At 65.4% G+C, this 228,083-nt stretch carries 199 protein-coding genes, 8 tRNA genes and 11 pseudogenes (2 of these 218 only partly in view); 128 read left to right on the top strand and 90 right to left on the bottom strand.

Annotated elements, in window-relative coordinates; genetic code table 11:
- Positions 1 to 1,238: the 3' portion of a BCCT family transporter gene (locus tag PJW05_RS14210; RefSeq protein ID WP_271407662.1), read on the top strand. It extends 430 nt beyond the left edge of the window; only the last 1,238 of its 1,668 coding nucleotides appear in the window; the start codon falls outside the window, past its left edge; its stop codon occupies positions 1,236 to 1,238.
- 530 nt (positions 1,239 to 1,768) lie between these two features.
- The gene (locus PJW05_RS14215; RefSeq protein WP_271407663.1) at positions 1,769 to 3,463 is read left to right on the top strand and encodes a BCCT family transporter; all 1,695 of its coding nucleotides are present in this window, start codon (positions 1,769 to 1,771) and stop codon (positions 3,461 to 3,463) included.
- Positions 3,464 to 3,628: 165 nt separating this feature from the next.
- On the opposite strand, the gene PJW05_RS14220 is transcribed toward PJW05_RS14215, so the two are convergent.
- The 3 genes from PJW05_RS14220 to PJW05_RS26765 form a co-directional block, all read right to left on the bottom strand.
- A complete protein-coding gene (locus tag PJW05_RS14220) occupies positions 3,629 to 4,336 on the bottom strand; it encodes a 3'-5' exonuclease (RefSeq protein WP_271407664.1) in 708 nt (235 codons plus the stop codon).
- Positions 4,333 to 6,252 carry a DUF294 nucleotidyltransferase-like domain-containing protein gene (locus PJW05_RS14225; protein WP_271407665.1) on the bottom strand — a complete coding sequence of 640 codons (1,920 nt, stop codon included), beginning with the start codon at positions 6,250 to 6,252 and terminating at the stop codon, positions 4,333 to 4,335. Before PJW05_RS14225 ends, PJW05_RS14220 begins: the two co-directional genes overlap by 4 nt.
- 630 nt (positions 6,253 to 6,882) lie before the next feature.
- Positions 6,883 to 7,401 carry a hypothetical protein gene (locus tag PJW05_RS26765; RefSeq protein ID WP_442969164.1) on the bottom strand — a complete coding sequence of 173 codons (519 nt, stop codon included), beginning with the start codon at positions 7,399 to 7,401 and terminating at the stop codon, positions 6,883 to 6,885.
- 161 nt (positions 7,402 to 7,562) lie between these two features.
- Between PJW05_RS26765 and PJW05_RS14235 the strand changes: the two genes are divergently transcribed.
- The 5 genes and pseudogenes from PJW05_RS14235 to PJW05_RS26775 all read left to right on the top strand — a co-directional run.
- Positions 7,563 to 8,417 (top strand): DUF6502 family protein, encoded by an 855-nt coding sequence (locus tag PJW05_RS14235; RefSeq protein ID WP_271407667.1) that lies wholly within the window; start codon positions 7,563 to 7,565, stop codon positions 8,415 to 8,417.
- Positions 8,414 to 9,859 (top strand): DUF5666 domain-containing protein, encoded by a 1,446-nt coding sequence (locus PJW05_RS14240; RefSeq protein ID WP_271407668.1) that lies wholly within the window; start codon positions 8,414 to 8,416, stop codon positions 9,857 to 9,859. Before PJW05_RS14235 ends, PJW05_RS14240 begins: the two co-directional genes overlap by 4 nt.
- A gap of 178 nt (positions 9,860 to 10,037) precedes the next feature.
- Positions 10,038 to 10,790, top strand: coding sequence for a hypothetical protein (locus PJW05_RS14245; RefSeq protein WP_271407669.1), 753 nt, complete (start codon positions 10,038 to 10,040; stop codon positions 10,788 to 10,790).
- 385 nt (positions 10,791 to 11,175) lie between these two features.
- Positions 11,176 to 11,814: pseudogene (locus PJW05_RS26770) on the top strand (cache domain-containing protein); the annotation flags it as partial.
- A 405-nt stretch (positions 11,815 to 12,219) separates the two neighbouring features.
- Positions 12,220 to 12,717 (top strand): annotated as a pseudogene (locus tag PJW05_RS26775) (methyl-accepting chemotaxis protein); the annotation flags it as partial.
- A gap of 324 nt (positions 12,718 to 13,041) precedes the next feature.
- Here the strand turns inward: PJW05_RS26775 and PJW05_RS14255 are convergent.
- The 5 genes from PJW05_RS14255 to gacA all read right to left on the bottom strand — a co-directional run bounded on the left by PJW05_RS14255 (position 13,042) and on the right by gacA (position 16,364).
- A tRNA-Cys gene (locus tag PJW05_RS14255) sits at positions 13,042 to 13,115 on the bottom strand.
- A gap of 41 nt (positions 13,116 to 13,156) precedes the next feature.
- A tRNA-Gly gene (locus tag PJW05_RS14260) sits at positions 13,157 to 13,232 on the bottom strand.
- 69 nt (positions 13,233 to 13,301) lie between these two features.
- A complete protein-coding gene (pgsA, locus tag PJW05_RS14265; RefSeq protein WP_271407671.1) occupies positions 13,302 to 13,862 on the bottom strand; it encodes a CDP-diacylglycerol--glycerol-3-phosphate 3-phosphatidyltransferase in 561 nt (186 codons plus the stop codon).
- 32 nt (positions 13,863 to 13,894) lie between these two features.
- Positions 13,895 to 15,718 (bottom strand): excinuclease ABC subunit UvrC, encoded by a 1,824-nt coding sequence (gene uvrC / locus PJW05_RS14270; protein ID WP_271412225.1) that lies wholly within the window; start codon positions 15,716 to 15,718, stop codon positions 13,895 to 13,897.
- Between the two features lies 1 nt (position 15,719).
- On the bottom strand, positions 15,720 to 16,364 hold the full coding sequence (gacA, locus tag PJW05_RS14275; RefSeq protein ID WP_271407672.1) for a response regulator transcription factor GacA: 645 nt from the start codon (positions 16,362 to 16,364) through the stop codon (positions 15,720 to 15,722).
- A 473-nt stretch (positions 16,365 to 16,837) separates the two neighbouring features.
- Here gacA and PJW05_RS14280 point away from each other — a divergent pair, with 473 nt between their 5' ends.
- Positions 16,838 to 17,038, top strand: coding sequence for a hypothetical protein (locus tag PJW05_RS14280; protein ID WP_271407673.1), 201 nt, complete (start codon positions 16,838 to 16,840; stop codon positions 17,036 to 17,038).
- Positions 17,039 to 17,094: 56 nt separating this feature from the next.
- Here PJW05_RS14280 and PJW05_RS14285 read toward each other — a convergent pair.
- Positions 17,095 to 17,184 (bottom strand) — tRNA-Ser (locus PJW05_RS14285).
- Between the two features lie 125 nt (positions 17,185 to 17,309).
- Between PJW05_RS14285 and PJW05_RS14290 the strand changes: the two genes are divergently transcribed.
- The 7 genes from PJW05_RS14290 to PJW05_RS14320 all read left to right on the top strand — a co-directional run bounded on the left by PJW05_RS14290 (position 17,310) and on the right by PJW05_RS14320 (position 21,558).
- Positions 17,310 to 17,978 (top strand): Bax inhibitor-1/YccA family protein, encoded by a 669-nt coding sequence (locus PJW05_RS14290; RefSeq protein WP_271407674.1) that lies wholly within the window; start codon positions 17,310 to 17,312, stop codon positions 17,976 to 17,978.
- A 114-nt stretch (positions 17,979 to 18,092) separates the two neighbouring features.
- Complete coding sequence (gene tusD / locus PJW05_RS14295; protein ID WP_271407675.1) at positions 18,093 to 18,485, top strand: sulfurtransferase complex subunit TusD; 393 nt, start codon at positions 18,093 to 18,095, stop codon at positions 18,483 to 18,485.
- A gap of 1 nt (position 18,486) precedes the next feature.
- A complete protein-coding gene (gene tusC, locus PJW05_RS14300) occupies positions 18,487 to 18,843 on the top strand; it encodes a sulfurtransferase complex subunit TusC (protein WP_271407676.1) in 357 nt (118 codons plus the stop codon).
- Positions 18,843 to 19,145, top strand: a complete 303-nt coding sequence (gene tusB, locus PJW05_RS14305) for a sulfurtransferase complex subunit TusB (protein WP_271407677.1) — start codon at positions 18,843 to 18,845, stop codon at positions 19,143 to 19,145. Before tusC ends, tusB begins: the two co-directional genes overlap by 1 nt.
- Positions 19,142 to 19,477, top strand: coding sequence for a TusE/DsrC/DsvC family sulfur relay protein (locus tag PJW05_RS14310; protein ID WP_271407678.1), 336 nt, complete (start codon positions 19,142 to 19,144; stop codon positions 19,475 to 19,477). Before tusB ends, PJW05_RS14310 begins: the two co-directional genes overlap by 4 nt.
- Positions 19,474 to 20,457, top strand: coding sequence for a glycosyl transferase family protein (locus PJW05_RS14315; RefSeq protein ID WP_271407679.1), 984 nt, complete (start codon positions 19,474 to 19,476; stop codon positions 20,455 to 20,457). The genes PJW05_RS14310 and PJW05_RS14315 overlap by 4 nt, the downstream gene beginning before the upstream one ends.
- Positions 20,458 to 20,544: 87 nt before the next feature.
- Positions 20,545 to 21,558, top strand: a complete 1,014-nt coding sequence (locus PJW05_RS14320) for a glutathione S-transferase family protein (protein WP_271407680.1) — start codon at positions 20,545 to 20,547, stop codon at positions 21,556 to 21,558.
- Here the strand turns inward: PJW05_RS14320 and cysG are convergent.
- The 6 genes from cysG to ftsK all read right to left on the bottom strand — a co-directional run bounded on the left by cysG (position 21,543) and on the right by ftsK (position 29,129).
- The gene (cysG, locus tag PJW05_RS14325) at positions 21,543 to 22,937 is read right to left on the bottom strand and encodes a siroheme synthase CysG (protein WP_271407681.1); all 1,395 of its coding nucleotides are present in this window, start codon (positions 22,935 to 22,937) and stop codon (positions 21,543 to 21,545) included. The genes PJW05_RS14320 and cysG overlap by 16 nt on opposite strands.
- A 118-nt stretch (positions 22,938 to 23,055) precedes the next feature.
- A complete protein-coding gene (gene serS, locus PJW05_RS14330) occupies positions 23,056 to 24,336 on the bottom strand; it encodes a serine--tRNA ligase (protein ID WP_271407682.1) in 1,281 nt (426 codons plus the stop codon).
- 16 nt (positions 24,337 to 24,352) lie between these two features.
- Positions 24,353 to 24,727, bottom strand: coding sequence for a fluoride efflux transporter CrcB (gene crcB, locus PJW05_RS14335; RefSeq protein WP_271407683.1), 375 nt, complete (start codon positions 24,725 to 24,727; stop codon positions 24,353 to 24,355).
- Positions 24,724 to 26,049: a replication-associated recombination protein A gene (locus PJW05_RS14340; protein WP_271407684.1), complete on the bottom strand. Its 1,326-nt coding sequence runs from the start codon at positions 26,047 to 26,049 to the stop codon at positions 24,724 to 24,726. Before PJW05_RS14340 ends, crcB begins: the two co-directional genes overlap by 4 nt.
- 12 nt (positions 26,050 to 26,061) lie before the next feature.
- Positions 26,062 to 26,688 carry an outer membrane lipoprotein chaperone LolA gene (gene lolA, locus PJW05_RS14345; RefSeq protein WP_271407685.1) on the bottom strand — a complete coding sequence of 209 codons (627 nt, stop codon included), beginning with the start codon at positions 26,686 to 26,688 and terminating at the stop codon, positions 26,062 to 26,064.
- A gap of 29 nt (positions 26,689 to 26,717) precedes the next feature.
- A complete protein-coding gene (gene ftsK, locus PJW05_RS14350) occupies positions 26,718 to 29,129 on the bottom strand; it encodes a DNA translocase FtsK (protein WP_271407686.1) in 2,412 nt (803 codons plus the stop codon).
- A 265-nt stretch (positions 29,130 to 29,394) separates the two neighbouring features.
- On the opposite strand from ftsK, the gene trxB reads away from it, so the two are divergent.
- The 4 genes from trxB (at position 29,395) to infA (ending at position 32,145) form a co-directional block, all read left to right on the top strand.
- Complete coding sequence (gene trxB, locus PJW05_RS14355; protein WP_271407687.1) at positions 29,395 to 30,345, top strand: thioredoxin-disulfide reductase; 951 nt, start codon at positions 29,395 to 29,397, stop codon at positions 30,343 to 30,345.
- 37 nt (positions 30,346 to 30,382) lie between these two features.
- Positions 30,383 to 31,063 (top strand): leucyl/phenylalanyl-tRNA--protein transferase, encoded by a 681-nt coding sequence (gene aat / locus PJW05_RS14360; protein ID WP_271407688.1) that lies wholly within the window; start codon positions 30,383 to 30,385, stop codon positions 31,061 to 31,063.
- A 54-nt stretch (positions 31,064 to 31,117) separates the two neighbouring features.
- Positions 31,118 to 31,825: an arginyltransferase gene (locus tag PJW05_RS14365; RefSeq protein ID WP_271407689.1), complete on the top strand. Its 708-nt coding sequence runs from the start codon at positions 31,118 to 31,120 to the stop codon at positions 31,823 to 31,825.
- A 101-nt stretch (positions 31,826 to 31,926) separates the two neighbouring features.
- Positions 31,927 to 32,145 (top strand): translation initiation factor IF-1, encoded by a 219-nt coding sequence (gene infA, locus PJW05_RS14370; RefSeq protein ID WP_016492441.1) that lies wholly within the window; start codon positions 31,927 to 31,929, stop codon positions 32,143 to 32,145.
- Between the two features lie 57 nt (positions 32,146 to 32,202).
- Here infA and clpA read toward each other — a convergent pair whose 3' ends face one another.
- Both clpA and clpS read right to left on the bottom strand, forming a co-directional pair.
- Positions 32,203 to 34,473, bottom strand: coding sequence for an ATP-dependent Clp protease ATP-binding subunit ClpA (gene clpA, locus PJW05_RS14375; protein ID WP_271407690.1), 2,271 nt, complete (start codon positions 34,471 to 34,473; stop codon positions 32,203 to 32,205).
- Positions 34,474 to 34,501: 28 nt separating this feature from the next.
- On the bottom strand, positions 34,502 to 34,864 hold the full coding sequence (clpS, locus tag PJW05_RS14380; RefSeq protein ID WP_271412226.1) for an ATP-dependent Clp protease adapter ClpS: 363 nt from the start codon (positions 34,862 to 34,864) through the stop codon (positions 34,502 to 34,504).
- Between the two features lie 229 nt (positions 34,865 to 35,093).
- Between clpS and cspD the strand changes: the two genes are divergently transcribed.
- A complete protein-coding gene (cspD, locus tag PJW05_RS14385) occupies positions 35,094 to 35,357 on the top strand; it encodes a cold shock domain-containing protein CspD (protein WP_271407691.1) in 264 nt (87 codons plus the stop codon).
- A gap of 66 nt (positions 35,358 to 35,423) precedes the next feature.
- Here cspD and icd read toward each other — a convergent pair whose 3' ends face one another.
- A complete protein-coding gene (gene icd, locus PJW05_RS14390; protein ID WP_271407692.1) occupies positions 35,424 to 36,680 on the bottom strand; it encodes an NADP-dependent isocitrate dehydrogenase in 1,257 nt (418 codons plus the stop codon).
- A 355-nt stretch (positions 36,681 to 37,035) separates the two neighbouring features.
- On the opposite strand from icd, the gene PJW05_RS14395 reads away from it, so the two are divergent.
- From PJW05_RS14395 to nuoN, 25 genes are all read left to right on the top strand, one after another.
- A complete protein-coding gene (locus tag PJW05_RS14395; RefSeq protein ID WP_271407693.1) occupies positions 37,036 to 39,264 on the top strand; it encodes an NADP-dependent isocitrate dehydrogenase in 2,229 nt (742 codons plus the stop codon).
- Between the two features lie 103 nt (positions 39,265 to 39,367).
- Positions 39,368 to 39,811, top strand: coding sequence for an NUDIX hydrolase (locus tag PJW05_RS14400; RefSeq protein WP_271407694.1), 444 nt, complete (start codon positions 39,368 to 39,370; stop codon positions 39,809 to 39,811).
- 55 nt (positions 39,812 to 39,866) lie between these two features.
- The gene (gene mnmA, locus PJW05_RS14405) at positions 39,867 to 40,985 is read left to right on the top strand and encodes a tRNA 2-thiouridine(34) synthase MnmA (RefSeq protein ID WP_271407695.1); all 1,119 of its coding nucleotides are present in this window, start codon (positions 39,867 to 39,869) and stop codon (positions 40,983 to 40,985) included.
- Positions 40,982 to 41,602, top strand: coding sequence for a high frequency lysogenization protein HflD (gene hflD, locus PJW05_RS14410; RefSeq protein ID WP_271407696.1), 621 nt, complete (start codon positions 40,982 to 40,984; stop codon positions 41,600 to 41,602). The genes mnmA and hflD overlap by 4 nt, the downstream gene beginning before the upstream one ends.
- A gap of 109 nt (positions 41,603 to 41,711) precedes the next feature.
- Positions 41,712 to 43,082 (top strand): adenylosuccinate lyase, encoded by a 1,371-nt coding sequence (gene purB, locus PJW05_RS14415; protein ID WP_271407697.1) that lies wholly within the window; start codon positions 41,712 to 41,714, stop codon positions 43,080 to 43,082.
- A gap of 60 nt (positions 43,083 to 43,142) precedes the next feature.
- The gene (locus PJW05_RS14420; protein ID WP_271407698.1) at positions 43,143 to 44,309 is read left to right on the top strand and encodes a ribosomal protein uL16 3-hydroxylase; all 1,167 of its coding nucleotides are present in this window, start codon (positions 43,143 to 43,145) and stop codon (positions 44,307 to 44,309) included.
- Positions 44,302 to 44,727, top strand: a complete 426-nt coding sequence (locus tag PJW05_RS14425; protein ID WP_271407699.1) for a GNAT family N-acetyltransferase — start codon at positions 44,302 to 44,304, stop codon at positions 44,725 to 44,727. The genes PJW05_RS14420 and PJW05_RS14425 overlap by 8 nt, the downstream gene beginning before the upstream one ends.
- Positions 44,728 to 44,735: 8 nt before the next feature.
- Positions 44,736 to 45,365 carry a DUF7931 domain-containing protein gene (locus PJW05_RS14430; protein WP_271407700.1) on the top strand — a complete coding sequence of 210 codons (630 nt, stop codon included), beginning with the start codon at positions 44,736 to 44,738 and terminating at the stop codon, positions 45,363 to 45,365.
- A complete protein-coding gene (locus PJW05_RS14435; RefSeq protein WP_271407701.1) occupies positions 45,362 to 46,171 on the top strand; it encodes a secretin N-terminal domain-containing protein in 810 nt (269 codons plus the stop codon). Before PJW05_RS14430 ends, PJW05_RS14435 begins: the two co-directional genes overlap by 4 nt.
- A gap of 507 nt (positions 46,172 to 46,678) precedes the next feature.
- Positions 46,679 to 48,274: an isocitrate lyase gene (locus PJW05_RS14440; protein WP_271407702.1), complete on the top strand. Its 1,596-nt coding sequence runs from the start codon at positions 46,679 to 46,681 to the stop codon at positions 48,272 to 48,274.
- A 165-nt stretch (positions 48,275 to 48,439) separates the two neighbouring features.
- Entirely contained in the window at positions 48,440 to 49,039 is a 600-nt protein-coding gene (locus tag PJW05_RS14445) for a murein L,D-transpeptidase catalytic domain-containing protein (RefSeq protein WP_271407703.1), read from the top strand.
- A 114-nt stretch (positions 49,040 to 49,153) separates the two neighbouring features.
- On the top strand, positions 49,154 to 51,148 hold the full coding sequence (locus PJW05_RS14450) for a PhoX family protein (protein ID WP_271407704.1): 1,995 nt from the start codon (positions 49,154 to 49,156) through the stop codon (positions 51,146 to 51,148).
- Between the two features lie 491 nt (positions 51,149 to 51,639).
- On the top strand, positions 51,640 to 52,053 hold the full coding sequence (locus tag PJW05_RS14455; protein WP_271407705.1) for an NADH-quinone oxidoreductase subunit A: 414 nt from the start codon (positions 51,640 to 51,642) through the stop codon (positions 52,051 to 52,053).
- Positions 52,054 to 52,063: 10 nt separating this feature from the next.
- Complete coding sequence (locus PJW05_RS14460; protein ID WP_271407706.1) at positions 52,064 to 52,741, top strand: NuoB/complex I 20 kDa subunit family protein; 678 nt, start codon at positions 52,064 to 52,066, stop codon at positions 52,739 to 52,741.
- Between the two features lie 62 nt (positions 52,742 to 52,803).
- On the top strand, positions 52,804 to 54,585 hold the full coding sequence (gene nuoC, locus PJW05_RS14465) for an NADH-quinone oxidoreductase subunit C/D (protein WP_271407707.1): 1,782 nt from the start codon (positions 52,804 to 52,806) through the stop codon (positions 54,583 to 54,585).
- Positions 54,582 to 55,082, top strand: a complete 501-nt coding sequence (gene nuoE, locus PJW05_RS14470; RefSeq protein WP_271412227.1) for an NADH-quinone oxidoreductase subunit NuoE — start codon at positions 54,582 to 54,584, stop codon at positions 55,080 to 55,082. Before nuoC ends, nuoE begins: the two co-directional genes overlap by 4 nt.
- Positions 55,079 to 56,425, top strand: coding sequence for an NADH-quinone oxidoreductase subunit NuoF (gene nuoF / locus PJW05_RS14475; protein ID WP_271407708.1), 1,347 nt, complete (start codon positions 55,079 to 55,081; stop codon positions 56,423 to 56,425). Before nuoE ends, nuoF begins: the two co-directional genes overlap by 4 nt.
- Before the next feature lie 98 nt (positions 56,426 to 56,523).
- Complete coding sequence (gene nuoG, locus PJW05_RS14480; protein ID WP_271407709.1) at positions 56,524 to 59,232, top strand: NADH-quinone oxidoreductase subunit NuoG; 2,709 nt, start codon at positions 56,524 to 56,526, stop codon at positions 59,230 to 59,232.
- Positions 59,229 to 60,218 carry an NADH-quinone oxidoreductase subunit NuoH gene (nuoH, locus tag PJW05_RS14485; protein ID WP_271407710.1) on the top strand — a complete coding sequence of 330 codons (990 nt, stop codon included), beginning with the start codon at positions 59,229 to 59,231 and terminating at the stop codon, positions 60,216 to 60,218. Before nuoG ends, nuoH begins: the two co-directional genes overlap by 4 nt.
- Before the next feature lie 11 nt (positions 60,219 to 60,229).
- A complete protein-coding gene (gene nuoI / locus PJW05_RS14490; protein ID WP_271407711.1) occupies positions 60,230 to 60,778 on the top strand; it encodes an NADH-quinone oxidoreductase subunit NuoI in 549 nt (182 codons plus the stop codon).
- Between the two features lie 10 nt (positions 60,779 to 60,788).
- Positions 60,789 to 61,289, top strand: coding sequence for an NADH-quinone oxidoreductase subunit J (nuoJ, locus tag PJW05_RS14495; protein ID WP_271407712.1), 501 nt, complete (start codon positions 60,789 to 60,791; stop codon positions 61,287 to 61,289).
- A 4-nt stretch (positions 61,290 to 61,293) separates the two neighbouring features.
- Positions 61,294 to 61,602 carry an NADH-quinone oxidoreductase subunit NuoK gene (gene nuoK / locus PJW05_RS14500; protein ID WP_271407713.1) on the top strand — a complete coding sequence of 103 codons (309 nt, stop codon included), beginning with the start codon at positions 61,294 to 61,296 and terminating at the stop codon, positions 61,600 to 61,602.
- Positions 61,599 to 63,446, top strand: a complete 1,848-nt coding sequence (nuoL, locus tag PJW05_RS14505; protein ID WP_271407714.1) for an NADH-quinone oxidoreductase subunit L — start codon at positions 61,599 to 61,601, stop codon at positions 63,444 to 63,446. The genes nuoK and nuoL overlap by 4 nt, the downstream gene beginning before the upstream one ends.
- Before the next feature lie 25 nt (positions 63,447 to 63,471).
- Positions 63,472 to 64,998 (top strand): NADH-quinone oxidoreductase subunit M, encoded by a 1,527-nt coding sequence (nuoM, locus tag PJW05_RS14510; protein ID WP_271407715.1) that lies wholly within the window; start codon positions 63,472 to 63,474, stop codon positions 64,996 to 64,998.
- Between the two features lie 7 nt (positions 64,999 to 65,005).
- A complete protein-coding gene (gene nuoN / locus PJW05_RS14515; protein ID WP_271407716.1) occupies positions 65,006 to 66,469 on the top strand; it encodes an NADH-quinone oxidoreductase subunit NuoN in 1,464 nt (487 codons plus the stop codon).
- 251 nt (positions 66,470 to 66,720) lie between these two features.
- On the opposite strand, the pseudogene PJW05_RS26780 reads toward nuoN, so the two are convergent.
- The 3 genes and pseudogenes from PJW05_RS26780 to PJW05_RS14525 form a co-directional block, all read right to left on the bottom strand.
- Positions 66,721 to 67,215: pseudogene (locus PJW05_RS26780) on the bottom strand (methyl-accepting chemotaxis protein); the annotation flags it as partial.
- Positions 67,216 to 67,626: 411 nt separating this feature from the next.
- Positions 67,627 to 68,403: pseudogene (locus PJW05_RS26785) on the bottom strand (cache domain-containing protein); the annotation flags it as partial.
- A 112-nt stretch (positions 68,404 to 68,515) separates the two neighbouring features.
- Entirely contained in the window at positions 68,516 to 69,832 is a 1,317-nt protein-coding gene (locus tag PJW05_RS14525) for a Na+/H+ antiporter family protein (RefSeq protein WP_271407718.1), read from the bottom strand.
- A gap of 459 nt (positions 69,833 to 70,291) precedes the next feature.
- Between PJW05_RS14525 and PJW05_RS26790 the strand changes: the two are divergent.
- From PJW05_RS26790 to PJW05_RS14535, 3 genes and pseudogenes are all read left to right on the top strand, one after another.
- Positions 70,292 to 71,311: pseudogene (locus tag PJW05_RS26790) on the top strand (PDC sensor domain-containing protein); the annotation flags it as partial.
- A 387-nt stretch (positions 71,312 to 71,698) separates the two neighbouring features.
- Positions 71,699 to 72,217: pseudogene (locus tag PJW05_RS26795) on the top strand (methyl-accepting chemotaxis protein); the annotation flags it as partial.
- Positions 72,218 to 72,386: 169 nt separating this feature from the next.
- Positions 72,387 to 72,983 (top strand): NADPH-dependent FMN reductase, encoded by a 597-nt coding sequence (locus tag PJW05_RS14535; protein ID WP_271407720.1) that lies wholly within the window; start codon positions 72,387 to 72,389, stop codon positions 72,981 to 72,983.
- A 102-nt stretch (positions 72,984 to 73,085) separates the two neighbouring features.
- Here the strand turns inward: PJW05_RS14535 and PJW05_RS14540 are convergent, their stop codons facing one another.
- Positions 73,086 to 74,369: a sigma-54-dependent transcriptional regulator gene (locus PJW05_RS14540; protein ID WP_271407721.1), complete on the bottom strand. Its 1,284-nt coding sequence runs from the start codon at positions 74,367 to 74,369 to the stop codon at positions 73,086 to 73,088.
- A 226-nt stretch (positions 74,370 to 74,595) separates the two neighbouring features.
- On the opposite strand from PJW05_RS14540, the gene PJW05_RS14545 reads away from it, so the two are divergent.
- The 9 genes and pseudogenes from PJW05_RS14545 to PJW05_RS26805 form a co-directional block, all read left to right on the top strand.
- A complete protein-coding gene (locus tag PJW05_RS14545; protein WP_271407722.1) occupies positions 74,596 to 75,759 on the top strand; it encodes a GNAT family N-acetyltransferase/peptidase C39 family protein in 1,164 nt (387 codons plus the stop codon).
- Between the two features lie 72 nt (positions 75,760 to 75,831).
- A complete protein-coding gene (locus tag PJW05_RS14550; protein ID WP_271407723.1) occupies positions 75,832 to 77,706 on the top strand; it encodes a c-type cytochrome in 1,875 nt (624 codons plus the stop codon).
- A 47-nt stretch (positions 77,707 to 77,753) separates the two neighbouring features.
- Positions 77,754 to 78,914, top strand: a complete 1,161-nt coding sequence (locus PJW05_RS14555; RefSeq protein WP_271407724.1) for a catalase family protein — start codon at positions 77,754 to 77,756, stop codon at positions 78,912 to 78,914.
- A gap of 341 nt (positions 78,915 to 79,255) precedes the next feature.
- Positions 79,256 to 80,215, top strand: a complete 960-nt coding sequence (locus tag PJW05_RS14560) for a homocysteine S-methyltransferase family protein (protein ID WP_271407725.1) — start codon at positions 79,256 to 79,258, stop codon at positions 80,213 to 80,215.
- A 163-nt stretch (positions 80,216 to 80,378) separates the two neighbouring features.
- Positions 80,379 to 81,758 carry an NfeD family protein gene (locus tag PJW05_RS14565; RefSeq protein ID WP_271407726.1) on the top strand — a complete coding sequence of 460 codons (1,380 nt, stop codon included), beginning with the start codon at positions 80,379 to 80,381 and terminating at the stop codon, positions 81,756 to 81,758.
- Positions 81,759 to 81,760: 2 nt separating this feature from the next.
- A complete protein-coding gene (locus tag PJW05_RS14570; RefSeq protein ID WP_271407727.1) occupies positions 81,761 to 82,528 on the top strand; it encodes a slipin family protein in 768 nt (255 codons plus the stop codon).
- Positions 82,529 to 82,662: 134 nt separating this feature from the next.
- Entirely contained in the window at positions 82,663 to 83,784 is a 1,122-nt protein-coding gene (gene ald / locus PJW05_RS14575; protein ID WP_271407728.1) for an alanine dehydrogenase, read from the top strand.
- Between the two features lie 497 nt (positions 83,785 to 84,281).
- A pseudogene (locus PJW05_RS26800) lies at positions 84,282 to 85,214 on the top strand (cache domain-containing protein); the annotation flags it as partial.
- 306 nt (positions 85,215 to 85,520) lie between these two features.
- Positions 85,521 to 86,120 (top strand): annotated as a pseudogene (locus PJW05_RS26805) (methyl-accepting chemotaxis protein); the annotation flags it as partial.
- A 241-nt stretch (positions 86,121 to 86,361) separates the two neighbouring features.
- On the opposite strand, the gene PJW05_RS14585 reads toward PJW05_RS26805, so the two are convergent.
- On the bottom strand, positions 86,362 to 86,706 hold the full coding sequence (locus PJW05_RS14585) for an I78 family peptidase inhibitor (protein ID WP_271407730.1): 345 nt from the start codon (positions 86,704 to 86,706) through the stop codon (positions 86,362 to 86,364).
- 172 nt (positions 86,707 to 86,878) lie between these two features.
- Between PJW05_RS14585 and PJW05_RS14590 the strand changes: the two genes are divergently transcribed.
- Both PJW05_RS14590 and lpdA read left to right on the top strand, forming a co-directional pair.
- Positions 86,879 to 87,760 carry a pseudouridine synthase gene (locus PJW05_RS14590; RefSeq protein WP_271407731.1) on the top strand — a complete coding sequence of 294 codons (882 nt, stop codon included), beginning with the start codon at positions 86,879 to 86,881 and terminating at the stop codon, positions 87,758 to 87,760.
- Between the two features lie 151 nt (positions 87,761 to 87,911).
- Positions 87,912 to 89,312, top strand: coding sequence for a dihydrolipoyl dehydrogenase (gene lpdA / locus PJW05_RS14595; RefSeq protein WP_271407732.1), 1,401 nt, complete (start codon positions 87,912 to 87,914; stop codon positions 89,310 to 89,312).
- A 50-nt stretch (positions 89,313 to 89,362) separates the two neighbouring features.
- On the opposite strand, the gene PJW05_RS14600 is transcribed toward lpdA, so the two are convergent.
- The 3 genes from PJW05_RS14600 to PJW05_RS14610 all read right to left on the bottom strand — a co-directional run bounded on the left by PJW05_RS14600 (position 89,363) and on the right by PJW05_RS14610 (position 92,448).
- Positions 89,363 to 90,883, bottom strand: coding sequence for a lytic transglycosylase F (locus PJW05_RS14600; protein ID WP_271407733.1), 1,521 nt, complete (start codon positions 90,881 to 90,883; stop codon positions 89,363 to 89,365).
- Between the two features lie 318 nt (positions 90,884 to 91,201).
- Positions 91,202 to 91,945, bottom strand: a complete 744-nt coding sequence (locus PJW05_RS14605) for an anti-sigma factor family protein (RefSeq protein WP_271407734.1) — start codon at positions 91,943 to 91,945, stop codon at positions 91,202 to 91,204.
- Complete coding sequence (locus PJW05_RS14610) at positions 91,942 to 92,448, bottom strand: sigma-70 family RNA polymerase sigma factor (RefSeq protein WP_271407735.1); 507 nt, start codon at positions 92,446 to 92,448, stop codon at positions 91,942 to 91,944. Before PJW05_RS14610 ends, PJW05_RS14605 begins: the two co-directional genes overlap by 4 nt.
- A gap of 139 nt (positions 92,449 to 92,587) precedes the next feature.
- Between PJW05_RS14610 and PJW05_RS14615 the strand changes: the two genes are divergently transcribed.
- From PJW05_RS14615 to PJW05_RS14635, 5 genes are all read left to right on the top strand, one after another.
- Positions 92,588 to 93,646, top strand: a complete 1,059-nt coding sequence (locus PJW05_RS14615; protein ID WP_271407736.1) for a catalase family peroxidase — start codon at positions 92,588 to 92,590, stop codon at positions 93,644 to 93,646.
- Positions 93,643 to 94,203: a cytochrome b gene (locus PJW05_RS14620; RefSeq protein WP_271407737.1), complete on the top strand. Its 561-nt coding sequence runs from the start codon at positions 93,643 to 93,645 to the stop codon at positions 94,201 to 94,203. The genes PJW05_RS14615 and PJW05_RS14620 overlap by 4 nt, the downstream gene beginning before the upstream one ends.
- Positions 94,204 to 94,248: 45 nt before the next feature.
- The gene (locus tag PJW05_RS14625; protein ID WP_271407738.1) at positions 94,249 to 94,506 is read left to right on the top strand and encodes a DUF2790 domain-containing protein; all 258 of its coding nucleotides are present in this window, start codon (positions 94,249 to 94,251) and stop codon (positions 94,504 to 94,506) included.
- A gap of 219 nt (positions 94,507 to 94,725) precedes the next feature.
- Positions 94,726 to 95,826, top strand: a complete 1,101-nt coding sequence (locus PJW05_RS14630) for a 2OG-Fe(II) oxygenase (protein WP_271407739.1) — start codon at positions 94,726 to 94,728, stop codon at positions 95,824 to 95,826.
- 53 nt (positions 95,827 to 95,879) lie between these two features.
- Complete coding sequence (locus tag PJW05_RS14635; RefSeq protein ID WP_271407740.1) at positions 95,880 to 96,209, top strand: DUF5629 family protein; 330 nt, start codon at positions 95,880 to 95,882, stop codon at positions 96,207 to 96,209.
- A gap of 8 nt (positions 96,210 to 96,217) precedes the next feature.
- Here the strand turns inward: PJW05_RS14635 and PJW05_RS14640 are convergent, their stop codons facing one another.
- Positions 96,218 to 96,808: a helix-turn-helix domain-containing protein gene (locus PJW05_RS14640; RefSeq protein WP_271407741.1), complete on the bottom strand. Its 591-nt coding sequence runs from the start codon at positions 96,806 to 96,808 to the stop codon at positions 96,218 to 96,220.
- Between the two features lie 65 nt (positions 96,809 to 96,873).
- Here PJW05_RS14640 and rhtA point away from each other — a divergent pair, with 65 nt between their 5' ends.
- Both rhtA and epsC read left to right on the top strand, forming a co-directional pair.
- Complete coding sequence (gene rhtA / locus PJW05_RS14645) at positions 96,874 to 97,758, top strand: threonine/homoserine exporter RhtA (RefSeq protein ID WP_271407742.1); 885 nt, start codon at positions 96,874 to 96,876, stop codon at positions 97,756 to 97,758.
- Positions 97,759 to 97,830: 72 nt separating this feature from the next.
- Entirely contained in the window at positions 97,831 to 98,772 is a 942-nt protein-coding gene (gene epsC, locus PJW05_RS14650; RefSeq protein WP_271407743.1) for a serine O-acetyltransferase EpsC, read from the top strand.
- 192 nt (positions 98,773 to 98,964) lie between these two features.
- On the opposite strand, the gene PJW05_RS14655 is transcribed toward epsC, so the two are convergent.
- The 10 genes from PJW05_RS14655 to PJW05_RS14700 form a co-directional block, all read right to left on the bottom strand.
- Positions 98,965 to 100,095: a M14 family metallopeptidase gene (locus PJW05_RS14655; RefSeq protein ID WP_271407744.1), complete on the bottom strand. Its 1,131-nt coding sequence runs from the start codon at positions 100,093 to 100,095 to the stop codon at positions 98,965 to 98,967.
- A 97-nt stretch (positions 100,096 to 100,192) separates the two neighbouring features.
- Positions 100,193 to 100,855 (bottom strand): YceH family protein, encoded by a 663-nt coding sequence (locus PJW05_RS14660; RefSeq protein WP_271407745.1) that lies wholly within the window; start codon positions 100,853 to 100,855, stop codon positions 100,193 to 100,195.
- A 47-nt stretch (positions 100,856 to 100,902) separates the two neighbouring features.
- Positions 100,903 to 101,787 carry a LysR family transcriptional regulator gene (locus PJW05_RS14665; RefSeq protein WP_271407746.1) on the bottom strand — a complete coding sequence of 295 codons (885 nt, stop codon included), beginning with the start codon at positions 101,785 to 101,787 and terminating at the stop codon, positions 100,903 to 100,905.
- Between the two features lie 103 nt (positions 101,788 to 101,890).
- Positions 101,891 to 102,217, bottom strand: a complete 327-nt coding sequence (locus PJW05_RS14670) for a Rieske (2Fe-2S) protein (RefSeq protein WP_271407747.1) — start codon at positions 102,215 to 102,217, stop codon at positions 101,891 to 101,893.
- Positions 102,214 to 102,525, bottom strand: a complete 312-nt coding sequence (locus PJW05_RS14675) for a YciI family protein (protein WP_271407748.1) — start codon at positions 102,523 to 102,525, stop codon at positions 102,214 to 102,216. Before PJW05_RS14675 ends, PJW05_RS14670 begins: the two co-directional genes overlap by 4 nt.
- Positions 102,522 to 103,391 (bottom strand): intradiol ring-cleavage dioxygenase, encoded by an 870-nt coding sequence (locus PJW05_RS14680; protein ID WP_271407749.1) that lies wholly within the window; start codon positions 103,389 to 103,391, stop codon positions 102,522 to 102,524. The genes PJW05_RS14675 and PJW05_RS14680 overlap by 4 nt, the downstream gene beginning before the upstream one ends.
- A 62-nt stretch (positions 103,392 to 103,453) precedes the next feature.
- Positions 103,454 to 104,521: a maleylacetate reductase gene (locus tag PJW05_RS14685; protein WP_271407750.1), complete on the bottom strand. Its 1,068-nt coding sequence runs from the start codon at positions 104,519 to 104,521 to the stop codon at positions 103,454 to 103,456.
- Positions 104,522 to 104,528: 7 nt separating this feature from the next.
- Positions 104,529 to 105,992 carry an aldehyde dehydrogenase family protein gene (locus PJW05_RS14690; protein WP_271407751.1) on the bottom strand — a complete coding sequence of 488 codons (1,464 nt, stop codon included), beginning with the start codon at positions 105,990 to 105,992 and terminating at the stop codon, positions 104,529 to 104,531.
- 92 nt (positions 105,993 to 106,084) lie between these two features.
- Positions 106,085 to 107,104 carry a hydroxyquinol 1,2-dioxygenase gene (locus PJW05_RS14695; protein ID WP_271407752.1) on the bottom strand — a complete coding sequence of 340 codons (1,020 nt, stop codon included), beginning with the start codon at positions 107,102 to 107,104 and terminating at the stop codon, positions 106,085 to 106,087.
- Between the two features lie 40 nt (positions 107,105 to 107,144).
- A complete protein-coding gene (locus PJW05_RS14700) occupies positions 107,145 to 107,639 on the bottom strand; it encodes a hydroxyquinol 1,2-dioxygenase (protein ID WP_271407753.1) in 495 nt (164 codons plus the stop codon).
- Between the two features lie 429 nt (positions 107,640 to 108,068).
- On the opposite strand from PJW05_RS14700, the gene PJW05_RS14705 reads away from it, so the two are divergent.
- Together PJW05_RS14705 and PJW05_RS14710 are read left to right on the top strand one after the other, a co-directional pair.
- Complete coding sequence (locus tag PJW05_RS14705) at positions 108,069 to 108,467, top strand: hypothetical protein (RefSeq protein WP_271407754.1); 399 nt, start codon at positions 108,069 to 108,071, stop codon at positions 108,465 to 108,467.
- Between the two features lie 104 nt (positions 108,468 to 108,571).
- Positions 108,572 to 108,943: a LutC/YkgG family protein gene (locus tag PJW05_RS14710; RefSeq protein ID WP_271407755.1), complete on the top strand. Its 372-nt coding sequence runs from the start codon at positions 108,572 to 108,574 to the stop codon at positions 108,941 to 108,943.
- Here PJW05_RS14710 and PJW05_RS14715 read toward each other — a convergent pair.
- The 4 genes from PJW05_RS14715 to PJW05_RS14730 all read right to left on the bottom strand — a co-directional run bounded on the left by PJW05_RS14715 (position 108,932) and on the right by PJW05_RS14730 (position 114,440).
- Positions 108,932 to 109,957, bottom strand: a complete 1,026-nt coding sequence (locus PJW05_RS14715; protein WP_271407756.1) for a LacI family DNA-binding transcriptional regulator — start codon at positions 109,955 to 109,957, stop codon at positions 108,932 to 108,934. The two genes, PJW05_RS14710 and PJW05_RS14715, sit on opposite strands and share 12 nt — an antisense overlap.
- A gap of 203 nt (positions 109,958 to 110,160) precedes the next feature.
- A complete protein-coding gene (locus PJW05_RS14720) occupies positions 110,161 to 111,771 on the bottom strand; it encodes a 5-guanidino-2-oxopentanoate decarboxylase (RefSeq protein ID WP_271407757.1) in 1,611 nt (536 codons plus the stop codon).
- A 674-nt stretch (positions 111,772 to 112,445) separates the two neighbouring features.
- Entirely contained in the window at positions 112,446 to 113,960 is a 1,515-nt protein-coding gene (ilvA, locus tag PJW05_RS14725; protein WP_271412228.1) for a threonine ammonia-lyase, biosynthetic, read from the bottom strand.
- Between the two features lie 288 nt (positions 113,961 to 114,248).
- Positions 114,249 to 114,440, bottom strand: a complete 192-nt coding sequence (locus tag PJW05_RS14730; protein WP_271407758.1) for a hypothetical protein — start codon at positions 114,438 to 114,440, stop codon at positions 114,249 to 114,251.
- A gap of 157 nt (positions 114,441 to 114,597) precedes the next feature.
- On the opposite strand from PJW05_RS14730, the gene mltA reads away from it, so the two are divergent.
- From mltA to PJW05_RS14755, 5 genes are all read left to right on the top strand, one after another.
- A complete protein-coding gene (gene mltA / locus PJW05_RS14735; RefSeq protein WP_271407759.1) occupies positions 114,598 to 115,773 on the top strand; it encodes a murein transglycosylase A in 1,176 nt (391 codons plus the stop codon).
- Positions 115,774 to 115,775: 2 nt separating this feature from the next.
- A complete protein-coding gene (locus tag PJW05_RS14740) occupies positions 115,776 to 116,282 on the top strand; it encodes a GNAT family N-acetyltransferase (RefSeq protein WP_271407760.1) in 507 nt (168 codons plus the stop codon).
- Between the two features lie 73 nt (positions 116,283 to 116,355).
- A complete protein-coding gene (locus tag PJW05_RS14745; protein WP_271407761.1) occupies positions 116,356 to 117,333 on the top strand; it encodes a sensor domain-containing diguanylate cyclase in 978 nt (325 codons plus the stop codon).
- Positions 117,334 to 117,843: 510 nt separating this feature from the next.
- Entirely contained in the window at positions 117,844 to 120,324 is a 2,481-nt protein-coding gene (locus tag PJW05_RS14750; RefSeq protein ID WP_271407762.1) for a putative bifunctional diguanylate cyclase/phosphodiesterase, read from the top strand.
- Positions 120,325 to 120,526: 202 nt separating this feature from the next.
- Positions 120,527 to 121,057 carry a glyoxalase superfamily protein gene (locus PJW05_RS14755; RefSeq protein ID WP_271407763.1) on the top strand — a complete coding sequence of 177 codons (531 nt, stop codon included), beginning with the start codon at positions 120,527 to 120,529 and terminating at the stop codon, positions 121,055 to 121,057.
- Between the two features lie 51 nt (positions 121,058 to 121,108).
- On the opposite strand, the pseudogene PJW05_RS14760 reads toward PJW05_RS14755, so the two are convergent.
- The 3 genes and pseudogenes from PJW05_RS14760 to PJW05_RS14770 all read right to left on the bottom strand — a co-directional run.
- Positions 121,109 to 121,465 (bottom strand): annotated as a pseudogene (locus PJW05_RS14760) (MarR family transcriptional regulator); the annotation flags it as partial.
- 58 nt (positions 121,466 to 121,523) lie between these two features.
- Positions 121,524 to 121,952, bottom strand: a complete 429-nt coding sequence (locus PJW05_RS14765) for a DUF1801 domain-containing protein (protein ID WP_271407764.1) — start codon at positions 121,950 to 121,952, stop codon at positions 121,524 to 121,526.
- A gap of 71 nt (positions 121,953 to 122,023) precedes the next feature.
- Positions 122,024 to 122,563, bottom strand: coding sequence for a cysteine hydrolase family protein (locus PJW05_RS14770; RefSeq protein WP_271407765.1), 540 nt, complete (start codon positions 122,561 to 122,563; stop codon positions 122,024 to 122,026).
- 502 nt (positions 122,564 to 123,065) lie between these two features.
- Here PJW05_RS14770 and PJW05_RS14775 point away from each other — a divergent pair.
- On the top strand, positions 123,066 to 123,419 hold the full coding sequence (locus PJW05_RS14775; protein ID WP_271407766.1) for a DUF1428 domain-containing protein: 354 nt from the start codon (positions 123,066 to 123,068) through the stop codon (positions 123,417 to 123,419).
- Positions 123,420 to 123,577: 158 nt separating this feature from the next.
- Here PJW05_RS14775 and tssA read toward each other — a convergent pair whose 3' ends face one another.
- The 5 genes from tssA to PJW05_RS14800 form a co-directional block, all read right to left on the bottom strand.
- Positions 123,578 to 124,657 (bottom strand): type VI secretion system protein TssA, encoded by a 1,080-nt coding sequence (gene tssA, locus PJW05_RS14780; protein ID WP_271407767.1) that lies wholly within the window; start codon positions 124,655 to 124,657, stop codon positions 123,578 to 123,580.
- Positions 124,654 to 128,475, bottom strand: coding sequence for a type VI secretion system protein (locus tag PJW05_RS14785; RefSeq protein ID WP_271407768.1), 3,822 nt, complete (start codon positions 128,473 to 128,475; stop codon positions 124,654 to 124,656). Before PJW05_RS14785 ends, tssA begins: the two co-directional genes overlap by 4 nt.
- Complete coding sequence (locus PJW05_RS14790) at positions 128,472 to 129,242, bottom strand: DotU family type IV/VI secretion system protein (protein WP_271407769.1); 771 nt, start codon at positions 129,240 to 129,242, stop codon at positions 128,472 to 128,474. Before PJW05_RS14790 ends, PJW05_RS14785 begins: the two co-directional genes overlap by 4 nt.
- Before the next feature lie 18 nt (positions 129,243 to 129,260).
- Positions 129,261 to 130,595, bottom strand: coding sequence for a type VI secretion system baseplate subunit TssK (gene tssK, locus PJW05_RS14795; RefSeq protein WP_271407770.1), 1,335 nt, complete (start codon positions 130,593 to 130,595; stop codon positions 129,261 to 129,263).
- A 65-nt stretch (positions 130,596 to 130,660) separates the two neighbouring features.
- Positions 130,661 to 131,134 (bottom strand): type VI secretion protein, encoded by a 474-nt coding sequence (locus tag PJW05_RS14800; RefSeq protein ID WP_271412229.1) that lies wholly within the window; start codon positions 131,132 to 131,134, stop codon positions 130,661 to 130,663.
- 206 nt (positions 131,135 to 131,340) lie between these two features.
- Here PJW05_RS14800 and tssB point away from each other — a divergent pair, with 206 nt between their 5' ends.
- The 11 genes from tssB to PJW05_RS14855 all read left to right on the top strand — a co-directional run bounded on the left by tssB (position 131,341) and on the right by PJW05_RS14855 (position 144,096).
- Positions 131,341 to 131,889, top strand: a complete 549-nt coding sequence (tssB, locus tag PJW05_RS14805; RefSeq protein ID WP_271407771.1) for a type VI secretion system contractile sheath small subunit — start codon at positions 131,341 to 131,343, stop codon at positions 131,887 to 131,889.
- Positions 131,890 to 131,919: 30 nt separating this feature from the next.
- Positions 131,920 to 133,398, top strand: a complete 1,479-nt coding sequence (tssC, locus tag PJW05_RS14810; protein ID WP_271407772.1) for a type VI secretion system contractile sheath large subunit — start codon at positions 131,920 to 131,922, stop codon at positions 133,396 to 133,398.
- Positions 133,399 to 133,477: 79 nt separating this feature from the next.
- Entirely contained in the window at positions 133,478 to 133,975 is a 498-nt protein-coding gene (locus tag PJW05_RS14815; RefSeq protein WP_271407773.1) for an Hcp family type VI secretion system effector, read from the top strand.
- A 15-nt stretch (positions 133,976 to 133,990) separates the two neighbouring features.
- Entirely contained in the window at positions 133,991 to 134,431 is a 441-nt protein-coding gene (tssE, locus tag PJW05_RS14820; protein WP_271407774.1) for a type VI secretion system baseplate subunit TssE, read from the top strand.
- Entirely contained in the window at positions 134,415 to 136,214 is a 1,800-nt protein-coding gene (tssF, locus tag PJW05_RS14825) for a type VI secretion system baseplate subunit TssF (RefSeq protein WP_271407775.1), read from the top strand. The genes tssE and tssF overlap by 17 nt, the downstream gene beginning before the upstream one ends.
- Complete coding sequence (tssG, locus tag PJW05_RS14830) at positions 136,178 to 137,194, top strand: type VI secretion system baseplate subunit TssG (protein ID WP_271407776.1); 1,017 nt, start codon at positions 136,178 to 136,180, stop codon at positions 137,192 to 137,194. Before tssF ends, tssG begins: the two co-directional genes overlap by 37 nt.
- 2 nt (positions 137,195 to 137,196) lie before the next feature.
- Entirely contained in the window at positions 137,197 to 139,743 is a 2,547-nt protein-coding gene (gene tssH, locus PJW05_RS14835; RefSeq protein ID WP_271407777.1) for a type VI secretion system ATPase TssH, read from the top strand.
- A gap of 63 nt (positions 139,744 to 139,806) precedes the next feature.
- The gene (locus tag PJW05_RS14840; RefSeq protein ID WP_271407778.1) at positions 139,807 to 140,757 is read left to right on the top strand and encodes a hypothetical protein; all 951 of its coding nucleotides are present in this window, start codon (positions 139,807 to 139,809) and stop codon (positions 140,755 to 140,757) included.
- A gap of 30 nt (positions 140,758 to 140,787) precedes the next feature.
- On the top strand, positions 140,788 to 141,456 hold the full coding sequence (locus tag PJW05_RS14845) for an endonuclease/exonuclease/phosphatase family protein (protein ID WP_271407779.1): 669 nt from the start codon (positions 140,788 to 140,790) through the stop codon (positions 141,454 to 141,456).
- 88 nt (positions 141,457 to 141,544) lie between these two features.
- Positions 141,545 to 143,551, top strand: coding sequence for a type VI secretion system Vgr family protein (tssI, locus tag PJW05_RS14850; RefSeq protein ID WP_271407780.1), 2,007 nt, complete (start codon positions 141,545 to 141,547; stop codon positions 143,549 to 143,551).
- Positions 143,551 to 144,096: a toxin-antitoxin system YwqK family antitoxin gene (locus PJW05_RS14855; RefSeq protein ID WP_271407781.1), complete on the top strand. Its 546-nt coding sequence runs from the start codon at positions 143,551 to 143,553 to the stop codon at positions 144,094 to 144,096. Before tssI ends, PJW05_RS14855 begins: the two co-directional genes overlap by 1 nt.
- On the opposite strand, the gene PJW05_RS14860 is transcribed toward PJW05_RS14855, so the two are convergent.
- The gene (locus PJW05_RS14860; protein ID WP_271407782.1) at positions 144,097 to 144,492 is read right to left on the bottom strand and encodes a DUF4280 domain-containing protein; all 396 of its coding nucleotides are present in this window, start codon (positions 144,490 to 144,492) and stop codon (positions 144,097 to 144,099) included.
- Positions 144,493 to 144,883: 391 nt separating this feature from the next.
- Here PJW05_RS14860 and paaA point away from each other — a divergent pair, with 391 nt between their 5' ends.
- The 9 genes from paaA (at position 144,884) to paaZ (ending at position 154,152) form a co-directional block, all read left to right on the top strand.
- On the top strand, positions 144,884 to 145,876 hold the full coding sequence (gene paaA / locus PJW05_RS14865; protein WP_271407783.1) for a 1,2-phenylacetyl-CoA epoxidase subunit PaaA: 993 nt from the start codon (positions 144,884 to 144,886) through the stop codon (positions 145,874 to 145,876).
- Between the two features lie 150 nt (positions 145,877 to 146,026).
- Complete coding sequence (gene paaB, locus PJW05_RS14870; protein ID WP_016493150.1) at positions 146,027 to 146,308, top strand: 1,2-phenylacetyl-CoA epoxidase subunit PaaB; 282 nt, start codon at positions 146,027 to 146,029, stop codon at positions 146,306 to 146,308.
- Between the two features lie 10 nt (positions 146,309 to 146,318).
- Complete coding sequence (gene paaC / locus PJW05_RS14875) at positions 146,319 to 147,080, top strand: 1,2-phenylacetyl-CoA epoxidase subunit PaaC (RefSeq protein ID WP_271407784.1); 762 nt, start codon at positions 146,319 to 146,321, stop codon at positions 147,078 to 147,080.
- Positions 147,067 to 147,600, top strand: coding sequence for a 1,2-phenylacetyl-CoA epoxidase subunit PaaD (paaD, locus tag PJW05_RS14880; protein ID WP_271407785.1), 534 nt, complete (start codon positions 147,067 to 147,069; stop codon positions 147,598 to 147,600). Before paaC ends, paaD begins: the two co-directional genes overlap by 14 nt.
- 26 nt (positions 147,601 to 147,626) lie before the next feature.
- Positions 147,627 to 148,703: a 1,2-phenylacetyl-CoA epoxidase subunit PaaE gene (paaE, locus tag PJW05_RS14885; protein ID WP_271407786.1), complete on the top strand. Its 1,077-nt coding sequence runs from the start codon at positions 147,627 to 147,629 to the stop codon at positions 148,701 to 148,703.
- A gap of 106 nt (positions 148,704 to 148,809) precedes the next feature.
- Positions 148,810 to 149,118 carry a DUF485 domain-containing protein gene (locus PJW05_RS14890; protein WP_271407787.1) on the top strand — a complete coding sequence of 103 codons (309 nt, stop codon included), beginning with the start codon at positions 148,810 to 148,812 and terminating at the stop codon, positions 149,116 to 149,118.
- Complete coding sequence (locus PJW05_RS14895; protein WP_271407788.1) at positions 149,115 to 150,761, top strand: cation acetate symporter; 1,647 nt, start codon at positions 149,115 to 149,117, stop codon at positions 150,759 to 150,761. The genes PJW05_RS14890 and PJW05_RS14895 overlap by 4 nt, the downstream gene beginning before the upstream one ends.
- Positions 150,762 to 150,796: 35 nt before the next feature.
- Positions 150,797 to 152,032, top strand: coding sequence for an OprD family porin (locus PJW05_RS14900; protein ID WP_271407789.1), 1,236 nt, complete (start codon positions 150,797 to 150,799; stop codon positions 152,030 to 152,032).
- Positions 152,033 to 152,091: 59 nt separating this feature from the next.
- Positions 152,092 to 154,152 carry a phenylacetic acid degradation bifunctional protein PaaZ gene (gene paaZ, locus PJW05_RS14905; protein WP_271407790.1) on the top strand — a complete coding sequence of 687 codons (2,061 nt, stop codon included), beginning with the start codon at positions 152,092 to 152,094 and terminating at the stop codon, positions 154,150 to 154,152.
- 776 nt (positions 154,153 to 154,928) lie between these two features.
- Here paaZ and PJW05_RS14910 read toward each other — a convergent pair.
- Positions 154,929 to 155,879, bottom strand: a complete 951-nt coding sequence (locus PJW05_RS14910) for a LysR family transcriptional regulator (RefSeq protein WP_271407791.1) — start codon at positions 155,877 to 155,879, stop codon at positions 154,929 to 154,931.
- A gap of 133 nt (positions 155,880 to 156,012) precedes the next feature.
- Here PJW05_RS14910 and PJW05_RS14915 point away from each other — a divergent pair, with 133 nt between their 5' ends.
- The 5 genes and pseudogenes from PJW05_RS14915 (at position 156,013) to PJW05_RS14935 (ending at position 162,292) form a co-directional block, all read left to right on the top strand.
- On the top strand, positions 156,013 to 157,188 hold the full coding sequence (locus tag PJW05_RS14915) for a M20 aminoacylase family protein (protein WP_271407792.1): 1,176 nt from the start codon (positions 156,013 to 156,015) through the stop codon (positions 157,186 to 157,188).
- A gap of 24 nt (positions 157,189 to 157,212) precedes the next feature.
- Entirely contained in the window at positions 157,213 to 158,526 is a 1,314-nt protein-coding gene (locus PJW05_RS14920; protein WP_271407793.1) for an MFS transporter, read from the top strand.
- Positions 158,527 to 158,741: 215 nt separating this feature from the next.
- Positions 158,742 to 160,067 carry a hypothetical protein gene (locus tag PJW05_RS14925; RefSeq protein ID WP_271407794.1) on the top strand — a complete coding sequence of 442 codons (1,326 nt, stop codon included), beginning with the start codon at positions 158,742 to 158,744 and terminating at the stop codon, positions 160,065 to 160,067.
- 47 nt (positions 160,068 to 160,114) lie between these two features.
- Positions 160,115 to 160,780 (top strand): annotated as a pseudogene (locus PJW05_RS14930) (chemotaxis protein); the annotation flags it as partial.
- Positions 160,781 to 161,062: 282 nt separating this feature from the next.
- Positions 161,063 to 162,292: a DUF3422 domain-containing protein gene (locus tag PJW05_RS14935; protein ID WP_271407796.1), complete on the top strand. Its 1,230-nt coding sequence runs from the start codon at positions 161,063 to 161,065 to the stop codon at positions 162,290 to 162,292.
- 362 nt (positions 162,293 to 162,654) lie between these two features.
- Here PJW05_RS14935 and PJW05_RS14940 read toward each other — a convergent pair whose 3' ends face one another.
- The 9 genes from PJW05_RS14940 to PJW05_RS14980 all read right to left on the bottom strand — a co-directional run bounded on the left by PJW05_RS14940 (position 162,655) and on the right by PJW05_RS14980 (position 175,121).
- Complete coding sequence (locus PJW05_RS14940) at positions 162,655 to 163,365, bottom strand: lipoyl protein ligase domain-containing protein (protein ID WP_271407797.1); 711 nt, start codon at positions 163,363 to 163,365, stop codon at positions 162,655 to 162,657.
- Positions 163,366 to 163,428: 63 nt separating this feature from the next.
- A complete protein-coding gene (locus tag PJW05_RS14945; protein WP_271407798.1) occupies positions 163,429 to 164,178 on the bottom strand; it encodes a class I SAM-dependent methyltransferase in 750 nt (249 codons plus the stop codon).
- Positions 164,179 to 164,366: 188 nt separating this feature from the next.
- Complete coding sequence (locus PJW05_RS14950) at positions 164,367 to 165,521, bottom strand: MalM family protein (RefSeq protein ID WP_271407799.1); 1,155 nt, start codon at positions 165,519 to 165,521, stop codon at positions 164,367 to 164,369.
- Complete coding sequence (locus PJW05_RS14955) at positions 165,521 to 167,113, bottom strand: outer membrane protein transport protein (RefSeq protein WP_271407800.1); 1,593 nt, start codon at positions 167,111 to 167,113, stop codon at positions 165,521 to 165,523. The genes PJW05_RS14950 and PJW05_RS14955 overlap by 1 nt, the downstream gene beginning before the upstream one ends.
- Positions 167,114 to 167,131: 18 nt before the next feature.
- Positions 167,132 to 168,136, bottom strand: a complete 1,005-nt coding sequence (locus PJW05_RS14960; protein ID WP_442969165.1) for a transporter — start codon at positions 168,134 to 168,136, stop codon at positions 167,132 to 167,134.
- 37 nt (positions 168,137 to 168,173) lie between these two features.
- Complete coding sequence (locus PJW05_RS14965) at positions 168,174 to 168,935, bottom strand: C39 family peptidase (protein WP_271407801.1); 762 nt, start codon at positions 168,933 to 168,935, stop codon at positions 168,174 to 168,176.
- An 86-nt stretch (positions 168,936 to 169,021) separates the two neighbouring features.
- Positions 169,022 to 169,468, bottom strand: coding sequence for a DUF6160 family protein (locus PJW05_RS14970; RefSeq protein ID WP_271407802.1), 447 nt, complete (start codon positions 169,466 to 169,468; stop codon positions 169,022 to 169,024).
- Between the two features lie 230 nt (positions 169,469 to 169,698).
- Positions 169,699 to 172,410, bottom strand: coding sequence for a helix-turn-helix transcriptional regulator (locus PJW05_RS14975; protein WP_271407803.1), 2,712 nt, complete (start codon positions 172,408 to 172,410; stop codon positions 169,699 to 169,701).
- On the bottom strand, positions 172,407 to 175,121 hold the full coding sequence (locus tag PJW05_RS14980) for a LuxR C-terminal-related transcriptional regulator (protein WP_271407804.1): 2,715 nt from the start codon (positions 175,119 to 175,121) through the stop codon (positions 172,407 to 172,409). The genes PJW05_RS14975 and PJW05_RS14980 overlap by 4 nt, the downstream gene beginning before the upstream one ends.
- Before the next feature lie 165 nt (positions 175,122 to 175,286).
- Between PJW05_RS14980 and pabB the strand changes: the two genes are divergently transcribed.
- Entirely contained in the window at positions 175,287 to 176,636 is a 1,350-nt protein-coding gene (gene pabB / locus PJW05_RS14985; protein ID WP_271407805.1) for an aminodeoxychorismate synthase component I, read from the top strand.
- A gap of 165 nt (positions 176,637 to 176,801) precedes the next feature.
- Here the strand turns inward: pabB and thrH are convergent, their stop codons facing one another.
- Complete coding sequence (gene thrH, locus PJW05_RS14990; protein ID WP_271407806.1) at positions 176,802 to 177,419, bottom strand: bifunctional phosphoserine phosphatase/homoserine phosphotransferase ThrH; 618 nt, start codon at positions 177,417 to 177,419, stop codon at positions 176,802 to 176,804.
- Positions 177,420 to 177,612: 193 nt separating this feature from the next.
- Here thrH and PJW05_RS14995 point away from each other — a divergent pair, with 193 nt between their 5' ends.
- Both PJW05_RS14995 and PJW05_RS15000 read left to right on the top strand, forming a co-directional pair.
- Positions 177,613 to 178,347: a phosphoadenylyl-sulfate reductase gene (locus PJW05_RS14995; protein WP_271407807.1), complete on the top strand. Its 735-nt coding sequence runs from the start codon at positions 177,613 to 177,615 to the stop codon at positions 178,345 to 178,347.
- Between the two features lie 4 nt (positions 178,348 to 178,351).
- A pseudogene (locus PJW05_RS15000) lies at positions 178,352 to 178,673 on the top strand (hypothetical protein).
- A gap of 77 nt (positions 178,674 to 178,750) precedes the next feature.
- On the opposite strand, the gene cysB reads toward PJW05_RS15000, so the two are convergent.
- From cysB to PJW05_RS15030, 5 genes are all read right to left on the bottom strand, one after another.
- Complete coding sequence (cysB, locus tag PJW05_RS15010; protein ID WP_271407810.1) at positions 178,751 to 179,725, bottom strand: HTH-type transcriptional regulator CysB; 975 nt, start codon at positions 179,723 to 179,725, stop codon at positions 178,751 to 178,753.
- Between the two features lie 118 nt (positions 179,726 to 179,843).
- On the bottom strand, positions 179,844 to 180,344 hold the full coding sequence (locus PJW05_RS15015) for a universal stress protein (RefSeq protein ID WP_271407811.1): 501 nt from the start codon (positions 180,342 to 180,344) through the stop codon (positions 179,844 to 179,846).
- A gap of 112 nt (positions 180,345 to 180,456) precedes the next feature.
- Positions 180,457 to 181,362: a 5'-nucleotidase gene (locus PJW05_RS15020; protein ID WP_271407812.1), complete on the bottom strand. Its 906-nt coding sequence runs from the start codon at positions 181,360 to 181,362 to the stop codon at positions 180,457 to 180,459.
- Between the two features lie 13 nt (positions 181,363 to 181,375).
- Positions 181,376 to 182,329 carry a putative 2-dehydropantoate 2-reductase gene (locus PJW05_RS15025; protein ID WP_271407813.1) on the bottom strand — a complete coding sequence of 318 codons (954 nt, stop codon included), beginning with the start codon at positions 182,327 to 182,329 and terminating at the stop codon, positions 181,376 to 181,378.
- Entirely contained in the window at positions 182,330 to 182,716 is a 387-nt protein-coding gene (locus tag PJW05_RS15030) for a thioredoxin family protein (RefSeq protein WP_271407814.1), read from the bottom strand.
- On the opposite strand from PJW05_RS15030, the gene PJW05_RS15035 reads away from it, so the two are divergent.
- Positions 182,715 to 183,125 carry a PilZ domain-containing protein gene (locus PJW05_RS15035; protein ID WP_271407815.1) on the top strand — a complete coding sequence of 137 codons (411 nt, stop codon included), beginning with the start codon at positions 182,715 to 182,717 and terminating at the stop codon, positions 183,123 to 183,125. The two genes, PJW05_RS15030 and PJW05_RS15035, sit on opposite strands and share 2 nt — an antisense overlap.
- Before the next feature lie 168 nt (positions 183,126 to 183,293).
- Positions 183,294 to 184,367: a 3-deoxy-7-phosphoheptulonate synthase gene (locus PJW05_RS15040; protein ID WP_271407816.1), complete on the top strand. Its 1,074-nt coding sequence runs from the start codon at positions 183,294 to 183,296 to the stop codon at positions 184,365 to 184,367.
- Positions 184,368 to 184,424: 57 nt separating this feature from the next.
- On the opposite strand, the gene PJW05_RS15045 is transcribed toward PJW05_RS15040, so the two are convergent.
- Complete coding sequence (locus tag PJW05_RS15045; protein ID WP_271407817.1) at positions 184,425 to 184,709, bottom strand: GNAT family N-acetyltransferase; 285 nt, start codon at positions 184,707 to 184,709, stop codon at positions 184,425 to 184,427.
- Between the two features lie 18 nt (positions 184,710 to 184,727).
- Entirely contained in the window at positions 184,728 to 186,002 is a 1,275-nt protein-coding gene (locus PJW05_RS15050; RefSeq protein ID WP_271407818.1) for a hypothetical protein, read from the bottom strand.
- Between the two features lie 458 nt (positions 186,003 to 186,460).
- On the opposite strand from PJW05_RS15050, the gene oprI reads away from it, so the two are divergent.
- Positions 186,461 to 186,712 (top strand): outer membrane lipoprotei OprI, encoded by a 252-nt coding sequence (gene oprI / locus PJW05_RS15055; RefSeq protein WP_003448337.1) that lies wholly within the window; start codon positions 186,461 to 186,463, stop codon positions 186,710 to 186,712.
- Between the two features lie 183 nt (positions 186,713 to 186,895).
- On the opposite strand, the gene PJW05_RS15060 is transcribed toward oprI, so the two are convergent.
- The 3 genes from PJW05_RS15060 to PJW05_RS15070 form a co-directional block, all read right to left on the bottom strand.
- Positions 186,896 to 187,858: a L,D-transpeptidase family protein gene (locus PJW05_RS15060; protein WP_271407819.1), complete on the bottom strand. Its 963-nt coding sequence runs from the start codon at positions 187,856 to 187,858 to the stop codon at positions 186,896 to 186,898.
- Positions 187,859 to 187,931: 73 nt separating this feature from the next.
- Positions 187,932 to 188,213: a hypothetical protein gene (locus PJW05_RS15065; protein WP_271407820.1), complete on the bottom strand. Its 282-nt coding sequence runs from the start codon at positions 188,211 to 188,213 to the stop codon at positions 187,932 to 187,934.
- A 56-nt stretch (positions 188,214 to 188,269) separates the two neighbouring features.
- Positions 188,270 to 188,875: an arylesterase gene (locus tag PJW05_RS15070; RefSeq protein ID WP_271407821.1), complete on the bottom strand. Its 606-nt coding sequence runs from the start codon at positions 188,873 to 188,875 to the stop codon at positions 188,270 to 188,272.
- A 10-nt stretch (positions 188,876 to 188,885) separates the two neighbouring features.
- Here PJW05_RS15070 and PJW05_RS15075 point away from each other — a divergent pair, with 10 nt between their 5' ends.
- The 3 genes from PJW05_RS15075 to greB are packed head-to-tail and all read left to right on the top strand — an operon-like array spanning position 188,886 to position 192,605.
- A complete protein-coding gene (locus PJW05_RS15075) occupies positions 188,886 to 189,569 on the top strand; it encodes an ABC transporter ATP-binding protein (protein ID WP_271407822.1) in 684 nt (227 codons plus the stop codon).
- The gene (locus tag PJW05_RS15080) at positions 189,569 to 192,073 is read left to right on the top strand and encodes an ABC transporter permease (RefSeq protein ID WP_271407823.1); all 2,505 of its coding nucleotides are present in this window, start codon (positions 189,569 to 189,571) and stop codon (positions 192,071 to 192,073) included. The genes PJW05_RS15075 and PJW05_RS15080 overlap by 1 nt, the downstream gene beginning before the upstream one ends.
- 34 nt (positions 192,074 to 192,107) lie before the next feature.
- Positions 192,108 to 192,605, top strand: coding sequence for a transcription elongation factor GreB (greB, locus tag PJW05_RS15085; RefSeq protein WP_271407824.1), 498 nt, complete (start codon positions 192,108 to 192,110; stop codon positions 192,603 to 192,605).
- A 35-nt stretch (positions 192,606 to 192,640) separates the two neighbouring features.
- Here the strand turns inward: greB and PJW05_RS15090 are convergent, their stop codons facing one another.
- A complete protein-coding gene (locus PJW05_RS15090) occupies positions 192,641 to 192,949 on the bottom strand; it encodes a class I SAM-dependent methyltransferase (RefSeq protein ID WP_271407825.1) in 309 nt (102 codons plus the stop codon).
- Positions 192,950 to 193,146: 197 nt separating this feature from the next.
- Here PJW05_RS15090 and thpR point away from each other — a divergent pair, with 197 nt between their 5' ends.
- The 3 genes from thpR to PJW05_RS15105 all read left to right on the top strand — a co-directional run bounded on the left by thpR (position 193,147) and on the right by PJW05_RS15105 (position 195,913).
- Positions 193,147 to 193,677: an RNA 2',3'-cyclic phosphodiesterase gene (gene thpR / locus PJW05_RS15095; protein WP_271407826.1), complete on the top strand. Its 531-nt coding sequence runs from the start codon at positions 193,147 to 193,149 to the stop codon at positions 193,675 to 193,677.
- Positions 193,678 to 193,888: 211 nt separating this feature from the next.
- Positions 193,889 to 194,833, top strand: a complete 945-nt coding sequence (locus PJW05_RS15100) for a triacylglycerol lipase (protein WP_271407827.1) — start codon at positions 193,889 to 193,891, stop codon at positions 194,831 to 194,833.
- A 54-nt stretch (positions 194,834 to 194,887) separates the two neighbouring features.
- On the top strand, positions 194,888 to 195,913 hold the full coding sequence (locus PJW05_RS15105; protein ID WP_271407828.1) for a lipase secretion chaperone: 1,026 nt from the start codon (positions 194,888 to 194,890) through the stop codon (positions 195,911 to 195,913).
- Positions 195,914 to 195,960: 47 nt separating this feature from the next.
- Here the strand turns inward: PJW05_RS15105 and PJW05_RS15110 are convergent, their stop codons facing one another.
- Both PJW05_RS15110 and PJW05_RS15115 read right to left on the bottom strand, forming a co-directional pair.
- On the bottom strand, positions 195,961 to 196,395 hold the full coding sequence (locus tag PJW05_RS15110) for a DoxX family protein (RefSeq protein ID WP_271407829.1): 435 nt from the start codon (positions 196,393 to 196,395) through the stop codon (positions 195,961 to 195,963).
- A 101-nt stretch (positions 196,396 to 196,496) separates the two neighbouring features.
- Entirely contained in the window at positions 196,497 to 197,918 is a 1,422-nt protein-coding gene (locus tag PJW05_RS15115) for a transglycosylase SLT domain-containing protein (RefSeq protein WP_271407830.1), read from the bottom strand.
- A gap of 231 nt (positions 197,919 to 198,149) precedes the next feature.
- Between PJW05_RS15115 and PJW05_RS15120 the strand changes: the two genes are divergently transcribed.
- The 3 genes from PJW05_RS15120 to PJW05_RS15130 all read left to right on the top strand — a co-directional run bounded on the left by PJW05_RS15120 (position 198,150) and on the right by PJW05_RS15130 (position 200,980).
- The gene (locus PJW05_RS15120) at positions 198,150 to 198,956 is read left to right on the top strand and encodes a TatD family hydrolase (RefSeq protein ID WP_271407831.1); all 807 of its coding nucleotides are present in this window, start codon (positions 198,150 to 198,152) and stop codon (positions 198,954 to 198,956) included.
- A gap of 106 nt (positions 198,957 to 199,062) precedes the next feature.
- Positions 199,063 to 200,538: a methyl-accepting chemotaxis protein gene (locus PJW05_RS15125; RefSeq protein ID WP_271407832.1), complete on the top strand. Its 1,476-nt coding sequence runs from the start codon at positions 199,063 to 199,065 to the stop codon at positions 200,536 to 200,538.
- 85 nt (positions 200,539 to 200,623) lie between these two features.
- Positions 200,624 to 200,980 carry an Mpo1-like protein gene (locus PJW05_RS15130; RefSeq protein WP_271407833.1) on the top strand — a complete coding sequence of 119 codons (357 nt, stop codon included), beginning with the start codon at positions 200,624 to 200,626 and terminating at the stop codon, positions 200,978 to 200,980.
- A 37-nt stretch (positions 200,981 to 201,017) separates the two neighbouring features.
- Here the strand turns inward: PJW05_RS15130 and PJW05_RS15135 are convergent, their stop codons facing one another.
- The 5 genes from PJW05_RS15135 to PJW05_RS15155 form a co-directional block, all read right to left on the bottom strand.
- Positions 201,018 to 201,815: an acyl-CoA thioesterase gene (locus PJW05_RS15135; RefSeq protein WP_271407834.1), complete on the bottom strand. Its 798-nt coding sequence runs from the start codon at positions 201,813 to 201,815 to the stop codon at positions 201,018 to 201,020.
- Positions 201,816 to 201,931: 116 nt separating this feature from the next.
- A complete protein-coding gene (locus PJW05_RS15140) occupies positions 201,932 to 202,693 on the bottom strand; it encodes a CHAD domain-containing protein (protein WP_271407835.1) in 762 nt (253 codons plus the stop codon).
- Positions 202,694 to 202,742: 49 nt separating this feature from the next.
- Positions 202,743 to 204,731, bottom strand: a complete 1,989-nt coding sequence (locus PJW05_RS15145) for a transglutaminase TgpA family protein (protein ID WP_271407836.1) — start codon at positions 204,729 to 204,731, stop codon at positions 202,743 to 202,745.
- Complete coding sequence (locus tag PJW05_RS15150; RefSeq protein ID WP_271407837.1) at positions 204,728 to 205,675, bottom strand: DUF58 domain-containing protein; 948 nt, start codon at positions 205,673 to 205,675, stop codon at positions 204,728 to 204,730. Before PJW05_RS15150 ends, PJW05_RS15145 begins: the two co-directional genes overlap by 4 nt.
- Positions 205,675 to 206,592 carry an AAA family ATPase gene (locus tag PJW05_RS15155; RefSeq protein ID WP_271407838.1) on the bottom strand — a complete coding sequence of 306 codons (918 nt, stop codon included), beginning with the start codon at positions 206,590 to 206,592 and terminating at the stop codon, positions 205,675 to 205,677. Before PJW05_RS15155 ends, PJW05_RS15150 begins: the two co-directional genes overlap by 1 nt.
- A gap of 184 nt (positions 206,593 to 206,776) precedes the next feature.
- On the opposite strand from PJW05_RS15155, the gene PJW05_RS15160 reads away from it, so the two are divergent.
- The 8 genes from PJW05_RS15160 (at position 206,777) to PJW05_RS15195 (ending at position 216,504) form a co-directional block, all read left to right on the top strand.
- Positions 206,777 to 209,224: an acyl-CoA dehydrogenase gene (locus tag PJW05_RS15160; protein ID WP_271407839.1), complete on the top strand. Its 2,448-nt coding sequence runs from the start codon at positions 206,777 to 206,779 to the stop codon at positions 209,222 to 209,224.
- Between the two features lie 71 nt (positions 209,225 to 209,295).
- On the top strand, positions 209,296 to 209,706 hold the full coding sequence (locus PJW05_RS15165) for a PA2817 family protein (protein WP_271407840.1): 411 nt from the start codon (positions 209,296 to 209,298) through the stop codon (positions 209,704 to 209,706).
- 134 nt (positions 209,707 to 209,840) lie between these two features.
- Positions 209,841 to 210,359, top strand: a complete 519-nt coding sequence (locus PJW05_RS15170) for an RNA polymerase sigma factor (RefSeq protein ID WP_271407841.1) — start codon at positions 209,841 to 209,843, stop codon at positions 210,357 to 210,359.
- Positions 210,356 to 211,309: a FecR domain-containing protein gene (locus tag PJW05_RS15175; protein WP_271407842.1), complete on the top strand. Its 954-nt coding sequence runs from the start codon at positions 210,356 to 210,358 to the stop codon at positions 211,307 to 211,309. Before PJW05_RS15170 ends, PJW05_RS15175 begins: the two co-directional genes overlap by 4 nt.
- A gap of 117 nt (positions 211,310 to 211,426) precedes the next feature.
- Positions 211,427 to 213,844 (top strand): TonB-dependent siderophore receptor, encoded by a 2,418-nt coding sequence (locus PJW05_RS15180; protein WP_271407843.1) that lies wholly within the window; start codon positions 211,427 to 211,429, stop codon positions 213,842 to 213,844.
- 61 nt (positions 213,845 to 213,905) lie between these two features.
- Positions 213,906 to 215,036, top strand: coding sequence for a PepSY-associated TM helix domain-containing protein (locus tag PJW05_RS15185; protein ID WP_271407844.1), 1,131 nt, complete (start codon positions 213,906 to 213,908; stop codon positions 215,034 to 215,036).
- Positions 215,033 to 215,212, top strand: coding sequence for a hypothetical protein (locus PJW05_RS15190; RefSeq protein WP_271412317.1), 180 nt, complete (start codon positions 215,033 to 215,035; stop codon positions 215,210 to 215,212). Before PJW05_RS15185 ends, PJW05_RS15190 begins: the two co-directional genes overlap by 4 nt.
- Positions 215,213 to 215,364: 152 nt before the next feature.
- Positions 215,365 to 216,504, top strand: coding sequence for a sterol desaturase/SRPBCC family protein (locus PJW05_RS15195; protein ID WP_271407845.1), 1,140 nt, complete (start codon positions 215,365 to 215,367; stop codon positions 216,502 to 216,504).
- 54 nt (positions 216,505 to 216,558) lie between these two features.
- Here the strand turns inward: PJW05_RS15195 and PJW05_RS15200 are convergent.
- From PJW05_RS15200 to PJW05_RS15220, 5 genes are all read right to left on the bottom strand, one after another.
- Positions 216,559 to 216,634: transfer RNA gene (locus PJW05_RS15200), tRNA-Gly, on the bottom strand.
- Positions 216,635 to 216,649: 15 nt separating this feature from the next.
- Positions 216,650 to 216,725: transfer RNA gene (locus tag PJW05_RS15205), tRNA-Glu, on the bottom strand.
- Positions 216,726 to 216,731: 6 nt separating this feature from the next.
- A tRNA-Gly gene (locus PJW05_RS15210) sits at positions 216,732 to 216,807 on the bottom strand.
- A gap of 86 nt (positions 216,808 to 216,893) precedes the next feature.
- A tRNA-Gly gene (locus tag PJW05_RS15215) sits at positions 216,894 to 216,969 on the bottom strand.
- Between the two features lie 13 nt (positions 216,970 to 216,982).
- Positions 216,983 to 217,058: transfer RNA gene (locus PJW05_RS15220), tRNA-Glu, on the bottom strand.
- Positions 217,059 to 217,289: 231 nt separating this feature from the next.
- On the opposite strand from PJW05_RS15220, the gene PJW05_RS15225 reads away from it, so the two are divergent.
- Both PJW05_RS15225 and PJW05_RS15230 read left to right on the top strand, forming a co-directional pair.
- On the top strand, positions 217,290 to 218,060 hold the full coding sequence (locus PJW05_RS15225; protein ID WP_271407846.1) for a hypothetical protein: 771 nt from the start codon (positions 217,290 to 217,292) through the stop codon (positions 218,058 to 218,060).
- A gap of 23 nt (positions 218,061 to 218,083) precedes the next feature.
- Positions 218,084 to 218,743, top strand: a complete 660-nt coding sequence (locus PJW05_RS15230; RefSeq protein WP_271407847.1) for a glutathione S-transferase family protein — start codon at positions 218,084 to 218,086, stop codon at positions 218,741 to 218,743.
- 252 nt (positions 218,744 to 218,995) lie between these two features.
- On the opposite strand, the gene PJW05_RS15235 is transcribed toward PJW05_RS15230, so the two are convergent.
- Together PJW05_RS15235 and PJW05_RS15240 are read right to left on the bottom strand one after the other, a co-directional pair.
- Entirely contained in the window at positions 218,996 to 219,478 is a 483-nt protein-coding gene (locus PJW05_RS15235) for a GAF domain-containing protein (protein WP_271407848.1), read from the bottom strand.
- The gene (locus PJW05_RS15240) at positions 219,475 to 220,365 is read right to left on the bottom strand and encodes an ATP-binding protein (RefSeq protein WP_271407849.1); all 891 of its coding nucleotides are present in this window, start codon (positions 220,363 to 220,365) and stop codon (positions 219,475 to 219,477) included. The genes PJW05_RS15235 and PJW05_RS15240 overlap by 4 nt, the downstream gene beginning before the upstream one ends.
- Positions 220,366 to 220,464: 99 nt before the next feature.
- Between PJW05_RS15240 and PJW05_RS15245 the strand changes: the two genes are divergently transcribed.
- Complete coding sequence (locus PJW05_RS15245; protein ID WP_271407850.1) at positions 220,465 to 222,792, top strand: response regulator; 2,328 nt, start codon at positions 220,465 to 220,467, stop codon at positions 222,790 to 222,792.
- On the opposite strand, the gene PJW05_RS15250 is transcribed toward PJW05_RS15245, so the two are convergent.
- The 3 genes from PJW05_RS15250 to msrB all read right to left on the bottom strand — a co-directional run bounded on the left by PJW05_RS15250 (position 222,773) and on the right by msrB (position 224,231).
- Complete coding sequence (locus tag PJW05_RS15250) at positions 222,773 to 223,240, bottom strand: MarR family winged helix-turn-helix transcriptional regulator (RefSeq protein WP_271407851.1); 468 nt, start codon at positions 223,238 to 223,240, stop codon at positions 222,773 to 222,775. The genes PJW05_RS15245 and PJW05_RS15250 overlap by 20 nt on opposite strands.
- Complete coding sequence (locus PJW05_RS15255) at positions 223,237 to 223,722, bottom strand: glutathione peroxidase (RefSeq protein ID WP_271407852.1); 486 nt, start codon at positions 223,720 to 223,722, stop codon at positions 223,237 to 223,239. The genes PJW05_RS15250 and PJW05_RS15255 overlap by 4 nt, the downstream gene beginning before the upstream one ends.
- 116 nt (positions 223,723 to 223,838) lie before the next feature.
- Positions 223,839 to 224,231, bottom strand: a complete 393-nt coding sequence (msrB, locus tag PJW05_RS15260) for a peptide-methionine (R)-S-oxide reductase MsrB (RefSeq protein WP_271407853.1) — start codon at positions 224,229 to 224,231, stop codon at positions 223,839 to 223,841.
- Between the two features lie 174 nt (positions 224,232 to 224,405).
- Here msrB and PJW05_RS15265 point away from each other — a divergent pair, with 174 nt between their 5' ends.
- From PJW05_RS15265 to htpX, 3 genes are all read left to right on the top strand, one after another.
- Complete coding sequence (locus PJW05_RS15265) at positions 224,406 to 225,617, top strand: pyridoxal phosphate-dependent aminotransferase (protein ID WP_271407854.1); 1,212 nt, start codon at positions 224,406 to 224,408, stop codon at positions 225,615 to 225,617.
- 6 nt (positions 225,618 to 225,623) lie between these two features.
- A complete protein-coding gene (locus tag PJW05_RS15270) occupies positions 225,624 to 226,076 on the top strand; it encodes a hypothetical protein (RefSeq protein WP_271407855.1) in 453 nt (150 codons plus the stop codon).
- Between the two features lie 88 nt (positions 226,077 to 226,164).
- Positions 226,165 to 227,037, top strand: coding sequence for a protease HtpX (gene htpX, locus PJW05_RS15275; protein WP_271407856.1), 873 nt, complete (start codon positions 226,165 to 226,167; stop codon positions 227,035 to 227,037).
- A gap of 49 nt (positions 227,038 to 227,086) precedes the next feature.
- Here the strand turns inward: htpX and PJW05_RS15280 are convergent, their stop codons facing one another.
- On the bottom strand, positions 227,087 to 228,083 hold the 3' portion of the coding sequence (locus tag PJW05_RS15280) for an ISL3 family transposase (protein ID WP_271407857.1). It continues 206 nt past the right edge of the window; 997 of the gene's 1,203 nt are visible here — the last part of the coding sequence; the start codon falls outside the window, past its right edge; it ends in the stop codon at positions 227,087 to 227,089.

Consider the following 228,083-nt stretch of genomic DNA (forward strand, 5'->3'; position numbering starts at 1 on the left):
TGGGCATCGGCCTGATGTTCTACGGCGTGTCCGAGCCGATGTCGCACTACAGCTCGGCGATGGCCGGCATCACGATCGGCGAGGACGGTGTGCGCAGCGACTGGGCGCCGCTCGCCGGCGCCGCCGGCAACAGCGAGGAGGCGGTGCGCCTGGGCATGGCCGCCACCATCTTCCACTGGGGCCTGCACCCCTGGGCGATCTACGCCATCGTCGCACTGGCGCTGGCACTGTTCTCCTTCAACAAAGGCCTGCCGCTGTCGATCCGCTCGATCTTCTACCCGATCCTCGGCGAGCGCGTGTGGGGCTGGCCGGGCCACGTGGTTGACATCCTCGCGGTGTTCGCCACCCTGTTCGGCCTGGTCACCTCGCTCGGCCTGGGGGCCGAACAGGCCGCCGCGGGGATGGAATACCTGTTCGGCATCAGTGCCTCGGATACCAGCAAGGTGCTGCTGATCGTCGCCATCACCCTCGTCGCCCTGGCCTCTGTGGTCGCCGGCCTGGAAAAGGGGGTCAAGCGCCTGTCCGAGCTGAACATGGCACTGGCCCTGGCGCTGCTGCTGTTCGTCATCCTCGCCGGGCCGACCCTGGCCATCCTCACCGGCTTCTTCCAGAACCTCGGCGCCTACCTGCAGTACCTGCCGGCGTTGTCCAACCCCATCGGCCGCGAGGACGCCAACTTCAGCCAGGGCTGGACGGCGTTCTACTGGGCCTGGTGGATCAGTTGGTCGCCCTTCGTCGGCATGTTCATCGCCCGCGTCAGCCGCGGTCGCACGGTGCGCGAGTTCCTCATTGCCGTGCTGCTGGTGCCGTCGCTGGTGTCGGTGCTGTGGATGACCGCCTTCGGCGGCACCGCGATCAACCAGCTGCTGGTGGACGGCTTCACCGGCGCCCAGGAAGCCGGCCTGGAGCTGAAGCTGTTCAGCATGCTCGGCGAAATGCCGTTGACCGCCATCACGTCCTTTATCGGCATCGTGCTGGTGGTGGTGTTCTTCATCACCTCGTCGGACTCCGGCTCCCTGGTGATCGACACCATTACCGCCGGCGGCAAGGTCAATGCGCCGGTGCCGCAGCGGGTGTTCTGGGCCAGCATCGAAGGCGTGATCGCCATCGCCCTGCTGCTGGGCGGCGGCCTGGTGGCGCTGCAGGCCATGGCGGTGTCCACCGGCCTGCCGTTCACCCTGGTGTTGCTGGTGGGCTGCGTGTCCATCGTCAAGGGGCTGATGAGCGAGCCGCGCTAAGCGTCGGTCTCGCCGCCCTGGAAAGCGCGCCTGCGGGCGCGCTTTTTTTTTGCGCGCGGGCCTGGCGACGTCGTGTCTGGCACGGTGCGCTATAGGAGCCAGTTGATCCGTGATGCTTCTACGGTGCATCCACAGGGCCCAGGATCGCCCGGGGCGGTGGCGAGGGTGGATAAGCCGAGCGTTCTCCAGCCTGTACCCGACCACAATCACGCATTCAACCCGGAGTAGCTGGCTGGTCGTTGTGCTGCGTCGCGAAAGAGAAGCGGGAATCCGCGCACACCAGTTGCCCCCGGTCATTGCGCTTTCCCTACGGATAGACAACCAAAGCTTCCAGAAAACGGAATGCCGCCCAGCCGTTCCTGCCGGGGCGTGGTGTTATCCAGCCGATCGGCGCGTCTTGGTCGCTATTGGATAGCCCCACGCCGCTTGCGCCGCTCTGGCCGATTTTCCCTTCTGTTAGCGTCGGCCTCCGCGTTCGGCACTGCGCCGCGCGCCGCGTCGAGCACGCGATAACAACAAGGAGCCGCCACATGAGCCAAGCCCGGGGGTCCAAAGGGCCCCGTACAGCCAACGACGACGGAATTCCGGCCCCGACCGGCGCCGCTAATCTGATAGACACCGACTACGTGCTCGGCCAGGACAATATCCGCGGTCGCTACCTGGTCAATCTCGATATTCACGGCACGGTGTTCATCGTCTCGGCGCTCTGTGCGCTGCTGTTCGTGGTGCTGACACTGGCCCTGCACAGCGAGGTGGAGCCACTGTTCAAGGCCGTGCGCAACTGGCTGACGCAGAACCTGGCGTGGTTCTTCATCGGTTCGGCGAACATCTTCGTGCTGCTCTGCCTCGGCCTGATCGTCTCGCCGCTGGGCAAGGTGCGCCTGGGGGGCACGCTGGCGCGGCCCAACTATTCCTACGCCTCCTGGTTCTCCATGCTGTTCGCCGCCGGCATGGGCATCGGGTTGATGTTCTACGGCGTGGCCGAACCCATGTCGCACTACGACTCGTCCCTGGCCGGCATCGCCGTCGGCGACAATGGCGTGCGCAGCGACTGGGCGCCTCTGGGCGCAGCTGCCGGCGATTCCGCCGAGGCGGCGCGTCTGAGCATGGCCACCACCATTTTCCACTGGGGCCTGCACCCTTGGGCGATCTACGCCATCGTCGCGCTGGCGCTGGCACTGTTTTCCTTCAACAAGGGCCTGCCGCTGTCGTTTCGCTCGATCTTCTTCCCACTGCTGGGTGAGCGGGTGTGGAGCTGGCCGGGGCATTTGATCGACATTCTCGCGGTGTTCGCCACCCTGTTCGGCCTGGTCACCTCGCTGGGCCTGGGCGCCGAGCAGGCCACCGCCGGCCTGCACAGCCTGTTCGACCTGCCGGCAGATACCACCACCAAGGTGCTGCTGATCGTGGTGATCACCCTGATCGCCCTGGGCTCGGTGCTGGCCGGCCTGGACAAGGGGGTCAAGCGTCTGTCCGAACTGAACCTGGGCCTGGCCTTGCTGTTGCTGCTGTTCGTGGTGGTCGCCGGCCCCACCGCGCTGCTGCTGAGCGGCGTGCTGGACAACCTCGGCGCCTACCTGCAGTACCTGCCGGCGCTGTCCAACCCCATTGGCCGCGAGGACGCCAACTTCAGCCAGGGCTGGACGGCGTTCTACTGGGCCTGGTGGATCAGCTGGTCGCCCTTCGTCGGCATGTTCATCGCCCGCGTCAGCCGCGGTCGCACCGTGCGCGAGTTCCTCATTGCCGTGCTGCTGGTGCCGTCGCTGGTGTCGGTGCTGTGGATGACCGCCTTCGGCGGCACCGCGCTGCATCAGGCTTTGGGCGGTCTGGGCGAGCTGCAACAGGCGGCGCTGGAGCTGAAGATGTTCGTCATGCTCGACCACCTGCCGCTCAGCGCGATCAGCTCCTTCGTGGCCATCGTGCTGGTGGTGCTGTTCTTCATCACCTCGTCGGACTCGGGTTCACTGGTGATCGACACCATTACCGCCGGCGGCAAGATCAACGCGCCGGTGTCGCAGCGGGTGTTCTGGGTACTGCTCGAGGGCGCGCTGGCCATCGCACTGCTGCTCGGCGGCGGTCTGGTGGCGTTGCAGGCCATGGCGGTGTCCACCGGCCTGCCGTTCACCCTGGTCTTGCTGGTGGGCTGCGTCGCCATCGTCAAGGGCCTGATCAGCGAACCGCGGGCACGGGCACAAGGCCGGTTCGGCGCGCTGTCGCGCGACTAGCACGTCCCCCTGGCCGAGCCGGCCGGGTCACCTTCGAGCGAAAGCCGCGATACCCCTTGGGGTCGCGGCTTTCTCATGGGCATTCGGGCTTCGGCGCCAATGCGCACGGTGCATCCTGCGGCATCCAGCGCCCGCCGCTTCGGCGATGGCGCTATCGATACCAGGCTAGCACCACAGCTCGCCCACCGGCGATTGCGCCCAGTCGTGGCTGGCCGCTTGTGCCTGCAGCAGTTCCGCGCAGGCCAGGGCGTCGCTCAGTGCGTGGTGTGCGGTATACAGCGGCAGGCCGTAGCGCAGGCGGCTGTCGGCCAGGCGAATGGAAATGGGGTCGCGGCCACGCAGACGATCCCACCAACGGAGCCGGCGCTTGGGGTGCAGCCGGGCTTCCAACTCCATGGTGTCGATGACCGGAAACAGCAGCCCTTCGCCCAGGTGCTGGCGCAGGGCTTGGTCGAGGAAGCTGCGTTCGATGCTGCGGTAGTGCGCCACCACCACCTTGCCGGCCAGGGCTTCGAGCAGTTCGTCGAGCACGCTGGCCAGGCGCGGGGCGTAGCGGATATCGCTGTGGGTGATGTGGTGGAAGGCGACCGACTCCTCGCGCAGCTCGCCGGTCGGCTTGACCACCCAGTAGCGCGCCTCACCGCAGCGAATGCGTTGCAGGCTCAACGGCACCAGGCCGAGGCTGACAATGGCGTGCTGACGCGGGTCGAGGCCGGTGGTTTCCACGTCCAGCGCCACCAGCGGCGCATCGGCCAGCGGCGTGTCGGCGCTGATGCAGCCGGCGCCGTAGTAGGCGCGCAGGCGTGCATCGTGGCTGCTGGTGGCGAGGTCGGCGAACAGCTGCGGCCAGTCCTGGGCCAGACGTTGGCTCATCGCGGGCGTGCCGCCGGTTGCGCCGGGTAGCGAAAGCGCAGGAACTTCTGCGCGTTGCTGACCACCTGGAAGGCTTCCTTGAGGTGGTGGCGTTCGCTGGCGCTGAACTGCTCCGGCTCGATGTAGTTGTCCGGCGCGTTGCCGGCCTCGACGTCGCGCGCCTGGTGGCGCATGCGTACCAGGCTGAGGAATTCGAAGGCGTAGCGCAGGTGCTCCAGCGCCTCCTTGGGCAACAGCTTGGTGGCGGCGATGGCGTCGAGACGGTCCAGCGAGTTCTGCGCCTTGGAGCCGCAGGCCAGGGCGTGCACGCGGATCAGGTCGGTGAGCGGCGCGGTGCCGCGGCCCTTGAGGTTGATGATGTTCTTCTGCCTGCCGTCGGTCTCCATCACGAAGGTGCGGAAGAAGCCCAGCGGCGGCGTGCGGTTCAGCGCGTTACGCGCCAGCGCGGCGAGGAAGGCGGGGCTGGCGCTGGCCTGCTGCGCCAGCAGGTCCTTGAGGTTTTCCACCAGCTCGGTCTCGCCATAGAGGCCGTCGAGGTCGAAGAAGATGCTGGCGTTGAGCAGGGTTTCCGGATTGGGCCGGTCGATCCAGTCGCTGAAGTAGCCGCGCCAGACCCTCAGCGGCTGGCGCCACCTGGGGTTGCTGGCCATGATTCCACCCTTGCAGTAGGTGTAGCCGCAGGCGGCCAGGCCGTCGCTGACGAACTGCGCGAGATCGGCGAAGTAGGCGTCGTGCTCGTCGGGGTCGAAGCGGTCGTCGAGCACCAGGGCGTTGTCCTGGTCGGTCAACAGCAGCTGTTCGTCGCGCGCCATGGAGCCGGCGACCATGAAGCAGTAAGGCACCGGCGGAGGGCCCAGGCGTTGCTCGGCCAGCTCCAGCAGGCGCTGGCTGAAGGCACGGCCGATCCCGCTCATGGCACTGCCGACCATGTGCGCGCTGGCCTCGTCGGCGACCATGCGCACGAAGGTCGCGCGCAGGTCCGGCAGCAGGCTCTTGAGCTCGTCCACCGTCTGTTTGTGGAAAATGCTGCCGACCAGGTACAGGCTGCTGCGCGACTCGTAACGCACGATGTCGGCGAGGTTGACCACCCCCACCGGGCGGCGACGGTGCAGCACCGGCAGGTGGTGGATGTTGTGGCGCAGCATGCACAGCATGGCCTCGAACACCGAGTCATCGGCCTGCAGGGTGATCGGGTTGGGCGTCATCACCCGGCTCACCGGGGTGTCCAGCGCCAGTCCCGCGGCCAACACGCGGGTGCGCAGGTCGCGGTCGGTGAGGATGCCGGCCATCACCTGGTTCTGTTGTTCGGCCACCTGCACCCGCGCCGGGTCGGGCCAGCGCGTGCCGGGGTCGACGACTATCACCGAGGATACCCCTTGTTCGCTCATCACCTGGGCGGCCTGCTGCACCGGGGTGCCCAGCGGCACACTGACCGGCGCGCGGCTGATCAGTTTGCGCAGCTTGAGCTTCATCAGCTCGCTGGCTTTGCCCGGGTTGCTGTCCAGCGCCGCCTTCAGGCGCGACTGGCCCTCGGCCTCGACGAAGTCGGCGAAGCTGTCGAACTTCTCGCACAGTTGGTGGAACAGGGCGCCGGGGATGAAATAGATCAGGCTGTCTTCCAGCGCCTTGGCCGCCAGGCGCACCTTGTTGCCGCGTAGCAGACCGGCCTGGCCGAACAGGTCACCCTCGCTCAGGCGGTTGTGCAGCTCGCCGCCCCGTCGGTGGATTTCCACCGCGCCACTGCGCACGTAGTGCAGCTCGTGGATCGGTGCGCCGAAGGCGAGGATCTCACTACCGGCCTTGAAGTAGCCGATCTGCACCTGGCGGGCGATCTCGTCGAGGCTTTCCTCCGGCAGTTCGTCGAAGGGGGCGAAGCGGTTCAGGTGATCGCGAATCTCGATCAACTCGATCTGCATGGGCGTGCTCGGGCCATCTGTGGGTCAAGCGGGAACCTTAACCCCGATGGCCCGTGCCTGGCCAATCGGCGCGTTGGCGGCGCCAGTTCCAGCGGTTCTCGGCCACCGCGTCGTGGGCAGGCAGGTTCTGCTATCCGGCGCCGGGATTTCCCCATCCCGGTCCCCGACGCAAGCCGACTGACGCCGCACTCCCGGTGACATAAGGTGCCCAGATTGGGTCAGGGGCCACCGCGCAGCCGGGTAGTTCCCTGCGAGATGCTGGCCGTGTGCGAATCGAGTGGATTCAGCTGGTGCGCGTGCTCGTACGGATGAGTGAGGTCCATCCGGCAGCCGGTCCTGATAGTCGGTCGTTGACACTCAGATCGGCCCTACTACTCTCAAAACGTGGGAAAAATTCCCACGCACATAGGCTGACTGGCTTAGAAGGACCGTGCGGAAGGCTGTTGTCCATTCGGTGCAGATTGATGGCCGCGCTGGTTGGCTGGTTCTCTCAAGGAATAACCCGGACTCACTGGTTATTGCGTTGGTTAGGGCTAATGACTGTACGACTTCAAGCGGAGGTTCATCATGCTGCTCAAGAAATGTTTGCTCGCTCTGGCAATTGGTGGCGTCCTGTCAGCATCGACGGTTTTACTGCCTGACTATATCGGTGGCTTCTCCAGCGTTTACGCGAAGGAAGGGGGCAGCGGTGGTGGCGGTGGTGGTAGTGGCGGCGGTGGCGGCGGTGGCGGCGGTCACGGCGGTGGCGGTGGGCACGGCGGTGGCGGTGGGCACGGCGGCGGCGGTGGCGGCGGCGGTCACGGCGGGGGCGGTGGGCACGGCGGCGATGGCGGTGGGCACGGTGGAAATGGCCACAGCGGCGACAGTGGTGGGCACGGTAGCAACAGCGGCCCCGGGAGTGCCAACAGCGGTCGTGGTCGTGGCCATGACAATGATGCGGACCATGACCGTGGTGGGCCGCATGGTGTCGGCCATGGCGCGGATGATGGCCCTGACCATGACGCCGGTGGGCCGCATGGTGTCGGTCACGGCGCAGATGATGGCCCTGACCACGACGCCGGTGGGCCGCATGGCGTCGGTCATGGCGCAGATGATGGCCCTGACCATGACGTCGGCGATGACCGCGGCAGTGCTTGATTGCTCAGCCACTGAAACACAAAACCCGGAGTGAATCCGGGTTTTGTGTTGGTCGGGAAATTTAGACGGTTAGCCTGCCTTGGGTGACGGTGGCCGATATGCCGAGTGTCCCGTGCTAAGTGCGGGGTTGAACGCTTGGGAGCACTTTCCCACTTTCCACAGGACGACCTTGAATGCCATTGCCCTCCCCGCCTACCTCGCTCTTGCCGGCGCTTCAGCAGGTCATGCGTCCCCTGGTGAGGCTGATGCTCAGAAAGGGGGTCACGTATAGCGCCTTCGCCGACTTGCTCAAACAAATTTTCGTAGATGTCGCCGAGCGCGAGTTTCACCTTGATGGCAAACCGCCGAGCGACAGCAGAGTCAGCCTGCTGACGGGGGTCCATCGCAAGGACGTCAAGCGCCTGCGATCCAAGGCCGCCAGTGAGAAGACCAGCCTCCCCGAAACCGTTTCGTTTGGCGCACACCTGGTCAGTGTCTGGTTGAACAACTCGCCGTTCTGTGAGCGTCCTGGCCAGCCCAGGCCACTGGTTCGTTTGGCCAGTGCAGGGGGCGAGTGTTCATTCGATGGGCTAGTCGCGGCGGTCAGCAAGGATATTCGCGCCCGCGTCGTACTGGATGAGTGGCTTCGTTTGGGGGTTGTGCAGCTAGACGACCAGGATCGGGTCCATCTGGAGGCGATGGCCTTTATTCCGCAACGAGGGTTTGACGAGAAGATGGCCTATTTTCGGCACAACCTTCACGACCATGCCTGCGCCGCCGTGCATAACCTGACCGAGGCCGGGGAGCCGTTCTTCGAGCGCAGCGTGCACTATGACAGCCTGTCTCAAGGCGGCGTCAATCAACTGCGCGAATCCGTCAGGAAGGAAGGCATGCAGGTGCTGATCGGCTTCAACCAACTGGCTGCCGAACTGGAAGAGCGGGATGCTCCCCCTCCCGACGCCCGACAGCGCATCACCATTGGCCTTTATTTCTATACCGAGCCCAATCCTCCAGAGGTCGCCTGCCCGACCAGGACCGGTTCGTCATGAGCACCGCCGCGCGCCGCTTGGGCGTCCTCATTTTCGTTTGCAGCTCACTACTTGTGGCGGCCGTGTCTAACGCTGCACCGGCATGCCTTGATCCAGGTGGTCTGGGGGGCACAGGCGCAATTGTCACCGGCGGGGTCGGCGGCACGGGCTCGCCAGTCGATTACGGTGGCGTCGGTGGGACCGGCGTGCGCGCCGACCCCGGCGGGATCGGCGGAACCGGGGCACCGGCCGAGGAAGGTGGAATAGGTGGGACCGGCATTGTGGGGACCATCACGGGGTTTGGTTCGATCTGCGTCAACGGCGTGGAAGTTCACTTCGATGACAAGGCATCGCTCAGCGAGAACGGCGTGCCTGCCAGCAGTCGACAACTGGCCATCGGACAGGTGGTTGCAGTAGACGCCCGTCCATCTCCGAGGGGATTGGAGGCGCGGCGTATTGCGATTCTCCACGCCTTTGAAGGGCCGATTACCCAGGTCGCGTCGGGATCTGCCTCCCTACGTGTGATGGGACAGCCGATACGTGTTGCGGCGGGAGCTCGGGTGGCCGAGGACCTGCGCATCGGCGAGCCGGTTCGAGTCAGCGGCTTGCGCAACGCCCAGGGCGAGGTGGTGGCCAGCCGGATTGATCGTGCACCGAACCTCGCGCAGGTGAGTGCGATTGGCGCCATTGAACGAGTCGGCAACCTGCAGGGCTTGGCCCTCAGCAAGCCGCTGCTCCCCAGCGGTGAAGTTCTGGTGCGTGGCACCTGGAATGGCCGGCAGCTGAATGTTGTCCAGGCACACAACGATCCGGGCCTCCCCTTCTCCGGGCGGGTACGTCATGCGTTGGTGGAGGGTCTGGTTCGCAGTCAGCAAGGCAATCGCATTGAGTTCGGCGGATTCACAGCCCATGTCGAACGCAGTACCGCCTATACCGGGGGCAAAGCTGCCGACCTTGTAGTCAACCAGCGTATCCGCGTGGCCGGTGTGTTCGATAAGGGCCGGAACATACGCGCGGAACAGATCGAGATCTTGCCGGAACACCCCGACGGCGCCATCCGGCAGGGCAACCGACACCAGGGTTCGCCAGAAAGCGATTCAGAGCATCACGATGGCGGTAGCTCCGGGCGTGACGGCAATGAGTCGCGAATGCGCGTCGAAAACGGTGAGATCCGCGAGAAAGTCGAGCGGCGCGAGGAGTCCGCTACCGGTGACCTGGAACGCCGAGAGCGGATCGAGACCCGTCAATCCGGCGACCGCCTGGAGCGCCGGGAGCGAATCGAGATTTTCGAGAATGGCGTTCGGGTCGAGCGGATTGAGCGGATTGAGCGGATTGAGCGAATCGAACGACCGGACCGGGTCGACAAGCCCGAGCGTGTGGAAAAACCTGAGCGAGTTGAAAAGGTCGAGCGCGTTGAAAAAGTCGAGCGTGTCGAACGGTTGGATCATTCAGGCCCCCACTAGGGTTCGATTCATCAACACATAGTGGAATCCAAAGTGCCGGCTATGCTGGGGAAAGTATCCTGAGGGCTACCTGCCTGGCAGAGCAGGTAGCAGGTCGCCGGCACGCTCTTGATCGATATCCCGGTGCAGGCCACGCCCCTGATGTGAACTTCGATGTTCGGATTACAACGAGGTCAACATGAGCCCAATGCGTGCGCTTTTCCCCTGCTTGCTGGTGATCGTCGCCTGGCCCGCCTTGTCGGGTGACTTCACGCTCTTGACCGGATTGGATTACTCCCGGGGGGATTACGGAACCCCGGCAATGAGTGAGACCTGGTACGTCCCGCTGGTCGGCAAATACGAATCCGGCCCGATGATCTACAAGTTGACCGTCCCGTACCTGCGCATCACCAATCCCGCGGTGGGGCCAGACGGCCTGCCCGTGGCCGGCGACTGCGACAGTATCGAGAGTGGCCTTGGCGATACCGTGGCGAGCGCGGATTACGCCCTGCTGGACGGCAGCGATGGGGGAAGACTGCTGGTGGATCTGGTGGGCAAAGTAAAGCTGCCGACGGCCGATGAGGATCACTGCCTCGGAACCGGCAAGACCGACTACTCCGTCCAGGTTGACGTCGCTCATGCCTTCGGTGCAGTCAGTGGCTTCGCCACGCTGGGCTGGAAGAAGTTCGGCGATCCGTCCGATACCGACTTCCGCGATCCAATTTTCACGTCAATCGGCCTGGTCACCCGGCTGGCGCCGGCCACCTCGGTGGGGGCCGCTTATGATTGGCGGCAGAAGGTGACGTCCGATGGCAACGAGATCCAGGAGTTCACCCTGTTTCTGACACAAAGGCTCAGCTCAGCCTGGAAAGTCCAACTGTACGCATTGAAGGGTTTTTCCGATGCCAGCCCGGAGTCGGGCGGCGGACTGCAGCTCAGTCACTCGTTTTAGGGTTGGGGCCTGTCGAGCCCAGTCGATCAGGCCATATCGATTGTCCGGCGCTAAATGCCTCTGGAACCGACCTGTAATCCCTAATCGACATAGTCGTGTCGCTTGGTTACGGGCCTGATTCAACTTTATGGGGCAATTTCTCGAGCATATCCATGAGGTGCTACGACGAACCTCTAATTGGCGCCCACAAGGTTTTACGGTATCCAGCTGCTACTCAAATGGGGCTCTAGCAATAAGGAAAATGCCCATGCGCTTATCCATCCGAACCAAGATTCTCCTACTCAGCGTGATACCGGTAATTCTGCTGGTCGCACTGCTCAGTGGCTTGACCGTCGTGATTCTCGACAAGCTGGCAGACGAGCAGACCGCGGCTGCGCGTGAGCGTATGCATGAAGACCGTCGCGCAGTGTTGGCGAACTATGTGCAGATCGCAAACGCGGCGATTGCTGGCATTTACCAGAACTCTGCGCCTGGCGATATGCGTGCGCGCGACGAAGCCGTAGCGCTACTGAAACGGATGAACTTCGCCAAGGGAGATTATTTCTGGGGCTACGACTCGCAGAGCCTACGCATCTTCTGGTCGGATAAGGACGTGCGCATTGGCGAAAGTTTTCGTGATTTTCGCGACGCCAACGGCCTTTACGTGATCAACGAACTGGTTCGGGTAGCCAAGGACGGTAGTCATTTCCTCGAATATGCCTTCCCTGTCCCGGGGCACGACGAGCCGGTGCCGAAGATCGGCTATGCGCAATACCTGGAAAAGTGGGATCTGGTCATCGGCACGGCAGTAAATCTGGATGACATCGAGTTGCAGGTTCAGGCTTTCGAAGAGCAGATGCACCGGCAAATCGGTTCGCTGGTGGTCGATATGGTGGGGCTGGCACTGATTCTGCTGATCGTGATCATTGCGCTGGCGGTCTGGTTGGCGGGAGGTTTCGTACGCCCGCTACAGCAGATCAAGGCCAACCTCGACGATATTGCTGCGGGCGAGGGAGATTTGACCCGGCGCCTGCCGGTCTCCACCCAGGACGAGCTGGGCCAGCTGGCCGGTTCCTTCAACCGTTTCGTCGAGAAAATTCATGATCTGGTCAGGCAGATCGCCGACATGACCGGGCAACTTACTGGCTTGGTCAGCAAGGTGGCGGAGCAAGCGCAGCGTTCCGAGCAGGCCATGGCGCAACAACGTCATGAAACCGATCAGGTGGCCACGGCGATCAACGAGATGTCGGCCGCCGCCCACGAGGTGGCCAAGAGTGCGCAGAACGCCGCCGAAGCCGCGCAGCAGACCGACCGCGAAGGGCAGGCGGCGAAGAGCGTGGTCGATGGCAGCATCCAGCGCATTCACTTACTGGTGGAGGATATCCGCAGCAGCGGCGTGTCGCTCGACAGCCTGCAGCAGGACGTGCAGTCCATCGTCAGCGTGCTCGACGTGATCCGCTCCATCGCCGAGCAAACCAACCTGCTGGCGCTCAACGCGGCTATTGAGGCGGCACGTGCCGGTGAGGCTGGACGTGGATTTGCCGTGGTCGCCGATGAAGTGCGCGCATTGGCCAGCCGCACCCAGCAGAGCACCCAGGAGATCCAGGGCATGATCGACCGTCTGCAACAGGGCACGCAGCAGTCAGTGAGCTCAATGCGCCGCTCCAGCGACGCCGGCGAGCTGACCAGCGAGCACGCCAACAAGGCTGGCGAATCGCTCGATGTCATCGCCCAACTGATCGCCACCATCAATGCAATGAACGCTCAGATCGCCAGCGCTGCCGAAGAACAGACGGCAGTGGCCGAGGAAATCAACCGTAGCGTGCACCAGATCGCTGCCGCGGTGGACAGCGTAGCAGGTGAGGCTGAACAAGGCGCCCAGGCGGCACGCAGTCTGGAGGGGGTGGGCGATCGCCTCAATTCTCTGGTGCGCCAGTTCCGCATTTAGTCGAGGCATGACGCCAGTCGCTCCTGCGGCTGGCGTTCGGCCTCATGTAACAGCGAAGCGTTTCATACTTGATCACGAATGCCAGCGGTCTGCGCCTGAGCTATCCGAGGTTGCGGAACCGATGGAAGCCGGCACGCACAGAAGCTGCCAGGAAGGCTGTTGAAGATGGCGCTGTGGACCTGGCCGAACGTATCCGGCAGCGACATTCGCCCGAAGGCGGCAAGCGAAGTCGTCGAGCCCACCGAATGATCCATGGTGCGGGAACCGCACTTTCTGAAAGACAATAAAAAACCCCGTAGATCTTTGATCTACGGGGTTTTTAGATGGAGGCCGAAGTCGGAATCGAACCGGCGTACACGGATTTGCAATCCGCTGCATGACCACTCTGCCATCCGGCCTAAACGATGACGCCGCTTTGGGCGGCGTCATCGCGTGAAACTGGAGCGGGAAACGAGACTCGAACTCGCGACCCCGACCTTGGCAAGGTCGTGCTCTACCAACTGAGCTATTCCCGCTTTGTCGTGTTGACGGGCGCCATTCTATAGATTCACGAACAGCCGTCAACCCCTTGATTCAAAAAACTTTTATTTTCCTTTAGGGTCGGTGCTGAGGTGCGGCCAGGCCGCCATCAGGTAATGCAGCATCGACCACAGGGTCAGCGCCGCGGCCAGGATCAACAGGAAATAGCCGATAGCCACCCAGAAGGTGAACAGCGGTGGATTGGCCAGCAGGATGACCAGTGCCAGCATCTGCGCAGCAGTCTTCCACTTGCCGAGATTGGACACCGCCACGTGGGCGCGCGCGCCGATTTCCGCCATCCACTCGCGTAACGCGGACACCACGATCTCGCGACCGATGATGGTGGCCGCCGGCAGGGTCAGCCACAGGTTGTGGTGCTCTTCCACCAGCAATACCAACGCTACCGCCACCATCAGCTTATCCGCCACCGGATCGAGGAAGGCCCCGAACGGCGTGCTCTGCTGCCAGCGTCGCGCCAGGTAGCCGTCGAACCAGTCGGTGACGGCGGCAATGGCGAATACCGTACTGGCTGCCAGGTAGCTCCAGGAGAACGGCAGATAGAACAGAAGAATGAAAACGGGAATGAGCAGTACGCGCAGAACGGTGAGCAGATTAGGAATATTCATCGTTACGGCTGGTTCCAAAGGAAGCGCGCATTCTACTCGCTGTGCAAGGCGGCATAAATCGACTCAGCAAGCTTTTTGCTGATACCGGGTGCCTTGGCAATTTCCTCGATGCTGGCGCGATTGAGCTCCTGCAGTCCGCCGAAGTGCTTCAATAGCTCGCGACGGCGCTTTGGCCCTACCCCGGCCACATCCTCCAGGCTGGAGGTGCGACGTGCCTTGCCGCGCCGCGCACGGTGCCCGGTAATGGCGAAGCGGTGCGCCTCATCACGGATCTGCTGAATCAGGTGCAGGGCGGGAGAGTCCGCTGGCAAGGTGAATTCGTGGGACGCATCGTTCAGGTAGAGCGTCTCGAAACCGGGTTTGCGCGTCACCCCCTTGGCCACACCGAGCAGGATCAGGTCGGGTACGGCCAGCTCCTTCAGTACTTCCTGGGCCATAGCCAGTTGCCCCTTGCCGCCGTCCACCAACAGGACGTCAGGCAACTTGCCCTCCCCGTCCTTCAGCTTACTGAAGCGACGCGACAACGCCTGATGCATGGCCGCATAGTCATCGCCGGCGGTGACACCCTCGATGTTGTAGCGACGGTAATCCGACTTCAGCGCACCTTCCGGCCCAAATACCACGCAAGACGCCACCGTGGCTTCACCGCTGGAGTGGCTGATGTCGTAGCACTCCAGGCGCTGTGGTGACTCATCCAGACCGAGGGCATCCGCCAGGGCCTCGAAGCGGGCCGCGGTGTGCTGCCGGTTGGCCAGGCGCGCCGCCAAGGCCTGCTCGGCATTGGTGACGGCAAGTTGCTGCCAGCGCGCCCGAGTACCGCGCACCCGGTGAGTGATGGCCAGTTCCCGGCCGCGCAACTCGGCCAGCGCCGCGACCAGGGTCGGGAAGTCGTCGTGGGTGGTGTTGACGATCAGTTCGGCGGGCAGGTCCCGCTCGTGGCTGCCCAAATAGTACTGAGCGATGAACGCCGCCAACACCTCGGCAGCCTCTTCCTCGATGGCAACCTGAGGGAAGAAATTCTTGCTGCCCAGTACACGGCCACCGCGCACGCTGATCAGGTGGACGCAGGCCCCGCCCGGTGTGGCAATGGCTGCCACCACGTCGATGTCGCCGCTCCCCCCCTCCATGCTCTGCTGATCCTGCACCCGCCGCAGAATGGCGATCTGGTCGCGCAACTCGGCTGCGCGCTCGAAGTCCAGCCGCTGCGCCGCTTCCTCCATGCCAACGGAAAGCTCTTGGGTCAGCGCATTACTGCGCCCCTCTAGAAACATCACGGAATGGCGCACATCCTCGGCGTACTCGGTCGGGTCCACCAGCCCCACGCAAGGTGCCTTGCAACGTTTTATCTGGTACTGCAGGCAAGGTCGGGTGCGGTTCTTGTAGTAACTGTCCTCGCACTGGCGAACCAGAAAGGCCTTCTGCAATAGATTGAGGCTTTCGCGGATGGCTCCCGCGCTGGGGTACGGGCCGAAGTAGCGCCCTTTCTGTTTCTTGGCCCCGCGATGGATGCTTAACCGAGGAAAATCGCCATTGCTGAGGTGCACGTAGGGGTAGGACTTATCATCCCGCAGCAGGATGTTGTAAGGCGGACGCCATTCCTTGATCAGCGTCTGCTCCAGCAGCAGCGCCTCGGTTTCGTTGGCGGTGATGGTGGTTTCGACCTGGGCAATCCGGGCCACCAGGGCGGCCGTCTTGGGGGCCAGGCCGGTCTTGCGGAAGTAGCTGGCAAGGCGCTTCTTCAGGTTCTTCGCCTTGCCCACATAAAGCAGCTTGCCGCTCGCATCGAGCATCCGGTAGACACCCGGACGACCACTGCAGGCGGCAAGGAAAGCACTCGCGTCGAAGGTGTCGGACATCTTAACTGACGGCATCTACCATGCCGTGCCTGACGGCCAGCAACGCCAGCTCGACGTCGCTGGAAATGGAAAGCTTGTCGAAGATTCGGTAGCGGTAGGTATTCACCGTCTTCGGCGACAGGCAGAGCTTGTCGGAAATGCTCTGTACCTTCTGGCAGTTGGCAATCATCAGGGCGATCTGGATTTCGCGCTCCGACAGCAGGTCGAAGGGCGAGCCGCTGGCCTGGGGCTGGAAGGACTTGAGCGCCAGTTGCTGGGCAATCTGCGGGCTGATGAAGCGTTGACCGGCAAAGACCTGGCGAATCGCCTGGATCATCTCCTCCAGACCGGCCCCTTTGGTCAGGTAGCCCGCCGCGCCCGCCTGCAACAGCCGGGTCGGGAAGGGATCTTCCTCACAGGCGGTGACCGCTACGACCTTGATGTCGGTATGGCTGCGCAGCAGCTTGCGAGTGGCCTCCAGGCCGCCAATGCCGGGCATCTTGACGTCCATCAGGACAACATCCGGCTTGAGTTCACGCGCTTTCTTCAGGGCTTCTTCGCCACTGTCGGCCTGCCCTACCACCTGCAGGCCGTCAATGTCGGCCAGCATGCGAGTAATCCCCATTCTTACAAGATCGTGGTCATCGACCACCAGCACCCTAATCAAGCGACACCTCTCAGTGCATCGCGCGCTGCATCGGCAGCAGGCTCGTTCAAATGAGGCTCACATTAGCAAATGACCGGGGAATGACCTAGCTCCAGATACATTCACCGTCAAACGAACAGCGCCAAATTATCAGCCACGGAAGGCCTCGCCCCCGCGTCTGGGCGCACGATGCCGGCAGACTTCGAATAAATGTCATTAATTTGGAAGCATTTCCTGAATGAATGACAAAGAAAGTAAAACACTGGATACGCAGCGGTTCCGTGTTAAGCCAGGGACACCCTCGGCGTCGCCATCCGGCGGGACCAGGGCGCAGCGTCCGCGCGGGCCAGTGCGACCTAAGCGTCAGGACGACGAGACACCTTCAGACGGCGCGTCGAGCTTTGGAAATGATCGGTAGCGACTGCCAGGTTGCGGGATCATCCATCGACAGCTATCAGGAATGTTCCACTTCTTTCCCGATATGGAGATCCACCATGAGTGCACGCTTCTCGGTAAAAAGAATTCTGCGGGCAGGCGCCAAAGGCATCAGGAACGGCGGAGTTCTCGGAGGAACGGCTCTGGATGCTTACTGGTATCGCATCATCGACAGAGCCACTGGAGACTATGTAGGGACCAGGCATGAGGACGAAGCCCTGGCCCACGATGAATGCGCGAGGCTCAACAACCGCGCCTGAGCGGGAAGCCCCGCAAACGAAAAAGCCCCGATCAACGGGGCTTTCTGCAAGTCAGATGGCGGAGGCGGTGAGATTCGAACTCACGGAAGGGTCTCCCCTTCGGCGGTTTTCAAGACCGCTGCCTTAAACCACTCGGCCACACCTCCGCTTGCGCGGGGCGCCATAGTACCGAAACGCAACACGCTGTCAAACTCTTGCAATCGGCGCCTTTCGACCCTCTGTTATGATCCAGACTGACTCAGGTCACGGAAACCATTTTGGGAGTGTCGCGATGAACGAACAGAACTATGCCCTCAACCCTGCCCAGGTGGAGCAGCTGGAAGTCAGCCGCGTCCTGCGCAACACCTACGGACTGCTGGCCCTGACCCTTGCGTTCAGTGGCCTGGTCGCCTATGCCGCCCAGCAGATGCGCGTGCCGTATCCCAGCATTTTCGTGGTGCTGATCGGTTTCTACGGGTTGTTCTTCCTCACGGTGAAGCTGCGTGACTCGGCATGGGGGCTGGTATCCACCTTCGCCCTGACCGGTTTCATGGGTTACACCCTGGGCCCGATCCTCAACATGTACCTTGGCATGCCCAACGGCGGCGAGGTCGTGAGTTCGGCCTTCGCCATGACCGCTTTGGTGTTCTTCGGACTGTCCGCCTACGTACTGACCACCCGTAAGGACATGAGCTTCCTCGGCGGCTTCATCACTGCAGGCTTCTTCGTATTGATCGGTGCCATGTTGGCCAGCTTCTTCTTCAACATCAGCGGCCTGCAACTGGCGATCAGTGCCGGCTTCGTGGTGTTCTCGTCGGTCTGCATCCTGTACCAGACCAGCGCCATCATCCACGGCGGCGAGCGCAACTACATCATGGCCACCATCAGCCTGTATGTGTCCATCTACAACCTGTTCATCAGCCTGCTGCAATTGGTTGGCGTATTCAGCAGCGACGATTGATCGCCAACCGCCTCCTCGGACTAGCCCGCTTCGGCGGGCTTTTTTCTGTCCGGGCGGGCAAAAGAATGCGTCTGGCCGTATCATTCCTGCAGTGTTCCTTCCACCCGAGCGACCATGAAATTCGCCATCGCCCTGTTCGCCCCGCCCCATGCGCCCTCCTCTCGCCGCGCTCTGCGCTTCGCCGAGGCGTGCCTGGCAGGCGGCCATGAAATCGTCCGCCTGTTCTTCTATCAGGAGGGCGTGCACAGCGCGTCCGCCAACGTAGTCGCCCCCCAGGATGAGCTAGACCTCTCCGCCGAATGGAGCGACTTCGTACGCAAGCACCAGCTGGACGGCGTGGCCTGCATCGCCGCCGCCCTGCGTCGTGGTGTGCTGAACACGGAAGAAGCAAAGCGCTACGAACGCCCAGCCGCCAACCTGGCCGCAGGCTGGGACCTGTCCGGTCTGGGGCAATTGCACGAAGCGGTGCAGATGGCCGATCGACTGGTCAGCTTCGGAGGCAATTGACATGAAATCCATGCTGATCATCAGCCGTCAGGCACCCTGGAGCGGCCCCGGAGCCCGCGAGGCGCTGGATATCGCATTGGCAGGCGGCGCCTTCGACCTGCCTCTCGGCCTGCTGTTCCTCGACGACGGCGTGTTCCAACTGGCGGCCAGCCAGCAACCGGCAGCTCTCCAGCAGAAGGACCTGACCGCCAACCTGCAGGCCCTGCCACTGTTCGGCGTGGAGTCGCTCTACGCCTCCGCGCGCAGCCTGCAGGAACGCGGCCTGGACAGCACCGCGCTGAGCCTCGTGGCAGAAGTCCTCGACGACCACGCACTGTCCGCCCTTATTGACCGATACGACCAGGTGCTCACGCTCTGATGGCCACCCTGCACATCCTTTCCCACTCCCCCTTCGCCGACAGCCGCCTGGGCAGTTGCCTGCGCTTGCTGGGACCGAATGACGGCCTGCTGCTCAGCGGTGATGCCGTCTACGCACTCCAACCGGCCAGCCTCGCCCGCCAGGCCCTTGAGCTGATGCCCGCCACTATCGCCTTGCACGCGCTCGCGGAGGACTTGCAGGCGCGCGCCCTGTCCGACCTGCCGGAGCGTGTGAACGCAGTGGACTACCCGGCCTTCGTCGAGCTCTGCTGCCACTACGACAAGGTGAACAGCTGGCTATGAGCGAATTGCTGATCGACGGCCACACCATTCCGCTGGATAAGGACGGTTATCTCCAGGAGTTGGGCGACTGGAGCCCCACGGTGGCCCATGCACTGGCCGCACGCGAAGAGCTTGAACTGCTGCCGGAACACTGGGAAATCCTTGACCTGCTGCGGGACTTCTATACGGAGTTCCAGCTCTCCCCGGCCAACCGCCCACTGGTCAAGTACGTGGCGCTCAAACTCGGCCCGGAGAAGGGCAACAGCCTACACCTCAACCGCCTGTTCAAGGGCGCGCCGGCGAAGCTTGCGGCCAAGCTCGCCGGGCTGCCGAAACCGACCAATTGCCTATGAATCTCGTCACCCCACCGGAACACCCCTTCGCCCAGTTCGTGCGCATCCTTGGCAAAGGCAAGCGCGGCGCCCGCAACATGACCCGCGAGGAAGCCCGTGACGCCTTGGGCATGCTTCTCGACGGCAAAGTGGAAGATACCCAGCTCGGCGCCTTTCTCATGCTGCTGCGGCACAAGGAGGAGAATGCCGAGGAGCTGGCGGGCTTCACCGAGGCCTTCCGGCTGCGCAATCCGGCGCCGGCGATCGCCGTCGACCTCGACTGGCCGAGCTACGCCGGCAAGAAGCGCCACCTGCCCTGGTATCTGCTAGCCGCCAAGGCCCTGGCCGACAGTGGCGTGCGCATTCTGCTGCATGGCGGAGGCGCCCATACCGCCGGCCGGCTGTACACCGAGCAACTGCTGGAGTTGCTGGATATTCCGCTCTGCCAGGACTGGGAGCAGGTCGCCGTTGCGCTCGACGAGCACCAGTTGGCCTTCATTCCGCTGGGCGCCTGGGCGCCGCAATTGCAGCGGATGATCGATCTGCGCAACACCCTCGGCCTGCGCTCTCCCATCCACTCCCTGGCGCGCATCCTGAATCCCCTGGGTGCTCGCTGTGGCCTGCAGAGCATTTTCCACCCCGGCTACCAGGCCGAGCACCGCGAAGCCAGCCGCCTGCTCGGCGATCACGCCATTGTCATCAAAGGCGAAGGCGGCGAGATCGAGGTGAACCCTGACGCCGCCTGTCATCTGTACGGCACCCTCGACGGAGAGGCCTGGGACGAGGAATGGCCGGCGCTCTCCGCGCTCCGCCACGTGAAGCCGGATCGCCTGGACGCCGGTCGACTCGTGGACGTCTGGCGCGGTGAATCCGGGGACGATTATGGTCAGTTGGCCGTGATCGCCACCATGGCGCTCGCCCTTCGTGGCCTTGGCCTGGAGCGCGAACAGGCCTTCGGGGAGGCCCGGCGTCGCTGGAGCGAACGAAAAACATCAGATTGATCGATAATTAAAGCCACGAATTTGCGCCTTTTCATCGATAGAACGCCGATAGACTGGTCAACACCCCCCTTTTTCTGGAGACCGAGCATGGGCCTGTTGATCGATGGCAAGTGGCATGACCAGTGGTACGACACAGCCAAGGATGGACGCTTCCAGCGTGAAAGCGCGCGCCGACGGAACTGGATCACCGTCGACGGGAACCCTGGCCCCTCAGGCGCAGGTGGCTTTCCCGCCGCCGCCGGTCGCTACCATCTTTATGTCTCCCTGGCCTGCCCCTGGGCCCATCGCACTCTGATCTTCCGCAAGTTGAAGGGCCTGGAATCGCTGATCGACGTGTCGGTGGTGAGCTGGCTCATGCTCGAGCAGGGCTGGACCTTCGACCGACAGTACGGCTCCAGCGGCGACACGCTGGACGGACTGACCTACCTGCACCAGCGCTACACCCTGGACAGCCCTGACTACAGTGGACGGGTCACGGTGCCCCTGCTGTGGGACAAGCAGACCGGCCGCATCGTCAGCAACGAATCGTCCGAGATCATCCGGATGTTCAACAGCGCCTTCGACCACCTCACCGGCAATCGCCTAGACCTCTATCCGGAAGCCCTGCGCGCCGACATCAACGCGCTCAATGAGCGCATCTACCCCGCGATCAACAACGGTGTGTATCGCGCCGGCTTCGCCACCACCCAGGATGCATACGAAGAAGCCTTCCACGCCCTGTTCGACGAACTGGATCAGTTGAACGCCCTGCTGGAAACGCGGCGCTACCTGACCGGCGAGCGGATCACCGAAGCGGACTGGCGCCTGTTCACCACCTTGATCCGCTTCGACGCCGTGTACCACGGGCACTTCAAGTGCAACTTGCGTCGCCTGGAAGATTACCCGCAGCTGTCAGGCTGGCTGCGCGAGCTGTACCAATGGCCGGGAGTGGCGGAGACGGTGAATTTCACTCACATCAAGCACCACTACTACGCCAGTCATCGCACCATCAACCCGACCGGCGTGGTGCCGCTGGGCCCGGCACAGGACTTCAACCGGCCGCACGGCCGTGGTCACCTGAAAGCGCTGGCGGAGGCACGGCAGGATCAGACGCCCGCCTGATCGCCCTCGAACCAGGCCAGCTTGTCGCGCAGGGTCACCACCTCGCCGACGATCACCAGGGTGGGCGCGTGCACTTCGTGCTCGGCGACCAGTTCCGGCAAGTTGGCGAGGGTGCCGGTGAAAACTCGCTGGTGGCTGGTGGTGCCTTGCTGCACCAGCGCTGCGGGAGTTTCAGCGGCGCGGCCATGCTTGATCAGCTGCTCGCAGATCATCGGCAGGCCGACCAACCCCATGTAGAACACCAGCGTCTGTCCCGGCGCCACCAGATCACCCCAGGGCAGGTCGCAGCTGCCATCTTTCAGGTGGCCGGTCACGAAACGCACCGACTGCGCGTAGTCGCGGTGGGTCAGCGGAATGCCGGCATAGGCGGAGCAGCCCGAAGCGGCGGTAATGCCCGGCACCACCTGGAACGGAATGCCATTGGCCGCCAGTTCTTCGATCTCCTCGCCGCCCCGGCCAAAGATGAACGGATCACCGCCCTTAAGGCGCAACACACGCTTGCCCAGCTGGGCCTGCTCGATCAGCAGACGATTGATCTCATCCTGCGGCAACGCATGGTCGGCGCGACGCTTGCCGACGTAGATGCGTTCGGCATCACGGCGACAGAGCTCGATGATCGGGGGCGCCACCAGACGGTCGTACAGCACCACATCGGCCTGCTGCATCAGGCGCAACGCCCGGAAGGTCAGGAGGTCGGGATCGCCCGGACCGGCCCCCACCAGATAGACCTCGCCCAAGGCTTTGGGCGCACCTCCGGCGACACGCTCGGCCAGCAGGCGCTCGGCCTCGGCGCCCTGCCCCGCGAGCATGCGCTCGGCAATCGGCCCCTGGAACACCTCCTCCCAGAACACCCGGCGTTGCTGTACATCCGGTAGCAACGCTTTCACCTGGTGACGAAACCTTTTCGCGAGACCGGCCAACTGGCCGTAGGCGGCGGGAATCCAGGTCTCGATCTTGGCACGGATCAACCGAGCCAGGACCGGGGCGTCCCCGGCGCTGGAGACCGCAACGATCAGTGGCGAACGATCCACGATGGCGGGAAAGATCACGCTGCAGAGCTTCGGCGCATCCACCACGTTGACCGGAATGCCCCGCGCCTGGGCCTGGGCGGAAACCAGTGCATTCAACGCCTGGTCGTCACTGGCTGCGATCACCAGCAGAGAGGCATCGAGGTCGGCCGCCTGGTAGCCGCGCAGGAAGGATTCGCCACCGCTCTGCGCAACCATCTCCAGCAACTGGGGCTCGATTTCGGGCGCCACTACCCGCAGGCACGCACCGGCATCCGCCAGCAGGCGCGCCTTGCGCAGGGCCACTTCGCCCCCACCGACCACGAGCACCTGGCGCCCTTGTAGATTGTGGAACAGCGGGAGGAAATCCATAGCAGCGCCTTCTAGCAATAACGTGGAGATGGAGCTTGAACGGTCACCGCCCGCGTGCAGCCGAGCTGCGACGCGGGCGGTGGGCCTTCCATTGCCCCTGTCGGGCAGGGAGCGGCAATCAGCCGATGACTTCGAGACCGCCCATGTACGGCTTGAGCACCTCGGGCACGCGGATGCTGCCATCGGCCTGCTGGTAATTCTCCAGCACGGCCACCAGGGTACGGCCCACAGCCAGGCCGGAGCCGTTCAGGGTATGCACCAGCTCGGGCTTGCCGGTTTCCGGGTTGCGATAACGCGCCTGCATGCGACGGGCCTGGAAGTCGCCGCAGTTGGAGCAGGAGGAAATCTCGCGGTATTTGTCCTGACTCGGCACCCAGACTTCCAGGTCGTAGGTCTTTGTGGCGGAGAAGCCCATGTCACCGGTGCACAGGGCCAGCACGCGATACGGCAGCTCCAGCAGCTGCAGCACGCGCTCGGCATTGGCGGTCATGCCTTCCAGGGCCTCGAAGGACTTGGACGGATCGACGATCTGCACCATTTCCACCTTGTCGAACTGGTGCTGACGGATCATGCCACGGGTATCGCGGCCGGACGCGCCCGCTTCGCTACGGAAGCAGGGCGTGTGGGCGACGAATTTGATCGGCAATTGCTTGGCGTCGACGATCTCGCCGGCCACGATGTTGGTCAGGGACACTTCAGCGGTCGGAATCAGGTAGAAATCCGCTTCGTTCTCGCGGGATATCTTGAACAGGTCTTCCTCGAACTTCGGCAGCTGACCGGTGCCTTGCAGGGCCGGAGCCTGGACCAGGTAAGGCGTGTAGGCCTCCTCGTAGCCGTGGTCGGTCACATGCAGGTTGATCATGAACTGGGCCAGGGCACGATGCAGACGGGCGATAGGACCGCGCAGCAGGGCGAAACGGGCACCGGAGAGCTTGGCGGCGGTTTCGAAGTCCAACCAGCCGTGCTGTTCGCCCAGCGCCACATGGTCCTTGATCTCGAAATCGAAACTGCGCGGCGTGCCCCAGCGGCGCACTTCCACGTTGGCCTCTTCATCGGCGCCCACCGGCACAGACTCGTGGGGCAGGTTCGGCATGTTCAGCAGCAGGTTGTCCAGCTCGACCTGGATGCTCTCCAGCTCACGCTTGCCTTCTTCCAGTTCGCTGCCCATGCGGTCGACATCGGCCAGCAGTGGCGCGATATCTTCGCCACGCTGCTTGGCCTGGCCGATGGACTTGGAACGGGCGTTACGCTCGGCCTGCAGCTGTTCAGTGCGGGTCTGCACGGACTTGCGCTGGTTCTCCAGCGCTTCCAGGCGCGCTACATCCAGTTCAAAGCCGCGGGTGGCAAGGCGTTCCGCGATTTCCCGGAGCTGGGTGCGGACCAGTTTGGCGTCGAGCATGTCAGGTTCTCGTCTCTCAGATTTTCGTCAGTATCAGGCCTGCCCACGTCGCGAACAGGCCACCCAACACGCTCAGCGCCCCGTAGCCCAGGGCCAGTGGCAACTGGCCACTTTCCAGCAGGCGCAGCGTGTCGAGGGAAAAGGATGAAAAGGTCGTCAGGCCGCCCAGGAATCCCACCATGAGGCCGGAGCGGATTTCCACCGGCACCTCAGGGCGCAACAGGAACAAACCATATAAATAGCCGATCAGCAGGCAGCCGACGATATTGACCGCAAGGGTACCGGCGTAGAAGTGGCGTGGCCAGTAGCTGGCCACCAGATTACCCGTCGCGAAGCGCAGCAGGGTACCCGCTGCGCCACCGGCGGAAACCGCCAGAATCAGTCCGATCACGGCTTTCTCCGCTGCCAGCGGCTGTTGTGGTCGAGATTTTTCAGGTGCTGAAGCTTGTCACTGATCTTCAGTTCCAGGCCACGGGGCACCGGCTGGTAGTACCGGCGCGGCTCCAACTGTTCGGGGAAGTAGTCCTCCCCCGCCGCGTAGGCGTCCGGTTCGTCGTGGGCGTAGCGGTACTCCTCGCCATAGCCCAACTGCTTCATCAGCTTGGTGGGCGCATTACGCAGGTGCAACGGCACTTCCAGGGAGCCATTCTCGGCGGCGTCCCGCATGGCCGCCTTAAACGCCATGTAGACGGCGTTGCTCTTCGGCGCGCAGGCCAGGTAGGTGATGGCCTGCGCGACGGCCAGTTCGCCCTCGGGGCTGCCCAGGCGCTCCTGAACGTCCCAGGCCGACAGGCACAAGCTCAAGGCGCGCGGGTCGGCGTTGCCGATATCCTCACTGGCCATGCGCACCACGCGGCGGGCGATATAGAGCGGGTCGCAGCCGCCGTCGAGCATTCGCGCATACCAGTAGAGCGCAGCGTCCGGGTCGGAGCCGCGCACCGACTTGTGCAGGGCCGATATCTGGTCATAGAAGGCTTCGCCGCCCTTGTCGAAACGACGGCGGCTGTCGCCCAGCAGGTTCTGCAGCAGTTCGGCACCGATCTCGTCACCATCCTCGGCGAGGTCCGCAGCGTTTTCCAGCAGGTTGAGCAGGCGCCGACCATCGCCATCGGCCGCCGCCATCAGGATCGCGAAGCTCTCTTCCGGCAGGCTCAGTTTGCGCCTGCCAAGGCCTTTGTCCTCGTTCAGCGCACGGGCCACGAGCTTGCGAAGCGCCGCCTCGTCGAGACTTTTCAGCACATAGACGCGGGCTCGGGACAGCAGTGCGTTGTTGAGCTCGAAGGATGGGTTCTCGGTGGTGGCGCCGATGAAGATCAGAGTGCCGTCTTCCACATAGGGCAGAAAGGCGTCCTGCTGGGACTTGTTGAAACGGTGCACCTCGTCCACGAACAGGATGGTCCGGCGCCCGTACTGCGCCGCCTGCTGCTTGGCCACCTCCACCGACTGACGGATTTCCTTCACCCCGGACAGCACCGCCGAGATGGTTTCGAAGTGGGCATCGGTGACCTGCGCCAGCAGCCTGGCAAGTGTGGTCTTGCCCACCCCGGGCGGCCCCCAGAAGATCATCGAATGCAGTGCGCCCTGCTCAAGGGCCTCGCGCAGGGGCTTGCCTGGCGCCAGGAGGTGCTCCTGCCCCACGTACTCATCCAGGCCGGTGGCGCGAAGACGCGCCGCCAGGGGCTGGGCGATGGGTTCGGAGCGGAAGAGATCCATGGGCGTTGCAGCTTATTCCTGGATGACGTCGGCGCCTTCCGGGATCTTGAAAGTGAACTGCGCGGCGTCGATGGCCTGGTTCATCTTGACCCCGAGGAAGAGGATATTGGTGCGCTGGCCGACGCTGTCGATCAACTGCATGTCATTGATCACACCGTTGCGGAACGACAGCCGCAGGGTGTCGAACAGGGTGTCCTTGGCCTTCGGCTTGAGGATGAAGTCGACCACATCGCCGCCTTCCTTGTGGGTGATGTCGAAGTTCTCGCTGATCTCCGAGACATCGCCGGAGAGCAGCAGCGCCGGAGTATGGGTGAGGCGCTGGTCCAGGGTCTGGATGGTGACCTGCTGCAAATCCGGGTCGTAAAGCCAGACCTTCTGGCCGTCGGAGACCAGCAGTTGCTCCATGGGCGCGTCGGTATGCCAGCGGAACAGGCCCGGACGCTTCAACGACAACTCGCCGGAGGTTTCCTGCAGCTGGGTGCCGGAACCATCCAGCGTCAGTTGGGAAAAGCGGCCGCTGATGGTCTGGGCCTTGTTAAGCATTTCGGTCAGGCGGCCGATGGCAACCTTGTCGTCGGCCTGGGCATTGAGCGCCGCCAGGCCCAGAACGGCCAGCATCAGCATGCGGATCAGTCGCATGGAAATCCTCGTCAAAAATCCGTTTCGGGTCAGTCTCGCACCGGTGCCGGCGCGATCACCTCACGCGACCCGTTGCCGTTCATGGGGCTTACCACCCCGGCCATTTCCATCGCCTCGATCATGCGCGCGGCGCGGTTGTAGCCAATCTTCAGTTTGCGCTGTACCGCGGAGATCGAGGCGCGGCGGCTCTCCAACACGAAGCGCACGGCCTCGTCATAGAGCGGATCGTCTTCACTGCCTTCGCCGCCACCTTCACCGCCTTCGCCACCGCCGAAGGAACCGCCACCGCCCTCTTCCACGCCCGCGAGGATGTCCTCGATGTAGTCAGGGGCACCGCGCAGCTTCCAGGCCTCTACCACGCGATGGACTTCGTCGTCAGATACGAAGGCGCCATGCACGCGAATCGGCAGGCCGGTGCCCGGCGGCAGGTAGAGCATGTCGCCATGGCCCAGCAACTGCTCGGCGCCCCCCTGGTCGAGGATGGTGCGCGAGTCGATCTTGCTGGAAACCTGGAACGCCATGCGGGTCGGAATGTTGGCCTTGATCAGGCCGGTGATCACATCCACCGAGGGACGCTGGGTGGCGAGGATCAAGTGGATACCGGCCGCACGGGCCTTCTGGGCGATACGGGCGATCAGTTCTTCGACCTTCTTGCCAACGATCATCATCATGTCGGCGAACTCGTCGACGACAACCACGATGGTGGGCAGGGTCTTCAGCAGCGGCGCCTCGTCCTCCATGCTTTCGCGGCGGTACAGCGGGTCGGTCAGCGGCGTACCGGCTTCCTCGGCGTCCTTCACCTTGCGGTTGAAGCCCGCCAGGTTGCGCACCCCCATGGCCGCCATCAGCTTGTAGCGCCGCTCCATCTCGGCGACGCTCCAACGCAAGGCATTGGCGGCCTCCTTCATGTCGGTGACCACTGGGCAGAGCAGGTGTGGAATGCCCTCGTAAATGGAGAGTTCCAACATCTTCGGGTCGATCATGATCATCCGCGCCTGCTCGGGCGTGGACTTGAAGAGGATCGACAGGATCATCGCGTTCACCCCCACCGACTTACCGGAGCCGGTGGTGCCGGCCACCAACAGGTGGGGCATCTTGGCCAGGTCGGTGATGATAGGTTTGCCGCCAATGTCGTGGCCCAGGGCCAGGGTGACCGGCGACTTGGCCTCGTCGTACTCGGAGGACGAAAGCACCTCGGAGAAGCGCACGATCTGTCGATCCTCGTTGGGAATCTCGATGCCGACCGTGGTCTTGCCGGGGATCACCTCCACCACGCGAACGCTGATCACCGCCAGGGAACGGGCCAGGTCCTTCGCCAGATTGGAGATGCGGCTGACCTTGACACCAGCGGCCGGCTGGATTTCGAAGCGGGTGATGACCGGCCCCGGGTGGACCGACTCCACCAAGACCTCGACGCCGAACTCCTTCAGCTTGATTTCCAGCAGGCGGGACATCGCCTCGAGGGATTCCGGCGAAAAGCTCTTCTGCTTCTTCTCGGCCACATCGAGAATGGAAATGGGCGGCAAAGTGCCCTCGACGGCCGTGTCGACGAAGAGCGGCGCCTGCTTTTCCTTCTGCACACGTTTGCTCGGCTCGGCCGGTTTCGGCGGCGGCGGCGGCGCAATGACCGGAGCGGGACGTTTCTCGCGTTCGGTCATGTGCTTGGCCAGCGACTCTTCGCGCTCGATCAGGCGCTCCTTGACCTTGGCCTGTTCGCGGCGGTCTGCCACCACCGGCGCGGCGACCTCGTTCACCCGTACATCCACTTCACGCAGTTTGGCCACCAGCTGCTTGCGCTCGAGGCGCGCGCTCCACCAGCGGTTGACCGCATTCTGGATGAGTTCGAAGAGGTCCAGGGTGATCTTGCCGGTCAAGTCCATCACCTTGAACCAGGACAGGTCGGTGAACACCGTCAGGCCGAACAGGAATAGCGCAAAGAACAGCAGCGTACTGCCTTGTACATTGAGGGCATTGACGGCCAGGTGGCTGAGGCTCTCGCCCAGGGCGCCACCGGAGGACGCCGGCAGCCCCGCGTGGTCCTGGAAGTGGATATCGGCCAGCGCGGCACCAGAGAGCACCAGGAAAACCAGGCCGATCAGGCGCCAGGAGAACAGCCAACCACTCCAGTCGATGGGGTCGTGACGGTGGCGGAAGACCTGCAAGGTCTTGATCGCCAGCAACAGCGGAAAGACATAGGCGAAGTAGCCGAGAGCCATGAACAGGATATCGGCAAACCAGGCGCCAAGGCGGCCCGCCGCGTTCTGCACCTGCTCCACATCGCTGTTGTGGGTCCAGCCCGGATCGGAAGAGTCGTAGGTGAGCAGCGCCATCCACAAATAGAGACAAACGGCGCCCAGCGCGATCAACGCACCTTCCTTGAGGCGATAATGCAATTGCTGGCGCCAGACAGGGGTCTGGGCTCTGGTCGTGGAATTCTTCAAATCGCGTCTTTTCCTGCGCCCCTGGCGCGCTCAAGAGTCGGTCGAGGGTGAAAAACCGCAAGGCAGTGTGCCATCACGGACTCCCCCACTTCGGAACGTGGCCCATTGTACGGATTTGCCCGCGCGACGCCATGTTGGGGGCTGAATGTCGCCCCGGCGTTTTGGCGACGTACGGGCTTCGGTGTAGCATAGCCGCCAACGATTTGCGTGATGCTCAATTGGAGCATGCAATTTCTTTTGTGACAAAGACTTATGGAGCCTTTTTATGAGCGAAGTCAAGCATTCCCGATTGATCGTCCTGGGCTCCGGCCCGGCGGGCTACACCGCGGCCGTCTACGCGGCACGCGCCAACCTGAAGCCCGTGGTCATCACGGGCATCCAGCCCGGCGGCCAATTGACCACCACCACTGAAGTGGACAACTGGCCTGGCGACGTCGAAGGCCTCACTGGCCCCGCACTGATGGAACGCATGCAGAAGCACGCCGAACGCTTCGACACCGAGATCGTCTACGACCACATCCACACCGCCGAGTTGCAGAAGCGCCCCTTCATCCTCAAGGGTGACAGCGGTACCTACAGTTGCGACGCACTGATCCTCGCCACCGGCGCCTCCGCGCAATACCTTGGCCTGCCCTCCGAGGAAGCCTTTGCCGGCAAAGGCGTCTCCGCTTGCGCCACCTGCGACGGTTTCTTCTACCGCAACCAGGTCGTCTGCGTGGTCGGCGGCGGCAATACCGCGGTGGAGGAAGCCCTTTACCTGGCCAATATCGCCAAGGAAGTGCACCTGATTCACCGCCGCGACAAGCTGCGCTCCGAGAAGATCCTCCAGGACAAGCTGTTCGAGAAGGCTGCCAACGGCAACGTACGCCTGCACTGGAATCACACTCTGGACGAGGTGCTGGGCGACAACACCGGCGTAACCGGCGTGCGCTTGAAGAGCACCGTAGACGGCAGCACCAAGGAGCTGTCCCTGGCCGGCGTCTTTATCGCCATCGGCCACAAACCGAATACCGACCTGTTCAAGGGCCAGCTCGAAATGCGTGATGGCTACCTGATCGTGCAAGGTGGTCTGGAAGGCAACGCGACAGCCACCAGCACCCCAGGCGTGTTCGCTGCCGGCGACGTGGCCGACCACGTCTATCGCCAGGCCATCACTTCCGCCGGCTCAGGCTGCATGGCCGCGCTGGACGCCGAAAAGTTCCTCGACGACAACTGACAGGCAAGGCGGGCCCACCGGCCCGCCCTCCCCTCCCATGCTCACTTGGCTGCAACGCGACTCCCTCGACTTCCCCCCTCTTGGGCGTGCCCTGCACGAACCCAACGGCCTGCTTGCCGCCGGCGGCGACCTTTCCCCCGAGCGACTGATTAGGGCCTACCGCCACGGCTGCTTCCCCTGGTACCAGGAAGGCCAACCCATCCTCTGGTGGTCACCAGACCCGCGCACCGTGCTAACCCCCCAGGAAATCCACATCTCCCGCAGCCTCGCCAAGCAGTTGCGCCAGCAGCGCTTCCGGGTGACTTTCGACCAGGCCTTCGGAGCCGTCATCGAAGGCTGTGCCGGCCCTCGCAACTACACCGACGGCACCTGGATCACTCCCGCGATGCAAGCCGCCTACGTCGAACTACACAATCGCGGCGTAGCGCACTCCGTCGAGGTCTGGAAGGACGACGAACTCGTTGGCGGTCTGTACGGACTGGCCATGGGCAAGCTGTTTTTCGGCGAATCCATGTTCAGTCGAGCCAGCAACGCCTCCAAGATCGGCTTCGCCACGCTGGTGCAGCACCTCCATCAGTGGGGCTTCGTCCTGATCGACTGCCAGATGCCCACCCAACACCTGCAAAGTTTCGGCGCGCGCACCATCAGCCGGGAAAAATTCTCCCGCTACCTGCAGCTCTACCTGGACCAGCCGAACGTCGCTGACTGGATCGCCTAGGCGAGCCCCGCAGGCTGACATACACTTGCTGAAGGGTTCTCCGGGGGTTGATTCATGACCGAGCTGGCTCGCCTCAAGTTTTATGCCACTCAACCGCATCCATGCAGCTACCTGCCCGAGGAACAGGCCACCACCCTGTTTCTCGACCCCAGCCAGCCAATGGATGTGGAGGTCTATGCCGAGCTGTCAGAAATGGGCTTCCGCCGCAGCGGAGACCACCTCTATCGGCCGCATTGCCAGCGCTGCAACGCCTGCGTCCCCGCGCGCATTCCCGCCGACCAGTTCATTCCCAATCGCCAACAGAAGCGCATTCTCAAGCGCAACGCCGACCTGACCGTGAAAGCCGTGCGCCCGGCTTTCACCGAGGAGTATTACGCGCTCTACGTGCGCTATATCGAACAGCGCCACTCAGACGGCGACATGTACCCGCCCAGCCGGGACCAGTTCTCCACGTTCCTGGTGCGCGACCTGCCCTTTTCCCGTTTCTATGAGTTCCGCCTGAATGACGAATTGAAGGCCGTCGCGGTGACGGACGTGCTGCCCAACGGTATTTCCGCGGTCTACACCTTCTACGACCCCGATGAGGAACGACGCAGCCTTGGCCGCTACGCCATTCTCTGGCAGATCGGCGAAACCGCGCGCCTCGGGCTGCAGGCCGTCTATCTTGGCTACTGGATCAAGAACTGCAGAAAGATGAATTACAAGACCCAGTACCGGCCGATCGAACTCTTCGTTAATCAGCGTTGGGTGACGCTCAGCTGAAGCCCTTGGCGAGCAGTGCTGTTTTCGGGCACAATGCACGCCGTTTTTGCCCGCCGCGCCCTGCGGCAGGGCTCATCTTTGAATACCGAGGGCTTTACTGCATGTCGAAAGAAGACAGCTTCGAAATGGAAGGCACTGTCATCGACACCCTGCCCAACACCATGTTCCGTGTGGAGTTGGAAAATGGGCACGTCGTCACCGCGCACATTTCCGGCAAGATGCGCAAGAACTACATCCGCATCCTCACCGGTGACAAGGTCCGCGTCGAGCTGACGCCATACGATCTGAGCAAGGGCCGCATCACCTACCGCGCCCGCTGATCACATCGTCATGAAAAAAGCCCGGCATATGCCGGGCTTTTTCGTACCTGTGGGACCTCAGGCCATTTCCGCAGTGGTTTCGAACTCGAAATCGAGTTCCCCATCCTTGACATCAACATGCACCAGGCCGCCATGCTCGGCCAGCTCGCCAAACAGAATTTCCTCCGCCAGCGGCCGCTTGATCTTGTCCTGAATCAGGCGAGCCATGGGGCGAGCCCCCATCTGCGCATCGTAGCCACGCTCAGCCAGCCAGCCACGCGCCTCGTCACTGACCACAAGCTGCACTCGCTTGTCTTCCAGCTGGGCCTGCAGCTCGGTGAGGAACTTGTCCACCACGTTCTTGATCACTTCGTGGCTCAGGCGACCGAATTGGATGATGGTATCCAGACGGTTGCGGAACTCGGGCGTGAAGCTCTTGCGAATCACCTCCATGGCGTCCGACGAGTGATCCTGCAAGGTGAAGCCGATGGACGCCCGCGCGGCAGTCTCGGCCCCCGCGTTGGTGGTCATGATCAGGATCACGTTGCGGAAGTCCGCCTTGCGACCGTTGTTGTCAGTCAGGGTGCCGTGGTCCATTACCTGCAACAGCAGATTGAAGACTTCCGGGTGCGCCTTCTCGATCTCATCCAGCAGCAGCACACAATGTGGCATCTTGGTGATGGCTTCGGTCAGCAACCCGCCCTGGTCGAAACCGACATAGCCGGGAGGCGCGCCAATCAGACGCGAAACGGTATGCCGCTCCATGTACTCGGACATGTCGAAGCGAATCAGCTCAATGCCCATGGCCTTGGCCAGCTGCCGCGCCACCTCGGTCTTGCCGACCCCCGTAGGGCCGGCGAAGAGGAATGAACCCACCGGCTTGTCCGGCGCCTTGAGACCGGCGCGCGAGAGCTTGATCGCGGTCGACAGCGAGTCGATCGCCGCATCCTGGCCAAACACGGTCAGCTTCAGGTCACGCTCCAGGTTACGCAGCAGCTCCTTGTCGGAGCTGGTGACGTGTTTCGGAGGAATTCGCGCGATCTTGGCGACGATGTCCTCGACCTGGGCCACCTCGATGCGCTTGGCACGCTTCTCTTCCGGCTGAAGTCGCTGGTAGGCACCCGCCTCGTCGATCACATCGATGGCCTTGTCGGGCATGTGACGATCATTGATGTAGCGCGCCGCCAGCTCGGCCGCGGCACGCAAGGCCTCGTCGCTGTACTCGATATGATGGTGCTGCTCGAAGCGCGCCTTGAGCCCCTTGAGGATGCCCACGGTGTCTTCGACCGAGGGCTCGGTGACATCGACCTTCTGGAAACGACGCGCCAGGGCCCGATCCTTCTCGAAGATGCCGCGGAATTCCTGGAACGTGGTGGAACCGATGCAACGGATCTCCCCCGAGGAAAGCAGCGGCTTGAGCAGGTTGGACGCATCCATCACTCCACCCGACGCAGCACCGGCACCGATGATGGTGTGAATCTCGTCGATGAAGAGAATGGCATGCGGACGCTTGCGCAACTCGTTGAGCAGAGCCTTGAAGCGCTTCTCGAAGTCGCCGCGATACTTGGTGCCCGCCAGCAGCGCACCCAGGTCCAGGGAATACACCACGCTGTCGGCCAGCAGGTCGGGCACCTGGTTGTCGACAATGCGCTTGGCCAGGCCTTCGGCGATCGCGGTCTTGCCGACACCGGCCTCTCCCACCAGCAACGGATTGTTCTTGCGACGACGCGCCAGAATCTGCGCAACGCGCTCGACCTCATGCTCACGCCCCACCAGGGGATCGATACGCCCCATGCGCGCCAGTTCATTCAGGTTGCTGGCGTAAGCATCTAGAGGATGGCCGGAAGCCGCGGCTTCTCCACCTTCCTCGTCCTGCATCTCCTGGTCGTGATCGTGTTGCTCGCCATGCCCCGGCACCTTGGAAATGCCATGGGCGATGTAGTTGACGACATCGATACGAGCCACGCTCTGCTGTTTCAGCAGGAATACGGCCTGGCTTTCCTGCTCGCTGAAGATGGCCACCAGCACGTTGGCGCCCGTCACCTCGCGCTTGCCGGAGCTCTGCACGTGAAATACCGCGCGCTGCAAAACGCGCTGAAAACCTAGAGTGGGTTGGGTTTCCCGGTCTTCGTCGTGCTGCGGAATCAGTGGGGTAGTGGAGTCGATGAACTCCTGCAGGTCATGCCGCAGTTTGTCCATATTAGCGCCACATGCGCGCAGTACCGTGGCAGCCGCTTCGTTGTCCAGCAGGGCGAGCAGCAAGTGCTCGACCGTCATGAATTCATGGCGCTTGGCGCGGGCCTCCTTGAAGGCAAGATTGAGGGTGACTTCGAGCTCGCGGTTCAACATGGCTTCACCTCATACCCAAGCGGCGGCGTTAACCGTCCTTCTCGATTTCACAGAGCAGCGGGTGCTGGCTCTCTCTCGCATATTGATTGACCTGCATGGCCTTGGTTTCGGCAATGTCGCGAGTGAACACGCCGCAAACCGCCCGACCCTCCGTATGCACGGTCAGCATGATCTTGGTGGCCAGTTCCCGGTTCATACCGAAGAACAATTCGAGCACCTCGACCACGAAATCCATTGGGGTGTAGTCATCGTTAAACATCACCACCTTATACATGGGTGGCGCCTGAAGGGCCGGCTTGGCTTCCTGCACCGCCAGGCCCGTGGAGTCGTCCTCATGATGCTGCGGACTGTCCTGATTGAATGTTAGTCGAATCTGGCTGCTTGCATGCATGCTGGAAATAAAGGTCATGGTTGAGTGAAAACGGCCACTGTAAAGACATTGAACCGTTTCTCAGGCGACGCCGGGAACGCCTTGACTAACGGCAAAACGGTGTTACAACGAGTGGATACCCGTCTTCGGGTATCAGGGGTTCCACGTGCGCGGCCAAGGCGGCCTTCAGGGCGTGGAGTCGAAGTGGATGATACTCCAGTGATGGAGTCCTTTGCAGAGGGATATCAGCATGCTTAGCGGTAAGGTCAAGTGGTTCAACAACGCCAAAGGCTATGGATTCATCCTGGCCGATGGCCGAGATGAGGACCTGTTCGCCCACTATTCGGCCATCCAGATGGACGGCTACAAGACGCTAAAGGCTGGACAGCCGGTAAGCTTCGATATCATCCAGGGCCCGAAAGGGCTGCATGCCGTGAATATTCGTCCGGTCACGGCCGCCACCGAAGCGCCTGCCACGCTCAGCCAACCTCAGGGCAGCACGGTAGAAGTCTGAGCCCCCACCTCTTGGGCATGAGAAAGGCCGGTCAGATGACCGGCCTTTTTGTTTCTGCCGCCAGGCTCACATATGGGCGATGATGGCGTCACCGAACTCCGAGCAGGACAGCAGCTTGGCGCCTTCCATCAGACGCTCGAAGTCGTAGGTCACGGTCTTCGCAGCGATGGCACCGTTGGTCCCCTTGATGATCAGGTCGGCGGCCTCCGTCCACCCCAGGTGGCGCAGCATCATTTCTGCAGAGAGGATGACCGAGCCCGGGTTCACCTTGTCCTGGCCGGCGTACTTCGGCGCGGTGCCATGGGTGGCTTCGAACATGGCAACGGTGTCGGACAGGTTGGCGCCGGGGGCGATACCAATGCCACCCACCTCGGCCGCCAGGGCGTCGGACAGGTAGTCACCGTTCAGGTTCAGGGTGGCGATCACGTCATACTCGGCCGGACGCAGCAGGATCTGCTGCAGCATGGCATCGGCGATCACATCCTTTACCACGATGTTCTTGCCGGTGCGCGGATTCTTGAACTGCATCCAGGGACCGCCATCCAGCAGCTCGGCACCGAACTCGTCGCGGGCAATCTCGTAGCCCCACTCCTTGAAGGCACCTTCGGTGAACTTCATGATGTTGCCCTTGTGGACGATGGTCACGGAGCTCCGATCGTTATCCACCGCGTATTGCAGGGCCTTGCGCACCAGGCGCTTGGTGCCCTCTTGTGAAACCGGCTTGATGCCGATGCCACAGTTCTCGGTGAAGCGGATCTTCTTGACGCCCATCTCTTCGGTGAGGAACTTGATGACCTTCTCGGCCTCGGGGCTGCCAGCCTTCCACTCCACGCCCGCATAGATGTCTTCGGAGTTCTCGCGGAAGATCACCATGTCGACATCACCGGGCTTCTTCACCGGGCTCGGCACACCTTCGAACCAGCGAACCGGGCGTTGGCAGACATAGAGGTCCAGTTCCTGGCGCAGCGCCACGTTGAGCGAGCGGATACCACCGCCGACCGGAGTGGTCAGCGGCCCCTTGATGGATACGACGTAGTCACGAACGGCTTCGAGGGTTTCTTTCGGCAGCCAAGTGTCCTGGTCGTAGACCTGAGTGGCCTTCTCGCCGGCATAGACCTCCATCCAGGAAATCTTGCGGTCGCCACCGTAGGCTCTGGCGACAGCGGCATCCACCACTTTGATCATGACAGGGCTGATATCGACGCCGATGCCGTCACCTTCGATGAAGGGAATGATCGGGTTGTTCGGTACCTTAAGGGACATGTCTGCATTGACGGTGATTTTGTCACCGACCGCCGGCACCTGGATCTTTTGGTATCCCATGCTGAGCTCCGTGTTGTGGTTGAGAACGCTCTTGCAGCTCGTGAGCCTACTCCAGTTGGTCGGTCATCGACCATATCTTCATTAGTCGAAAGCACGGGCCGCGTCAGCCCACCCAAAGGAGTGGTATACTGCGCGCCGTGACTTGACAGTCATCGGGGGCGAGCAGTCTGGGACCAGACTCACTGTCCTCGCGCGGCCAGGCCACCACCATGGCGCAACCGTACAACGCTCTACTGGCGCTTCATTACCCCCGCGGCAATTCTCGGCTGAGCTCAACTTCGACATTGAGCGAATGCGTCTACCAATGCGCTTCGAGAATCTGTGCACGCCCAGAAAAGAAGAGAGTTAAACGTTAATGTCCAACCGTCCGAAGATTACCTACACCTTCACCGACGAAGCTCCTGCGCTCGCCACCTACTCGCTCCTCCCCATCGTCAAGGCCTTCGCCGCCTCAGCCGGCATCGACGTTGAAACCCGCGACATCTCCCTGTCCGGCCGCATCCTGGCCTCCTTCGCCGACAAGCTCCCGGCCGACAAGCGCATCGAAGACGACCTGGCCTACCTGGCGACGCTGGCAACCTCCGCGGACGCCAACATCATCAAGCTGCCGAACATCAGCGCTTCCGTCCCCCAACTCAAAGGTGCCATCGCCGAGCTGAAGGCCCTGGGCTATGAGATCCCGGACTTCCCGGAAGACCCGCAGACCGACGAAGAGAAAGACACCCGCGCCCGCTACGCCAAAGTCCTGGGCAGCGCCGTGAACCCGGTCCTGCGCGAAGGCAACTCCGACCGCCGCGCTCCGGCCGCCGTCAAGGCCTACGCCCGCAAGCACCCGCACTCCATGGGCAAGTGGAGCATGGCCTCTCGCTCCCACGCCGACTACATGCGCGGCGGCGACTTCTTCTCCAGCGAGCAGTCCATCACCATGGCCAAGGCCGGTGATGTCCGCATCGAGTTCGTTGGCAAGGACGGCAAAGTAGAGGTCAAGAAGCAGCTCACCCTGCAGGACGGCGAAGTCCTGGACAGCATGTTCATGAGCTGCAACAAGCTGCGCGCCTTCTTCGAGCAGACCCTGCAGGACTGCAAGGAATCCGGCGTGATGTGGTCCCTGCACGTCAAGGCGACCATGATGAAGGTCTCCCACCCGATCGTCTTCGGCCACGCCGTCACCGTCTACTACAAAGACGTGTTCGACAAGTACGGCAAGCTGTTCGAAGAGCTGGGTGTCAACCCGAACAACGGCATCAGCAGCGTCTACGACAAGATCAAGGTACTGCCCGCCTCCCAGCAGGAAGAAATCCTGCATGACATCCACGAGACCTACAGCCACCGCCCGGAAATGGCGATGGTCGACTCCGTGAAGGGCATCACCAACCTGCACATCCCGAGCGACGTGATCGTCGACGCCTCCATGCCCGCCATGATCCGTAACTCGGGTCAGATGTGGGGCAAGGACGGCAAGCAGAAGGACACCAAGGCGGTGATGCCGGAGAGCACCTACGCCCGCATCTACCAGGAGATGATCAACTTCTGCAAGACCAACGGCGCCTTCGACCCGACCACCATGGGCACCGTGCCGAACGTCGGCCTGATGGCCCAGAAGGCCGAGGAATACGGTTCTCACGACAAAACCTTCGAAATGACCGCCGACGGCACCATGCGCGTCGTAGCCGCCGACGGCACCGTGCTGATGCAGCACCAGGTCGAAGCCGGCGACATCTGGCGCGCCTGCCAGACCAAGGACGCCCCGATCCGTGATTGGGTCAAGCTGGCCGTTACCCGCGCCCGCCTGTCCAACACCCCCGCCATCTTCTGGCTGGACCCGGAGCGCGCCCACGACCGCGAACTGCGCAAGAAAGTCGAGCTGTACCTGCAGGATCACGACCTGACCGGCCTGGACATCAGCATCAAGGGCTACAACGAAGCCATCCGCACCAGCATGGAGCGCCAACTGCGTGGCCAGGACACCATCTCGGTGACCGGCAACGTCCTGCGCGACTACCTGACCGACCTGTTCCCCATCATGGAACTGGGCACCTCGGCAAAAATGCTGTCCATCGTTCCGCTGATGGCGGGCGGCGGCATGTACGAAACCGGTGCCGGCGGCTCGGCTCCGAAACACGTGCAACAGCTGGTTGAAGAAAACTACCTGCGCTGGGATTCCCTCGGCGAGTTCCTGGCCCTGGCCGTGTCCCTGGAAGAAACCGGTATCAAGACCGGCAACGCCAAGGCCAAGATCCTCGGCAAGACCCTCGACGAAGCCACCGGCAAGCTGCTGGACAACAACAAGTCGCCGTCCCGCAAGGTCGGTGAGATCGACAACCGCGGCAGCCACTTCTACCTGGCGCTGTACTGGGCCCAGGCCCTGGCCGCCCAGGACGAAGACGCCGAGCTGAAGGCCCACTTCGCGCCGCTGGCCAAGGCTCTGACCGATCAGGAAGCGACCATAGTCGCTGAACTGAACGGCGCCCAGGGCAAGCCCGTAGACATCGGCGGCTACTACCGCTCGAATCCGGAGTTGACCAGCCAGGTGATGCGCCCCAGCGCAACCTTCAACGCGGCAATCGACAGCCTGCTGGCCTAATCGCCACGGGACGTCGAAGGAAGCCCCGGGCCATGCCCGGGGTTTCTTTTTTGGCGCTACCGGCACCTTTTCAGCACGAACCTTGATTCGGAGCCCCCCCCCAATGACCTGGCACCCCCATATCACCGTCGCGACCGTGATCGAGGACCAGGGCCGCTTCCTCCTGGTGGAGGAACAGGCCGATGGCCGCGCCGTATTCAACCAGCCCGCCGGCCACCTGGAGGCCGACGAGAGCCTGCTCCAGGCCGCCCTGCGCGAAACCCTGGAGGAAACCGGCTGGGAGGTCGAGCTGACCGCTGTCATCGGCATCTACCTCTACACCGCACCCAGCAATGGCGTGACCTACCAGCGTGTCTGTTTCGCCGCCCGCCCGCTGCGCCATCATCCGCAACGGACACTGGACGACGGCATCATCGGCCCACGCTGGCTGACCCGCGACGAACTGCTGGCTGAACAGGACCGCTGGCGCAGCCACCTGGTCCTGCGCTGCATCGACGACTACCTGGCGGGCGAGCGCTTCCCACTCAGCCTGATCCGCGTCGCCTGATCGCTACCCAGCCTGATAGAATTCCGCTTTTGCTCAGCAGCCAGTACAGATTCCCATGCGTGATCCAGCCAATACCCGCGTCATAGTCGGCATGTCCGGCGGCGTCGACTCCTCGGTTTCCGCCCTCCTGCTCCTCGAGCAGGGCTATCAGGTGGAAGGCCTGTTCATGAAGAACTGGGACGAGGACGACGGCACCGAGTACTGCACAGCCAAGGTCGACCTGGCCGACGCCCAGGCCGTCTGCGATCGCATCGGCATCAAGCTGCACACCGCCAACTTCGCCGCGGAGTACTGGGACCACGTGTTCGAGCACTTCCTCGCCGAATACAAGGCGGGCCGTACGCCGAATCCCGACATCCTCTGCAACCGCGAGATCAAGTTCAAAGCCTTCCTCGACTACGCCCTGTCCCTGGGCGCCGACCTGATCGCCACCGGTCACTACGTGCGCCGCCGCGATATCGACGGACGCACCGAACTGCTCAAGGGCCTGGACCCGAACAAGGACCAGAGCTACTTCCTCCACGCGGTGGGCGGCGAACAGATCGCCCGCACCCTGTTCCCCGTGGGCGAACTGGAAAAACCCGAAGTGCGCGCCATTGCCGAAAAACACGGCCTGGCCACCGCCCGCAAGAAGGATTCCACCGGTATCTGCTTCATCGGTGAGCGTCGCTTCACCGACTTCCTCAAGCAGTACCTGCCGGCCCAGCCCGGTGACATCGAGACTACCGACGGCGACGTCATCGGCCGCCACCACGGCCTGATGTATCACACCATCGGCCAACGCCAAGGCCTGGGCATCGGCGGCATGAAAGACGCCAGCGACGACCCCTGGTACGTCCTGGCCAAGGACCTCTCGCGCAACGTGCTGATCGTCGGCCAGGGCAACGAGAACCCCTGGCTGTTCTCGCGCGCGCTACGGGCCTCCGAAATCTACTGGGTCAATCCGGTCGACCTCAGCCAGCCACGCCGCCTCAAGGCCAAGGTGCGCTATCGCCAGAGCGACCAGCCCTGCACCCTGGAGAAGACCGCCGACGGCTATGTCGCGGTGTTCGACGAGGCGCAGCGGGCGGTCACCCCGGGTCAATCGGTGGTCTTCTACGACGGTGAAATCTGCCTCGGCGGCGGCGTGATCGAAAGCGCCGAACCCTGGGACGCCGAGGTGAAACGCCCATGAACCAGACCCGCGAACAACTGGTCGCCCTCGGCGCCGTCTTCGAAGCCGCCGCGCTGGTGGACCGCATCGCCAAGACCGGCCAGATCAGCGAGCCGCCGCTTGGCTGCATGCTCGGCAGCCTGCTGGTAAGGGACCCGAAGGACACGCTGGAAGTCTACGGCGGTGATGACCTCAACCTGCGCGACGGCTACAAGGCCCTGGCCAGCGCCCTGGAGCGCGAGCCCGCCAGCCTGCAGCGCGAGCCCCTGCGTTATGCCCTTGCCCTGCTCACCCTGGAGCGCCAGCTGGCCAAGCGCGGCGACATGCTCGACATCATCGGCACTCGCCTCGACCAGATTCAGCAACAGGTCCAGCACTTCGGGCTGGTGCACGACAACGTCATCGCCGCCTGCGCCAGCCTTTACCAGGACACCCTGAGCACCTTCCGCCAGCGCATCCAGGTGCATGGCGACATGCGCCACCTGCAGCAGTCCAGCAATGCCGCGAAGATTCGCGCCCTGCTCCTTACCGGCATCCGCGCCGCGCGCCTCTGGCGCCAATTGGGCGGCAATCGCTGGCAGCTGCTTTTCAGTCGCCGCAAGCTGCTCAACGAGCTCTACCCCCTCTTGCGCGGTTGACCCCCTGCGCGCCATGTGTCGAACGCCATGGCGCGGAAGCGGCGAGTGGGACGAAAACCATGTATGATGTGCGCCCCTTTTCGTTGACCGATTGTCCGAGAACGCACTCATGCAGCTTTCCTCGCTCACCGCGGTTTCCCCCGTAGACGGCCGCTACGCCGGCAAAACCAGCGCCCTGCGCCCGATCTTCAGCGAATACGGCCTGATCCGTTGCCGCGTCCAGGTAGAGGTCCGCTGGCTGCAGCGCCTCGCCGCCCATGCCGGCATTCCCGAGGTCGCGCCCTTCTCCACCGAAGCCAACGCCCTGCTCGACAAGCTCGCCGAGGACTTCCAGCTGGAGCATGCCGAGCGCATCAAGGAAATCGAGCGCACCACCAACCACGACGTCAAAGCCGTGGAATACCTGCTCAAGGAGCAGGCCGCCAAGCTGCCCGAGCTGGCCAAGGTCAGCGAGTTCATCCATTTCGCCTGCACCAGCGAGGACATCAACAACCTGTCCCACGCCCTGATGCTGCGCGAAGGCCGCGACCAGGTCGTGCTGCCGCTGATGCGCCAACTGGCCGACGCCATCCGCGAACTGGCGGTGCGCTTCGCCGACATTCCGATGCTCTCCCGCACCCACGGCCAGCCCGCTTCGCCGACCACCCTCGGCAAGGAAATGGCCAACGTTGTCTACCGCCTGGAGCGCCAGATCGCCCAAGTGGCCGCCGTGCCGCTGCTGGGCAAGATCAACGGCGCCGTGGGCAACTACAACGCCCACCTGTCCGCCTACCCGGACGTGGACTGGGAAGCCAACGCCCGCGCATTCATCGAAGGCGACCTGGGCCTGGCCTGGAACCCCTACACCACCCAGATCGAGCCGCACGACTACATCGCCGAGCTGTTCGATGCCGTGGCCCGCTTCAACACCATCCTCATCGACTTCGACCGCGACGTCTGGGGCTACATCTCTCTCGGCTACTTCAAGCAGAAGACCATCGCTGGCGAGATCGGCTCCTCGACCATGCCGCACAAGGTCAACCCGATTGACTTCGAGAACTCCGAAGGCAACCTCGGCATCGCCAACGCCCTGCTCCAGCACCTGGCCAGCAAGCTGCCGATTTCCCGCTGGCAGCGCGACCTGACCGACTCCACCGTGCTGCGCAACCTCGGCGTCGGTTTTGCCCACAGCGTCATCGCCTATGAAGCGACCCTCAAAGGAATCAGCAAGTTGGAGCTCAATGCTCAACGCATTGCTGAAGATCTGGACGCCTGCTGGGAAGTGCTCGCCGAGCCAATCCAGACCGTGATGCGCCGCTATGCGATCGAGAATCCGTACGAGAAACTCAAGGAACTGACCCGCGGCAAGGGCATCAGCCCGGAGGCCCTGCAGACGTTCATCGACGGCCTGGACATGCCGGCCGAGGCCAAGGCCGAACTGCGCAAGCTCACCCCCGCCAGCTACATCGGTAACGCAGTAGCCCAGGCCAAGCGCATCTGATCGGTTTTGCCCCCCTGCACGCCCGGCTGTGCCGGGCGTTTTTATTTCAAAGGCTTAGATATGAATCCTGATACTCCTCTTCAACTTTTGGGCGGCCTCACCGCGCGAGAATTCCTGCGCGATTACTGGCAGCGGAAGCCGCTGCTGATCCGCCAGGCCATCCCCGGATTCGAGAGCCCCATTTCCCCCGACGAGCTCGCCGGCCTGTCCCTGGAAGAGGAAGTCGAGTCGCGCCTGGTACTCGAGCATGGCGAACGCCCCTGGGAGCTGCGCCGCGGCCCCTTCGCCGAGGACACCTACCAGAACCTGCCCGAGAAGGACTGGACGCTGCTGGTCCAGGCGGTCGACCAGTTCGTGCCGGAAGTGGCCGAGTTGCTGGAGCAGTTCCGCTTCCTGCCGAGCTGGCGCATCGACGATGTGATGATCAGCTTCGCCGCGCCGGGCGGCGGTGTAGGGCCGCATTTCGACAACTACGACGTGTTCCTCCTGCAGGGCCACGGCCGACGCCGCTGGAAGATCGGCCAGATGTGCGATGCCGCGAGCCCGCTGCTGCCCCACGCAGACCTGCGCATCCTCGCCGACTTCCAGGAGAGCGACGAATGGGTCCTGGAGCCCGGCGACATGCTCTACCTGCCGCCACGCCTGGCCCACTTCGGCATTGCCGAAGACGATTGCATGACCTACTCCGTCGGTTTCCGCGCCCCCAGCGCCGCCGAAGTACTGACCCATTTCACCGACTTCCTCGCCCAGTTCCTGCCAGACGAAGAACGCTACAGCGACGCCGGCACCGCACCAGCCAGCGACCCCCACGAGATCCAGCGCGACGCTCTGGACCGTCTCAAGGCCCTGCTCGCCGAACACATGAGCGACGAGCGCCTGCTGCTCACCTGGTTCGGCCAGTTCATGACCGAACCGCGTTATCCGGAGCTGGTCGGCGGCGCCGAGATGGACGAAGAGGAGTTCCTCGGCGCCATCGAGGACGGTGCGGTGCTGATCCGCAACCCCAGCGCGCGCCTGGCCTGGTCCGAGGTGGATATCGGCCTGGTACTCTTCGCCAGCGGCCAGAGCCGTCTGCTGCCGGCCAACCTGCGCGAGCTGCTGAAACTGATCTGCGCCGCCGAGGCGCTGCATCTGGACAATCTCGGCCAATGGCTGGCCGACGACGAGGGGCGTAAGCTTCTTCTGGAACTGGTCAAGCAAGGAAGTCTGGAGTTTGCCGATGAGTGAAATACACGTCCGCGTTGCCGACTGGCAGAAGGACAATGCCGACCTGCGCCGCATCCGTGAGGCCGTGTTCATCGCCGAGCAGTCCGTCGCGCCGGAACTGGAATGGGATACCGAAGACACTGACGCCGTTCACTTTCTTGCCTTCGAACGGGACTATGCTATCGGCACCGCGCGCCTGCTTCCGGACGGCCACATCGGCCGCGTTTCGGTGCTCAAGGACTGGCGCGGACTGAAAGTCGGCGACCGACTGCTGCAGGCCGCCATCGCCGAGGCTGAGCGGCGTGGTCTGAAGCGCCAGATGCTGTCTGCCCAGGTCCACGCGACCGCGTTCTACGAACGCCACGGTTTCAAGGTCGTCAGCAGCGAGTTTCTCGAAGCCGGCATCCCCCACGTGGACATGGTGCGCGAAAGCCAATAGAGGCGACTATGAACGAAAACACCCCGGACCCCGCTGAGAACGACGTCGAACTGCCGGCCATCGAGTTCCAGTCGCCGGGGCGTTTCAGCGTTCACAATCCCGCCCCTGTTCAGGGCGAAGCGCCTGGCTGGGAGCCGGCCCCCTTCGTCCTGGGCAGCCACGATCACCTTGAGCGTTTCAGCGCGCCGGAAGAGGCCCGCGCCCACGCCTTGGCACTGATGCAGCAGGCACGCCGCAGCCTCTGCCTGTACAGCCCCGACCTGGAGCCCTGGCTCTACCACAACAGCGCCATCCAGCAGGCCTGCACTCGCCTGCTGGTCAGCGACCCGAAGTGTCAGCTGCGCATTCTTGTGCGCGACCTGAGCCGCGCCGTGAAGGAAGGCCACCGCCTGCTGACCCTGAGCCGACGCATTTCCAGCAATTTCCAGATTCGCCGGATCAACCCCGACCATCCCGCGGAAGACCTGGCCTACCTCATTGCCGACGATCGCGGCCTGCTCGTGCGCCCCGAGCCCGAACAGTATCCCGGCTACGCCCTGTACAACGACCCCGGAAGGACCCGGCTGCAGCAGACCCGCTTCGACCAGGCCTGGGACCTGAGCATTACCGACCCCGATTTGCGGAGCTTCCTGATATGACCCCACGCGCCCTGCTCGCCGCCCTCCTGCTGCTGGTCTGCCTGCCCCTGCAGGCGGCCACCGAGCTCATCCAGCTGCGCTATCGCACTGCGGACGAGTTGCTGCCCATGGCGCAGTCGGTTCTGGGTAATGAGGGCCGCGTCAGCGCTTATGGCAACCAACTGATTGTCAATGCCGAGCCGGCTAGGATCGACGAACTACGTACCCTGCTCGACCAACTCGACACCCGTCCGCGGCGCCTGCTGATCAGCGTCGATACCAGCGACAGCAACTTCCAGAACGACCGCGGCTATGCCGTCAACGGTACGGCCAGTGCCGGTGGCGTCGAGGTCCAGGCCGGCCGTGGCGAAGTCAATGGCCGCGACCAGGTGCGCATCATCCGCCGCAGCACCGACAGTCGCGCCGGTGGCGTACAGCAGGTGCAGGCCACCGAGGGCTACCCGGCACTGATCCAGGTCGGCCAGAGCGTCCCCATCACCACGACCAGCAGCGGCCCCTACGGCGAGGTCTACAGCAACACCGACTATCGCAACGTGACGCGCGGCTTCTACGTCACCGCAACGCTGAGCGGTGAACGGGTGCATGTCAGCATCAGCAGCAACCGTGATCGCCTGAACAGCACCCAGCCCGGCGTCATCGACGTGCAAAGCACCGACACCACGGTCAGCGGTCATCTGGGCGAATGGATCACCATCGGCGCCGTGAACGAGGACAGCCAGTCCGACCAGAGCGGCTTCCTGCGCCGCCGCACCACCCAGGGGAGCGAGAACATGACCCTGCGCCTCAAGGTTGACGCGGTCGACTGAAAGCCTGTTTTATGACCATCCAGTCTCAGCCGAAAGTCTTATGTAGTAGTCTCAAAAAAACACTACAAAACGTTTGACGAACACCTGTTTGAAAGAGCATGATGGCCTCGCTCCCGCTAGCCAGGGGCCCTGGAAAGGGCCTTCGGGTCGCGCTCCCAGCCAACCAGCCGAGCCGATCCGTGTTGTAACAGCCCACAAGGCAGTGCGACGAGGTTGCGACTGGAACGAAGTTGTCCTGAGGGACGGGGAAGCGCCAGCAACAATCGCAGGATCGAAGGCAGTGCCCGACCGATCACCCAACGGTTACCACGAACCGGCAAGTGATCGAAGAGCGCAAAACCCTCCATCGATCGTGCGAGTGCGCCAATCGTCATCCCTCCTCGGCTTTACTTCCTCCCAGTCCAGTCCTTCGACGCGCTGCGGTGAGCAACCCGCAATAACCTTCAGAAAGCAGGTTTTTCAGTGGGTAAGTCGGTGCTCAACCACACACAATTTGAAGGATTGACCATGTCCGCATACCAGAACGAGATCAAGGCAGTAGCCGCGCTGAAAGAGAAGTACGGCACCAGCTGGAGCGCGATCAACCCCGAATACGCTGCTCGCATGCGCGTCCAGAACCGTTTCAAGACCGGCCTGGACATTGCCAAATACACCGCCGCCATCATGCGCAAGGACATGGCCGAGTACGACGCCGACTCCTCCGTCTACACCCAGTCCCTGGGCTGCTGGCATGGCTTCATCGGTCAGCAGAAGCTGATCTCCATCAAGAAGCACCTGAAGACCACCAACAAGCGCTACCTCTACCTGTCGGGCTGGATGGTCGCCGCCCTGCGCTCCGACTTCGGCCCGCTGCCGGATCAGTCGATGCACGAGAAGACCGCCGTTGCCGGCCTGATCGAAGAGCTCTACACCTTCCTGCGCCAGGCCGACGCCCGCGAGCTGGACCTGCTGTTCAGCGCCCTGGACGCCGCCCGCGCCGCTGGCGACAAGGCCAAGGAAGCCGACGTACAGGCCCAGATCGACAACTTCGAAACCCACGTAGTGCCGATCATCGCCGACATCGATGCCGGTTTCGGCAACGCCGAGGCCACCTACCTGCTGGCCAAGAAGATGATCGAAGCCGGTGCCTGCTGCATCCAGATCGAGAACCAGGTTTCCGACGAGAAGCAGTGCGGCCACCAGGACGGCAAAGTGACCGTTCCGCACGAAGACTTCCTCGCCAAGATCAACGCGGTTCGCTACGCCTTCCTCGAACTGGGCATCGACGACGGTGTAATCGTTGCCCGTACCGACTCCCTGGGCGCCGGCCTGACCAAGCAGATCGCCGTTACCCGCCAGCCGGGCGACCTGGGCGACCAGTACAACTCCTTCCTGGACTGCGAGGAAATCTCCGCTGCCGAACTGCAGAACGGCGATGTAGTGATCAATCGCGGCGGCAAGCTGCTGCGTCCCAAGCGCCTGGCTTCCAACCTGTTCCAGTTCCGCAAGGGCACCGGCGAAGACCGCTGCGTCCTGGACTGCATCACGTCGCTGCAGAACGGCGCCGACATGCTGTGGATCGAAACCGAGAAGCCCCACGTCGGCCAGATCAAGGGCATGGTTGACCGCATCCGCGAAGTCATCCCGAATGCCAAGCTGGTGTACAACAACAGCCCGTCCTTCAACTGGACCCTGAACTTCCGCCAGCAGGTGTTTGACACCTGGGTTGCCGAAGGCAAGGACGTTTCCGCCTACGACCGCGCCAAGCTGATGGGCACCGAGTACGACGAAACCGAACTGGCCCAGGTTGCCGACGAGAAGATCCGTACCTTCCAGCGCGACGGTTCCGCCCAGGCTGGCATCTTCCACCACCTGATCACCCTGCCGACCTACCACACCGCGGCCCTGTCCACCGACAACCTGGCCAAAGGCTACTTCGCCGACCAGGGCATGCTGGCCTACGTGAAGGGCGTGCAGCGTCAGGAACTGCGTCAGGGTATCGCCTGCGTCAAGCACCAGAACATGGCGGGCTCCGACATTGGCGACAACCACAAAGAGTACTTCGCTGGCGAAGCGGCCCTGAAAGCGAGCGGTAAAGACAACACCATGAACCAGTTCCACTAAGAGGAGCTGCCACCGGTCGACCACGCATCGACCGGACATGGCGAGTCAATGAACCCCGGTGCCCGCACCGGGGTTTTCTTTTTCCCGCCCTCGGCCCCCATCCTCGGAGGGTTGCCACGCCGCCACGCAGCCCTAGAATCGGGAAGAAATCCCGGAGCCCCGGCCATGCCGCGAATCCTGCTGCTGATCTTCCTGCTCATGTCCCCTACCCTGCGCGCCGGCGATCTGGAGCTGCTGGTCAATCAACCCCAACTGGGGGAGATCCTCGACGACCTCAAGGCCAGCCAGCATCCGCGCTTCGCCGTGGTCGACTATGGCCGCGCGTCCACTTTGCCCCGCTTCTACCTGTTCGACCGTCGCAGCCATGCCCTGCTGGGCAGCTTCCGGGTTGCCCATGGCAAGGGCTCGGACCCGGACCATGATGGCCAGGCCGACAGCTTTTCCAACGCCCTTGGCAGCCGCGCGACCTCCCTCGGCCTGTTCCGAACATCCGAAGTCTTCGACAGCAAGGAACCTGGCCACGGCCGCTCCATGCGCCTCATCGGCCTCAGCCTGAGCAACAGCAATGCCGAGCAGCGCGCCATCGTCATCCACGCGAACGCCTACATGGAGGAGGCCTTCATTCGCGAGCACGGCGTGCCAGGCCGCAGCTTCGGCTGCCTGGTACTCTCCGGCACCGACCGCGACCGAGTGATCGAGCAGTTGCAAGGGGGCGCACTCATATTCGCCATCACTCAAAAAGTTCCGCGGCTCGCACACCACTGACAGGAACCGTGAGCCATATCCCAGGCAACAGTTCCTCCATCGCACTGTCACGGTTCCGTCGCTTTCAGGCCTTAGCGTCAGATCTCCGTCGATTCGCCTGCGTGGAGACCCGCCTTGAACCAACACAACGACAATGCCGTGCTCTTTGGCAACGGCGACGAACTGCCCAGCAACACCAGTAACAATCCCCATATCAATGACCTGATTGGCGGACTCAACCGCCGTCAGGTAGTGGTCGGCGGTGCAGCCATGGGCGCCCTCGCCTTCCTCGGTGCAGCCCTGCCTGTCGATGCGGTGGCCGCTGGCACCGAGGCCAAGGGTTTCCCCTTCAGGCCGCGTTCGCGCCTGCCGTTCGAGCCCGTCGCCGTCGGCCGCGCCGACACCATCAGCGTGCCGCCGGGCTACAAGGCCACACCCTTCATTCCCTGGGGCACCCCTATCACCGGGCGCTACCCCGCCTTCGCCGAGGACGCCAGTAACAGCGCCCAGGACCAGGCGGAGCAGATCGGCATGCACCATGACGGCATGCACTTCTTCCCCATCGACGCCCGCCGTGGCCCCGGCAAGCGTTCGGATCACGGCCTGCTGGTGCTGAACCACGAATACATCGATGCGCCGCTGCTGCACCCCAACGGCCCGACAGTGGTCGACGGCAAGCGCGTCAGCGCCGAAGAGGTTCGCAAGGAGATCAATGCCCACGGCGTCTCGGTGGTGGAGATTCGCCGCAACGTGCAAGGGGAATGGGAGGTGGTCCCGAGCCGCCGCAACCGACGCATCACTGCGGCGACCCCGATGCAGATCGCCGGGCCCGCCCGAGGCCACAAGCTGCTACAGACCCGCCATAGCCCCCAGGGCACCGCCACCCGAGGCACCCAGAACAACTGCTCCAATGGCTTTACCCCCTGGGGCACCTACCTCACCTGCGAGGAGAACTGGGCCGGCTACTTCGCCACCCGCGACACCAGCCTGCCCCGCGAACTGCAACGCTACGGCCTGCGTGCCGCCAGCCGCTTCGGCTGGGAAACCCTGCCCGGCGACGAGTTCGAACGCTTCGACGCGACCCGCAAGGCCACCGACGCCAAGGGCGACTACCGCAACGAGCCGAACCACTTCGGCTGGATCGTGGAGATCGACCCCTTCGACCCCGACTCCACTCCGGTCAAGCACACCGCCCTGGGCCGCTTCGCCCATGAGGGCCTGATCTTCGCGCCGGTGAAACCCGGCCGCCCGGTGGTCTGCTATTCCGGCGACGACTCCCAGAATGAGTACATCTACAAGTACGTCAGCCGCGACAAATACCGGCCCGGCCAAGCCACCGGCCGCCTCCTGGACGAAGGCACCCTCTACGTTGCCCGCTTCAACGCCGACGGCAGTGGCGACTGGCTGGCCCTGGACATCAACGACCGGCACTTCCTCAAGGCCTGTCTGGCCGCCGGCGTCAGCTTTGCCGACCAGGGCGAAGTCCTGATCAACACCCGTCTGGCCGCCGACATCGTCGGCGCCACACGCATGGACCGCCCGGAATGGGGCGCCGTGAACCCGGACAATGGCGAGGTCTACTTCACCCTGACCAACAACACCGCGCGAACCACGGCCGACGCCGCCAACCCGCGTCCAGCCAACGCCTACGGCCACATCATCCGCTGGCGAGAGGACAGCCGCGACCACGCCGGGCGACGTTTCGACTGGAACATCTTCCTGCTTGCCGGCCCCGAGAGCGACAGCCGTGGCCCGAACAGCAAGCCCCTGGATGCGCAGAACATCCTGGCCAGCCCGGACGGCCTCTGGTTCGATGATGAAGGCCGCCTCTGGATCCAGACCGACATGAGCGGCAGCCAACTGAGCGCCGGCCCCTTCGGCAACAACCAGATGCTGGTAGCCGATCCCCGCAGCGGCGAACTCAAGCGATTCCTGGTCGGACCGCTGGGTGCCGAAGTCACCGGCATCAGCGCCACACCGGACTTCCGTACCTTGTTCGTGAACATCCAGCACCCCGGCGAAGGCTCCACCGCCACCAACCTGCTCAGCACCTGGCCGGACGGTCCGGGCAAGCGCCCTCGCTCGTCCACCGTGGTCGTTACCCGGGAAGACGGGCGCCGCCTGCTCTGATCCACTCGGCGTAGTTGGCCGACCCGCAAGGTCGGCCAACTCTTTTTCCACTCAGACAAAGCTGCATGAACAAAAACAGAGGGAATTGTCGCAATTATGAAAGTCCCGAAAGAACAACTAAGGAGGCTTTTCCGCATATTTGATTAGGCAATTTCTTACTACTTTGAGAGAACTCTCGTGTAGTGATTAATTAACCACCAATCAAATGCTAATGACTATCATTATCCGCCAGAACCAACCGACGACTGCGACATAAGGCCGCAATCCGACCAAGGCCTAACGAAGGGCTGAAAGCCGCGCCACTACTGGCCCGCCGCCAACATCAAGGTGCGAAAAACGGCCGCGCGGGCAATTTTTTGGCTTGAAAAATTTACTTGCACACCCGCTCGGGCATAAAATTGTCGGAATCGATTGCCGGGGCATCATTTGACGCCCGGCAGTAAACCTTTTAACGCAAGTGAACGCCGTTCCTTGTCTTAAGGAGTTCCGGCATGTCGGAAGCAACTGCCATCATCTCCCATAACTGGGGTTTCGCCGTTTTCCTGCTGGGTGTCGTCGGCCTCTGCGCCTTCATGATCGGGGTTTCGAGTCTGCTGGGCAGCCGCGCCATCGGTCGCAGCAAGAACGACCCCTTCGAATCCGGCATGCTCCCCACCGGCACCGCCCGCCTGCGTCTCTCCGCCAAGTTCTATCTGGTCGCGATGCTCTTCGTGATCTTCGACGTCGAAGCCCTCTTTCTCTTCGCTTGGTCCGTCTCCGTCCGTGAAAGCGGCTGGGCCGGCTTTATCGAAGCAACCATTTTCATAGCAATTCTGTTGGCAGGTCTTGTCTACCTTTGGCGCATCGGGGCGCTGGATTGGGCTCCCGAAGGTCGTCGCAAGCGGCAGGCGAAGCTAAAACAATGAGGCTTTGGCAATGCAATACAAACTTACTCGGATCGATCCGGATGCGACTTACGAGCAGTATCCGATCGGCGAACGGGAGACCGTTTCCGACCCGCTGACCGAAGATCAGGTGCACAAGAACATCTTCCTGGGCAAGCTCGAGGATGTTCTCAACGGAGCAGTCAACTGGGGTCGCAAGAACTCCTTGTGGCCGTACAACTTCGGTCTCTCCTGCTGCTACGTGGAAATGACCACCGCCTTTACCGCGCCGCACGATATCGCGCGCTTCGGTGCGGAAGTCATTCGCGCATCACCTCGCCAGGCGGATTTCATGGTTATCGCCGGCACCTGCTTCATCAAGATGGCACCGGTCATCCAGCGCCTCTATGAGCAGATGCTGGAGCCCAAGTGGGTGATCTCCATGGGTTCGTGCGCGAACTCCGGTGGCATGTACGACATTTACTCGGTCGTTCAGGGCGTGGACAAGTTCCTCCCCGTGGACGTCTACATTCCCGGCTGCCCGCCCCGTCCGGAGGCGTTCCTGCAAGGCCTGATGCTGCTGCAGGAATCCATCGGCCAGGAGCGCCGCCCGCTATCCTGGGTCGTGGGGGACCAAGGCATCTATCGTGCCGACATGCCCTCGGAGCGGGAAAAGCGCCGCGAACAGCGTATTCAGGTCACCAACCTGCGCAGCCCCGACGAAGTCTGAGCCTGATCTTCTCCGCGAAGACCCAGGCTCATTCTTTACGTTGACGAATAGCGACCGAGACCATGACTGCAGACACCGTTCTGTCCATCCCGCCCTACAAGGCTGACGACCAAGATGTCGTCGTAGAACTGAATTCCCGCTTCGGCGCCGAAAGCTTCACCCTCCAGTCGACCCGCACCGGCATGCCGGTGATCTGGGTCGGCCGCGACAAGCTGATCGACGTCCTGAAGTTCCTGCGCAACCTGCCGCGCCCCTACGTCATGCTGTACGACCTGCATGGCGTCGATGAGCGCCTGCGCACCCAGCGCCGCGGCCTGCCGGACGCCGACTTCACCGTGTTCTACCACCTCATGTCGCTGGAACGTAACAGTGACGTGATGATCAAGGTCGCCCTGTCCGAGGGCGACCTGAACCTGCCCACCGCCACCGGCATCTGGCCGAACGCCAACTGGTACGAGCGGGAAGTCTGGGACATGTACGGCATCACCTTCGCCGGCCATCCGCATCTGTCGCGGATCATGATGCCCAACACCTGGGAAGGTCACCCGCTGCGCAAGGACTACCCGGCGCGCGCCACCGAATTCGACCCCTTCAGCCTGACCCTGGCCAAGCACCAGCTTGAAGAGGAAGCCGCGCGTTTCCGCCCGGAGGACTGGGGCATGAAGCGCCACGGCGAGAACGAGGACTACATGTTCCTCAACCTCGGCCCGAACCACCCGTCCGCGCACGGTGCTTTCCGCATCATCCTGCAACTGGACGGCGAAGAGATCGTCGACTGCGTGCCGGAAGTCGGCTACCACCACCGCGGCGCCGAGAAAATGGCCGAGCGCCAGTCCTGGCACAGCTTCATCCCCTACACCGACCGCATCGACTACCTCGGCGGCGTGATGAACAACCTGCCGTACGTCCTCGCGGTGGAGAAGCTCGCCGGCATCAAGGTGCCGCAGCGGGTCGACTTCATCCGCGTGATGATGGCCGAGTTCTTCCGGATCACCAGCCACCTGCTGTTCCTGGGTACCTACATCCAGGACGTCGGCGCCATGACCCCGGTGTTCTTCACCTTCACCGACCGCCAGCGCGCCTACAAGGTGATCGAGGCAGTCACCGGCTTCCGCCTGCACCCGGCCTGGTACCGCATCGGCGGCGTCGCCCACGACCTGCCGCGTGGCTGGGATGGCCTGGTCAAGGAGTTCGTCGAATGGCTGCCCAAGCGCCTCGACGAATACGAAAAGGCTGCCCTGAAGAACAGCATCCTGCGTGGCCGTACCATCGGCGTCGCCCAGTACAACACCAAGGAAGCTCTCGAGTGGGGCGTCACCGGTGCCGGCCTGCGCTCCACCGGTTGCGACTTCGACCTGCGCAAGGCCCGACCCTACTCCGGCTACGAGAACTTCGAGTTCGAAGTGCCCCTGGCCCACAACGGCGACGCCTACGACCGCTGCATGGTCCGCGTGGAAGAGATGCGCCAAAGCATCCGCATCATCGACCAGTGCCTGAAGAACATGCCGGAAGGCCCGTACAAGGCGGACCACCCGCTGACCACGCCGCCGCCGAAAGAGCGCACGCTGCAGCACATCGAGACCCTGATCACCCACTTCCTGCAGGTTTCCTGGGGTCCGGTCATGCCGGCCAACGAAGCCTTCCAGATGATCGAGGCGACCAAGGGCATCAACAGCTACTACCTCACCAGCGACGGCAGCACCATGAGCTACCGCACCCGGATCCGGACGCCCAGCTTCCCCCACCTGCAGCAGATCCCCTCGGTGATCCGCGGCAGCATGGTGGCGGACCTGATCGCCTACCTGGGCAGTATCGACTTCGTAATGGCTGACGTGGACCGCTGATCATGAGCACCCTTATCCAGACCGACCGTTTCGTCCTCAGCGAAACCGAGCGCTCGGCCATCGAGCACGAAATGCACCACTACGAGGACCCGCGTGCGGCGTCCATCGAAGCCCTGAAGATCGTCCAGAAAGAGCGTGGCTGGGTGCCGGACGGCGCCGCCGACGCCATTGGCGCGATCCTTGGCATCCCCGCCAGCGACGTCGAAGGCGTTGCGACCTTCTATAGCCAGATCTTCCGTCAGCCGGTCGGCCGCCACGTGATCCGCGTGTGCGACAGCATGACCTGCTATGTCGGCGGCCATGAGTCCGTCGTTGCCGAAATGCAGAAGCAACTCGGCATCGGCCTCGGCCAGACCACCACCGACAACCGTTTCACCCTGCTGCCGGTGTGCTGCCTGGGCAACTGCGACAAGGCCCCGGCCGTGATGATCGACGACGACACTTTCGGCGACGTCCAGCCCGACGGCGTCGCCACGCTGCTGGAGGCCTACCCATGAAGACCCTTACCTCCATCGGCCCGGCCAACCGCATCGCCCGCAGCGAAGAGACCCATCCGCTGACCTGGCGCCTGCGCGAAGATGCGCAGCCGGTCTGGCTCGACGAATACCAGCAGAAGAACGGCTACGCCGCCGCACGCAAGGCCCTGACCGAAATGGCCCAGGCCGACATCGTGCAGCAGGTCAAGGACTCCGGCCTCAAGGGCCGCGGCGGTGCGGGCTTCCCCACCGGCGTGAAGTGGGGCCTGATGCCGGCCGACGAATCCCTGAACATCCGCTACCTGCTGTGCAACGCGGACGAGATGGAGCCCAACACCTGGAAGGACCGCATGCTGATGGAACAGCTGCCCCACCTCCTGGTGGAAGGCATGCTGATTTCCGCGCGCGCCCTCAAGGCCTACCGTGGCTACATCTTCCTGCGCGGCGAGTACGTCGATGCGGCGAACAACCTCAACCGCGCCATCGAGGAAGCCAAGGCCGCTGGCCTGCTGGGCAAGAACATCCTCGGCTCGGGCTTCGACTTCGAACTCTTCGTGCACACCGGCGCCGGCCGCTACATCTGTGGTGAAGAGACCGCGCTGATCAACTCGCTGGAAGGCCGCCGCGCCAACCCGCGCTCCAAGCCGCCCTTCCCTGCCGCCGTCGGCGTCTGGGGCAAGCCCACCTGCGTCAACAACGTCGAGACCCTGTGCAACGTGCCGGCGATCGTCGCCAACGGCGTGGACTGGTACAAGACCCTGGCCCGCCCGGGCAGCGAAGACATGGGCACGAAGCTCATGGGTTTCTCCGGCAAGGTGAAGAATCCCGGCCTCTGGGAACTGCCCTTCGGCGTCCCGGCTCGCGAGCTGTTCGAGGACTACGCTGGAGGGATGCGCGACGGCTTCAAGCTGAAAGCCTGGCAGCCCGGCGGCGCCGGCACCGGCTTCCTGCTTCCGGAGCACCTGGACGCCCCCATGTATGCCGCCGGTATCGCCAAGGTGGGCACCCGTATGGGTACCGGCCTGGCGCTCGCCGTGGACGACAGCATCAACATGGTCTCGCTGCTGCGCAACATGGAAGAGTTCTTTGCCCGTGAGTCCTGCGGCTGGTGCACGCCCTGCCGCGACGGCCTGCCCTGGAGCGTGAAGCTCCTCCGCGCGCTGGAGCGCGGCGAAGGCCAACCCGGCGACCTGGAGACTCTGGAGCAGCTCGTCAGCTTCCTCGGCCCAGGCAAGACCTTCTGCGCCCACGCACCGGGCGCCGTCGAGCCGTTGGGCAGTGCCATGAAGTATTTCCGTCCGGAGTTCGAGGCAGGCATCGCCCGCCAGATTCCGGCGGCGCGACCGATTCCGGTCGGCGCCTGAGAAGAAGATTCGCGTAGCGGCGGCCGCTGACCCGGCCCCGCGCGCACACTGATTCCATTAGCCAAAGCCCGGTCACACGGGCAGATGAAGACTGAACCATGGCCACTATCCACGTAGACGGCAAGACGCTCGAAGTCGATGGTGCAGACAACCTCCTGCAGGCCTGTCTGTCCCTCGGACTCGACATCCCCTACTTCTGCTGGCACCCGGCGCTCGGTAGCGTCGGCGCCTGCCGCCAGTGCGCGGTGAAGCAGTACACCGACGAGAACGACAAGCGCGGTCGCCTCGTCATGTCCTGCATGACCCCCGCCACCGATAACTCCTGGATTTCCATCGACGACGAAGAGGCCAAGCAATTCCGCGCCAGCGTCGTCGAGTGGCTGATGACCAACCACCCGCACGACTGCCCGGTGTGCGAGGAAGGCGGTCACTGCCACCTGCAGGACATGACGGTGATGACCGGCCACAACGCCCGTCGTTATCGCTTCACCAAACGTACCCACCAGAACCAGCAGCTCGGCCCGTTCATCTCCCATGAAATGAACCGTTGCATCGCCTGCTACCGCTGCGTGCGCTACTACAAGGACTACGCCGGCGGTACCGACCTCGGCGTCTACGGCGCCCACGACAACGTCTACTTCGGCCGCGTCGAGGATGGTGTGCTGGAGAGCGAATTCTCCGGCAACCTGGTCGAGGTCTGCCCCACTGGTGTGTTCACCGACAAGACCCACTCCGAGCGTTACAACCGCAAGTGGGACATGCAGTTCGCCCCGAGCATCTGCCACGGCTGCTCCAGCGGCTGCAACATCAGCCCCGGCGAACGCTATGGCGAGGTCCGCCGTATCGAGAACCGCTTCAACGGCTCGGTGAACCAGTACTTCCTCTGCGACCGTGGCCGCTTCGGCTATGGCTACGTCAACCGCGAAGACCGTCCGCGCCAACCGCTCTTGGGCAACCAGAAGCTGGGCCTGGACGCCGCCCTGGACAAAGCCGCCGAGCTGCTCAAGGGCAAGCGCGTGATCGGCATCGGCTCGCCGCGCGCCAGCCTCGAAGGCAACTTCGCCCTGCGTGAACTGGTCGGCGCCGAGAACTACTTCTCCGGCATCGCCGCCAGCGAACTGGCCAACCTGCGCCTGATCCGCGACATCCTGCAGAACGGCCCGCTGCCGGTGCCGACCCTGCGCGACGTCGAAAAGCACGACGCCATCTTCGTCCTCGGCGAAGACCTGACCCAGACCGCTGCCCGCATGGCCCTCGCCCTGCGCCAGGCCGTCAAGGGCAAAGCCACTGATATCGCCGCCTCGATGAAAATCCAGGACTGGCACATGGCCGCCGTGCAGAACGTCGCCCAGGACGCCCTGAACCCGCTGTTCATCGCCAGCGTCGCCGCCACCCGCCTGGATGACGTCGCCGCCGAGAGCGTCCACGCCGCCCCGGCCGACCTCGCCCGCATCGGCTTCGCCGTGGCCCACGCCATCGACCCGAGCGCCCCGGCCGTGGAAGGCCTGGAGAGCGACGCGGCCGAGCTGGTCAAGCGCATCGCCGACGCCCTGCTGGCCGCCAAGCGTCCGCTGGTCGTCTCCGGCGCATCGCTGGGCGAGAAGGCCGTTATCGAAGCCGCCGCCAACATCGCCAGCGCCCTGAAGAACCGCGAGAAGAACGGCTCCCTCAGCCTGGTGGTACCGGAAGCCAACAGCATGGGCCTGGCCCTGTTCGGTGGCGAATCGGTGGATGCCGCCCTCGACGCCCTGACCTCCGGCAAGGCCGACGCGGTCGTGGTCCTCGAGAACGACCTCTACCGCCGTGCCGACGCCGCCAAGGTGGACGCCGCCCTGGCCGCCGCCCAGGTGGTGATCGTTGCCGACCACCAGCAGACCGCCACCGTCGAGCGTGCTCACCTGGTCCTGCCGGCCGCCAGCTTCGCCGAAGGCGACGGCACCCTGGTCAGTCTGGAAGGCCGCGCCCAGCGCTTCTTCCAGGTCTACGACCCGTCCTACTACGACGCCAACATTCTGGTGCGCGAAGGTTGGCGCTGGCTGCACGCCCTGCACAGCACCCTGCTGGGCAAGCCGGTCGACTGGACCCAACTGGACCAGGTCACCTCCGCCTGCGCCGACAGCAGCCCGCTGCTGGCCGGCATCCGCGACGCCGCGCCGACCGCCTCGTTCCGCATCAAGGGCCTCAAGCTCGCCCGCGAGCCGCACCGCTACAGCGGTCGTACCGCCATGCGCGCCAATATCAGCGTGCACGAGCCGCGTCAGCCGCAGGACAAGGACTCGCCCTTCGCCTTCTCCATGGAAGGCTATGCCGGCAGCGTCGAGCCCCGTCAGCAGATCCCCTTCGCCTGGTCCCCGGGCTGGAACTCGCCGCAGGCCTGGAACAAGTTCCAGGACGAAGTCGGCGGCCACCTGCGCGCCGGCGACCCGGGCGTGCGTCTGATCGAAGCCAAGGGCCAGGTTCTGCCCTGGTTCAGCGTCAACGCCGCGTTCAATCCGGCCCAGGGCACCTGGCAGGCCGTGCCGCTGCACCACCTGTTCGGCAGCGAGGAAAACAGCTCCCGCGCCGCGCCGGTGCAGGAACGCATCCCGCAGCCTTACGTGGCCATGGCCAAGGACGAAGCCGATCGCCTCGGCGTCAATGACGGCGCCCTGCTCGCCCTGACCCTGAACGGCCAGACCCTGCGTTTGCCGCTCGCCGTCAAGGAAGAACTGGGCATTGGCCTGGTGGGCCTGCCCGCCGGCCTGCCGGGCATCCCGGCCGCGTTCGCCGGCGCCGTCGTCACTGCCGTACAGGAGTCCGCGCAATGAGCTGGCTGACGCCCGAACTGATCGACATCGTCGTTGCCGTCGTCAAAGCCATCGTCATCCTCCTGGCGGTGGTGGTGAGCGGCGCCCTGCTTTCCTGGGTGGAACGCCGCCTGCTGGGCCTGTGGCAGGACCGCTACGGTCCGAACCGCGTGGGCCCCTTCGGCGCCTTCCAGCTGGGCGCGGACATGATCAAGATGTTCTTCAAGGAAGACTGGACCCCGCCGTTCGCCGACAAGCTGATCTTCACCCTGGCGCCCATCATCGCGATGAGTGCCCTGCTGGTGGCGTTCGCCGTGGTGCCGGTCACCCCCACCTGGGGCGTGGCCGACCTGAACATCGGCATCCTGTTCTTCTTCGCCATGGCCGGTATCGCGGTGTACGCGGTGCTCTTCGCCGGCTGGTCGAGCAACAACAAGTTCGCCCTGCTCGGCAGCCTGCGCGCCTCAGCCCAGACCATCTCCTACGAGGTGTTCCTCGCCCTGTCGCTAATGGGCATCGTGGCCCAGGTCGGCTCCTTCAACATGCGCGACATCGTTGAGTACCAGGCCCAGAACCTGTGGTTCATCATTCCGCAGTTCTTCGGCTTCTGTACCTTCATCATCGCCGGCGTCGCGGTGACCCACCGTCACCCCTTCGACCAACCGGAAGCGGAGCAGGAACTGGCCGACGGCTACCACATCGAATACGCCGGCATGAAATGGGGCATGTTCTTCGTGGGCGAGTACATCGGCATCGTGCTGATCTCCGCCCTGCTGGTGACCCTGTTCTTCGGTGGCTGGCACGGCCCGTTCGGCATCCTGCCGCAGATCCCCTTCATCTGGTTCGCGCTCAAGACCGGCTTCTTCATCATGCTGTTCATCCTGCTGCGTGCGTCCATCCCGCGCCCGCGCTATGACCAGGTGATGGCCTTCAGCTGGAAGGTCTGCCTGCCGCTGACCCTGATCAACCTGCTGGTGACCGGCGCGTTCGTGCTGGCGGCCCAGTAAGGAGAAGCACCATGATCAAAGAAATCATCCACGTCGTGCATGGCACCTTCACCCAGCTTCGCAGCCTGGTGATGATCTTCGGCCACGCCTTCCGCAAGCGTGACACCCTGCAATACCCGGAAGAGCCCGTGTACCTGCCGCCGCGCTACCGTGGCCGCATCGTGCTCACCCGCGACCCCGATGGCGAAGAGCGCTGCGTAGCCTGCAACCTCTGCGCGGTGGCTTGCCCGGTCGGCTGCATCTCCCTGCAGAAGGCCGAAACCGAGGACGGTCGCTGGTATCCGGAATTCTTCCGCATCAACTTCTCCCGCTGCATTTTCTGCGGCCTGTGCGAGGAAGCCTGCCCCACCACCGCAATCCAGCTAACCCCGGATTTCGAGATGAGCGAGTTCAAGCGCCAGGACCTGGTGTACGAGAAGGAAGACCTGCTGATCTCCGGCCCTGGCAAGAACCCGGACTACAACTTCTATCGCGTGGCGGGCATGGCCATCGCCGGCAAGCCGAAAGGCGCCGCGCAGAACGAGGCCGAGCCGATCAACGTGAAGAGCCTGCTGCCCTAAGGAGACGCGCGTGGAATTCGCCTTCTATTTCGCCGCCGCCGTGGCGGTGGCCTCCACCGTGCTGGTGATCACCAACACCAACCCGGTGCATGCCCTGCTCAACCTCATCGTGTCGCTGCTGGCGGTGTCGATGTGCTTCTTCGCCCTGGGCGCGCCCTTTGCCGGCGCCCTGGAAATCATCGTTTACGCCGGCGCCATCATGGTGCTGTTCGTCTTCGTGGTGATGATGCTGAACCTTGGCCCGGCCATTGCCGAGCAGGAGAAGAAGTGGCTCAAACCCGGCATCTGGACCGGACCCGCCATACTCTCCGCCGCCCTGCTGGCCGAACTGCTGTATGTGCTGTTCGGCAACGCCAACGGCGCCACCATCGGTCACACCACGGTGGACGCCAAGACGGTCGGTATCAGCCTCTTCGGCCCCTATCTGCTGGCCGTGGAACTGGCCTCCATGCTGCTGCTGGCAGCCCTGGTCGCCGCCTTCCACCTTGGCCGCCACGAAGCAAAGGAGTAACGCCATGACTGGCATCCCAATGGAACACGGCCTGGCGCTCTCCGGCGTACTGTTCTGCCTGGGCCTGATCGGCCTGATGGTGCGGCGCAACATCCTCTTCGTGCTGATGAGCCTGGAAGTCATGATGAACGCCGCCGCCCTGGCCTTCGTGGTTGCCGGCGCCCGCTGGGCCCAGCCCGACGGCCAGATCATGTTCATTCTGGTGATCAGCCTTGCAGCCGCCGAAGCCAGTATCGGCCTGGCGATCCTGCTGCAACTGTACCGCCGCTTCCATACCCTCGATATCGACGCTGCCAGCGAGATGCGCGGATGAACCTTCTATTCCTCACTTGCCTGTTCCCGCTGCTCGGCTGGTTCATCCTGGCCTTCTCCCGCGGGCGTCTCTCCGAAAACACCTCCGCCGTCATTGGTGTGGGTTCCGTCGGTCTGTCGGCCCTGGTGGCCGCCTGGATCATCTGGCAGTTCAACGTGGCTCCGCCGGAAGGTGGCGTCTACACCCAGGTGCTCTGGCAATGGATGAGCGTGGCGGGCTTCGCCCCCAGCTTCACCCTCTACCTGGACGGCCTGTCCCTGACCATGCTCGGCGTGGTCACCGGCGTCGGCTTCCTGATCCACCTGTTCGCCTCCTGGTACATGCGCGGCGAAGAGGGTTACTCGCGCTTCTTCGCCTACACCAACCTGTTCATCGCCAGCATGCTGTTCCTCGTGCTGGGCGATAACCTGCTGTTCCTCTACTTCGGTTGGGAAGGCGTGGGCCTGTGCTCGTACCTGCTGATCGGCTTCTACTTCAAGCACACGCCCAACGGCAACGCGGCACTGAAAGCCTTCATCGTCACCCGCGTGGGCGACGTGTTCATGGCCATCGGCCTGTTCATCCTGTTCTTCCACCTGGGCACCCTGAACATCCAGGAACTGATGAAGCTGGCCCCCGAGAAGTACGTGGCCGGTGATGCCTGGTTGTGGGTCGCCACCCTGATGCTGCTCGGCGGCGCCGTGGGCAAATCCGCCCAGTTGCCGCTACAGACCTGGCTGGCCGACGCGATGGCGGGCCCGACCCCGGTTTCCGCACTGATCCACGCGGCGACCATGGTGACCGCGGGCGTCTACCTGATCGCCCGTACCCACGGCCTGTTCCTGCTGACTCCGGAAATCCTCGAACTGGTGGGCATCGTCGGTGGCGTGACCCTGGTCCTGGCCGGCTTCGCCGCCCTGGTGCAGACCGACATCAAGCGCATCCTCGCCTACTCCACCATGAGCCAGATCGGCTACATGTTCCTCGCCCTCGGCGTGGGCGCATGGGACGCGGCGATCTTCCACCTGATGACCCACGCGTTCTTCAAGGCCCTGCTGTTCCTCGCGTCCGGTGCGGTGATCAACGCCTGCCACCACGAGCAGAACATCTTCAAGATGGGCGGCCTGTGGAAGAAGCTGCCGCTGGCCTACGCAAGCTTCATCGTCGGTGGCGCGGCCCTGGCGGCCCTGCCCCTGGTCACCGCCGGCTTCTACTCCAAGGACGAGATCCTCTGGGAAGCCTTCGCCAGTGGCCACCAGTGGCTGCTGTACGCGGGTCTGGCCGGTGCCTTCCTGACCTCGATCTACACCTTCCGCCTGATCTTCATCGCCTTCCACGGTGAAGCGAAGACCGAAGCCCATGCCGGCCACGGCGTCGCCCACAGCCTGCCGCTGGTGGTCCTGCTGGTGCTGTCCACCTTCGTCGGCGCGCTGATCACGCCACCGCTGGCCGGTGTCCTGCCGGAAAGCGTCGGCCACGCCGGTGGCGAAGCCAAGCACAGCCTGGAGATCGCCTCGGGCGCCATCGCCCTGGCGGGCATCCTGCTGGCCGCCATGCTCTTCCTCGGCAAGCGCCGCTTCGTCAGCGCGCTGGCGCAGAGCGCGCCGGGCCGCTTCCTCGGTGCCTGGTGGTTCGCCGCCTGGGGCTTCGACTGGCTCTACGACCTGCTGTTCGTCAAACCCTACCTGCTGACCTGCCGCCTGCTCCGTCGCGACCCCATCGACGGCACCATCGGCCTGGTCCCGCGCGTGGTCAAGGGTGGCAACTTTGCCCTCAGCCGTAGCCAGACCGGCCAGCTGCGCTGGTACGCCGTATCCATCGTCGGCGGGGCCGTGCTCGTGCTCGGCGCCGTGCTGCTGACCTGAATCTTCTTAAGGAATTGAGCCCGTCATGATTCTGCCCTGGCTAATCCTGATTCCCTTCATCGGCGGCCTGCTCTGCTGGCAGGGTGAGCGTTTCAGCTCCACCCTGCCGCGCTGGATCGCCCTGCTCACCATGTCCCTGCTGTTCGTCCTCGGCCTCTGGCTATGGGCGACCGGCGACTTCACCCTGGCGCCCGCGCCCGGCACCGAGCCGGTGTGGGCGGAAGAGTTCAAGGTGCAGTGGATCGAACGCTTCGGCGTCACCATCCACCTGGCCCTGGACGGCATCTCCATCCTGATGATCGTCCTCACCGGCCTGCTCGGGGTGCTGTCGGTACTCTGCTCCTGGCGCGAGATCCAGAACCGCGTCGGCTTCTTCCACCTCAACCTGATGTGGATCCTCGGCGGCGTGGTCGGCGTGTTCCTCGCCATCGACCTGTTCCTGTTCTTCTTCTTCTGGGAAATGATGCTGGTGCCGATGTACTTCCTCATCGCGCTCTGGGGTCACAGCGGCAGCAAGGGCAAGACCCGTATCACCGCCGCTACCAAGTTCTTCATCTATACCCAGGCCAGCGGCCTGATCATGCTGGTGGCCATTCTCGGCCTGGTGCTGGTGAACTACAGCAACACCGGCGTGCTGACCTTCAACTACGCCGACCTGCTGAAGGCCCAGCTGGCGCCCGGTACCGAGTACCTGCTGATGCTCGGCTTCTTCATCGCCTTCGCGGTGAAGTTCCCGGTGGTGCCCTTCCACTCCTGGTTGCCCGACGCCCACGCCCAGGCCCCGACCGCGGGTTCCGTGGACCTCGCTGGCATCCTGCTGAAGACCGCCGCCTACGGCATGATCCGCTTCGCCCTGCCGCTGTTCCCCAATGCCTCGGCCGAGTTCGCGCCGGTCGCCCAGTGGCTCGGTGTGTTCGCCATCGTCTACGGTGCGCTGCTGTCCTTCGCCCAGACCGACATCAAGCGCCTGGTGGCTTACTCCAGCGTGTCGCACATGGGCTTCGTGCTGATCGCCATCTACTCCAGTAGCCAGATCGCCCTGCAGGGTGCCGTGGTGCAGATGATCGCCCACGGCCTCTCCGCCGCCGCGCTCTTTATCCTCTGCGGCCAGCTCTATGAGCGCCTGCACACCCGCGACATGCGCGAGATGGGCGGCATCTGGGCGCGCATGCCCTATCTGCCGGGTGTCAGCCTGTTCTTCGCCGCCGCCGCCCTGGGCCTGCCGGGCACCGGCAACTTCGTCGGCGAGTTCCTGATCCTGGTCGGCGCCTTCCAGCAGGTGCCGTGGATCGCCGTGCTGGCCTCCACCGGTCTGGTCTTCGGTTCCGTCTACTCGCTGATCATGATCCACCGCGCCTACTTCGGCCCGGCGAAGAGCGAGAACACCTATGAAGGCCTGCGCTACCGCGAGCTGGGCATGGTCCTCGGCCTCGCCGTGCTGCTGGTCCTGCTCGGCATCTACCCGCAACCGGTGCTGGATACCTCCGCTGCGAGCATGCATGGCGTGCACCAGTGGCTGGACTCCGCCGTCAATCAACTCGTAGCCCGGTAAGCCGCTCATGGAATTCACGACTCAACACCTGATCGCCCTGCTGCCGCTGCTGGTCACTTGCGCCACCATTATCGTGGTCATGCTGGCCATCGCCTGGAAGCGGCACCACTCCTGGACCTTCGGCCTCTCGGTGGCCGGTCTCAACCTGGCCCTGATCTCCATCATCCCGGCCCTCAAGGTCGCGCCCCTGGAGGTAACCCCGCTGTTGATGGTGGACCACTTCGGCGCCTACTACATGGCCCTGGTCCTGGCCGGCACCCTCGCCTGCGTCACCCTGATCCACGCCTACCTGGGCGGTGAATCCGGCAAGGGCTACCCGGGCAACCGCGAAGAGATGTACCTGCTGATCCTCCTGTCCGCCGCCGGCGGTCTGGTGCTGGTCACCGCGCAACACCTGGCCGGTCTGTTCATCGGCCTGGAACTGCTCTCGGTACCGGTCTACGGCCTGGTGGCGTACGCCTTCTTCAACAAACGCTCCCTGGAAGCCGGCATCAAGTACATGGTGCTGTCCGCCGCGGGCTCCGCCTTCCTGCTGTTCGGCATGGCCCTGCTCTATGCCGACGCCGGCAGCCTGAGCTTCAGCCAACTGGCGGCCGCTGGCACCTCCAGCGTGCTGTCCCAGCTGGGCATCGGCATGATGCTGATCGGCCTGGCGTTCAAGCTGTCCCTGGTGCCCTTCCACCTCTGGACCCCGGACGTGTACGAAGGCGCCCCCGCGCCGGTAGCCGCGTTCCTGGCCACCGCCAGCAAGGTCGCCGTGTTCGCCGTGCTGCTGCGTCTGTACCAGCTGTCCCCGGCCACCGCCGGCGGTTGGCTGAACGACCTGCTGACCGTGATCGCCATCGCCTCCATCCTGTTCGGCAACCTGCTGGCCCTGGTGCAGAACAACATCAAGCGTCTGCTCGGCTATTCCTCCATCGCCCACTTCGGCTACCTGCTGGTGGCGCTGATCGCGAGCAAGGGCCTGGCGGTGGAAGCCATCGGCGTCTACCTGGCCACCTACGTGCTGACCAGCCTCGGCGCCTTCGGCGTGGTGACGCTGATGTCCACCCCCTACAGCGGCCGCGACTGCGACGCCCTGTACGAGTACCGTGGCCTGTTCTGGCGCCGTCCGTACCTGACCGCCGTCCTCACTGTGATGATGCTGTCGCTCGCCGGCATCCCGCTCACCGCTGGCTTCATCGGCAAGTTCTTCGTGATCGCCGCCGGTGTCGAATCCGGCCTCTGGTGGCTGCTGGGTGCCATGGTCCTGGGCAGTGCCATCGGCGTGTTCTACTACCTGCGCGTCATGGTCACCCTGTTCCTGGTGGAGCCGAACCTGCGCCGCCACGATGCCGAACTGCACTGGGCCCAGCGCGCCGGCGGCATCATGCTGCTGTTCGTCGCCCTGTTGGCATTCTTCCTTGGCGTCTACCCGCAGCCGCTGCTGGACCTGGTCCAGCACTCCGGCCTGGTGGCCATGGCCAACTAAGCTGCACAGGTGAAACGAAAAACCCGGCCAAGCGCCGGGTTTTTTGTTGTTGACGGACTATCGGGATGTGCCGGCCCCACTAGAGCAGCAGTGTTTCCGGGCCGGGGCGCTCTTGCGGCCGACTGTGCGACCTGTTCCCCCGCCCTGCCCACTCCCGCGCTCAAGCGGGGCCGAAACCGACCCCCACGGCGGATCACCGCCCTGCGGCGGGCTGCTCGCGAGGCCATCCACGAGCAGTCGCCGCCCCAGGGTCAGATGCGGAACTGTTTGACCAGGCCACCCAGGCTGTCGCCCAGGCGGGACAGGCTGCGCGCGGTGTCGGCGCCATGGCGGGTCTCTTCGGCCACGCTGTCCACGGCCACGGCGATCTGGTGCACGCTGCGGTTGATCTCTTCGGCGACTGCGGTCTGCTCCTCGGCCGCGCTGGCGATCTGCGCGTTCATCGCGTTGATGGTGCCGATCAGCCCGGCGATGGCATCCAGCGAAGCACCGGCCTGGTTGGCCTGCTGGCTGGTGGTGTCGCCGGCTTCGCTGGAGCGGCGCATGGCGGTCACGGCGTCCTGGGTGCCCTGCTGCAGGCGGTCGATCATGCCCTGGATTTCCTGGGTGCTCTGTTGGGTGCGGCTGGCCAGGGCACGCACTTCGTCGGCCACCACCGCAAAACCGCGCCCCGCCTCACCGGCGCGTGCCGCTTCGATGGCGGCATTGAGCGCCAGCAGGTTGGTCTGCTCGGCGATGGAGCGGATCACATCGAGCACGCTGACGATGGACTGGACGTCCTGCTGCAAGCTATCCAGGGACAGGCCGCTGCTGCGGATATCACCCACCAGGGCGTGGATGCGGGTGATGCTGCCATCCACCACGTGTTTGGCGGCCTGGCCTTCCTGATCGGTCTGCTGCGCGGCTTCGGCGGCGCCCTGGGCGCTCTTGGCCACCTCATGGGCGGCGGCGGACATCTCGTTGATGGCGGTGGCCACCTGGTCCGTCTCGTGGCGCTGGCGTTCCATGGCCTGCTCGGAACGCTGGGCCTGGGAGGCCACCTCGTCCACCAGGCTGGTGAGCTGGCCGGTCATATCGACGATCTGGCGCACCAGGCCGTGGATTTTCTCGACGAAACGGTTGAAGGAACTCGCCAGCTCGCCCAGCTCATCGTGGCTGTCCACCACCAGGCGGCGGGTCAGGTCGCCTTCGCCGGCGGCGATGTCGTCGAGGTTCGCCTTGATGCGTTGCAGCGGCCGCACCAGTGCATTGGCCAGGCCCAGGCCCACCAGGCCGAACACCAGCAGCAGCACGGCGGCGATGATCACCACGCTGGTCACTATGGTGCTGACGCGCTCTTCGATCTCGCGTTCCACCTCGGCCACCTGGGCCGCGACGCCGTCCAGGTTCACCGCGGTGCCCAGGGCCAGGTCCCACTTGGGCAGGTAGTAGCTGTAGGCAAGCTTGGGCACCAGCACGCTTTCGTTGCCCGGCAGCGAGGAGCTGTACTCCACATAGTTGGAACCGTCCTTGGCCACGGCCACCAGGCGGTCATTCACCGCCACGCCATTGGGGTCCTTGCGGCCACTGAAGCTCTTGCCCACATCCACCGGGCTGTCGCCGCGGAAAAGGCGGATCACCTGGGAGTCGTAGCCAAAGAAGTAACCGTCCTTGCCGTACTTGATCTTGGCCAGGATGGCGATGGCCTGGTCACGGCTGGCCGTATCGCCGGAGGCGGACGCATCGTACAGGGCCTGCACCGACCCCAGGGCGATCTGCATATAGCTCTTGAGCTCTTCGCGGCTCTCCTGCATCAGGCGCTCGCGGGTGTTCTTCACTTCATCTTCGGCCAGGCCACGGATGACCTGGGTCACCGCCCCGGACAGCACCAAGGCGAACAGGATCACCGGCACCAGGGACAACAGCAGTACTTTGGTCTTGAGGGTAAATCGCATCGAGCAGTCCTCGGAAGGCAGGGCTGGAAAGCACAGCGGGGTTGCCGAACTATCGGCAACCCCGCGTCATTCTTAAGCGACCCGTGGGTCAAAATGATTAAGTCGGCGCCGCTCAGAGCGTCATTGCGGCAACCCAGCCGAAGACCAGCAGCGGCAGGTTGTAATGCAGGAAAGTGGGTACCACGGTGTCCCAGATATGGTTGTGCTGGCCATCCACGTTCAAGCCCGAGGTCGGCCCCAGGGTGGAATCCGAGGCCGGCGACCCGGCGTCGCCCAGGGCACCGGCGGTGCCGACGATGCTGACGATGGCCAGCGGACTGAAGCCCAGCTGCACGCAGAGTGGCACGAAGATCGCCGCGATGATCGGCACGGTGGAGAAGGACGAACCGATGCCCATGGTCACCAGAAGGCCCACCAGCAGCATCAGCAATGCACCGAGGGGTTTGCTGTGGCCGATCCAGCCGGCCGATGCCTCCACCAGGGCGGTCACGTGGCCGGTTTCGCGTAGGACCTCGGCGAAACCCGAGGCGGCGATCATGATGAAGCCGATCATCGCCATCATCTTCATACCCTCGGTGAACAGGTCGTCGGCCTCCCTCCAGCGCACCACCCCGGACAAGGAGAAGATCACGAAGCCCAGCAGCGCGCCGATGATCATCGAGTCGAGCCAGAGCTGCACCACGAAGGCGACCAGGATGGCCACGCCCGCCACCGCCAGGCTCATCGGGTTGTAGGCCACGCTCACCTGTTCGGCGCGGGCGATGCGCGCGAGATCGTAGGTGCGTTTGCGGCGATAGCTGACCAGCGCGATCAGCAGGCCCGAAACCATCCCCAGTGCCGGTATCAACATCGCCTCGGTGACATTCACAGCGGTAACGTCGACGCCACTTTTCGCCACATTCGCCAGCAGGATTTCGTTGAGGAAAATGTTGCCGAAGCCCGCTGGCAGGAACATGTAAGGCGTGATCAGGCCGAAGGTGATCACACAGGCGATCAGCCGGCGGTCGATGGACAGGCGCGTCAGTACATAAAGAAGAGGCGGCACCAGCAGCGGAATGAAGGCGATATGGATCGGCAGGATGTTCTGCGAGGCAATCGCCACGCACAGCAGCAATGCAACCAGGAGCCATTTCAGTGCGTTGCCCCCGCTGGACTCCTGCCGCGCCACCAGCGCCAGGGCCTTGTCGGCCAGCGCGTGGGCCAGGCCGGAGCGGGCGATGGCCACGGCGAAGGCACCGAGCAACGCATAGGACAGCGCCACCGTCGCGCCACCGCCGAGGCCCTTGTTGAAGGCCGCCAGCGAGCCGTCGACGCCCAGTCCGCCAACGACGCCCCCCACCAGCGCGCCGACGATCAGCGCCACCACCACGTGCACCCGGCACAGGCTGAGGACCAGCATGATCCCCACCGCCGCCACTACCGCATTCATCGCCACTCCTCAGGTTTCCAGCCCATGCCAGCCGCGGGTTCGCCGCGAAAAAAGCGCGCACTCTGCCGAAACCCCGGCGCCCTGTCAAAAGCGTTCGGAATATTGCTCAGAGTGTGCATAATTCTTGCCTGCAAATTGTGCCCTCGTGCATCCCGCACGGCTATTCGTCGTCTTCGCGTCAAGAACTCGCCGGGCGCGCCGACAACGAATGCAGTTCCGACGAGACAGAAGGAAGCCCATATGCCGTTCAATCGCCTGTCCATCCAGTGGAAAATCACCCTGCTGGCCGGCCTCTGCCTGCTGGCCATCGTGGTCCTGCTGGTCGGCTCGTCCCTGTATCAGTCCAAGCGCAGCGCCAGCCTGGTGAAGGCCGACAGCAGCCAGATGCTCGACCAGAGCGCCCGCCAGCGCCTGCTGGCCCGCGCCGAGCTGCAGGCCATCCGCATCCAGCGCTACTTCATGGACAACTACCAGTACGGCAAGGGCTTCTCGCGTCAGGTGCTGTTCCTCAAGGAGCAGGCGGAAAAACGCTTCCTCGACGCCTTCGACCTGCGCGAAGACCTGACCCGCCAGGTACGCACCGCCCTGGAAGCCAACCCGGAAATCCTCGGCCTTTACCTGGTCTTCGAACCCAACGCCCTGGACGGCAAGGACGAGCTGTTCGTCGACCAGGCCGAACTGGGCAGCAACGACAAGGGCCGCTTCTCCCTCTATTGGGCGCAGCCCACCCCCGGCACGCTGGAGTCCGAGTCGATGACCGAGGAATTGCTCGCCGATGCCAGCACGGGCCCCAGCGGCGCCCCCTACAACGCCTGGTATACCTGCCCGATGAAGACGAGCCAGCCCTGCGTGCTCGACCCCTACTTCGATAACGTCGGCGATCGCCAGGTACTGATGACCAGCATCGCCTTCCCGCTGCAACTCAACGGCAAGAACGTGGGCGTCATGGGCCTGGACATCAGCCTGGAAAGCCTGCAGCAACTGAGCGTTGCCGGTAACAGCGACCTGTACGACGGCAACGGCCACGTCAGCATCCTCAGCCCCGCCGGCCTGCTCGCCGGCCACAGCCGCGACGCCGGCCTGCTCAGCGCCAAGCTGGACAAGGCCTTCGGCGACAAGGCCGGTGAGCTGATGGCCAACCTCCAGGCCGGCAAGGCCGTGGAACTGGAGCACAACGACCTTCTACGGGTGATGCAACCGTTCAAGCCGATTCCCACCGCCGCGCCGTGGAGCGTGCTGCTGGAGGTGCCGGAACAGGTGCTGCTGGCACCCGCTCTTGCCCTGGATGCCAAGCTCGACGCGCAGAACCAGGCCGCCAACCTCAGCGGCCTGCTGATCGGCCTGGCGGCGGGCATCGCCGGCCTGCTGCTGGTGTGGCTGACCGCCCGTGGCGTGACCCGGCCGATCCTCGGCGTGGCGGGCATGCTCAAGGACATCGCCAGCGGCGAAGGCGACCTGACCCGCCGCCTGGACTATGCCCGCCAGGACGAACTGGGCGAGCTCGCCGGCTGGTTCAACCGTTTCCTCGACAAGCTGCAGCCGGTGATCGCCGACGTGAAGCGCTCCGTGCAGGACGCCCGTGGCACCGCTGACCAATCCGCCGCCATTGCCAGCCAGACCAGCGCCGGCATGCAGCAGCAGTACCGCGAAGTGGACCAGGTGGCCACCGCCTCCAACGAGATGAGCGCCACCGCCCAGGACGTGGCCCGCAGCGCCGCCCAGGCTGCCGAAGCCGCGCGCGGTGCCGACCACGCCACCCGCGAGGGCCTCGGTGTGATCGGCCGCACCACCAGCGCCATCGAACAACTGGCCAGCGAGATGAGCGCGGCGATGGATGAGGTCCAGGCCCTCGCCAGCAGCAGCGAGCAGATCGGTTCAGTGCTGGAAGTGATCCGCGCCATCGCCGAGCAGACCAACCTGCTGGCGCTCAATGCCGCCATCGAAGCGGCCCGCGCCGGCGAGGCCGGACGCGGCTTCGCCGTGGTGGCGGACGAGGTGCGCAACCTGGCCAAACGCACCCAGGATTCAGTGGAAGAAATCCGCCAGGTGATCGAAGGCCTGCAGCACGGCACCCGCGAGGTGGTCGGCTCGATGCACAGCAGCCACCGCCAGGCCCAGGGCAGCGTGGAACAGGTGGAACAGGCGGTCGCGGCGCTGCAGCGCATCGGCGACGCGGTGACGGTGATCACCGACATGAACCTGCAGATCGCCTCGGCCGCCGAGGAACAGAGCGCGGTGGCCGAGGAAATCAATCGCAACGTGGCGGCGATTCGCGACGTCACCGAATCCCTCTCCGGCCAGGCCGAGGAATCGGCCCAGGTCAGCCAGGCCCTGAACCGCCTGGCCAACCACCAGCAGGGCCTGATGGATCAGTTCCGCGCCTGAGGCGCGGAACCTCCGACACGAACCCTGTAGGCAATTCATTCGCCAAGCGGGCCGCAGGCCCGCCCCTCTCGCTCTTGGCGCCATCGGTGTCACGAACTGGCGTCCCGTCGCTTGCTGTCCACTCATCCCCCAGCTAGCCTGCGTGCCGGTCTCAACAAGGAACCCCACGATGCTGAATATCGTTCTGATCGCCGGCTCCAGCCGTGCCAACAGTCAGTCGGGCAAGGTCGCCCGCTTCCTTCGCCAGCGCCTGATCGACCTCGACAAAGCCAGCCCAGGCACCTGCGGCATCATTGACCTCGGCCAGGAGCCGCTGCCCCTGTGGCCGGCGGAAGACACCGGCCCCTGGAGCGGCTACCAGCAACGGCTGCGCGAAGCCGACGCGGTGGTGGTGATCGCCCCCGAGTGGAACGGCATGGCCTGCCCGGCCATCAAGAACTTCTTCATCTATGCCAGTAAAGCCGAGCTGGCGCACAAACCCGGCCTGCTGGTAGGCGTTTCCTCCGGTATCGGCGGCGGCTACCCGATCAGCGAGCTGCGAGCCTCCAGCTACAAAAACTGCCGCCTCTGCTACCTGCCGGAGCACCTGATCGTTCGCGGCGTGGAGAAGGTCCTGAACGAGGCCGAGGCCGTGAGTGAAGATGACCAGCGCATCCGTGCCCGCATCGACTACGACCTGGATATCCTCGCCCGTTACGCCGAAGCCCTGAAGCCGGTTCGCGAAGCCATCGACATGAGCATCCCGGCCTTCGCCAACGGCATGTGAGTCTGCAGGCGCCCGTTCAATCGCGATGCAGGACGGTGTCCTGCCAGCGGGCTCCCCAAGGGGCGGCGCTGCCGCCCTTCGCGAATGAACGCGCGCCCACGCTCACAGCAACTGGTGCTTGTGCAGCAGCCGATAGAAGGTCGGCCGCGACACCCCCAGCACCTTGGCCGCATGGCTGAGGTTGCTGCTGTAGTGGGCCAGCGCATCGCACAGTGCCTGGTACTCCGCCCGCCGCTTGTAGTCTTCCAGGGTGCCCAGCAGCGCCCCGTCCACCGGGGCGCTTTGCAGCCCCAGGTCATCCGCCTCGATCGGGCCGCTCTCCGCCAACGCATAGCCGCGCCTCACCCGACTGGCCAGTTCGCGCACATTGCCGGGCCAGCGATGGCGCACCATGGCGGACAGCGCTTCTTCGCTGAAGTGGCTGGGCCGGCGTCCCGCCTCCAGGCTGTAGAGGTCGACGAAATAGCCCGCCAGCAGGGCGATGTCGCCCTGGCGCTTGCGCAGCGGTGTGATCTGCAGGCGGTTCTGCTCCAGCCACTGGCGCAGGCCGGCATGGAACAACCCCCGCTCCGTCAGTTCACTCAGTTCCTCCCGCGCCGAGGCCAGCACCCGCACATCCAGGGCCAGGACCTCGCCATCGGCATGGCGCAGGGTTCGTGTGCGCAGGCTGGTCAGCAAGCGCTCCTGCTGACCGAGCGGCAGGTCGTGGATGGCATCGAGGAACAGGGTGCCGCCGTTGGCCGAGGCCAGCTTGCCCTGATGGCCGAACAGCAGGTTGGCGGTCTCCGGCTCCGGCAGTACGCCACAGTTGAAACTGACGAATGGTCCGGCCACCCGTCGTGACATCCGGTGCAAGGTGCGCGCTACCAGCGCCTTGCCGCTGCCGCTTTCCCCCAGGATCAGCACCGGCTTCTCGCTCGGTCCCAGGCGCGCCAGTTGCTTGCGCAAGTCCCGCAGCGGCCTGCTCTGCCCCATCAGCTCATTCTGGTCGCCACGACGGTTGCCGATGCCCCGCAGGCGCGCGATGCCAAAGGCCCGGCCCAGCAGCCCCTGCAGGCGCGGCAGGTCCACCGGCAAGGCCAGGGCGTCGAAAAACCATTCACCGATGAACGACTCCAGCCCTGGCAGCGGATCGCCCCGTGGGTCGACCAGCGCGATCCATTCGGTGCCACTGCGGCTAATCAGGTGCTTGACCCCTTCCGGTCGCGCCAGGTGGTCGCTGCGCAAGCGCAGCAGGCCGATGTCGTAAGTCGCCGCCAGCGCCTGGTCGAGGCTCTGGCTGGAGATCGACCAGCCGGCCTCTTCCAGTTGCGGCAAGAACTGCCGGCACTGGTCGCACGGGTCGACCAGCAGGAGACGTCGCGGTGCGGAAGAGATCGCTTCCACGTTGAACCCTCCTTGACGCCAAAAAATTGCTTTATCAATAAAAACAATAGGTTGTAGCTGCCACCTGTAACGCTAGCAAGAACCCTGGCGGGCTATGGAACGTTTCTCTATAACCCCAATTGCGCTTTGCGCTTTACCCGCCCCGGCTTGTCCGTGCGGTGCCTCGACAGCCTTTCAATCCGGGCCAATACTCGGGCGACTCCCTCCCTGCCATGCGGGGCCCGCCATGAACTTGCTTCTGCGTGCCGCCACCCTCGACGACCTGTCGGAGCTGGTGGAGCTTGAGAGTCGCTGCTTCGAGGTCGCCCGCCTGGGCCGGCCCCAGTTCCGCTGGATGATGGTGGCGGCCAACGCCAGGTTGCTGGTGGCCGAAGGCGATGGGCGTCTGCTCGGCTATGCGCTGGTGCTGTTCCGCCAGGGCAGCCCGCTGGCCCGCCTTCACTCCATCGCCACCGATCCGCGCGCCCGTGGCAACGGCATCGGCCAGCGCCTGCTGGATGCGGCCGAAGCCAGTGCTCGCGAGCATGACTGCGCCTACCTGCGACTGGAGGTCTGCCCGGACGACCGCCTGGCCGTGGCCCTGTTCGAACGCAACGGCTACAGCGAGCTGGAACTGCTGGCGGATTACTTTCCCGACCATCGCGAAGCGCTGCGCATGGAGAAGCGCGTCGTGCGGCACCCACAGGCCCTGCAACGGCCCGTGCCCTACTACCACCAGACCACCGCGTTCACCTGCGGCCCGGCCTGCCTGCTGATGGCCATGGGCGCCCTGGACGGTGCCGTGCCTGGCAACCACCAGGACGAGCTGCGGCTATGGCGCGAAGCCAGCAGCGTACACATGCCCGGCGGACACGGCGGCTGCAGCCCCCACGGGCTGGCGCTGGCGGCCTGGCGGCGCGGTTACCGGGTCCGACTGCAGGTGAGCGACCAGGGCCCGCTGTTCCTCGATGAAGTGCGCAACGCCGGCAAGCGCGAGGTGATCCGACAGGCCCACGCAGACTTCTGCAGTGCCCTGCAGGACACCGATATCGAGCAACACCTGAGCGACGAACTGGATCTGCATCCGCTGCTGTCGGCCGGCGGCCAGCCGCTGGTGCTGGTGGACGGCCATCGCCGCAGCCGCAGTCGGGCACCCCACTGGATACTGGTCACCGACTGCGACCGGAACTTCGTCTACCTCCACGACCCCAACGCCGAACGCAGCCTGCATCGACGCGCCCAGGATTGCCAGCACGTGCCGGTCACCCACCAGGAGTTCGAGCGCATCAGCCGCTTTGGCGCGGGCAAGCAGCGCGCCGCGGTCGTGCTTTACCCGAGGACGCAGAGCGCCATCGCGCGGCCAGCGCATCGCCCTCAGACTTTTCCTACCTACCCCACCAGAAATGCGTAATAGCACCTTGCCAATAATCCGACTGATTGGCATAACGTAGGAAAATTCGAACAAGCTACAAGGAAGTATCTGATGCGCATCCTCCGCCGGGTTCTCTGGCTGGTGCTATTCCTGCTGCTGGCCGGACTGGCAGTCGTCCTTTATTACGTCGCCAACCCCAACCTTCCGGTTTACCGGGCGCCCGACCAGTTGCACTACCTGGACCAGTGGCAGGACCAGGAGCGCCAGACCTACTACTACACGCCCCAGGGCACCACGGTTAAGGGCCTGCGCTACGAATGGTTCACCGCGTTGGAACTGCCCTTCTCCCGCGACAGGTTCGCCCGTCCCGACTACCTGGCGCGCTTCGGCTTCCTGATCGATCCGCAGCAGAAGGCCACCCCGCTGAACCCCGGCAACCTGCCGGTGGGCATGGCGCGCCATCAGGACGAGAAGACCGGCGCGCACTACCTCGATATCAGCTGCGCCGCCTGCCATACCGGTGAGCTGCGCTACAACGGCCAGGCCGTGCGCATCGACGGCGGCGCCGCCCTGCACTCCCTCGCCTCCACCGTGCCCACGCTGCGCGGTGGCGGCTTCGGCCAGGCGCTGGGCATGAGCATGGCCTTCACCTACTACAACCCGCTGAAGTTCAGCCGCTTCGCCGAAGCCGTGTTGGGCGAGCGCTACCCGGAGGGCAAGGCGGAACTGCGCAAGGACTTCAAGCAGGTACTCGACCGCCTGCTGGGCACCGCCTGGAACGATACCCATCGCGGCCTCTATCCCACCGAGGAAGGCTTCGGCCGCACCGACGCGTTCGGCCGCATTGCCAACAGCGTCTATGGCGACGCCATCAACCCGGAGAACTACCGCATCGCCGACGCGCCGGTGAGCTACCCGCACCTCTGGGACATCTGGAAATTCGACTGGGTCCAGTGGAACGCCTCGGCCATGCAGCCCATGGCCCGCAACGTCGGCGAAGCCCTCGGCGTCGGCGCCACCCTGCACCTGTTCCAGCCCAATGGCAGCGCGGTGCCGGAAGCCGACCGCTACGCCTCCAGCGTACGGGTACGCGACCTCCACACCCTGGAGGAAACCCTGAAGAAGCTGGCCCCGCCCACCTGGCCGGAGGCGGTCTTTGGCAAGGTGGATCTGGCCCGTGCCAGCCAGGGTCGCGCGCTGTTCGTCGAGAACTGTGCCTACTGCCACGCCCCCAAGGTCGTGCCGCCGGATCGCCGCATGGCCCTCGACCGCGACCCGGAATGGCATATGCGCGTGGTGCCCATCGAAGAAATCGGCACCGACTCCACCACCGCCGACAACATCGCCGACCATCGTTTCGACGTCAGCAAGCTGGGCTGGACCCGCGAGCAGTTGGCCAAGCTGGACGTGAAGCTGTTCGACGGCAGCCTGGAGCGGATCGACTTCACGCGCATTTCCAGCGCCCAGGGCCTGGCCTACATCACCGCTTTCGTCGAGAACCAGGCCTACAAGCAGGCCGGCATTTCCGGTGAGGAACGCGCCCGCATGGACGGTTTCGGCCTGCCCATCGGCGTGCAGGAAAAACGCGGCTACAAGCCCCGGCCGCTGGACGGCATCTGGGCCACCCCGCCCTTCCTGCACAACGGCTCGGTGCCCAACCTGTTCCAGCTGTTGTCGCCGGTCAGCGAACGGGCCAGCCAGTTCCATGTCGGCAGCTTCGAGTACGACCCGAAGTTCGTCGGTTTCCAGACCGCCGAGTTCCCCGGCAGCTTCCTGCTGGACACCCGCCTCAAGGGCAACGGCAACCAGGGCCATGAATTTCGCGACGGCTGCCGCAAGGACGGCGTGATCGGCCGCTTCCTGTCCCCGGACGAACGCCTGGCAGTGATCGAGTACCTCAAGGTGCTCGGCAACCCGGCGCTGGAAGACCGGCTCACCCCGGTGCAAGCCCGCCCCTGGACCCCAGGCCCTGCGTGCGAGGGCTGAGCCCCCGCCCTGCCTGATGCAGAAAAAGAAAAAAGGACTCACACCCCATGCTCAAGCGTTTCTGGCTCTGGCTCGGCCGACTGCTCGGCAAGCTCCTTCTCTTCGTATTGGCGGTCGGCCTGGTCGGCTGGCTGGCCGGGGAGGCCTACTACGGCTGGAAGTTCTCCGGCCCGGTGCCCAGCGAGGAAGTCATCCCCGCCGACGAAGCGGCGCAGACCCGCGCCATCATCGATGACGCCGTGCGCATCGTCGAACAGCACCGCGACAACACCCGCGTGCTGCGCGATGCCCACGCCAAGGCCCACGGCTGCGTGAAGGCGGAAGTCAGCGTGCTGCCCGACCTCGACAGCGACCTGCGCGCCGGTGTCTTCGCCGAACCGGGCAAGACCTGGCAGGCCTGGATGCGCCTGTCCAACGGCAACGCCTACCCGCAGTTCGACAGCGCGCGCGATGCCCGTGGCATGGCGATCAAACTGCTCGACGTCCCCGGCGAGAAACTGATGAAGGGTGCCGCGCACGCCCGCGAGCAGGACTTCGTGATGTTCAACCATCCGGTGTTCTTCGTCCGCGATGTGGCCGAGTACCGGCAGAACTTCAACGCCCAGGCCAATGGCGAGAAGGTCGGTGCCTTCTTCCCGGGCTGGGACCCGCGCACCTGGGAAATCCGCCACCTGATCATCGCCCTCAAGACCCTCGCCCCCGCACCGGAAAGCCCGGTCAGCGCCACCTACAGCTCCATCGCGCCGTACAAGCTGGGCGAGGCGAACATCAAGTACCGGGTCATCCCCGATCCACAGCGCTGCCCGCCCTACCAGTTGCCGGAACAGAACACCGCGCTGCCCAACTTCCTGCGCAACGCCCTGTACCAGCAACTGTCCCTGGACCGAGTACCGGCCTGCTTCGCCCTCCAGGTGCAGAAGCAGAACGCCCAGCACTACATGCCGATCGAAGACACCAGCGTCGAGTGGGATGAGTCCGTTTCTCCCTTCATCACCGTAGCCAGCATCAAGGTGCCGGCCCAGGACTTCGACAGCCGCGAGCAGAACCTGGCCTGCGACAACCTCTCCTTCAACCCCTGGCACGCCCTGCCGGAGCACCGTCCGATCGGCGGCATCAACCGCCTGCGCAAGGCGGTGTACGAAGCGGTCAGCGCCTATCGCCACGAACGCAACGACGCAAGCGACGCAAGCGACGCAACCCAGCCTTGAGCCTTCTCCTGTGGGGGCGAATTTATTCGCAAAGGGCAGCGCAGCTGCCCCCGGCAATTTCCCGGGGGCAGGACTTCGTCCTGCACAGCGATTGAAATCGCCCCCACAAGTATCAGCCCCGAGTCCCCGGCATCCCCACCCATCAGCCCGCCAAATCCACGGGTCACGAGGGTGCTAGCCTTTCCTCTTACCCGCCGGGCGCCAGTCCCCGCCCGGCGCAACGCCTCCGGGCCACCCCATCGACCGCGGAACCAGCCCGAGGCCAGTCCGGCTGTCCGCCCCGCCTTCACCACGAAGCCCGCCCCGGACAGCGAATGTCCACCGGTCACGGAGTCAAGACCATGGCTCAATATCGCGGCGCCCTGCCACAACTGGAGGGCGAGCTATTCCTCACCGATGGCGGCATCGAAACCACCCTGGTCTTTCACGAGGGCATCGCCCTCCCCGATTTCGCCGCCTTCGTGCTGCTCAACTACCCCGACGGCCAGGAAGCCTTGCGCAAGTACTTCCGCGCCTACTGCGACATCGCCAGCCACTACGGCACCGGGCTGATCCTGGAAAGCCCGACCTGGCGCGCCAACCCCGACTGGGCCAACCACCTCGGCTTCACGCCCCGCGGCCTGGCCGAAGCCAATCGCCAGGCCATCGACCTGCTGCTGGCATTGCGTGGCGAGGTGGAAAGCGGTCCGACCCCGGTGGTGATCAGCGGCTGCATCGGCCCCCGGGGCGACGGCTACGTCGCCGACGAAGCCATGGACGAGTTCCAGGCCCAGCAGTACCACAGCGAGCAGATCGGCGTGTTCACCGACACCGCCGCCGACCTGGTCAGCGCCATCACCATGAACTATGTAGAGGAAGCCATGGGGATCGCCCTGGCCGCGCGCGAGGCGCACATGCCGGTGGTGATTTCCTTCACCGTGGAAACCGACGGCAGGCTGCCCACCGGCCAGGGCCTGAAAGAGGCCATCGAGCAGGTGGACGCCGTCACCGCCGGCTACCCCGCCTACTACATGATCAACTGCGCCCACCCGGACCATTTCGAGAATGTTCTCCTTCCGGGCAGCCGCTGGGTGCAACGCATTCGCGGCCTGCGTGCCAACGCTTCGCGCAAGAGCCACGCCGAACTGAACGAAGCCACCGCCCTCGACAGCGGCGACCCCGAAGAACTCGGCGCCCAATACGCCCGGCTGCGCAAGCGCCTGCCGCAGATCAACGTCATGGGGGGGTGCTGCGGCACCGACCATCGCCATATCGAGCAGATGGCCAAGGCCTGCAAGCCGCTGTTCCACGCGGCGCTCTGAACGGTCGCGCGACCCCTGTCGGGGCGATTTCAATCGCCAGCCCGGATTGAGGACCCTCCATCCCCTCTTCGACGGTGCCCGTCGTACCTTCGCCGCCTCACCGAATGCCCGACCAACGGCCTCAACTATGCTGTAGATGAACGAGGTATAGCGGGAGGCTCCCATGGTCCGCTGGCTGCTTAGCAGGCTCTTGTGCCTGGCCATGCTCATGCCTGGCGCGCTGCTGGCCGCCGGAAGCGTGACCGTGCTGACCGTGGACGGCCCCATCGGGCCAGCCAGCGCCGACTACCTGAACCGCGGCATCGAATTCGCGGAAAAGGAGAAGGCGCAACTGGTGGTGATCCGTATCGATACACCCGGCGGGCTCGACACCTCCATGCGCAGCATCATCAAGGCCATCCTCGCCAGCCCGGTGCCGGTGGCCACCTTCGTCGCCCCCAGCGGTGCGCGGGCCGCCAGCGCCGGCACCTACATTCTTTACGCCAGCCATATCGCCGCCATGGCCCCCGGCACCAACCTGGGCGCGGCGACGCCGGTGCAGATCGGCGGCATGCCGGGCCAGCCGGACCGTGACAAGCCCGGCGAGGACAAGGACGGGAAGAAGGACGACAAGGCCGGGCAGGCCAGTAACGAGGAAACCCTCACCCGCAAGCAGATCAACGACGCCGCCGCCTACATCCGGGGCCTGGCACAAATGCGCGGGCGCAATGCCGAGTGGGCCGAGCGCGCGGTGCGCGAATCCGTCAGCCTCTCCGCCACCGACGCCCAGCGCCTGAAGGTGGTCGACCTGCTGGCCCACGATGTCCACGACCTGCTCGCCAAGCTCGATGGCCGGACGCTGGAAATCGCCGGGCAGAAGATCACCCTGGCCACCAAGGGCGCGCCGCTGGTGCAACGCGAACCGGACTGGCGCACGCAGATCCTCGCCGTCATCACCAATCCCAGCGTGGCACTGATCCTGATGATGATCGGCGTCTACGGCCTGATCTTCGAGTTCTCCAACCCCGGCAGCGGGGTCGGCGGCGTGATCGGTGGCATCTGCCTGATCCTCGCCCTCTACGCCCTGCAACTGCTGCCGGTGAACTTTGCCGGCATCGCCCTGATCCTGCTCGGCATCCTGTTCATGGCCGCGGAAGCCTTCATGCCGAGTTTCGGCATCATCGGTTTCGGCGGCATCGCGGCCTTCGTGGTAGGCGCGGTGATCCTGATCGACACCGAGGTGCCGGGCTACGGCATTCCGGTCGCGCTGATCGTCACCGTGGCCCTGTCCAGCGCGCTGGTGATCTTCGCCATCCTCGCCATGGCCCTGCGCGCCAGGCGCCGCGCGCTGGTCAGCGGAGACGCCGGGCTGGTGGGCAGCGAGGCGATCCTGCTCGACCTGCTGGAGGGCGACCCGCGCAGCGGCTGGGTGCAACTGCAGGGCGAGCGATGGCGGGTACACAGTGATGCCCCGCTGAGGAGCGGCCAGCGCGTACGCGTGCTGGCGCGCAACGGACTGTTGCTGGACGTGACGGCGGATGAGCATCCGCCCAAAGGAGACTGAACATGGCCTTCCCGCTGAGCTTTGCCACCTTCCTGTTCCTGCTGATCGTGCTGGCGGTGTCGGCCATCCGCATCCTGCGCGAATACGAGCGCGGCGTGGTGTTCCAGCTCGGGCGATTCTGGAAGGTCAAGGGACCGGGGCTGGTCATCATCATCCCGGCCATCCAGCAGATGGTGCGGGTGGACCTGCGCACCGTGGTGCTGGACGTGCCGCCCCAGGACGTGATCTCCCGCGACAACGTTTCGGTGAAGGTGAACGCGGTGCTCTACTTCCGCGTGCTCGACCCGCAGCGCGCCATCATCCAGGTGGAGAACTTCCTCATGGCCACCAGCCAGCTGGCCCAGACCACCCTGCGCGCAGTGCTCGGCAAGCACGAGCTGGACGAAATGCTGGCCGAGCGCGAACGGCTCAACGTGGATATCCAGCAGGCGCTGGATGCACAGACCGATGCCTGGGGCATCAAGGTCTCCAATGTCGAGATCAAGCACGTCGACATCAACGAAACGATGGTTCGCGCCATCGCCCGCCAGGCCGAGGCGGAGCGCGAACGGCGGGCCAAGGTCATCCATGCCGAGGGCGAACTGCAGGCCTCGGAGAAACTCATGCAGGCAGCGGAAATGCTCAGCCGCCAGCCCGGCGCCATGCAGCTGCGCTACATGCAGACCCTGGGTTCCATCGCCGGCGACAAGACCAACACCATCGTCTTTCCCCTGCCAGTGGACTTGCTCGGCGGCGTGCACAAGGGCGGGCAAAAGGACCGGGAAGAGTGACCAGCCCTGCGTGATCCCCTGATTTCCCCGTACTTTTCAGCGGGATTCCCTGAAAAACCGTCTTTAATCGGCGGGGGCGCGATGACCGGCTTTCTACACTTGTTCACAGGACAACAAGAACCCAGGAGGTCGCCATGCGTATCGGAGTGCCGAAGGAGATCAAGAACCACGAATACCGGGTTGGCCTGACCCCGCAATCGGTGGCCGAACTGACCCGCCTGGGGCATGAAGTCTGGGTGGAAACCAGGGCCGGGGCCGACATCGGCTTCTCCGACCAGGACTACCAGGCCGCCGGCGCCAAGGTGGCCAGCGGCGCCGGCGAAGTTTTCGAGCAGGCCGAGTTGATCGTCAAGGTCAAGGAGCCCCTGACCCAGGAACGCGCCCGCCTGCGCCCCGAGCAGACCCTCTTCACCTACCTGCACCTGGCTCCCGACCGGCCCCAGACCGAGGAACTGATCGCCTCCGGCGCCACCTGCATCGCCTACGAAACCGTTACCGACAGCCACGGGCGGCTGCCGCTGCTGGCGCCCATGTCGGAAGTGGCAGGACGCATGTCCATCCAGGCCGGCGCCAGTTGCCTGGAGAAAGCCAAGGGCGGCCGTGGCGTGCTGCTCGGCGGCGTGCCTGGCGTGGCGCCGGCCAAAGTCGTGGTGCTGGGCGGAGGCGTGGTCGGCACCCACGCCCTGGCCATGGCGGTGGGCCTGGGCGCCGACGTCACGGTGCTGGACAAGAACGTGGACGCCCTGCGCCGGCTGGATGCCTTCTACGGCAGCCGCATCGCCACCCTCTACTCCACCCACGGCACTGTGCGCGAGCAGGTGCTGGCGGCGGACCTGGTCATCGGCGGCGTGCTGATTCCCGGCGCAGCGGCCCCCAAACTGGTCACCGCCGAAATGGTGGCGCGGATGCAGGAAGGCGCGGTGCTGGTGGACGTGGCCATCGACCAGGGCGGCTGCGCCGAAACCTCGCGGGCCACCACCCATGCCGAGCCCACCTACCTGGTGGACGGCGTGGTGCACTACTGCGTGGCCAACATGCCCGGGGCCGTGGCGCGCACCTCCACCCTGGCGCTGAACAATGCCACCCTGCCCTTCGTTATCGCCCTGGCGCAGAAGGGGACGCGCAAGGCCCTGGAGGACGACCTGCACCTGCGCCATGGCCTGAACGTGGCCAGGGGGCGCCTCACCAATGGCAGCGTCGCCGCCGCGCACCACATGGACTACGTGCACCTGGAGGAGATGCTCAAGCAATTGTGAAAAGGCAGGTCCGGGCGACCACCTGATGGCGATTGAACGCCCCTACAGGGGGACAACCCGCCATCTGGCGTCGCCTTCCACCAGAAGGCCCAAAGCTGCACATCTTTGCCGCAAATCCGACTAGCGGCCGTTCTGTATTTGACGCCAGAATGCCAGCATTCTCGCGCTGCCGTTCGCTCTACCTGCGGCGCGCAGAAATGCCCCACTCCGGACCATAACCACTACCAGAACCGGTAAGGGCTCGCGGCCTGCCCGTACCCGGCAGCCGCGATCCTGGCTCCGCCCCCGCACCCTGCCCCCGCGCTCCACCAGCCCGCTCCGCGATGCTGGCGCCAGCCCGTGGTTGCCGGCCGACGGCCATGGATCGACTGACCCGCAGCCGGACAAAACCCGGCACGGCAAACGGCATACCCCTGCCAGAACACTTCGATGGATACCTTGCGATGCCCTCTAACCTGAAGTTCAGCCAAAAGATCCTGCTGGCCGCCTCGCTGGTGATGGTCGTGGCCTTCACCCTCTTCGTGCTGTTCAACGACTACCGCCAGCGACAGGCGCTGAACACCGACGTGCATGCGTCGCTGCAGGAAGTCGGCGGCCTGGCCACCCGCACGATCAAGACCTGGCTGGAAGGTCGCATCCAGTTGGTGGAGTCCCTGGCCCAGCAACTGTCCGCCAACGGCCAGCAGGGCGATCCGCTGACCGCCGCGCTGAACCTGCCGGTTTACGGCCAGCGCTTCCAGCTCTCTTATTTCGGCGGCGCCGACGGTGCCATGACCTCGGTGCCCGCCGGCAATCGCCCGGCCGACTACGACCCGCGCGCCCGTGGCTGGTACCAGGCCGCCAGCGCGGCCCAGGGCAGCGCGCTCACCGAACCTTACATCGCCGCGTCTTCGCAGAAGCTGGTCATCACCATCGCCACGCCGGTACGCCGTGACGGCCAGATGGTCGGCGTGGCCGGTGCCGACATGGACCTGGCGAGCATCGCCCAACTGCTGGACTCGCTGAAATTCCAGGGCCATGGCCACGCCTTCCTGGTCAGCGCCCAGGGCAAGGTGCTGCTGCACCCGGACAACCGCTACATCCTCAAGGGCATCAACGAGCTGTACCCGCAGGACACCCCGAAGGTAGAAACCGGCGTCAGCGAAATCGAGGTGGACGGCAAGACCCAGTTCATCGCCTTCACCCCGCTGGAGGGCCTGCCCTCGGCCAACTGGTACGTCGCCCTGGTGCTCGACCAGGACGCCGCCTTCGCCATGCTCGACGAAGTGCGCACCTCGGCCATCATCGCCACGCTGATCGCGGTGATCGCCACCGTGCTGCTGCTGGGCATGCTGATCCGCCTGCTGATGCAGCCGCTGGACCAACTGGGACGCGCCATGCGCGAGATCGCCGAAGGCGACGGTGACCTGACCAAGCGCCTGACCGTGCATGCCCACGACGAATTCGGCGCCGTGGCCAAGTCTTTCAACCGCTTCGTCGAGCGGGTCCACGGCTCCATCCGCGAAGTGTCCTCGGCCACCCATCACGTCAACCAGGTGGCCAAGCTGGTGCTCAACGCCTCCAACTCGTCCATGAGCAATTCCGACGAGCAGGCCAACCGCACCAACAGCGTGGCCGCGGCGATCAACGAACTGGGCGCCGCCGCCCAGGAAATCGCCCGCAACGCCGCCGACGCCTCGCACCAGGCCTCGTCCGCACGCACCCTGGCCGAAGACGGCCGCCAGGTGGTGGAGCGCACCATCCAGGCGATGAACGAGCTGTCCGGGAAGATCCGCGCCTCCTGCGGCAACATCGAGACCCTGAACAGCAAGACGGTGAACATCGGCCAGATCCTCGAAGTGATCAAAGGCATCTCCGAGCAGACCAACCTGCTGGCGCTCAACGCCGCCATCGAGGCCGCCCGCGCCGGGGAAGCCGGCCGCGGCTTCGCCGTGGTGGCCGACGAGGTGCGCAACCTGGCCCACCGCACCCAGGAATCGGCCCAGGAAATCCAGCAGATGATCGAGGAACTGCAGGTTGGCGCCCGCGAGGCGGTCAGCACCATGACCGAAAGCCAGCGTTACAGCGAGCAGAGCGTGGAGATCGCCAACCAGGCCGGCGAGCGCCTGGGCAGCGTAACCCAGCGCATCGGCGAGATCGACGGCATGAACCAGTCGGTGGCCACCGCCACCGAGGAACAGACCGCCGTGGTCGACTCGCTGAACATGGACATCACCGAGATCAACACCCTCAACCAGGAAGGCGTGGAAAACCTCCAGGCCACCCTGCGCGCCTGCGCCGACCTCGACCAGCAGGCGGCGAGATTGCAGCAGCTGGTGGGCAGTTTCCGTATCTGACGGGCCGACCGACGCCGGGCGGGGAGTCTTGCAGCGAACGCATTCGCGATGCAGGACGCAGTCCCGCCGTAGAGTGGATGACGCTCTTATCATCCACCAGCGATGCCCAGCCAAGCCTCGCCTGGTGGACCGATAAGGCGTGGTCCACCCTACAAATGCCCCACCACTGCAATCTGTATAAGCCCCTAAAACAAAGGAAGGCGCCCCAGGGCGCCTTCTTCATTCATGGCTACAACCAGCCTCAGCCGCAGCTGAACTGCTTCACCACACCCAGCTCATCGACATCGATGTTCAGGCGGCGGGAGTTGTAATCCATGGTGATCGGCTGGTGAGGGCGCAGCACACGGGCCATCTCGGCGCCGGACTGGCGCTTGGCCTGCTCCACCAGCGCGGTATCGGCATTCTTGCCCACCAGGGCGGCCAGGGCCTCACTGCTGCAGTTGCCGGTATACGACGGCGCGGCGGCGCTGGCGTTCGCCTCAGCGGCCGGGGTAGCGGTGGGCGCCGTGGGTTTGTCGGTCGAGCTGCAACCGGCCAGGAGCAGGCCGGCCAGGGCAAGACTGAGGGAAATAGGCTTGAAGTACATACAAGGGTCCTCTTCTGAACAACGAATATCCTGGCGTGCGCCCGATGGGCCTTCCATCGCGGCGGGGCTCCTGCCCGCCGGCGCACGGCCGGTGCATTCTATCCTCTGCCTTTGACTCGGGTCAGTCAGGTGCGGCCTAATGCCCCGCCCCTGCAATCTGCCGAAACACTCCATGTCCCGCACACCGAGCATCCGCCCCAGCACCCTCCACCTGCCCCAGGGCGACTGGCGCACCGTGCTGGATTGCCTCTGCGACCGCTTTCCCGCCATCTCCCGCGAGACCTGGGTGGAGCGCATGACCGCCGGCAAAGTGACCGATGGCCGAGGCAATCCGCTGGGGCCGGCGCATCCCTATCAGGTGGCACTGCGGGTGCATTACTTCCGCGAAGTGAAGGGCGAGAAGGCCATTCCCTTCGAAGAGCGCGTGCTGCATGTCGATGAACACCTGGTGGTCGCCGACAAGCCGCACTTCCTCCCCGTGATGCCGGCCGGCGAGTACGTCGAGGAAACCCTGCAGGCGCGCCTCACCCGGCGCCTGGGCAACCCGCACCTGGTGCCACTGCACCGCATCGACCGCCATACCGCCGGCCTGGTGCTGTTCTCCGCCAACCCGGCGAGCCGCAACACCTACCACGCGCTGTTCCGCGACCGTGAAATCCACAAGCGCTACGAGGCCATCGCCCCCGCCCTCCCCGGCCTGGACTTCCCCTTGCTGCGGGAAACCCGCCTGGACAAGGGCGAGCCCTTCTTTCGCATGCGCGAGGTGGCGGGCGAACCCAATACCCGCACACGCCTGGAAGTGCTGGAGAAGAACGGCGATCTCTGGCGCTACGCGCTGTACCCCATCACCGGCAAGCAGCACCAGTTGCGGGTACACCTGGCCGCCCTCGGCGCGCCCATCTGCAACGACGGCTTCTACCCCGACCTGACCGACAAGGGCGGCCCGGACGATTATCGGCGTCCCCTCAAGCTGCTGGCCCGCGACCTCGCCTTCGACGATCCCATCAGCGGCGAAGCGCGCCGTTTCGAAAGCCAGCTCAGCCTCGACTGGTAGCCGCCATGTATCACCGTGGCCACTTGACGGCTAATATGAGGCCAATAATATTACGCACATAATTCACGTGGAGCCCGACCTGGCTGGAAGGCCGCCGGTTGTCCACTAGGCTTCTGCATTCCCCCTACCCATTTCAAACCGAGGTGAACCCATGAGCGCATACGACGTGGTGGTGATTGGCGGCGGTCCGGGCGGCTACAACGCGGCGATCAAGGCCGGCCAACTGGGCATGAAGGTGGCCTGCGTCGAGGGCCGGGAAACCCTTGGCGGTACCTGCCTGAACGTCGGCTGCATGCCGTCCAAGGCCCTGCTCCACGCCTCCGAGCTGTATGAAGCGGCCTCGGGCAAGGAGTTCGCCACCCTGGGCATCCAGGTGCAGCCGACACTCGACCTGGCGCAAATGATGAAGCAGAAGGCCGAGAGCGTGGCGGCGCTGACCAAGGGCATCGAATTCCTCTTCCGCAAGAACAAGGTGGAATGGGTCAAGGGCTGGGGACGCATCGAGGGCGCCGGCAAGGTCGTGGTGACCGCCGCCAACGGCCAGCAGCAGACCCTGGAAACCCGCAACATCGTCATCGCCACCGGCTCGGTGCCGACGCCACTGCCGGGTGTGACCATCGACAACCAGCGCATCCTCGACTCCACCGGCGCCCTCTCCCTGCCGGAAGTGCCCAAGCACCTGGTGGTGATCGGCGCCGGGGTGATCGGCCTGGAACTCGGCTCGGTCTGGCGCCGCCTGGGCGCCCAGGTGACGGTGGTGGAATACCTCGGCCGCATCTGCCCCGGTCTGGACGATGAGACCGCCAAGACCCTGCAACGCACCCTCACCAAGCAAGGCATGAGCTTCAAGCTCAGCTCCAAGGTCACCAGCGCCAAGGCCGACAAGCTCGGCGTGGAGCTTTCCATCGAACCGGCCGCCGGCGGCCTGGCGGAAACCCTCAAGGCCGATTACGTGCTGGTCGCCATCGGCCGCAGCCCCTACACCGAGGGCCTGGGCCTGGAAAGCGTCGGCCTGGCCACCGGCCCGCGCGGCATGCTCGCCAACGAGCACCACCAGACCGGCGCGCCGGGGGTGTACGTGATCGGCGACGTCACCTCCGGACCGATGCTCGCGCACAAGGCCGAAGACGAAGCCATCGTCTGCATCGAGCGCATCGCCGGCCAGGCCGCCGAGGTGAACTACAACCTCATCCCCAGCGTGATCTACACCCGTCCGGAAGTGGCCAGCGTGGGCAAGAGCGAGGAACAACTGAAGGCCGAGGGCCGCGCCTACCGGGTCGGCAAGTTCCCCTTCACCGCCAACAGCCGGGCCAAGATCAACCACGAAACCGAAGGCTTCGTGAAGATCCTGGCGGACGAGCGCACGGACGAAGTGCTGGGCGTACACCTGATCGGGCCGAGCGTCAGCGAGATGATCGGCGAATACTGCGTGGCCATGGAGTTCTCCGCGTCGGCCGAGGACATCGCCCTCACCTGCCACCCCCACCCGACCCGCTCCGAAGCCCTGCGCCAGGCGGCGATGGATGTGCACGGCAGCGCGATGCAGGCCTGACGCCCCCGGCCAGCCGCCTCGCTCACCCCGCGACAGGCGAGCGAGGCGGCCTATTCAGGCTGCGCCGTGATCTGTTCGGCAGCGCGCAGCTTAGCCTCCCGCGCTTCCATGATCAGCCGATAGGCGATGTAGTACTTGTAGATGTTGCTGACGTAAGTCACGGTCTCCGCGCCGATTCGGTCGGCAGCGACGTACTCGACGTTATGGAACCAGACGTTCGGATCCAGCCCACGCTTGGCGGCTTCCGCGCGCAGTCGGGCCACCCTGGCGGGACCGGCGTTATACGACGCGAAAGTAAACAGCACCTTATCCAGCTCGGTCATCGGTTCGTCGCCGTAGTACCTGTCGATCATCAGGCGCATGTATTTGACCCCGGCTTCGATGTTCGGCTGGGTTCGCCGGATATCGCCGACTTTCAGTTCCCTGCCGGTGGCCGGCATGATCTGCATCACCCCGATGGCGCCCACAGGGCTGCGAACGGACTGGTCGAGACGGGACTCCTGGTATCCCTGGGCCGCCATCAGCAGCCAGTCCACACTGTATTTGTCGCCGTATTCCTTGAAGAATCGCGTCAGTTCGAGGAACTTCCTGCGCTCCGCCGTGGATGCCGCGTCCTTGATGTACTTCGCGCTCTTCAGGTAGCGCAGCAGAATTATGTTGCCCGTCCTGGTGCCCGCTCCGTGGTGGGAGACGAAGTCATCGACGGCCGCTTTGAGTTGCGGGCTCCCCTTCCGTATTGCCCAGGCGATGGTGCCGCCCGTGCGTATGGCAATCCCGTCGTGGACCGTGACCTGGGGAAAGACCTGCTTCCAGAGGTCGGCCTTGTGCTTGTCCATGACGATGAGTGGAATCAGTCCGGCATTCAGCATCTCGACCAGATCCTCGTCCTCCAACTCCTCCGGGGCCAACTTGAGCGTCACCTGGGGCCGATTTTCCGCGGCGAAGCGCTCGTTGAGCGCCACCAGGCTCTCGTAATAGCTGGAGGACTTGCGAACGAAGACCTCCTTGTCCGCAAGGTCGTCGATGCTCGTGACGGCGGGTGACGCGGGACCGGACAGGATCACTTCGCTGACATTGGTGTAAGCCGGCACGGAGAAGTCCACCAGCGCCTGCCTTTCGGGGGTTATGGTGAGATTGGCCGCCGCGATGTCGCCCCTCCCGGCAACCAGCGCCGGCAGAAGCTCATCCCTGCTGACCGGGATGAAAACCACGTGAACCTTGAGGTGGTTCTTCGCCTTCGACTTCGAGGGCGCCATCTTCTTGTTCAGCTCCTGCTCGAACGCGGTGAACCAATCGTAGGTTGCACCGCGCTGAGTCCCCCGGTCGATGAAGTAAAAGGTTTTGCTGTAGATCGTGAGGACGCGAATGATCCGCCGCTTCTTCATCTCCTCGAGATCCCCCGTCCACGGCGTCTGGATCTCACCCGGGTCCACGGTGAGCATCTCCGAGGGTGAGTGCTCTTCAGCAGCGGAGGCCACACCGCCGAACGAAGCCCAAAGAAGTGCCACCAGCCCCACAACGCACCGCCGCCGAGGCACCGAACCGAGAAGTCGCAGCGGCAGGTTGGGCATGAACGCACTCCGACTCTGTAGAGAACGGCGCCACGCCGGCGGTGATCGGCGCATCGCGCTGAGTCCTGGCGGTTGCGGGCATTCACGGTAGACACCGCGCCCCGCGGCAAGCCAGCCACCCGGCCCAACGCGCGCCTACCCAACGCCGGCCCGGTCCATCCAGTTTAGGTGCCCACGCCGGAACCGCGATGCCGCCCTGGGGAAGCGCCGGTTCTGCCTGCGACGCTTGCTGGCCGCAAGATCCATGGAAAAGCCTTTCGTAGGCTGGCGCTGAGCCTGCGAAGCCCAGCGATGCGCGGGCGACTCACGTCGCGCCCTCTAGAACGCCAGCGCCCGCCCCAGCACCTCGCCGCGCGGGTCGCCTTCGCGGCTCACCAGCGCGTAGTTGTAGCCACCGCGCGACCAGTACCGGGCCTCCAGTTCGCCGTCGCGGCGTTGGCCCTTGCGCACGCTCGGGTAGAGCGAGCCGGGCGCACGCAGGTAAAGGCTGACCCGCTGCCCCTGGCCATCCTCGAACAGCAGCAAGGCTGCGGCGCCCTGCTCGGTGACCAGCCAGCGGCCACCCACCGGGGTGAAGCCGTAGGGGCTGAGGTCGGGAATCCGCGCCGCATGGCTGAAACGCTGATCCAGCCAGGCCTGCAATTCGCCCGGCTGGCGGGCCTGGATATCCACCACCGGGCTGGCGGCGAACAGCCGGTGTGCCTGCAGCGCGTCCTGCATCGGCGGGTTGGCCGCCAGCAGGCTCATGTCCCGCGCCTGCCAGCCACCCAGGCCACCGGCGCCCAGAGCGAGGATGAAGGAGGCTGCCAGGGCCAGGCGGCGCCGCTTGCGGGCGCGCAACGACGCGCGGATCGCCAGTGGATCGAGGCGCGGGTTGGCCGCCAGTCCCGGTCTGGCCAGCGCCGCGCGCAGCAGTTGGGCGTCCCGTCGCCAGCCGTCCACCTGGGCGGCAACCTCGGGGTTGGCCGCCAGGTAGGCCTCCACGGCCTGACGCTGCTCGGTATCGAGTTGGCCGTCGAGGTAGGCGTGCAGGTCGTCTTCGCTGGGATGGAATGCGTTCATTTGAGTACCCGGAGCTGAGGGTTGGTCATTTCGCCCTCGGCCAGTTCGCGCAGCGCCTTGCGCGCGCGGGACAGCCTGGACATCACGGTGCCGATGGGAATGCCGAGCGTCTCGGCGGCCTCCTTGTAGCTGAGCCCTTCCACACTCACCAGCAGCAGAAGCGCACGCTGCTCCGGAGGCAGGCGACCGAAGGCCTGCAAGGTCGCCTGGTTGACCACCAGGTCCTCGGTGGACGGTGCCTCATCGCGGCGTCCGCCGAAGAGTTCCAGCAATCGCGCATGGCGGCGGGCGCGACGCTGGGCGTCGAGAAACTGCCGGTAGAGGATGGAAAACAGCCAGGCGCGCAGGTTGCCGTCACCCTTGCTGCTCCAGCGCGACAGCGCCCGCTCCAGGGTCGACTGGACCAGGTCGTCGGCGCTGCTGGCGTTGCGCGTCAGCCACAGCGCGAAGCGCCTCAGCCGCTGTAACAACGCCCGCAGTTCCTCGTCATCAATCATGTTCATAGCCAGGTATGTGCCGCTCTTGCCTAAGGGTGCGACAGAGAGACGCGCAACGCGGGATTTTATTCCCGGCCGGGAATAAAGCCCCGGAACCTGCGTCTCACCGGCGCATGAACAGGGGCGGAATGCCCGGGAGTATCGCATGAGTAACGCAACACCCAAGGGGCTCGACCTGGCGGCACGGCTGGCCCTGATCGGAGTCGCCGTCGGAGGCCTGGCCGCGGGCTTCGCCTATGCCGCCGGCTGGATCGGCGGCGAGCGCCTGACCCCGCATCGGATCATCGACGCCTTCGAAGCCAACGCCGGGAAGTTTCCCGGCTACCGCAAGAACCACGCGAAGGGCCTCTGCATCGCCGGTCACTTCGAGAGCAACGGCCAGGCCGGGCACCTGTCCCGCGCCAGCGTCTTCGCCCCCGGCCAGGTGCCGGTGATCGGGCGTCTGGCCATCGGCGGCAGCAACCCCCATGCGCCGGATGCCGGCGTGCCCGTTCGCAGCATGGCCTTGCTGTTCCAGCTGCCCGGCGGCGAGCAGTGGCGCACCGGCATGAACTCGCCACCGGTGCTGCCAGTGGCCACGCCGGAAGCCTTCTATGCGCAGGTGCTGGCCTCTCGCCCCGATCCGGCCACCGGCAAACCGGACCCATCGCGGATGCAGGCGTTCTTCGCCGCCCACCCGGAGAGCGCCGCCTTCCGCCAGTGGGTGCAGGGCGCCAAGCCGAGCAATAGCTACGCCAGCGTCACCTACCACAGCATCAATGCGTTCCGCCTGGTGGATGAGGCCGGCGACGGGCATTTCGCGCGCTGGTCGATGCAGCCGGAGACGCCGTTCGAGCCCTTGGGCGACGCCGGCCAGGCGCCGGACTTCCTCAGCCGCGACCTGCAACAGCGCCTGGCCAAGGGCCCCCTGCGCTGGCACCTGGTGCTGACCCTGGCCGAGCCGGGCGACCCCACCCACGATGCCACCCGCCAATGGCCAGCGGAGCGCCGCCAGGTGGACGCCGGCACCCTGGTGGTGGAAAGGGCCGAGCCCCAGGACACGGGCGCCTGCCGCGACATCAATTTCGACCCGCTGGTACTCCCCGACGGCATCCAGGCCTCGGACGACCCGCTGCTTGCCGCACGATCCGCCGCCTATGCCGTGTCCTACAACCGCCGCACCCGCGAAGGTGCGCCCCACGCCGAACCAGGAGCCCAGCCATGAACGCCCCGACCCACTTCAGCCCGCTGTTGCGAGTCATCCACTGGCTGATGGCGATCCTGCTGCTGGTCATGTTGTTCATCGGCGTGAGCCTGGTGGGCGACCTCTCGCCGCGCCACAGCGCCCTGCTGGCGCTGCACAAGCCCCTTGGGGTGTTCCTGCTGGCGCTGGTGATCCTGCGTCTCGCGGTGCGCCTGCTCTCCCGCACACCGCCACTGCCCACCGGTATGCCCGGCTGGCAGCAACGCCTTGCGCGGATCTCGCACCGGTTGCTCTACACCCTGATGTTCGCCCTGCCACTGGTGGGCTGGGCCATGCAGTCCGCCGGGGGCTACCCGGTGGTGCTCCACGAATCGCTGCTGCTGCCGTCCATCGTCCCGCCGGACGCGCGGCTCTATGCCGGCCTGCGCCTGGCCCACACTGTACTGGCGTACCTGCTGTTCCTCAGCATCCTGGCGCACCTGGCGGCGGCCCTCTACCACGCACTCATCCGCAGGGATGGCGTGCTCTCCAGCATGACCACCGGCAGCGGCATCCGCTCGATGCCTGACGGTCAGTAGGCGCGGGACTACCCGCAAACCACCTCTCCAGCAGGAGAATCCACCATGAAAACCCTTGTAGTCGCCTTGAGTTTGAGCCTCGCCACCAGCGCCGCCCTGGCCGCCAACGCCAACCCGTCGACGCAACCCGTCATCCAGTACGAGTACGGCGTGCATCTGGACATCGCCCGCGTGGTGCAGATGACCGACCTGACCACCTTCTGCGGCATCGGACCGGCCCGCATGACCTACGAAGACAGCCAGATGCAGACGAAGACCATCGAGTACCTGGTCTGGGGAAGCGGCTGCAAGAACGACTATTAAGTCCCGCACCGCCCAAAGGAGCCAGCCTGCTGGCGAGAGGTTCGCGAGCAGCCTGGCTCCTCCCGGGTTATCCATCCGTTATCACCATCGGCCCCGGCTGCATCGGGTAGCCGATGGTCCGGGGGCGCCGGTCATGCCCTGCGAACGTACGCCCGGCGGACGGGACGGCACGCCTCTTCGCCGTGGTCTAGGTTCAGCAGAGGCGAACGGAGACTCCCCATGACCCCGCGCAACTCCCCTGTGGCACCGGGCGAAGCGGTGCCCTGGTTCACCAGCAGCACCCCCAGCCGCGAGCGTTTCACCTTCGATACCGTGGCCGGGCGCTACATCGTCCTCAGTTTCCTTGGCTCGTCCACCGACCCGGCAGCGGCGCGGGTGCTGACCGACCTACTGGCCCGTCGCGAACAGTTCGACGACGAGCGGGCGAGTTTCTTCGGCGTCATCGTCGACCCGCGCGACCGCGAGCAACAGCGGGTCCGCGACCAGTTGCCCGGCATTCGCTTCTTCTGGGACCTCGACCGCAGCATCTGCAACCTCTACGGCATGAACCAGGCCGACGACGCCATCTGCCAGACCACCTACCTGCTCGACCCCCGCCTGCGGGTGCTCGCCGCACTGCCGATCCCGCCCGGCGGCGAAGGCCACATCGATGCCGTCCTCGCCCGGCTCCAGGCCCAGGAACCGATTCCCCCCATCGCGCGGGCCCGCGCGCAAGCGCCGGTACTGGTGGTTCCGCGCATCTTCGAACCTGCCCTGTGCCGGGCGCTGATCGACTACTACGAGCGCCTGGGCGGCACCGAGTCGGGCTACATGGTCGAACGCGACGGCAAGACCGTGGAAGTGCGCAAGCATGAACACAAGCAACGCCGCGACTGCAGCCTGGAGGACCAGCCATTGCGCCAGGCCTGCATACAGCGCATCACCACACGCCTGATTCCTGAAATCCACAAGGCTTTCCAGTTCCAGGCCACGCGCATGGAACGCTACCTGGTGGCCTGCTACGACGCCGAGGAAGGCGGCCATTTCCGCCCCCACCGCGACAACACCACCAAAGGTACTGCCCATCGGCGCTTCGCCGTCTCGTTGTTCCTCAACACAGGCGAGTACGAAGGCGGCTATTTGCACTTCCCGGAATTCGGCCACAGCCTCTTCACCGCACCCACCGGCGGTGCCGTGGTGTTCTCCTGTTCGCTGCTGCATGAGGCCACGCCGGTCACGGCGGGGCGCCGCTACATGTTCCTGCCCTTCCTCTACGACGAAGAGGGCCGGCGCATCCGCGAGGAAAACATGCAGTACCTGGCAAGCCCGACCGAGCAATGAACGGGGCGCTGGATTATCATCCCGCGCCCCGTTCAATCGATGGATGATCCACCATGCCCCACGAAACCCTGCTGGATGCCTTGCTGGCCGCCGACATGCTGGAAATCGACGACCTGCACGCCTGGGAATTCGACCTGGACGACGCCCTGCTGGACGCCCTGGAAGCCGGCCAGCCGGGAGAGCCCGAGACCCAACTGCTGCGCGTGGAATGCATCGACGGCCGCACCCGCCGCGAATGGCGCTTCACCCAGGGCGCCGTACAGGCCGCGCGCTTCGACGCCGAAAGCGGCTGCTGGAAGCTGGCTGGCGCCGAGGGCGAACATACCCTGCGCTGCCTGGATGCCTTCGGTGGCGACGCCGAGGATGAGGACGAGCAGGACTGAGGCGTCGCTCAGGTCAGCACATTGCGCACGAAGCGCACCAGCCCTTCACCTTCGTTGGCATAGACGTAGGGCTGATCGCTGCCGAATACCAGGAAGTCCCCGGCCTCGACCTCCTGCCGCGCTTCGCCGCGCAACACACTGAGGCGCCCCTCGATCACGAATATCATCTCCCGCCAGCCTTCCGCGTCCGGCTCGGCGGTGTAGCGCTCACCCGGCGCCAACGACCAGCTCCAGAGCTCCACTTCGTGCCGCGTGGCCGAGCTGGCCAGCAGGGTCGCGCGGCTGCCCGGCTGGTCGCCGACCCAGGCCACGACGTTGATCCGCGAGCGATCGGGACGATCCGGCTGTTGCACCAGGTCGGGAAAGAGCACGCCGAGGGCGGCGGCGATGCGGTCGAGGGTGGCCAGGCTGACGTTCACGTCGCCCCCCTCGATGCCCACCAGCATGCGCCGGCTCACCCCCGCGGCGCTCGCCAGGGCTTCCTGACTGAGGCCCGCCGCGCGGCGCAGGCGTCGGACATTTTCGGAGACGTGTTCGAGGACGTTGGGACGCTCTTCAGACTTGGGCAACATATTGCTCATTTCCGGGATTTTGCGCATTATGTTGCACATAACCATAGCAACATACCAGCCCCTCGTGGACTGGTTCAGCCGGATCAGTCCCCATGTCGTCTCGCCTTGCCTCCACCCTGCTGCCCGTTGCCGTCCTGATGGTGGCCATGGCTTCCATCCAGAGCGGCGCCTCCCTGGCCAAGACGCTGTTCCCGGTCATCGGCGCCCAGGGCACCACCGCCCTGCGCCTGCTGTTCGCCACCGTCATCCTCGCGCTGATCCTGCGCCCTTGGCGCGCGCGCCTCAGCCGCGACTCCATCGTCCCGCTGGTGCTCTACGGCCTCGCCCTGGGCGGCATGAACCTGATGTTCTACATGTCCCTGCGCAGCATTCCCCTGGGCATCGCCGTCGCCCTGGAGTTCGCCGGGCCGCTGTCGGTGGCGCTGTTCGCCTCGCGTCGCGCCATCGACTTTCTCTGGATCGCCCTGGCCGCGCTGGGTCTCTGGCTGCTTCTGCCGCTGGGCAAGAGCGAAGGCCACCTCGACCTCACCGGCATAGCCTACGCCCTGGGCGCGGGCGTCTGCTGGGCGCTGTACATCCTCTACGGCGCCCGCACCGGCAGTGACCACGGCATGCAGGGCGCAGCCCTGGGCGTGATGGTGGCGGCCCTCTTCGTCGCGCCCATCGGTATCGCGCATGCCGGCGCCGACCTGCTGCGTCCCGAGCTGATCCCCGTGGCCCTGGCCGTCGCCCTGCTCTCCACCGCCATTCCCTACAGCCTGGAGATGATCGCCCTCACCCGCCTGCCGGCACAGACCTTCGGCACCCTGATGAGCATCGAACCGGCCTTCGGCGCACTGTCCGGGCTGATTTTCCTCGGCGAGCACCTGTCGCTGCTGCAGTGGCTGGCAATTCTCTGCATCATCCTCGCCTCCGTGGGCTGCACGGTCACCGCGGCCCCGCGCCAGCAGACCCAGCCCCTGGTACCGGCGGACTGAAAATCCGCTTGCGAAAACGCGCCGATTCTCCGCAGGCTATAGCGATCCGGACCGCGCATTACAGGTACCTCAATGAACAGACTTCCCTATGTCGCCACCGGCTGCCAGCCGGTGAACTGGCAGCTCGACCAGATCGTCAGCGACCTGCGCGACGCCCGCGCCCAATGGCGTAGCCGGCATGGCCGCCTGCAGGACCGGGGCGGCCGCGAACTGCCGTCGCGGATCACCGTCGGGCATATCATCGAAGCCCTTTCCGGCGCCCTCTTCCCCATGCGCCTCGGCCCGGCCGACCTGCGTGAGGAAAGCGAGGACTTCTACGTCGGCCACACCCTGGACGTGGCGCTCAACGCGCTGGCCGGCGAGGTGCGCCGCGAGCTGTCCTATGCCGCGCGGCACAATGGCGCCAGCGGCGACGACATCGCCTGCCAGGCCATCGAGATCGTCAAGGGCTTTGCCGCCACCCTGCCGAAGCTGCGGGTCCTGCTGGACACCGACGTGCTCGCCGCCTTCCAGGGCGATCCGGCCGCGCGCAGCGTGGACGAGGTGCTGATCTGCTATCCGGGCGTGCACGCGGTGATCCACCACCGCCTGGCCCATTACTTCTACCAGGCCGGCCTGCCGCTGCTGGCGCGGATGATCGCCGAGATCGCCCACTCCGCCACCGGCATCGACATCCACCCCGGCGCGACCATCGGCAAGAGCTTCTTCATCGACCACGGCACCGGCGTGGTGATTGGCGAAACGGCGATCATCGGCGAGCGGGTGCGCATCTACCAGGCCGTGACCCTGGGCGCCAAGCGCTTCCCGGCCGACGAGGAAGGCAACCTCCAGAAAGGCCAGCCGCGCCACCCGATCGTGGAAGACGACGTGGTGATCTACGCCGGCGCCACCATCCTCGGCCGCATCACCATCGGCCAGGGCTCCACCATCGGCGGTAACGTCTGGCTGACCCGCAGCGTACCGGCGGGCAGCAACATCACCCAGGCAAACCTACAGAACGAAGGCGGGGCCTGAGGCCCTCTTCTGCTGTGGGAGCGATTTCAATCGCGATGCAGGTCGCAGACCTGCCGTGGCTTGGGTAGAGAAACGAAACCCAACGGTTCAGCAACCGGCACTACGGTGGCAGCACCGCAGGCCCTGATACACTTTCCCCCTCTCCCTCAGGGAGAGGGCGCGGGCTGAGGTAAAGGACGCCCGCGCAGGCACTCAGCGCAACCTGTCCACCATCGCCGCCACCACCGACAGCACATCCTTGCCCAGGCGCTTGGAGCGCTCGCCATTCCAGGCGGTGCGCGGGTGCGGGTTGTCGTCGTGGTCCTTGAACGGCATCTCGATGGTGAACGACAGGCAGTCGAAAGCCATGCCCACGGCGTTGCAGGCCAGGGTGGTATTGGCCTTGCCCGGCTCGTCGCGGGGATAGCCGAATTCCGTCTGGAACTCCGCCCCCATGTCCACCAGGCGCTGGCGGAATTCGCTTTCCAGGGCTTCCAGGCGCGGCGTGTAACCGGGGTTGCCTTCGCAGCCGGCGGTGAACACGTGGGGGATTTCCTCGTCGCCGTGGATGTCGAGGAACAGGTCCACGCCCAACTTGCGCATCTGCTGCTGGACGAAGAACACCTCCGGGGTTTCCGTGTCGTTGGCCGACTGCCAGGCACGGTTGAGGTCCTTGCCGGCGGCATTGGTACGCAGGTGACCACGGAAGGCGCCGTCCGGGTTCATGTTCGGCACCAGGTAGAGGTCCGCCTTCTGCAGCAAGGCGTCCATCTCGGCATCGCCCTTCTTCGACAGGCGCTCGATCACCCCCTCCATGTACCACTCGGCCATGTGCTCGCCGGGGTGCTGCTGGGCGATGATCCAGACCTTGCGCTGCGCCTGCGGATTGCGGCTGACGCGCAGCAGCGGGATATCGCGGCCTTCGATGCTCTTACCGATGGCGACGATCTCGGCATCGGCGTTATCCAGCGCCTCGCTGATCAGCCAATCGTGGCGGGCGCGGCTGTAGGGTTCGAAATAGGCGAACCAGATCTGCTCGTGGGTCGGCTCCAGGGCGAAGTGCAGGCCCTGGTCGTCGAAGCGGCTGGGCACGCGGAACCAGTGGACCTGGTCGTAGGAGGCGGCGGCGTTGTAGCCGCTCCAGGCGTGACGGTAGGCGGACTGTCCGGCGTTGGTCAGGCTGAAGCCGTGACGCTGGCCGGGGACCATGTCCTCGACCTTGAAGTGAAACCACTGGAAGTGGTGACTCTTCAGGTCCGGACGCATGGCCAGCAGAACCTGTTCCGGGTTGCTGGCGTCAATCACTTCGATGTTGCCGCTGTCGAAGTCCGAGCTGATCTTCATGAATACCTCAGGGCGGTGTTTCGCGATGGAGACAGGATCGCAGGTCCCATCGCGGGGGGAAATCGTCGGGGCGACATGGACGGACAGCCGGCCGGCATCACTCGTCGCGGCGGTCTTCCAGGCGCGCCAGGCGCGCTTCCAGGTCGGCTACACGGGCCTCCAGTTCTTCGAGGCGGGCATCGGCGGCGGCGCGGGACTCGCTCCGCTCCGGCTGGCTGGCGCGGGCCTCCAGCAGGGCTTCGAGGTCGGCCGGCTCGCCCAGCAGGTGCATGTAGCGATCCTCGCGCTGGCCGCCCTGGCGCGGCATCAGCACCACCAGGCCCCGGCCGATCAGGCGCTCCAACTGGTGGCGGACGTCCTCGGTGTCGTCGAAATCGCTCATGCGGTTGCTGCGGGTCAGCAGTTCGCCGAGAGTCTGCGGGCCGCGCAGCAGCAGCAGGCCGATCAGGATCAGTTGCGGCTGCACCACTTCCAGGGCCTTGTCCGCGCGCTGCTCCCAGCGGTCGGCGCGGCTGCCCATCACCAGCTTCACCAGGCCGCGCGCCTCCAGGTTGCGCAGCGCCTGGCCGGCCTGGCCGGGGGTGACGTTCATCACCGGCTCGCGGCTGGTTTTCTGGTTGGCCGCCAGCACCAGGGCATTGAGGGTCAGCGGGTAGGACTCGGGGGTGGTGGCCTGTTTCTCGATCAGGCTGCCAAGCAGCCGGGCCTCGGTGGCATTGAGGGGGGCTTCGGCGAACTGGGCGTGAATCTCGCTGGACATGGCACTATCCGTCTGCTGAAAAGTGCCCATAGCCTAGTCCCCGGCGACTACCGAGAAAAGCGCTCCACCAGGAAGTCGATGAGGGCCCGCACTTTCGCCGGCAGTCGCCGCCCCGGCGGGCAGACGGCGTAGATCTGCGAGCTGGGCAGCGGAAAGTCCCGCAGCACCTCCACCAGCGCGCCGCTGGCGAGGCTTTCCTCCAGCAGGAAGCGCGGCAACGACACCAGCCCCAGACCATCCACCGCCGCTTGCACCAGCACCTCGCCATTGTTGGCGATCAGCCGTGGCCGCACCACCACCGAACGCCACTCGCGCCCCATGAGGAACTGCCACTGGCTGCTGCTGGCGCGGTTCTTGTAGCCCAGGCACTGGTGCTTGCGCAGGTCGTCCGGCACTTCGGGAATGCCCTGTTCCGCCAGGTAGGCCGGGCTGGCGCAAACGGCATGGGGACAGGGGCCGAGTTCGCGGGCCACCAGGGTGGAATCCGGCAGGCGGCCGATGCGCAGGGTCAGGTCGTAGCCTTCGTTGACCAGGTCCACGTAGCGGTCGTTGAGGTCCAGCTCCACTTCGAGCCCGGGATGGGCGCGCATGAATTCGTTGAGCGCCGGCGACAGGTGCTTGAGGCCGAAGGACATCGGCGCCGCCAGCCGCAGCCGGCCGCGCAGCTCGCGCTGCAGGCCGCGCGTGGCCTCCTCGGCCTCGGCCAGGTCGCGGAGGATGCGCTGGGCGTGCTCGAAGTATTCGAGGCCGGTCTCGGTGAGGCTCAGGCGCCGCGTGGTGCGGTTGAACAGCCGGCATTCCAGGTGCCGTTCCAGGGCGCTCATGCGCCGGCTGACCACCGACTTGGCGATATTCAGCCGCTGCGCCGCCGCCGAAAAGCCGCCGGTCTCGACCACCACCACGAACACCCGCATGTCTTCGAACAGATTCATCGCTCACTGCCAATCAGGGGACAGGCCTTTATCGCAGGTTAGGCGCGATCGGGCATTGGCATTTGTCGTAGGAGCGAATTCATTCGCTCCTACAACGAGCCTCTCAAGCGCCCGCCATAACCACCCACCCCTCCACCACCCTGACCGGCACCGCTTCCAGGCGGCTGCCCTCGCAGGGCCCTTCGATGCAGTGACCGTCCTCGAAACGGAACAGGGCGCTGTGGTGGGCACACATCAGCACCTGACCGCGGTAGGTGCTGAACTCGCCGGGGCGGTAGTCCAGCGGCACCGAGAAATGCGGGCAGCGATTGCGGTAGGCCCAGACCTCGCCGCGCCGGCGCAGCAGCACCAGTGGCACGCCATTGGGAGGGGCCTCCAGGGCCAGGGCGCCACCGTCGGCGATGTCCTCCAGCGCGCAGAGTGCGTTCATCCGCGCAGCTCCGGGTTGCCCAGGCCCCAGTTCCACGGGCGGATCTCGATCTGTTCGAACAGGCCCGCGCGCACATAGGGATCGTCGCCGAGGAAGGCCTGCACCTCCGCCAGGCTCATGGCCTCCACCACCAGCAGGGTGCCGTTCATGTGGCCGTTGCCGCTGTCCAGGGTGGGCCCGCCGAGGCGCACCACCACCCGGTGCGGATAGGGGTTGCGCAGGTGTTCGCGATGGGCCGGACGCACCTGGTTGCGCAGCGCCAGCCGGTCGGGCTTGTCGGTGGCGAAGATCGCGAAGTACTGACTCATGCCCGCTCCAGCACGAAGTCGTAGGTGGCCAGTCGGAATGGCCCGGAGAAGTCGTAGCGGGCCGCCAGCGGGTGGTCCGCGCCGCACGGCTGGTAGACCACTTTCAGGGAGTCCTTCACGCCGAACACCACATCCGTCTCCAGGTAGGGGTCGTCATGGTTGAACAGGTGGGTGACCAGGGTGCGGTGCCCTTCGGCCATGACCATGAAATGCAGGTGCGCCGGTCGCCAGGGATGCCGGTCGCTGGCCTGCAGCAGGCGTCCGACCGGGCCGTCGGTGGGAATGGGGTAGCTCACCGGAATGATGGTGCGGATGGCGAAGCGGCCTTCGCCATCCGTGCGGTAGCGGCCCCGCAGGTTGGCCAGCGGCTGCTCGGTGTCCTGGCCGGAGTACATGCCGTTCTCCGCGGTCTGCCAGACATCCAGCAGCGCATTGGCGATCGGTTGTCCGGCGCTGTCCAGCACCCGCCCCTGCACCAGGGCCGGCTCACCAGGGCTGAAAGCCATGTTCTCGCCCTGGCCCCGCTCGGGCATCCCCGCGATGTAGAAGGGACCGAACACCGTGGTTTCGGTGGCGGCCTCGCAGGCCCGGTGGTTGATGGCATCCACCAGCATGGACAGGCCGAGCACATCCGACAGCAGGATGAACTCCTGGCGCACCACGCCATCGCAGAGCTTGCCGGTGTCGGTGAGGAAGCGGATGCCCGCCAGCCACTCCTCCTCGGTCAGTTCCACCTCGCTGGCGAAGGCATGCAGATGGCACACCAGGCCCTGCAGGACCTGGCGCAGGCGCGGGTTCGGGGTATTACCGAACGCCGTGACGGCCTGGTCGGAAATCTTGGCTTCGTTGGCCGGGATCTTGTTCATGTTGTATTCCCGTGGGTCGGTGACGACGCGCGAGGGACGAACATCCCTCGCGCCTGACTGTTCTACGCGGGAGGAAGGCCCTGCCAGGCGCGGACCAGCATGGTTTCGATGGCGTCCTGCTCGAAGGGGCGCGGGTTGTAGTAGGGGCTGGAGCAGGCGATCACCGCCGTTTCAGCCGGACCTTCCTCGGGCAGGCCGAGCTCCGCCAGGGAAGCCGGGATGCCCAACGTGCGATTCAGGGCGAAAAGCAGCGCTCCCACCTCCTCCGCCTCGCGGCCACCCAAGGCACGGGCGGCGCGGCGCAGGGGTTCGGCCGCGGCCTCGCGGTTGTAGTGGGCCGCATGGGGCAGCACCACGGCATGCGCCTGGGCGTGGGGCAGGTTGAAGGTGCCACCCAGCGTATGGCAGAGCTTGTGGTGGATGGCCATGCCCACCGAGCCCAGGCAGATACCGGCCAGCCAGGCACCGTAGAGCGCGCGACCACGGGCCTCGGCGTCCTGCGGATCGGCCACCACGGCCGGCAGGGCTTCGGCCAGGGCGCGAATGGATTCCTCGGCCATCAGGCCGATGATGGGGTTGGCGTCCTGGGCGTAGAGGGCTTCCACCGCGTGGGCCATGGCGTTCATGCCGGAACAGGCGGAAATCGCCACCGGCAGCGTCAGGCTTAGTTGCGGGTCATAGACCACGGTCTTCGGCAGCACGCGGAAGTCGCGTCCGGTCTTTTTCAGGCGGTTTTCGGTCAGGCCGTAGATGGGGGTCATCTCGGAGCCGGCGTAGGTGGTCGGCACCGCCAGGATCGGCAGACCCGACTCCAGGGCGATGGCCTTGCCCAGGCCGATGGTGGAACCGCCGCCGATGGCCACGCAGCAATCGGCACCCAACCGGGCCGCCTCGGCGCGTGCCTCCCGCGCCACCTCCACCGGTACGTGCATCACCGCCCGCGGGTAGATCCCGGCGGCACGCTCGCCGAGGATGGCCGCCACCCGTTCGCCCAGCGCAGCCTGCTCCGGCGTGGTGAGAATCAGCGCCCGGCGGGCGCCGAGCTGGTCCAGTTCGGCGGCCAGGGTATCCAGCTTGCCCCAGCCGAACACCACGCGAGAGGCCAGGCCCTGATAGATGAAGGGATTCATGCTCACCTCAGCGCTTGAAATGCGGCGCGATCTTCGCGTCGACGTTGACCCACACGGAGCGGGCTTCGGTGTAGTCGTGGATAGCCTCGAAGCCCATTTCACGGCCATAGCCGGACTGGCCGACGCCGCCGAAGGGGCTACCGGGGCTGACGCGCTTGTAGCAGTTGATCCAGCACATGCCGGCATGAATGTTCGCCGCCATGCGGTGAGCGCGCTGCAGGTCGCGGGTCCAGAGGCCGCTGCCGAGGCCGTACTGGGTGCCGTTGGCGATGGCCAGGGCCTCTTCGTCGGTGGAAAAGCGCAGTACGGTGACGAAGGGGCCGAACACTTCCTCCTGGGCCACGCGGTGGTCTGGCTGGGCCTCCACCACCGTCGGTTCGATGTAGTAGCCGTCGGCAAGCGCAGGGTCATTCGGCGCCTTGCCGCCGCTGAGGATGCGTCCACCCTGAGCGCGGGCGATGTCCACGTAGGCGAGTACGCGGTCGCGGTGCTGGGCCGAGGTCAGCGGGCCCATCTCGGTGTCCGGGTCCAGCGGGCTGCCCAGACGGATGGAGCGCGCCAGGCCGATGAAGCGCTCAAGGAATTCGTCGGCGATGCGCTCGTGGAGGATCAGCCGCGAGCCGGCGATGCAGGCCTGGCCCTGGTTGTGGAAGATCGCCCAGGCGGCGCCATTCACGGCAGCCTCCAGGTTGGCGTCCTCGAAGACGATATTGGCGCCCTTCCCGCCCAGTTCCAGTTGCACCCGCTTGAGGTTGCCCTGGGAGGCTTCGACGATGCGCCGGCCGGTGGCGGTGGAACCGGTGAAGGCGATCTTGCCCACGTCGTCGTGCTCGGCCAGGCGCTGGCCGGCGGTGTGGCCATAGCCCGGCACCACGTTGACCACGCCATCGGGGAAGCCGACTTCCTTCATCAGCTCGGCGATGCGCAGGGTGGACAGCGGTGTGATCTCCGACGGTTTGATCACCACCGTGTTGCCGGCGGCCAGCGCCGGCCCCATCTTCCAGCTGGTGAACATCAGCGGGAAGTTCCACGGCACGATCTGCCCCACCACGCCGACGGGCTTGCGCTGCACATAGTTGAGGAAGCCGGCCTCCACCGGGATCACCGCGCCTTCGATCTTGTCGGCCATGCCGCCGAAGTAGCGGAAGCAGGCGGCCGTGCGCGGCACGTCCAGACTGCGGGAATCGCGGATCGGGTGGCCGGTGTCGAGGGATTCCAGCTGCGCCAGCTCCTCGGCCTGCTTCTCGATCTTGTCCGCCAGTTTCAGCAGCAGGCGTCCGCGCTCGGCGCCGGACAGGGCCGCCCAGGCCGGAAAGGCTCGCTTGGCGGCGGCCACCGCCAGGTCCACGTCCTCAGCCTCGGCGGCGGCGATGTGAGTGATCAGCGAGCCATCGTGGGGCGACAGCACATCGATAGTGCCGCCCTTCAGGGCCGGCACGAAGCGGCCATCGATGAAGAGTTGGTTCTGCATGGAAAAAGCTCTCCGGGCGCCGCGACCCTGCGCGGCACATCTGTGTGGCGTGAAGTGACTCCCTCTCCCCTCCGGGGAGAGGGAGGAGCGGCTCAGAACTCCACCGGGTACGGCGGCAGCTCACCGCTCTCGTAGCGCTGCGGCAGGTTTGGCGTGGCGTTCTCCCACACCAGCAGCATGGAGCGTTTGGTGGAATAGCCCTGGTGGCGGATGTCCGCCGGCATGGCGCAGATGTCGCCGGGGCGCATGGTGATGCGCGCGCGGGGGGCGCCGTCGTCCTTGTCGGCCACGTCCCAGATGATTTCGTCGGAGAGTTGCAGGAACCACTCCACACGGTCGTTGCCGTGGAACACCGGGAGAATGAATTCCTCGGTGGTCGGGCAGAACAGACTGGCCTTGCACACCGAGCTGACCGACGGGTTCCAGGTCACGTCGGAGCGGGACAGGTACTTGTACAGATTGAACGCATGCAGCTCGCCCTCGAAGCCTGCGGCGGCATGGATTTCCGGCTCGTCCTGGGGCACGTCGGCGAACTGGCGGTTCACCGGCAGGTCATCACGCAGCGGCGAGTCGTCCGGCAGGCCGGGCATGCGCCGGGTGGCCACGCGGAAGCGCTCGATGGCTTCGAGGTTGTCACCGTGCTTGCGGCCGAAGGCGCTGCCGGTTTCCTCCGGCGCGGCAAAGGGGTCGAAGCCGGCATTGGTCCAGTCGCGCAGGATGGCCTTGAAGGTGGCCATGATCTTCGGCGTCTCGAACTGCTCGGTGTAGTCGACGCCGGCCTCGCGGAGCACGCCGTTGAAGGTGCCGGCATAGAGGTCGACCTTGCCGTAGTGGTTGCGGGTGCCGATCACCTCGTCGAAGTTCACCCAGCCGTAGAAGAAGCCCCAGGCCACGTCGCGCATGGTGGCGCGCAGGAAGGCGTCGGCGGGGATCAGGTGGGCGCGCTCCTGGCCCTTGGCCGGCCACTGGATGCGCACGAAGTATTCGTCGCGGGACAGGGTGAAGGCACCCAGCGTGAAGCTGCGGTAGCCGGTAACGGAATCGGGCAGGCTGGCTTCGACCTCATCGGCGGCGAAGCTGGCGGAAGTGTCGAGGGTTTCGAGCATGGCCATGGAGGTGTCCTCTTGTTCTGGTTGTCGGGTCGGGGGGGGGTCACTTCAGGCAGATGTCTGCCCACTTCTCCACCGACAGCGGGCCCTTGATGGTCTGCAGCAGCACCACGCAGGGGCGTGCGGATGCGAAGCGGTAGGCGCAGCCGGCCGGCAGCAGCGCCTGGTGGCCACGCTTGAGCAGCACGTAACCCATGGGACGACCTTCGGGTTGCTCGCCGGCCAGGCGGGTGCCCTCGCCCTCGCCGGGCGGTGCATCGAGCTTGAGGAATTCCACCCGCACGTCGCCGTCCACCGAGATGGCGAATTCGTCGTGGGCGGCGGCGTACCAGGGCGAGACGCCTTCGGCGCGCAGGGTCTCGATGACGTAGCCGAGGTTCAGGCCGACCACCACCTTTTCATAGGGGGCGGAGCGCTGGGCGACGTCGAAGATGTTGGAGAAGGCGTAGTGGCGGGCTTCGCCCTGGATGATCTCGATCGAACCCTTGCGATGGTCGTCGAGCGAACCGAAGACGGTCCGGTACGCGGCAGTGCTCATCTCATTCACCGTTTGTTGTTGTAGTGGGTGAGTGAACGTTACGAGCGCCCCGCGCAACCAACAATTCCAAGGCGGGCGACAACAGTGTTTGCAAAACGCGAACAGTGAACGAAGCGCTCTGGCACGGCCGTTACAGCCCATCGCGGGCTGGCCTGGGCCTGGAGAAGGGAATGAAGAAGGCCACGATGTAGAGGCTCTATCGGCCAGATTGATCGAGTAAATCGATTATACCAATCCATGGAAAAAGCCTTTCCACATTCCACAACAACGACCCAATTAATGACCTAACATATTGTTTTTATTAGCATCTATACAACTATCATCGGCGTCGATGGTAACCATCACGCAGCATCACTTCTTCATCGAAATCACATCCGTAAGATGGGCCCCGTAGACGAATTCCAACCCCCTCTAACCAAGGTGACCCAAATGAAAAAGCAAATCCTCGCCAGCCTGTTCATCGCCAGCCTATCCGCCACTGCCTTTGCCCTGCCCCAGGGTGCCGTCGTGGCTGAAGGTGGTTCCGACCGCACCAGCATCCACCGTGTCGCCGAAGGCGGTGCCGACCGCACTGGCGCTAACCGCATCGCCGAAAACGGCTCCGAGCGTTCCCAGTCCCTGCGCGTGGCTGAAGGCGGCTCCGATCGCACCAAGGCCTTCGACGTGGCTGAAAACGGTTCCGAGCGCTCCCAGTCCCTGCGCGTAGCCGAAGGCGGCTCCGACCGCACCAAGGCCTTCGATGTCGCTGAAAACGGTTCCGAGCGCTCCCAGTCCCTGCGTGTAGCCGAAGGCGGTGCCGATCGCACTGGCGCCAACCGCATCAGCTGATTCCCGGAGCAGTTCAGAGGCAGGCAATCCATGACGTATGCACCTCGAAAGGCAGAAGGCGCCACTTGTGGCGCCTTCTTTCTTTTTGGGGAACGGAAAAGCGGATGAGCGGAGACTGCTTTTCCTGTGGGGGCCTGCCCTGGCGGGAGCTGCCGGTGGAATCCGGCACCGCTTTGCCTCATCACGCCATCGCTGTCGGGCAGGCGTTCGCCGCCCTGGCCGACAGCGGAAGCCTGGTGATGCTGGCAACGCCGGACAGCCCCGCGCGGCTCAATTTCCTGCCGGAGCATCACCTGGTGGTGCTGTCGAGAAGCCGCCTGCTGAGCCGCATGGAACGCCTCTGGCCCCTGCTGCGGGAACAGGACACCCAGGCGGTGCATCTGCTGACCGGCCCGTCCAGCACGGCGGACATCGGCGGCCAACTGCTCTACGGCGCCCACGGACCGCGGGCGCTGCACGTCCTGCTAACGCCGTAGCGCGGTGGACTCCCGCGCCACCAGCTCGCTGCCCACATCGATCTGGGCAGTACCGTCGCCTTCGCCACGGATGCGCTGGCACAGCAGCTCCACCGTGGCATTGGCCACCTGTTCGGCGGGAATCCTCACACTGGTCAGCGAGGGCGTGGCCACCCGCGCGATGGGCAGATCGCCGAAGCCGCAGATGCCCAGTTCGTCCGGTACGCGGATGCCCAGGCGCTGGCAGGTGAAGAGCGCGCCGATGGCGGGCATGTCGTTGGTAAAGAACGCGCCGTCGCAGTCAATCTCGCCCCCGGCGAATCGCTGGATCACCGCCACGCCATCGTCGATATGCGGCACCGGCGAGGTCTTGAAGCGCGGCGGCTCGACACCCAGGCCCGCCCTCACCGCCTCGCGAAAACCGGCGAAGCGCAGGTTCTCGCGCTCGTCGTCATAACCGAAAAAGGCCGGCCGGCGGTAACCGCAAGCCACCAGGTGACGCCCGGCCGCCGCACCGGCGGCCCAGTTGGAGAAGCCCACCACCTGCCCCACGGGCTGGCGCGGCGACTCGCCCTCGGGCAAGTCCCAGAGTTCGATCAGCGGGATATCGGTGGCTTGCAACAGTTCCAGGGTTTCCGGCGCGTGGTAACCGTAGGCGAGGATCAGGCCGTCCAGTTGGCGGCCGAGGAAGGCACGCAGCAGCTTGCTTTCTTCCTCCTGGGAAAAACGGGTTTCACCAATCAGCAGATGGAACCCCGCCCGGGCCAGGCCTTGCTGCAGGGTCTCGATGGTGGTCGCGAGGATAGGGTTGGTGATGGTGGTGATCAGCGCGCCGATAATGCCGCTACGCCGCGTCACGAGCTGACTGGCGGCCAGGTTGGGCACGTAACCCAGTTCGCGCACCGCCTGCTCCACCCGCTGCCGGGTCTGCGCCGAAACCTTGTCCGGTTTCGACAGCGCCCGCGACACCGTCATGCTGGATACCCCGGCGAGCTGGGCGACATCCTGCAAGGTGGGTTTGCTCTTGGTGGTCATCCTGGCCTCTGGTGCCTGTTCGGGAGGCGCATTATCCCTGCTGGCATGCCTCTGGATACCCCCTGCAGGGCAGTTCATTCACCTGTGGGGGCGAATTCATTCGCAAAGGGCAGCGAAGCTGCCCCCTGCTGGGTCGAAGGGCGAACCTGCCGTCCGCTCAGCGATTGAAATCGCCCCCACAGAAAGGGCACGACCTGTCCCGGTTACTGCAGGAACTCCGCGTGCTCCCACACTTCGATCACCGTCGGGCGGTCGGCCTTGGCGGCGGTTTCCAGCAGCTCGGCCAGGTGCTCCAGGCTCTCGGCCTTCTCGGCATTGCAGCCGAAGGCGCGGGCCAGGCCCTGGAAGTCCGGGGTGTAGATGTCGACACCGATGGTGGGGATGTCGCGGTTCTTCATGTAGCGCTTGATCTCGCCGTAGCCGCTGTTATTCCACAGCAGCACGATGATCGGCGCGCCGGCTTCCACGGCCGAGGCCAGTTCCGGCAGGGTGAACTGGATGCCGCCATCGCCGATCAGGGCGATCACCGGGCGCTGCGGCGCGGCCAGCTTGGCGCCGATGGCGGCCGGCAGGCCGTAGCCGAGGGTGCCGTAGCCGGTGGCGGAGTTGAACCAGCTGCGCGGGCGGGTGGCTTCGAACAGGTGGTTGCCGGAATACACCGGCTGGGTGGAATCACCCGCCACGATCAGGTCCGGCAGAGTCTGCTGCAGGGTTTCCAGCACCTTGCGCTGGCCATTCCAGGCTTCCGGCCACTGGGCATCCAGTTGTTCGCGCACGGCGGCGGCGCGTTTGGAGCCGGCGCTTTCGGCGCTGAAGGCGGCGCTCGCGCCCAAGGCGTCCGCCAGGGCGGCCATAGCCAGGCGCGCGTCACTGAGGATGGCCACGTCGGCCGGATAGTTGCGGTTCAGTTGCTCGGCGTCGATGTCGACGCGGATCAGGGTGCTCTCGATGCGGAAATTGCCATCGAACACTACGTCGTAATCGGTCTCGCCCAGTTCGGTACCGATGGCCAGGATCACATCGGATTCCAGCACCATCTGGCGCACCGGCACCCAGGCCTGGTTGCAACCCAGGGCCAGCGGGTGCCCCTTGGGCAGCACGCCCTTGGCATTGATGGTGTAGGCGGTGGGCGCGTCCAGCGCCTCCACCAGGCGCAGGGCCTCGGCGCCGGCATCGGCGCAACCGCCCCCCAGCAGCACCAGCGGGCGCTGGGCGTTCTTCAGCAGTTCGGCGGCAGCGGCGATGGCGTCGGCAGCCGGCGCCGGACGGCTCGGCAGCGCACCGAGCTTGCGGCGCACATGGTCAGCCGGTGCGGTGATCACATCGATCGGGATCTCGATATGTACCGGGCGCGGACGGGCGCCATTGAACACGGCGAAGGCGCGGGTCAGCACATCGGGCAACTCGTCCGGGCGCATCAGGGTGTGGCTGAAGGCGGCAACGCCGGAGACCAGGTTGCGCTGGTTCGGCAGCTCGTGCAGACGGCCGCCGCCCATGCCCAGTTGCTCGGTGTTGTTGACGCTGGAGATCACCAGCATGGGGATGGAGTCGGCGTAGGCCTGGCCCATGGCGGTGGTGATGTTGGTCATGCCCGGACCGGTGATGATGAAGCACACGCCCGGCTTGCCGGATACGCGGGCATAGCCGTCGGCCGCGAATCCGGCGCCCTGCTCGTGGCGCGGGGTCACATGGCGGATACGGGTGTTCGGCAGGCCGCGATACAGCTCGACGGTGTGCACGCCAGGGATACCGAACACGGTATCCACGCCAAAGCCTTCCAGCAGCTCAACCAGCAGCTCTCCGCAGGTCAACATGGGCAAATCTCCAGGGAATGTGGATCAGGATGCGCGCTACTCTATCATTACTTTGTTAGCGCTAACACCGCTTCGTCGGATTTGCCGGAAGCTGCTTTCAGGGGAAGGTGGCGCACACCGGATTGCCAATTCGGTGTGCGGCGCTTGAGGTTCTGAAGTTCAGCTCATTGCAGAGGGGCTTCGGCTTTCTGTTTCGTCCCCCCGGACGAGTCACTTTCTCAGTCGCCGAAAGTAACCAAATGGCTTGCCCCTGCATCCGGCCCGACTACGTCGGGTGCCCTCGCTCCATCGCTGTGCCAGGGGCACGGCGCGAAGGGCCATCCATGGCCCTGCGCGCCTCTCGCGGCATCCATGCCGCTCATCCCCTTCTACAGCGATTACACTCGGCCTCCTGATGGGGCGGGGTCCTTGCCACACCTCTTCCGCTCAGTTTAAGGCCGCTGGTTGCATCAGGATTGCTGTGTCTAGGTAGGATGGGTTGAGGTACGAAACCCATGCTGTCGGATCAACAGGTACACGCGCAGTTTCCTCGCCTGCTTGCGGGGTGAAGACGCGCGCCGGGGGCAGGCGGCATCCAGTTGCACACTGCCAATCAAGGTCACTCACATAATTTTGCCAATCCGACATCAGAGCACTCCCCCAACATCCCCAATGAACCGAAAAATCACTGCCCCTCAGCCCAGGAACAGCCTGCACGCCGGGTTATCGCTCTCTTCCCAGTACGGGTAGCCGATTTCGTCCAGCGCCTCGAAGATCAGGTGGTTCTCATCCTCCGGCACTTGTAGCCCGGCTAGCACGCGGCCGTCGGCGGCGCCGTGATTGCGGTAGTGGAACAGGGTGATGTTCCAGCGCCCGCCCAGCTTGTCGAGGAAGTTGAACAGCGCACCTGGTCGCTCGGGAAACTCAAAGCGGAACAGCCGCTCTTCGCCGATGTACGCGGCGCGGCCACCTACCATGTGGCGGATGTGCACCTTGGCCAGTTCGTTCTCGGTCAGGTCAAGGACCGGGAAGCCCTGCCCCTGCAGGCTCTCCACCAGCGCCGCGCGCGGGTCGGTGAGCGGGTGGGTCTGCACGCCGACGAAGATGTGCGCCTCGGCGTCGGTGTTGTAGCGGTAGTTGAACTCGGTGATCTGGCGCTTGCCGATGGCTTCGCAGAAGGCCTTGAAGCTGCCAGGGCGTTCCGGGATGGTCACGGCGATGATCGCCTCGCGCTGCTCGCCCAGTTCGGCACGTTCAGCCACGTGGCGCAGGCGGTCGAAGTTGATGTTGGCGCCGGAGTCGATGGCCACCAGGGTCTGCCCACGGGCACCCTCGTGCTCCACGTACCGCTTGATCCCGGCCACCGCCAGTGCGCCTGCCGGCTCGGTGATGGAACGGGTGTCGTCGTAGATGTCCTTGATCGCCGCGCAGATTTCATCGGCGCTGACCGTCAGCACCTCGTCGACGAAATGCCGGCAGACCTCGAAGTTGTGGGCGCCGATCTGCGCCACCGCCACCCCGTCGGCGAACAGCCCGACCTGACCGAGCACCACCCGCTCGCCCGCGGCCAGCGCGGCCTGCAGGCAGTTGGAGTCCTCCGGCTCGACGCCGATCACTTTCACTTCGGGGCGCAGGTATTTCACATAGGCGGCGATGCCGGCGATCAGGCTGCCGCCACCCACGGGCACGAAGATGGCGTCCAGCCGGCCGCCGTGCTGGCGGAGGATTTCCATGGCCACCGTGCCCTGCCCGGCGATCACGTCCGGGTCGTCGTAGGGCGGCACGAAGGTCAGGCCCTGTTCGTCCGTCAGCTTCAACGCGTGGGCCAGGGCATCGGGGAAGGCGTCGCCGTGCAGCACCACGTTGCCGCCGCGGGAGCGCACGCCTTGAACCTTCAGTTCCGGCGTGGTACGCGGCATCACGATGGTCGCCTGCACGCCCAGCTCCCGCGCCGCCAGGGCCAGGCCCTGGGCGTGGTTACCCGCCGAGGCGGCGATCACCCCACGCTCGCGCTCCTCCTGGCTCAGCTGAACCACGCGGTTGTAGGCGCCGCGGATCTTGAAGGAGTAGACCGGCTGCAGGTCCTCACGCTTGAGCAGCACCTGGTTGCCGAGGCGTTCGCTGAGCTGGCGGGCGGGTTGCAGGGGCGTTTCGATGGCAACGTCGTACACCGGTGCGGCGAGGATCTTGCGCACATAGTGCTTGAGCAGGCCGTCACGCTCATCCAGCGGGCGCTCGGTAAGAGAATCGGCAGTCGGGGTGGTGAGATGGGTCATGCGGGGCTCCTGGTCTTGATGTTCGCGCCCAGGAGACAGAAGGAAGAAACCCGCCTCGAGGGCGGGTTTCTGTTTGGTCGTCGGCTAACCCGCCACTGCTGGAATGGCGGTAATAATCGCGGGGCCGGACAACCAAGGGGATTGAGTCATGGCGGGCAAAATAGAGGGCCGGCGTCCTTCAGGTCAAGCATCAATTTCATACAGGCGGGGGAAATCCGTCCTTCAGACATGGTCACGCACCACACGCAACTCGGCGGCGTCCTGGTTCATCCGCTGGATCACATTGAACAGTTGCTGCTTCAGAGCCGCGTCGCCGATGCGGTCGGCGGCGCGCATCACGGCGATGGCGGCGGCTTCGTTGTTCATGGCCACGGCGTCCAGGGTCTTGCGAAAATTTCTCACGGTACGCGTCACGATAGGGTCCTTCTCAAAGCTGCGTGCACCCTATTGGATGAATATTTCCTTTTGATTTCAGCGTCTTGGATCAATGCCGCAGCTCGTCTGATTTGACGTCGCCCCGGCCATTCACCAAGCTAGCGGCCTCGAAATCCCTCACCAGGAACACCCGCCCGTGATTGCCCCCCTTTTCCGTCGGGGCCGGCTTGCGCTCTGCATCGCCGGCCTGTTCGCCCTGCTCGCCGGTTGCGACGAGGAACCCGCCAAGCCCGAACAACCCGCCAAGGTCGATACCTACGCCAGGGCCAGTTGGGAAGAACTCCCCGCCAGCAGCGACGACGACGTAATCGCCGGATTCGCTGCCTGGCGTTCGGCCTGCGCGCGTCTGGCCAAGGACCCGGTCTGGGCCGCCACCTGCGCCAGCGCCGCCCAGGTACCGCAAGACCCCGCCGCGATCCGCGCCTGGCTCAGGGCGCAGCTCGACGTCTACAGCCTGCGCAACGCGCGCAACAGCCCCGAGGGCCTGATCACCGGCTACTACGAACCGGTCTACGCGGGTAGCCTGGGGCGCAGCGAGCGGGCGCAGGTGCCGGTCTATGGCGTACCCGACGACCTCATCGTGGTCGCCCTGGATGGGCTCTACCCCGAACTCAAGGGCAAGCGCCTGCGTGGCCGCCTCGAAGGCCGCGTGCTCAAGCCCTACGACGATGGCGCCAGCATCCGCGCCAACGGCGTCAAGGCACCGGTGCTGGCCTGGCTCACCGACCCGATGGACCTGCAATTCCTGCAGATCCAGGGTTCCGGCCGCATCCAGCTGGACAGCGGCCGCCAGTTGCGCATCGGCTATGCCGACCAGAACGGCCACCCCTACCGCCCGGTGGGGCGCTGGCTGGTGGAACAGGGCCAGCTGAAACAGGAAGACGTCAGCATGGGGGCGATTCGCGATTGGGCCAGCGCCAACCCGCAACGAGTGCCCGAACTGCTGGCGAGCAACCCGAGCTTCGTGTTCTTCAGCCTCAACCCGGACAGCAACGAAGGCCCGCGCGGATCCCTCAACGTGCCGCTGACCGCCGGCTACAGCGTGGCCATCGACCGCAAGGTGATTCCATTGGGCAGCCTGCTCTGGCTTTCCACCACCCGCCCGGATGGCAGCCCGGTGATTCGTCCGGTGGCGGCCCAGGACACCGGCGGCGCCATCGCCGGCGAGGTGCGCGCCGACCTGTTCTGGGGAACCGGCGCCGCGGCTGGCGAACTGGCTGGCAACATGAAGCAGCAAGGGCGGGTCTGGCTGCTATGGCCCAAGGGCATCGCCCTGCCCAATGCCACCCCTGCATCCAAATCAGGAGTCTGAACATGACCTTGATCCTCCGCACCGAGCGTGCCACCGACATCCAGGCCATCGAAGACCTGACCCGCGCCGCCTTTGCCGATGCGCCCCACAGCAGCGGTACAGAACAGTTCATCGTCAATGCCCTGCGGCGCGCCGGGCAGTTGTCGCTATCGCTGGTGGCGGAACACAACGGCGAGATCGTCGGCCATGTGGCCCTCTCACCCGTAGCCCTCTCCTCCGGCACCCCAGGCTGGTACGGACTGGGCCCGATCTCGGTGGCGCCGGCGCGCCAGGGCAGCGGCATCGGATCGCGGCTGATGGGCGCGGCCCTCGCTGGCCTGCGTGAACTCGGCGCGCAAGGCTGCGTGCTCCTGGGTGACCCGGGCTACTACAGCCGTTTCGGTTTCGTCGTGCGGCCCGGCCTGACCCTGCCTGGCGTGCCGCCCGAGTACTTCCAGGCCCTGTCGCTGACGGGAGACTGGGCCGAAGGTGAGGTGAGCTATCAGGTGGCATTCGAAGCCACTGCCTGAAACGGCGGGAGATTCGGTATAAGGGGACCTGCGCAGGGAGGCGCCAACCGAATCGGCCAGTACGGGGGCAGCCATGCAAGACGACCGCGACAACACCCAGGAGGTCTACAAGGCCCTGCTGGAATCCACCCGGGCGATCCCCTGGAAGATCGACTGGAAGACCATGACCTTCGCCTACATCGGCCCGCAGATCGAGGCGCTGCTGGGCTGGAGCCAGTCCAGCTGGGTCAGCGTCAACGACTGGGCCGAGCGCATGCACCCGGACGACCGCGACAGCGTGGTGGCCTTCTGCGTCGCCCAGTCCCAGTCCGGCACCGACCACGAGGCGGACTACCGCGCCATGACCGCCGGTGGCGACTACGTGTGGATTCGCGACGTGGTGCACGTGATGCGCAACGCCGACGGCGAGGTGGACGCGCTGATCGGCTTCATGTTCGACATCAGCGAACGCAAGAAGGCCGAGCAGCAGTTGATCGACCTGCAGAAACAACTGGAGGAGTACTCCTTCAAGGACGGACTCACCGGCGTGGCCAACCGGCGCATGTTCGACTCGGTACTGGAAGTGGAATGGACCAACGCCCAGCGCACCGGCGAGCCGCTGTCGCTGATCCTCCTGGATATCGACTACTTCAAGCAGTACAACGACCACTACGGCCATATCCAGGGCGACGACTGCCTGAAGAGTGTCGGCCAGGCGCTGATGAATGCCGCCATCCGCCCTCGCGATTTCATCGCCCGCTTCGGCGGCGAGGAATTCGTGCTGATCCTGCCCGCCACCGACGAACCCGCCGCGCGCCAGGTGGCCGAACGCTGCCGCAAGCTGATTCGCGAGCGCTGCATCCCCCACGAAAAATCCGGTGTCGCCACCCTGCTCACCATCAGCCTGGGGGTGGGTACCATCACCCCTGGCCATCAGGTCCAGAGCCTCGGCTTCATAGAAGCTGTCGACCGACTGCTCTACCAGGCCAAGCTGCGCGGTCGCGATCGCCTGGTATCGGCCCGCTGGCACGGCTCGCCACAGTCATTTGATGAACAGGGCGAAGGCCGCTGACCCTGCCTGCCGCGCCTCAGACAGAGGGCACGGATGCGGCCCGCCCGGACGGTCGAATGCAGCGCTCTAGCGGCGTGCAGCCAGATGCGAAAACGATGCATTTTAAAGTGGCTCACGATCATTGAGCTTGGCCGTCACGGAATGCAGTGCCGGATTGCGCCTTGGCACCGTGGCGGTCCTTTTTGCCACGCACCGGCCGACAATCCGGGCGCTAGCGGTCGACTGGACCGTTGATTCTTCCGCGCTGACCTGAAAGATCCCCCGCCCCCGGTGCCTGGGTCTGACTCCCCGGCGCGTAAGCCAGCCACCTTCCTGCGCAAGAACGCCACTAGCAGCCTGTCAGCGTCCAGGCACCAGCAGTCGGCCAACCGGATAATGGCCAATGAGTGGCTATGCTTTAGATGCCACCGCCCCATTCGCCCCACCGACGGGCGCCTGCACTCAGGGCAAGGGAACGGACTGCCTGGCGCGTCTTTCATTCAGGCCCTCATCAGGCTGGAGACCTTGAAAATGGATTCTTTCGAAGCTGAAAGCGCCGCCAATCAAGCCATCTCTGCCCATTCGAAGCACCCTCGCGCGACCCGCTGGCACCGCATGTACTTCTTCCTGGCGGGCTTCGACGTGCTGGTGGTCGTGCTCAGCGTGCTGCTCAATCACCTGATCGTCGACACCTACCACCGCTCCATAAAGGCCAACCAGTCCTGGGTCCAGCAACTGTCGGCCTATTCGACCCTGGGCAGCCTGGCCTCCGACGTGAACGCGCCGGGCAACAACGTGTTCGACACCCACGATGTCGAATCCGAATCGCGCAACATGTCCGCGGCCCTGAGTCTCTTCAACGAGCACCTGGCGCTGGCCAGGCAGCAACTGGACGCCCGCATCGCCAATCAGGCCGAGCACAGCGCGGACATCCAGGCCTACAGCATCGCCCTGAAGGATGAAGTGACCGAAGTCGACGCGGCGATGGTCGAGATGGTCAACGAGGCCCTGCTGATTTTCTCCTTCTTCCGTGAAGGCAAGTCGGACGACGCCGGCAAGCGCATGGCCACCATGGACCGCAAGTACGCCATGCTCCTCGCCTCGCTGGCCACGGTGCGGGAACGGGTCGGCCAGATCCAGAGCAAGCTGCTGGAGGAGGAGCAGGAGTCGGTGGAGGAACTGCGCCGGATCGAGTACGCGATCATGGTCTTCGTGCTGATGATGGTCAGCGCCGCCGTGTTCTACGGACGCCGGATCAAGCGCGAGATGGAAGCGCATGCCGCAGAGCGCGACGGCTACCTGGCGGTACTGCGCGAGAGCGAACGGCAGTTCCGCCAGCAGGCCTCGCTGCTGGACAAGGCCCAGGACGCCATCGTGGTCCACGACATGGACCACCGCATCCGCTACTGGAACAAGAGCGCCGAACGCCTCTACGGCCTGAGCAAGGAAGAAGCGCTCGGCCAATACGCGCCCCAACTGATCGACCATGACCCGGACACGACCGACGTGGCCACTCGCAGCCTCATGGAAAGCGGGGACTGGTCGGGGGAAGTGACCCTGCAGCGCCGCGACGGCAGCACCATCACCTTCGAAAGCCACCGCACCCTGGTGCGCGACGACAACGGCCGGCCGCAGTCCGTCCTGTCGATCAATACCGACATCAGCCACCGCAAGGCCGCCGAACAGGAGGTCAAGCGCCTGGCCTTCTACGACCAGCTCACCGGCCTGGCCAACCGGCGCCTCATGCTCGACCGCCTGCAGCACGCGCTGGTCAGCAGCACCCGCAGCCAGCATACGAGCGCGGTGATCCTGATCGACCTGGACAACTTCAAGGCGCTGAACGACACCCTGGGCCACGACCGTGGCGACATGCTGCTGCAACAGGTCGCCCAACGCCTGTCCTGCTGCATCCGTGAGAGCGACACCGTGGCGCGCCTCGGCGGTGACGAGTTCGTGGTGCTGCTGGAAGGACTCAGCGAGTACCCGCCGGATGCCGCCATCCAGGCCCGGAGCATCTGCGAGAAGATTCTCGGCGCACTGAATATTTCCTACCAGCTGGATGGCTATGAACACCACAGCACCCCCAGCCTCGGCATCGCCCTGTTCCAGGGCCAGCAGAACACCGTGGACGACATCATGAAGCGCGCCGACCTGGCGATGTACCGGGCCAAGGCGGCGGGCCGCAACACCCTGCGCTTCTTCGACCCGGAAATGCAGGCGGTCGCCACCGCCCGCGCGCAGTTGGAGGCGGACCTGCGCCAAGGGCTGCAAGGCAAGGAACTGCTGCTGTATTACCAACCGCAGGTGAACAGCCAGGGCCGCATCATTGGCGCCGAGGCGCTGATGCGCTGGCAACACCCCGAACGCGGCCTGGTGCTGCCGGCCGAGTTCGTGCCGCTGGCAGAGGAAACGGGGCTGATCCTGCCGCTGGGTCGATGGGCGCTGCAGTGTGCCTGCAACCAGCTGGTGGCCTGGGCCAGGCAACCGGACACCGCGCGGGTGGTTGTGGCAGTGAACGTCAGCGCCCGGCAGTTCCATCACCCCGACTTCGTGGAGGAGGTGCTGGCCGTGCTGAGGTACACCGGGGCCGACCCGAAAAAGCTCAAGCTGGAACTGACCGAAGGCCTGCTGGTGGAAGACATGGAAAGCACGGTCGCCAAGATGGTCGAGCTGCAGGAGATCGGCATCAGCCTGTCCCTGGATGACTTCGGCACCGGTTATTCCTCGCTCTCCTACCTGAAAAGCCTGCCGCTGGATCAGCTCAAGATCGACCAGTCCTTCATCCGCGACGTGCTGGTCGATCCCAACGACGCCGCGATTGCCTGCGCGATCATCAGCCTGAGCCAGATCCTCGGCCTCTCGGTGATTGCCGAGGGCGTGGAAACCGATGCCCAGCGCGCTTTCCTGCTCGCCCACGGCTGCCAGGCCTACCAGGGCAACTTCTTCTCCCGCCCGCTGCCACCCGAGCAGTTCAGGCAATACGTCCACGAACGCCTGATGGCGGAGCACTGAGCGCCAGGCGATACGCGCCCTTGTTGGGAAAGACTTTCATTTCCGCAACGGCTCACCTATTCTCGCCGCAGGCTGTTGCTGCCTGCCGCTCGCCCCGTCCGGGAAGGTGAAAGCATCGTTCGACAACCTCCAATCCTGGCCCTCTTGACCGTCGAAGATTGGCAATGCGAGCACAGGTACACTTCGACCCTCTGGAGGAACCATGCCGTCCATCAACCAGGCCAAGCAGATGGCCAAGCGGCTGCGAGCGCTGCTAGCGGCGCGCGATCACCCACTGCCCCACTCCGCCGCCCTCGAACTGGTCGCTAACCAGCTCGGCTACAAGGACTGGAACACTGCCTCTGCAACACTCCCCGAAGAACCGGCACCGCAGGACATCGCCTTCGAAAGGCCGATTCCCATCCTGCGCATTTTCGACGAAGCCAAGGCACGCGAATTCTATTGCGGCTTCCTGGGCTTCAGCGTCGAGTTCGAACACCGCTTCGAGGCCGATCTGCCGCTCTACATGGGCATCACCCGGGCGGGGCTGCAGCTTCACCTGTCCGAGCATCATGGCGATGCCAGTCCGGGCGCGACCCTTTTCGTCCCGATGCGGGACATCCACGCCCTGCACGATGAACTGATCGGCAAGCGCTACTCGTACGGGCGGCCCGGAATCGTCCAGCAGAATTGGGGACAGGTGATGGAAGTCTACGACCCCTTCGGCAACCGGATCAGGTTCTGCCAATACTGATCCCCTTCCAGGCCGGGCCCGGAAGCCCCGGGCTCGCGGCCTGGAGCGGCATCACTTGCTACGTTTCGCCTTGCCGCCCGGCTGGATGAGGTTGTCGCGCAGCGCCGCAATCGCCTTCTGCATCTGCACGAACTCATCCGGCATCAGGCCGGTGGAGGCGTTGAGGCCGGTTTCCAGGCGCCGCTCCCGCAGCTCCCGGCCTGCCTTCGTCAGGTTGACCCGCACCTGGCGCTCGTCCTGGGGGTCGCGCTGCCGATTGACCAAGCCCATTGCCTCCAGCTTCTTCAGGATCGGCGTGAGCGTGTTCGATTCGAGGTAGAGCTTTTCCCCCAGGCTGCTGACGGTCTGGTTGTCTTCCTCCCACATCGCCACGACGGTGATGTACTGGGTATAGGTCAACCCGAGCTGATGTCTTGAACAACCCGACTACAGATCGCATGCGAGTCTATCGGTCGTGCCTCATCGTCTAGGATGCGCCTCCGACCGCCCGCTTCGCCGTATTGAACGCCACGGCTGCGAGAATCAGTCCCTTCAACGCCGGCTCGTCGATCACGTCGCCCTCATGGAGGTCGATGGCGCGCCGGGTGCTGCCTTCGAGGCTGGCGTTGAACAGTCCCGCGGGGTCGTCCAGCGCGGCGCCCCTGGCGAAGGTCAGTTTCACCGCTTGCTTGTAGGTTTCGCCGGTGCAGACGATGCCGGCATGCGACCACACCGGCACACCCCGCCACTTCCATTCTTCGACGATATCCGGGTCGGCCTGCCTGATGACCGCCCGGACCCGCGCGAGCAGCTCACCCCGCCAGTCCCCCAATTCCGCGATTCTTGCGTCGATCAGCCGGGCGACTGCATCCGCCGACGCCCCCGCGTGCGTGTCATGGATGTCTTTTTTTGCCATGGTCGGATTCCTTTTCCTGCATGATCACTCGCCCGCCAGCCCGATGGCGGCGGGCCAATCGAGGGTGGCCGTCACGCCTCCATCCACACCGCCTGCGCCGGGACCACCTGCACCCGCACACCGAAGCTCGAGATGCTGCCAAGCACCGCATTGTGGTGGGCGATGATCTGTGCCGCCGGCAAGACGGCGTTGTCTTGGGTGGAATGGGCATCCGCCGGCAGCACCACCGCATAACCCAGCGCCAGGGCGCGGCGCACAGTCGTGTCGACGCAGTAGTCGGTCTGCAGGCCGCAGACGATCAGGCGCTCCACGCCGCACTGCTGAAGCACCCCTTGCAGTTCGGTGTTGTGAAAGGCGTCGGGAGTGGTCTTGCGCAGACGGATATCCTGCGGCGCAACGGCCAGGTCATCCGCCAGTTGCCAGTTGTCGCAGCCGTACTGGAAATCGCCTGTAGGCTCTTCATGCTGAATGACCACGACGGGAATGCCGACGGCGCGCGCCCTGTCACCAAGGCCATTGATCGCGCCGATCACCCGGTCGATCTCAAAGGCGGCGTACTGGCCGGCGCTGATGGCGCGCTGGACGTCGATGATGAGCAAGGCGGTGGTCATGGGGAGTGCTCCGTGCACGAGAAAAACCAGGAGATTAAGACGGCGTTGGAATTGGCGCCAGCGGGTTGAGGAGAAGACCGACCTCAGCCGCGCGGTCAAGATTCGTTGGGTTTCGTTCCTCTACCCAACCTACGACGCTGTCAATGCCATCCCGCGTGGTTGGCTGATTCCCTGTAGGTGGGTGCGGGCCACGCTGGTCCGAGGAGCGTGGCCTAACGCGCGCTCAACCCACGCCCACTATCTGCCAGAACAGGAAGCTCGCCTGGGTGGGGCAAATCCCAAGCTCGAAGCCCACTCGGCAATCAGCCAGAGGCAGAATCCCAAGCCCCCTCACGCCATCTTGCCAATCCAGTGTGAAGTCGCCGCCCGTCGGCTAGCACCTCATCGCCCAGGCAACCCTGTCGAATCACGACTACCTGTATCGACTCTCAATCAGGCCTACCGGACGAATCGGTCCGGCCACTTCCCATCGACCGAATGGAATCCAGACAGGAGATCGATCATGACCTATGTAGATGGCTTCGTAGTCGCCGTCCCCACCGCCCAGCGCGAGGCCTACCGCAAGGTGGCCGAAATGGCGGCCGGGGTGTTCAAGGAATGTGGCGCCCTCAGCATCGTCGAATGCTGGGGCGACGACGTGCCCGAGGGCAAGGTGACTTCCTTTCCGATGGCGGTGCAGCTCAAGGAAGACGAGACCGTGGTGTTCTCCTGGATCACCTGGCCTTCAAAGCAGGTTCGGGATACCGGCATGCAGAAGGCGATGGAAGACCCGAGGATGAAACCCGACCCGAGCACCATGCCCTTTGATGGACAGCGGATGATCTATGGCGGGTTTGAAGTGCTGGTGAGTGCCTGAGGTGGGCTGAATCTGGCGGTGGCACCAACCCTGTGGGAGCGATTTCAATCGCGATACAGGTCGCAGACCTGCCTTACCAGCTCCGTCGGGACGGCTGCGCCGTCCTTTCGCGAATGAATTCGCTCCCACAACAGAAAGGTGCACCTCCGCGCTGACCGCTACTTCAACACCCCCAGCAGCTTCCACAGGCGGCGTGCTTCGCCGTCGGCGCTGATCAGTTCGTCCAGCAGGTTACTCAGGGGCTGGTTGCCCCATTCCACCGCGCGGCGGATCACGTAGGGCACCGGGCTGTGGGGTTCGGTGCGGGCCAGGTAGTCGGCGATCAGCGCGAGCTGGCGGTAGGCATCCTCGCGACTGGCCGGTACTCCGGTGAAGACCGTCGTGGCTTCCGCTTCCGCGGCGATGGTCGGCTCCGGCGGGGCTTCAGGCGCTGGCGCCGCAACCGGCGGCGTGTGGGGGTGCATGGGCGTGAACTCCTGCATGAGCGTGCGGATGGCGTTCAGGGTCTGCTGCAAGGGCGCAAGACTGGGCGCCAGGTCGCCGAGCCAGCCATCGCACCAGGCATCCAGGCGCGCCAGCTCGGCCAGGCTCGCGTCCATGGCCTGGCGAACCCGCGTGAAGCTGGCGGATGGCATTTGCCGCAGGGTTTCATCGAGCTTGCGTTGCTCCAGCCGCGCCGCCTCGGCGGAAACCTTGTCGGCCTTGCTGTCGCTGGCTTGCACCTGGCGTTGTTGCAGTTGCTGCCAGCCATGCAGGGTCAGGTGGGCCAGCTCGGAGTGATCGGCACCGAACAAGGGTGAGCGGGTCAGGATGATTTCTCCGTAGCGGCGCACCATCCATTCCAGGGGCGCCACGCGCCAGGAGCGGTCGTCCGCTTCCGGCTGCGGGTGCAACTCGTCCGGGTAACGCTCGCAGAGCCCCGCCAACAGCCCCAGGGCCGGCGCCAGACCGTCGAGGCCACTGCGCAGCAGCCAGGCTTCGCCAAGCCAGGCCGCGAGCATCAGGTCCTTGCTGCGTTCACGCAGCAGTTCGCTCGCCAAGGCCTCCACCGCCGCCCAGTCGCCCCGCTTGAGGTCGGCCTGCCAGACCCCGGCCGGCAGGCTGGCGTCGTCTTCCCGGCGCAGCTCGCGCAAGCGGTCCCAGGCCGGGTCGTAGCGCAGGCTGGGGCCGCAGGGTTCGGGGCCGGGGATGGGCGCCAGCAATTCGTTGGCAGGGCTTTCGGTCATCGGCAGGCTCATGGCGTCACCTCGGTGCTGACCAGAGACGTGGCGTGGCTTTCGCTGAACGGCGAGCGCGGCGCCTTCACCGGCAACGGCTGGATCGACAGCGGCAGCTTGCCACCCTGGGTCATCAGCGACAGGCGCATGAACATCAAGGCCTGCTGGTTGCCACCGGGGGCGCCACGCACCGGCACCTGCAGCGTCAGGGGGAAGTCGGTGTAGTCCATGCTCGGCTGCCGCTGCAGTACCACATGGGCGCGCATCAGCCGCAGCAGCGCCCAGGGCCCGCGGTATTCCCAGCCGGCCTCCAGGTCGGCCACGGCCATGCTCGGCTGCAGCGGATCGATGCTCGGCCGCTGGCTGCCGTCCTTGGCCCAGCGCAGCAGGAGTTGCATCGGGTCGCCGACGCCCCAGCGCAGGCGCTGCGACTCCCCGGGGTAAACGATCTGTTTGTCGCCGGCGTGCAGGCCCCAGGCGATGACCTGATCGGCGCCGCGCTCGTCGTCGCGGTCGGTCCTCCAGCGCACGTCCAGCTCGACGCCCAGGGCGCCGGACGGATCGCGCACGAACAGCGGCCCCAGCCAGGTGCGCGCCTGTTTCAAGCGGGCAAGGAAATCCTCCGCCGCCGGCCGGTCGCCGGCCCGGCTCCACTTCAGGCCCTCTTCGGCCTGCGCCAGGCGACTGTCGATCAGCTCCACCAGGTGCTGCACCCGCGCCGGGTCGGCATCCTCTGCCTGCAGGCTGTAGGCAAACGGAAAGCGGTCCGCCAGGTACTGGTTGAAGTAGTCCGCCAGGTCGTGCCAGGCCAGCGCCGCACGCTGCTGCTGCAACTGGTTGCAGCGCTGCGCGGCCTGGTCGCGCAGGATCCGGGTGCGTCGCGCCAGGTCACCGGTGCCGCTGGACAGGGTCGCAGTGGCCAGCACCTGGGTGCAGGAGCCCAGGTCCATGTCGATGAAATCGCGGCTCACCAACTGCTCGAACAACGCCGGCGAACTGGTGGGGTTCTGCGCCTTGTACTTGGCCATTTCGTCACTGAGGCTGGCCAGGCGTGCCACCCGGTCCCGTTCGGCGCCGGACAACCCGTGCTGCTCGCGCAGCCAGGCCAGGGGCGGTGCGGCACTCTCGCTGCTGGCGAGGATGACCTCGAACTGCCCGCCCAGGCTGTGCTTCAGGTCCGCCACGTCGCTGGCGCGGAACAGCAGCAGGCCCAGGTTGCGGCTGCCGTCCCACTGCTGAATGTCGAAGCGCTGGGTGAACACGGGCAAGGCGTCGATGCCGGCCAGGGCCGAATCGACATCGCTCATGGCCATGCGGTTCAGTTGACTGCGCAGGGCACCGGCCAGGTCCGTGCGATTCAGTGCCAGCAGGGCGTTGAGCACCTGCCCGGCCTGATCCACCGGTACATCGAAGGCCTTGCCGGCGCTGCCCTGTGGGCCCGGGGTGGAGGCGCCGAGGCTCGACCAGATGGCTCGCGCGGCCGCTTCACCGGCGGCCTTGAGCAGGCCTTCACGGTAATCCGGAGGAATCTGCGCCAGCTCCTGGCCGACGAACGCGTGGTAGCTGTCGACGACGTTCTGCGCCTCGGCCAGTGCGCGCGCATCGACATGACGCAGGGCTCGGACATCGGGCTCGACGGCGTCCCGGCGCAAGGCCACCACGACGAAATCGCGCTTGAGCAGGCCCTTGATCGCCTTGGCCAAGGCGCCGATGTGTTCCTGCAGCATCAGGGTGCCGCCGGCCTGACGCTGCAGGAGGTTGGCGCGCGAGCCGACGCCGGCGATCCACTGCCCGTGGAAACCCTTGCGCAGGCGGCCGGCCTCGGCGTTGAGGTTCTGTTCCACCGCAGGCCCCAGCAGGCTGCTCTGGCGCACGGTTTCCATCAGGTTGCGGTAACCCGGCACCAGTTCCTCGCCGTTGCTGTGGCTCCAGGCGGAATTGGTCAGGGCGATCAGGTCTTCCAGGTTGTCGATCAGGCTGTTGATCTCTTCCAGCTCGGCCAGCGTGTTGCCCTGCCCACCCCGCAGGCTGTCGAGGTGCAGCTTGAGGTAGCCCGCCGGGCGCACGAAGTTCTCGGCAAGGAAGTACTGGGTCAACCAGAGTTTCATCAGGGCCTGGAACTGCTCGCTCAAGGGTTGGCGCCGGGCCTGCAGGTCGAGCGGCGCCAGCCCCGGCCCACCCAGGCCGCGCAGGGCGCGATCGTAGTAGGCGCGGCGACGCAGGTCGGCGCTGTTGAGTTCCAGCCCCAGAGCGCTGTTGCCCAGCTGTACCAGCGGCTCCAACACACCCTTGTCGCCGGAGAGGACATCGGCGAACAGGCGGTTCTGCTGCTCCAGGGCGGCGGCGCCATAGGCCAGGTTGCGCGCCTTGACGTAATTCGGCCACTCCTCGGGCTGCTCGCCTTCGACCTGGGTGCGCCGGTCGCCGATGCGGATCGCCAGCAGCCTGTCCAGCTCCCCGCGCTGCATCTGCGCCAGGGGATGCAGGGCCTCGCTACGCGCCATGGCGCGCAGGACCTTGTCCATGCGCCCGTCGAGGTCGGAGAACCAGGACGTGGGAAAAACCAGCGAATCGAAGTGCCAGCGCGGCGCATCCTGCAACAGGCGCCAGAACCCCAGCAGGTTGCGCCGCGCCTGCTCCTCGCTGCGCGCCGGGTCCTTGAACGCCACATGGTTGTTCTGCGCCACCTGCAGCACGCGGGTCAGCTCGCGGGCGTCGCGCTGGCCGTCATGCCAGACCCAGAGCATCCCCAGCAGCCAGAAGGCGCCGATAACGGCCGCCGTGCCGGCGATCACCTTCTGCCAGCGCTGGCGCAGGCGCAGGATACGCGGCACCGCCTGGGCGAGCCCCTGTTCGGCGAGGAAGCGCTGGCCCCACAGCGAACGCGCGAACACCCCGCGCGCTGGCGGCAGGTCCTGGCTGGCGAGCTCCCAGGGATCGGCGTCGCCGGCGAAGACCTGCGCCGAGCTGAAGTAGAGCCCCCGCAGGCGGGGCGCCTCGCCTTGGGCGTTGCCCTGGAACACCGGTTCCAGCAGCGCCCGCAGCTCGCCCCGCAGGCCGTCCAGTTCGCCAGGCAGGCGGTAGAGGTCTTCGCCGAGTTCACCCTTGAGGGCGCCGATTTCGAGAATCGCCGCCTGCAGCCCCTGGATCACCTGGTCCAGCGCATCGTCCAGCCAGTAGCCCTGCCAGCCCGCTTCCAGGGCATGGGGCGAGGACCAGCCCAGGGCCCGCTCATGGCCGTCCTCCGGCAAGGCGGCCACCAGTTCCTGGAAGCCCGGCAACTCCTCCAGGCCGGTAACCAGCACATGCACCGGCAGGCTCAGCCCCAGGCGCTGCAACAGCTCGCCGAAGCGCCGACGCACGGCGATGGCGTCAGCCGCCAGTTGCCCATTGTCCAGCAGCCGCGCCAGCGGGAGGGTCCAGATCACGCCGTCCAGCGGGCGCTGCCCGCGCAGCCGCAGCAGCATGCCAAGCAGGCGGCGCCAGGCGAAGGCCGGGGCAGTGCCGCCCTCCTCCGGCAGGAACAGCCCCTGGGGCACCACCAGCAACGAGCCGTCCGGGTCGGCCCACCAGCGGCCGAACCAGGCCGGGCGCCCGACCGGGGCCAGTTGCCAGTCACTACAGAGCTGCCCGCCTTCCCGTGGGTCGCCCACCAGCAACAGCCAGGGCGTCTGATAGCGGTCGTGACTGCCCTGGTCGTGCTCCATCTTGCGCACGGCCGTGTAGAACGTGCGGATCGCCGCGCCGGACTGGGTGCGCAGCCACCAGAAGAGCGCGGCCAGCGCCAGCAGGAGCAGCAGCACGGCCAGCACGATCAGCGCGATGGCGAAGCCGCTCATTCCGCGGACTCCCCGTCTTCCAGGGTCACCGACAGGTGCAGGACGGGGTCCAGTTCGGCCTGGATATCCCGCCACAGCCAGTGCCCCAGGGCGGTCAGCAGCAGCGCGCAGCCGAGGATCGCCAGCCCCAGGCGCAGCCCATCCGGCAACGCCCGGCGCAGGGGCAGGCGCAGCGGCGCCGCCCGCGTCGGGCGTTCGAGGCTGTGCAGGGCGCCGCTGCTGACGGGCTCGCGCTGCCAGGCGAAGGTGAACAGTGCCTGCCGCCAGCGTTCGTGGGTGGCCTGGCCGCGCTCGCCGCGCAGTTGCCCACGGAAACCGAGTACCAGGCATTGCAGATAGACGTTGGCCAGGTCGCGCGTGGCCGGCGCACGCTCCTTGAGCAGACCACGGATGGCCATGGGCAGGCGCTCTCCGGCATTGCGCGAGCCGTACAGGCGCGCCTCCAGCGGCCGCTCCTGCCAGGCCAGGTGCCCCGCCCAGTTGCCGAACAGCAGGGTCTCATCCAGCAGGGCGACGAAGGCATAGACCATCGCCTTGACCTGGGCCGCCGCCGGCTCGCCGACACTGGCGAACGCGCTGCGCCAGAGGCGGCGGACGATGCGGGTGGCGGTCTCGGCGGTGCGCTCCACCAACTGGCCGTCGCTGTCGTCGGCGTCCTCCAGCTCATCCCAGGCATCGCGCCATTCCAGCCAGGCCTGGCGGAAGGCAAGACTCAGGGGCGCCTCGCCGAACTCCGGCGGATACAGGGCCACACTCCTTTCCGACATGTGCGCATCCTTGGCTGGTCAGACGAATTCATGTGCGTTGGCGACGAACAGCACCACTTGCCAGGGGCCCACCAGGGCGGCCTGGCCGGGCACCACGAGGCTCAGCTTCTGCTCAGGGTCGAACCATTCGCCGGCAGCCTGGATCACGAACAGCCGGGTGTCCTCCCCGACGCTGTAGGCGACCTGTTCGGCGCGGCTCATGGACTGGTGCGCCAGCCCGCTCATGCGCTGGCGGGCCAGGGTGGGGACATGCTCCTGGGAGGCGATGATGGCCTGCCCCAGCCAGAAGAACGCCGCCTGCTCGCCGGCGCCCGCCGGCATGCGCAGGCCGATCACCAGGCGCTGGCGGCGCGCCTCGGTATCCGGCAACTGGATGGTGAAGCCCTGTTCCGTCTGCTCGAAGGTCAGGCAGCGGTAGCCCACCCGCACGCGGGTCAGCGCATTCTCCAGCCAGTCGAGGACTTCGTCGTAGCCACGTTTCAGGTCGAGGAAATCCAGCGGGGCGAACGCCGGCACCCCCGCCACCGGGTCCAGGGCGCACCAGGCACCGGCCATCCCCACCAGCAGCCCGTGCAGGCGATCCGGTGCGGCCACGCGGCTGTTCAGCGCCGCCTCCACTTCCGGCAGGCGGGACCAGAGGGCGGCGAGCTGGCGACGCACTTCCACCATGTCGTCGTGGTTGCCCGCCTGCTCGGCCTGGCGCAGGCGCCCGGCGAGGAACAGGCACTTCTCCCGGCTGCGGGCGCAGAGCGCCGCGACGGCGCGGCCGAGCACGGATTCGGGAAGGATGCGCGGGGTAGGCGCGACGTAGGACTGGCGGACGAAACCGCCGCCCTCCTTGGCTATCCGCAGCAGCGGCAGGCACACCGAATCGGCGCGGCCGCTTTCGGTCACCAGGCGCGCCGCCGGGCGCCAGACCAGGATCGGCTCGGGGTGTTCGCCACTGGCCAGGTCCGGCACCGCCTCGCCCACCGCCGATTGCAGGCGCCCGCGCAGGGGCAGCACCTGGCCACTGCGGCCGAGCGGATTGACGGCGAGGAAGACGGTGGCGCTGGCGGTCGCGGACTGGCCGACGGCGGCGCTGACATCCAGCTCCAGCACCGTGCCGTCGCCCGGCTTCACGCTGACCGGCAAGCCATCGGGAAGGATGGCCTCGAGGGCGAGCACACGCACCAGGCCGGCACTGAGCGCGGCGGGGTCGAGTTCAAGTTGGGAGATGCCCCAGAACCAGGGATTGCCGGCTTGGGCGAACTGGGCGGCGAGCACTTCCGCGCGCAACCCTTGCAACTGGAAATGCTGGGGCAGCAACTGCATGCCCTCGTGCCAGCACACCGCGTCAGGCAGAACTTTCATACCACTCCCCTTCGACGTCCAATGTTGTCGCGAGCGTGACGCCCCGTGGTTTCAGGGGCCCTTCGTCACTGCTCGTTCTCGCTCAGCAAGCGCATTTCCCTGCTATCGAATCGCAGCCAGGCACGGCTCTGCTCATCCAGCCGCAGGCGGTGAGCACCGGGACTGTTATAGCCGGCGAAGACCAAAAGTCCAGCCGCGCTGTCGCCCGCAAACGGGAACTCGCGGGCTTCCATGAACTGCCCGGGAACCAGTTCCAGGCTCCAGACGGAAAACTGCTGGCGGTAGTCGCGGCGGTACTGCTCGCGATCGCTGAACCATTGCCGCGCCGAGAGGACGGAAAGCACCTTCAGCAACTCCGGATCACGCACGGCGATGAAGTCGACGGCGATGGGCGTGTCGTCGTTGGCGCGCGCGGCGACGTCCAGGGTGAGCACGTCGAGCTGCACGCTCGGGCCGAAAACCCGAGCGCAGCCGCCCAACAGAAAAGCGAGGGCGAGCACGAAGATTCTCGAAGTCAAAATGAACCGTCCCTGTTCCATGGTGGTCAGACTCTGGTTTGCATTTGCAAATTTATAGACCTGTTCTAGCGTGTTTGAGTAGTTCGTCGGACCGGCGAACGAGAGGGATCGCCAAGGACAGGCTTGCGTGTAGTTCCCCCCTGTCGACCCGTGATCCAGCAAGGGAGTGCGATGACAGGACAAGTCCGGTGCATTGCGCTCGAGGCATCGCACTGGAGCCCACCAACATGGCCGAAAGCACGCAGCACAAACTGGACCGGGTTCGCCCGCCCCGGGTACAGATCACCTACGACGTCGAGATCGGCGACGCCATCGAGAAAAAGGAACTGCCGCTGGTCGTGGGCATCCTCGCCGACCTCTCGGGCAAGCCGGACACCCCCCTGCCCAAGCTCACCGAGCGTCGCTTCACCGAGATCGATCGCGACAACTTCAACCAGGTACTCGCCTCCATCGCGCCGCGCGCCACCCTGCAGGTGGACAACACCATCACCGGCGACGGCAGCAAGCTCAATGTCGAGCTGCGCTTCAACGACATGGACGACTTCGATCCGGTCAACATCGTCAAGCAGATCACCCCGCTGCGCCGTCTGTTCGAGGCCCGCCAGCGCCTGCGCGACCTGCTCACCAAGCTGGACGGCAACGACGACCTCGACAAGCTGCTGCAGGACGTGGTGAGCAACACCGAAGGCCTGCAGGAGATCAAGTCGGCACGTCCCGAAGCCGAATCCGCCGCCCCCGAGGGCGAAGGCGAAGCACCGGCCGAACCCCAGGCCTGATCGAAGAACCGACTTCCCGGAGGAATCGCCATGGCAACAGAAGCCGGTGCGAACAGCGAGAGCACCACGCAGACCCTGACCCTGCTCGACCGTATCATCGCCGAGGGCCGCATGGCCCATGACGACAGCCAGCAGGACTACGCCCGCGACATGCTCGCGGAATTCGCCACCCAGGTCCTCGACGAAGGCATGGCCATCGACAAGGACACCGTGGCCATGATCAACGACCGCATCAGCCAGATCGACGAGCTGATCAGCGCCCAGCTCAACGAAGTCCTGCACCACCCCGAGCTGCAGAAGCTGGAAGCCTCCTGGCGCGGCCTGCACCTGCTGGTGCAGAACACCGAAACCAGCACCCGCCTGAAACTGCGCCTGCTCAACGTCACCCAGAAGGAACTGCAGACCGACCTGGAGAAGGCCGTCGAGTTCGACCAGAGCGCGCTGTTCAAGAAGATCTACGAAGAGGAATACGGCACCTTCGGCGGCCACCCCTTCAGCCTGCTGATCGGCGACTACAGCTTCGGCCGCCATCCCCAGGATGTGGCCCTGCTGGAAAAACTCTCCAACGTCGCCGCCGCCGCCCATGCGCCCTTCATCGCCGCCGCCAACCCGAAGCTGTTCGACATGAACGCCTTCACCGAGCTGGCCGTCCCCCGCGACCTGGCGAAGATCTTCGAGAGCCAGGAACTGATCAAGTGGCGCAGCTTCCGCGAGAGCGAGGACTCGCGCTACGTTTCCCTGGTCCTGCCGCATTTCCTCCTGCGTCTGCCCTACGGCCCGGACACCCTGCCGGTGGAAGGCATGAACTATGTCGAGGACGTCAACGGCACCGACCACTCCAAGTACCTCTGGGGCAACGCCGCCTGGGCCCTGGCCCAGCGCATCACCGAAGCCTTCGCCAAGTACGGCTGGTGCGCAGCGATCCGTGGCGCCGAAGGCGGCGGCGCGGTGGAGGGGCTGCCGGCCCACACCTTCCGCACCAGCTCCGGCGACCTGTCGCTGAAGTGCCCCACCGAAGTGGCCATCACCGACCGCCGCGAAAAGGAGCTCAACGAGCTCGGCTTCATCGCCCTCTGCCACAAGAAGAACAGCGACCTGGCGGTGTTCTTCGGCGGCCAGACCACCAACAAGGCCAAGGTCTACAACACCAACGAGGCCAACGCCAACGCACGCATCTCGGCCATGCTGCCCTACGTGCTCGCCGCCTCGCGCTTCGCCCACTACCTGAAGGTGATCATGCGCGACAAGGTGGGCAGCTTCATGACCCGCGACAACGTGCAGACCTACCTCAACAACTGGATCGCCGACTACGTGCTGATCAACGACAACGCACCGCAGGAGATCAAGGCGCAGTACCCGCTGCGCGAAGCACGGGTAGATGTCTCGGAAGTCGCCGGCAAGCCGGGCGCCTACCGGGCCACGGTGTTCCTCCGGCCGCACTTCCAGCTGGAGGAACTGACCGCCTCGATCCGCCTGGTGGCCAGCCTGCCGCCGCCGGTAGCGGCCTGACCCGCACCGCCCGCCGCTCGACGCGGCGGGCGGGCACGCCTTTTTTCTTCAGCTTTTCCCGACTCAGGAGTTCCCAGCGATGGATGCGATCATTCTCGACCTCGGCGACGACATCAAAGGCGACAGCCTGCTCGAAGGCTTTGCCGACAAGATCGAGCTGATGTCCTACAGCCACAACGTGGCCATGCAGGTCACCAACGACGTCAGCAACTCGGAACGCACCTCCGGCAAGCCGCACGTCGGCGAGTTCACCGTCACCAAGTTCATCGACACCTCGACCCCGTCGCTGAACGAGTACTGCTGCGCCGGCAAGCCCATCACCACCGCCAAGATCACCATCGGCCGCAACGCCGCCGAAGGCGACGGCAAGCTGCTGCCCTTCATCGTCTACACCCTGGACAACGTGGTGCTCTCCAATGTCAGCGTGAGCGGCGGCGCCGGCGGCAAACCGGTGGAGACCCTGTCGATGAACTTCACCAAGATCAAATGGGAGCTGACCGCGCAGAAGGACGATGGCACCAAGGAAGGCACCGCCGCCTCCACCTGGGACCTGGCCGCCAACAAGCTGGTCAAGTAAGGACGCCCCCTGGCCATGTCGGAAGCCGGCCTGCTCCCGCCGCTGTTCGAGCGTCTCGCCGCCCAGGCGGACGAGGCGCCGGCCTTCGATCGCGAGGCTCTGGCCGAGTCCGTGCGCGCGGAACTGACGCGATTGCTCAACACTCGCCGCGGCAGCACCAGGAGCGGCCGGCCGCTGACCCTCCTCGACTACGGCATCGCCGACTGGAGCGCCCTGCAGGCGCGTCGCGGCGATGACCGCCGGCAACTGCTGCGGGAGATCCGCGCCGCCGTGCAGCACTTCGAACCCCGCCTGCAGTTGACCGACGTGGACGTCGAGCCCATCCCCGGGCAACCGCAGCGCCTGTGCATCCGCCTCGGCGGCAACCTGCGCAGCGGACGGCGCGCCTGGCCGGCGGTATTCGTCATCGACAACCAGGACGAGGGCCTCGAGGTGCGCCATGAGCGACTCGATTGACCCGGAACTGCTGGACTACTACCAGCGCGAACTCACCTGGCTGCGCCACGCCGGCGCCGGCTTCGCCGCGCGCTATCCCAAGGTTGCCCGCCGCCTGGAGCTGGGCCCCGGCGAATGCCCCGACCCGCATGTCGAGCGCCTGCTGGAGGGTTTCTCATTACTGACCGCGCGCCTGCAACGGCGCCTTGACGACGACTACGCGGAATTCAGCGACGCCCTGCTGGAACAGCTCTACCCACTGGCCCTGCGTCCGCTGCCCTCCTGCGCCATCGTGCAGTTCGAACCGGACCCGACCCAGGGCAGCCTCGCCGAAGGCTACCGCATGCCCCGCGACACCCCGCTGTTCGTCACCACCAGCCAGGGCGCCAGCGTGCATCTGCGCACCACCGCCGACGCCGTGCTGTGGCCGCTGCGCATTGGCGATGCGACCCTGCTCGATGGCGACGAGGCCGTGGCCCTGACCGGCCGTCCCGAGGCACGCTCGGCCCTGCGCCTGTCCCTGCACTGCCTGGGCGAGTTCGACTGGACACAATTGCCCATCCGTCTTTTGCGCCTGCACCTGGCCGCCTCGCCGGTCACCAATGCCGCGCTGTATGACCTGCTCGGCGCCCATACCCTCGGCGTCCACTGCGGTGCGCCCGGTCAGCCGTTGCTGCCCTGCCCCGGCGAACCGCAGCCGGTGGGCTTCGCCGACGACCAGGCGCTGCTGCCCGAGGAAGACGGCCAGCATCCCGGCCTGCGCCTGCTGGCCGAGTACTTCTGCTTTCCCGACAAGTTCGCCTTCTTCGACGTGCCGCTGCAGCCACCGGCCGCGGGCGGCCGCGACTGCGTGCTGGTGATTGCCTTCGACCGCGCCCCGGCGGGCCGCCTGCACCTGCGGCCGGGCGACCTGTGCCTGGGCTGCGCGCCAGCCATCAACCTGTTCCCGCGCACCTCCGAACCCCTGAGGCCGGACGGCACCCGCAGCGAGTACCGCCTGGTGGCCGATGCCCATCGCGAAAGCAGCGTGGAGATCCACAGCATCCGCGCCGTGCGCGCCGCGTCGACCCGTGGCGTGAGCCCGGTGCCGGCCTACTACGGCCATGCCCATGGGCTGGGCGGTGCAGCCGCCGGGCTGTTCTGGCACGCCCGCCGGGTGCACGGCATGAGCCCCAACCGCCTCGGCACCGACCTCCTGCTGAGCCTGGTGGACACCGGTTTCGACCCCCTGCTGGACGCGCCCGAATACAGCCTGACCGCCGAACTGCTGTGCACCAACCGACACCTGGCGGAAAACCTGCCGGCCGGCACCCGCCTCGGCTTCGAGCGCCCCGGCCCCGTCGCCCACGCCAGCCTGCGCAACCCGCCCAGCCCGCAAAGCCTGCCGCGCCTGTCCGGCGAATCGCGCTGGCGGCTGGTGTCGCAGCTCACCCTCAATCACCTGTCCCTGGTGGAAGGCCCGCAGGCGCTGGAGGCCCTGCGCGAACTGCTCGATCTGCACAACCTGCGCGGCGAAGGCGGTGCCCGCCGGCAGATCGAAGGCATCACCCGGCTGGCCTGCGAGCGCGTCGTGGCACGAGTCGGCGAGGACGCCTGGCGCGGCTGGCGCAACGGCCTGGAGGTGCGTCTCAGCCTCGACCCGCAGCACTTCGCCGGCGCCAGCGCGGTGCTGTTTTCCGCTGTGCTGGCGCAATTCTTCTCGCTTTACGCGACCGCCAACCGCTTCGTGCGGACCGTGCTGGTCGATGCCGACAAGGAGGTCAGGACGTGGCAGCCACAGGCCGGAATGCCGCTCTCCCTCTGAGCCGGCGCCTGCGCGACGCACCGCAGGCCTTCGAACTCCTGCAGGCGCTCCTGCTGCTGGAGCGCGAGCGCCCGGGTGCCGACCCGCTCGGCCAGGGCAGCGCGCCCCAGGCCGAGGCCCTGCGCCTGCGCGGCCCACTGACGCCGACCTTCGCCGCCAGCCAGGTGGAGCGCCTGGAGGAAGCGCCCGGTCAACCGCCGACCCTGACCACGCCGGTGTTCGGCCTCGGCGGTCCCGACGGCCCGCTGCCCTACGCCTACCAGGAGTGGCTGCAACAACGCGCCCGGCAGAAAGACCATGCCCCGGCGGAGTTCCTCGACCTGTTCCAGCACCGCCTGCTCAGCCTGCTCTACCGGGTACTGGGCAAGCATCGCCTGGCCCTGGGCTTCCGCGCGCCCGCGGATTCCCCAGCCCACGACCAACTGCTGGCCTTCTGCGGCCTGCTGCCGAACGCGCTGCAGCACCGCCTGGCGCTGCCCGATGCCGCCGTGACCGCGCGCGCGGCCCTGTTCGCCGGCGGCCGCCGCTCCCTGGCCGGCTTCGCGGCCCTGGTGCGTCACCAGTTCAACGTCCAGGTGCGCCATGACGCCTACCAGGGGGGCTGGCGCGATATTCCTCCGCCCAGCCGCAGCCTGCTGCAGCGCAAGGGTCGCAACCTGCGCCTGGGCCGGGATGCCATCGCCGGCACCCGGGTGTGGGATGAACACGCCGGTATCCGCCTGACTCTCGGCCCGCTGGACAACCGGCGCGCGGCGGACTTCCTTCCCGACGGCCACGAACATGCGCGCCTGGCCAGCCTCGCCGCCCTCTACTTCGGCCCCGACCTGGACTGCGCCCTGCGCCTGCTGGTGCGCCCGGGGCCGCCGCTGAGCCTCGAGCGCAACCAGCCGCCCCGCCTGCGCTGGAGCGGCGGCCTGCACGTGCGCGGCGAACAGTTGCAGCAGATCGATACTCGCCTGCGCCAGACGGAGGTGGCCTGACCATGGAACTCGGCAGCCTGATCGGACGCCTCAATGCGGACAGCCGCCGCGCCCTGGAACGGGCCGCGCAGCGCTGCCTGCAACGCACCCATCACTACGTGGAAATCGAGCACCTGCTGCTGGAGCTTCTGGATATCGAAGGGGGCGACCTGGCCTGTCTCCTGCCGCACTTCGGCCTGGAGCGGGACGCCGTGGCCGCGGAAATCAACCTGGCGCTGGAGCTGTTCAAGGCCGGCAACACCCGCACCCCGGCACTCTCCGCACAGACCGTCGGCCTGCTGGAAGACGCGGTGGTGCAGGCCAGCGTGCTGGGCCAGCAAAGCATCCGCTCCGGCCTGCTGCTGCTCGCCCTGCTCGACCGCGACGAGCGCCGTGCCCTACTGCTGAACAGCGCCTCCTCGCTGCTGCGGATTCCCCGCGAAGCCTTGCGCGGCAACCTCCAGGAATGGACCCAGGAGTCCCGCGAGCAACCCGCCGTGGCTCAGGCAGCAAAGGGCAAACCCACCCAGGCCGGCGCTCAGGATTCCGTCCTCGATCAGTACACCCAGGACCTCACCGCCGATGCCCACGCCGGGCGCATCGACCCGATCGTCGGGCGAGACGGCGAGATCCGCCAGAGCATCGACATCCTCCTGCGCCGCCGGCAGAACAATCCGATCCTGGTGGGCGCCCCGGGCGTGGGCAAGACCGCCGTGGTCGAGGGCCTGGCCCTGCGCATCGCCGCCGGCGACGTGCCGCCGCCCCTGCAGAACGTCATCCTGCGGGTGCTCGACCTCGGCCTGCTGCAGGCCGGCGCCGGGGTCAAGGGCGAATTCGAACAACGCCTCAAGGGCGTGATAGACGCCGTGCGCAGCAGCGAGCAGCCGATCATCCTGTTCATCGACGAAGCCCATACGCTGATCGGCGCCGGCGGCAACGAGGGCGGCAGCGATGCGGCCAACCTGCTCAAGCCGGCCCTGGCCCGTGGCGAGCTGCGCACCCTGGCCGCCACCACCTGGCTGGAATACAAGAAGTACTTCGAAAAAGACCCGGCCCTGGCCCGGCGCTTCCAACTGGTTCAGGTGGAGGAACCGGACGAAGCCACGGCAGTCGAGATGCTGCGCGGTGTCGCGGCCAAGCTGGAGCAGCACCACGGCGTGCAGGTGCTGGATGCGGCGATCCACGACGCGGTGAAACTCTCCCACCGCTACATCTCCGGCCGGCAACTGCCGGACAAGGCCATCAGCGTGCTCGACACCGCCTGCGCCCGTGTCGCCCTCGGCCAGCACGATGTGCCGCCACCGCTGGAAAGCCTGCGCCACCGCGAGCAGTCCCTGGAAGAGGAACTGCAGCGCCTGCGTCGCGAACAGACTACCGGTCTGGACCATCGCGAGCGCATCACCGCGCTGGAAGGCGAATCCCGCAGCAATGTGGTCGCCATCCGCGAACTGGAGACCCGCTGGGGCGAGGAACGCGAAGCCGTGCGCGAGCTGCTGGAAGCTCGCCGCGAACTGCTCAGCCTCAGCGACAGCGTCGACGCCCGCAAACCCAACGAAGAACTGGACGACCGCATCGACCACCTCGCCGCCGAGCTGGCACGCCTGGAAGCCGGCCTCGACGCCATCCGCCAGGACGATCCGCTGGTGCCCGAACAGGTGGACTCCAAGACAGTGGCGGCGGTCATCGCCGGCTGGACCGGCATCCCCATCGGCAAGATGCTCGCCGACGAAGCCCACGCCGTGCGCACCCTCGGCCAACGCATGGCGCAACGGGTGATGGGCCAGGATTCCGCGCTGGGCACCATTGCCCAGCGCATCCAGGCCTACCGCGCCGGCCTCACCGACCCGGCCAAGCCGGTAGGCGTGTTCCTGCTGGTGGGCCCCACCGGCGTCGGCAAGACGGAAACCGCCTACGCCCTGGCCGACGCCCTCTACGGCGGCGAGCGCAACCTCATCAGCATCAACCTCTCCGAGTACCAGGAAGCCCACACCGTCAGTCAGCTCAAGGGCGCCCCGCCTGGCTACGTCGGCTACGGCTCCGGCGGCGTGCTCACCGAAGCCGTGCGCCGCCGCCCCTACTCCGTAGTGCTGCTGGATGAAATCGAAAAAGCCCACCCCGACGTGCTGGAAGCCTTCTACAACGTCTTCGACAAGGGGGTGATGGAGGACGGCACCGGGCTGGTGGTGGACTTCAAGAACACCGTGATGCTCGCCACCAGCAACGTCGGCGCCGAACTGGTGCTCGACACCCCGCCCGACCAACTGGGCAGCGACGCCTTCAACGAGCGTCTGCGCAAGGTACTGCTGCACGCCTTCCGCCCCGCCTTCCTCGCCCGCATGACCGTGGTGCCCTACCGCCCGCTGGACGAAGCGACCCTGGAAGGCATCGTCGTCGCCAAGCTGGAAAAGCTCCAGGGCCGCTACAAGGCTGCTACGGGCAAGCAGTTCGACTTCGACCCGGCCATCGTGAAAGCGGTGCTGGCCAAGTGCAGCTCGGCGGGGGCCAGGGATATCGAGAACGTGCTGATGGCGCAGGTGACGGGAAAGTTGGCGGAGTGGGTGTTGGAGTGACGCGCCCCGCGGGCGCGGGGCATCAGGTGACGTGCCAAGGCAGAGACCAGGGAGAACAGGCAGATGGCGACTTACTCATTCAAGGTGCAGCTTCCCCCCCGAAGGAGCGGCGGAACCCCCGACTGCAACAAATGGACCTTTCACCACATTCTCCCGTGGAAGTACTTCTACTGCCTCTCGGCGGTCCTGGGCTACTACTACCACGGCACGCTGAACTCCTTCGTGCGGGGCCACGCCACCCTCAACACGGCGGAGAACCGCGCCGAGTTGCTCGACACCGCAACGGCTTTCGCCCCCATCGTTGTCTGCAGCACCGGCATCACCCATTCCGGCGGGGTCTCGATGCTGTCCCTGGTGGAGATGGCCCGGCTGATCAATGGCCTGGCCCGCACCGGCGGTAGCGTCGTCGACAAGATTTCCCAGAATGCTGCGAGGCTGCACGACCACCTGGTCGAATGCACCAGCCCGGTCTTCGGCGGATTTCCGGGCATGGACGGCAACCAGCGTTCGGACGACCCGAAGTCCAGCATGGAACAGACACGGCCGGCGAACGGCGACACCGCCTGGTGGACCGCGGTAACCGACATCGGCAAGCTGCTGGAGCGGGCGAGCCTGTTCGAACGCTCCGTGGACCGGGAGGGCTGCAAGGACATCAAGTCGTCGGTCTACGGCGACAAGGTCAAGTTCAAGCTGACCAACGAAGACCTGGACAACATCATCATCGCCAATCTCCGGACCGTGGTGACGCCACGCTTCAACACCTCCGTGCTGGCCTTCGACGAGAAGTCCTGGTTCCTCCATCACAACAGCTCCAAGTGGTCCTTCCAGGTGGCGACCGACGACTTCCAGTTCCCGTCGTACCAGCCGGACAAGTCCGCGTTCAAATTCTCGGTGTCCACGACCGATACCCACCTGAACCGAAGCAAGCACCTGACGATGACGCGATGCCCCGGCGTGGACAACGAGAAGAACATCCTCAGGCCCACGTCGGACGCCGCGAAGCTGATGAAGTAAGGCATCCCCGCGAGAAGAAAGAGCCAGGACATGAGAATCGGCAGTTTCAATATCGAGAAGAACGGGCTCTCCTCCACGGAGATCAAGCAGAGCCAGGTCGACACCTTCATCGACAATTGCTGCTCCAACAGCCATTGGGATGCCGACCTGGTGTTCATCTGCGAAGTGCACTCGGGCCAACTCGCCAACTACCGGTCGCACCTGGGCGACCGCTATCCCAGCTACAACGTCTGGGCCTTCGAGGGGGGATACTCGAACGGCTACATCGTGATGGCGAAGGCCTTCCAGTGCATCGAAGTGGTCGCCCAGGGCAACCTGCGCGGACTCAACAGGGAGCTGATCGCCGCCCACGCGACCAGCGTCGGCGGCTACACCGGCTACATCTTCCTCGCGCATTTCAAATCCGGTCAGACCAACCTGACGAAAAGCCAACTCCTGAATTGCACGGCACTGGACGGCAACTGGGTCGTCACCGGCGACCTGAACTTCGACTACAACAACCTCTCCTCACTCAACCCGCCAGGGATCGGTTACGAGTGCTGGAACGGCCAGTCCACCCAGGCGAAGGGCGGCATTCTCGACTGGGTGCTCGGTTCGCCCAATGTCCAGGTGACGCCCGTCGACATAACCGCAATGGCCAATGATTTCGACATGAGCGGACCGGATCATCGTCCGATCCTCTTCGATATCCGTGCCTGACCGATGCCCGGCCCAGGGCCGGTGACTGACACGACTTCCCGGATACCGGTCACTCCCCGGTATCCGCATGGCCGCCCCGAGGTAACGGATGACCCGCCCCGCCGACACAGCCACCAGTCTTTCCCTCACTGCAAGCAGCCTTGCGGAGCTTTATCCCGAAAGGCTTTCCGGAAAGGAAACCCTCAACGACCTGGACTCGCTGGTCCTGGATGGCTACAGCGCCACCACGCTCACCCTGACCGGCGGGGTCGCCACCCACGTCACCGCCACCCTGCACAACGACGCCAACCAGCGCCCCCTCGACGCCCTGGTCGCGGAAATCCACCAACTCCCCGCCGACGCCACCGCCGAGCGTTATCAACTGGTGCTGCGCCCCTGGCTCTGGTGGCTGACGCTGGCGAGCAACAACCGCGTGTTCCAGAACAAGAGCACCAGCGACATCGTCACCGGCATCTTCTCGGATCATGGCTTCACCGATTTCAAGCTGTCCCTCAGCGGCAGCTACAGCCCGCGCGAGTATTGCGTGCAATACGGCGAAACCGATTTCGCCTTCGTCTCGCGCTTGCTGGAGGAAGAAGGCATCTTCTGGTTCTTCACCCATGAAGACGGCAAGCACACGCTGGTACTGGGCGACAGCAACGATGCCTTTGCGCAGATTCCCAACGGGCCGAAGCTGTCCTATCTGGGGCAGGCAATCGGCGTGCGCGAGTTGCATGGGGTGCGTTCCGGGCAGGTTTGCCTGCAGGCGGTGGCCGGGGTGTACAGCGCCACGGACTACGAGTTCACCACGCCCACCACCTCGCTCTACAGCCAGGCCGAGGCGGTGGCCGGCCCGCGCACGGTGTACGAGCATCCCGGCGGCTATACCGCCAAGGCCCGTGGCGATTCATTGTCGAAGCAGCGGGTGGACGCATTGCGCAGCCAGGAGAAGCGTTTTATCGGCGAAAGCGACTGCCGCTGGTTGGTGCCGGGTCACTGGTTCACCCTGGACGGCCATGACGATGCCTCGCTGAACATCGACTGGGTGGTGACCTCAGTGACCCACGAGGCCAGCCACGAGCATTACCGCAACCGCTTCGAGGCCATCCCCAAGGCCACCAGCTACCGCCCGCCACGCACCACGCCCAAGCCACGCATGCACACCCAGACGGCGATTGTGGTGGGCAAGAGCGGCGAGGAAATCTGGACCGACCAGTACGGCCGCATCAAGATCCAGTTCCCCTGGGACCGCGATGGCAAGAACGACGAAACCGCCTCCTGCTGGGTGCGCGTGGTGCTGCCCTGGAGCGGCAAGGGCTTCGGCATGCAGTTCATCCCGCGCATCGGCCAGGAGGTGATCGTCACCTTCATCGATGGCGACCCGGACCGTCCCCTGGTTACCGGTTGCGTCTACAACGGCGACAACACCCTGCCCTACGCCCTGCCGGACAACCAGACCCAGTCCGGGATCAAGACCAACTCCTCCAAGGGTGGTGGCGGCTTCAACGAACTGCGCTTCGAGGACAAGAAAGACGCCGAGGAAGTCTTCCTCCAGGCACAGAAGGACCTGAAGGTGAATGTGCTCAACGACAGCACCGCCACCATCGGCCACGACGAGACCCTGACGGTGCAGAACGCCCGCACCCGCACGGTGAAGGACGGCGACGAGACCATCACCCTGGAGAAGGGCAAGCGCACGGTGACCATCCAGACCGGCAGCGACAGCCTTGACGTGAAGGACGCACGCACCGTGAAGGTCGGCGCCGACCAGACCCACAGCACCGGTGGCAACTACAGCCACACCGTGAGCGGCAATTACGAACTGACCGTGGACGGCAACCTGACCATCAAGGTGAGCGGCACCCTCACCCTGCAGAGCAGCGGCGACCTCACCGCCAAGAGCGACCAGAACCTCACCACCCAGGCCGGCATGGCCCTGACCGACAAGGCGGGTACCTCGCTGACCAACCAGGCGGGCACCAGCCTCGACAACAAGGCCGGCACCACCCTGACCAACGATGCCGGTGTCAGCCTGACCAACAAGGCCAGCGCCGAGCAGACGGTGGACGGCGGCGGCATGCTGACCATCAAGGGCGGCCTGGTGAAGGTGAATTGATGGCCCAGTCCGGCAAGCTCGATCTCACCCGTGGCGACAGCCGCCTGCACGGGCAGCTGCAGGGCGGCCAACTGGAAGGCCCCGTGCGCATCGAGGAATCCGGCCGCCCCCAGGCGCAGCTCAGCTACCAGGCGGGCGAGTTGAACGGTCCGGTCACCCTCTTCCACCCCAACGGCAAGGTCTCGGCGCAACTGCCTTATGTACGCGGCAAGCTGCACGGCGTGGCGACCTTCCATGCGCCGGAAGGCGGGCTGCAGCGCAAGGTCAGCTATCGCCAGGGCCTGATGCACGGCGAAGCGTCCAGCTACTTCCCCGATGGCGCCCTGGCCGAAGTCGAGCACTACCGCGAGGGTGTGCGCGACGGCCCCTACCAGCGCTTCCACGGCAACGGCCAACTGGCGCTGCGCTGCCGCTACCTGAAGGGGCAGCTGCTGGAGCCGGGCCAGCCCTTTGCCGAGGATGGCCGCCCCCTGGACGCCGAGGGCAAGCCTATATCGCGGTTGCGCTGGTGGTGGAAGCGCTGGACTGAGCCGGCGCAAGCCTGATCAGGGAATCAGCATCTGCACCTGGCCGGGCATCTGGATCTTGATCACTCCGGCCCAACTGCACATCAGCGTGCTGTTGGCATCCAGCGCCGGCATATTGCCCAGCAGCACCGTGGGTGCGCCGCCCGGAATCCAGGGCGCCGCCGTGGCCGGGATGCAGGGCATCGGCGTCAGCACGCCGAGGGCGGCTGCGGTGGCCGCGGCCACCGTGGGGTTGGCCAGGCTCTGGCACATGCCGAAGGTGGGAATGTTCACCAGCGGGATGTAATCCATGATGTTCGCCGCCGGCATCCCGCCGGTCATCGTCCGGTTCACCGGCAACACGTTCAGCACCGCCGGCGCCACGCCGAAACTGCATTGCAGCGTCGCGCCACTGCAGACCTGCGGACATCCCATGGTCCGTCCTCCTCCATTCGTCGCGTGAAACTCTAGACGACCCTCGAAACATTCACACCCAAACCACCCAAGAACAGAATCCTGTATCACGTAATCCGATACAGGATTCCACTCCCTCCCTGTAGGAGCGAATTCATTCGCGAAGGCAGGCCGCAGGCCTGACCCTGCGGGTATTCCCGGCGCTCATCCGGGCAATCGCGAATGAATTCGCTCCTACAAAAGCGGACCTGCGACTCCGCGCTTATGCCGCAGGACCTCCCCTGTCACCGCTGAAAGCGATACAAAAACAATATGCGATACTAATTTTAGTGTTTGATATTTTCTCTTGTATCGCTTAAAAATAGCGCCATGGCCAAGCCACCCCACGAACCCTGCCTGGCTGGAGAACGGCATGTACGCACAATTGGTTGAGACCGGCGTGAAGCGCGTGAAGGCGCTGGAGGAGATGTCCCCCGAAGAACGCGCCTTCCAGGAAAAGATCGACGCGGAAATCAAGATCGAGGCGAAGAACTGGATGCCGGATGCCTACCGGCAGACCCTGATCCGCCAGATTTCCCAGCACGCTCACTCCGAAATCGTCGGCATGCTGCCGGAAGGCAACTGGGTGACCCGCGCGCCGACCTTGAAGCGCAAGCTGCAGCTGATGGCCAAGATCCAGGACGAAGCCGGCCACGGCCTCTACCTCTACAGCGCCATGGAAACCCTGGGCGCCGACCGCGATACCGAGATCGCCAAGCTGCACAGCGGCAAGGCCAAGTATTCGAGCATCTTCAACTACCCGACCCTGAGCTGGGCCGACATGGGCGCGGTGGGCTGGCTGGTGGATGGCGCCGCCATCGTCAACCAGGTGGTGCTGCAGCGCACCTCCTACGGTCCCTACTCCCGCGCCATGATCCGCATCTGCAAGGAAGAGTCCTTCCACCAGCGCCAGGGCTACGAAATCCTCCTGCACATGATGCGTCACGGCACCCAGGCCCAGAAGGACATGGTCCAGGACGCCATCAACCGCCTCTGGTGGCCGTCGTTGATGATGTTCGGCCCGAGCGACGCCGACTCCCCCAACAGCGCGCAGTCCATGGCCTGGAAGATCAAGCGCCAGAGCAACGACGAGCTGCGCCAGCGCTTCATCGACCAGACCGTGCCGCAACTGGAGCTGCTCGGCTGCACCGCCCCGGACCCGCACCTGAAGTGGAACGAGGAGCGCGGCCACTACGACTTCGGCGAAATCCAGTGGGAAGAGTTCTACGAAGTGCTCAAGGGCAACGGCCCGTGCAACGTCGAGCGCGTTGCCACCCGCCGCAAGGCCATCGAAGACGGCGCCTGGGTCCGCGAAGCCGCGGTCGCCCATGCCCGCAAACGACAGCAGAAACGCGACGCCGCCTGAATTTTGCGCATGAGCTAGCGAGCTAGAGCAGAACGAGGCGGAAACAGGCACGGGCGCGGAGTTTACGCCTGTAAATGAGCAAGCCCGGGCCTGTTTCCAACGACGTTATGCCGACGCGCAGCAGCTCAACCCCGATGAGGAGAAGAACAAATGTCCGAGTGGACCCTTTTTGAAGTCTTTGTGCGCAGCAAGCACGGCCTGAACCACAAGCACGTCGGCAGCGTGCATGCCGCCGATGCGCGCATGGCCATCGAGAACGCCCGCGAGCTGTACACCCGCCGCAACGAAGGCGTGAGCCTCTGGGTGGTGCCGTCCGCACTGATCACCGCTTCCTCGCCGGACGAGAAGGAGCCGCTGTTCGATCCGTCCCAGGACAAGGTCTACCGCCACGCCAGCTTCTACGAGCTGCCGGCCGAAGTCGGCCACATGTGAGGCCGCTGCCATGACTCAACGTGAAGACCTCATCCAATACCTGCTGCGCCTCGGCGACAGCGCCCTGATCCAGGGTCAGCGCCTGTGCGAATGGTGCGGCCACGCCCCGGCGCTGGAAGAAGAACTGGCGCTGATGAACGTCGGCCTCGACCTGGTGGGTCAGGCCCGCAACTGGCTGGACTATGCCGCCGAGCTGCTGGCCGACGGCCGCGACGCCGACCACCTGGCCTTCCGCCGCGACGAGCGCGCCTACCGCAACCTGTTGCTGGTGGAGCAGCCCAACGGCGACTATGCCGTGACCATCACCAAGCAGTTCCTCTATGACGCCTGGCACTTCCAGGTGCTGCATGGCCTCTGCCAGTCCAGCGACGAACGTGTCGCCGGCATCGCCGCCAAGGCACTGAAGGAAGTCACCTACCACCTGCGCCGCTCCGGCGAGTGGGTCGAGCGCCTGGGTGACGGCACCGAGGAAAGCCACCGCCGCATGCTGGCGGCCATCCGCGACGTCTGGCGCTTCACCGTCGAGCTGGTGAACGGCGACGAGGTGGAACAGCGTCTGTTCGAGGCCGGCATCGCGCCGAACCCGGCGGAAACCGCCGCCGCCTGGAAGTCCAGGGTGGCCGACACCTTCGCCAGCGCCAGCCTGCCGCTGCCGGAGCCGGCCAGCTACTTCTACCTGTCCGGCCGCCAGGGCCTGCACACCGAGCACCTCGGTCTGCTGCTGGCCGAAATGCAGTACCTCCAGCGGGCCTACCCCGATGCCTCGTGGTGAGCTGATCGCCAGCGACCGTGGCGCCAGGCCCGGCGCGTCGGATGACCTGGCGCGCGCCTGGTCGGTGCTGGGCGAGGTGATGGACCCGGAAGTGCCGGTGGTCAGCGTGGTCGACCTCGGCATCGTCCGTGGCCTCGACTGGCAGGACGGCCACCTGCACGTGGTGGTCACCCCGACCTACTCCGGCTGCCCGGCCACCGAGGTGATCGAGCAGGACATCGAGCAGGCCCTGGAAGGGGCCGGCTTCGCCGCGCCGAAACTGGAGCGCCGCCTGAACCCGGCCTGGACCACTGACTGGATCAGCGCCGACGGTCGCGAACGCCTGCGCGCCTACGGCATCGCCCCGCCGGCCGGCAGCACCAGCAAGCGCAGCCTGCTGGGCGAGGCCCCGGAGGTGTGCTGCCCACAATGCGGCAGCGCCCACACCGAGCGCCTCAGCGAGTTCGGCTCCACCGCGTGCAAGGCGCTCTATCGCTGCCGCGACTGCCTGGAGCCTTTCGACTACTTCAAGTGCATCTGAGTGGCTTGCCACCGGAGACGACGACAATGAGCAAGTTCCATAGCCTGACGATCAAAGAAGTGCGCCCGGAAACCCGCGACGCGGTGTCCATCGCCTTCGACATTCCGGCCGACCTCGCCGAAACCTACCGCTTCACCCAGGGCCAGCACCTGGTGATGCGCACCCAGCTGGAGGGCGAAGAAGTACGCCGCTCCTACTCCATCTGCACCGGCGTCAACGACGGCGAGCTGCGCGTGGCGATCAAGCGCGTGGCCGGCGGCCGTTTCTCCGCCTATGCCAACGAGAGCCTGAAGGCCGGCCAGAGCCTGGAAGTCATGCCGCCCTCCGGCCACTTCTTCGTCGAGCTGGACGCCACGCGCCGGGGCAACTACCTGGCGGTGGCCGCCGGCAGCGGCATCACGCCGATCCTGTCGATCATCAAGACCACCCTGGAAGCCGAACCCCACAGCCGCGTCACCCTGCTCTACGGCAACCGCTCCAGTGCCTCGGCGCTGTTCCGCGAGCAGTTGGAAGACCTGAAGAACCGCTACCTGCAGCGCCTGAACCTGATCTTCGTGTTCAGCCGCGAGCAGCAGGATGTTGACCTCTACAACGGCCGCATCGACGCCGACAAATGCGGCCAGCTGTTCGCCCGCTGGATCGACGTCAAGGCCCTGGACGCCGCCTTCATCTGCGGTCCGCAGGCCATGACCGAAACCGTGCGCGACCAGCTCAAGGCCAACGGCATGCCCGCCGAGCGCATCCACTTCGAGCTGTTCGCCGCCACCGGCGGTTCCGCCAAGCGCGAGGCCCGCGAGGCCGCCCGCGCCACCGACAGCGCCGCCAGCCAGGTCACGGTCATCAGCGATGGCCGCGAGCTGACCTTCGAACTGCCGCGCAACAGCGTCAGCGTGCTCGACGCCGGCAACGCCCAGGGCCTGGAACTGCCCTACTCCTGCAAGGCCGGCGTGTGTTCCACCTGCAAATGCAAAGTGATCGAAGGCGAGGTGGAGATGGACAGCAACTTCGCCCTGGAGGACTACGAAGTCGCCGCCGGCTACGTGTTGTCCTGCCAGACCTTCCCGGTCAGCGAAAAAGTCGTCCTGGACTTCGACCAGCTGTAACGCAACGCCGTAAGAGCGAGCTCTGCTCGCGAGCAAAGCTCGCTCGTATGAAAGCAATCCAAGCCGTGCCGCACCATCTCGACAATCACAAAAAGAGAGAGCAACCATGACCCCGCAAGACCTCGAACGCATCCGGGAGAATCCGGACTTCATCCAGTTGGTCCAGCGCAAGCAGCGCCTGACCTGGTCCCTGACCGCCGCCATGCTGGTGATCTACTACGGCTTCGTGCTGCTGGTGGCGTTCGCCCCCGCCGTGCTCGGCCAGTCCCTCAACGGCGGCGTCACCAGCGTGGGCATGCTGGTGGGCGTGGTCATCATCCTGCTGTCCTTCGCCCTCACCGGCATCTACGTCAAGCGCACCAACAGCGTCCTCGACCCGCTGAACGACAAGCTGAAGCAGGAGTGCGGCCAATGAAAACCCTCGCCTCCCTGCTGCTGGCCGCCGGCCTCTTCGCCTCCCAGGGCGCTTTCGCCGCCGACGCCGTGGCGCGTCCGCTGAACTGGAACGCCATCTACCTGTTCCTGGCGTTCGTCCTCTTCACCCTCGGCATCACCCGCTGGGCCGCCCTGCGCACCCGCTCGGCCGCCGACTTCTACACCGCCGGCGGCGGCCTCACCGGCTTCCAGAACGGCCTGGCGATTGCCGGCGACATGATCAGCGCGGCGTCGTTCCTCGGCATCTCCGCGATGATGTTCATGAACGGCTACGACGGCCTGCTCTACGCCCTGGGCGTGCTCGCCGGCTGGCCGATCATCCTGTTCCTGATCGCCGAGCGGCTGCGCAACCTCGGCAAGTACACCTTCGCCGACGTGGTGTCCTACCGTCTCGAGCAAAGCCCGATCCGCATCACCGCCGCCTTCGGCACCCTGACCGTGGCGCTGATGTACCTGGTGGCGCAGATGGTCGGCGCCGGCAAGCTGATCGAGCTGCTGTTCGGCCTGTCCTACCTGCAAGCCGTGCTGCTGGTGGGCGTGCTGATGGTCTGCTACGTGACCTTCGGCGGCATGCTGGCGACCACCTGGGTGCAGATCATCAAGGCGATCCTGCTCCTCTCCGGCACCAGCTTCATGGCCTTCATGGTGCTCAAGCACTTCGGTTTCAGCACCGAAGCCATGTTCGCCGCCGCCACCTCGGTGCATGCCAAGGGCACCGCGATCATGGCCCCGGGTGGACTGCTGTCGAACCCCATCGACGCCATCTCGCTGGGACTCGGCATGATGTTCGGCACCGCCGGCCTGCCGCATATCCTGATGCGCTTCTTCACCGTCAGCGACGCCAAGGAAGCCCGCAAGAGCGTGTTCTACGCCACGGGCTTCATCGGCTACTTCTACCTGCTGCTGATCGTGGTCGGCTTCGGCTCCATCGTCATGGTCGGCACCAATCCGGAGTTCCGCGACGCGGCCGGCGCCATCATCGGTGGCGGCAACATGGTGGCGGTGCACCTGTCCCATGCCGTCGGCGGCAGCCTGTTCCTCGGGTTCATCTCCGCCGTGGCCTTCGCCACCATATTGGCGGTGGTCGCTGGCCTGGCGCTGTCCGGCGCCTCGGCCGTGTCCCACGATCTCTATGCCTGCGTGATTCGCAAGGGCAAGGCGACCGAGCGCGAGGAAATGCGCGTCTCGCGCATCGCCACCCTGGGCATCGGCGTACTGGCGGTGATCCTCGGCCTCCTCTTCGAGTCGCAGAACATCGCCTTCCTCTCCGGCCTGGTGCTGGCGATCGCCGCTTCGGTCAACTTCCCGGTGCTGTTCCTCTCCATGTTCTGGAAGGGCCTGACCACCCGTGGCGCCGTGGCTGGCAGCGTGGCGGGCCTGCTCTCCGCCATCGTCCTGCTGCTGCTGAGCCCGGCGGTGTGGGTCAACGTGCTGCAGCACGACCAGGCGCTGTTCCCCTATTCGAACCCGGCGCTGTTCTCCATGGGCCTGGCCTTCTTCAGTGCCTGGCTGTTCTCGGTGACCGACAGCTCCGAGCGCGCCAAGCACGAGCGCGGCCGTTACCTGGCGCAGTTCATCCGCTCCATGACCGGCATCGGCGCCGCCGCTGCCAGCCGCCACTGACCCTCCTGAAGAACCGGATGATGGATACAACAACAATGAACCACAGCCGTACCCTTGCGCCGCTCGTTGCGGCGCTCACCCTGCCCTTCGCCACCTCGGCACTGGCAGGCTTCATCGAAGACAGCAAGGGCAGCCTGGAGCTGCGCAACCACTACCTCAACCGCGATTTCCGCCAGGACGGCGCCGCCCAGTCCAAGGCCGCGGAATGGGGCCAGGGTTTCACCGCGCGGATCGAATCCGGCTTCACCGAGGGCACGGTCGGCGTGGGCCTGGACGCCATCGGCGAGCTGGGTGTCAAGCTGGATTCCAGCCGCGACCGCCGTGGCACCGGCCTGCTGCCCTTCGACCCGGTGACCAAGGAGCCGGTGGACGACTACAGCGAGCTGGGCCTGACCGCCAAGCTGCGCGCCTCGAAGAGCGTGCTGCGCCTGGGCACCTTGCAGCCGCTGCTGCCGGTGGTCAGCTACAACGATACCCGGCTGCTTTCCTCCACCTTCCAGGGCGGCCTGTTGACCAGCCAGGAACTGGACGGCCTGACCTTCAACGGCGGCCGCCTGACTCGCACCAACCTGCGGGATTCTTCCGGCCGCGACGACATCGGGTACCTCTCCGCCACCAGCGATGCCTTCGACTTCGCCGGCGGCAGCTACGCCATCAACCCGCAATTGGCGCTGAGCTACTACTACGGCCTGCTGGACGACATCTACCGCCAGCAGTTCGTCGGCCTGGTGCACACGCAGCCGCTGCCCGCAGGCTTCAGCCTGAAGAGCGACATCCGCTACTTCGACAGCCGCGGCGACGGTGTCGAGCGCGCCGGAGAGATCGACAACCGCAACCTCAACGGCATGTTCAGCCTGGGCAAGGGCGCCCACCGGTTCAGCCTGGCCTTCCAGCGCATGTCCGGCGACAGCGCCTTCCCCTTCCTCAATGGCGGCGACCCCTATGTGGTCAACCTGGTGACCTTCAACACCTTCACCCGCGCCGAGGAAGACGCCTGGCAGCTGCGCTACGACTACGACTTCGCCGCCCTCGGCATTCCCGGCCTGACCTTCATGACCCGCTACGTCGACGGCCGCAACGTCAAGACCGCCACCGGCGACGACGGCGAGGAATGGGAACGCGACAGCGACCTGGCCTACGTGATCCAGAGCGGTGCCCTGAAGGGCCTGAGCCTGCGCTGGCGCAACGTCACCTTCCGCTCCGGCAACGGGCTGAGCACCGATGTCGACGAGAACCGCCTGATCCTCGGCTACACCCTGGCCCTCTGGTAAGGCAGGCAGAACCCACGCCAGCGCCCGGCGCCGGCTTACCCCCTCACGGAGAAATCCCCATGAGTCAGTTCCCCACGCTGCAAAGCTTCATCGGCGGCCGCTGGATCGGCCAGCAAGGCGCCCAGGTCCTGCGCAGCGCCATCGACGGCAGCCCCCTCTTCCGCACCCACGAGGAAGCCCTGGACTTCTCCGAAGCCGTCGATTTCGCCCGCAAAGGGGGCATCGCCAGCCTCATGGCCCTGGACTTCCAGCAGCGCGCGGCACGCCTCAAGGCCCTGGCGCTGTACCTGACCGAGCACAAGGAACAGCTCTACACCCTGTCCCGCCACAGCGGCGCCACCCGCGCCGACAGCTGGATCGACATCGAGGGCGGCGCCGCCACCCTGTTCAGCTACGCCGGCGTCGGCAGCCGCGAACTGCCGTCCGGCAACATCGTCCACGAAGGCCCGGCGATGCCGCTGGGCAAACAGGGCAGCTTCGCCGGCACCCATATCCTGGTGCCGCGAGGCGGCCTGGCGGTGCACATCAATGCCTTCAACTTCCCGATCTGGGGGATGCTGGAGAAGTTCGCGCCGAGCTTCCTCGCCGGCATGCCCTGCATCGTCAAACCGGCCACCGCCACCAGCTACCTCACTGAAGCCGCCGTGCGTCTGATGCACGCGTCCGGCCTGCTCCCGGAAGGCAGCCTGCAGCTGATCATCGGCGGCACCGGCGACCTGCTGGACCGCCTGCAGGGCCAGGACGTGGTCACCTTCACCGGCTCCGCCGACACCGCCGCCAAGCTGCGGGTGAATGCCAACCTGGTGCGCAACTCCGTTCCCTTCAATGCCGAAGCGGACTCGCTGAACTGCGCCATCCTCGCGCCGGAAATCACCCCGGACGATCCGGAGTTCGACCTCTTCGTCAAGGAAGTGGCCCGCGAGATGACCGTCAAGGCCGGCCAGAAGTGCACCGCCATCCGCCGCGCCATAGTCCCGGCGAAGCACATCGACGCGGTGGCCGAGCGCCTGCGCGAGCGTCTGTCCAAGGTGGTGGTCGGCGACCCGGCCGTGGAAGGCGTGAAGATGGGCGCCCTGGCCTCCCATGCCCAGCAGGCCGACGTGGCCGAGCGCCTGGACGCCCTGCTGGCCAGCAGCGAACTGCTGTTCGGTGCCCGTGATGGTTTCGCCCCCCGTGGCGACGGCGTGAACGAAGGCGCCTTCTTCGCGCCTACCCTGCTGCGCGCCCGCAACCCGCACGCCGACGGCGGCGCCCACGACATCGAGGCCTTCGGCCCGGCGAGCACGCTGATGGCCTACGACGACATCGACGAAGCCATCGCCCTGGCCGCCCGTGGCAAGGGCAGCCTGGTGGCCAGTCTGGTTACCCGGGACCCGCAGGTGGCCGCCCGCGTGGTACCGCAAGCCGCCGCCCTGCACGGGCGCCTGCACATCCTCGACCGCGAGTCCGCCGCCGAATCCACCGGCCACGGCTCGCCGCTGCCGGTGCTCAAGCACGGTGGCCCGGGCCGCGCCGGCGGTGGCGAAGAACTGGGTGGCCTGCGTGCCGTCAAGCACTACCTGCAACGTGCCGCCGTCCAGGGCTCGCCCACCATGCTCGCCGCCGTGACCCGCGAGCACGTGCGCGGCGCCAAGGTGATCGAGACCGAAGTGCACCCGTTCCGTCGCTACTTCGATGAGCTGCAGATAGGCGAATCCCTGCTGACCCACCGCCGCACCGTCACCGAGGCCGACATCGTCAACTTCGGCTGCCTGTCCGGCGACCACTTCTACATGCACTTCGACGAGCTGGCCGCCAAGGAATCCCAGTTCGGCAAGCGCATCGCCCACGGCTACTTCGTGCTGTCCGCCGCCGCCGGCCTGTTCGTCTCCCCGGCCCCGGGCCCGGTACTGGCCAACTACGGCCTCGATACCCTGCGTTTCATCACCCCGGTGGGCATCGGCGACACCATCCAGGCGCGCCTGACCTGCAAGCGCAAGATCGACCAGGGCAAGAAGAGCCCCAAGGGCGAGCCGCAAGGCGTGGTGGCCTGGGACGTGGAAGTCACCAACCAGCACGGCGAGCTGGTGGCCAGCTACGACATCCTCACCCTGGTGCTGAAGCGCCCGGAATCCGTGTGAACCGAGTCGCTGCGTGAGTTTTTAACCGGCCTTAGGGCCGGTTTTTTTTGGTTCTTCGTGGAAAGTGGGGAGGTGTGATCACACCGGATTGGAAATGTTGTGTGATTGCCTTGGGTTGGCAGCGTGTGGCCGGATCGCTTCGCGCTCAGACGCTTATCTGTGTTGAAGGCGGGGCTGCGTGTGTACCTGAGGGCTCGACAGCATGGGTTTCGTACCTCAACCCATCCTACGTAAGAGGCCCAAGCAGGACTGACATTGAGCGATATGGGTGGGGCGGCTATCCCGCCCCTTCAGGAGGCCGAGCGGAATCCTTGCAGAGGGGGATGAGCGGCATGGATGCCGCGAGGGGAGTTCGGCGAAGCCGAACCCGAATGGTGGGGCAAGCCCTTTTGGTTTCTTTTGGGGCGACTGCCAAAAGAAACTCGCCCGGGTGGGCGAAACCAAAACCCACAGCCCACTCGGCAATGAGCCACAAACAGAACCCCAAGCCCCCCTCACACCAGATTGCCAATCCGGTGTGGACTTCCCATCCCCGAACATTCGTGAAGCCTTTCTGCCTTCAGCTGGGCGCATAGACGAATTCGAGCTCTTGCAGCATGTAGGATGGGTTGAGGTACGAAACCCATGCTGTCGAGTCGTCAACCCGTAGGTTGGGCTGAGGCACGAAGCCCAACGCCATGGAATCGATGGCAGTTCGTTGGGCCTCGCGGGCTCGGCACCAACCTACATGAGCGCGAAGGGGATGCGGATCGGCCCCGTAGATGGTGTGGCCCGCCCTAGAACTGCAAATCCAGCATATCTGCCAGGCGCCGGTCATCGGCGTTAGGCGACCGGGCGCAGGCTTTCAGCGCCTGCTGCAGGCACTGGATGAAGCCGCGAGCCGCCGGGTCCAGGGCCTGGTCACGCAGGCGAATCAGGCTGATGTCACCTTCCGCCAGTTCATCGTCCAGCTCCAGGGCGCGGGCCCTGCCCCGCAAGGGTTCGCACAGGAGCATGGGTTCGGGCGAGTAGCCCAGCATTCCCGCATCGACGATCAAGCTGCTGAGCATGGCGCTGGACTGGGCGCAGACGATACGTCCGGGGGCCAACTCCAGGCCACGGTCACCGAACAACTGCTGCAGCACCTGCTCCTGACTGGCCTGGGTGAAGTTCATCACCCAGTCCTGCTCCAGCAACTCCGCCATGGAACGGGCACCCCGCGACGGATGGCCGTCTCGGGCGAGCACCCGCATACGGTAGCGGGCCAGGGGCTCGTGAACGAACTCCTGGGCGGGCAGCGTGCCGGCGGGCCCCAGGGCGAAGTGCATCACCCCGCTGCGCAGCAATGGCAGGCTCACCGCCTGCAGGCCTTCGTAGAGTTCCAGCTGCACCGCCGGCATTTCCCGACGGAACCGCTGCACCGCCGCGGCCAGCAAGGTCTGTCCGAACCAGGGCGTGACGCCTACACAGAGGCGCTCCGGAACCTCGCCGCGCAGACACGCCAGATCACGCTCCGCGCTCTCCAGCTGGCTGGCGATCTGCCTGGCGTGGGGTAGCAGCACCAGCCCCGCATCAGTCAGGCGCGCCCCGCCAGCATGGCGCACCAGCAGCGGTAGTCCCTGCTCTTCTTCCAGTTCGCGCAGCGCGCGGGTGACGGCCGCCTGAGACAAGCCAATGCCACGGGCGGCAGCACGTATGCCGCCACCGTCGGCGACAGCGATCAGTGCCTGTAGCTGATGCAACTTCAAGGGAATCTCCTGGCTGAACACCAAAGCGGGTCACGACAACATTTCTGCGCCTTATGCCGGCCCTGCGCGGACGCTAGGTTAGGCCACGAGACGGCACCGGCCAACCGCTGCCGCACGTTCAGGACACAACACCATGCATGAAACCTGTATCGCTCCCGGAATAGCCGCCATCACCCCGAGCATGATCGAACTGCGCCGCGCCATACATGCCGAGCCGGAGCTGGGGTTCGAGGAGTTCGCGACCAGCGCCCGGGTGATCCGGCACCTGCGCGACTGGGGCTACGAGATCCACCAGGGCCTGGCCAGCACCGCCGTGGTCGGCACGCTGCGCAATGGCGAGGGCCCCACCCTTGGCCTGCGCGCAGAGCTCGACGCCCTGCCCATTCACGAGCAGAGCGGTCGCCCCTGGAGCAGCCGCATCGCCGGCAAGATGCACGCCTGCGGCCACGACGGGCATACCGCCATGCTGTTGGCGGCGGCCTGCGAACTGGCCCGCGAACGCAACTGGCGCGGCACCCTGCACCTGTTCTTCCAGCCCGCCGAGGAAGGCCATGGCGGCTCCGGGGCCAAGCGCATGCTGGACGAGGGCGTGTTCCGCCTGTTCCCCTGCGACGCAATCTTCGCCATGCACAATTCCCCCGGCATGCCCCTCGGTCGCTTCGGCGTCGTCGCCGGGCCCTGCATGGCCTCCACCGACAGCGCCACCATCCGCATCCATGCCACCGGCGGCCACGGTGCGATGCCGCACAAAGCGGTTGACCCGGTGGTAATCGGTGCCTCGCTGGTCATGGCGCTGCAGACCGTGGTGTCGCGCAACGTACCGCCCAGCGAGACGGCAATCATCACCACCGGAGCCTTTCTTGCGGGCGATGCACCCAATGTGATCCCGGAAAGCGCCGAACTGCGCCTGAGCATCCGCGCGCTCAACCCTCAAATCAGGCAGTTGCTCCGCCAGCGCATCCAGGCCCTGGCGGAACTCCACGCGACCAGCTTCGGCGCCAGCGCCGACGTCACCTTCGACAACGGCTATCCCGTGCTGGTCAACGATGCCCACGCCAGCCGGCTGGCGACGGACGTGATCCGCGACTGGCTGGGGGACGACGGACTCACCCCGGGCATGAAGCCCATCTGCGCCAGCGACGACTTCGCCTTCTGGCTTGAGCAGGTGCCCGGCTGCTACCTGCTGATCGGCAACGGCGATGGCGAGGGTGGCTGCGAGGTGCACAACCCCGGTTACGACTTCAACGACCAGGCCCTGCCACTGGGGGCGACCTTCTGGGTCAGGTTGGCGCAGCGCTTCCTGACCTGACAACGACCATCGAGGACACACACGATGACAACAAGAACAACATCCTTCGACCTCAACCACAGCAAGACCCGACCGGCCAACCACAGGGCCATCGCGGCGATCTGCCTGGGCAATGCCCTGGAGTTCTACGACTTCCTGGTCTACAGCATGCTGGCGACCCTGATGGCCCGGCTGTTCTTTCCCTTCGGCGACGATCCGCTGATTCCGCTCATGCTCTCCCTGGCGGTGTTCGGCACCGGTTTCGTCATGCGCCCTCTGGGTGGACTGCTCATCGGCCTGTATGCCGACCGCGCCGGCCGTCGTTCCGCCATGCGCCTGACCCTCTGGTTGATGGCCATCGGCTCGCTGCTGTTCACCCTGGCTCCCACCTACGCCCAGGCCGGGCTGGCCGGGCCGGCACTGGTGATAGTCGCCCGCCTGTTGCAAGGCTTCGCGGTGGGCGGCCAGATCGGTACCTCCACCACCATGCTGATGGAGTACGCCGACAAGGACACGCGCGGCTACTACTGCAGTTGGCAGACCTTCAGCCAGAGCCTGGGGATTTTTCTCGGCGGGCTGCTGGTGATCGGCCTGAGCAACCTGCTGACGCCGGAGGCCATGGACAGCTGGGGCTGGCGGCTGATCTTCGCGGTGGGCATCCTCGCCGCGCCGGTCAGCGAGTACATTCGCCATCGCCTGGACGAGACCGAAGCGCATCGCGCCTCTCACGCCAGGGCCCGGCCGGCACCGGTCAATCGCCTCGCGCTGCTGCGCGCCCACCCGCGTCAACTGTGCGCCGGGGTGCTCTTGGTGATCGGCGCCACGGTCCCCATCTACGTCATCCAGTTCTACCTGGCCAACCACGCCATCGGTGTACTCGGCATGCCCCTGCGTACCGGAACCTGGGCCGCCATAGTGGCCTGCCTGCCGCCCCTGCTGCTGTCGGCCCACGCCGGCCGGCTGAGTGACCGCATCGGTCGGCGCAAGGCCATCTTCTGGCCCCTGCCGATCCTGTTGCTGGTGATCTACCCGGCCTTCCTGGTGATCAACCAGAACCCGCAGATCAGCGTGCTGCTCGCGGTGGTGTTCCTGCTCAGCATCCCGCTGACCTACACCATAGTGCCGAACCTGGCGATCCTGCCCGAGCTGTTCCCGGTGGAGATTCGCGCCAGCGGCATGTCCCTCGCCTATTGCATCGGCGTCGCCCTGTTCGGCGGTTTCGCCCAGTTCTTCTCCGCCAGCCTGGTTAGCCTCACCGGCAGCCCCAACGCGCCGGCCTGGTACATCTTCGCCGCCATCCTGCTGGCCCTGGTCGGCCTCAGACTCGCGCCGGAAACCGCCGGCCGCGAACTCGACTGAACCGCCCCACCGCCGGCAAACGCTTCGCTGGCGGGCCGCTGTCCATTGCTTGCCCCAACGGGGCTCCCGACCCACCGGGAGCCCTGGACGCCGGAGAATCTGGCACGCAGCCGCAAGCCCTTGGCAAGCAGGCACAAGGCCAGCCGCTGGCAACTCCTTAGTATCCGGACGCAGAAACGCAGCCCCGCCAATACCTACAAAAAGGAAGCCTTGCGATGAAGCGGTCCGCCCTGTTCCGAGTCTCCACCCTGGCCCTGCTGGCAGGCGCCGCCAGCCAGACCGGTGCCTATGAACTCTACGCCGACGACGACACCCACCTGAACACCGACCTGGAGGCGGTGTTCGGCGTCTTCCACAGCCAGGAGAACTACGCCATCAGCGGTTCGAAGCGCGAGGGCTCGTCGTCCTGGCGCGAGGGCTACGCGAAGTACGGCATCCGCTTCGACCAGGGCCTGGCCGGGGCCGGCACCGGTTATGGCGCCTTCAACATGCTCAGCTCCGGCACCTGGGGCGATGGCGACGCGGCGGGCTTCACCGACGGCACCGAGCGCACCACCAAGATCGAGGACGCCTACCTCGGCTGGCGTTCCGGGCAGTTGTTCGAGGCCCTCGGCCAAGACGGCGTGGAGGTCTCCTTCGGCCGGCAGAACCTGATGATCGGCGACGGCTTCCTCATCAACGGCGACGCCCTGAACCTCGGCAAGGGCCTTGCCGATGGCGAGTTCAACCGTGGCGGCGCCTACTGGCTGGCCGCGCGCAAGGCCTTCGACCAGACTGCCGTGCTGCGCCTGGGCGGCAAGGACGGCCTGCGCGGCGACCTGATGTGGCTGAAGTCCGACAACCGCGCCCAGGCCAAGCCGGAGATGCTGGTGGGCACCCTGGAACACGTATCCGATGCCGGAACCCTGGGCCTGACCGCCATCGACGTCCGTGACATCGACGAAGCGTACGCCTCGCCCTTCCAGGCCGAGCGCGACGGCATGAAAACCTGGAGCCTGCGTGGCCAGGGCAATGCCGGCGTGGACAACCTGTTCCTGTCCGGCGAATACGCCCGACAGGACAAGAAGAACGTCGACGACGAAGACGCCTGGTACCTGGAAGCCGGCTGGACCTTCTCCGAGGTGGCCTGGAGCCCGTACGTCAGCTACCGCTACAGCCGCTACTCCGAGGGCTTCGACCCGCTGTTCACCGGCTTCAGCCGTGGCTACGGCACCTGGTTCCAGGGTGAGGTGGCGGCCAACTACGCCGGCCCGTTCAACAGCAACACGCAGATCCACCACGTTGCCTTCAAGGTCACCCCGCTGGAGAACCTGAGCCTCGGCGCCCTGTGGTTCGACTTCAGCACCCTGGACCGCGACCAGGGCAACTTCGATGGCCGCGAAGTGGACCTCTACGCCGAATGGGCGGTGAGCGAGAACTTCATCGTCATGCCCCTGGTCGGCCTCTACCAACCGGACAGGAGCGCCGAGGAAGGCGGCAGCCAGATTGGCAGCGATGACCGCAACCTCTACAGCCAATTGCTGTTCGTCACCCTGTTCTGAACCCTTCCGGGGCGGCGCTGCCCCGGCTTTCCCGTATGGCCGACCCCATGCCCAAGCCAAGCCTCAGCATCCAACGCAAGATCACCCTGCTGGCGAGCCTCTGCCTCATCCTGGTGGTGGGCCTGCTGGTCGGCCTGTCGCTCTTCCAGACCCGCGCCAGCACCGAGCGGGTCAAGGATTCCAGCGGGCAGATGCCGGCCGACGCCGCACGCCTCAACCTCCAGGCCCAGGGCAAGGTGCAGGCGTTGCACATCCAACGCAGTTTCACCCGCACCCACGAGTACGGCCTGGGTCTGGCGCGCCATCTGCTTTACCTGCGCGATCGCGCCATCCAGGGCGAGATGCCCGCCGAAGCCCTGCGCGCTGCGCTGGCTGGCGAGCTGCGCAAGGCCGTGGAGCAGCGCCCCGAGCTGCTCGGCCTGTTCCTGATCTTCCAGCCCGATGCCCTGGACGGCCACGATGCCGAATTCCGTGGCCGCAACGACATCGGCAGCAACGACGCCGGGCGCTTCGCCCTTTACTGGCTGCAGGCCAGACCCGGCGAGCTGCAGGCGGTGCCCGGCGATGAAAAACTGCTGGCCGACACGGCCCCCGGCCCCAGCGGCGCCCCCTTCAATGCCCTCTTCACCTGCCCGCGCGACAGGGATCAGCTGTGCCTGCTGGAGCCCTACTTCGACGATTCCTCGGGCAGCCGCAAGCTGGTCACCAGCGTGGAAGACATCCGCCAGGTGATCGACAACCTGCAGAACGGCACCCGTGACGTGACCCAGGCCATGCAGGGCAGCCACGGCCTGGCGCAGGAGAACGTCAACCAGGTGGGTCAGGCGGTCGCGGGCGTTCCCGAGAGCAGCGTTGCTGCGTTCCCTTCGCCACCGGCCTGAGGGGCTACCCGCCCCGACGGACCGGTGGCCCCTGCACAAATGTCTCCCCACCTGTGACCGCCTCACGGACAGGCCGCGTCATCGAAGAAAACCTACCTGCCCGCAGAAGTCTCCATGCACCCACTCCGCAAAGCCCTGCACAACGAGTTGCACTCGCGTCCGTCGATCTACTTCCGCGATCCGGCCAACGTCTACCACTTTGCCTTCGCCGATACCGAGGAGGCCTGCGACGCCCTGGTGGAACGCCTCAACCAGTCCGCCGATGCGGCGTTGGCCAGCAACGGCTCCCAGGGCCTGCTGCGCCTGGGCGAGAACACCCTGAAGTGGGAGCGTCACACCGAATTCTTCACCCTCACCCTGGTGGTGCCGAGAAACCCCGGCGACATCCCCTGGCCGCCCCTGCCGGAGGCACTGGCGGACCTGGTGGCCGAGCACCGTCATCTGCTGATCAATGCCGACCAGGTGCTGGTGGAGTCCGAGCAGAACTGGGGCGGGGACGCCACCGCCTATGGTTTCAAGGACCCCTCCGGCTCCAACCTGGGTGGCGGCGATGCCGCCGCCTGGTCGGACTTCCGTCTCACCGACGACGGGGTGAACCGCATCCTGCTGGTCAACCGCCGGCTCAATGCCTATCGCCTGGGTCGAATGATCCGCCGCCTGCTGGAGATCGAGACCTATCGCATGATGGCTTCCCTCACCCTGCCGGTAGCCCAGGCCGTGAGCCTGCAGTTGAAGGAGTACGACAAGGAACTGACCAGCCTTTCCGACCGCAACGCCGAAGGCAAGAGCAGCGCCAAGGCACTGTCCGTCGATATCGCCGCCCTCTCCGCGCGCATCGTGCGCAGCACCGCGCGGACCCGGCAGCGCTTCAGCGCCACCGAGGCCTATGCGCAAATCGTCTTCGAGCGCGTCCAGGAGCTGCGTGAATCCCACGTCGGCGACTGCCAGCGTCTCGGTGTATTCATCGAACGGCGCTTCCGCCCCACGGTGCGTTACTGCGCCGCCACCGACCAGCGCCTGGTGCGTCTCGGCCAGAGCGTGGCCAACCTGGGCGACCTGCTGCAGGCGCGCGTGCAGGTGGAAGTGGAAGAGCAGAACTCGGAAATCCTGCGCAGCCTGAACGCCCGCGCCGACACCCAGATCAAGATCCAGAAGGCGGTTGAAGGCCTGTCCATCATCGCCATCAGCTACTACCTGCTGAGCCTGTTCAAGCTGTTCTACGGTGGCCTGCACAGCATCGGCCTGGACATCTCGGAGAAAGCCGCGATCTTCACGATGGCGCCAGTGGTGCTGCTGATCCTGGGCGGCATCGTGCTGAGGATTCGCAAGGCCAAGGGGCATTAACCCCGTCCGTTCTGGCGTAGCGGCTTCGTAGGATGGTGTAGAGCGAAGCGAAACCCATCACCCCAAGCGATGGGTTTCGTGCCTCTACCCATCCTACGAAACTACCTGCCCTGCACGACCACAGCATCTCCCCGGGCCGAATCGAGCACAAAAAAGACCCGGCAAAGTGCCGGGTCAATAACCGTGATTAGCCTGATGAGGAGATAATCTGATGAGTCCGAAATCTGGGCTTGTCAGCTTATCCAACTGGCCGCGAGGCCAGTGATATGAATAATAATGATTCTCATTTTTCCGTCAAGCACTTTCTTGCCCTGGATGTGAATCACTTTCATCTACCGGATCACCGGCGCTCCCCTTCCCCCTCACGCCAGCGTCATTCCGGCTTCTGCCAGGGTCCGACGATAGCCGTCGCGTAGCGGGCCAAGCCGGCTCCACACGTCTCCCACGCATTCCTCCAGGGCGATATGGCTGCCGGCTCGGCAGCGGTCATCCAGGTCGCAGCCCTGGTAGAAGGCGTTCACCACCTCGACCATCGGTTCGCGCTGGTCCTCCATCAGTACCGCGGCATGGGCCAACACCACGTGCCGACCGTCCTCACGACGGCGGCGCCAGCGCTGGGCGGTGCCGACCAGCTTGCGCGCCGCCAGGGTCACGTTGTAGCGGCCGTCGCAGAAGGCACCGTCCACTTCACCCAGCCCGCCTTCCAGGCCCATGCCGGCCAGCCAGTCGAGCATCGGCTGACACAGGCGCAGGTAGGCATTCTCGATGCGCGTCAGTTCGCTTTCGCGAGGCGGCAAGGCATACGCCAGGGCCACGTTGAGCACCGCCGGCGATTGCGGAACGGGTTCGCCGCCACTGTCGCGCAGGGCAACTGGCCACCCCAGTTCGGCGCAGCGTGGCTCGGCCACGGCGAACCCCACCAGCCGGCTCAGGCGCTGCGGCATCACCAATGCCGCCTCGCTCGGGCGCCAGAGCAGCAGCCCGCAGTCCTGCTCGCCATGCTGGACCCAGTCCAGCAGCTGGCGCTCCGCATCCAGTCCCTCGACAACCGCGAAACGCGAAATCTGCTGCATGACTCCTCCTGTGCGATGTCGAGCTGGCTGACGGCCGCGGGAAAACGCCTTGAAAGGAACGCTTCAGCTCACCCGTCCCAGGTTCACCGTCAGCGGCCAGCTCACCCGGCGGCTGGCGGCCGGATCTCCCCAGGCCTGATGGAAGCGTTCCCGCAGCGGATCGAGCGGGTTGCTGCCGTGGGCCTGCTGGTAGGTGGCCAGGGCCGACCAGCTTTCCAGGTAGCCCAGCAACCGCGCCAGGTCCCACTGGGCATCCAGGGTGAACGGGGGGACGTCGATGCGCTCGAAGGGGAACGGCAGGCTGCGGTAACCCTGCTCCACGTGCTTGCGCTCTTCCGCCCAGTAGGGGCCGAGGATGTCCTGGTAGAGGTGGTTCACCAGTGCGTCCACTTCGGGCGTGATCTGCGACAGGTTGTAGGAGATCACCGCCAGCAGCGCCCCTGGCCGGCTCACCCGACGCACCTCGGCATAGAAGCGTTCCAGGTCGAACCAGTGCAGTGCTTGCGCCACCAGCGTCAGGGAGACGCTGCCGTCTGCCAGGGAGGTCTGTTCCGCCGGCTCGCAGCGGTAGTCGATGGTCGGCCCGGCCTCGGCCTTGGCCAGTTGCTGGGCGCTCACGTCCGTGCCCACCACGCGCTGGAAATGCCGGGCGAGGTCCCGGGTGGCCTGGCCACTGCCGCAGCCGCAGTCCCAGGCCAGGGACTGGTCCGGCGCCTGCCGGCTGAGCCAGGCGATCAGTTCGGGATCGTAGGTGGGACGGTTGGCGCTGTAGGCGTCGGATTGGCGGGTGAAGAGCTGGCTGGTGTCGGACATGGCTGGAAATCCGCATCTGTTCGCAAGGGTTGCCAGCATAGCGCGGCCTGGGGGGTGGCAGGGGCCAGTCTCTTGTAGGAGCGAATTCATTCGCGAAACCGAGCAGGCGTATCGGGATGCGGACTGCGCTGCAGTCCTTCGCGATTGAAATCGCTCCTACAGGAGGATGCCCCGGGGATCTGGCGGCGTTATTTCACGATCGCCAGCTCGAAGGCGCCCTGCTCGGCATGTTCGTGAACCTGCATGCCCGACTCGCTCAGGGCCAGGTCCTGCAGGGGGCGCTTGAAGGGTTTGTTGTCCAGGGTCTGCAGGCTGCGGTCCTCGTCCGTGGTCAGCAGCAGCACATAGCGTTCGCCCTGGTTGGCGCGGACCTGCACGGTGCCTTCGATGAAGGCGTAGCGGTACCAGGTTTCCCCGTGCAACTGGTAGACGGCATCGCTCACCAGCCGCGTCGGGCGCTTGGCTTCGTCGAGGAACAGCAGCGAGGGATAGACCACCTGGCGGTTGGCGAAGCTGCGGATGCGCAGGCCGTAGCTGTATCGCGAGCGCGGCAGCTTGAGGGCGCTGTAATAGCTGCGGCCCATGGGGAAGTCGAAGCTGGGCGAGAGGTTGTTCAGCTCCTCGTAGCGCGGTTCGTCGGCGGACACCTCGGTGAAGGCGTCCTCCGGCAACTGGCCGCAGCAGCGGTCCACGAGGCTCTGGTAGAGCGCCTCTCCCTGTGCCTGGCTGCCCTCCAGCAGGGCTTTCATGGCGGCGGTGGGCTGGCCATCGAGGGACGGCAACAGGGCGGCCTTGCGCTGGAACTCCAGCTCGCGCGCCTCGGTGTAGGCGATGGGGCCGGGTGGTTCGCCAGCGTCCTCCGCCCGGCCGCGCGCCGGAATCGGCGAGTTGTGCGTGCGGCCCTGCTCATCCACCCAGGTGAAGTAGGCTGGCCCCTGCTCGGGACGGGAATAGCCGCGGCCTTCCAGCACCTCGGAATCGATGTACTCGGCGGACCGCTGGCCATTGGGCAGAACGAAATTGCGCTGGCCCGCGTCCACCTGGCCGGCCGCATAAAAGCTGTTCTGCAGGTTGCCGCTGGCATCCACCCAGGTGAAGTAACGCCGCTTGCTTTCACCGGCCTTGGCGCTGCCGGGCCAGCGGGTGCCGCCATCCTCCGTCAGGCGCGCCTGGTCGCTGAGGGCGATGCGCCTGGCCGCCTGGCGCTGCTGCTCGCTGTAGCGGGTATCGACGAAGGTGTTGTGCACCCGGCCCTGGTCGTCGATCCAGGTCAGGTAGCGGCCGCCGCTGGCCTGGGCGGTGCCGGCGAGGGTCAGGGCGAGCAACAGGAAGGCTGCTTTCATCAGAAGGTCGTCTGGTAGGTCAGGGCGAGGATGTAGGCTTTCACCGAGGTCTCGACGTTCTGGCCGGCATAGGGGTTGTAGACCAGGTTGTCGATGCCGGTGCAGTTGAGGTTGCAACTGGTGTCGGCCTTGGTGCTCTGCTTGGTGGTGAAGTAGTTGAAGCCGATGTCGATGTTGGTGTCCTTGTCCCAGCGGTAGCCCAGTCCCAGGCCGTAGAGGTGGGCGTCGCCAATGGGCGCAAGCACGTCCGCCTTGTCATCGGGGATGGCCGACGGGCGCCATTCGTAGCCGGCGCGCACGGCGAGGCGGTCGGTCCACTGGTACTGCACGCCCAGGGCCCAGCTCCAGGTGTCGCGGTAGCCGCGGTCGAGGATGATGCTGTGGTCGGTGGCGTTGCCGCCGCCGAAGTTCTTGGCGATGCGCAGCAGGTCCAGCTCGCGGTCGAACTCGATCTCGAACTCGTTCCAGTCGCTGTAGCCGCTCCATTTCAGGTCGAGGTTGAACTGCCAGCGCTCGAAGGGCTTGAGCTTGATGCCGGTGGAGAAATTGTCCGGGTAGGTCATGTCGAGGGAGGCGTTGCCGATCTCCTCGTCCACATTGCCATAGGGGAACAACGGGCTCAGCACCTGGCCGAACAGCGAGGACTGCAGCCCGGACCAGAAGCCCTGCCAATCCTTGCTGTAGTCGACCCGGTATTTGCCCTGCAGGTGCATCCGCGCCTCGCTCTGGTAGGTGGCGCCCCAGGCGAACCAGTCGGTGGGCTCCCAGAGGATGCCGATGTTGTAGGTCGGCGACAGCGACTGCTGCAGGTCGAGGTCCATGTTGGCCAGGGTGTCGAAGGGACCGATCTGGCCGCCACAGACGTTGATCAGCCCGGAAATCACGTCGCCCAGTCCGGGAATGCAGAGGAACTCGTTGAACAGCCGGGTCAGGCCGGTGAGGAAGCCCGGGTTGCGGAAGTCCTGGTTGAGCGCCATGGCCTGGTGGGAGAACCCGATGGACAGGCCCAGGGCCAGTTCATCATTCATCTGGTAGCCCACCGACGGCGAGAAATAGGTGATGCGCTGCAAGGCCACTTCGCGGCCCTGGTAGCGCGCCGGGTCGCTGTCCGAGTCCCGCGAGTAGCCCAGGGCCATGGGCGCATAGACGTTGGTGGCGAAGGTGAACTTGGACCCCGGCGGGTTGATCGACAGCCCCGCCAGCGGTGCGAACAGCACCGGCACTTCGGTCATGCCGCCCATGCCGGGCAGGTACATGGCTGGCGTCAGGGTGCGGCTGCTGCTGTTGGCCACCGGATCGTCGTCGTAGCCGAGGAAACCATAGTCCTCCGGCGCTTCGAACCTGGCGCGGATATCCATGACGCCGGTGAGGAATTTCACCGTGGTCTGGCGCCCCTTGAGTTTGGTCAGGGCGGCCGGGTTGTAGTGCACGGCGTCGATGCCGGACGCATCGGCGGTGATGGCGTTGGCCATGGCCATCGCCTTGGGGTTGCCGATGGTCAGGTCGTTGGCCAGTTGCGCCTGGGCCAGGCCCGCCCAGCACAGGCCGATCCCGACGATCGTCCGCGCAAGCGGCGAAAGTTGCATGCTCATGGGGTGCGCTCTCGCCGGTTAGCGGGCCTTGAGGCCTTTGATGTCGAGGGGAACGGAAAGCCCCAGAAGCACGTCCGGCGAATCCTCGGTCATGCCGAAGCCCGCGTTGACGTTGACGATGTAGTCCGGCGAGGTTCGCAGGCCGAGGGAGAAGTTCATGACCGAACTGGTCTGCTCGGTCCCCTCCAGGTTCCCGCTCTGGAACTTGTAGGTCGGCTTCGTCGTGTAGGCCATCTGGTAGGAGGTGGCCAGGGACACGTCGTAGGACAGCGCGTAGGCGAAGCCCATGCTGAAGTTGAGGGTGTCGCCCGGCTCCACGTCTTCCAGCAGGCGGCCGCCGCGTACCTGATGGATGTCGTGCACCGGCAGGTTGTAGGTGTAACCCACCGAGCCGAAGAGCACGACCGGGTCGATCACGTAGGACAGGTTGGCGCCCACGCCCAGGCTGTAGTAGCCGTTGCCGGTGGACATGTCGTTGTCCGGGTTGATGTCGTAGGGGCTGTCGCCGGTGGGCAGGCCGAGGGTTGCATACAGCGTGGTGACGGGACGGCCGCGGGTGGACGACCAGGGCTGCCAGCGCAGGGAGGCGGAAATGTCGCCGAGACTGTAGACGTTGATGTCGCGCTCGGTGTCGTACTTGGCGACGAAGGGCAGGCGCATGCTGAAGGTCAGGTTGTCCCACACCCCGTAATCGAAGGTGAAGGCGTTGGTGAAGGTGTGCTGGGCCTCGCTCTGGCTGAGCACGCTGTAGACATTGGAGCCGGTGCGGAAGGTTTCGATCCGGGTGTCGCGCACCAGCGAGTAGTCGAAACCGTAGGTGAGTGTGCGCTCGCCTTTCTTCAGCAGCGTGTAGCTCTTCTCTGATGCCTGGAAGACCTCCTCCAGCGCCTTGGCGCTGTCGGCGTCATCCGCCTTCTTGCTCAGTGCGTCACGCGCGTCGTCCACCGAGTTTTCCTCGGCCTGCAGCGGCAGACTGGTACAGAGCACCAGCATGGCCAGCCATGCGTATTCCCTTGGTCCCATGGTGCTATCCCCAGGTCTTTCTTGTTATGAGCGGGTGTCACTTGCGGCGGATGTAGCGGATATCGCCCCCCGAACCCAGTTCGTCGACTTCGTTCTGGGAGAATTTCGAGATCTGCGGAAACGCCTGGAACGCCAGCAGGCTGACGATGCGGTCATCCACCAGGCGCAGGTCGCGCTCGGTGAGGGCCATGGCGTTCCGCGGTTCGTTGCCCGTGGGGAAGATCACGAAAAGGACGTTCTGGTCCCAGATTTCCTCGAAGCGGGCACGGGTGAAACTGATGTTGCCCAGGGCGGGGTCGGCGACGAACACGTGGTCGTTGTAGACGTCGCGCACCACCACGAAGTGCTTGAAGCCGCCGTAATGGATCGGAACGATGGCCGGATGCTCCAGGGCGTCCAGGTCGGCGAACTCGGCACGAAAGCCGCCGCTCTTGTAGCCCAGGGCGCCGACGAAACGTTTCATGTCCAGCAGCGAGAAGCCCCGGCGCTCGACGATCTTGTCGGCTTCGCCGTAGCGCAGCAGGCCTTCCATCACCTGGCGTTCTTCCAGGTTCCGGCCCAGGTAGTAGTCGAGCATCGTGGTCAGCGCGGCAGAGCCGCAGCTGTAGTCGTAGGCCTGGCGGATGACATTGCGGAACTGCAGTTGGCTCATCGGCTCCACGACCGCCGTTTCGCGGTAAGGACCGTTGGGCGTGAGCGGCTGGCTGATGTTCACCGCACCTTGCGGTTGCGGCTTGGTGTCCACTGCCTGGGTGAAGCCGAACAGCCCCAGCAAACTGCCAATCAGGATTTCGATCATTGCCGTTCCGACGACTCGACGCACGGGAAAGGCCCCCGCCAGCGAAAGCCGACGGAGCCTTCCGGGTTACAGGATGAAGCGGGCTGTCAGTGACCCCAGACCTTGATGGTCGAGCCGGACAGGTTCATGCCGTTGACGGCCAGGGAACCGATGCTGGCGGCGCTCTCATCACCGACGCGGATGGCGCCGACGGTCAGGGTGCCGGTGATCGCCGGCAGGCTGATCTGCAGCTTGTCGTTGGCGCCGCCGTCGATCACGTCGATTTTCAGCGGGTCGCTGTCGGAAATGTCGAAGCCGCTGAAGCCCAGGTTTTCCATGCGCAGGGTGCCGGCGACGGGCGTCGAGCCGGAGGTGTCGGTATCGGTGTAGACGACGCTGCCGATGTTGCCGTTGAAGCTACCGGAGATACTGATGCCGTCCTGACCGGTCACGCCGGACAGCGCGGAATCGTCCATGGCCTTGAGGTCGGCCTGGGCCATGAACGGAGCGGCAAGTACTGCGGCGGCCAGCGCCAGTTGTTTGAAGCTTTTCATTCTTTTTATCTCCAAAGTTCACAGGTGGGTTGCCCCCAGGGCCTGCCGTCGACTCCTGTCAGCGGCAGTCGGACCGGCTGACGCCGATCTCCAGGCCGGATGCTGCTTCCCTAGGCGCATCCGGCGAGGATTCGTGAAGCACCGTGCTTCTCGACCTGGGAACAAAACTACTGAGCCCCTCCCCCGCTGCCAGCCCATCCAAGGGATGGAGGACGGCGGGACTCCCCACCTCAAGCCTCGCTCAGGAGGCCCAGGCTCTTGCCTTTCAGTACCGCCTGGGTGCGACTGCGCACGCCGAGCTTGGCGAACAGGTTGTGCAGGTGCCACTTGATGGTGGCCTCCGACAGGTGCACCGCCTGGGCGATGTCGCGGTTGGAAAGTCCGGCCGCGACATAGCGCAGGATTTCTCGCTCACGATGGCTAACATCCTGATTTTCATCAAAAAAACCAGGATCGATGGCGAGCCGTCGACACTGCTCGCGCAGGCCCTCGGCCACACCCTGCCAGGCGCTGGCGCGCTTGGGTTCGGCGCTGCGCCAGGCGTCCCAGAGCGGCAGCAGCCACAGCGCGTCATCCTGGAACAACCGTCGGTAGCCGAGCTTCCAGGCCTCTTCCAGGGTGTTCTGGAACAGGGCGAAGGCCTTCTCGCTGTTACCCCTGCGCCAATACGCCACAGAAAGTAACAGCGACAGGCGCAGGCGGCGGTCGCGCTGATGTTCGTCCTGCTGCCGCGCCAGGCAACTCTCCAGGCTGACCTGGGCCCGTTCGGGGCGGCGCTCGCTCAGGGCCAGGCGCGCTTCGGTCAAGGCCAGTACGCTGTGCGCGTCGGAATAACGCGCGAGTGGCAGCACCGCCAGGTGCTGCTGCAACTGCAGGCAGACGCGCTCGGCCTCGTTGGGCCGCCGCAGCCAGAGCAGGAACTGCACCTTGCACGCCATGCCATGGGCGAATACCCGCTCGTAACCCGCCCCCTGCAGGCCGGCCAACCAGTCGTCGAGCTGGGCCAGGGCCTGCTCCGCCTCGCCGGCGAAGAAGCGCGCCCGCGCCATCACCAGCTGCCCGCGACTGATCAGTTCCACCGGTGTGGCCACGTCGCGCCAGGTGGTGGCCAGGGGCAGTTCGGCAAGCACCGCCGCGTGGCGGTCCTGCTCGTACAGCAGGTCGGCATAGGCCAGGGCCAGGGGGCCGCCCACCCGGCTGCGCCGGCCGAACACGCCTTCTACCCGCGCCCGGGCGCTCTCGGCAATGGCCCGGCCCCGTTCGAGGTCGCCGCTTTCCTTGCAGATCAGCGATTCGATCAGGCTGGTCATGACGTGCAGGTATTCGCTGTCCGTCAGTTTCAGGTTGTCGCGCGCGATGGCGATGGCCTTGGCGGCTTCGCCGAACTCGCTCATCAGCGCGTAGGCCGCCGCCTGCACGCAGGCCAGGCTGGCGCGGAACACCGGCTGGTTGTCCGGCACCATGGCCAGCCACTGGCGAGCGACCTTGAGACAGGCCTCGAGCTTGTCCTGGTAGAGCATCACCAGGGCCTTGAGCACCTGCGAGGCCGCCAGCAGTTCGCCGAGGCCAAAGTGGATCACCTTGCCGCGCCCTTGCAGCAGGCGCGTGCTGACCTCCTCGATCAGCGCCTCGGATTCGGCGAAGCGCTGCTCGAAGGCCAGTTGCCAGGCATAGAAGATCTGGAACACCGGATGCTCGCGGATAACCTCGGCGGGTACTTCCTTGAGCATGGAGAGGATGCCGTAGACCCGGTTGCCGGCGATCAACCGCGCGCCCTGGCGTTCGAGCATTTCGGCGGCGAAGGCGAAGTCGCGTCCGCGCAGGGCGTATTTGATGGCACGGTCCGGCAGGTCATGGCCTTCGCACCAGCGCGCCGCCGCGTGCAGCAAGGTGGTCGGGTCGGTCTGGCGCACCAGCCGGCCCTGGAGGAATTCCGCGAACAGGTGGTGATAGCGGAACCACTCGCCCTGCTCGTCCAGGGGAATCACGAAGAGTTGCTCGCGCTGCAGGCGCATGAGCATGTCGAGACCGTCGCGGCGGCCGGTCAAGGCGTTGCACAGGTCAGCGCAGAACTCGTCCAGCACCGAGGTCTGGTCGAGGAACTGCTGCAGCGCCTGGGGCAGGCTGTCGAGCACGTCTTCGGTCAGGTAGTCGGCGATGTTGCGTTCGCTGCCGCTGAGGCTGGCGAGAAAAGCGGCGCGGTCGGGATGGCGCGCCAGCGCCAGGCTGGCCAGGTGCAGCGCGGTGATCCAGCCTTCCGTGCGAGTGTGCAGCAGGCGCACTTCGTCGCCGGACAGGGGCAACTGGCGCATCTCGCGCAAGTAGGCCTCGGTCTCGTCGAAGGTCAGGCGCAGGTCCTCGGCCTTCAGCAGGATCGACTCCGCCTCACTGAACAACAGGCGCGGCGTGAAGCGGGTGCTGCTGACCAGATGGACATGGCGCGGCAGGTTCTCGATCAGGTAACGCGCGCCCTGGTCCAGGGCGACGTGGCGAATGCGATGGAAGTCGTCGAGCATCAGGTAGAGCTCGCCCTCGATGCGCTCGAGGTCGCCGATGAAGGCGTCGATCACCGCTTCGATGGGCCAGTTCACGTCCCCCTGCAACAGACCGTCGGTGTTGCCGCCGAAACCGGGCAAGACGGCGTCGACCGCGGCCACCAGGTACTGCAACAGGCGCTGCGGCTCGCTGTCCGCCTCGTCGCAGGACAACCAGGCGACATGCGCGCCTTCGGCCTGCAGCCGCTGGCGGAACAGGCTCAGGGTGGTGCTCTTGCCGAAGCCGGCCGGCGCACTGAGGACCAGCACGCGGCGGTCGCGGGCGTCCAGCAGGCGCTGGATCAGGGCGCGGCGCGGCAGCACCGGCCGGCCACCGGCGTCGGCCGGGAACAGCTTGGTGCGCAGCAGGGGAATCGGGTGCGGGCGAGACAGGCAGAGGTCAGTCATGGTTCGAGCAGCCCCAGCTCGCGGGCGCGGCGGATGGCCTGGGTCCGGTTACGCACCTTGAGCTTTTCGTAGATGTTGTGCAGGTGCCATTTGACGGTCCCCAGCGCCAGGGTCAGCCGTTGACCGATTTCCTCGTTGGACAACCCCTGGGCAGCCAGGCGGACCACCTCGCGTTCGCGCTCGGTAAGCCCCTCTTCCAGCACGTCCAGGGATTTGCGCGCGGCCTGACCGGGCCAAGCCGCCAGCAGTTCGCGGATGAAGCCCTGCAGCGCCGGCTGGCGCTCGGCCGCCTCCAGTTGCTGGAGCAGCAGGCGAATGGCTTCGCCCTCTTCGACGAACAGGCTGCGCACCCGTTCGCGCTCGGCGCAGAGCAGGCATTGCACCAGCAGGCTCTGCGCCCGTTCCTGGTAGCCCAGGCGCTGGTAGCTCAAGGCTGCCAGCAGGTCCAGGCGCAGCCGGTGCAGGCCATGCCAGTTGTCCGGCAGCTTGCCGCGCAGTTGGGTGATCTCGTGCAGCGCCTCGCTGAAGTGGCCGCGCGCCTGCTGCAGGCGCACACGGATCAGGCCCTGCACCCAGAGCGCCGAGTTGGCGCCGAGGTGATTGCCGCCGCTGGCCAGCTTGTTCCAGTCCACCCCCTTGAAGCGCTGCTCGGCACGCTTGATGCGGTCGCTCCCCGGTTCCTGGAGGATCAGCGAAACCTCGTCTGCCACCGCTCGCGCATAGAAGCGCCAGGACTGGTTGCGCGCGGCCAGGTTCTGCATCAGCACCAGGGTGGCCTGGGCTTCCTTGGGCTTGTCGCGCATGCGCTGGATGCGCGCGAGAACGAGCATGCCCTGGGCGTAGATGTCGATCGGGCGGATCACGTCGATGTGGGTCAGCGCGGCCCCCAGACGCTCCTCCAGGCCATCGAGACGCCCTTGCTGGTAGGCGATCAGCGACTCGACTATGACCGGCAGCGCCATGGCCCGGGATTTTTCGCCGAGGTGCGGGGTGACCTGGGCACGCATCTGTTCATGGAGGTTCTGCGCCTGTTTCACCTGGCCCTGTTCCAGGGCGAGGAGGATTTCCACGTTGGCCAGCTGCATGTCCAGGTAACGGCCTTCGAGAAAGTGGTTGCGCTGCTGCGCCAGGGCCATCAGGCGGCGTGCAGGGTCCGGCTGGGCGAGGGCCACCAGGGCCATGGCACCGATGACCAGGATGGCCACTTCGAGGAAGGCCTGGTTGCGCCCGAGCTGGGCCTCGACGCGGCGGGCGATGCTCACACAGAGTTCGAGATCGTCCTTCTGCAGGGCAACGGCGGCCTTCACCGCCAGGGTGGCCAGGTACTTGTCGCTCAACGGCGCATCGGTGCGGCTGCCGCCCCAGCGCGCCAACAGCTCGTCGAGCATCCGGTTGGCCTCCGGCAACGCCATTTCGGTGGCACGGTGCCAGACATCGGCCAGGATCAGTGTCGGATACCGCTCGGCGATCGCGTCCGGCACCTTCTGCCGCCAACGGTAGATCTTGTTCAACTGGCCGCGGTTGATCAGTTCCAGACCACAGCCGTCCACCAGCGCCGCGAGCATTTCCGGGTCTTCGGCCAGGCTCGCGTGCTCGATGGCCAGGTTCTGCATGTGGTGGTTGGCGAACCAGAGGCTGGCATTGAAATGCAGTTGCTTCAGCCGCTCGGGATCGCGCGCCTTGAGGCGAGCGCGCAGGAAATCGGCAAACAGGAGATGGAAGCGGTACCACTGGCGCTCGCGGTCCAGGGGCAGGAGGAACAGCTGCATGGTTTCCAGACGCTCCAGCAGGGCCTGGCCATCCTGGCGACCGGTCAGCGCGCTGGCCAGGTCGCCACTGAGCTGGCTCGCCACGCCCAGGGCCAGCAGGGCGTCCTGCAACTCGCCTGGCAATTGCTCGAAGACGCTGGCCAGCAGGTACTGGCCCACGGTGGCCTGGTCGCTGCCCAGGCATTCCATCTGTTCGCTGGCCTGGGGCTGGTGGCGCAGCCACAGGCTCGCCAGTTGGACCCCTATCGCCCACCCTTCGGTATGGCTGTGCAAGGCCAGCAGTGCGGCATCATCCAGTTGCAGGCCGGTGCGGCAGAGGTAGTCACGGGTTTCCTCGACGGTCAGGCGCAGGTCGTCCAGACCGATCTCCAGCAGCCAGCCCTTGGCCCGCAGGGTCGCCAGGTTGAGCGGTGGCAGGGAACGGCTGCCGACGGCCAGGGTGAAGTTGGCCGGGGCCAGGCGTACCAGCCGGCCGAGGGCGGAGAAGAGTTCCGGGTCCCGCAGCAGGTGCAGGTCATCCAGTACCAGCACGAGCGGACCGGTGTGGCGGGCGAGGTCCACCAGCAGACTGTCCAGCACGGCGTTGACCGGAACCTGCATGGTGTTCTGCAGGTAACCACGGGCGTAGTCGCCGAGGCCGGGCACGGCCTCGCCGAGGGTCTTGATCAGTTGCTGGAAAAACCGCGCGGGGTCGTCGTCCTCGGTTTCCAGGGAAAACCAGGCCACCGCGCTGCCTGCGGCGCGGTGCTGTTCGGCGAGGGCCGCGAGGGCAGTGGTCTTGCCGAACCCGGCGGGCGCCGAGAACAGCAGGAGGCGGGCATGGGGATGGGCGGCAAGCGCCGTCTGGACCTGAGGTCGTGGCAGATAATCGGCAGATGCCGGCGGCGTTGCGAGTTTGGAGCGCTGGCGACTGCCAGCTGTAGGGCTGATGACTGCGTCCACTGCCTGAATCCCTGTGTCGTTATCATTGTGAGTCGGAGAACCTTCTCCGTGGGATTGGTACATAACTATCAGAATGCTTTTCCTACGTAAACGTCGGAAAAGGCTCTAGGATCGACGCTGCAGGCGGACTAGAATCCGCCCCTGCACCCAGCCCGCGCCGCCCCTATGCCCGACTGCCATCTTCACACCCTTCCCTATCACGAATCCCCCTGCGAACGCTTCGCCCTGGTCCGCCAGGCGCCTGGCGCCGTGCTGCTGGACGCTGGCCGCCCCGTCGCCGAGCGTGGACGCTATGACCTATTCAGCGCCTGGCCATTGGCAGCGTTTGCAACGATGCCGGGCGAATCGGCCAACGACTTCGCCCAGCGCCTGCGGAAGGCTCTGGCGAGCCTCGGCGAGGCCAGCCTGCCTGCTGGCATCGAATTGCCATTCGTCGGCGGACTGATCGGCTACCTGGCCTATGACTTCGGCCGCCGCGTGGAGGCGCTGCCGGATCAGGCCATCGACGACCTGCAATTACCGGACGCCCAGCTCGGTCTGTATGCCTGGGCACTGGTCAGCGACCATCAGGCGCGCACCAGCCAGCTGGTGTTCCACCCCGCCCTCGATGAAGCCGAACGCGCCCGCCTGGTGACGCTGTTCAGCGAACCCGGGCAGGCACCGAGCGGACCGTTCCGCCTGACCGCCCCGTTCCGCGGCAACCTGGCGGAAGACCAGTACCGCGACTCCATCGAGCGGGTTCAGGCCTATATCCAGGCGGGCGACTGCTATCAGGTGAACTTCACCCAACGCTTCCAGGCCCCCTGCGAAGGGGACCCCTGGACCGCCTACCAGGCCCTGCGCACGGCCTGCCCGACGCCCTTCGCCGGCTACCAGGCCTTGAATGGCGGCGGCGCGATCCTCAGCCTGTCGCCGGAGCGCTTCATCAAGGTCAGCCAGGGCCAGGTGGAGACTCGCCCAATCAAAGGCACCCGGCCGCGCGGCCAGACCCCCGAGGAAGACCGCGCGCAGGCCGAGGAACTGCTGGCCAGCCGCAAGGACCGCGCCGAGAACCTGATGATCGTCGACTTGCTGCGCAATGACCTGGGACGCAGCTGCGCCATTGGCTCGGTACGGGTGCCGGAGCTTTTCGCCCTGGAGAGTTACCCCAACGTGCATCACCTGGTCAGCGCCATTACCGGCCGCCTGGCGGCCGACAAGGACGCGCTGGACCTGATCAGCGGCAGCTTCCCCGGCGGCTCCATCACCGGGGCGCCGAAGATCCGCGCCATGCAGATCATCGACGAGCTGGAACCCACCCGCCGCTCCATCTACTGCGGCTCCCTGCTCTACCTGGACACGCGCGGCGAACTGGACAGCTCCATCGCCATCCGCACCGTGCTGGTGAAAGACGGCCAGGCCAGTTGCTGGGGCGGTGGCGGCATAGTCGCGGACTCCGACTGGCAGGAGGAGTACCGCGAGTCGATCACCAAGGTGAAGGTGCTGATGCAGACCCTGGAGGGGCTGGATCCGTAACGCCGTGGGGAGGGGTCGTTGTAGGTTGGCGCCGAGCGAAGCGCGGGCCAACACAAACCCGCGCCCCGGCAATGTTGGGCTTCGCAGGCTCAGCACCAATCTGCGCCCAACCCACACCAGCAACGAAAAAGCCCGCTTTCGCGGGCTGTTCCATGAGCCGAGCGATCAGAGGCTCAACGGGCGGCTGGAGGCCTTGATGAACGCGCGCTTGAGGTCTTCGTAGGTGTGCACCGCCGGGAACTGCGGGAATTCGCGAATCACGTTCTCCGGCGCATGGAACAGGATGCCGGCATGGGCTTCGCTGAGCATGGTGGTGTCATTGTAGGAATCGCCGGCGGCGATCACGCGGTAATAGAGGCTCTTGAAGGCGAGCACGGACTGGCGCTTGGGGTCCTTCTGGCGCAGTTGATAGTCCACCACGCGGTCGGTTTCGTCGGTGATCAGGCGGTGGCACAGCAGGGTCGGGAAGCCCAGTTGGCGCATCAGCGGCTGGGAGAACTCGTAGAAGGTGTCGGAGAGGATGACCACCTGGAAGCGCTCGCGCAGCCAGTCGACGAACTCGACGGCGCCTTCCAGCGGCTTCAGCGTGGCGATCACGCTCTGGATGTCGGAGAGCTTCAGGCCATGCTCGTCGAGGATGCGCAGGCGTTGCTTCATCAGCACGTCGTAGTCCGGGATGTCCCGGGTAGTCGCCTTGAGCGCTTCTATTCCGGTTTTCTCCGCGAAGGCGATCCAGATTTCCGGAACCAGTACACCTTCAAGGTCGAGACAGGCGATTTCCACGAGCAGTTTCCCCGCATGGCTTTTGGATTGGAGGCGGCACTCTAGCCGCTCGCCTGGCACCGCGCAACGCGACCCTTATAGCCAAACACGACAGTGGTACTGCCTGTTGGTTATTTAGTGGCATAACTCCCCTTTGTTAAGATGCGCGCCATAGAGCGCGACCAGCGCCATCCCATAAAAGGAAGCCTGCCCGATGAGCCAACCCTTCGATGTCACCGAACTGGCGACGGCCTACGCCAGCAAGTCCCCACAGGACATCCTCAAGCTCGCCTTCGAGCATTTCGGCGATGAGCTGTGGATCTCCTTCAGCGGCGCCGAGGACGTGGTACTGGTGGACATGGCCTGGAAGCTGAACAAGAACGTCAAGGTCTTCAGCCTCGACACCGGCCGCCTGCACCCGGAGACCTACCGTTTCATCGAGCAGGTGCGCGAACACTACGGTATCGCCATCGAAGTGCTGTCGCCGGACCCGCGCCTGCTGGAGCCTCTCGTCAAGGAGAAAGGCCTGTTCAGCTTCTTCAACGACGGCCACGGCGAGTGCTGCGGCATCCGCAAGATCGAGCCGCTGCGACGCAAGCTGTCCACCGTCACCGCCTGGGCCACCGGCCAGCGCCGCGACCAGAGCCCGGGCACCCGCTCCCAGGTGGCCGTACTGGAACTGGACGGCGCCTTCTCCACCCCGGACAAGCCGTTGTACAAATTCAACCCCCTGGCGCAGATGACCAGCGAGGAAGTCTGGGCCTACATCCGCATGCTGGAGATTCCCTACAACCCGCTGCACGAGCGTGGCTTCATCAGCATCGGCTGCGAACCCTGCACCCGCCCGGTGCTGCCCAACCAGCACGAGCGTGAAGGCCGCTGGTGGTGGGAGGAAGCCACTCAGAAGGAATGCGGGCTGCACGCAGGCAACCTGATCAGCAAGGCCTGAGGCCATGCGCATCACCCTGGTGAAGAAAGTCCTGGCCGATGGTCAGGACTGCCGCAAGTGCCGGGATGTGATGGAACGCCTGGAACGCGGCGGCCACCTGGATCGGATCGACCGCATCCTGGTGGCCGACGAACGCAACCCCGCCAGCGCCGGCTGGCTGGCTGGCCGCACAGCACTATGGCGTGGATGCCGCGCCGTTCTTCGTGGTGCGCCATGACGATGGCCGGGAGCAGGTCTACACCGTCTTCCTCGCCTTTCTCCGCGAGGCACTGCAACCCGCCTCGCCCTCCCCGGCCGCCAGCGGCAACGGCCCCGATCACCTTTGACGGCGCCGTAAGGCCCTGCGGCCTGCCATGAAAAAGCCCGGCGTTCTGCCGGGCTTGCTTCATTTCGGGAATGCCACTCAGTAGGTCGGCAGTTCCACGTTGTGGAACAGCTCATCCAGCTCCGCCTTGTTATGGCATTGCACCGCCTTGGCCTGGACGTCGCGGGTCAGATGCGGGGCGAACTTCTCGATGAAATCGCACATGAAGCCGCGCAGGAAGGTGCCGCGGCGGAAACCGATCTTGGTCACGCTGGCCTCGAACAACTCGCTGGCATCCAGCACCACCAGGTCACAATCGAGTTTGGCGTCCACCGCCATCTTGGCCACGATACCCACGCCCAGGCCCAGGCGGACATAGGTCTTGATCACGTCAGCGTCGGCGGCGGTGAACACCACCTTGGGGGTCAGGCCACGATGACTGAAGGCCTCGTCCAGCTTGGAACGACCGGTGAAACCGAACACGTAGGTGACGATGGGATGCTCGGCCAGCGCTTCCAGGGTCAGCTTGGGCAGCTTGGCCAGCGGATGGCCCTGGGGAACGATGACGCAACGGTTCCAGCGATAGCACGGCATCATCACCAGGTCACCGAAGAGCTCCAGGGCTTCGGTGGCGATGGCGAAGTCGACGGTGCCGTCGGCCGCCATTTCGGCAATCTGCATGGGCGTGCCCTGGTGCATGTGCAGGGCAACGTCCGGGTATTGCTTGATGAAGCCACCGATCACCGGCGGCAGTGCATAGCGCGCCTGGGTGTGGGTGGTGGCGATGGACAGGGTGCCCTTCTTCTCGTTGGAGAACTCCTGGGCGATCTGCTTGATGCTCTCGACCTTGCGCAGGATTTCGCCGGCCGTGGTGATGATGCGCTCGCCGGCAGGCGTGACGCGAGTCAGGTGCTTGCCGCTGCGGGCAAAGACTTCGACGCCCAGTTCGTCTTCCAGCAGACGGATCTGCTTGCTGATGCCCGGCTGCGAGGTATAGAGGCTTTGCGCAGTAGCGGACACGTTCAGGTCATGGTGCGCCACTTCCCAGATGTAGCGCAGTTGCTGGAGCTTCATAGGCAATCCTCAAGCGATTGCGCCGCAGGATGTCGGCGGCGTTTATAACCATATTAATGGTTTGCTGAATAAAACTAGACGTTTTTTTCTGCTTTGCACAACGCGCGACCAGCGGCCATCAGAAGTCGTTGCGACCGCGATGCTGGAGCATGGGCACCAGGTACACCGGTACTTCGGACAATTGCACCAGGCGCGCCGCGGTTCTACCCAGCGGGGTTTCCAGTGACGTCCCATGGCTGTGGCTCCCCACCACGAGCAGGTCCACCGAGAGCTTCTGCACTTCTTCGAGGATGACCAGCGGCGGATCGCCCTGGACGACTCGCACGGCGCGAATCATGTCCAGGTCCTGGACGGCCTCGCCCATTTCATCGCGAAACCCTTCCAGCACCCGTTGTTCGATGCTCGACATGACGGTACCCAGGCCTTTGGCCCGCAGCTCTTTCAGGGTGTCGTCGTCGAGGTAGGTTTGCAGCACCGATTCGGCGAACAGGCCGAGTGGCTCCACCGCGTGCACGACATACAGCTGGGCGTTATAGGCGCGGGCAAGGGACAGGGCGTGTTGCAGGACATAGGGAGCGTAGAGACCGAGGTCCGTGGCATAGAGGATGGAGCGGATCATGAGGCCTCCTACCGCCGTTCATGGCTGGCCTCACCAGAGCTTAGGTTCTGTCAGAAAGGTCGTCGAGCGACGGCCAGGCAAGGCGCGCAGGCCGTTTTCGGACAGAACCCGGTCAGATCTGTGGCTCGTTGCTCACCCCATGTGGCACGTGGCCGGTCGCCACCACATCGCGGGCCTTTTCGCAGTGCCCGGCCTGATCGTCGAAGAACACGTCCGCACCAAAGGTTTCGAGGATCGCGGCCTTCTCCAGGCCGCCGAGGAAGAACGATTCGTCCAGGCGGATATTCCATTCACGCAGGGTGCGGATGACTCGCTCATGGGCCGGCGCCGACCGCGCGGTGACCAGCGCGGTGCGAATCGGACAGGCTTCGGCCGGAAACTCCTGCTGCAGCTTGTTGAGGGCGGCGAGAAAGGGTTTGAACGGCCCGCCATCCAACGGCTCGCGGGCCGAGTCGCGCTCGTGGGCCTGGAAGGCTTCCAGGCCGCCAGTCTGGTAGATACGTTCGGAATGGTCGGAAAACAGCACCGCGTCACCGTCGAAGGCAATGCGCAGCTCGTTGCTCGCCGCCCGCCGCGGCCCACCCGAAAGAATAGTGGCGGCGGCATAGCCGCGTTGCAGCGCCCCCCGCACATCCTCGGCATGGGTGGAGAGAAACAGGTGGCAGCCGAAGGCACGCAGGTAGGGCTCCGGGCTGCGCCCGCCGACAAAAGCCGCGCGGGAGATGCCCAGGCCGTAGTGCTGGATGGAATTGAAGGCGCGCAGCCCGGTATCGGCGCTGTTGCGCGAAACCAGGATGACTTCCACCCGCTGCTGACCAAGCGACTCGTTCAGGCCGAGCAGCTTCTCCACCAGCGGATACGCGTCACCAGGGGACAGGACTTCATCCTCGTGGTCGATCTGGTACTGACGGTAGGCCTCTATACCTTCCGCCTCGTAGACCCGATGGCTTTCCGCCAGGTCGAACAGCGCCCGCGAGGAAATCGCCAGTACCAGCTTGTCACCCAGCCCTTTGCCCATGGAAATCCGCCTCTCAGCCCTGGTTGCGTGCGTCGATGAAGCGTAGCGCCTGGTAGAGCGCACGGATGCGCGGCATCTCGAACCCAACGGCGGCCGCCGCCGCCAGCGGGGCCTCGTAGATGGCGCCGAGTTCCAGCGGGCGCTTCTGCGCGAAGTCGTGGTACATGCTCGGCAGGTAGTCAGGCATGCGATCGGTGGACGCCAGCAGCTTATCGGCGAAATTGTCCGGAATGCGATGGCCGACGGCGGTGGCGCCTTCGACCACCTCCTGCATGATCGCCTGGATCAGCTCGCGACTGTCGGCATTGCCCATGAGCGCCGTGGTTCCGGCGTTCAGCAGGACCGACAGCCCGTTGTAAGGCACGTTCCAGACCAGCTTCTGCCAGCGTGCCTGATCCAGGTTGGCCACTGCGGCGGAGTCGATGCCGGCGGCCTTGAACAGACCAGAGCCCTCTTCGGTCAGCGCCAGGCGCTCGGCTTCATCCCGGGCTGGACCGGAGTGGTAGCCGAGGTTCACCGCGCCCAGGGACTGATGCTCGATCACCCCCGGTGCCGAGCGGTGCACGCAGATGTAGCAAAGGCCACCGAGCAGGTGCAGGGACTCGGGCACCAGCGGGCGCAGTTCATCTTCCACCGCCAGGCCGTTCTGCAGCAGCACCACTTTCGCCCCCGGCGCCGCGACCTGGGCGATGACCGGCGCCAGCGCGGCGTTGCTGGTGGTCTTGGCGCCCACCAGCAGCCAGTCGCACGGCGGCATGTCAGCGGCATCGCGATAGGCCTGGGCCGGGAACAGTGCCAGGGCGCCATGCACCGCGCTGTTCAACTGCAGGCCACGCGCAGCCACGGCGTCGTACTCGCTGCGCAGCAGGAAATGCACGTCGAAGCCGGCACGGGCCAGCATCACGCCATAAAAGCCACCAATGGCGCCGGTACCGATGATGCCGATGCGCGGTTTGCTTGAACTCATCTAGGGAAGCTCCTCTGCCGGCCGGGCCAGCGCCCGGTCCAGGGCTTGAATCAGATCGTCGCGCCGCAGGCTGGCGTGCAGCGCGCCATGGAAAAGGCCGTTTCGGACCACGAACATCGCAGGCAGGTGGAATACCTCATAACGCTGGACCAGGCCACCATTATCGCCGGCATCTATCCAGCACAATCGGTCGACCGGCAGGCCCGTTCCCGGCAAGTGCCGACGCGCCCAGCGACACGCGGCACAGCCGGTACTCGTGAAGATCACCAGGGAGGTGCCGGGCAGATCAAGCAGACGGCGATCGGCGTCGAGATCGGTCAGTTCAACCTCGAGCACTATAGTGTCCTGTGCAATGCCGGATTCGAGGCATCGGGAGTCAGCGGTCATGCGTCAGTTCCTGCGTCACCCCACGGAGATGCCCGTGGAGCTGGTTCCGCGCAAGGGCAGGCGCCTGCCTTTGCAGCGGCTGCACAATATCAGCCTGGGTGGGGTCGCGTGCAACTCCGCACGTGCGTTTCGGCGCGGCACCGCCATCGAGCTCTGCATCCCGATGCTGGGTGAGCAGGCGCGCTTTTCCGGCACGGTCGCCTGGTGCCGCAAGCAGGTCGATGACTACATGATCGGAATCGCCTTCACCGACGCGGAAAACCTGTTCCGCGCACGGATGGTGGAACAGATCTGCCTGATCGAGCAGTACCGCAAGCAGCGCGAAGAAGCCCTTGGCCATGCTTTGCCGCCCGAAGCGGTCGCACAGGAATGGATCGCCCTGCACGCGGCGGACTTCGCCCCGGTCTGAAATCGTGTGATTTCCACGTTCCAGGCGTGCATTCGCCATTGTCGAGCTTGCGTGGAAAGCGTTAAGGTTCCCCTCCCCGCCGCGTTTTTACTGCTGTGCTCTCCGCCCTACGGGGATCGCTGGCGGCCTGCACCCGTGACCTGACGACCCTGACCGATGAAAAGCACGATGGCTGATTTACAGATCGACGACCTTAACGTTGCCTCCAACGAGACCCTGATCACGCCGGAGCAGTTGAAGCGCGAAATCCCCCTGACCGATGACGCCCTGCGCACCGTCGCCACCGGTCGCCAGGTGGTCCGCAATATCCTCGATGGCAAGGACCATCGCCTGTTCGTGGTGGTGGGCCCCTGCTCCATCCACGATATCAAGGCCGCCCACGAATATGCCGATCGCCTCAAGGGCCTGGCTGCCGAGCTGTCCGACACCCTCTTCCTGGTGATGCGCGTGTACTTCGAAAAGCCGCGCACCACCGTGGGCTGGAAAGGCCTGATCAACGACCCCTACCTGGATGACTCCTTCAAGATCCAGGACGGCCTGCACATCGGTCGCCAATTGCTGCGCGACCTGGCCGAGAAAGGCCTGCCCACCGCCACCGAGGCCCTGGACCCGATCTCTCCGCAGTACCTGCAGGACCTGATCAGCTGGTCGGCCATCGGCGCCCGCACCACCGAATCCCAGACCCACCGCGAAATGGCCTCCGGCCTGTCTTCCGCAGTCGGCTTCAAGAACGGCACCGACGGCAGCCTGACCGTGGCGATCAACGCCCTGCAATCGGTATCCAGCCCGCACCGCTTCCTCGGCATCAACCAGGAAGGCGGCGTCTCCATCGTCACCACCAAGGGCAACGCCTATGGCCATGTAGTGCTGCGCGGCGGCAACGGCAAGCCGAACTACGACTCGGTCAGCGTCGCCATCTGCGAACAGGAACTGACCAAGGCCGGCATCCGCCCGAACATCATGGTCGACTGCAGCCACGCCAACTCCAACAAGGATCCGGCGCTGCAACCCTTGGTCATGGACAACGTCGCCAACCAGATTCTCGAAGGCAACAACTCCATCGTCGGCCTGATGGTGGAAAGCCACTTGGGCTGGGGCAACCAATCGATTCCGAAGGACCTTGACCAGTTGAAGTACGGCGTTTCCATCACCGACGCCTGCATCGACTGGGACACCACCGAGAAAACCCTGCGCAGCATGCACGCCAAGCTCAAGGACGTGCTGCCCAAGCGACCGCGCTGAGCGGCGGCAGAAACGAAAACGCCGGGCAATTGCCCGGCGTTTTCTATTGCACACTGCTCAGCCGTTGTGCTGGGACTGGCGCTGGCGGCGCTCGATGTAGCGTTCTACGTAGGAGCAGGATGGGATCACGGTATAGCCGTGGTCCTCGGCATATTCCAGGGCGGATTCGGTCAACGCCGCGGCGATCCCACGACCGCGCAGGACGTTCGGCACGAACGTGCGATAGATGTCCAACGTCTGCTTACCCAGGTCCATGTAGGCCAGGTACGCACGATGACCGTCCACGGTGGTCTCGAACTGATGACCTGCCTGGTCATGGTGGATGGACAATGCCTCGCTCATCACTTCTCCTTTGAGGATCTAAAACTTTACCCGTACCTTATCTATCTTTTCCAACCGAAGGAACATCTCGGCTGAGCCCGAACCGAACTGCACACTGAGGTACGCCCTCCCGTTCTCCACCTTGTGTAATACACCCTGGTAGTAGGCACCATCGAAGGTGATGAATTGTAGCCGCTTGCCGGCATAGTCCGGCAGGTCGGCAACGTTGACGAACTCATACCGCTGGACGGCACGCTCGCCATCTTCGTTATCCTTCACGGCGGTGATCTTCTCCAGAGCCGCCGGCTCGTTTCGCGCCGCAGCCGGGTCGACCCAGGTGAATTCGACTGGCTGCACCAGCTCCTGGTTCACCAGCACCGCCGGACGCAGCATGCTCACCACATCCATCGCCTCGAAGAACTGCAGGCCATCCCAGGCCATGCCTTCGCTCGGCGTCAACTCGACCCGCAGCGATTGCGGGTCCTTCAGGTAACGGCCGTAGGCATCCAGCATGGCTTGCCCCAGGGCAACCCGCTGACTGCGCATCACGGTGTCGAATTGCTGCACCGAGGTTTTCAGATAGACATCGGCGGACTGGCCGAGCTTGCTCGCGCAGAACTGCTGGACCTTGCGCTGGTACTGGTTGTCGTTCAGCTCGAAAATCACGCTGGACAGGTGCGGAGGATTGACCCGCAGGTCGCCCGGCGTCTCCGACATGTTAGACAACGACAAGGTGAGACGCACTTCGCCCATGTCACGCGTATCGGACGTCAGATTGAAGCTGAGTTTCTGCGCGCCGGGCTGGAACAGGTAAGAGAACTCCGCATCCGTCTCCAGGGTGCGATAGCCCATCTCCAGCAGTTCGTCGGTGCCGATATGACGCACCGTGCCGCAAGCCACTTCGCTCATCGCGGTGAATACGCTGCGCTCCGTCGGCGTGTTGTACAGCTGCTGCATGAAAGGCCCGTGCACGTCCAGGGCAATGCCTTGCAGACTCACCGCCATCTGCTCGGGGAACTTGCCCTCGGCCAGGCGCTCCTTGAAGCTGAGGAGTTCGCGCAGGCTCTTGAACTTCAGTTCGGCCTGTCGCACTCGCAGACTGTCCCCCAGGGCTGGAACACGAAGTTGCAGGTTCTCGAGGCCGACCCGACCATCGAAGGAGGAAGTAATGCCGCCATAGGTGATATCCATTGCCGGCGACAACTTGCTGATTGCGTCGTCCATGATCGACCTGACCGACCACCAGAGCGACAACTTGATGATCAGCCCCACGGCCAGAACCGCCAGCACTCCCCACTTGAGAATCTTCGACATAAATGACGTCCTTGAAGTCTGCGCTTCGCTATGGAAATCGGAAGCTGGACAAGCTTATCAGCCTGCCCCGCAGCACTACCACGACAGTTCTTTGTATAGATGAAGATAATTCCCGGTTCTCTGAAAAAGTTCCATTTTCAAAGCAGGATCCGGTCATGAACAAACGGTCCCGGCCGAGGGCCGGATAACGCCTGTCAGAAGAGGGTACAGGGGTCTGCCCATGTCGCCAGCCTGGGCCTACACTTGCCATTTCGACTGATCAAATAACAATCATGCTGGCTGTTTTTTGATCAGCGAACCCGTTATTCGCTTCCGAGTTAGCCGGCAAGCTGAAAAAAATGTGCCTGCCTTGCACAAGGTCAGTTTACTTACTACAAGTTATGGGTAGTATGTACGCCGGCTAATTTCCCAAGCTCGGGGAATTGCTTTATGGAAATGTCCACCTTAAGGGGAACACGATGAACAACGTTCTGAAATTCTCTGCTCTGGCTCTGGCCGCAGTTCTGGCCACCGGTTGCAGCAGCGTATCCAAAGAAACCGAAGCTCGCCTGACTGCTACCGAAGACGCAGCTGCTCGCGCTCAAGCCCGTGCTGACGAAGCCTACCGCAAGGCTGACGAAGCTCTGGCCGCCGCTCAGAAAGCCCAGCAGACCGCTGACGAGGCTAACGAGCGCGCCCTGCGCATGCTGGAAAAAGCCAGCCGCAAGTAATAGCCTTCTGGCTATAGAGCCGACCCAGTTCGCTGGGTCGGCTTTTTTATTGCCCGAACTTTTTCGCCAACTCCCCAGACACTTCCTCATTACCCGGCGTCCGACAGGAATTCGCCAACCAGCCGGCAAAAGAAAAGCCCGCTGGCGGATCGCGCAGCGGGCCTTCTTCAAGCAACTTTTCGCTTAGAACTCGGTGTTGGGCGTATTGGCCGCAACCGCCGAACCAGGCTCGGCAATTTCCACCGGCAGACCGTCCTCGGCCGCAACCACCTCACGCACCACATCCCAATCCAGGCGGAGGGTGTTGACCAGATCCTCACGCTTGAGCAGCGCGTTGATCACAGCGGTGTGCTTGTCCACCACGGACGGATCGCCATGATCGTCCAGCGGTGCGTGCGCCTCAAGGTAGATCTTGCCGCCGCTGACACCGAACTTGTAGGGCTCGTTGATGATGCGTACCGACGTCCCCACCGGTGCCATGGACGCCAGGGCCAGCACGTTGTGGTTGAGCATGCGGAAGCAGCCGTGGCTGACACGCATGCCGATGCCAAACTTCTTGTTCGAACCGTGGATCAGGTAACCCGGCACGCCCAACTTGAACTTGAACGGTCCCAGCGGGTTGTCCGGCCCCGGCGGCACCACCGCGGGCAGCGGGTCACCATCGGCGGCATGCTCTTCGCGGATCGACTTGGGCGGATACCAGGCCGGGTTGGAGGTCTTGGCCGTGATCGTGGTGTGCGCGATAGGCGAACCCCAACCTTCGCGGCCGATACCCAGCGGGTAGGTATGCACCACATTCTGCCCTTTCGGGAAGTAATACATGCGGTACTCGGCGAGGTTGATCACGATGCCCTCGCGCGGCCCCGGCGGCAGGATGTAGCGGGTCGGCAGGATGATCTCGGTGCCGGCGCCCGGCAACCAGGGATCGACGCCCGGGTTGGCCGCGACCATTTCCAGGTAGCCCAGGTCATTGGCAACACCGAGGTCAGCGAAGGTGTCTTCATACTTGGCCTTGATGACCTGAACCTGCCCGACGATGTCTTCGCCGGGCGGCGGCAGGGGCAGCTCGAGGGCTGCAACAGGACCTGCCACCAGCAGGGACGCTACTGACAGGGAACGGGCGACGGCTATAAAGCGCGGCAACATCCGGGAATCCTTGACAAATTGACTGATTAAAAGACTCGGAATTCTACACCGGCGCAGCGAGCGCCGGGAGCCCTCAGGCCTCCGACCAGACCGAGTGCAACCCCTGACGCTGGGCGTCGAGGGTAGAACGGCAGTTCGCGCAAAGGCGCCGGTCGCGCAGCAGGTCCTGTTCAAGATTACTCCAGCGCGGTTGCGCCGGCAGCAGCCCACCGCAAAGCGTCCGATCAGCGAAACCACCCAGTTCGAGTTGACGTGCCACCAAGTGCAGGCGCACTTCGCGGCAAGCGAACAGGTCAAGTTGCTCGTCGGGCTCTATCACTTTGTAGCCAAACAGGGACCAGACGGGGCGCGGCATGGAGGACTCCAGGGAGGGTGCGCAACATTAGCCGAAAGCGGGCCGCGGGAAAAGCGTCAGAGCAAGGGTTCCAGGGCCGGCCAGAGATTGTCCAGCAGCCGTGGCTGCGCCTGGGCCCGGGGGTGAATGCCATCGGCCTGCATCATTTCCGGCACCCCACCCACCCCTTCGAGGAAGAACGGCACCAGCGGTACCTGCTTCTCCGCCGCCAGAGTGCTGTAGACATTGGCGAAAGCCGTGGTGTAGCGCAGACCATAGTTGGGCGGAAGACGCATGCCCAGCAGCAGCACCTTGGCCCCGGCCTGCCGCGACTTCTCGACCATCGACGCAAGATTCTGTTGCAATTGCGCGGGGGGCTGACCACGCAACCCATCGTTGCCGCCGAGCTCGATGATCACCAGTTCCGGCTTGTGCTCCGCAAGCAGGGCGGGAAGCCTGGACAGCCCGCCAGCACTGGTATCGCCACTGATCGAGGCGTTCACCACACGCTGTTCGTAACCCTTCTCGGCCAGGCGATTTTCCAGCAGGGACACCCAGCCCTGGCTGGATTCCAGCCCGAAAGCGGCACTGATACTATCGCCGACGACCAGCACAGTCCCCGCCATGGCCCCCTGCGCCGACAGCAACAGGAACAGGCAGCCGCCCAACAACCAGGCACGCATTGGATTCTCCATGAGCGCAAGCATTCTCGATGCGCGGAACCTTAGCAAAGTGGTTCCCAGCGCGGAAGGCGACCTGACCATCCTTCACGACCTCTCCCTGAGCCTCGGTAAAGGTGACAGCCTGGCCATCGTCGGCAGTTCCGGCTCGGGAAAGTCCACCCTGCTCGGCCTGCTCGCCGGGCTCGACCTGCCCAGCGCGGGGGAAGTGCAACTGGCCGGACGGGCCTTGTCGGGCCTGGATGAGGACCAGCGCGCGCGGGTACGCGCGGAGCATGTCGGCTTCGTATTCCAGTCGTTCCAGTTGCTGGACAATCTCAACGCCCTGGAAAACGTGATGCTGCCGCTGGAGCTGGAAGGCCGCCGCGATGCCCGCTCTCGCGCCCGAGAGCTACTCGAACGGGTCGGCCTGGGCCAACGTCTCAGCCACTACCCCCGCCAGCTTTCCGGCGGGGAGCAACAGCGCGTTGCCATCGCCCGCGCCTTCGCCGACGAGCCCGACGTGCTGTTCGCCGACGAACCCACCGGCAACCTCGACAGCCATACGGGCGAGCGCATCAGCGACCTGCTCTTCCAACTCAACCAGGAACGCGGCACCACCCTGGTGCTGGTGACCCACGACGAGCGCCTGGCCCACCGTTGCCGCCGCCTGATCCGCCTCGAAGGCGGCCGCCTGGTCGAGCAGATGGAGCCCTGATGCGTCGTCTGCCCCTCACCCGCCTCCTGGCAATGGCCGCCCGCCAGCTGTGGCGCGATGCCCACGGCGGCGAGTTGCGCGTGCTGTTCTTCTCTCTATTGGTGGCGGTCGCCGCCAGCAGTGCCATCGGTTATTTCAGTGCCCGCCTGAATGCGGCCATGTTGTTGCGTGCCACCGAATTCCTGGGGGCCGATCTGCTGCTCAGCGGCTCGTCTCCCGCGCGCACCGAGCAGATCGACAGCGGCCTGCAATTGGGCCTGAAGCATGCCCGCGCCGTCGAGTTCTCCAGCGTCATCGCTACCGACAACGGCATCCAGTTGTCCAGTGTCAAGGCTGTGGACCGGGCCTACCCGCTGCGCGGCGAACTGAAGAGCGCCGCACGACCCTATGGCGAAGAAACCAGCGGCAGCGGACCGGCGCCGGGCGAAGCCTGGGCCGAAGCGCGGCTGTTCGCCACCCTGAACCTGAACCCGGGCGACAGCATCGAGGTCGGCCAGAAGACCCTGCGCCTGTCCCGCGTCCTGACCTACGAGCCGGATCGCGCCGGCGACTTCTACAGCCTGACGCCACGGGTACTGATCAGCCTGGACGACCTCGACGCAACCGGCGTGGTCCAACCCGGTAGCCGTGTCCGCTACCGCGAGCTCTGGAGCGGCCCGAGCGAAATCCTGACCCGCTACAGGGCGACGATCGAAACCGGCCTGGAGGCCAACCAGCGACTGGAGGATGCCCGCCAGGGCAATCGCCAGATCGGCGGTGCCCTGGGGCGCGCGGAACGTTACCTGAACCTGGCCAGCCTCGCCGCCGTGCTGCTCGCCGGCGTTGCCGTGGCCCTCTCCGCGGCCCGTTTCGCCGCCCGCCGTTTCGACGCCAGCGCGCTGTTGCGCTGCCTCGGCCTGACCCGCCGCGAAGCCCTGCTTCTATTCGGCCTGCAACTCGCCCTGCTGGGCTTACTGGCCAGCGCCCTGGGCGCCCTGTTCGGCTGGCTGGCCCAGGTGGTGCTGTTCAAGCTGCTGGGAGGCCTGCTGCCAGCGGTGATCCCCTCCGGAGGCCTGGTACCGGCGCTGGCGGGCATCGCCACCGGCCTGCTTGCCCTGGCCGGTTTCGCCCTGCCGCCCCTGGCCGCCCTGGGCCGGGTCCCGCCGCTACGCGTCCTGCGCCGCGACCTGCTGCCGTTGCCGCCCAGTGCCTGGCTGGTATACGGCGCCGCGCTGCTGGCCCTCGGACTGATCATGTGGCGCCTGAGCCTGGACCTGAAGCTCACCCTGGCCCTGCTCGGCGGCGGCCTGATCGCGGCCCTGCTGCTGGGCGGTGCGTTGCTGGCGGGCCTGCAGGGCATGCGCCGGCTGCTGGTCAATGCCGCCCTGCCCTGGCGGCTGGGCCTGGGTCAACTCTTGCGCCACCCGCTGGCCGCCGCCGGGCAGTCCCTGGCCTTCGGCCTGATCCTCCTGGCCATGGCGCTGATCGCATTGCTGCGCGGCGAACTGCTGGACACCTGGCAGAACCAGTTGCCGGCGAACGCGCCCAACCATTTCGCCCTCAACGTCCTGCCCGCCGAACGGGACGCCTTCGCCAGCAGGCTGGCCAGCCTGTCCCCTCATCCCGAGCCGCTCTACCCGGTAGTCCCCGGCCGTCTCACCACCATCAATGGCGAACCGGTGCGGCAACGGGTGAGCAAGGACTCCCAAGGCGAACGCGCGGTACAACGCGACCTCAGCCTGACCTGGTCGGCACAGTTGCCCAGCGACAATCGCCTGGTGGCCGGCCGCTGGTGGAGCGACCTGCCGCGCACCGTGCTGCCGGGCGTTTCGGTGGAAGCCAAGCTCGCCGCAAGCCTCGACCTGAAGCTGGGGGATCGCCTGACCTTCATGGTCGGTGGCCTCCAGCGCGACGCCCAGGTGACCAGCCTGCGCGAGGTGGACTGGGACAGTTTCCAGCCGAACTTCTATATGATCTTCGCCCCGGACACCCTGGCCGACCTCCCCGTCACCTACCTCACCAGTTTCTACCTGCCGCCGCGCCACGACCGCGACCTGGTGGCCCTGTCCCGCGCCTTCCCCGCCGTTACCCTGCTACAGGTCGAAGCGATCCTCGCGCAACTGCGCAGCATCCTCGCGCAGGTCACCCTGGCGGTGGAGTTCGTCCTGCTCTTCGTGCTGGCTGCCGGGCTCGCGGTGCTGTTCGCCGGCCTGCAGTCCACCCTGGACGAACGCATCCGCCAGGGCGCCCTGCTCCGTGCTCTGGGGGCCGAACGCCAGCTGCTGGTGAAGGCACGACGCGCCGAATTCGCACTGCTCGGCGCCTGCAGCGGTCTGCTCGCCGCCCTCGGCTGCGAACTGGTCAGCTTCCTGCTCTACCGCTTCGCCTTCGACCTGGATTGGCAACCCCACCCCTGGCTGCTGGTCCTGCCGCTGCTGGGTGCCCTGCTGGTGGGTTCCGCCGGAGTGATCGGCACCCGACGCGCGCTCAACGCCAGCCCACTGACGGTCCTGCGCGAAGCTTGATAGGCTTTGCCTCCCGAATTGCCGCAGGACCGCCATGAGCCGCTACCGCCCACCCCGCACTGCCGGAACGCCCCTGATCACCCCGGAGGGCGAAGCGCGCCTGCGCGCCGAACTCCACGAGCTGTGGCACGTGCGCCGGCCCAAGGTCACCCAGGCGGTGAGCGAGGCCGCCGCCCAGGGCGACCGCTCGGAAAACGCCGAGTACACCTACGGCAAGAAAATGCTGCGGGAGATCGACAGCCGCGTGCGCTTCCTCACCAAGCGCCTGGAAAACCTGAAGGTGGTGCGCGAGCGCCCGACCGATCCCGGCAAGGTCTACTTCGGCGCCTGGGTGACGCTGGAAGATGACGAAGGCGAGCAGGCCCGTTACCGCATCGTCGGCCCCGACGAATTCGACCTGAAGCAGAACCTGATCAGCATCGACTCCCCCCTGGCCCGCGCCCTGATGGGCAAGGCGCTGGACGCTGAAGTGCGGGTCAGCACCCCGACCGGGGAAAAGACCTGGTACGTGGTCGAGATCGAGTATCCCTAGGGTGCTGGCGTCATCGCCCCCCCCGGCCCGAGCTGTCAGCGGCGGGTGATCATTCCCTGGCGCGCCACGCGCACCAGTTGCCCGAGCACTGCCGGCAAGGCTTCGGCGGCAGGCGTCTGGATCACGGCCATGTCGAAGCTGTCGCTGGCAAAGCGTGCCAGCGACTCGCCATCGCGGACGAACTGGATGAGGAAGTTGCGCTGGCGACCCCAGCGCTTGGGCCAACCTTCGAGATAACGCAGGAGGGTCGGCTGGTGGGAGCCACCGAGCAGGATTCGGGGGTTGCGCAATACCAGCCCGGTGGTGATCGGGGCCAGTCGGAGCAGGGGTTGGGGACAGGTCATGGTGTCATGTCTCCGCCTCGTGGGGTCCCGCTGGGCAGCGGTGAGAGGCGACACCGAACCAGCGTTTTAGCGGTATTTCGAAGCCCGTGAAGACTTCCGCGCCCCGCAAGTAGCTGACTAAATCGGCGCATGGGGCGACATCCTAGAGAAGCCCGCGCAATACTGTCAAGGCGACCAATCCGCCCCGGAAGACGCCCATGAGCACCCCGCCGCTGCGCCTGTTCTTCGCCATTCCCTGCTGCCCGCAACTGGTGGACGAGATCATCGACTGGCGCGCCCGCACCCCCATCGACGGCAAGCCCGTGGCCCCCGAAAACCTGCATCTCACCCTCGCCTTTCTCGGCTCGCAACCGCGAGGCCAGCTCGAGACGCTCGAAACCCTGGCCGCCAGCCTGCACGGCACCCGTTTCACCTTGCACCTGGACCGCCTGGCGCGCTGGAAGAATGGCCTTCTGCACCTGGCGCCGAGCAAGCTGCCAGCCGCGCTGCTCGAGCTGGAACAGGGCCTGCGCGAGCGCTTGCTGGCCACCGGATTCCAGCTGGAAAGCCGCCCGTTCAAACCCCACCTGACCCTGGCCCGTCATTGCCCACGGCTTCCCGCGGCGGAAACCCCAACCTTCGATTGGCCGGCCACCGAATTCGCCCTCTTTGCCTCGGAAAACACCGCCAAAGGCTCCCGCTACCATGCCCTCGGGCGTTGGCCATTGCGGCCTTCGACCCCAGCCTGACGTTTCGCCACGTAACAGGAAACTGGTCAGCATTTTCAGGTGAACGGTTGTAAACATCCGCGAAGTCCCCACCCCAGAGCACTTGGCGACGGCGTGCCGCGAATGGCATGGATCCTGCCCGCGGCCCTGCTTGAAGTGCACGCCCAGGAAGGGCGTGGCCAAGCCAGGGAATGCAGTCAGGCCCTCCCACGCACAACAGTCGAGAGCGCACATGAAGCACAACAAGACCCTGCTCGCCCTCTGCCTTGCCGGCGGCCTCACCGCCTCCGGGCAAGCCCACGCCTTCTGGTTCGGCTCCAGTGGCTATACCCAGACCCGCTACCCGATCGTCCTCACCCACGGCATGCTCGGATTCGACAACCTCCTCGGCATCGACTACTGGTACGGCATTCCCTCCGCCCTGCGACGCGATGGTGCCCGTGTCTACGTCACCGAAGTCAGCCAGTTGAACACCACCGAGGCGCGCGGAGAGGAACTGCTGGAACAAGTGGAGGAAATCGTCGCCATCAGCGGCAGCCCGAAGGTCAACCTGATCGGCCACAGCCACGGTGGCCCGACGATCCGCTACGTAGCCGCCGTGCGGCCGGACCTGGTCGCTTCCGCCACCAGCGTGGGCGCACCACACAAAGGCTCGGCCACCGCTGACTTCCTCCGCCAGGTGCCGCCGGGGTCCGCTGGCGAAATGCTGTTGGCCGGCATCGTCAACGGCCTGGGAGCGCTGATCAACGTTCTCTCCGGCAGCAGCAGCGACCTCCAGCAGAACGCCCTCGGCGCTCTTGCCTCGCTCAACAGCCAGGGTGCCGCCGCATTCAACGCGCGCTTCCCGCAGGGCGTGCCCACCACGGCCTGCGGCGAAGGTGCCTATCAGGTCAACGGCGTACGCTACTACTCCTGGAGCGGCACCAGCCCACTGACCAACGTCCTGGATGTCAGCGACGTGATGCTCGGCGCCAGTTCCCTGACCTTCAACGGCGAGGCCAACGACGGCCTGGTGGGTCGCTGCAGTTCGCACCTGGGCAAAGTCATCCGCGACGATTACCGGATGAACCACCTGGACGAAGTCAACCAGACCCTGGGCCTGACCAGCCTGTTCGAAACCGATCCGGTCACCGTCTATCGTCAACAGGCCAACCGGCTGAAGAACGACGGGCTCTGAGCCCTGCCCGCGGGGCTCGAGGGCCCCGCACCTCCCCAGACTGCCGAGTGCCCCGTGAAAAAACGCCTCTTGCTGCTCCCTCTCGCCTTCGCCGGCGCCCTCGCCATCCTGCTGCAATGGGGCGGCCGACCGGCGCCAGCCTCCTCCAGCGTCACGCCACCGAACGCCACCGTGGCCGCCCCTGCCCCGGCTGCGACAGCCCCCGCCGCCCCGGTCGCGAGCAGTCCGCCAAGCACCACCGGGCGCCTGCCCGCATCGCTGACGGGCACAGAGGTGGACGGCCGCTTCCGACTCGATGGCGCCGGCAACCTGCTGGTCAGCGAAGACATCCGGCGCATCTTCGATTACTTCCTCAGCACCCAGGGCGAAGAGTCCCTGACCGCCAGCATCCAGCGCTTGCGCGGCTACATCGACGGGCAACTGGATGCGCCAGCCGAAGGCCAGGCCTTGGCCCTGCTCGACCAGTACCTCGATTACAAGCGTCAACTGGTGCGACTGGAGCGTGACCTGCCGCTGCTGGCCGACCTTGCCGCCCTGCGCCAGCGCGAAGCGGCGGTGCAGGCGTTGCGGGCGCGGATCTTCAGCAGCGAAGCCCACCAGGCGTTCTTCGCCAAAGAAGAGGCCTACAACACCTTCACCCTGCAGCGCCTGGCCATCCAGCGAGACGCTCGCCTGGAACCGGCGGCCAAGGCGGCGGCCATCGACCAGTTGCGCGGCAACCTGCCGGACGACCTGCAAGCCATGGCGGCCAGCCAACTGCAGGCCGAACTCCGGGTCCAGGTGGGCGCACTGCAGGCTGCGGGAGGCAGCCCCGAGCAGATCCGCCAGCTGCGCCAGCAACTGGTGGGTGCCGAAGCCACGAGTCGACTGGAAGCCCTGGACCAGCAACGCCTGCATTGGCAACAGCGGTTGCAGGTCTACCTCATGGAAAGACGCCGCATCGAAGCCAGCGAAGGCCTGAGCGATAGCGACAAGGCCACCGCCATCAGCCGCCTCGAAGAGGAAGGCTTCAGCCCGCAGGAGCGCCTGCGCCTCCAGGCCGCGGCCGAGCTGGCGGCCGCGCGCAAGAAGCTGCCCTGAAACGAAAAAGGCCCGCCAAAGCGGGCCTCTCTTCTCCAAGCCGAAACTCAGCTGGCGATATTGCGATCCAGGGACATCTTGCCGGCGCCTTCGATCAGCAGGGTCGCGCTGATCAGGGCGAGGATCATGGCGTACTCATAACCACCGTTGGTGATGAAGAAGCCGCTGGCCCAGTGCACACTGAACACCGCCACCACCATCGCGACGATCAGCGCCGCGGCAGCCGGACGCACCAGCAGGCCGATCACCAGGGCCACACCGCCGAAGAACTCGGCGCTGCCGGCCATCAGGGCCATCAGGTAGCCCGGAGCCAGGCCGATGCTTTCCATCCATTGCCCGGTTCCTGCCAGGCCATAACCGCCAAACATGCCGAAAAGTTTCTGCGCGCCATGGGCCATGAAGGTCAGGCCGGTGACGATCCGCAACAGGGTGATGCCGTAACCGGCGTTGGTGGCGAGGATGGTTTTGATCGGGCTGCTCATCGAGGTGTTCCTTGTGTTGTGGGAGTCGATGAGCACAAGCTTAGTAGAATTTTTTGATATTAAAATCGCAAAATTCTCGACCAAATAATCGAATAAACCGATTATTTACGCGTTTTACTCCCCTTTTTCAAAGGCTCCAGTCGATAACGCTCGCGGTCAAAGGCCAGGTAGTACTTGTTCACACTATTGACGTAGCTCACCACCCCCATGCCAGCCTGCTCGGCGGCGATGCGCTCCACCTGGAAAAACCACCGATCGGGGTTCAGACCACGCCGCCGGGCTTCCGCGCGCATACCTTGGACCCGTTGCGGACCGAGGTTGTAGGCCGCCAGGACGAAGGCCATGCGTTCACGCTCGTCGAGCCTTGCACTGGAAAAGAAGTTGCGTCGCAACATAGCCAGGTACTTGGCCGATGCCTGCACGTTGTTATCGAGTTTCTGGATATTCCCCACCCCGACGCTACGCGCCGCGCCGGGGGTGATCTGCATCAGTCCGGTGGCGCCGCTGGCCCCCCTGGCCGCCGGATTCAGGCTGGACTCCTTGTAGGCCAGCGCGGCTAGGCTGAGCCAATCGAAGTCGTGCTGGTCGGCGTAGCGCTGCAGCACCGGACGCACCCGCTCCAGGCGCTGGAGCTCGTTGCGCGCCAGCGGGTAATGCACCTTGTACAGACGTCGGTAGACCCGCTGGAAGGCGGCGTCCTGGTCGTCCGGCACCCGGTATCCGGCGAGGAAGCGGTCGACACTGGCGCGCAGCGTCGGCGCATCGCGGCGCACGAACCAGGTCATGTCGCCCTGTCGATCCAATACCAGATGTTTATCAAGACGCAGCCTGGGCATCACCTTGACCCAGCGCTCGCCGATCGGCTGCTCGACCGCGGTCAGCGGATAGATGCCGGCCTGGACCATTTCCAGCACATCCTCCACTGCCAGGCTCGGGTCGACCCATTCGATGACGACGGGCGCCAACTTGCGCGCCGCCAGCCTCTCGTTCACCTGACGCAAGGCTTCGCCGGCGGCACTGCCCACCGGCAACGAGATGCTGCGTCCGGACAGCTGTTCCAGGCGCTGGTAGCGGCGCTGGCCCTGGCGGCTGACCAGCACCAACGGCACATCCTTGCGCAAGGGCGCACTGGCGCTGACCGTAGTGCCGACGCCCTGGGCGATCAACTCCCCCGGCGCCACCAGGTCGCCCTCGCCACGCTGCAGCGCGGCCAGCAGTTGATCCTTGGCCCTGGGAATGATCTTCAGCCTGATTTCACGCCCGTCGCGGGCAGTGCGATTGAGGAACTGTTCGAAGGCACGGATACGGTGGTACTCGACACCGACCGGCTCGCCCTTGACCTCGCCCGAGCTGTTGCGGCTCTGGTTCACCAGCACCTTGAGCACGCCGCTGCGGCGTATCTGCGCCAGATCGCGGGCCTCGGCCGGCTGCTGCCAGACGTCCGGCGGCCCTGCCAGGCGCGCGTTGGCCGGATGCGGCAGCAGCGCCAACAGGCAGAGGAAGAACAGCAGCGGTCGCGTCATCGATTCTCCAGGAACTGGGCACTCATTCGCGCGCGCCCGATCGGACAGCGCCGCGCCGCGAGTCCTTGGCTGGCGAGCGAGGGGCGCGGAGCGTGTCACAGCTGGGCGCCCGAAGCCAGTCAAAGCGTGGTATCGACTTCAACATATGCAGACAAGTTCCTGTAAATACTGGATTTTTTTTAATCGACACGGGCTTTGCTATGCTGCCCGCCTCCAACCCGAGGTAGCACCATGCAACTCATCGACATCGGCGTCAATTTGACCCACCCCAGCCTCGCCCGCGATGTCCGCGCCGTTCTGGAGCGCGCGCACACCGCCGGCGTCTGCCAGATGGTGCTCACCGGAACCAGCCTGGAAGACAGCGAGAAGGCCCTGCTGGCCGCCGAGCAACTCGACGAGAGCGGCCAACGCCTGTTCAGCACCGCCGGCGTCCACCCTCACGAAGCCAGCAGTTGGAACAGCGACAGCCCGCGCCAATTGCGCGCCCTGCTGGGCGAAGCGCGGGTATGCGCCGTGGGTGAATGCGGCCTGGACTTCAACCGCGACTTCTCGCCACGTCCGCAACAGGAAAAGGCCCTTGAAGAACAACTCGCCCTGGCGGTGGAGCTGGGCAAGCCGGTGTTCCTCCACGAACGCGACGCTGACGAACGCCTGCTGGCCATCGTGAAGACCTTCCGCGACCAGTTGAGTGCCGCCGTGGTGCACTGCTTCACCGGCGAGAAGCGCGCCCTCTATGGCTACCTGGACCTCGACCTGCATATCGGCATCACCGGCTGGATCTGCGACGAACGCCGCGGCACCCACCTGCACCCGCTGGTGCGCGACATCCCCCGTGGCCGCCTGATGCTGGAGAGCGACGCGCCCTATCTGCTGCCACGCAGCCTGCGGCCCAAGCCCAAGCACGGCCACAACGAACCGGCCTTCCTCGGCGAAGTGCTGCGCGAAGTGGCGCTGCACCGTGGCGAGAGCGAGAACGACCTGGCCCGCCACAGCACGGCCAGCGCCCGCGCCTTCTTCGGCTTGCCAAGCATCGACTGACGCCGGCGACCCGGCACCTTCTTGATTCGGATCAACGCCGGTAGGCCGCTTCTGCCGGACAATGATGGCACCTTGCCAATACCGTCCGAGACACAAGAAGAACACCATGGCTACACGGATTCGCGATCTCTCCCTGAAGTACAAGTTCTGGGCCGTCAATGCGGTGGCCTTCCTCACCACTCTGCTGCTGGTCCTGCATGCGCTCTACCTGGAGCAGCAGGGGCGCGCCGATGACGCCCGCACCGCCGCCGGCGCCCAGGCGCAACTGCTCAGGGCCTGGCCGGCCGACGAGGCCCTGCCCGCCTCGCCGGACATCCTCCTCGTGCATGACGGCAGCGCCCCGCGCATGGCGGGCGCCCTGGCCAACGCCAGCGGCTGGGTGGCGCTGGAGCACGATGGCTTGTTCGGCAACGACCCGCTCATCGGCGCCCAGGTGATCGAACGCGCCGACGCCCAGCGTATCGCGGTGCTGGCGCACAGCCCGAGCCTGATCCAGTTGTTCGGTGCGCGCGCCCTGGAATACGCGCTTTCCGTCTTCCTGCTGATGGTCGCCCTGCTGGCCGCCTCGCAGTTGCTGATCCGCTTCCTGCTCAGCCACCTCAACACCCTCAAGGACGTGATGCTCCACGTCGAGCGCAGCGGCGACCTGTCGGCGCGCGTGTCGCTGGACAGTCGCGACGAGGTGGGCCAGATGGCCAGCGCTTTCAACGCCATGCAGGCGGGCTACGAGCGGGTGGTGCGCACCGTGGTCCAGGCCGTGTCCCGCCTCGACGAAGGCGCCGCGCGCCTGGCCGGCAGCATGGGCGAAGTGCGCCAGGGCATGCTTGGCCAGCAGAGCGAGACCGACCAGGCAGCCACCGCCATCAACGAAATGTCCGCCACCGTCCACCACATCGCCCGGCATGCGGCGGACACCCGCGACCGGTCGCAGAGCGCCGACCGGCTCGCCGGTGCCGGCCAGCAGGTGGTGGAGCGCGTCGAGCACGCCATCGCCAGGCTTTCTTCCGGCGTGCAACAGACCGCCGAAACCATCCAGCGCCTGGCCGAGGACAGCCAGAAGATCAGCGGCGTGGTCAACGTCATCCACGACATCGCCGAACAGACCAACCTGCTGGCGCTGAACGCCGCCATCGAGGCCGCTCGCGCCGGTGAAATGGGCCGTGGCTTCGCCGTGGTCGCCGATGAAGTGCGCAACCTGGCCAGGCGGGTGCAGGACTCCACCGACGAAATCACCGGCATGATCGCCACGCTCCAGGCCGGCACCCGCGACGCCGTGGAGTTCATGCGGGAAAGCTCGCTGAAGGCCGACGACTGCGTACAGGCCGCCCACGAAGCGGGCACCGCCCTGGCCGCCATCACCGGCGCGGTGGCACAGATTCGCGAGAGCAACACCCAGATCGCCGTGGCGGCCGAGCAGCAGAGCCAGGTCGCCGAGGAAATGACCCGAGCGGTGGTGGGGATTCGCGATGTCACCGAGCTCACCGTCGGCCAGACCGTGGCATCCGCCTCTACCAGCAACGAACTGGCGAGCCTGGCCGGCGAGCTGTCGCAGGCCATACGCCAGCTCAAGCTGCAGGCCTAGAGGCTATCCGCACCATAGGCACAAGGCATTCGCCGGCCCGCAGGCGCCAGCCTAGACTGCCAGCATTTCTCCCTGGAGCCGAACCATGGACAAGCGACGCCCCAACCTCCACGCCTGGCAGTGGCGGACCTATTCCGACAACCACCAGCATCCGGTCAACCTGGTCCTGCACATCATCGCGGTGCCGATCTTCATCGTCGCCGCGCTGAGCCTGGTGAGCGGGCTCTTCACCTTCAGCTTCCGCCCCCTGGTGCTGGGCGTGATCGGCATCCTCGCGTCCCTGGCCCTGCAGGCCCACGGCCACAAGCTGGAAGCCGTGCAAGCGGAACCCTTCAATGGCCGCCGGGACGCCGTTGGACGCTTACTGATGGAGCAGTTCGTGACCTTCCCGCGCTTCATCCTCAGTGGCCAGTGGTGGCGCAACTGGCGCAGGAAGAAGTGACAAGCCGCCAGGCCGGAGCGCAACCGGCCAGGGGTGCTCAGCCGAACACCACCACCGTCTGCCGACTCATGGCCACCAGCTCGCCGTCCGGCGTCCACAGGGCCGCCGCTGCATGGCCGTAACCATCGCGGGCATGTTCGATGCGGGCGCGGTACCGGCACCAGTCATGGGTATCCAGCTGCGGCAGCGGCTGCACGAATTCGATGGTCCAGGTCAGGGTGCTGCCCGGCGCGGGGGTCGGCAGGTGCGGCACGGTGGCCGGCGGCCAGGCATCCACCAGGGCCAGCAGGTGCGCCTCGGCGAGCGGCTCGCGCGCCACGTCGCCACGGAAACGCACCCAGCCGCCCATGTCGCGCTCGCGGCTATTGGAGAACGGCAGCCCGCCGATGGACCAGCGCATCGCCAGGTGGCGAGTGAATTCCGGCGTAACACCCGGAATGAAGGGCAGCTCGTAACATTCGGCAACGGGTTTCATCTCGGGCGCCGGCTCGGCCTCCATCTGCACCACCGATTGGCGCGAACCCCCGAAACTGCCTTGCACCAGCGCGACCACCTGGTCCTTTTGCCGCACCCGGCAGGCCACCTGGCTCACGGCCTTGCCCTCGCGCAGCAGTTCGGCCTCGAAACGGGCCGGCACCTCCGGTTCCAACGGGCCGACGAAGGTGATCGCCAGGGAGCGCACGGGGCGCCCCGGCTCGACCTTGGCCCGCATGGCTTCGAAAGCCAGTGCCGCCACCACGCCGCCAAAGGCCGCCCGCCCCTGCCCCCAGGTCGCGGGCACTACCACTTCGCCCGGATTGCTTCGAGCCATCTGGATCAATTCGCAAAAGTTCATCTGAAATCCCTGTAGTCAAACGCTCAGTCGGCGATCTTAGGGTATTGCCTCGCCGGCTCGAAAGGCGCGCCGCAGGGCTGCCCTGCCAAGGCCGAGGGGAGAACCGCCAGGCGACGTCAGGCCAGGCGCCGCAACAGCTTCTCCAGCACCCGGTCCGCGCGGACCTCGGCGGCGTGCAAGGCCACCTGCCAGGCACGGACACGTGGCCGCAGGTCCGATTCACGCTCGGCGCGGGCCAGCCACTGCAGGTTGTCGTGCCACTTGCCCAGCGCCGACTGGGCGCCCACCAGCAGGCGTCGGGTCTTCGCGTCCAGCGCGACGGCGTCCGGGTAAGCCTCCAGCCCATAGCGCAGGCGCTTGATCAGCAGGCGCAGGCGATGACGGTCGTGGGCGGGGTCGCGCAGGGCCTCTTCGAGGCGGCGCCGGCTCTTGGCGAGGGACTTGCCGATGGCCTTGCGCGTGCCGGCCACCAGACCTTCGCGCTCATTCACTCGCATCAGATGAGGCCAGGCGTCCAGCACCTGGAACAGCCGCGCCAGTTCCGGCGCCAGGAGCAGTTGCGCATAGCCGCTGCGCAACGCCCGCTCACGTTCCGGGGTCAGACGGTCCAGGCCGTGGCTGCGCAGTTCGAGGATCAGGACTTCGAGGTCGCGCAGGGCGCTGCTCAGCGTCGCCAGGTCCGCGGCCGCCTGGTTCAGCACATCCACCGCCGGCATACCCCGCAAGGGGCGCAGAACGCTGCGCAGGCGCCGGGTGGCCACGCGCAGGTCATGCAGGGCTTCGCGGTCGGTTTCCGCTGCCAGGCGCTCGACGCAGGCATACAGGCAGGTTTCAAGACCTATGACCTGAGCGATCAGGTCGTCCAGCGTTCTGGCCATCGTCAGACCCTCCGGGATCCGGCACGGACACCGCACCCCACAGCATGGATCATCCGCGCGGTCCGCGCAGGCGCCAGGGCAAGGCCTTGCGCAGGGCGCGCAAGGGTCGGGCGGGGTCGAGCGCCCGGTGGCCGGCATAGCGGCCGGCTTCGAAGGCGGCCAGGAACGCGCGGATATGCACGGCCTGGCGCGGCAATTCGCGACTCGCGCGCTCGGCGAAGGTTCGCGGCCCCTCGCCCTGGGCGCGCACCACGCCATGGCGCGCCAGCAACCGCTCGAATACCTGGAACTGGCGCAACTGCGGATCGCGCTCGCGCTTCCAGGGGGCGAACAGGAACAGCGCCAGCACCGCCATCAGCAGCCCGGCGGCGCCCACCAGGCCGAACCCGAGGGCATGGTGGTCCAGGCTGCCGAACCAGCGCCGCAGCAGTTCCACCTGGGCCTCGCCCTGATAGCCCAGCACCCAGCGCTGCCAGCCGTAATTGAGGTTGTCCCAGCCCAGGCGCAGTTGGTTCAGCCACGCCAGCTGTCGAAATCGCAGGGGGGACAATGGCGAACCCTCGAGGAAGCTCTGCTCGTCGGCCAGGGCTTCCTCCAGGCCACGCTCGATGCGGTTCGGCGCCACCTGGAAGGTGGGGTCTACGCGGATCCAGCCGCGCTCCGGCAGCCAATACTCCACCCAGGCATGGGCGTCGAACTGGTGCACCAGCACATAGTTGCCGACCGGATTGAACTCCCCTCCCTGATAACCCGCCACCACCCGCGCGGGAATACCGGCGGCGCGCAGAACGAAGGTCATGGCGCCGGCATAGTGGGCGCAGAACCCCCGCCGGGTGTCGAAGAGAAAGGCGTCGATATTGTCCGCCCCCAGCGGCGGCGGGCGCAGGGTGTAGACGAAGGGTTCCCGGTTGAAATGCACCAGCAGCGCGTCCACCAGTTGTCGGGGGTCGGGATGCTGCTGCTTGAGTTCGGCCGCCCAGGCCCGCGTACGCGGGTCGCCGTCCGCCGGCAACTGCAGCGTCCGACGCAGGGTTTCCGCGTTGCCGCCGGGCTCGCGCACCGCCTGTGGCCAGGACGTCACCTCGTAAAGCAGCGGGCGGTCCACCGGCGTGCGTCGCTCCAGGCCGAAATCCGCCCGGCCGCGCACGCCCTGCTGGCTGGTTTCGGCCACGTCCAGGCCGAACAACCAGGGCTTGCCGCTGGGCTGCATCACGATGCTGTAGCGCAGCGGTTCGCCCACCCGGCGCCAGTCCGCGGCGGGACCGTGGCGGGAGCTGAGGGACTGGGACCAACGCCGCCCGTCGAAGCGTTCCAGGGTCAGCGCGCGCCAATAGAGTTGGCTCTGGGGTGGTACCGGGCCCTCGAAGCTGGCCCGGAAAGCCAGCTCGCTGGAACGGCTGAGTTCGGCGATGTCCGCCGGGCTCATGGCGTCCGAGAGACCGCTAATGCCCCTGTCGCTGGGCTGCGGCAACGACCACAGCGGCCCCAGGCGCGGGAAAAACAGGAACAGCAGCAGCATCAGCGGCACCGCCTGCAGCAACAGGCCGCCCGCCGCCTTCAACGGCACCAACGGACGCTCGGCGAAGCGGCTCTGCTGCAGGCCTACCAGGGCCGCCAGCAGGCTGCAGAGCGGCAGCAGGCTGTAGAGCGCGGCCAGCATGCCGTCATTGAACAGGTAGGCGGTGACCTGGGTGAAGAAGCCCAGCAGGATGAGCACCAGGGCGTCGCGCTGACTGCGCAGCTCCAGCAGCTTGAGGATGAACACCGCCACCAGCAGCACCACGGCCGCCTCCAGCCCCACCAGAGTGCCCCGGGAGAGGAACACGCCCAGGGCCACGGCAATGATCAGTGCAGCCTTCACCACGCCGCCGGGGTATTGCGCGCGCATACGGAATATCTGGATGCGCCAGCCGGCACAGGCGAGCCACATGGCGATGATCCACGGCGGCAGGTAAGCCAGGTGCGGCACTATCACCAGCACCTGGGCCACCAGCAGCCAGGTCAGGCCGATGCGGGTGATCGGCTGGCCGGCCTTCATCGTGCCGCTCCGAACAGTGCCAGCGCGCGCAGGCAGGCCTCGCGGTGGGCATCACCGCTCTCCGGCGCCAGTTCCTCGCCGCCCAGGCGCAAGCCGAACGGCTGGCCACGGGACGACAACTGCAGCACCCAGTGGCAGAGCAACCCCAAGCGCTGCTCCAGGTCGCCCTCCAGCCCGTCCAGGTCGAGCCAGAGGTCGCGGCCGGCCAGCGCGGCAAAGTCCTTCACGAACAGGCCCTGACCTCGGGAATAGGCCTTCCAGTGCAGGCGCCTGCGCGAATCGCCGGGCTGATAGGCGCGCAACCCCTGGAAGTCGTCGGAGCCGCTACCGAGCACATGCCGGCCGTCATCGTCATCGTCCTCGCCATGGCCGGGCCGCAGCGGCAGGTCGCCCTCCAGCGGACGCGGATAAACCAGCAGCGCCTGGTCCAGGTCCACCCAGCTCCAGGCCACCAGCAGGCCGAGGGGGTAGCGGCTTTCCACCCGCAGCCGCCGTGGCCGCAGCCAGCCCCGGCGCGCGGTGGGCAGATGCAGCTCCACCGTGCAGGCGCCCCGGGCCGCGACATCCTGCACCTGCAGGGGCACCGGCGGCCAGCCGAGGGCGATGGCCTGGTGCTCGCGACCGCCGCTTTCCAGGGTGACCCGGAAATGCGCCTGCTCGCCGAGAAACACCGGCGCGCCGCCCGCGGCCTTGAGGTTCAACCCCGACAGGTTGCGGAACGTGTGCAGGATGGCTACCAGGAACACCGACAGCAGCAGGAAAGTCAGGGCGTAGGCCAGGCTGTTCTGGTAATTGATCGCCACCAGCAGCATGGGCACCAGGGCCAGGCCGAAGGCAGCACCGGCGCGGGTGGGCAGGATGAAGATGCGCCGCTGATCGAGGCGAACCTGGCTGGCCGGCGGAATGCGCCGGGCCAGCCAGCGGTCGACGCGGAGTTCGAGCATCAGAGCGCCGGCACTTCGCGCAGCAGCCACTGCACCAGGGCACCGCCGCCGTGGCCGGAAGGATCGGCGCGCTCGCGCAGACGGTGGCCGACCACCGAGGGCAGCACGGCCTGGACGTCCTCCGGAATCACGTAGTCGCGTCCGGCCAGCAGCGCCCACGCCCGTGCCGCCGACAGCAGCGCCAGGCTGGCGCGCGGCGAGAGGCCCCAGGCGAACTGGGGCTGGCTGCGGGTGGCTTCCACCAGGCGCAACACATAGTCCACCACGGCGTCGCGGGCCACTACCTTGGGCACTTCGGCCTGGATCAGGCCCAGCTCGGCATGGGTGAAGACCGGTTCCAGGCGCGGCAGCAGCTCGCGGCGCGCTTCGCCCTGCAGCAGCGCCTTCTCCGCCACCTTGGCCGGATAGCCGAGGGACAGGCGCATGAGGAAGCGGTCCAGTTGCGACTCCGGCAGGGCGAAGGTGCCGCCCTGGCTGGCCGGGTTCTGGGTGGCGATGACGAAGAAGGGTTCCGGCAACGGGCGGGTCGCGCCTTCGATGGTCACCTGCCCTTCTTCCATGGCCTCCAGCAGCGCGCTCTGGCTTTTCGGCGTGGCCCGGTTGATCTCGTCGGCCAGAACCAGTTCGGCGAACACCGGACCGGGGTGGAAGACGAACTGGCCGCTGTCCTTGTCGAACACCGAGGTGCCGAGGATGTCGCCCGGCAAAAGGTCCGAGGTGAACTGGATTCGCTGGAAGCTCAGCCCCAGCACCTTGGCCAGGGCGTGGCCCAGGGTGGTCTTGCCCATGCCGGGCAGGTCTTCGATCAGCAGGTGCCCGCGTGCCAGCAAGCAGGCCAGGGCCAGGCGCACCTGCGTTTCCTTACCCAGCAACACCTGATTGACCGCGTTCAGACAGGCATCCAGTTTGGTTCGCATTCGTCGCTCCCTGTGCAATGCGACGATGCTACTGGCCAGCCGGGCAATGGCAAAGTGCCCGGCAAACTTTACTCATGAAACTGTGCGTCAGCTCGCTGCGCCGGCCTCGGCGCACAGGTCGCCATGCCCATGGTCGGGGACTATGCTCGTGGTGCTTGCGCGCCGTAATCAAGGAGAATCGACCATGTTGTTGCTCTGGATACTCGCCCTGGTGCTGGGCATTGCCTGGCTCGCCCATCGACGCACCGCCCCCCTGCCCGCCCTGGCGCTGGCTGCCGGCTTCCTGGTGCTGATGGGTCTGTTCAGTCGCGCACCGGGTTGGCTGCTGTCGCTGTTCTGGCTGGCGTGGCTTGCGGTGGCGTTGCCGCTGGCGCTGCCGGAACCACGCCGCAAGTGGTTCAGCGCGCCGCTGTTCGCCTGGTTCCGGCGCGTGCTGCCGCCCATGTCCGACACCGAGCGCGAGGCCATCGAGGCCGGCACGGTCTGGTGGGACGGCGAGCTGTTCAGTGGCCGCCCCGACTGGCGCAAGTTGCTGGATTCGCCCCGCCCGCGGCTGACGGAAGAGGAGCAGGCATTCCTCGAGGGTCCCACGGAAGAACTCTGCGCCATGGTCAGCGACTGGGAGATCGGCCAGCGGCTCGACCTGCCGCCGGAAGCGTGGGATCACATCAAGCGCCACGGTTTCTTCGCCCTGATCATCCCCAAGGAATACGGTGGCAAGGGTTTCTCAGCCTACGCCCACTCCCAGGTAGCGATGAAACTGGCCACCCGTAGCGCCGACCTGGCATCCACCGTGATGGTGCCCAACTCCCTCGGCCCGGCCGAACTGCTGCTGCACTACGGCACCGACGAACAACGTCAGCATTATTTGCCGCGCCTGGCCCGCGGCGAAGACATCCCCTGCTTCGCCCTCACCGGCCCGCTGGCCGGCTCCGACGCCGGCGCCATGCCAGATACCGGCATCGTCTGCCGGGGCCAATGGCAGGGCCAGGACGTCATCGGCCTGCGCCTGACCTGGGAAAAGCGCTACATCACCCTCGGCCCGGTGGCCACCCTCCTCGGCCTGGCCTTCAAGGCTTATGACCCGGAACACCTGCTGGGCGACAAGGATGACCTCGGCATCAGCCTGGCGCTGATCCCCACCGATACCCCCGGCGTGGAAATCGGCCGCCGTCACCTGCCCCTCGGCGCCGCGTTCATGAATGGCCCCAACGCCGGCAAGGATGTGTTCGTGCCGCTGGACTTCGTCATCGGCGGGCAGGGCATGCTCGGCAAAGGCTGGATGATGCTGATGAACTGCCTCTCGGTGGGCCGCTCCATCTCCCTGCCGGCAGCCGCCACCGGCGCGGCCAAGTTCACCAGCCTGGTGACGGGCCAGTACTGCCGCATCCGCGAGCAGTTCAATGTCCCGCTGGCCGCCTTCGAGGGCATCCAGGAAGCCCAGGCGCGTATCGCTGGCAATGCCTGGCTGATGGACAGCGCGCGCATCCTCACCGCCAGCGCGGTGGACCTGGGCGAGAAGCCCTCGGTACTCTCCGCCATCCTCAAATACCACCTCACCGAGCGCGGCCGCGAATGCATCGGCCACGCCATGGACGTGCACGGCGGCAAAGGCATCATCCTCGGCCCGCGCAACTACCTGGGCCGCGCCTGGCAAGGGGCGCCCATCCCCATCACGGTGGAAGGCGCCAACATCCTCTCGCGCAACCTGATGATCTTCGGCCAGGGTGCCATCCGCTGCCATCCGTTCGTGCTCCGCGAAATGGCGCTCGCCGGGCGCGAGGACCAGGGCCGGGCGCTGGAGGAGTTCGACGGGCTGCTGCTGCAACACATCGGTTTCGCCGTGGGCAATGCCGCCAGCAGCCTGCTGCTCGGCCTCGGCCTGGGACGGTTGAGCGACGCCCCCGGCGACAACCTCACCCGCCCGTATTTCCGCGCCCTCGACCGCCTCGCCGCGGCCTTCGCCCTGCTGGCCGACAGCAGCATGCTGCTGCTCGGCGGCGAACTGAAGCGCCGCGAGCGGCTGTCGGCGCGCCTCGGCGATGCCCTGAGCTACCTCTATCTGGCATCCGCCGCCCTCAAGCGCTACCACGACCGCGATGCGCCCGAGTACCTGCAGCCCCTGTTGCGCTGGGCCCTGGAGGACAGCCTGAGCAAGGCCGAGCAGGCGCTGGGCGGACTGCTGGACAACTTCCCCAACCGCCTGCTGGGCGGTCTGCTGCGGGTGCTGGTGTTTCCCCTCGGCCGCCGCCATCCGGGTCCGTCGGACCAACTGGAGGCAGAGGTTGCCGGGGTGATCGGCCGCGACGCGGGCGACCCGGCCCTGGAAGAGCTGCTCACCGACTGCCACCGCCCGCAATCCGCCGAGGACCCGGTGGGCGCCCTGCAGGTGGCCATCCAGCTCGACGGCGCCAGCCAGCCCCTGCAGCGCAAGCTCCAGCAGGCGCTGAAGGAGGGCCAGTTGCGGTCGGCGCCGGGCGAATCCCTGGTGGACGCCGCCTTCGCCGCTGGACTGCTGGATGCCGAGCAGGCCGGCCAGTTGCGGGCGGTCGAGGCGGCACGGCGACGGGTCATCGACGTCGACGACTTCGCCCCGGAAGAACTGGCCCTTCCGCACGGCCACATCCGCTGAGCCCAGGGGCGGGACAGCGGGCGCGGGGGGCCTTATACTCCCGCGCCCGATCCAGCTTCAGGAAATCCACCATGGCCAATCCCTATCTCGACCACCATCTCGCCCTGCTCGCTCACCTGCGTGGCATCCTGGTCGCCCTGGGCGAGGCCGAACAGGTGCCGGAGGAAAACCACGCCCTCTTCGTCGAGCGTTTCGACGACTTGATGAGCGAGCTGCCGCGCGATCCGGAAGGCAGCCAGTACCTGGGCCAGGACCTGATCAGCCAGGTCTTCCACCGCTACCCGCAGATCGCCCACCTGGTGCCGCGCGACCTCCTGTGGTTCTTCGGCGGCGACTGCCTGCATTTCATGCCGGACGAAGAAATCGAGCTGTTCCAGCGCCTCGACGAGCGCCGCTACGAAGCCGAACAGAACGGCGAACCCTTCGACTGGAACCAGGAAAAACAACTGCTGGCCCTGCCTGAAGACGGCAGCAAGCACTGATCCGCCGGGGCGGCGCCTGCCGCCCCACCACCCATCGCTGACTTCCCTTCCCCGATTGCGGCAGACGACCGGCCCCTGCCATAATCGCGAATCGTTCTTAATCACTCTTCTCAGTTCTTCTCAATGAGGTCAGCGTGTCGGCCGGTGATCCCGCAAACCCGCATCTGGTAGGGCTGCTTTACCGAGACCATCGTGATTGGCTGTTCAACTGGCTGCGCAAGACGGTGCAATGCCCCCACCGCGCCGAAGACGTCAGCCAGGACACCTTCGTGCGCCTGCTCGCCCGCTCCGACCTGCAAGCCCCTCGCGAACCCCGTGCGCTGCTGGCGACCATCGCCCGTGGCCTGCTGGTGGACCAGTTCCGCCGCAACGACCTGGAGCGCGCCTACCTGGAGGAACTGGCCCAGGCGCCCCAGGACCTGCACCCCAATCCCGAGGACCAGGCGCTGATCCTCGAAAGCCTGCGGGAAATCGACCGCCTGCTCGGCCAACTGTCCAGCAAGGCACGTGCCGCCTTCCTGCACAACCGCCTGGACGGCCTCGGCCACGCCGAAATCGCCGAACGTCTGGGAGTTTCCCCCTCGCGGGTGCGCCAGTACCTGGCCCAGGGCATGCGCCAGTGCTACATCGCCCTCTACGGAGAACCGACATGAGCCGGGTATCCGCACGCGCCCTGGACGAAGCCATCGCCTGGCAGTTGCGCCTGGACTCCGGAGAAACGTCCGAACTGGAACGCCACGAGTTCCAACACTGGCTGGGCGCCCACCCGGAACATGCCAAGGTCTGGCAGCAGTTGGCCGGCATCGACCGGCAACTGGCCGCCGCCGCGCCCGGCCCGGCCCGCCGCGCCTTGCTGCGCAGTGGCGGCGTACGGCGACGCCGGCCACACCGCATCGCCGGCACCACCCTGGCACTGGCGGTGGCGCTGGGCCTCGGCCTGCTGGCCCAGCAACGCCCGCTGGGAGACTACCTGGCCGACGAGAGGACCGGCAGCGGCGAGCGCCGTGAACTGCGCCTGGCGGACAGCAGCCTCGTGCAGTTGAACAGCCGTACCGCCCTGGACGTCGACTTCGACGGCCCGCAGCGCCGGCTCTTCCTGCGCAGCGGTGAAATCCTGGTGGAAACCGGGCATGACGACCCGCGCCCCTTCATCGTCGAAACCGAACAAGGCCGCCTGCGCCCCCTGGGCACCCGTTTCCTGGTGCGCCGGGAAGGCAAGGCGACGCGCCTGGTCGTGCTGGAGTCCGCGGTAGCCGCGCAGCCCCGGAGCGCATCCGGCAAGCGGGTGATCGAAGCCGGCGAGCAGGTGCGCATCGAGCGGCAGCGGCTCGGTCCCCGCGAAACCGCGCCAGTAGGCGCCGGGGCCTGGAGCCGAGGCCTGCTGGTGGCCGACGACATGCCCCTGGCGCAGTTGATCGCCAGCCTGGGCGAGTACCGCCACGGCTACCTGGGCCTCGACCCGGCCTTGGCCGACCTGCGCATCAGCGGCGTCTTCCCGCTGCACGACAGCGACAAGGCGCTGGCCGCCCTGCCCCCCAGCCTGCCGGTACGCATCGAACGTTTCAGCGACTGGTGGGTGCGCGTGGTGCCGGAAAAGGACTGACCTCCACGATCGAGTCCAGGGACGGAATCGAAAATTTTTTCTCCGTCCCCTGTCACTTTTCGATTCTGCTTCGGCAAAAAGGCATTGAGACGATTTCTCAGTTAGGAGATGTTCGCAATGCAACGTGCTTCCACCCCCTTCAGCCGCACCCTGCTGGCGCTGGCCATCACCCTCGGCGGCCTGTCCGGCCAGGCCATGGCCGAGACCTACCAGCTGCCGTCGGCGCCGCTGTCCAGCACCCTGAACCGCATCGCCGCCGATGCCGGCATCGTCCTCAGCATCGATCCGGCCCTGACCGCCGGGAAAACCGCCCCCGCCGTGCAGGGTGAACTGAGTCCGCTGCAGGCACTGTCCCGCGCCCTGCAGGGCAGCAACCTGCGCCTGGTGCAGAACGGCACCGACAGTTACAGCCTGGCGGCGGTCGCCGATGAGGCCATGAACCTGCCGGACGTGAACATCGACGGCGACCGCAGCTATGAAACCGCCTGGGGCCCCACCACCGGCATGGTCGCCACCCGCACCGCCGCCGGCACCAAGACCGACACCGCAATCAACGAGATTCCCCGCTCGATCTCGGTGATCACCCGCGAGCAACTGGATTTGCGCCCCACCCTGAACCTCAATGACTCGTTGCGCTACACCGCCGGCGTGATGAGCAGCGGCTACGGCTCCGATTCCCGCGCCGACTGGCTGAAGGTGCGCGGCTTCGTGCCCACCCAATTCCTCGATGGCCTGCCACTGCCGGTCGGCTCCTTCGCCAACCCGAAGATCGAGCCCTGGAACCTGGAACGTATCGCCGTGCTGCGCGGTCCGGCGTCGTCCGTCTACGGCCAGACTCCGCCCGGCGGACTGCTCGACATGGTCAGCCGCCGTCCGCAGGAAGCGCAGGCCAATGAAGTGGAACTGCAGGCCGGCAGCAACGAGCACAAGCAGATCAACTTCGACAGCACCGGCAAGATCGACGACGAAGGCCAGTTCCTCTACCGCGTCAGCGGCACCGCGCGCGACAGCAACTCGCCGGTCGACCATATCCCGGACAAGCGCTACAACCTCGCGCCGAGCCTGACCTGGAACATCAACGAAGACACCAGGCTGACCTTCCTGTCGCAGTACACCCGCGACGATACGGGCATCACCGGCCAGTTCCTACCGCTGCAGGGCACCAAGATCGATTCGCCGTTCGGCAAGATCTCCCACCACAAGAACCTCGGCGAGCCGGACTGGGACTTCTATGACCGGACCTACTACGCCCTGGGCTACGCCTTCGAGCATCGCCTCAACGATGTCTGGCAGTTCCGCCAGAACCTGCGCTACACCAAGAGCGACCTGGAATTCCAGGCGGTGAACGTGGCCACGATCAACTTTGTGGACGCTGATGGCAACGTCAACCGAGAAGCGGGGATCGTCAACGAAGACATCAGCCAGTTCGCCGTGGACAACAATTTCCAGGCAAGTTTCAGCACCGGGACGCTGGACCACACGTTGCTGATCGGTCTCGATCACCAGCGTTCGAACACGAACTACCAATGGCTTTATGCCGGCCCTTACATCTATGACAGTAACTGGAATCCCATCGGCATCAATGTTCCCCCAATCAACGTCAATAACCCGGTGTACGGCGCGGACCTCTCCAAGCTCACCTACATGACGCTGCAGGACTACAACCAGAAGACCCGCCAGACCGGTCTCTATATCCAGGACCAGATCGCCCTGGACAACTGGCGCCTGACCCTCGGCGGACGCGAGGACTGGGTGCATACCGGCACCGAGTTCTACAACCAGAACGATGCCACCAACACCCAGCGCGACGCGGCCTTCAGCGGCAACGTCGGCCTGAGCTACCTGTTCGACAACGGCGTGACGCCGTACATCTCCTACGCCGAGTCCTTCCAGCCGGCCATAGGCGCCAACGTCAGCAGCACCCAATCCTTCGAACCCACCGAAGGCAAGCAGTACGAAATCGGCATCAAGTACCAGCCGCCCGGCACCGACGCCATGCTGACCGCCGCCGTCTATGACCTGACCCAGCGGAATGTCAGCGTGACCGAAGGCAACGTGACCCGCCAGATCGGTGAGCTGCAAGTACGCGGCCTGGAGCTGGAAGCCACCGCCGATGTCTCCGAGAACCTCAAGCTGGTCGCTTCCTACAGCTACACCGACAGCGAGATCCAGAAAGGCCCGGACAAGGGCAACCGCATGGCCCAGGTGCCACGCAACCAGGCCACCGCCTGGGCCGACTACACCTGGCACAGCGGCGTTCTCGACGGTTTCGGCATCGCCGGCGGCGTGCGCTATGTGGGCGACAGCTACGGCAACACCGCCAATACCTGGCTCGGTCACACCGGCTCCTACACCGTCTACGATGCCTCCGCGCACTTCGACCTGGGCCGTCTCGACAGCTCGCTGCGCGGTCTCTCCGTCGCCGTGGACGCGAAGAACGTGTTCAACAAGGAGTACCTGTCCACCTGCGACGGCTACTGGTGTTACTACGGCGACGAGCGCACCGTGATCGGCAGCGTGAACTACAAGTTCTGACCCCCGGCACCATCGAAGAAGGGCTGCCCACCTCGGGCAGCCCGCGCAACAGGGATTCACCATGCACAGCCGCACCATCCGGCGCTGGTCCCAGGTGCATACCTGGAGCAGCCTGATCTGCACCCTTTTCCTGCTGATGCTGGCCCTCACCGGCCTGCCACTGATCTTCCATCACGAACTGGAGCACCTGCTGGGCGAGGCGCCCGAGCTGCGCGAGATGCCTCCGGGCACGCCGCACCTGGGCCTGCAGGAACTGGTGCAAGCCGCCGAGCGCCACCGCCCCGGCGAGGTGGTGCAGTACCTGGGCTACGAGAAGGACGAACCCAACGGCGTGGTGACCATCACCGCCGCGACGGCAGGCACCGAACCGAACGCCTCCCACACCTTCATGCTCGACGCCCGTAGCGGCGAGCCCGTGGCCATGCCGGCGGCCAATGGTGGTGTGCTGATGTTCATCCTGCGCCTGCACGTCGACCTGTTCGCCGGCCTGCCTGGCAAGCTACTGCTGGCCTTCATGGGCCTGCTCTTCGTGGTCGCCATCGTTTCCGGCGCGGTGCTCTACGCCCCCTTCATGCGCCGCCTGAAGTTCGCCGAAGTGCGCCACCAGCGCGCCACCCGCACGCGCTGGCTGGACCTGCACAACCTCATCGGCATCGTCACCCTGACCTGGGCGCTGGTGGTGGGCGTCACCGGCGTCATCAGCGCCTGCGCCGACCTGCTGATCGGCGCCTGGCGCGAAGACGCCCTGGCCGCCCTGGTGGAGCCCTATCGCGACGCCCCGCCGTTGACCGAGCGCGCTCCGGCGGACAACGTCCTGGACATTGCCGCCGACGCCCTGCCCGGCATGCGGGCGGACTTCATCGCCTTCCCCGGTACCCGCTTCTCCAGCGCGCACCACTACACGGTGTTCATGGTCGGCGGCAGCCACCTCACCGCCCACCTGTGGACGCCGGTGCTGATCGACGCACGCACGCTGGACGTCACCGCCGTCGCCCAGCGCCCCTGGTACATGGACGCCCTGGCGATGTCACAGCCGCTGCACTTCGGCGATTACGGCGGCCGGCCCATGCAACTGCTCTGGGCGGTGCTGGACCTTCTCACCATCGTCGTGCTCGTCAGCGGGCTCTATCTCTGGTGGGCACGCCAGCGGCGCGGCGCCGGACAACGCGCCTTCGCGGAGACCCGGGCATGATGAACTGGCGGCAATCCACCTTCGCCCTGCCCCTGGTCGTCGGCCTGCTCTGCGCCCTGGGCCTGTTCAGCGCCCTGCTGGGCGATGGCGGCTGGGACGCCGTGGCCTGGCTCGGCCTGGGCATACCCGCCGCGCTGGGCAGTTGGCCGCTATTGCGCCTTCGCGGCCGAGACTGAGCCGCATCGTAGAAGAGCCGCGAGCGCCGGCCAGGCTCGCCGCAACAAGCGGACTCTTCTGCCAAAATTCACGATAAACCCGGATTCCGAGTTCAAATGACGGAACCGGGCACTAGACTGCGAGGCACACCAACAAGACTGCCGGAGCAGCCATGAAGCATGACACCCAAGCCTTTCGCGACCACTACCGCGCAGACATCCATCCCCTCTACAACGTCTGGTTGCACGGCGGCTTCGTGCTCGCCTATGGCGCCGCCTGCCTGGCCTTCTTCATCGGCAGCCTGGAACAGGTCAGGCCCTGGGAATGGCTGGTGGTGCCGGCGGCCCTGGTGTTCTTCAGTTGGGGCGAGTACTCGATCCACAAGAACCTCGGCCACCACAAGACGCGCCTCGGCGCGATGTTCTACAAGCGCCACACCGGCGACCACCACAGCTTCTTCGTCGCCGGGCGGATGACCTGGGAATCGGCCCGGGACTGGCGGGTGATCCTCTTCCCGGCCTGGTTGATCGTCCTCTACAGCATCGGTCTGTTCGCCGCGTGGTGGCTGCTGTCCCTGGCGAACGGCAATGTCGCCGCGCTCTTCTCGGCCACGCTACTGGCTGGCTACCTGAGCTACGAAGTCTTCCACGCTTGCGAGCACCTGCCCGCCGACCACCCGATCTCGCGCCTGCCCTGGATCCGCCAGATGCGCCGGCTGCACGAACTGCACCACCGCCGCGACCTGATGCAGACCCACAACTTCAACCTGGTCTTTCCATTGATGGACTGGCTAAAGGGCAGCCTGCACTGGGAGCCCCTGGAAGGAGAAAACGCCATGACCCGCATGCAGCACACCGTCGAGATCGCCCGCAGCCCCGAACAGGTTCTGGCCTATGCCTGCACCGCCACCCGCTGGCCGGAATGGCATCCGTCCTCCCTGCGGGTAGAGGGCCCCTCCGGACCACTGCCGGCCGGCAGCCGCTTCGAGGAAGACATCCACGCGGGCGGACGCGCCGGCCACCTCAGCTGGGACGTGCTCGAATACAGTCCGGGCCGCCACTGGCGCGCCACCGCCCGGGGCACCCACGGCCTGGAACTGGTGCTGACCTATGAATGCGAAGGCAGCGCCGGCGGCACGCGCTTCATCCGCACCCTGGAGTACGGCTTCTCCGGGCTCGCCATGCGTATCGCCAACCGCCTGGTAATGCGCCGCACGATCGAACGAGAATCGGCAGAATCCATGCGACAACTGAAGGAAATGGCCGAACGGACCCTCGAAAATCGCCCGAGCCGCCAGCACGACCTGGCCTGAGGCCAGAATGCAGAAACGAAAACGCCGCTCGATTGAGCGGCGTTTTCGTTTATCTGGAGCGGGAAACGAGACTCGAACTCGCGACCCCGACCTTGGCAAGGTCGTGCTCTACCAACTGAGCTATTCCCGCGTACAACTTTTAAAGTGGCGTCCCCTAGGGGACTCGAACCCCTGTTACCGCCGTGAAAGGGCGGTGTCCTAGGCCACTAGACGAAGGGGACTGAAATTGGAGCGGGAAACGAGACTCGAACTCGCGACCCCGACCTTGGCAAGGTCGTGCTCTACCAACTGAGCTATTCCCGCATACAACTTTTACAGCCGCGCCCGTCAGGCGCTTCCTCGCCCTTTCGGGCTCGGAGGGCAGGACCATCAGGCCCTACCCGAGAATCTGGAGCGGGAAACGAGACTCGAACTCGCGACCCCGACCTTGGCAAGGTCGTGCTCTACCAACTGAGCTATTCCCGCATACAACTTGAAGTGGCGTCCCCTAGGGGACTCGAACCCCTGTTACCGCCGTGAAAGGGCGGTGTCCTAGGCCACTAGACGAAGGGGACGCGGCCCGGAACTTACAACAGCTTTCATGCCTTCTTCCGGCTCCGCCGCGGTGCCGTGGGCATCGCGTCGAAGTGGCGCGCATTCTAGGGAGGCTTTGAACACCCGTCAACCCTCCATCAAAAACTTTTTAAAATCAAAGACTTCTGCTCAAAATTTGATCCACCTCTATGAGGCACGAAGGCAAGCCTCTACACTCGGACCAATCTGACAAGAACATCGGAGCGCTGCAGATGTCGCCACTCGTGATCACCCTGTTGATCGTTTTCGGTATCGTCATCCTCATCGTCATTGGCTACGTGAACCACATGGTGGAAAACAACAAGCTGGAGAAGGCCCGCCTGAAGGCCGACCTCAGCGACCGTGTCCGCCGATGTGCCGACCTGTCTGAAACCCTTCCCGGCCAGATGGTTTCCCCCGGCCTCAAGCTGCTGCTGACCCGCCTGCAACTGCAGTTGGTCGAACGCCTGCTGCAACTGGACAAACACGACAACACCCTCAAGGCCCGTCTCGAACAGTTGCGCACCCAGGCTGGCCAGGGCGAGGCCATCGCGGTGAACAATCCGCCGCAGAGGATTCTTACCGAAGCCAGGGCCAAGGAGATCCGCTTCCAGCTGGAAAGCCTCCACGGCCAGATCACCCGCGCCACCCAGGAGGGCCAACTGCCGGCCACCGAAGCGAAGCACTGGATAAGGGAAGTCCGCGACATGCTCGTCCAGCTGCACGCGGAATTTTTCACCAACCTCGGCCTCCAGGCCCTGCAGGAAAGCCAGCCGCGCCAGGCCCGTCTGGCTTTCGAGCGCGGCGTCCAGTACCTGCAGAAGCAATCCGATCCCGACCGCTACCGGGAGCGCCTGCAGCAGATGAAGGCCCAGCTTGCCCGCGCCAATGCCCTGGTTCTGGAGCACGCCCAGCCCAGCGCCGACGAACCGAGCGAGCTGACTGAAGGCCTGAAGTCACTGGATGACGAAGACACCTGGAAGAAGAAGAACATCTACGATTGACCCGCTCAGCCGAGGACCTCCCAATGAGCCTGACCCTCTATGGCGCCCCGCTCTCCCCCTTTGTGCGCAAGGTGCGTCTGTTTCTGCGGGAAAAGGGGCTGGACTACCAGCTGGAAATCGTCTCGCCCTTCAGCCAGCCAGCCTGGTTTCGCGAACTGAGCCCGCTCGGACGCATTCCTGCCCTGCGCGATGGCGACCTGACCCTCGCCGACTCCAGCGTGATCTGCCAGTACCTGGAAGAGAAGCACCCCGAACGCCCCCTGTATGGCCGTGATGCCGAAGAGCGTGCCAGGGTGCGTTGGCTGGAGAAGTATTCCGACTACGAACTGGCGCCACTGGCGACCTTCGGCGTATTCCGCAACCGCACACTGAAACCTTCCATGGGCCAGTCCTGCGATGAAGCCGCAGTGCAGGCCGCCCTGGTCGACAAGCTGCCACCTCACTTCGATTACCTGGAAAAGACCCTGGGCAGCGCCGAGTTCTTCGTTGGCGAGCGCCTGACCATCGCCGACCTCGCCTTTGCCACCCAGATGGTCAATATGGAGCACGGCGGCGAGCGCCTGGATGCCCAGCGCTGGCCGCGACTGGCTGCGCTCTACGCGCGCGTCGCCGCGCGGGAATCGCTCCAGGCCGTCCTGCCGGGCGAACAGAAGATCCTCGCCAAGCTGGCGGGCCGCACCTGAAACGCCTCCACCCCAGAATGAAAAAGCCCGGAGACATCCGTAATGCTGTTCACATAAGAACTAACGGGACTCGATCAGTCCCCTCGCCCCTTTGGGGAGAGGGTTAGGGAGAGGGGGGAAACGACTGTTTCGCAGGGATTTCAACCCTCTCCCCCAGCCCCTCTCCCATAAATGGGAGAGGGGAGCGAGTCATGCGCGCTTAAGTGAACAGCATTACGGAGACATCCGGGCTTTTTCATTTCAGCGAGCGAATCAGCAATCGGTCAGGCGCAGAAAGATCGCCGCCAGTCGTTCGATGCCGGCCTGATCTTCTTCGTTGAAGCGCGCCAGCAGCGGGCTGTCCAGGTCGAGCACACCGATCAGGCGGCCTTCCTTGACCAGCGGGACTACCAGCTCGCTGTTGGAAGCACTGTCGCAAGCGATATGCCCCGCAAAGGCGTGCACGTCTTCCACCCGCTGGGTCTCCCGGGTGCGGGCCGCGGCACCGCACACACCCTTGGCGAAGGGAATGCGCACGCACGCCACCTTGCCCTGGAACGGGCCGAGCACCAGCTCCTCGTCGCGATTGAGGTAGAAGCCAGCCCAGTTCAGGTCGGGCAGTTCATTGAAGAGAAACGCAGAAAACTGCGCGCTGTTCGCGATGAAATCGCGCTCATCGGCCAGCAGCGACTCCAGCTGGGCAGCCAGCAGCGAATAGCCGGAAAGGCCGGCGCCGGCCTGTTGCAGATCGATCATTTGGAAGACTCCAGTAAAGCCAGCCCGACCCAATGGCGGGCGAATTGATAGGCACAGCGGCCATTGCGATTACCACGCCCAAGGGCCCAGCGGATCGCCAGTTTTTCCAGGTCCTCGGTCCACTCCCACTCCAGCGCGGCAGGCCCGGCGAGCACGCCGATCCAGTGGCGCACCACGGCGAGAAAGTGATCCTGGGTGAAGGGGTAGAAGGATAGCCAGAGACCGAAACGGTCCGAGAGCGCAATCTTGTCTTCCACCGCTTCGTTGGGGTGCAGCTCGCCATCCACCATTTGCCAGTGTTCATTGTCACTCTGCTTTTCCGGCACCAGGTGACGGCGGTTCGACGTCGCGTAGAGCAGCACATTGTCCGGCGCGCGTTCAAGGGAGCCATCCAGCACGCTCTTGAGCACCCGGTAGTCGCCCTCGCCCGCTTCGAACGACAGGTCGTCGCAGAACAGCACGAAGCGCTGCGACTGGCCCGCCAGTTGCTCCACCACTCGCGGAAGGTCGGCCAGGTGGTCACGCTCGATTTCGATCAGGCGCAGGCCGGCGGCGGCGTGCTCGCTCAGCAGCGCCCTCACCAGTGAGGATTTTCCGGTGCCACGGGCGCCCCAGAGCAGCGCGTGGTTGGCTGGCAGGCCATCGACGAACTGGCGGGTGTTGGCCGCCAGTTGTTCGCGCTGCTTGTCGACACCGATCAGGTCGGCCAGGGACAGGTCCAGGCTCACGTCCAGCGGCTGCAAGTAGCCGCTACGGCCATCACGGTGCCAACGCGCGGCCAGGCTCTTCTGCCAATCGATCGCGGGGCGAAGCGCCGGCAACAGGGGATCGAGCCGGGCCAATACCGCATCGGCGCGCTCGAGAATTTCATACAGGCGGGAATCCACGTTCAACTCCTTGCTCAGCCGCAGTCACCAGGCGCTGCCGGCAGACCGGATAGGCTATGCTTGGCAAGCCCTCGGAACAAGGCCAAATCCTAAGCCCCCATGGATATTCCGCTGACACAACGGCTGTCGTTCAAGCAGGCCAGCTTGACCGTGCTGGTGGCCTTCCTCCTCGGCACCGTGCTCAGCGTCATCCAGGTCGCCAGCGACTACCTCGACGAAAACGAGTCGATCGACCGCGAAATCAAGGCCCTGCTGGAAATCTCCCACAGCCCCGCCGCGCGCATCGCCTATAACATCGACGCCGAACTGGCCCAGGAGCTGGTGCTGGGCCTGCTGCGCTCGCCGGCGGTGGTCCGCGCCGAGATCATCGATAACAACGGCGCCGTGCTGGCGAGCGTCAGCCGCCCACGCACCGAGAGCGAGTTCCGCATCTTCAGCGACTTCCTGTTCGGCGAACGCCGCGAGTTCGAAGATCCGCTCTACATCGTCCACGCACCCAACGAAACCCTCGGCGTGCTGCGCCTGGAAGTGGACACCTTCGCCTTCGGCAATCACTTCCTGCGTCGCGCCATGTTCACCCTGCTCAGCGGCTTCGTGCGCAGCCTGCTGCTGTCGCTGATCCTCCTGGTGCTCTTCTACCGCATGCTGACCAAGCCGCTGGTGGAATTGATCGCTGGCCTCAGCGAACGCGATCCGCGTACCTCGCCGGACGCCAAGTTGCCCTGCCCGCCCAGCCACGAACAGGACGAAATCGGCGTGCTGGTGGACGTGATCAATCGCCAGTTGGCCAGCCTGTCCGCCGAGATGCAGCAACGTCGCGAGGCGGACCAGCGCCTCAGCCAATACCTGGCGGAGCTGGAAGACATCGTCTCGGCGCGCACCGCCGAGCTGAAGGCCGCCAATAGCCGTCTCAGCCGCTACAACCAGGAACTCGAAGTGGCGCGCAGCACCGCCCTGGAGATGGCCAAGGCCCGCGCCGCCTTCCTCGCCAACATGAGCCACGAGATCCGCACGCCCCTCAACGGCCTGCTGGGCATGCTCGACCTGGCCCTGGACGGCCCGCTGAACGCAGAGCAGCGCCGCCAGCTGCAGATCGCCCACGATTCCGGCAGCGTGCTGGTGGAGTTGCTCAACGACATCCTCGATTTGTCCAAGTTCGAAGCCGGCCAACTGGAACTGGAACAGATTCCCTTCGACCTCGGCACGCTGCTGGAGGACACCGCCAACCTGCTTTCGCAGAACACCGCGCCCGGCGTCGAACTGACCTGCCTGATCGACCCGCAATTGCCATCGCTGGTGGTCGGCGACCCTACGCGGGTACGCCAGGTCATCAGCAACCTGCTGTCCAACGCCCTCAAGTTCACCCGCTTCGGCCGCGTCGACCTGCGCGCCACGTCGAGCCCGGGCGGCGTCCTCATCACGGTGCGCGACACCGGCATCGGCATCTCCTCCGAAGCCCTGCCCAAGCTGTTCCAGCCCTTCTCCCAGGGCAGCGCGGGCATCACCCGGCAGTTCGGCGGCACCGGCCTCGGCCTGGCGCTGACTCGTCACCTCTGCGAAGCCATGCAAGGCCAATTGGAGGTCAAATCCCAGGAAGGTGTGGGCAGCCTGTTCAGCGCCGAACTGCCGCTGGTGGAGCACAGCCCGGCGGAGCCCCGTGCACCCTTGCAGGGCAACGTCATCGCCCTGTGTGGCGCCAAGAGCGGCCTGGCCGAGATGCTGGCAACCTGGTTGCCGCACTGGGGCCTGACATTCGAGCGGCGCGACAAGGACGCCGACCTGGCCGATGTACAGGCGGACCTGCTGATCAGCGACTGCCCGGACTGCCTGGAAAAGGTGCGCCGCAGCGCCCAGGTCCCCATCCTGCTGGCCACCGGCTACGACAGTTTCCTGACACCGCCGCAGGCTGCGACCCTGACACCGCTGCACCAACTGGCCCGTCCCCTCTCGCGAGCAGCGCTCTACCAGGCCCTGCGCCGGGTGCTGTTGAAGCTGCCGGAAGAGTCGCCGGCCACGGCGCCGCAGGCCACCGAGCCGACGCATCGTCACGCGCGGGTGCTGCTGGTGGAAGACAACGCCGTGAACCAGTTGGTGGCCAAGGGCATGCTGGCCAAGCTGGGCTGCGAGGTGCTGCTGGCCGCCGATGGCGCCGAGGCGCTGAGCCACCTGGAACACACCACCGTGGACCTGGTACTGATGGACTGCAACATGCCGGTGATGGATGGCTACGAAGCTACCCGGCGCATCCGCCAGAGCGGGCACTGGCCGGACCTGCCGATCATCGCGCTGACCGCCAACGCCCTGCCGGACGAGCGCGAACGCTGCCGCGCCGCCGGCATGGACGACTACCTGGCCAAGCCGTTCCGCCGCGAGGAACTGGTGGCCTTGCTCGACACCTGGCTGCCGGCTACCCAGGCAACCCCATGAGCTGACCCAGCAGCTCGCCCAGGCGCGCGCGCAGCTCGGCCATCTCGTTGAGGTCCAGGCCGCTGGCGCAGATCAGCTCGTTGCGCAGGGGCACCACCTGCCCCTTCAGGGCCACCCCCTCCTCCGTCAGCGCCAGGTGCACTTCCCGCTCGTCATGGGCGGCGCGCCGGCGGCGCACCAGGCCAAGCTGTTCCAGGCGCTTGAGCAGCGGCGTGAGGGTGCCGGAATCCAGCATCAGGCGCTCGCCCAGGGCCTTGACCGTGGGCAGCTCCGGCGGCCGCGCATGCCACTCCCAGAGCACCAGCATGACCAGGTATTGCGGGTAGGTCAGACCGAGGGACTCCAGCAGCGGCCGGTAGCCGCGGATCACCGCGCGGGACGCGGCGTAGAGCTTGAAGCAGAGCTGGTTGTCCAACAGCAGCTCGGGGTCGATCGAAGGTGTGCTCATTTCAACAGGGCTTCGATCTCGGTGCTGATTTCCTCCGGCTTGGTGGTCGGCGCGAAGCGCTTGATGCGCTGACCGTCCTGGCTGATGAGGAACTTGGTGAAATTCCATTTGATGCCCTGGCTGCCCAACAGGCCCGGCGCGCGCCGCTTCAACTGCACGTAGAGCGGGTGGGCGTTGGTGCCGTTCACGTCGATCTTCTTGAACAGCGGGAAGCTGACGCCGAAGTTCAGCTCACAGAACTCGCTGATGGCGCCCTCATCGCCCGGCTCCTGCTTGCCGAACTGGTTGCAGGGGAAACCCAGCACCACCAGGCCCTTGTCCCGGTATTGCTGCCAGAGTTCTTCCAGGCCCTTGTATTGCGGCGTGAAGCCGCACTTGCTGGCGGTGTTGACCACCAGCAGGGCCTTGCCACCGAAGTCCGCGAGGGTTTTCTGCTCGCCCTTGATGGTGGTGACGGGGATATCGAGGATTCTGTCGCTCATGATGAAGACCTGTACGGAATGTGGAGCGAAGAAAATAGCCTCCAATTAAATTGTATGCAATTTAATTTCCCCCTAAAAAGGCCCGCCTTGCGGCGAGCCTCCCCGGAATCCCCGATTCAGCGCGGCTGCAGCTTCAGCGACAGCGAGTTGATGCAGTAGCGCAGGCCGGTGGGGCGCGGCCCGTCGGGGAAGACGTGGCCCAGGTGCGAATCGCAGCGGGCGCAACGCACTTCGATGCGGTGCATCCCGTGGCTATGGTCCTCCAGCTCGCGGATCACCTCCCCGTTCACCGGCTGGAAATAGCTCGGCCAGCCGCTGCCGGAGTCGTACTTGGCATCGGAATCGAACAGCGCTTCCCCGCAACAGGCACAGTGGTAAATGCCCGGGGTCTTGGTGGCGTAGTACTCGCCGGTGAAGGCACGCTCGGTGCCACCCAGGCGACAGACGTGGAACTGGGCATCGGAAAGCTCCTCGCGCCAGCTCTCCAGGGGTTTCTCAAGCTTGTCCATGACGGTCCTCGAAAGGGGGTAAAAAAGCCCGACCCCGGCCTTTTCCGGTCATCGGGCCGCACGTATCATGCGCGATTCATCAGACGCCAGTCTGGCAGCGGCGTTACAGGCTGCCAAGGCACATTGATCCCCGTCGCCCCGTGCGACCCTTTCCACTCGGGACATCCACGCATCATGCAGGTCAGCAAATCGAACAAGCTCGCCAACGTCTGCTATGACATCCGCGGACCGGTGCTCAAGCACGCCAAACGCCTGGAAGAGGAAGGCCACCGCATCCTCAAGCTGAACATCGGCAACCCGGCGCCGTTCGGTTTCGAAGCCCCGGAGGAAATCCTCCAGGACGTGATCCGCAACCTGCCCACCGCCCAGGGCTACAGCGACTCCAAGGGCCTGTTCAGCGCGCGCAAGGCGGTGATGCAGTACTACCAGCAGAAGCAGGTGGAAGGCGTCGGCATCGAGGACATCTACCTCGGCAACGGCGTGTCCGAGCTGATCGTGATGGCCATGCAGGCGTTGCTCAACAACGGTGACGAAGTGCTGATCCCGGCGCCGGACTACCCGCTGTGGACCGCTTCGGTGGCCCTGGGCGGCGGCAAGCCGGTGCATTACCTGTGCGACGAGCAGGCCGGCTGGTTCCCCGACATCGCCGACATGAAGGCGAAGATCACCCCGAACACCAAGGCGCTGGTGCTGATCAACCCGAACAACCCCACTGGCGCGGTGTATTCCCGCGAAGTGCTGCTGGACATCGTCGAACTCGCGCGCCAGCACAACCTGGTGCTGTTCTCCGACGAGATCTACGACAAGATCCTCTACGACGAGGCCCAGCACATCTCCACCGCCTCCCTGGCGCCGGACGTGCTCTGCCTGACCTTCAACGGCCTGTCCAAGTCCTACCGCGTGGCCGGCTTCCGCTCCGGCTGGCTGGCGATTTCCGGTCCCAAGCACAAGGCCCAGAGCTACATCGAAGGCCTGGACATCCTCGCCAACATGCGCCTGTGCGCCAACGTGCCGAGCCAGCATGCGATCCAGACCGCCCTCGGCGGCTACCAGAGCATCAACGACCTGGTGCTGCCCAACGGCCGCCTGCTGGAGCAGCGCAACCGCACCTGGGAACTGCTCAACGACATTCCCGGCGTCAGCTGCGTCAAGCCCATGGGCGCGCTCTACGCCTTCCCGAAGATCGATCCGAAGGTCTGCCCGATCCACAACGACGAGAAGTTCGTCCTCGACCTGCTGCTCTCCGAGAAGCTGCTGATCGTCCAGGGCACCGCCTTCAACTGGCCCTGGCCGGACCACTTCCGCGTGGTCACCCTGCCCCGCGTCGACGACCTGGAGCAAGCCATCGGCCGCATCGGCAACTTCCTCAAGTCGTATCGCCAGTAACGGCCCATGGACCTGCAGATCGACGATTTCTACAAGGACTGCGCCAGCGGCCTGCTACAGCTGTACCAGGCCTTCCCACGGCGCATCGCGCTTTATGTGGAAGACCTGATCGGCCCGTCCGAGCCGGATGAGTTCGGCCTGCCCAGCAAGCGCCACGAAAGCTGCCTGGGCGCCCTGCTCTGGCTGGCCGACGAGGGCTACCTGCGCTTCGACAGCACCCTCCGCTTCGAAGCGCTGGACCAGGCGGTGCTCACCGAGAAGGGCTTTCTCCGCCTCTCCCGCGCACTGCCCGACGCACTCGCCCGTGCCGAGGCATTGCCAGCCAGCGTCCTGCGGGTCCACGCCAGCCTGGCACAGCAATTGCGCGAAGCCCTGCGCAGCGCCGACAGCGAACGCCTCGCACACCTGACTCGACTCGTCTTCGAGGGCGGCGCAGAGCCTTCAGGCGACATAGTTTGAAATAGTCCCTGGTTGAATACGCCAGGGCCGCCCCTTATATACCCCCGCATACCAAAACGCTTTCCGCCGTGAGGAGACTGTTCCAATCATGATGCGCATCCTGTTGTTCCTGGCCACAAACCTCGCAGTCCTGGTGATTGCCAGCATCACGCTGAAACTGCTGGGCGTGGACCGCTTCACCGGCCAGAACTACGGCAGCCTGCTGGTCTTCTGTGCCGTGTTCGGTTTCGCCGGTTCCCTGGTTTCGCTGTTCATCTCCAAGTGGATGGCGAAGATGAGCACCGGCACCGAAATCATCACCCAGCCGCGTACCCGCCATGAGCAGTGGTTGCTGCAAACCGTCGAGCAACTGTCCCGCGAAGCCGGCATCAAGATGCCGGAAGTCGGCATCTTCCCGGCCTACGAAGCGAACGCCTTCGCCACCGGCTGGAACAAGAACGACGCGCTGGTCGCCGTGAGCCAGGGCCTGCTGGAGCGTTTCTCTCCCGATGAAGTGAAGGCCGTGCTGGCCCACGAGATCGGCCACGTCGCCAACGGCGACATGGTCACCCTGGCGCTGATCCAGGGCGTGGTGAACACCTTCGTGATGTTCTTTGCACGCATCTTCGGCAACTTCGTCGACAAGGTGATCCTGAAGAACGAAGAAGGCCCGGGTATCGGCTACTTCATCGCGACCATTTTCGCCGAACTGGTCCTGGGCATCCTCGCCAGCATCATCGTCATGTGGTTCTCCCGCCGCCGCGAGTTCAAGGCGGACGAAGCCGGCGCCCAACTGGCCGGCACCAATGCCATGATCGGCGCCCTGCAGCGCCTGCGTGCCGAACAGGGTGTGCCGGTGCAGATGCCCGACAGCCTGACCGCCTTCGGCATCAATGGCGGCCTGAAGCACGGCCTCGCCGGCCTGCTGATGAGCCACCCGCCACTGGAAGACCGCATCGAGGCCCTGCGCCGCCGCGGCTGAAACGACTCACACTGACTTGGGCGGCCCATTGGCCGCCCTTTTTTTGGGTTCATCGCGCTTTCCCGGGGAAGGCGGCCTTGATTTTCAGGAAGAAGTAGTGGGAGTCCCGGAAGCCGTAGGCCATCCGTTTGATCACCTTGATGCGGTTGTTCACGCCTTCCAGGACGCTGGTGTGCAGGGGGAAGCGGGCGCTGGCGAGGATGCCCCGGGCGTATTTGCGCAGATTCCGGGCAAAGCGTTGGAGCGGCTCCAGACCGCTGTCCCGAGCATGCCGTAGCCAACTTCGCCAGCGCCGCCAGCCCTCTCGCACAGTGGGGGCGTACCAGACTTCCTTCAGGGCATCCTTGAGCACGTAGACCGTGGCCAGCGGCTGGTTGGCGTCGAGTAGCTCCTGCAACTGCACGGCTTGCCCGTCCTTCAGACTCTCGCGGTTGCGCAGCAACAGCCAGCGGCTCTGCTTGACCACCTTGCGCGCCGGTTTGTCCTGGCGCAGCAGGTTGGCCTGGTCGACCCGGATGCGGTCGATCACCTCGCGGCCGTAGCGCGCCACCACATGGAAGAGGTCGTACACCACTTCGGCCTGCGGGCAATGCCGCTGCACCTCCAGGTCGAACGCGGTGTTCATGTCCATCGCCACCGCCTCGATCTGTTGGCAGCGCTCGCCGAGCAGCTCGAAGAACGGACGAATCGCCTCACGGCTGTTGCCATGCCCCACCCACAGCACCCGTGTCCGCTCGGCATCCATGATCACCGTGGCGTAGCGATGGCCCTTGTGCAGGGCGAACTCGTCCATCACCAACCGGCGCACCTCGCCCGGATCGAACGCGCCGACGGCGGCTTCCAGGCGACGTTTATCGAGCTGCTTGAGCGTGTGCCAGTGCAAGCCGGTGAGGCGGCTGACGTGGCTGATCGGCAGCAGTTGCAGCAAAGCCTCGAGCCAGGCCTGCAAGCGCCGCGTCAGGCGTGACGCCGGCTCCAGCCAGGCGATCCGCTCGGTCACCCGCCCACAGCGCAGGCAGTCAACGCGGCGCACCGGCACCTGGAGC

Source organism: Pseudomonas sp. Q1-7 (assembly GCF_028010285.1).
Classification (GTDB): Bacteria; Pseudomonadota; Gammaproteobacteria; order Pseudomonadales; family Pseudomonadaceae; genus Metapseudomonas.

Bases quoted from the DNA above. Each gene is read 5' to 3' on its own strand.
- tssF (WP_271407775.1), top strand. From the start codon at position 134,415: ATGAGCGACTCGATTGACCCGGAACTGCTGGACTACTACCAGCGCGAA.
- hflD (WP_271407696.1), top strand. From the start codon at position 40,982: ATGAACCAGACCCGCGAACAACTGGTCGCCCTCGGCGCCGTCTTCGAA.
- serS (WP_271407682.1), bottom strand. From the start codon at position 24,336: ATGCTCGACGCCAAACTGGTCCGCACCCAGCTCCGGGAAATCGCGGAA.
- epsC (WP_271407743.1), top strand. From the start codon at position 97,831: ATGAACAGACTTCCCTATGTCGCCACCGGCTGCCAGCCGGTGAACTGG.
- PJW05_RS14550 (WP_271407723.1), top strand. From the start codon at position 75,832: ATGCGCATCCTCCGCCGGGTTCTCTGGCTGGTGCTATTCCTGCTGCTG.
- icd (WP_271407692.1), bottom strand. From the start codon at position 36,680: ATGGGATACCAAAAGATCCAGGTGCCGGCGGTCGGTGACAAAATCACC.
- nuoG (WP_271407709.1), top strand. From the start codon at position 56,524: ATGGCCACTATCCACGTAGACGGCAAGACGCTCGAAGTCGATGGTGCA.
- PJW05_RS15125 (WP_271407832.1), top strand. From the start codon at position 199,063: ATGGCTACACGGATTCGCGATCTCTCCCTGAAGTACAAGTTCTGGGCC.
- PJW05_RS14815 (WP_271407773.1), top strand. From the start codon at position 133,478: ATGGATGCGATCATTCTCGACCTCGGCGACGACATCAAAGGCGACAGC.
- PJW05_RS15235 (WP_271407848.1), bottom strand. From the start codon at position 219,478: ATGATCGATCTGCAACAGGCCGGCGCCGGCCTTTCCGGCTATTCGCTG.
- PJW05_RS14935 (WP_271407796.1), top strand. From the start codon at position 161,063: ATGCACCCACTCCGCAAAGCCCTGCACAACGAGTTGCACTCGCGTCCG.
- PJW05_RS14965 (WP_271407801.1), bottom strand. From the start codon at position 168,935: ATGATCGAAATCCTGATTGGCAGTTTGCTGGGGCTGTTCGGCTTCACC.
- PJW05_RS14590 (WP_271407731.1), top strand. From the start codon at position 86,879: ATGTCCCGCACACCGAGCATCCGCCCCAGCACCCTCCACCTGCCCCAG.
- PJW05_RS14315 (WP_271407679.1), top strand. From the start codon at position 19,474: ATGAATCTCGTCACCCCACCGGAACACCCCTTCGCCCAGTTCGTGCGC.
- PJW05_RS14440 (WP_271407702.1), top strand. From the start codon at position 46,679: ATGTCCGCATACCAGAACGAGATCAAGGCAGTAGCCGCGCTGAAAGAG.
- clpA (WP_271407690.1), bottom strand. From the start codon at position 34,473: ATGTTGAACCGCGAGCTCGAAGTCACCCTCAATCTTGCCTTCAAGGAG.
- PJW05_RS15120 (WP_271407831.1), top strand. From the start codon at position 198,150: ATGCAACTCATCGACATCGGCGTCAATTTGACCCACCCCAGCCTCGCC.
- PJW05_RS15060 (WP_271407819.1), bottom strand. From the start codon at position 187,858: ATGTTGCCGCGCTTTATAGCCGTCGCCCGTTCCCTGTCAGTAGCGTCC.
- PJW05_RS14895 (WP_271407788.1), top strand. From the start codon at position 149,115: ATGAAAACCCTCGCCTCCCTGCTGCTGGCCGCCGGCCTCTTCGCCTCC.
- PJW05_RS14625 (WP_271407738.1), top strand. From the start codon at position 94,249: ATGAAAACCCTTGTAGTCGCCTTGAGTTTGAGCCTCGCCACCAGCGCC.
- PJW05_RS14545 (WP_271407722.1), top strand. From the start codon at position 74,596: ATGAACTTGCTTCTGCGTGCCGCCACCCTCGACGACCTGTCGGAGCTG.
- PJW05_RS14290 (WP_271407674.1), top strand. From the start codon at position 17,310: ATGAACGAACAGAACTATGCCCTCAACCCTGCCCAGGTGGAGCAGCTG.
- PJW05_RS14455 (WP_271407705.1), top strand. From the start codon at position 51,640: ATGTCGGAAGCAACTGCCATCATCTCCCATAACTGGGGTTTCGCCGTT.
- PJW05_RS14710 (WP_271407755.1), top strand. From the start codon at position 108,572: ATGAGCGGAGACTGCTTTTCCTGTGGGGGCCTGCCCTGGCGGGAGCTG.
- PJW05_RS14240 (WP_271407668.1), top strand. From the start codon at position 8,414: ATGAGCACCGCCGCGCGCCGCTTGGGCGTCCTCATTTTCGTTTGCAGC.
- PJW05_RS15265 (WP_271407854.1), top strand. From the start codon at position 224,406: ATGCAGGTCAGCAAATCGAACAAGCTCGCCAACGTCTGCTATGACATC.
- PJW05_RS14460 (WP_271407706.1), top strand. From the start codon at position 52,064: ATGCAATACAAACTTACTCGGATCGATCCGGATGCGACTTACGAGCAG.
- PJW05_RS14940 (WP_271407797.1), bottom strand. From the start codon at position 163,365: ATGCAGCAGATTTCGCGTTTCGCGGTTGTCGAGGGACTGGATGCGGAG.
- tssA (WP_271407767.1), bottom strand. From the start codon at position 124,657: ATGAGCCTGCCGATGACCGAAAGCCCTGCCAACGAATTGCTGGCGCCC.
- PJW05_RS15140 (WP_271407835.1), bottom strand. From the start codon at position 202,693: ATGGCCAGAACGCTGGACGACCTGATCGCTCAGGTCATAGGTCTTGAA.
- purB (WP_271407697.1), top strand. From the start codon at position 41,712: ATGCAGCTTTCCTCGCTCACCGCGGTTTCCCCCGTAGACGGCCGCTAC.
- PJW05_RS14920 (WP_271407793.1), top strand. From the start codon at position 157,213: ATGACAACAAGAACAACATCCTTCGACCTCAACCACAGCAAGACCCGA.
- PJW05_RS14225 (WP_271407665.1), bottom strand. From the start codon at position 6,252: ATGCAGATCGAGTTGATCGAGATTCGCGATCACCTGAACCGCTTCGCC.
- nuoL (WP_271407714.1), top strand. From the start codon at position 61,599: ATGAACCTTCTATTCCTCACTTGCCTGTTCCCGCTGCTCGGCTGGTTC.
- PJW05_RS15030 (WP_271407814.1), bottom strand. From the start codon at position 182,716: ATGACCGCTGACTCCCGATGCCTCGAATCCGGCATTGCACAGGACACT.
- PJW05_RS14610 (WP_271407735.1), bottom strand. From the start codon at position 92,448: ATGAACATGATTGATGACGAGGAACTGCGGGCGTTGTTACAGCGGCTG.
- htpX (WP_271407856.1), top strand. From the start codon at position 226,165: ATGATGCGCATCCTGTTGTTCCTGGCCACAAACCTCGCAGTCCTGGTG.
- PJW05_RS14860 (WP_271407782.1), bottom strand. From the start codon at position 144,492: ATGGGATGTCCGCAGGTCTGCAGTGGCGCGACGCTGCAATGCAGTTTC.
- PJW05_RS14340 (WP_271407684.1), bottom strand. From the start codon at position 26,049: ATGGATCTCTTCCGCTCCGAACCCATCGCCCAGCCCCTGGCGGCGCGT.
- aat (WP_271407688.1), top strand. From the start codon at position 30,383: ATGCTCACTTGGCTGCAACGCGACTCCCTCGACTTCCCCCCTCTTGGG.
- lolA (WP_271407685.1), bottom strand. From the start codon at position 26,688: ATGCGACTGATCCGCATGCTGATGCTGGCCGTTCTGGGCCTGGCGGCG.
- msrB (WP_271407853.1), bottom strand. From the start codon at position 224,231: ATGGACAAGCTTGAGAAACCCCTGGAGAGCTGGCGCGAGGAGCTTTCC.
- paaE (WP_271407786.1), top strand. From the start codon at position 147,627: ATGAGCAAGTTCCATAGCCTGACGATCAAAGAAGTGCGCCCGGAAACC.
- pabB (WP_271407805.1), top strand. From the start codon at position 175,287: ATGCCCGACTGCCATCTTCACACCCTTCCCTATCACGAATCCCCCTGC.
- PJW05_RS14800 (WP_271412229.1), bottom strand. From the start codon at position 131,134: ATGGAACAGGGACGGTTCATTTTGACTTCGAGAATCTTCGTGCTCGCC.
- PJW05_RS14420 (WP_271407698.1), top strand. From the start codon at position 43,143: ATGAATCCTGATACTCCTCTTCAACTTTTGGGCGGCCTCACCGCGCGA.
- PJW05_RS14855 (WP_271407781.1), top strand. From the start codon at position 143,551: ATGGCCCAGTCCGGCAAGCTCGATCTCACCCGTGGCGACAGCCGCCTG.
- PJW05_RS14750 (WP_271407762.1), top strand. From the start codon at position 117,844: ATGGATTCTTTCGAAGCTGAAAGCGCCGCCAATCAAGCCATCTCTGCC.
- PJW05_RS14790 (WP_271407769.1), bottom strand. From the start codon at position 129,242: ATGTCGGAAAGGAGTGTGGCCCTGTATCCGCCGGAGTTCGGCGAGGCG.
- tssB (WP_271407771.1), top strand. From the start codon at position 131,341: ATGGCCGAAAGCACGCAGCACAAACTGGACCGGGTTCGCCCGCCCCGG.
- PJW05_RS15080 (WP_271407823.1), top strand. From the start codon at position 189,569: ATGCGTCGTCTGCCCCTCACCCGCCTCCTGGCAATGGCCGCCCGCCAG.
- infA (WP_016492441.1), top strand. From the start codon at position 31,927: ATGTCGAAAGAAGACAGCTTCGAAATGGAAGGCACTGTCATCGACACC.
- tusC (WP_271407676.1), top strand. From the start codon at position 18,487: ATGAAATCCATGCTGATCATCAGCCGTCAGGCACCCTGGAGCGGCCCC.
- PJW05_RS15230 (WP_271407847.1), top strand. From the start codon at position 218,084: ATGAGCCTGACCCTCTATGGCGCCCCGCTCTCCCCCTTTGTGCGCAAG.
- nuoK (WP_271407713.1), top strand. From the start codon at position 61,294: ATGACTGGCATCCCAATGGAACACGGCCTGGCGCTCTCCGGCGTACTG.
- PJW05_RS14770 (WP_271407765.1), bottom strand. From the start codon at position 122,563: ATGACCACCGCCTTGCTCATCATCGACGTCCAGCGCGCCATCAGCGCC.
- PJW05_RS15070 (WP_271407821.1), bottom strand. From the start codon at position 188,875: ATGCGTGCCTGGTTGTTGGGCGGCTGCCTGTTCCTGTTGCTGTCGGCG.
- PJW05_RS14400 (WP_271407694.1), top strand. From the start codon at position 39,368: ATGACCTGGCACCCCCATATCACCGTCGCGACCGTGATCGAGGACCAG.
- PJW05_RS15255 (WP_271407852.1), bottom strand. From the start codon at position 223,722: ATGAGCGACAGAATCCTCGATATCCCCGTCACCACCATCAAGGGCGAG.
- PJW05_RS14600 (WP_271407733.1), bottom strand. From the start codon at position 90,883: ATGCCCAACCTGCCGCTGCGACTTCTCGGTTCGGTGCCTCGGCGGCGG.
- tssH (WP_271407777.1), top strand. From the start codon at position 137,197: ATGGAACTCGGCAGCCTGATCGGACGCCTCAATGCGGACAGCCGCCGC.
- PJW05_RS15150 (WP_271407837.1), bottom strand. From the start codon at position 205,675: ATGCTCGAACTCCGCGTCGACCGCTGGCTGGCCCGGCGCATTCCGCCG.
- PJW05_RS14235 (WP_271407667.1), top strand. From the start codon at position 7,563: ATGCCATTGCCCTCCCCGCCTACCTCGCTCTTGCCGGCGCTTCAGCAG.
- PJW05_RS14785 (WP_271407768.1), bottom strand. From the start codon at position 128,475: ATGAGCGGCTTCGCCATCGCGCTGATCGTGCTGGCCGTGCTGCTGCTC.
- PJW05_RS15185 (WP_271407844.1), top strand. From the start codon at position 213,906: ATGCACAGCCGCACCATCCGGCGCTGGTCCCAGGTGCATACCTGGAGC.
- rhtA (WP_271407742.1), top strand. From the start codon at position 96,874: ATGTCGTCTCGCCTTGCCTCCACCCTGCTGCCCGTTGCCGTCCTGATG.
- paaA (WP_271407783.1), top strand. From the start codon at position 144,884: ATGTACGCACAATTGGTTGAGACCGGCGTGAAGCGCGTGAAGGCGCTG.
- clpS (WP_271412226.1), bottom strand. From the start codon at position 34,864: ATGCATGCAAGCAGCCAGATTCGACTAACATTCAATCAGGACAGTCCG.
- PJW05_RS14950 (WP_271407799.1), bottom strand. From the start codon at position 165,521: ATGAAAGCAGCCTTCCTGTTGCTCGCCCTGACCCTCGCCGGCACCGCC.
- PJW05_RS14765 (WP_271407764.1), bottom strand. From the start codon at position 121,952: ATGGCAAAAAAAGACATCCATGACACGCACGCGGGGGCGTCGGCGGAT.
- pgsA (WP_271407671.1), bottom strand. From the start codon at position 13,862: ATGAATATTCCTAATCTGCTCACCGTTCTGCGCGTACTGCTCATTCCC.
- PJW05_RS14560 (WP_271407725.1), top strand. From the start codon at position 79,256: ATGGCTCAATATCGCGGCGCCCTGCCACAACTGGAGGGCGAGCTATTC.
- trxB (WP_271407687.1), top strand. From the start codon at position 29,395: ATGAGCGAAGTCAAGCATTCCCGATTGATCGTCCTGGGCTCCGGCCCG.
- ald (WP_271407728.1), top strand. From the start codon at position 82,663: ATGCGTATCGGAGTGCCGAAGGAGATCAAGAACCACGAATACCGGGTT.
- PJW05_RS14695 (WP_271407752.1), bottom strand. From the start codon at position 107,104: ATGGCCATGCTCGAAACCCTCGACACTTCCGCCAGCTTCGCCGCCGAT.
- PJW05_RS14680 (WP_271407749.1), bottom strand. From the start codon at position 103,391: ATGAACAAGATCCCGGCCAACGAAGCCAAGATTTCCGACCAGGCCGTC.
- PJW05_RS14670 (WP_271407747.1), bottom strand. From the start codon at position 102,217: ATGAACGCACTCTGCGCGCTGGAGGACATCGCCGACGGTGGCGCCCTG.
- PJW05_RS14840 (WP_271407778.1), top strand. From the start codon at position 139,807: ATGGCGACTTACTCATTCAAGGTGCAGCTTCCCCCCCGAAGGAGCGGC.
- PJW05_RS15180 (WP_271407843.1), top strand. From the start codon at position 211,427: ATGCAACGTGCTTCCACCCCCTTCAGCCGCACCCTGCTGGCGCTGGCC.
- PJW05_RS14630 (WP_271407739.1), top strand. From the start codon at position 94,726: ATGACCCCGCGCAACTCCCCTGTGGCACCGGGCGAAGCGGTGCCCTGG.
- paaC (WP_271407784.1), top strand. From the start codon at position 146,319: ATGACTCAACGTGAAGACCTCATCCAATACCTGCTGCGCCTCGGCGAC.
- PJW05_RS15175 (WP_271407842.1), top strand. From the start codon at position 210,356: ATGAGCCGGGTATCCGCACGCGCCCTGGACGAAGCCATCGCCTGGCAG.
- PJW05_RS14690 (WP_271407751.1), bottom strand. From the start codon at position 105,992: ATGCAGAACCAACTCTTCATCGATGGCCGCTTCGTGCCGGCCCTGAAG.
- PJW05_RS15225 (WP_271407846.1), top strand. From the start codon at position 217,290: ATGTCGCCACTCGTGATCACCCTGTTGATCGTTTTCGGTATCGTCATC.
- PJW05_RS14915 (WP_271407792.1), top strand. From the start codon at position 156,013: ATGCATGAAACCTGTATCGCTCCCGGAATAGCCGCCATCACCCCGAGC.
- PJW05_RS14955 (WP_271407800.1), bottom strand. From the start codon at position 167,113: ATGAGCATGCAACTTTCGCCGCTTGCGCGGACGATCGTCGGGATCGGC.
- PJW05_RS14975 (WP_271407803.1), bottom strand. From the start codon at position 172,410: ATGACTGACCTCTGCCTGTCTCGCCCGCACCCGATTCCCCTGCTGCGC.
- PJW05_RS14665 (WP_271407746.1), bottom strand. From the start codon at position 101,787: ATGAATCTGTTCGAAGACATGCGGGTGTTCGTGGTGGTGGTCGAGACC.
- tssE (WP_271407774.1), top strand. From the start codon at position 133,991: ATGTCGGAAGCCGGCCTGCTCCCGCCGCTGTTCGAGCGTCTCGCCGCC.
- PJW05_RS14635 (WP_271407740.1), top strand. From the start codon at position 95,880: ATGCCCCACGAAACCCTGCTGGATGCCTTGCTGGCCGCCGACATGCTG.
- PJW05_RS14675 (WP_271407748.1), bottom strand. From the start codon at position 102,525: ATGAGTCAGTACTTCGCGATCTTCGCCACCGACAAGCCCGACCGGCTG.
- PJW05_RS14280 (WP_271407673.1), top strand. From the start codon at position 16,838: ATGAGTGCACGCTTCTCGGTAAAAAGAATTCTGCGGGCAGGCGCCAAA.
- tusD (WP_271407675.1), top strand. From the start codon at position 18,093: ATGAAATTCGCCATCGCCCTGTTCGCCCCGCCCCATGCGCCCTCCTCT.
- PJW05_RS15050 (WP_271407818.1), bottom strand. From the start codon at position 186,002: ATGTCGAAGATTCTCAAGTGGGGAGTGCTGGCGGTTCTGGCCGTGGGG.
- greB (WP_271407824.1), top strand. From the start codon at position 192,108: ATGAGCCGCTACCGCCCACCCCGCACTGCCGGAACGCCCCTGATCACC.
- PJW05_RS15035 (WP_271407815.1), top strand. From the start codon at position 182,715: ATGCGTCAGTTCCTGCGTCACCCCACGGAGATGCCCGTGGAGCTGGTT.
- uvrC (WP_271412225.1), bottom strand. From the start codon at position 15,718: ATGTCCGACACCTTCGACGCGAGTGCTTTCCTTGCCGCCTGCAGTGGT.
- PJW05_RS14925 (WP_271407794.1), top strand. From the start codon at position 158,742: ATGAAGCGGTCCGCCCTGTTCCGAGTCTCCACCCTGGCCCTGCTGGCA.
- PJW05_RS14215 (WP_271407663.1), top strand. From the start codon at position 1,769: ATGAGCCAAGCCCGGGGGTCCAAAGGGCCCCGTACAGCCAACGACGAC.
- PJW05_RS14890 (WP_271407787.1), top strand. From the start codon at position 148,810: ATGACCCCGCAAGACCTCGAACGCATCCGGGAGAATCCGGACTTCATC.
- cysB (WP_271407810.1), bottom strand. From the start codon at position 179,725: ATGAAGCTCCAGCAACTGCGCTACATCTGGGAAGTGGCGCACCATGAC.
- PJW05_RS15195 (WP_271407845.1), top strand. From the start codon at position 215,365: ATGAAGCATGACACCCAAGCCTTTCGCGACCACTACCGCGCAGACATC.
- PJW05_RS14995 (WP_271407807.1), top strand. From the start codon at position 177,613: ATGAGCCAACCCTTCGATGTCACCGAACTGGCGACGGCCTACGCCAGC.
- PJW05_RS15160 (WP_271407839.1), top strand. From the start codon at position 206,777: ATGTTGTTGCTCTGGATACTCGCCCTGGTGCTGGGCATTGCCTGGCTC.
- PJW05_RS14720 (WP_271407757.1), bottom strand. From the start codon at position 111,771: ATGTTGACCTGCGGAGAGCTGCTGGTTGAGCTGCTGGAAGGCTTTGGC.
- nuoF (WP_271407708.1), top strand. From the start codon at position 55,079: ATGAAGACCCTTACCTCCATCGGCCCGGCCAACCGCATCGCCCGCAGC.
- PJW05_RS14615 (WP_271407736.1), top strand. From the start codon at position 92,588: ATGAGTAACGCAACACCCAAGGGGCTCGACCTGGCGGCACGGCTGGCC.
- PJW05_RS15190 (WP_271412317.1), top strand. From the start codon at position 215,033: ATGATGAACTGGCGGCAATCCACCTTCGCCCTGCCCCTGGTCGTCGGC.
- PJW05_RS14320 (WP_271407680.1), top strand. From the start codon at position 20,545: ATGGGCCTGTTGATCGATGGCAAGTGGCATGACCAGTGGTACGACACA.
- nuoC (WP_271407707.1), top strand. From the start codon at position 52,804: ATGACTGCAGACACCGTTCTGTCCATCCCGCCCTACAAGGCTGACGAC.
- lpdA (WP_271407732.1), top strand. From the start codon at position 87,912: ATGAGCGCATACGACGTGGTGGTGATTGGCGGCGGTCCGGGCGGCTAC.
- PJW05_RS15145 (WP_271407836.1), bottom strand. From the start codon at position 204,731: ATGAAGGCCGGCCAGCCGATCACCCGCATCGGCCTGACCTGGCTGCTG.
- PJW05_RS15155 (WP_271407838.1), bottom strand. From the start codon at position 206,592: ATGCGAACCAAACTGGATGCCTGTCTGAACGCGGTCAATCAGGTGTTG.
- PJW05_RS14660 (WP_271407745.1), bottom strand. From the start codon at position 100,855: ATGTCCAGCGAGATTCACGCCCAGTTCGCCGAAGCCCCCCTCAATGCC.
- PJW05_RS14565 (WP_271407726.1), top strand. From the start codon at position 80,379: ATGGTCCGCTGGCTGCTTAGCAGGCTCTTGTGCCTGGCCATGCTCATG.
- PJW05_RS14705 (WP_271407754.1), top strand. From the start codon at position 108,069: ATGAAAAAGCAAATCCTCGCCAGCCTGTTCATCGCCAGCCTATCCGCC.
- PJW05_RS14570 (WP_271407727.1), top strand. From the start codon at position 81,761: ATGGCCTTCCCGCTGAGCTTTGCCACCTTCCTGTTCCTGCTGATCGTG.
- PJW05_RS15090 (WP_271407825.1), bottom strand. From the start codon at position 192,949: ATGACCTGTCCCCAACCCCTGCTCCGACTGGCCCCGATCACCACCGGG.
- PJW05_RS14655 (WP_271407744.1), bottom strand. From the start codon at position 100,095: ATGAAGATCAGCTCGGACTTCGACAGCGGCAACATCGAAGTGATTGAC.
- PJW05_RS15040 (WP_271407816.1), top strand. From the start codon at position 183,294: ATGGCTGATTTACAGATCGACGACCTTAACGTTGCCTCCAACGAGACC.
- PJW05_RS14365 (WP_271407689.1), top strand. From the start codon at position 31,118: ATGACCGAGCTGGCTCGCCTCAAGTTTTATGCCACTCAACCGCATCCA.
- oprI (WP_003448337.1), top strand. From the start codon at position 186,461: ATGAACAACGTTCTGAAATTCTCTGCTCTGGCTCTGGCCGCAGTTCTG.
- PJW05_RS14435 (WP_271407701.1), top strand. From the start codon at position 45,362: ATGACCCCACGCGCCCTGCTCGCCGCCCTCCTGCTGCTGGTCTGCCTG.
- PJW05_RS15130 (WP_271407833.1), top strand. From the start codon at position 200,624: ATGGACAAGCGACGCCCCAACCTCCACGCCTGGCAGTGGCGGACCTAT.
- PJW05_RS14245 (WP_271407669.1), top strand. From the start codon at position 10,038: ATGAGCCCAATGCGTGCGCTTTTCCCCTGCTTGCTGGTGATCGTCGCC.
- PJW05_RS15075 (WP_271407822.1), top strand. From the start codon at position 188,886: ATGAGCGCAAGCATTCTCGATGCGCGGAACCTTAGCAAAGTGGTTCCC.
- PJW05_RS14220 (WP_271407664.1), bottom strand. From the start codon at position 4,336: ATGAGCCAACGTCTGGCCCAGGACTGGCCGCAGCTGTTCGCCGACCTC.
- PJW05_RS14425 (WP_271407699.1), top strand. From the start codon at position 44,302: ATGAGTGAAATACACGTCCGCGTTGCCGACTGGCAGAAGGACAATGCC.
- PJW05_RS14430 (WP_271407700.1), top strand. From the start codon at position 44,736: ATGAACGAAAACACCCCGGACCCCGCTGAGAACGACGTCGAACTGCCG.
- mnmA (WP_271407695.1), top strand. From the start codon at position 39,867: ATGCGTGATCCAGCCAATACCCGCGTCATAGTCGGCATGTCCGGCGGC.
- PJW05_RS14845 (WP_271407779.1), top strand. From the start codon at position 140,788: ATGAGAATCGGCAGTTTCAATATCGAGAAGAACGGGCTCTCCTCCACG.
- PJW05_RS14555 (WP_271407724.1), top strand. From the start codon at position 77,754: ATGCTCAAGCGTTTCTGGCTCTGGCTCGGCCGACTGCTCGGCAAGCTC.
- PJW05_RS15110 (WP_271407829.1), bottom strand. From the start codon at position 196,395: ATGAGCAGCCCGATCAAAACCATCCTCGCCACCAACGCCGGTTACGGC.
- PJW05_RS14640 (WP_271407741.1), bottom strand. From the start codon at position 96,808: ATGCGCAAAATCCCGGAAATGAGCAATATGTTGCCCAAGTCTGAAGAG.
- cysG (WP_271407681.1), bottom strand. From the start codon at position 22,937: ATGGATTTCCTCCCGCTGTTCCACAATCTACAAGGGCGCCAGGTGCTC.
- cspD (WP_271407691.1), top strand. From the start codon at position 35,094: ATGCTTAGCGGTAAGGTCAAGTGGTTCAACAACGCCAAAGGCTATGGA.
- PJW05_RS14605 (WP_271407734.1), bottom strand. From the start codon at position 91,945: ATGAACGCATTCCATCCCAGCGAAGACGACCTGCACGCCTACCTCGAC.
- PJW05_RS15025 (WP_271407813.1), bottom strand. From the start codon at position 182,329: ATGAGTTCAAGCAAACCGCGCATCGGCATCATCGGTACCGGCGCCATT.
- PJW05_RS15115 (WP_271407830.1), bottom strand. From the start codon at position 197,918: ATGACGCGACCGCTGCTGTTCTTCCTCTGCCTGTTGGCGCTGCTGCCG.
- PJW05_RS15015 (WP_271407811.1), bottom strand. From the start codon at position 180,344: ATGATCCGCTCCATCCTCTATGCCACGGACCTCGGTCTCTACGCTCCC.
- paaD (WP_271407785.1), top strand. From the start codon at position 147,067: ATGCCTCGTGGTGAGCTGATCGCCAGCGACCGTGGCGCCAGGCCCGGC.
- paaZ (WP_271407790.1), top strand. From the start codon at position 152,092: ATGAGTCAGTTCCCCACGCTGCAAAGCTTCATCGGCGGCCGCTGGATC.
- tusB (WP_271407677.1), top strand. From the start codon at position 18,843: ATGGCCACCCTGCACATCCTTTCCCACTCCCCCTTCGCCGACAGCCGC.
- paaB (WP_016493150.1), top strand. From the start codon at position 146,027: ATGTCCGAGTGGACCCTTTTTGAAGTCTTTGTGCGCAGCAAGCACGGC.
- PJW05_RS14700 (WP_271407753.1), bottom strand. From the start codon at position 107,639: ATGAGCACTGCCGCGTACCGGACCGTCTTCGGTTCGCTCGACGACCAT.
- PJW05_RS14535 (WP_271407720.1), top strand. From the start codon at position 72,387: ATGCTGAATATCGTTCTGATCGCCGGCTCCAGCCGTGCCAACAGTCAG.
- PJW05_RS14620 (WP_271407737.1), top strand. From the start codon at position 93,643: ATGAACGCCCCGACCCACTTCAGCCCGCTGTTGCGAGTCATCCACTGG.
- PJW05_RS14775 (WP_271407766.1), top strand. From the start codon at position 123,066: ATGACCTATGTAGATGGCTTCGTAGTCGCCGTCCCCACCGCCCAGCGC.
- tssK (WP_271407770.1), bottom strand. From the start codon at position 130,595: ATGAAAGTTCTGCCTGACGCGGTGTGCTGGCACGAGGGCATGCAGTTG.
- PJW05_RS14585 (WP_271407730.1), bottom strand. From the start codon at position 86,706: ATGTACTTCAAGCCTATTTCCCTCAGTCTTGCCCTGGCCGGCCTGCTC.
- tssI (WP_271407780.1), top strand. From the start codon at position 141,545: ATGACCCGCCCCGCCGACACAGCCACCAGTCTTTCCCTCACTGCAAGC.
- PJW05_RS15245 (WP_271407850.1), top strand. From the start codon at position 220,465: ATGGATATTCCGCTGACACAACGGCTGTCGTTCAAGCAGGCCAGCTTG.
- PJW05_RS14970 (WP_271407802.1), bottom strand. From the start codon at position 169,468: ATGAAAAGCTTCAAACAACTGGCGCTGGCCGCCGCAGTACTTGCCGCT.
- PJW05_RS14745 (WP_271407761.1), top strand. From the start codon at position 116,356: ATGCAAGACGACCGCGACAACACCCAGGAGGTCTACAAGGCCCTGCTG.
- PJW05_RS14960 (WP_442969165.1), bottom strand. From the start codon at position 168,136: ATGGGACCAAGGGAATACGCATGGCTGGCCATGCTGGTGCTCTGTACC.
- PJW05_RS14395 (WP_271407693.1), top strand. From the start codon at position 37,036: ATGTCCAACCGTCCGAAGATTACCTACACCTTCACCGACGAAGCTCCT.
- nuoH (WP_271407710.1), top strand. From the start codon at position 59,229: ATGAGCTGGCTGACGCCCGAACTGATCGACATCGTCGTTGCCGTCGTC.
- nuoI (WP_271407711.1), top strand. From the start codon at position 60,230: ATGATCAAAGAAATCATCCACGTCGTGCATGGCACCTTCACCCAGCTT.
- PJW05_RS15045 (WP_271407817.1), bottom strand. From the start codon at position 184,709: ATGAGCGAGGCATTGTCCATCCACCATGACCAGGCAGGTCATCAGTTC.
- PJW05_RS15065 (WP_271407820.1), bottom strand. From the start codon at position 188,213: ATGCCGCGCCCCGTCTGGTCCCTGTTTGGCTACAAAGTGATAGAGCCC.
- tssC (WP_271407772.1), top strand. From the start codon at position 131,920: ATGGCAACAGAAGCCGGTGCGAACAGCGAGAGCACCACGCAGACCCTG.
- PJW05_RS15135 (WP_271407834.1), bottom strand. From the start codon at position 201,815: ATGAACTTTTGCGAATTGATCCAGATGGCTCGAAGCAATCCGGGCGAA.
- nuoN (WP_271407716.1), top strand. From the start codon at position 65,006: ATGGAATTCACGACTCAACACCTGATCGCCCTGCTGCCGCTGCTGGTC.
- PJW05_RS14525 (WP_271407718.1), bottom strand. From the start codon at position 69,832: ATGAATGCGGTAGTGGCGGCGGTGGGGATCATGCTGGTCCTCAGCCTG.
- PJW05_RS15270 (WP_271407855.1), top strand. From the start codon at position 225,624: ATGGACCTGCAGATCGACGATTTCTACAAGGACTGCGCCAGCGGCCTG.
- PJW05_RS15250 (WP_271407851.1), bottom strand. From the start codon at position 223,240: ATGAGCACACCTTCGATCGACCCCGAGCTGCTGTTGGACAACCAGCTC.
- PJW05_RS14310 (WP_271407678.1), top strand. From the start codon at position 19,142: ATGAGCGAATTGCTGATCGACGGCCACACCATTCCGCTGGATAAGGAC.
- PJW05_RS15165 (WP_271407840.1), top strand. From the start codon at position 209,296: ATGGCCAATCCCTATCTCGACCACCATCTCGCCCTGCTCGCTCACCTG.
- nuoM (WP_271407715.1), top strand. From the start codon at position 63,472: ATGATTCTGCCCTGGCTAATCCTGATTCCCTTCATCGGCGGCCTGCTC.
- PJW05_RS14900 (WP_271407789.1), top strand. From the start codon at position 150,797: ATGAACCACAGCCGTACCCTTGCGCCGCTCGTTGCGGCGCTCACCCTG.
- PJW05_RS15020 (WP_271407812.1), bottom strand. From the start codon at position 181,362: ATGGGCAAAGGGCTGGGTGACAAGCTGGTACTGGCGATTTCCTCGCGG.
- thpR (WP_271407826.1), top strand. From the start codon at position 193,147: ATGAGCACCCCGCCGCTGCGCCTGTTCTTCGCCATTCCCTGCTGCCCG.
- PJW05_RS14755 (WP_271407763.1), top strand. From the start codon at position 120,527: ATGCCGTCCATCAACCAGGCCAAGCAGATGGCCAAGCGGCTGCGAGCG.
- PJW05_RS14740 (WP_271407760.1), top strand. From the start codon at position 115,776: ATGACCTTGATCCTCCGCACCGAGCGTGCCACCGACATCCAGGCCATC.
- PJW05_RS14945 (WP_271407798.1), bottom strand. From the start codon at position 164,178: ATGTCCGACACCAGCCAGCTCTTCACCCGCCAATCCGACGCCTACAGC.
- PJW05_RS14715 (WP_271407756.1), bottom strand. From the start codon at position 109,957: ATGACCACCAAGAGCAAACCCACCTTGCAGGATGTCGCCCAGCTCGCC.
- PJW05_RS15100 (WP_271407827.1), top strand. From the start codon at position 193,889: ATGAAGCACAACAAGACCCTGCTCGCCCTCTGCCTTGCCGGCGGCCTC.
- PJW05_RS14685 (WP_271407750.1), bottom strand. From the start codon at position 104,521: ATGAATCCCTTCATCTATCAGGGCCTGGCCTCTCGCGTGGTGTTCGGC.
- PJW05_RS14445 (WP_271407703.1), top strand. From the start codon at position 48,440: ATGCCGCGAATCCTGCTGCTGATCTTCCTGCTCATGTCCCCTACCCTG.